Here is a 194200-nt window from a genome sequence, read left to right on the forward strand (position 1 = left end):
AGTTAAATTACCCCCCTTAATCCCCCCTTGGAAATGGGGGAAACTGGAAAAATTACCCTATGTATCTATAGTTAAATTACCCCCCTTAATCCCCCCTTGGAAATGGGGGAAACCGGAAAAATTACCCTATGTATCTATAGTTAAATTACCCCCCTTAATCCCCCCTTGGAAATGGGAAACTGGAAAAATTACCCTATGTATCTATAGTTAAATTACCCCCCTTAATCCCCCCTTGGAAATGGGGGAAACTGGAAAAATTATTTCCCTATGTATCCATAGGGGTAGGAAATAAATTAAAAATTTCGATATCTTGAATATGGAAAATACTATAATCTTAAGAGGTAAATATGGCCAATCTTCCTGACTTTGATATTGTGGCTTTGGCAGCTTCTGCGGGTGGTTTAACGGCGTTAATTGAAGTGCTTTCAGATTTACCGATAAATTTCCGGGTTCCAATTGTTGTAGTTCAACATTTAGATCCTCGTCATCCATCTCTCATGGCAGAAATTCTCGGTCGTCGGACTCCGCTAAAAGTAATACAGGCAAAACAAGGAGATAAACTTATTCCCGGAGTTGTTTATATTGCTCCTCCTAATAATCATTTGTTGGTAAATAGTGATGGTACGGCTTCTTTGTCTCAGTCAGAAATGGTACATTTTCTCCGTCCTTCGGCGGATTTATTGTTTGAATCTGTAGCAGCAAGTTATAAAGAAAGAACTATCGCTGTTGTCCTCACAGGAACTGGTAGTGATGGGGCAATGGGAGTGGAAGCAATCAAAAAAATGGGTGGTACGGTCATTGTCCAAGATGACAAAAGCGCTGAATTTGCAGGAATGCCATCTTCAGCAATTAAAACAGGGGATGTAGATTTTGTCCTACCCTTGGCAGAAATTTCTTCAGCTTTGATCACTTTGGTCATGTCTCATGCTAGTTCGCTATAAATTATCACAGATTGAGCCATTATGGAGGACTGACTATCTATAAAAAATGGTTTTGCAAATTTCATATTTTTAGGACTTACGCAAAATATTCCTCAAACCCTCATTTCTCTGTGTTCTCTGTGCCTGGAGCGGTTCGTTATTCCATAACTTGTGCGTAAGTCCTGATTTTAAATAATGGAAAATGCACAGGTTTATATCAGAAGTGTTGAATGTTAAGATTTTGAGGATTGTGTCCAAGTTGTGCATTGGTATTGGTGATACCAAATTTGGTCAATTAATGACTCTATTCTCAATAGACAATGGATTTTACCTGGGTAAAACGCAAAGATTGTAAAGTTTTATTGCAGGATTCAACACTTGTGGGTTTATATTTAGTCTATAATCATCTTTAGTATGTATCTATATCTAGTAAAATTCTGATGCTATGAATGCTCCACATAAAGACCTTGATTTTGAAAATCTCCTGCAATATTTGAGAATTAATCGAGGGTTTGATTTCACAGGTTACAAACGTTCAACCTTAATGCGTCGTGTTACTAAACAGATGGAGACTTTAAATATAGATAGTTTTGGGAATTATCAAGATTATTTAGAAGTTCATCCAGATGAGTTTAAAAATTTATTTAATACTATTTTAATTAACGTGACGGCTTTTTTTAGAGATAGTTCAGCTTGGGATTATTTAGCCAAAGAAATTATCCCTAATATCATCAAAAATAAACCAAAAGATGGACTAATTAGGTTCTGGAGTGCTGGTTGTGCTTCTGGTCAAGAGGCTTATACTTTAGCAATAATTGTAGCGGAAATTTTGGGAGTAGAAGAGTTTCGTCAGCGGGTAAAAATCTACGCGACAGATGTAGATGAAGAAGCCCTCACCCAAGCTCGTCAAGCTAGTTATTCAGCAATTGTAGCGGAAATTTTGGGAGTAGAAGAGTTTCGTCAGCGGGTAAAAATCTACGCGACAGATGTAGATGAAGAAGCCCTCACCCAAGCTCGTCAAGCTAGTTATTCAGCTAAAAATATTATTGAAATCCCATTAGGACTGCGGGATAAATATTTTGATATAGTCAATAAAAATTATATTTTTCGCCGAGATCTCCGTCGTTGTGTAATTTTTGGTCGTCATGATTTACTACAAGACGCGCCAATTTCTCGGTTAGATTTATTGATTTGTCGCAATACTTTAATGTATTTCAATTCAGAAATCCAAGGTAAGATTATTAATCGCTTTCATTTTGCTCTTAATGATCATGGCTATTTGTTTTTAGGAAAAGCAGAAATGTTAGTCATGCACTCTAATTTATTTGTGCCTATAGATTTAAAAAATCGGATATTTAGTAAGGTATCTTTGGGTAATATCCACAATCGTCAATTAGTTATGAAAAGTTCAGAAGGTAAGGAATCCGCTGATAATGTTACTCTTGAAGGACTGCGGATTAGAGAATTGGCTTTTGATACAGCATCTAGCGCCCAAGTGGTAATTGATAATCATGGTACATTAATTATGATCAATGAACAAGCACGAAATTTATTTAATCTGACAGTTAAAGATCTAAATCGCCCCTTTCAGGATTTAGAATTATCCTATAGACCTGTAGAATTACGCTCATTAATTGAGCAAGTATATAGTGAACGTCATCCGATTACACTCACAAATGTTAAACGTTATCAGACTAATTCAGAAGTTCAATATTTAGATTTGCGAGTTATTCCTTTACAAGATAATGATCAAACTATTCTTGGTGTGACAATTTCTTTTAATGATATCACCCATCAGATAAAACTTCAGACAGCATTACAACGTTCTCGACAGGAATTAGAAACGACAAATGAGGAATTACAATCCACAAATGAAGAATTAGAAACAACAAATGAGGAATTACAATCTACAAATGAAGAAATGGAGACAATGAATGAAGAACTGCAATCTGCTAATGAAGAATTGCAAACAATAAATCATGAATTAAGCGACCGCACTTGTGAGCTTGACCAAACTAATATTTTTCTTACTTCTATTTTAGGCTCTTTGCAAATGGGTATGGTAGTCTTAGATAGTAGTTTTAATATTTTAATCTGGAATCAAACAGTTGAAGATATGTGGGGTTTACGCACTGATGAAGTAATGAATAAATCTTGGTTTAGTTTGGATATTGGTTTACCTGTAGAACAACTGCGAAATCCCATTCGTGATATTATGTCTTGTAAGAAGAAATTCCAGGAAATAATCATTAATGCCACTAATCGTCGCGGTAAAAAAATCCAATGTTATCTGGCCTGTAGTCCTCTGATGAATGGAACAGTAGAAGGTGTTATTATTACGATGACAGATATTGAGAAAATCAAGAGTATGATTTCTCCTATAGACATTGAAGAAAGACAACGGGAAAAACCAGAGAATATTTAAACAACATTACAAACACTCTCCTTAATTCCCAAAAAAGGAGGGTTAGGGGTGGGTTATTTAATTTTTAATTGCTAAATTATGTCTATAATTATTGCTGGAGAACGGAGCGGAGTCGGAAAAACAACAGTTACAATAACACTGTTAGCATCTTTACGTCGTCGTGGTGTGAAAGTCCAATCTTTCAAAGTAGGACCTGATTATATTGATCCAATGTTTCATCAATATGTAACTGGTCTTCCTTGTCGAAATTTAGACCCTGTGCTAACTTCAGAAACTTATGTTCAGCAATGTTTTAATCATCATTCTCCCAAATCTGAATATACTTTAGTTGAAGGTGTAATGGGTTTATTTGATGGTATTAGTCACTTGTCAAACACAAATGAAAAAACCGACTTTGCTAGTACAGCACATATTGCTAGATTATTAGATATACCGATAATATTAGTAATAGATTGTAGTCGGTTATCGGGTTCAGTAGCTGCAATTGCTCACGGTTATTGTTCTTTGGATAAAAGAATTAAAATTGCTGGTTTAGTATTAAATAGAGTGGGAAGTGATCGACATTTATCATTATTAAAAGATGCTCTTGTACCTCTACAATTACCCATTCTTGGGGTTCTACGACGACAGGATAATATTACCATTCCTGACCGTCATCTAGGCTTAATTCCCACTACAGAATTACCAGAGTTAGATCAGATAATTAATAGTTTAGCAGATTTAGGTGATATTTACTTTGATTGGGATAAACTTCTACCACTTTTAAAATCAGCATCTTTATCAAGTCCTAATTCCCAGTTTCCAATTCCTAATTCCGCAGTTAAAATTGCTGTAGCGCGAGATCAAGCTTTTAATTTCTACTATCAAGATAACTTAGACTTATTAGAAAAATTAGGAGCAGAATTAGTATTTTGGAGTCCTTTAAATGATACTCAATTACCAAAAGATATCCAGGGAATGTATTTTGGAGGTGGTTTTCCTGAAGTATTTGCACCACAATTATCTGCAAATATTAACCTAATTCAAGCAGTCAAAAACTCAATTTTAGCAGGAATACCCACAATTGCTGAATGTGGAGGATTAATGTATTTATGTGAGCAAATTATTGACTTTGACGGTAAATCCTGGCCAATGGTAGGAATATTACCCACTGAGGCAAAAATGGATAAAAGATTAACTTTAGGATATCGTCGCGCAGTAGTTTTAGAAAATACTTTTTTAGTTGATAGCAATAAAAATATTTTTGGACATGAATTTCATCGTTCTCATTTAATTACTAATTCTCCACAACCATTATTTAATACCTATCGTTATGATTGTGATGAAAATACAGGTTTTGAAGGTTGGTATTTACCTAATGTTCATGCTTCTTATATTCATCAACATTGGGGAGAAAGTGGAGATATTCCTAACAGATTTATTCAAGAATGTTTGAAAAATCAAAAAATTTAGATCTCTGACTTCTTATAAATTTATATCAGAAATCGGAGATTTTGTCAAGAAGATATGTTTTTAGAAAGTAATATTTTAAATATGAGAGCTATGAGAGTTTTTATAGTATGTCTGGGTTTGTGGCTATTTTTAGATATAGCTGCTCATTTGGGTGCGGAAATTTTTTGGTTTCAGGAAGTTGGTTACATAGAAATATTTTGGCAAAGACTTTTAACTCAGGGTAGTTTATGGCTATTTATTGTCAGCTTGAGTGCTATTTATTTGTTAGGAAATCTAAATTTAGCCCAAAGACTCAAATATACCCAATTTCCTAATTCTAGTCCCGTGCGGGAAATAAACATTAGTCAAAAATTAACCACTTTTCTTAGTCCTCAATATTCCACAAATAATCAAACTTCTCAATGGCCTAACTATACCAATAAAATCAAATTACAATGGCTTTTACCTCTTATATTAGGATCAATCTTTTTAGTATGTTTAATATTAGCACAATATGGAGAAATTGCTATCTATTATTGGAGAGAGAAAGTTAATCAATCCAGTTTATCAGTACCGCTGCTATTTCGACCAGAGATAATTTTACAGTTGGGAAAAAAGATCATTTCTCAACCTTGGTATTTAGGATTATTTGGGGGATTATCTATGGCTATATTAATTTATAGCAAATTTTTTCTCAGAGCGATCGCTATTATTTTTAGTCTGAGTTTCGGCTGGATATTATCTCAACATTGGTCAAAAATTCTCTTATCTTTCCATGCTGTTGATTTTCATAAATCTGAACCATTATTTAATAAAGATATCAGTTTTTATATTTTCCATCTCCCTATCTGGGAACTTTTAGATTTTTGGTTAATTGGATTATCTTTATATGGCTTTCTTAGCGTAATTATCACCTATTTATTATCAGCAGATAGTCTTATTAAAGCTATTTTCCCAGGATTTTCCTCTCCACAAATACGCCATTTATCAGGTTTAGTAAGCTGTTTAATGTTAGTAACATCTTTACATTATTGGCTCAGTCGCTATCAACTCCTTTATTCAGTGCGTGGTGTCAGTTATGGGGCTAGTTATACCGATGTTCAAGCCCAATTACCAGCAGATACAATTTTATGTATTTTATCCTTAGCTATAGCCTTATATTTATTATGGTTAACTATATTTTGGCAACCAAAATCTTCACATTATCGCTGGATATTTTATAGTTTAGGAATTTATATAACTTTTATCGTTATAGGTAATTTTATTTTACCTATGGCTGTACAAAATTTAATCGTTGAGCCCAATGAATTACAACGAGAACAACCTTATATAATGCGAAATATTGCTCTTACCCGTCAAGCATTTAATTTAGATGTCATTGATTCCCAAACATTTAACCCACAAGGAAAACTCACAGAAGCAAATATCAAAGCTAATCAATTAACAATTCGGAATATTCGGCTTTGGGATCAAGAACCATTATTAAAAACCAACCGCCAATTACAACAAATTCGCCCCTATTATCAATTTCCTGATGCTGATATTGATAGATATTTAATAAAAAGTAACATAGAAAAAGATAAAAAAGAAAAACAACAGGTACTAATTGCTGCGCGGGAATTAAATTACAATAATGTCCCCCCACAAGCACAAACATGGGTAAACCAAAATATGATTTATACTCATGGTTATGGCTTTACTATGAGTCCAGTTAATACCGTTGCTGCTGGTGGATTACCAGAATATTTTGTTAAAGATATTAACCAAAATGGTAGCGTTTTAAATACTTACAGTCTAGATATTCGTGAAAGTATTCCCATCGGACAACCTCGAATTTATTATGGAGAAATTAGTAATACTCACGTCATGACTGGAACAAAAGTCAAAGAATTAGATTATCCTAGTGGTAGTGATAATGTTTATAATAGTTATGATGGATTAGGTGGTATTCAGATTAACTCACTCTGGAAAAGATGGTTATTTTCTATATATTTAAAAGACTGGAGAATGGTATTTACTAAGAATTTTCTACCAGAGACAAAAGTATTATTTCGTCGAAATATTAACCAACGGATTCGCACTATTGCCCCTTTTTTAAAATTTGATAGTGATCCTTATTTAGTTGTCGCAGATGCCCATATAGACAATCAAAATCAACAATTTCCCGGTAAAGAAAATCATCTTTATTGGATAGTTGATGGTTACACAACAAGCGATCGCTATCCCTATTCTGACGCGGGTAAAGACAATATTAATTATATCCGCAACTCCGTCAAAGTCGTGATTGATGCTTATAACGGCACAGTTAAATTTTACATTGCTGATCCTCTAGATCCATTAATTACTGCTTGGTCAAAAATATTCCCCCAAATGTTCCAACCCCTGGCCAATTTACCTCCTAATTTCCGCAATCATCTCCGCTATCCAGTAGACTTTTTTAAAATTCAATCTGAACGCTTAATGATCTATCACATGACAGATCCCCAAGTATTTTATAACCGCGAAGATCAATGGCAAATTCCTAATGAAATCTATGGTAATGAAAGCCGAAAAGTTGAACCTTATTATTTAATTACCAGTCTTCCCAATGTTCCCTTTGCAGAATTTATCCTCTTACTTCCCTACACACCCAAAGAACGCACAAATTTAATCGCTTGGTTAGCAGCACGTTCCGATGGCCAAAATTATGGTAAATTACTATTATATAACTTTCCCAAAGAACGATTAATTTATGGACCAGAACAAATTGAAGCCCGAATTAATCAAGATCCAATTATTTCTCAACAAATTTCTCTGTGGAATCGGCAAGGTTCTAGAGTAATTCAAGGTAATCTTTTAATAGTTCCCATTGAGCAATCTTTACTATATGTTGAACCAATTTATTTAGAAGCTACCCAAAATAGTTTACCCACCTTAGTTAGAGTAGTTGTAGCCTATGAAAATCGCATCATCATGGCACAAACATTAGAACAAGCACTACAAGGAATTTTTCAACCAGAACTCGCACCAGCATCACCCATTATTCGTCCCCTAGAAGACGAAATACCCGCTGGTTAAATACAGCGGTTTCCGCTCTTATTAGGTACAAAGTTGAATCATCAAACTTTTGTGGTGCGGGCATCTTACCCGCTAGATATGTACCTCATAACACGGGGAAGTGCTGTAGCTGATATTTCAACTCAGAATTATACTGATTTTAGTTTAAGCTAATGACGCAATTAAGGTATCGGTGTTCTAGAAATTCAAAAATTTAAAAATTTAAAAAACTATTACCAACTGTATTTTTAATATCCACGTACTACTTCAGATATATTTTCATATAAAAAAATCAAAACTATTGACAGAGATAACCAAGCTTTACTTTTGCTAAACCTATAATTGGAAGCTGGATTCAGCTTTATCCAGACTACATCCTCTTAAATAAAAAGTTTTTAATTAAACTTTTCTCAGGGGTTTGCACCTGGTTCTGTCACTTTTTTCAACTAAGAACCACTATCAATAACTAAGGGAAATAAGATGTATATAGAGCAGGTATTAGGAAATATACTCATAGCTGATAATACCGACTTGTCCATTACTCAAAATGCAGTTCAAACAGAAAAAGTACAAGTACAATATCACAACATCCAAATACCAGATTTAGCACTATCTTTAGCTCCTTTGGGGTTTATTTTTATTTGGGCTATCTTTCTCTTACTTTTTCATAAAATACGCAACAATAATCATGATAAGACATACTTGCAAAGTAAAATTTTACAAAAAGTTCCCTGTAAAAAATGTCAATTTTTTGCCAATAACCATTATTTGAAATGTGCTGTCAAACCTGATAATGTTATGACCGAAAAAGCTATAGACTGTTCTGAATACACTCCGAAAAAAGGTAGCTTTTCCCATAAAAATTTATTTCACTAAGAATTACCTGAGAGAAGTTAGGGATATAGTCTTTTCTTCTCTAGTGAGATACAAAATTATCCCTCCCTAAGGTATAGGGGACGGTGCAGCGTAGGTAGGGTATATTCTTCAGCTTGGGAATTGCTATGATATAATTGATTTTAATTATTTTTAATTAATAATTATTTTTATTAATTGCTAAAAAATTAACTCAAAACCAACTATAAATGACATAAAAAATACAGAAAATAATATCTCAGAGAGTTTTACATGGGTGTTATAAAAGAGAAAAACGAGGAAAAGCTTGCTATTGCTTACTTTTCCTCTCTGCCGATACTTTATAGAGAAAACACTTGATAGTAATATAGCCTTAATTAAGAATATATGTCAAGTAGTAATAAAAATATTTCTCAATAAGTCTTTTTTGATAAATTTTTGTAACGTTATTAACTACTTAATCTTGACACCGTAGAGACACTTGGGTATTATTTTGTCATAATTAATCAAAATCACCAAAATTAATTTTCTCCATCTGTGGATAGTCTAAACTGCTAAAGTACATATTTACACTGATTTATGCAAGTATTGAAAGTATGGCAATATACAGACAATCTCCATAACATAATCTACCTGATAGGAGGACAAAATTCATATTCCAACCCTACAGCAATAAATTCTTAACTTTTAACTTGTGCTATAAAATTCATAGCGTCGGTTTTGTAACTCGTACTACTGTATTTCATAAACCTACAATTTACTATAATCAGCAATCATGAGTAAATTAAAAATTTCCCCGCAAAAGAACCTATGGTTTGAAAGAGCCATGGCGATTACCGCCACTATCAATCTAGTATTAGTTTTCTTTGATTTAAGTTACGTACCTTGGCGGGATTTTTACTTCCGCAGAGTTCCTGCAATAACTCAATTGTACGATCCAATTAAAGGTATTGAACCACATCGTGACACAAAAAAATATTTAGAATCCGTAGCTGAATTAGAAAACCAGGTAATTCAAACCGGTTTAATCTCACCTCAAGTCAAAACTAAATTGGCAGACCTTCGCTTTCTCAGCAAAGAAATGATTGAAACTAATCCTTTTGCAGGTGCTGGGAAGAGTGGAACCCTGGAAAAAATTAAAAATCGGATGCGGAAACATATTAAACAAGAATCTGCAAAAAGTGCATTTAATACTTTTTGGAGTCAGGAGTATTTATCTAAAAGGGGTTGGAAGCAGGAAATAGATTTTTTCAACCAAGCAATTCGTCCGGGAATTGCCAAAAACTATTACCGTAAAATTGATGAAAATGGAAATTTTTCAGATAATTTTTGGATAATTGATTTACCTTTTGTGATTATATTTGCCACAGAATTACTAGGACGGACTTTCTTAATCAAACGTAGACATAGTCATTTAAATTGGTTAGAAGCAGTTCTCTGGCGTTGGTATGACCTATTATTACTAATACCAATTTGGCAATGGTTACGAGTCATAACAGTTACAATTAGACTTGATCAAGCAAAGTTAGTTGATTTTTATATCATTAGACGACAGATTCATCAAGGTATTCTTGCTAATTTTGCGGAAGAAATTACAGAAATTGTCGTAGTCCAAGTAATTAACCAACTTCAAGGTTCAATTCAACGAGGGGAAATTACCCGTTGGCTATTAGAATCAGATCGTGTGCGTTCTTATATAGACATTAATAATATCAATGAAGTCGAAGCAATTACTGGATTGTTAATTAAAACTTTGGTTAATCAAGTATTACCAAAAATCCAACCAGAAGTAAATGCAATTTTGTGCCATAGTATTGCTGTGGCTTGTCAACAATTACCAGGATATAGTAACATTCTCATGTTACCAGGATTAAGTAAAGCCCAAACACAAATTAGTGAACAATTAGCTACCCAAATTACTAATAATATCTATAGTGCTTTAGCTAGTAGTATTAAAGACCCTATTGCAGCAAAACTTTCCACTCAATTAATGGAAAAATTCACAACTGCATTCACTTCAGAAATTCAGCAAAAACAAGTTTTGGTAGAAATTCAAAGTTTGCTAAATGACTTTTTAGAAGAAGTTAAAATTAACTATATTCAACGGTTATCCCAAGAGGATATAGATAAGATTTTGGAAGAAACTAGAAAAATGCGAACGGAATCATCCAGTAGTTTATCTATTCGCAAATAAAACATTATTCCATAAGATAGATGAAAATTATCAAAGTTTTTGCCACCCTGAGATATAGACCTGTTTATCATTAAGAAAAACCATGAATAAAATCATAGATACGAATATTCATCAAATTGATAAGCAACTATTTTTGGAAGAAATGACCCCTGTACAAGCAGAAAATTTATGTGCTGGTTATTGTCAATCATTACAGAGTTATCCAGATACCTACACAAATGATATTTCTGAGATTATCAATCAGTCCAAAAAACAAACCCAAGGTGTAGATAACAAACACAGTAATCAGAAGATTAACACCATAGATAATTCAAAAAAGACCTACCTGAATGGAGTAGAGATACCCCGCACAGGAAAAACCGTATTTATATCTTTTTAAAGTCAAACTGAGGTAAATTATTGGCTTTATTAAGAATAAATAAACTTTCATCTCCCCCACGGCCAATTCTTAAAGTTTCATCTAAATAGGTAATATCAAGAGTGGCAATTCTTCCTTGAGGATTATTAGCTGCTACAACTCTAAATGGATTTAATTTAGGGGTATTAATACCCACAATTTTTTCAATCGCTAAATAACGTTTATCAAAATCAACATTGATACGTTTATCTATTGTATTTTCTATATCCATAGCAGGTTCAAAACTAGCTGTTACTTTCACATATCCTGATATTAAACCCAGAGGATGTCGAACTTGAGCTATATTAAAAAATAGTTTATCGGCAATATTAATTACTTGATAAACTTTACCTATTTGTAACCCCAATGGTAGAGAATCTAAAGAACGAATTTCTCTAGCTGTAGAGTATTGTAATTGCCAAGCACCCTCTAATAAAGCTGTAGCATGGAGGAGAGGTTGAGGGTGAGGATTAAGGCTTTCTAGTTCTGTTGTCAACTGTTCAATTTCTACAACTAAACTTTGATCAAGTTTTAAATTAGTAATAGGAGAACCGTCATTTTTAGGTTTAATTTTCTTGATTGTTGCTTGTAATTTTTCTTTCAAAATTTGATTGTTCATGGGATAATTATTTTTAATAATTAGAAAAATTTCACCTAAAATCGTTATATTTCCAAATAAATAACCTGGTAGTTGTTATCAACTAACAGGCTTTCAGTTAATCAAAAATTATGTTATCAACAAATTAAAGAATACCCCAGAAGTGAAGAAAGCCTTGACCAGAAAATAGTTCAATCAAAGCTGCTGCTGAAAAACCAATCATTGCTAAACGACCATTCCAGATTTCTGCTCCCGGTGTAAAACCCCATTGCCAAGCGTTGCGGTCAGTTGCTACGGGTGCGTTAGATGTTTTTGTTGCATTAGTCATGATCAGCACTCCAGTTAGGATTTACTAAGCTTTGTTGTCTTATGTAAATAAATATAACAATTTTTTCGCTAAAAAACAATATTTATTTACAATTTTTTGACCGAAAAGACGGGACACAAGCCCCGTCCTTCTAGGACGGCTTTATGTTAAAATTTGGTCATAGTCGCCATAGGGCATTGGGAGACTTTAAACGGACATGGAGGGACGATAAGACCACTTGTGGCGTGTTTCATTGAAGTGTCAAGAATCACCGCACCTTCAGTTCGGTGAGTATGTCAAAACTATGTGTATACGAGTCCAGGGTATGAGGTTTTTTCAAACAACATGATCCGGTTCTAAAGCACAAGGATAAGCTGAATCTCCCATTTCCACCTGAATAGTAGCGTGTTTGATACCAAAATGGTGTTCAAGTTCGTGACAAACTTCCCATAAAAAAGCATCACCAGGATAACCTTCTGGTATGACTAAATGAACTGTGAGTGCGGTTTCTGTCGTACTCATAGCCCAAATGTGAAGATCATGGATTTTTGACACCCCAGGACATTCAATTAAGTAATTTTTCACAGCCCGCAGTTCAATTCCTGCTGGTACACCGTCAAGTGCTAAATTTACGGAGTCTCTAAGTAAATGCCACGTTCCGGCGACGACAACAGCCACCAGCACTAAGCTAACTAATGGGTCAAGCCACAGCCAATGGGTAAATAAAATCGCAATTCCAGCTACCACCACCCCCAAGGATACCAAAGCATCCGCAGCCATGTGTAAAAATGCTCCCCGAATGTTTAAATCACTTTTGCGCCCTGACATAAACATGAGTGCAGTAATAGTATTAATGATAATACCGACCAGGGCAACACCAATTATAGTTTCTCCTGATACTGGTGCAGAATCATGAAAACGACGAAGGGCCTCCCAAGCGATCGCACCCATAGACAAAAGCAAGACCACAGCATTGATTAAAGCAGCTAAAATCGAAGAAGCACGCAATCCATAGGTATAGCGGTGGCTGGGAGGACGACGGGAGAGGGAACTTGCACCCCACGCTAGGAGGAGTCCCAAGACATCACTTAGGTTATGACCCGCGTCAGCAAACAAAGCCAAGGAGTGTGCTAAGTAGCCATAAGTGGCTTCAATAATCACAAATCCTACATTCAGCGCTGTTCCAATGGCAAAAGCCCGGCTAAATGTGGCTGGGGCGTGACTGTGATGGTGTCCAGGTTCGTGGTGATGATGGTGGTCGTGGTCCTGTGTCATAGTGATGAGTTGGGAGTAAAGAACTAGATAAATACTATGGTTGCTACATTACTATTGAACCTGATAGCGGTATTTTAGTGTGTTCTACTTAATATCACCGCAAATACTGTACTTCCCAATGTTCAGATATATTCAAAAAAAAGAACTCATATAAAGCTAAAATTTAGAATACACTATATTATAAATTCATAATTAATAAAATTCAGTATATGCCTATTATACCTAATTTATTTAATCAATTCTTGAAAACGTTCATCTTCCCGAATAGCATCAAAATCTGAATCGGTTTTTGCCAATTCTCTAACTTCAGGATGCAAATTAATTGCTGTTTTTAGGTTTTCAATTGCTTGTTCAATATTATTTTGCAGGGAATAACTACAAGCTTTATTGTACCAAGCTTCGTGATAATCAGGTTTAAATTCCACAGCTTTGTCGTAGGAAGATATGGCTTCTTCATACCTGCCTAAATTGTCTAGGGAATTGCCCCGGTTGTACCAAGCTTCGTGTTTATCAGGTTTAAATTCCACAGCTTTGTCGTAGGAAGATATGGCTTCTTCATAATTTTTTCTAACTCTTTGCAAATAACCTAATTCAAAAAATAATTCAGCTTTTTGTTCATTATTTATTTCATGTTCAATAATATCTATAATTTCTAAGATTTTCTGATTTGTTTCTTCATTGGTTAAATTTGCATATTTCTCATAAGTTCCTTCTTGAATAATCCGTGTAGCTTCTTGTTCTAGAGTTTTTGAATCTAAAGGAAAATCAAATAAACCAGAACGCCAATCAAAGAAATCGGGGGCGCGGTGAATAAAATATTTAATTGCAAACTGCGGTAATAAAAATATAAAACAAATATTAAAACTATCTCTAAACCGTTCTCGTTGTTGGTTGATATTAATTAAAAACGGTGGTACACTTTCCCAACTATAATGATGAGTTTGTCGACTATTCCAACCTACTAAAGTTTTGGCTTCTTCGTATTTATAGAATGAAGACTCTAAGCCTGTAATAAATAATATATTGATATTGTTTTTGTTAGGTAATTTATCAACTATTGCATATAAATTAGTCACATCTTTATCTAATTTGATAACTTCTATATTTTGATTATGAATATCTACTTTCACTTGACTAATTAATTGTTCACCTTCAGCCGGAGAACAACGCACAAATAATATACTAAAGCCGTCTGTAAACTGAAGTGTACGAATAAAGGCTTGATATTCTTCATCTTTTTCTATTGGTAAATCTTGATCCCAATTAGTGAGTTTAAGAGGCATTGTTTTAAATAGATGATAATAAACTTTACGTAAAAACCTCTCTCCAAACCTCTCTCCTGCAAGGAGAAAGGCTTTAAAATAACCATTTTAACAACTTTCAAGTTATGTTTATTGTTTTTCCTGTCCCCTCTCTTGTTAGGAGAAGGTTAGGGAGAGGTCTAACTATCAGGATATAATTGATTATAGGCATCCTGAAATGTTGTTATTCCTTTAATTAGAGGATGAATATCATACCAAACGTTACTTCCTCCCTCTGATTCGAGATAGCGATATTCTAAAATACAACGATTAAATAATAAACCCCGATGTAACTGATCATTAACTATTTCTTTGGAATAATGAACATTTACCAGATCTTTCCATTCATTCGCATAAATGGTATCTTTATATGTCTTTCGCAATTCGCTAATTGAACGCTGCAAGGTTTTGTCAGTAATAGGTAAAGACGTTGTATATTTGAGTGCTTCCTTCATTAATAATAATAAATTCCGCGCATGACCGCCACTCATTAAACATAACATTTCTAAAGATGATCTGCTTTCAAATAAATCAACAATAGATTTATTAGGATCTACTTTCTTTAGTCGTTTTTGGAGAATTTCAATAACTTTATCAAGTCCTGGTGAAAAAGGCTCATTTCCAGGAGTTTTTACCATAATCATTGGTAAAACTTGGGGAAGTCCATAAATCTCTGTTAATGATGCTGCGCGGTCAGAATAAAGTAAAGAAATTGGGATAGTATAAACTAAATGACAATCTAAATTTTTGAGTTGTTCATTACGGTCTATAAAAATTTCGTCATGATTGCTGCGGTTATCTGCTTTAGTTACAGGGACAATTCTATCTAGGTTATCAGCAATTAATACTAATTCGTGATATCCTGAAGGAAGATTTTTTTTAGCATCTCGAATAAATTCATTTAATGCCGTAGTTAAAGTGGTAGTATGGGGATTAATTAAATCACGAATTTTTCGGCGTTCACTGGGTTCACTTCGGATTTTAGTGGTAATTTTGGCAAATTGTGAAACCTGTGCTTCAATTGATAATTCATCTATAGAAATCTTTGTTTGTAATAAATCTTTTAGATCTTCACATCGTTCTTTTAACCAATTCAATACAGCTTGAGAATCAGTTCTATCTTTAAATGCTGTTAAAATATTGCGTGTGCAAGCTAAAAGAATATCTGTATATTGAACATCCTCTGGATCAATATCTTGTTCATCAGCCGCAAAGTAGACGACAAAAAAACCGTTTTCATCTAAATATTTTTGTAGTCTTAGTAATTCTGTAGATTTACCTGCACCACGATGACCTGCATACAGTTGACAGGTTTTTCTGTCAGAATATAATATCTCTCTCCCTACCGCTTCCAATATATCCCCATCTCCCCGTACATCGGTACAATCCACATAAGCAGGATCTCCAGCAGGTAAAGGTCGGAATGGGTCAAAAGCGTTATATAACTGTTTTAAGAAGGCAAAATTTGAGGCCATAGTCGTAAATTTCAGCATCTAGAGTTATATTAACTCAAAAATACGCCTTTTTATTTTCTGATACATTAAATTACCCCACCCTAACCCTCCTCTTGTAAAGGGAGGTAACTAATTTTTCCAGTTTCCCCCCAAAACATCAGGTGGATTAAGGGGGGTAATTTAACTTGTGTGTACACTATAGCCTCCCTTGCGGGTTGGGAGTGGAGTTATTATAACCCTACTCTACCTCCACCACACTGATAATCCTCTCATCCCTGTTAAGTTGACAAATACTTTCACCCTTACTATCTTTGTTGAGATTAGGAACTGCATCTACTGATACGCGAATTACTCGCTCCTTATTTGTCAATAATGCGACCTCTGAACCTGGTTTTGCGGGAACCATAGCCGCTAAATTGTCGGTTTTATTATTAAATTTCAAAACTTGTATGCCTAAATCCCCCCGATTAGCCGCCCGCAACTGATTTGCAGCTATAATTTTGCCATATCCCTCTTCCGTCACCAGCAATAATTGGTGATCTTTGCTGACATTAACACAGCCAACCATTTGCTGATTTTTCAAAAGGCGGAAAGCTTGTAACCCCATTGCAGCCCGACCCATAATTGGTAATTGTTCATCATTACCCGGAAACCTTAACAAACGACCGTTAGAACTGGCTAAAATCAAATGTTCTCCACTGCTCATAAATCGAGTAAAGGCTAATTCATCATCATCTTTAAGTTTCAAAATTGTAATTCCTCGCCGTGAGAGATTCACCAATTCTGATAAAGATAAGCGTTTAATCCTTCCTTTCTTAGTTAATAGAACCATTTCCGACGTTTCGGGTTTTTCTGGTAACAAGAACCGAGTAATAATACCTTCCGTATTCCCCTGAGCCGTACTGGTAAGCATCGTAATCAATGGCGTTCCTCTGGCTGAACGTCCCGTAATTAAGGGAATATCCCCCACCGCAATTGGATAAACTTTACCACCGCTGGTGAGAATTAACAGGTCTTTATGGGTATTAGTTAATGCGGTTTGAATCAGGAAATCATGATCTAGTAGTCCGTTTTCCCCCTTCGGTTTTTTACTGTGGGGAGAAATGCGTCGTACATAACCCCGTTGAGTAACTTCAACAATAGTTTCCTCCAGGGGTTGTTCCGGTTTGGGAGTAAGAATTTCCTCAGTTTTTACTGTTTTTTTAGTCTTATCTTCATCCTGTGAATCTGTATAAACTATTTTTGTACGTCGTGGGTCACCGTATTTCCGTTTAAGATTTCGCAAATCTTTTTTCAAGACCTTGAGTAATTCCCGTCTATCTTCCAGTAATGTCCGCAATAGACTAATTTCCTGGTTAAGTTTATCAAATTCCTGTTGTAAGTTTTGCTGCTCCAAACCAGTAAGACGACGTAATGGCATAGCCAGAATTGCATCTGCTTGTACATCAGTGATATCCAAGCGACTACAAAGTGTCATCTTGGCTGTACTACCATCAGCAGCTTGCCGTAAAATAGCAATAACATCATCTAAATTCAATAGGGCTTTTAACAATCCTGCCAGAATATTTAGCCGATTTTCGGCCTTTCCCAACTCATAACTGTAGCGACGGTTGAGGGTATGTTCTCGGAATTTGAGAAATTCCTCTAAGAGTTGTCGTAAAGTTAATTGGCGGGGTTGTCCCTCAACTATAGCTAAGAGAATCGCCCCAAAAGTCGTTTGTAAAGCCGTTTGGTGATATAAATGCTGGAGCAGTTCCTGGGGGTTGGTATCGCGTTTGAGTTCAATAACCACCCGCATTCCCTCCCTGTCACTCTCATCTCGAATGTCAGAAATTCCCTGTAAACGACCTTGATTAACTAAATCAGCGATTTTTTCAATCCATCCAGCTTTATTGACTTGAAAGGGCAGTTCTGTGACTATTAATGCCGTTCGGCGTTTAGTTCCCCTAGTGGCAGGAATTTCCTCCATTGTGACTATACCTCGCAGGACAATCCCCCCTTTACCAGTGGTATAAGCCTCTTTAATGCCCCCACGATCAACTATTTCCCCACCTGTGGGAAAATCCGGACCAGGAATTAATTGAAATAATTTTTCATCCTTTAAATCTGGGTTGTCAATCAAGGCAATTAAACCATCAACGATTTCTCCCAAATTATGGGGGGGAACATTTGTAGCCATACCTACGGCAATTCCCGCACAACCATTTAGTAACAAAAATGGTAATTGAGCCGGTAATACCGTTGGTTCTTGTTGAGAATTGTCAAAATTGCCCGTAAAATCCACCGTCTCTTCGGCAATTTCCGCCAACATTCCCTCATGTCCCACAGGTGCAAGACGGGTTTCTGTATAACGCATGGCCGCCGGTGGGTCATTATCTACGCTACCAAAGTTACCATGTCCCCCCAGTAAGGGATAACGGCTAGAAAAGTTTTGTACTAATCGAACTAACGCATCATAAACCGATTGATCACCGTGAGGATGATATTTACCGAGAACATCTCCCACCACACGGGCGCATTTTCGATAAGGTCTATCTGGAGTTAAACCTAGTTCGTGCATAGCATATAAAATGCGCCTGTGTACTGGTTTTAAGCCATCGCGGACATCTGGTAAGGCTCGCCCCACAATCACACTCATGGCGTATTCTAGGTATGACCGTTGCATCTCGGTATGCAGGGCGGTGGTGATGACCTGTCCCTTAGAGAGAAGGTTTAACTGTTTTGCCATGAGGTTTTTCTCTGAATTTTCACTACACAACAGCCGCTAGAAAATAACACGCTCTGAAATCACAGCATAACGGATCACAGAAAAATACTCACACAATCTTGATACTCATGAAGATAAAAAGCAGTAGTATTAATCTTGATGTGATCTAAGCTTATGGATTATTAAAAATACAATATGTATTGCTTAAATGTTAGCCCTCTTAATGTAAAATCTCATGAAAATTGTTCTAATTGTCGAAGATGATTTAATTAATGCTCGCGTTTTTGCCAAAATTCTGAGTAAACGCGGGGGTTTGGGGGTAAGACACACGGAAAATGTGGAAGAGGTAATGAAAATTGTCCAATCTCATGAAATTGATCTGATTTTAATGGATGTTTCCCTGTCTCGTAGTGTATATCAAGGTAAGTCTGTTGATGGTATCAAAATTACACAAATGTTAAAATCTGACCCACAAACAGCTTACTTACCAATCATTTTAGTGACAGCACACGCTATGGAAGGTGATCGGGAGAATTTTTTGAACCAAAGTGGCGCTGATGGCTATATTTCTAAGCCTGTAGTTGATCATCAACTGTTTATTGACCAAATTACAGCACTTTTACCATCAGGGTAAGTGGTAGTAATGGCTAATATCTACCCTTGGCAATCTGCTCTCTACCTCCTGCTTTTTTTGTTAAGGTGTTGGTATTTCCTCCTGTGGCTGTAAGGCTAATTTAATTTCCGGTAATTCTAAGAATTTTTTAGTGTCTGCAAGTAAGCGATCGCCCCACAGGTTTTCTTTGAGAAAATCTAAGTTGCCATAACGGGAATCTATACGCAGGGCCGATACTCCCATTTCTAAACTTTTTTGTTTATCCCCGTGATTATAGAATGCTACGGCTAAAGCTAATAAAGGTTCTGCAGCTTTTTTATCAATACTCACTGCTGTTTGCCATTGCTGAATTGCTTCCGTGACATTACCTTGTTCGTATTTGATTAAACCAACATTGTTAATTGCTGGCCAAAACTTTCCATCTTGTTTAACTGCTAAATTGAATTGTGCGATCGCATCTGGGAATTTCTGTAACATCAGGTAAGCATTGCCCAAGTCAAACAACCCGTTAGAATAATTGGGTTTTAATTTCAAACCCTCTTGATAATGGGTAATGGCTGCTTGGTAATCTTTTTTTTGAAATTTGGCTGAACCCAATGCAAATAGCACTTCAGAATTTTTCGGGTTGAGGGTATTGGCTTTGTTCAAGGAGGTAACAGCATCATCAAATTCTTGATTTTGTAAGTATAAACTCCCCAGCAACCACCAAATTTTATCATTTTTTGGCGCTAGTTTGGCAGCTAACCGCGCTCTGAGCAAAGCTGGTTCAACGTGCTGAAACTGAGCTAATTGAGCCGCTTCCTGTGCTAAACCCAAGCCCTGTTTCTCTAACTGAGCATGATCAATTTGCACTATATGGGTAATGAATGCTTGAGCATGAACAGTTTTCGGAATACTCCATAAACTACAGGCAACTAAAAGAGAAATTAACTGAATGTGTTTTGACACACTACCACCTCCTAGTCTAAATATTGGCATCTTATCGCTAACCCCACGTTATCAGATAGCTTAACAAAATCATGAGCATTGGTCATTGTCATTGGTCATTGGTCATTGGTCAGTTGTCAGTGAGTAATTTTCTTTTCCCCCCGACTCCTGTTATCCCTCGGAGGTGGGTGGTAAAATAGGTAGGGTGACTGTGAAAGTAGTACCTTCACCCACCTTGCTGGTTACTTGAATTTGTCCTTGATGGTGTTCTATAATAGCTTGAGCGATCGCTAATCCTAATCCTGAACCACTAGTTGTGGCCTTAGTCATTTTTCCAGTTTTATAGGTTCTTGCTGAATCAACTCGATAAAAGCGGTCAAACAATTTTGGTAGCGCGTCCGCAGGAATACCAATTCCTGTATCAGTAATTTTTATTTGTAAATGAGAATTGGTATAACGCATTCCTGTAACTCGATTTATTCCCTCTATTCTTTCTAATTCCACTTTTATTACTCCCTGTACCGGAGTATATTGCAAAGCATTACCAATCAAATTTGTAAATAATCTCACTAATTGCTCCCAATTACCCATGAGAGTAAACCAGTTTTCTAATAATTCACAGTCAACTACTGTTATGGGAGAATCAACTAAGTTTAAAACCAGATTAATTTGTTTTTCTTTAGCTATAATCTGTTGTTCTTCTACCACTTCCATCAATAAAGCATCAAGAGGACAAGATGACAATAAATTTATGCTAATGCCACTATCTTGTCTAGCCAAGAATAGTAAATCATCAACTAATTTTCCTAGTCTTTGGGCAAGTCTTTCTACTACTTTTAATTGTTGTTTATATTGAACTGTATTTTTTTCTTCTGGGACTAAATCTAAATCAGCTAAGGCAATTTGGACATTAGTTTGAATTAAAGCAATGGGACTTCTTAATTCATGGGAAGCATCAGCAGTAAATTGTTTTAAACGTTGGTAAGATTCTCTTATAGGTTCCATTGCCTTACCAGATAAAAACCAACCACTGGCCGCTACTGACAATATCATCAAACTAGTCCATGAAGCCAAATCAAAAATTAATTCATGGCTAGGTTTTGTTACCTCAAACCAAGGATGACTAACTCGTAAATAGCCTAAAACCTGTTTTCTTTTTTTTATCCTTTTCGTAACTTGTCTCAATAACTGTGCAGGTTCTCCCCATCCTTTCATTCCCTCTATTTGCACAGTTTCGCCTGTAAAATTATGATGAACAGGAATATTTAATTTTTCCGAAAATGTTGACCACAATAATTCACCATCACGACCAAACCACTCTAAATCAATGCGATCATCTTCGGTATTTTCAGAATTATTAGGAAAACTAGCTTCTACATTTACTCGCAGTTGATTCGGTTGAGATTTGATTGGTTCAATTACTAAGGAACGCTCGACAATTTCTGCCACATGATCTAATGTATCGTCAATTCTTTCAATTAATGTATTGTGAACATATAAATACATTCCACTGGCAAATAATAATAGTAAAATCGCCGTTATAGCCGTGTACCAAATCGCTAAACGGCGACGAGTGGCTTGAAATAGATAAGTAGACATAAAATTAATAGGTAATTATTTATAATTTCAGAAAATGAGAGAATATTTAGGGGCAATTGATTCCTGAATTTATTTACCTGGGAAGGAACCAGAGAATGAGGATACTCATCTTTACAAAAATTACACAGAATAGGTACTATCTTACTCTGGCTTGTGCTACATTAAAATCTTCCCGACAGACAAAATAAGCTGATAGCGAAGCGTGGCATTAGCTATGTATGATTTCATGCTTCGGATATGAGGAAACAGCGGACATTGAATCAATTAAGTATGATCATGCCGAAACCAAAAAAGAATGCTCCTTCTATTAATCTCAATGATCCACAATACTACATTAACCGTGAATTAAGTTGGCTAGAATTTAATAACCGGGTATTATATGAAGCTTGTGACCCCAGAACTCCCCTATTGGAAAGGTTAAAATTTTTAGCCATTTTCAGTTCCAATCTGGATGAGTTCTTTATGGTGCGAGTAGCAGGTTTAAAGCAACAAGTAGAAGCTACTGTCAATTTATTAACAACCGATGGCCGGACACCACAAAAACAGTTAGATGATATTCGTCTGCATTTACACCCCCAACTCAAAAAACAGAATACAGAATTTCAGGAAGTTCTTCAACCGCTGTTAAGACAACAGGGAATCTGTATTCTTGATTACATAGAACTAAATCAACAACAGCGAAATTATTTAGATAACTATTTTCAAGAGCAGATTTTTCCGGTACTGACTCCTCTGGCTGTTGATCCTAGTCATCCCTTTCCCCACATTTCTAATCTCAGTTTAAATTTAGCAGTAGTGGTCAAAAATCCCGATACCGAAGAGGAGTTTTTTGCCAGGGTGAAAGTTCCCCAAGTCTTACCCAGATTTTTGCCCTTACCCCCAGAGTTGAGAACTGAAGACAATGGGAAAACTGCTAACTGGTCAGGGATTCCCTTAGAACAAGCGATCGCTCATAACCTAGAATCCCTCTTTCCAGGGATGAGTATCCAAGAATATCACCCCTTCCGAATTACCCGCGATGCTGATTTGGAATTAGAAGAAGACGAAGCAGAAGATTTACTACTAGCTATTGAACAGGAACTTCGCAAACGTCGCATGGGTGGAACGCCTGTCAGATTAGAAATTCGCTCCCAAACCCCTGAATCAATTCGTTCTCGTCTCTTGCAGGATTTAGGATTAACGGAAAATGATATTTATGAAGTTGATGGTCTGTTGGGACTGCGGGATTTAATGTATTTTCTGTTACTGCCATTACCAGACCTCAAAGACCCCCCACGTCAATCTGTTGTTCCTTCCCGCTTGCAACGGTTGAAGGAATCCTGTATTAATCCTGATGTTCCTGAACCGGAAGATGGTAAAGATTTCTTTTCTGTCATTCGAGAAAAAGATTTACTAGTTCATCATCCTTATCAATCCTTTTCTGGTACAGTGGTGCGCTTCATTACTAGTGCTGCCCATGATCCCAATGTCCTGGCCATGAAAATGACTCTTTACCGAACTTCTGGAGACTCACCCATAGTTAATGCTTTAATTGCAGCCGCGGAAAATGGTAAACAAGTTTCCGTATTAGTTGAATTAAAAGCCCGGTTTGATGAAGAGAATAACATTTATTGGGCAAGACGTTTAGAAAGAGTTGGTGTTCATGTTGTCTATGGTTTAGTTGGCTTGAAAACCCATAGCAAAATTGTCTTAGTAGTACGACGGGAAAAAGACAAAATGCGCCGCTATGTACATATTGGCACTGGCAATTATAACCCTAAAACAGCACGACTTTATACAGATTTAGGCTTATTTAGTTGTCGGGAAGAACTAGGTGCAGATTTAACAGATGTGTTTAATTTCTTAACAGGTTACTCTCGCCAAAAATCCTATCGAGAAATCATTGTAGCACCTGTGAATATGCGCGATCGCTTTCTGGAATTAATTAAGCGGGAAATTGAAAATGTCCAAAATGGATTTTCTGGTCGGATTGTTGCTAAAATGAACGCTCTAGTAGACCCACAAATAATTTCCGCACTATACGAAGCCTCCCGCGCGGGAGTACAAATTGACCTAATTATTCGGGGAATCTGTTGTTTGCGACCCGGACTGCTCAATCTCAGTCATAACATTCGAGTTATCAGCATTATTGGCCGTTTTTTAGAACACTCCCGCATATATTACTTCTACAACAATAATCAAGAAGAAATATACATTGGTAGTGCTGATTGGATGCGTCGCAATTTAGATCGTCGTGTTGAAGTAATTACCCCCATTAAAGACCAAGAAATTGCCAAAGATCTACAAGAGATATTAGGAATCATGTTAGCAGATAATCGTCATGCTTGGGAATTACAGCCTGATGGTAATTATATCCAAAGATGTCCTGGTGATAACTGTCCAGAAGCCAATTCTCAAAAAACTATTCTCTCTATGGCTTTACGCACTGCTGGCATTAATTAAACTATTATTAGTTGCAGCAAAGGTGAATAATCATCTCTTTCAATATCCCTGACTTCTTTGATTAATTTTCCCACACAAATCATTAATACTAGAAGTTGGGGAGTTAAACCATAGCTGAATTAACATATTTTGGAGATTATCCACCATAATAATATGCCAGTTTTCTAAGTTGTTTATCCCTTAAACCAGTATTATGCAAAAATATATTTTTTTAATGCTTTTTTTGCATAAAAATCAGCTTTTAATGCCTAAAATTAACCCATAAGATAGAGTGAATTCTTTTACTTCTACTTATAAAATATAAGATATCATACAATTGTGGATTTTATAATTTTCCATCCATCATCATTTTGCAAGTCAGTAAAAACTCCAATTATTTTCCTGGAATGTTAATGTTGTCCCAAGAATCCTGTAAATTGCGTGTTCTTGTAGTTGATGATCATGAACTCACTCGATTAAGCCTACAATTAGTTTTTTCTGTCCAGGAAAATATTCACGTTGTCGGTTTAGCTAGTAATGGTCAAGAAGCTATAGAAATGGTTCAATTGTATCAACCTGATGTGATCATTCTTGATTTACAAATGCCAGTAATGAATGGCTGGTCAGCATCTAATTATATTAAAGCTATATCTCCAAATACTCAGATTTTAGCTTATTCCTCGGTAGATGAATCATCTTTCCAGAACAACAAAAATAAGCATCACTTTGATGAATTTTGCAGAAAAGATATTCCCACAAAAGAACTCATTGCTTTGGTCAAACAGTTAGGGAATACATCTGGATATTCTTCGATACAAATTTAATTAGGTTGGAGTTTTCCATTTTGGGGGAAATGGAACACAATCTAACATCATCAATAATCAAAAAAAATCACAAATTACATCAGATAAAAGGCAATTGACAATTATCAATTACCTTTTTTCGTGTCTAAATTAAGATACAGCAGTTCCCAGTATGATGAAGTACAGATATTAATAATAAAACTTTTGTGGTGCGGGTAAGATGCCCGCACAAAGTGTACCTCACTCAAACTGAAGTTACTGTAATTAACAACTTAGGTTAATTATTTTCTGTTTGGGGAATGGTCCGTTTAAATTCATCAAGTAAATCATCTAATTCTTCCAAAGCTTGATTAACATCAACTCTCAAGGTCCCTAAGTTAGGTTGTTCTAATAAACTCAGCAACCGCTCACGTTGACCTTGAACAGTGCTAATTCGGTCTTTAATTGTCTGAATATCCATTTTTTTGCTTCCAGTTTTGAAACACTTCAAATCTAAAGTTAACGCAAAAAGGAAAAATCTTAATATCCTTTCCCAATCTGCCACCAATCAGGGATGATAATAAAAGATGAAAATAAATTAATTATACTAATCTCAAATTATGCTGGGCGGAATTTCTTTAGGAACAGTTGGTTTAACAATCGGTAGTATACTGACTATCACGGGTTTTATTGCCTATTTTGCGGATAATGCTACCCTCAATCTAGTAGGGTTTTTCTATGGTTTTCCCCTGTTATTGGGAGGTTTAGCCCTCAAAGCTAATGAACTCAAACCCATACCCTTTAGCCAAACTACCACACCCTCAATTTTAGCACTCAGAAAGCAACAAGCAACTGTCACACAGACGAAAATCCGTAAAGATATCACACGCTACTGTTATGGACAAAAATCCCATTTAGACGAAGCTCTAGCTTATCTAGGTTTAAGTCCTGCGGACGAGTCTAGACCAGTAGTGACTGGTTTACGAGAAATTGAAATTAATGGGGCTTATACCCTTATCTTAGAATTTGATTCGCCATTTATTAACTTTGATACTTGGCAACAAAAACAAGAAAAAATGACCAAGTATTTTGGACCTAATGTAGAGATTAGCATGACACAGCCCAGGGAGGATTATATTGAACTCTCTTTGATGAAAACCTAACCTTAAACCCCAGTGAACTCTATACTCTGTATGGGAACGATAGAAGGCCCCGCCTTGATGATATCATTCCCAGTCGGAGACTAGAAGATATTGGACTAACACAAAATTAAGGTTTTCAAACCCACCTGCGTGGGTTTCACCTGTGTAGACGCGGTTTCTAACCACCCATATATGTATGAATTTAGAGTTTTCAACCAACCTGTTAGTATAGTATAAGCATCCCTAGAAATACCCAACAGCTACCATGAGTCAATGTCTTAATCCCACCTGTCTTCATCAAAATTCCCAGGGTACTAGCTTTTGTGAAAAGTGTGGCGGTAAAATCCTTTTAGATAATCGTTATCGTCCCATTAAATTTCTTGGAGAAGGTGGTTTTGGTAGAACATTTCAAGCAATAGATGAAAAAAGATTAAATACACCCTGCGTTATTAAGCAATTTTTACCCCAACAAGTAGGAAGTGCTGCATTAGCCAAAGCTACAGAATTATTTCAACAAGAAGCCCAAAGACTTCAAGAACTAGGAAAACATCCCCAAATACCAGACTTAGAAGCCTTCTTTTCTCAAGATAATCGGCTTTATTTAGTCCAGGAATTTATTGATGGTCAAAACCTTTTTGAAGAATTTCAAACTCAAGGTAAATTAAATGAACCACAAATCAGAACTATCTTAACAGAATTATTGCCAGTTTTACAATTTGTCCATGACAATCAAGTTATTCATCGAGATATAAAACCAGAAAATATTATTAGAAGCAAAATCGGTAAATTATTTTTAATTGATTTTGGCGTTTCTAAAGAAACAAGTAAAACTATTTTAACTAGAGTGGGGACTGTTACAGGTACTCCTGGATACACTCCTCCGGAACAGTTGCGCGGCATAGTTTATCATAGTAGTGATCTCTATAGTTTAGCTGTTACCTGTGTTAGATTATTGACAGGGCATTTTCAAAAAAATGATAGTTCAGACGAATTATTTGATACTAATAAAATGCAGTGGCAATGGCAAAAGTATGTTTCTTTAAGTCAGGAATTAACAACGATATTAGAAAAGATGTTGCAGGATATTCCTGCTCATCGTTATGATTCAGCCAAGGAAGTTTTAGCAGCATTAGCAAATGCAAAAACAAGAGTTATTCCTACTTCACAAATACAAACTTCTCAAAATCCCTTAAAACAAATTTTCCAGTTTATTTCCCTACCAACAAACCCACCGAAACCACCAACAAATATTAACGTAAATATCAATCCTCAATCATCATTTACAGAAGACTTAGGAAATGGTGTCAAATTAGAAATGATAGCCATATCTGGAGGAACTTTTCTCATGGGTTCACCAGAAAATGAATCAGAAAGACGTGATGATGAAAGTCCCCAACATCAAGTTACAGTTCCCAGCTTTTTTATGGGAAAATACCCCTTGACACAGGCACAATATCAGGCTATAATGGGCAGTAATCCCTCTTACTTCAAAGGTAACAACCGCCCGGTCGAACGAGTCATTTGGGATGACGCGGTTACATTCTGTCAAAAGTTGAATCAAAAAACGGGAAAAAACTACAGATTGTCCAGTGAAGCAGAATGGGAGTATGCTTGTAGAGCAGGGACAGAAACGCCATTTTCCTTTGGTGAAAACATCAACCCAGATTTAGTCAATTACGATGGCAATTATCCCTACAAATCCGCCCCAAAAGGTAAATATCGAAAACAAACCACAGATGTAGGAACTTTTCCCCCTAACGCTTTTGGTTTGTACGATATGCACGGGAATGTGTGGGAGTGGTGTCAAGATGACTGGCACAAAAATTATACAAACGCGCCTACAGACGGTAGTGCTTGGAATAATCAAATCGGTAGTAGTTACAAGCTGCTTCGTGGCGGTTCTTGGTACAGCGGTGCTGGTTATTGTCGGTCCGCGGATCGCTTTAGTAATTCCCGCGGCTATCGTTACGAAGACTGCGGTTTTCGGGTCGTGTCTTCGTTCAGGACTTGGTAGCCCTTTATACTCTTATTCTTTTACCCTCTGCCCTTCTTTTTCTTTTCCCTTCTTAATTCCTCCGCCTCTAGCGGAACAATTTTGCAGAAATAACATAGGGCTACTTCACGAATATAGCACACAGATTGTACAAATGGCAATAAGAAGAGAATTATTAAAATACTAATGTAGGGTGTGTTAGCGACAGCATAACGCACTATAATTGCGAGATAGTTAAATCATCTTTATGAGTCAGAGATATATTTATATTATAATTAATTTAGTCTAATCATAATATTTAAAATCATGAATAACCTGGTATTAGAGAGAATAACAATTAACCATGATATTTGTCATGGTAAACCCTGTATTCGTGGATTACGCTATCCTGTAGAAATGATCTTAGAACTTTTGAGTTCAGGAATGAGTATTGATGATATTTTAGGAGATTATGATGATTTAGAATACGAAGATATTTTAGCAGTTCTCACCTTTGCTACTCAACTCACTCAAGTTAAAAGTATTCGACAATTAGTTTCATGAAATTCTTAATTGATGCTCAATTACCAGAACGTATTGCAAATTTATTGAAAAAATTAGGTTATGATGTTGTACACACCAAAAATCTACCTTTACAAAATGCAACTCCAGATTCAGAAATTAACAAATTATCAATCATAGAACAGAGAATTGTTATTACTAAAGATAAAGATTTTTTAGATTCTTTTTTAATCAAAAAAGAGCCTTACAAACTACTATTAATAACAACAGGTAATATTAGTAATAAACAAATTGAGCAAATTTTTATCCAAAATATTTCCCAAATGGTTGAGTTATTTATGAATTATGATTTTTTAGAACTGACTAAAGATAGTTTGATTATTCATTAAGCTTAGATCCCAGACTTGTTTAAGAAGTCGGGGATCTGAAAATTATCAACCACCATCAACAGCGTACTCAATTAATAGAGATAACCGTTGACGCAGAGTTTTTCTTTTCCCTTCTTAAGGGTGAATTATCAGGTTATTATTCCTGATTCAGATTACCCAAAAACAACACCGCGATAAATTTCCGATATCGGTAAATCAACCCCAACAGACTCCAAAGAAATGGATTTTTCTAAATCATTAAAATCACTCAATAACCAACCTTGAGACTGTTTACTATATTTTTCTATAAAAATTTCATCTTGTTCAACTAATAAATATTCACAAAAACTGCTAATTGAACGATACATCCGAAACTTGCTTTGTCGGTCATAATCTGCGGTTGAAGGTGATAATACTTCTACAATTAAAATGGGATTTAAAACTTCATCATTGCGGTTTTCATTTAGTTGCGGTTGATTTGCAAAAACCATTACATCTGGATATACTCCGCGTTGATATTCAGGAATCCATAACCTCAAATCACTATTAATTGGCTCACATTTACTATCGCGCAAAATAAATTTGAGAAATGCAAAAATATTGCCACCTATACGGCTATGATTGATTGATCCTCCTGACATGGGAACAATTTCTCCATGACGATATTCACTGCGTTCTTCAGCTTTTTCTTCAATGGCGCGATATTCATCTAAACTATAACGACGCTCAACAGTAGTAATCATCATCTTATCACCAATTACATTGAAGTCATCATGATTCTAGCAAAACTGGATTATATCTCGTTCCCAGTCTTTGACTGGGAATGCCCCCAAGAGGCTCTGCTTCTGCTATCATTGAGGGCAGAGCCTTCTAAAATTCATTCCCATAGAGAGTATGGGAACGAGAACGGGGACGGGGTAGGCACGGGGGCGCTACCCCTACAATCAACCACCATCAACAGCGTACTGAATAAGCAGTGATAGACGTTGACGTAAAGTTTCCATTCCTAAACGCTGACTAGCAGAAATAAAAATCGCCAAAGGAAACTCCTCCCTCGCTAAAGCCAGGGTTTCGCTACTAACCTGATCAATTTTATTAAAAGCCACTAAAGCAGGTCCCGGTGTAATAGGCATTTGTGCGAGTATGTCCCGAACTGAGCGAATATGACTTAACCAAGCAGGATGAGATAAATCTACTAAATGCAATAAAGCGTCTGCCTCTGTTACCTCCTCCAGAGTAGCACGAAAGGCATCCATTAAAGAAGATGGTAATTCATGAATAAACCCTACAGTATCCGTCATTAAAGTTTCCTGAATCACACCCGTTTCAGCGTGGGGAAGCATTAACCGTCTAGTAGTTGGGTCAAGTGTAGCAAATAATTGATCAGCCGTGTATACTTCCGAGTTGGTAAGGGCATTAAGTAAAGTAGATTTACCAGCATTAGTATAACCTACTAAAGCCACAGAGGGAACTTCTCGGTGTTGTCGCCGTTGACGTAATCTACAACGATGTGCTTGTAATTGATTAACTTCCTGTTGAAGTCGAGAAATGCGTTTTTGAATAGCCCGACGTTCCGTTTCTAGCTTGGTTTCACCAGGTCCCCTAGTACCGATACCACCTCCCAATCTGGACATGGCTTGACCTCTACCAGTGAGTCGTGGTAACATATACTCTAACTGCGCTAATTCTACCTGTAATTTACCAGCACCAGATTGAGCGCGTTGAGCAAAAATATCTAAAATTACTTCGGTACGGTCAACGACTCTCACACCAATTTGCGCTTCTAAATTGCGGACTTGGGAAGGTGAAAGATCACGATCAAATACTACCAAATTAGCACCCAGAGTTTGCGCTGTGAGAGCAACTTCTTGGACTTTACCTTCACCAATCACTGTTTGGGGATGAATACGCGATCGCTTTTGTTGTAAAGTCTGTAATACATCACCCCCCGCCGTATCTACCAACCGTGCCAATTCTGCTATAATATCCTGGAATTGTTGAGGGCTGGTATTATCCGTTAATACTCCTACAATTACCACCCGATCATGATCAGCGTCTACTTCCTGAGCTACATATTCCCGACTAAATTCCGCTTCTAGACTTTCCACCAATTCCAGAAAACCCTGGTCAGCCAAAGCATCTAAACTTAGAGGCGGTGATATATGGGAATATGTATCAGTATTGGGGATACTGGTACTAGCGGATTGAGTCACAACCAATTGTCTGTTATTAGCCACCAGATGTGCTAGATAAGCTTCTTTTACGTATCCAGTGGCACCACCACCACGCTTAGTAAATCCGCCTCCAGTTATATTAAAAACTACTAAAGCATCTAACCTTTGTAAAGCCATTGCTGTCAAGTCCGCTTCATTCGGTGGTTCTGACTTGAGATTAGTAGATAAACAACGAATACCGCTCAAACGTTCAGCACCGTAACGTGGCAGTTCTAGGGGCGGGATTTGGGTTTGACGCGGACTACCTACACCAACACGAATTACTTGGCCGCGACGGTTGATATAAGTACAAATAGGTTGATTAATTTCCGTACTAACTGCTGCAAGACGTTGTGCAAACTCAGATGTAGTAATACAATCCCCTGATATCCGCTGATGGTACAGCCGCTGGAGTTGTTTTAGCTGGCTGGACTTTAAACCTTGAATATTGCCAAAAATAGTCTCTATAGGCGTTTATGACCAGTTACCTGGCTCCCCCTGAATCCTGATACTGTTTATTTTACAACAGGGAACAGGGAAGAGTTTTTTATTCTTAATTTTTAATTTGTTAGGAGTTATCATTGATAATGATTGAAATTTCTAGACTCTCAGGCAATTATAGATTTATAATTAACGATTGTGAGTTTTTTCAAAAAACATAAAAAGTAATGAACGCCCAAGAGATTATTCGCTCAATTGAAGCGGAACAGATGAAATCCAACCTACCCGATATCTATGTCGGGGATACAGTCAAAGTCGGAGTCAAAATCCAAGAAGGTAATAAATTCCGTGTTCAACCTTACGAAGGTGTAGTGATAGCCATGCGGAATGGTGGTATTAACGAAACCATTACAGTTCGTAAAGTTTTCCAAGGTGTGGGTGTAGAAAGAGTATTTTTACTCCATTCTCCCCTGATTGAGACAATTAAAGTTTTACGTCGTGGTAAAGTGAGACGTGCTAAACTCTACTATTTACGCGCCCTAGTTGGTAAAGCGACCCGTATTAAACAAAGATTTGACCGCCCTTTGTGATTCTCAATGGTGAATTAATAGACAAAACCCAGTCTGTAAGCGGCATCTGCCGCTAACTTGCCAAAAGAAAAAAAATAAGTTACAATCAGAATCGAATTGTGTTAAACTGAAAAAAGTTCAACACAATGACTGTAACGAGAAAAGCTTGTGCGCTCTTAGTTCAGTTGGTAGAACGCAGGTCTCCAAAACCTGATGTCGGGGGTTCAAGTCCTCCAGGGCGCGCTCAAAAAGAAAAATATTGCCCGAAGCAATAACGTCACTGCCAAAACGGCAAAAAACGTGAATTATTTCGGGTATAATTTTTTTAAAAGTAGCTTTCCTATTGCCAGTTAATTGAAGCCAAAGCTGTAAACTTGGAAAAATCACAAGGTTAGGCCATTTAATAAACGGGGGTATAACGACTGTGGCCAAAAAAAATGAAGCAGAAATGCCAGAAACCGAAAATGGGTTTAACTTAAACAATTTTTTCCAAGGGACAAAGGAAGAACTTGAGAAAGTCATTTGGCCCAGTCGGAAACAGTTGGTAAGTGAATCAGCCGCTGTGCTATTAATGGTTACACTCTCCGCATCTTTAATATATTTGGTAGATGGATTGTTCGCTTGGGCAGCAAAACAGGTGTTCTGATGACTTATGCAACAGACGAACCACGCAACTCCGAGTTACAGTTAGAGGAAACACTGTTAACAGCGATAAAAGAAGCACGCTGGTATGCAGTGCAAGTAGCCTCTGGCTGTGAGAAACGGGTGAAGACAAACTTAGAGCAACGTATCCAAACTTTTGATGTTGCTGACAAAATCATCCAAGTGGAAATTCCCCACACCCCAACGGTGAAAATCCGTAAGGATGGTAAACGGCTACCTTCAGAAGAAAAGGTTTTCCCTGGTTATGTGCTAGTCCGAATGGTAATGAGTGATGATGCTTGGCAGGTGGTAAGAAACACCTCCCACGTAATTAACTTTGTGGGTGCGGAGCAGAAACGTGGAAGCGGTAGAGGCCGTGGTCACGTGAAGCCAGTTCCCCTGAATCCTTCGGAAGTTGAACGCATATTCAAACAAGCCTTGGAACAAGAGCCAGTAGTCAAAATTGATATGACTACAGGTGATAAGATAGTTGTGCTTTCTGGTCCATTTAAGGATTTTGAAGGCGAAGTGATTGAAGTTTCCCCAGAACGGAGTAAACTGAAGGCTCTACTTTCAATCTTTGGACGAGATACACCAGTAGAATTGGAATTTAATCAGGTTAAAAAACAGAGTTAAATACAAATGGCGAAGAAAGTAGTAGCGGTCATTAAGTTGGCCCTGAATGCTGGGAAAGCCAACCCTGCACCGCCAGTTGGTCCGGCTTTGGGTCAACATGGTGTTAACATCATGATGTTCTGCAAAGAGTACAATGCCAAAACAGCAGACCAAGCTGGGATGGTCATACCTGTAGAAATTTCTGTTTATGAAGATAGAAGTTTTACATTTGTCCTCAAAACCCCACCAGCATCAGTTTTGATTCGCAAGGCAGCGAAGATTGAAAGAGGCTCAAATGAACCTAACAAAAAGAAAGTTGGTAGCATTAGTAGAACGCAATTACGTGAAATTGCTCAAACTAAGCTTCCTGACCTCAACGCCAATGATATTGATGCAGCCATGAATATCGTGGAAGGAACTGCTAAAAATATGGGCGTAACTGTCACAGATTAGGTGACAGGGAACAGGTGACAGGTGACAGTAAATAACAACTGACAACTGAACCATTAACAAAATTTTATCGGGGGAGAAGCACGACTTCGAGATGACCCCAGGAGTAAAAAATGGCAAAAAAAGTATCACGCCGCTTACAGGCGTTGCTAGACAAAGTAGAAGATAGGGATTATGCACCCTTAGAAGCATTGGCTCTGTTAAAAGAAACAGCAACCGCTAAATTTAGTGAGGCGGCCGAAGCTCATGTTCGTTTAGGAATTGATCCTAAATATACAGATCAACAGTTGCGGACAACGGTAGCACTACCTAAAGGGACAGGGCAGATAATTCGGGTAGCAGTTATCGCTAGAGGCGAAAAAGTCACAGAAGCAACTAATGCTGGTGCTGATATAGCTGGTTCAGAAGAACTAATTGACCAGATTCAGAAAGGCTTCATGGAATTTGATAAGCTGATTGCGACACCAGATGTGATGCCACAGGTAGCAAAGCTTGGTAAATTACTGGGGCCTCGTGGTTTGATGCCATCACCTAAGGGTGGAACAGTGACATTTGATATTGCTAGTGCCATTGCTGAATTTAAAGCTGGTAAATTAGAATATCGGGCTGATCGGACTGGGATTGTTCATGTTATGTTTGGTAAGGCTGCTTTTTCTCCTGAAGATTTATTAATAAACCTGAAGGCCTTACAAGAGTCAATTGATCGTAACCGTCCTTCAGGTGCTAAGGGTCGTTATTGGCGGTCATTGTATATATCCTCTACAATGGGTCCATCAATTGCTATTGACATTAGCGCACTACGGGATTTAAAACTCACTGAAGCTGCATAATTTGGCAATGGGTAATTGGTGATAGATGAATATAATCAGCAATGATCAGTAATAATCAATAACTAATCACTAATGACCAAAATTAAATAGATAAAGCCGGAGACAGCAGGTGCTAATAGCTTAATATCCTGCCGAGGTTGTAATTTTAACTACCTAAAGTTTAAGCTGCACAAGCGAAATAACTACGGGATTAAAAATACCACTTTGAAACCCTGGCTAGGTTAGCTAGGGTTAATTGTTTTCGGTAAGTCAGTAAAAAGGTAACTAGTGATAGGTGGTAGGTAACAGACGACAGGTGATAGGTGACAGGAAATAGAGTAAAAACTGACAACTAACCACTGACAACTGACAACTAACCACTGACCACTGACCACTGACCACTAACAACTGACATTGGAGGTGAGACAAGTATGGGAAGAACGTTAGAAAACAAGAAAGAGATAGTAGCTGATCTCAAAGAAAGCTTGAGTAAGTCAACTTTGGCACTGGTAATTGATTATCAGGGGCTAACAGTTGCTGAAATTACAGATTTACGTCGGCAACTCCGTCCTAGTGGTGCTATCTGTAAGGTGACAAAAAACACCTTCATGGGCATTGCAATTAAGGATCAGGAACAATGGCAGCCAATGTCAGAATTACTAAATGGTTCTTCTGCATTTTTGCTAGTTAAAGAAGATTTATCTGCGATTAAAGCTTATCAAGCATTCCAAAAAGCCACCAAGAAAACAGAAATTCGCGGTGGTGTCATGGAAGGTCGTGTCCTGAGTGAAGCTGATGTTAAGGCTCTAGGAGACTTACCATCTAAGGAACAACTCATGGGTCAAATTGCTGGTGCTATCAACGCTGTGGCTACCAAGCTGGCCGTTGGTATCAACGAAGTTCCCAGTTCCTTGGCTCGCGCTTTGCAAGCTATCGCTGAAAAAGAAAATAGCGTTAGTTCTGAAAGTGCTGCTGAGTTAGCGGTAGTCAGTGAAGATTAATCACTGACAAATAACAACTAACCCTCACGGGTTCTTTCAACTGACAAATCAAAAATTCTTTAGGAGTTATATCCATGTCTGCTGCAACCGAACAAATTTTAGAACAATTGAAATCTTTGACTTTATTAGAAGCTTCTGAATTGGTAAAACAAATCGAAGAGGCTTTTGGTGTTAGTGCTGCTGCTCCTGCTGGTGGTATGATGATGATGGCTCCTGGCGCTGGTGCTGCTGCTGAAGAAGTAGTAGAAAAGACCGAATTTGATGCAATTTTGGATTCTGTACCAGCAGATAAGAAGATTGCTGTTCTGAAAATCGTCCGCGAAATCACAGGTTTAGGTCTAAAAGAAGCTAAAGACTTGGTAGAAGCTGCTCCTAAAGCTGTTAAAGAAGCTGTAACCAAGGAAGCTGCTGAGGATATCAAGAAGCGGATTGAAGAAGCTGGTGGTAAGGTAACAGTTAAGTAATTGTTCTTTGGTGATTGGTGATTGGTGATTGGTGATTGGAAAGAATTTTTACCCAGTCCCCAGTCCCCATTATCATCGCTTTAAAACCGGAAGTAAATATTGTGTGAGTGTAAAAGCATCAACTCCCAATTCTGTTCTTGTTTCTGCTGCTAAAATTCCGGCTTGGGAATGCCACCAAGTCGCAGTTGCTACTATATCTTCTATAACAGTTTCTTTATTGATAATTTGCGCTAATAGTCCACTTAATAAACCAGTTAATACATCACCACTGCCTCCACGGGCTAAGGCTGGGGTACTTTCGGGATTTATCCAAACACCACCTTGAGGATTAGATATGGCTGTTCTTGCCCCTTTTAATAGGACTACAGCCCCACTTTCTTGGGCTGCTATTTGCACGGCTTTGATTCTATTTGTGTAAGAAATATTCGGAAATAACCGCTGAAATTCTCCTGTGTGGGGTGTGAGAACGGTGGCTGATTTTCGTGGTTTTAAGGTGGGGATTGTGCCTAATTGTGCCAAAATATTTAAAGCATCAGCATCAAGAATTAGAGGACATTCACATTTAATTATTTCGGGAATAAGGGAAATACTATCTTTAGTTAAACCAGGTCCGCAAGCAATTGTCGTAAATGAATTTAAATCTATAAGGTGCATTTCGCTGTCGCTACCACACCCTACAAATGGTAAATTAGCGATTGCTCCTGTTTCGGTTTCAGGACAACCGATAATTAAAGCTTCTGGTAAATGGGAAACTAACAACATTTTCAGAGATTCTGGTACAGCAATTGATAACATTCCCACACCAGAAGCTCGTGCACCTAAACCCGTTAAAATTGCTCCACCTGCGTAACGTTTAGAACCACAAATTAATAATAAATGTCCTTGTTTATATTTGTGGGTAATGAGGGGACGAGGTAAGGGTAAAGTAGATAATGCTGTTGTTTTAGTAATGCGTTTGATTTGGGGATTATTGCCTAAAACAGCATGAATATCTGCTAAGGAAATATCAAAATCAATTAATTCGGCTTTACCAACATAAGGTAATGCTTGTTCTTGTAATAAACCTTGTTTCCATAAACCTAAGCAAAATGTATAATTTGCCTGAATAGCTGTTCCTAAAACTTCCCCTGTATCTGTATGTAAACCCGAAGGGATATCAATACTAATAATGGGCTGATTTTTGCTATTAAAATAATTAATTGCAGTAGCAATAGAATCAGTAATTTTTCTTTCTAGTCCAAACCCAAATAAACCATCAATTAAAAAATCACAATTTGGTATTTGGGAAATTTCTTGATAACAGGTAATTCCTAAATTTTGTGCATATTGAAAATGTTGAGAAGTTAATTCTTTCAACTGGGAAAAAGGTTGATAAATCCAAACTTGATACCCGCGAAAATGCAATTCACGAGCTACTACTAAGGCATCTCCTCCATTATGACCCGGTCCTGCTAGAATTCCTACACATTGTCCTGGGGAAATAATAGCCTGTAAGCGTTGGGAAATTAATCCCGCTACTTTTTCCATTAAAGCAGCTACAGGCATTCCCGCTGCAAATATCCTGGTTTCAATATCCCGCATTTGGGCTGCGGTAACAACAAATTGTTCTTTAGTCATTTGTTAGTTGTTAGTTGTCAATTACCTTATTTTCCATAGTAAACTCTAGCATTACCGTAACCTGAATCTTTCAAATAGCCATTCCATTGTTCTGCTTCTAAGCGATCTCTAAAGGGTCCTACAGCTATGTGTGTTCCTATTGGTTGAGTTCTCCTAATGACATTAATACTTGTGCCGACTTTTTGGCGAATATCTGTAGCGAAAGAAGATAAATTATTAGCACTACTAGGAATAACTACATAATAAAAATCTGTTTTTTCCTGATTATTATAGGAACGCTGATCAGATGTTACATCTACATTTGCAGAATTGACAATGCGAGCACCGGGAATACCATGCAATTCTAATTCCTTAATCCGTAGTTGGGCATTATATAGTTCATTAAAAACCCCAGATTGGATAATATTACGTCCGTTATAATTGCGGATATAGGCATCAGGTTCAATTTGGCGAACTTCGTATAAAATTTGGTTATTACTACTATCAATGTAAACAAAATACCGCTCAAATTTTTGGTTATGTTGACTATATTTTTTACCTGAAAATTGATTAAATTCTCCTTGTTGTAACTGCGGTAATTGTTGCTGATTGATAGATATTTGAGCCTGAACAGGAATATATTCACACGCGAGAGTCCAACTTACCAGCAAGGAAAATATGGGTAAATATGTCAAGCAACTGACTTTTAAAGTAGGCATATTTTTTAACAGTTTTTGCAAAGGTTTTTAGGTTAATTTTCATGGGATGAAATAATTAAAAATATCATTTAAATGACAAGATTAATTAATCATCCAAATTTACTACCGATTTTAGTAAATTGTGCCGTCAGGCATTACCGCTTCATATAAATTTGCACCTATTAGATTAGCCGTACTAATTTCCGCTCTGAGCAGGTTTACCTGAGTTAAATTAGCATTAGTTAAGTCTGTCATGGCAAGACAAGCATCTATTAAGTTTGCTTCAGTTAAATTAGCTTCGCGTAAATTAGCCCGACTCAAATTAACTTTACTTAGTCTAGCAAAACTAAGATCGACTCGATTCATTTTGGCTTTAATCAGTATAGCTTCTGGCATAATTGCACCGTGCAAATTTGCACCTATTAATTCAGCTTCACTCAAATTTGATTCTTTTAGTTTAGCATTTATCAGGTTAGCACCATTCAAATTAGCACCTTGTAAATTAGTCTGGGTTAAAGTAGCACCTTCTAAAATTGCTCCACTTAGATCTGCACCACTTAGATCTGCACCACGCAGCATACTCTCACTTAAGTTAGCACCACTCAGATTCACCCTAGCTAAATCTGCACCTGTCAAATTAGCACCGCGTAAGTCCGCTTTATACAGGTTAGCAGCCCGGAGAGTAGTAGAATGGAATCCCTGTTCTTTTCGCAGATTAGCACCACGTAGGCACGAACCTGTTAAGTTAGCACCAGATAAATCAGCACCACGCAGATCAGCACCCATTAAGTTAGTATCCAGCAGATCTGCCCAAGTTAAATCAGCATTTCGCAAATTAGCATTCTGTAAGGTTGCACCGTGTAAATTAGCATTATTTAAGTTGGCACTTTCCAAACTAGCTTGTGTTAGGTTCGCACCAGAGAGATTCGCACGAGTTAAATTTGCATGATTGAGAATAGCCTGACTTAGATAGGTAAAAGCTAGAATAGCATAAGACAAATTTGCTTTATTTAAACCTATACCAATTAAATCTGCATTTAATAGATTTACTCCATTTAAATTGGCATTAATAAGTTTCGTCTCACCATTTGCATATCTTGTTAGAATTTCTTTAGCATCCATGATTTTTTCTTAAGTGAATAACTGTTAAGTAGTTTAAGTAGGTCGGCATTAAAAATTGTCGTTATGACAAGGAAACAGGGAAGAGGTTTTAGGTTACTTTTTGTTACATATGACTCTTCGAGAAGCCGCTTCGCGTCTACGGTTTTTTCCGTTCACCTACTTATGTTAATTATTTTTAACTGATATCTCATTATACAAGCCTCGCATAACTCGGATAATTGCAGTGGCTGCTGGAGAATTTTTATCTGGGTTATCTAAGGAGATAACAGCATTGTTGATTCTAGATTCAAGCTCTACAATTGTGGAGCAAGAATCAAATAATAGCTGCAATAAACTATCAAGGTCTTCTTCTCTCAGTTGTAACCAGTCTTTTTCATTAAAGGTAAATTTCCCATGAAGCGCGGAAAATAAAATTATTTTAACCCTCAGAGGGTTAGCATATCTCATCAGATTTTGTCGTAAATCAAATTGATTATATTGAGATTTTTTGGAACTTATGGGCGTTGTGGTAGCGGGATTTGATAATCTCTGTTTAGAACTATCAATTATAGGGATATTCTGGTTAGATGGAGTTGATATTATTTCTGTTGGCTGATCACGGGTTAGATATAATCTTCCTATCTCCTTGATAATAATTCCGGCAATTATGGTGTATTCTTTTGGTTTACTAAGATTTTCAACAGTAATAGATAAACGTGAAGTTAAGTGATCTATCGTTGGATTTAAACTAGATAATTCTTCAATTAATTCTTTTAATTGAACCCTATCTAGGGCATCTTGATCATTTTCCCACACATTTTTACAAGTGAAGAATATTAGTTTTTTAATTCTTTGTGAGCTTTCATGCTCTTCTAAATATTTGCTAATTTGATCAAGGCTAGATAAAGTCATGATTAGTGTGCCTCCGTTACAAATATCCGATAGTGTGATAGTAATAAATTATAGCTGAACTAGTACACTATTGGGTAGTGGCTTTTTTGTATCATACTCCGAAAATACTTATTATTTGTCAATTCTAGAGCTTTTATCCACCCAGCAACATGATTTTTTCTAATAGGATAGACAAACCACTGATAGAATAGGGTAAACAAGAGGGTAGATGAGATAAATAGTTGTGCAAAATTTTACGGTTAGGAGAGGGAACAGGGAACTAGTAAGAAATACAGATATTCTTGTTTTCAATTATGATGTACAATTAATTATAATTGGGTACTTAACACACCATTACAGATTAATTAACCTGTAGCCTCCTATCCCTAGTTTACCAGCAAGGGGTTTACACACCCTATAAGCTTTTTCTATAAACTCTGAAGGTACATTTTTATATATACTAAGGTTCAGAACTTTGTATAAATAACACTTAAAATTACTTAGTGTTGTAAAATACCAAGATATCATTACAAATTGTTATCAGAGGAGAATAACCTTGAACCAAGCGACATTGCACCAGTTGAAGGTGTTCGAGGCCGCTGCCCGACATGGTAGTTTTACACGCGCTGCGGAAGAGTTGTTTTTGACTCAGCCTACCATATCCATGCAAATCAAACAACTAACTAGATCAGTTGGTTTACCATTATTTGAGCAGGTAGGAAAGCGCTTATACTTGACGCAAGCGGGACGAGAATTATTTGCTACTTGTCGGCAAATTTTTGAGACTATGGATAAGTTTCAAATGACTATCGCTAATTTAAAAGGATTAAAACAAGGACAATTAAGACTGGGTGTAATTACCACTGCTAAGTATATTATTCCCAGATTGTTGGGTCCTTTTTGTCAGCTTTACCCTGGAATTGATATTTCTCTTCAAGTCACCAATCATGAACTAATTTTAGATCGAATGATGAATAATTTGGATGACTTGTATATTATGAGTCAAATTCCTGATCATTTTGATGTCAATTTCGAGCCATTTTTAGAAAACCCCTTAGTAGTTTTTGCACCAGCTAATCATCCCTTAAAGAAGGAAAAAAATATTCCTATTGAACGTTTGGGAGAAGAACCGTTTATTATGCGTGAACCAGGTTCAGGAACTCGCAGTGCTGTCCAAAGTCTATTAGAGGAACATGGGATCAAAGTGAAGGTAAAATTGGAGTTGGGAAGTAATGAAGCAATTAAGCAAGCGATCGCAGGAGGCTTAGGTATTTCTGTGTTATCCCGTCATACAATGTTAAGTGACGCTGCGGAATTTAGCATTTTAGATGTTCAACACTTTCCCATTAAACGCAATTGGTATATTATTCATCCCGCTGGTAAGCAGTTATCCATTATTGCTTATACTTACTATGAATATCTTTTAGATGCTGCGAAAAAAATTACCCAGCAAGGTGGTTTAATCTTAGATCATAATTTCATGAATACCAATTCTTAAATTAAGCTGTAGTTACAGCAGAAATCAGGGGACTGGTTTTGAAGTGAGAGTCTCTACCTAATTTATCTGCAATCTACTGTATCTAGGGTTTAATAATGAATAAAAAGTGAAATTAAAGCCCAAAATTGAGACTTAGGAACAATATTTTGGGCTTGATTTTCAAAATTACCAGTTCAGATCAGTTACATCTGTGAAATGTAGGTAGTAGAATAGGTTACAGACAAAGCTGTACAGAAGAGAGGAAGGTAAATTGGAAGAACTCAGGGACGTATTGGAACTGGCGACAGAAAGGGAACTACAGGACTTGACAGCTATTCTATTTAGTCGCAAGTTTAACCCCTTAGATTATGTTCACACACCCGAACCTATTGCAGTGCAAAGCCAAGAGCGTCAAGCTTGGTTAGATGCTATCGAAGATCGCTTTCGTTTTTTAGCGGCTGACGGAATCACAGTATTACGAGGACGTACTGATCAAGTAACTTACCGACAAGCCCTAATTCAAGTATGTAAATATTTGAAAATCCATTATTATCAAGACCTAACAACAATTGATTTAGAAGCAGAAGTATTTTTACATCTGTTGGGAAAAGTTTGGAAAAAGTTACCCAAACAAGAAAAGCAACAATTAACTACTAATGTCCAAAGTCAATTATCACAATCAAAATTTAAACAACCATTACCATTATCATTACAACGTGATCCTTTAGGATTAATATTTAAAGGTGGTAGTGCCTTAGCTATAACTTCTGTAATTCAACCTTTTATTCTTCAACAAATCGCCCGTCAATTTGCTATTCATTTTGCTACCTATCAAGTAGCTAAGGAAGCTGCAATTACAGGTGCAGGATTAGCAACCAAGCAGTTTCAAAACTATGTAACTTTACAAATGTCCCGCCGCGGTATGACCATGAGTGCAGCCCGTTATGGTGCTGTTCGTAGTGCGTTTGCTTTTGTCGGTCCTGTAATGTGGGCTTGGTTTTTTGCTGATTTGGGTTGGAGAGCAATCTCCACAAACTATGGCAGAATTATTCCTACTATCTTCACCCTCGCACAAATTCGTCTTACCCGTACAGAATGTTGGGAAATCGCCTAAATAAAACTTTTTATCATCCAAATTCCCGCTTACAAACCCCATGGAATTGGCTACAATTTGGACTACTATCTTTTCCCCTGAGTCCATTTCTGGGTGGTATTTCTATAGTTGTGGCATCATTGCTAACTTGGCGCAAACAACATCAGATTATTAGCCAGAATCCAATTCACAAGGGATTTGCTATTTTGAGTATATTATTGCTCATTAGTACCGGATTTGCCCCTCACAAATTAGATGCTTTTTTGGGTTTATTTAACTTATTACCTTTCTTTTTCTTTTTTACTGGACTCACTCCCCTGATTCAAACACCTGCACAATTACGACAAATTTCTTGGATCATGGTGTTTGGTTCTGTACCTATTTTAATCATAGGTTTTGGGCAATTATTTCTGGGTTGGAATTTCCAATTTCAGTTTTTATGGATTGTTTTTGATTGGATAGTTGCACCAGAAAAATCATTATCAGGACGCATGGCTTCTAATTTCATGCACCCTAATACTTTAGCCGCATATTTAGTAACTATTTTTATTTTAGGTTTAGGTTTATGGTTAGAAAACTATCACAAACTTAAACAAAAAAATCCCCTAATTATCTTTTTAACAATTACGGTATTTGCTAACTTTATCGCCTTGATTTTAACTAATTCTCGGAATGGTTGGGGTATAACTATTTTTACCTGTTTAGCTTATGCTTTATATCGAGGTTGGCGATTAATTGTTACTGTTGTTGTTAGTATTACCAGTTGTTTTTTCTTAGCAGCTTTTGCACCTTCACCTATTGCCCAATTTTTCCGCCTTTTTGTTCCCTACGGTATTTGGGCGCGGTTAAATGATGATATGTTTCCTGATAGACCAGTGGGATTAATGCGGAAAACCCAATGGGAATTTGCCTGGAATCTAACTCAACAACATCCTTTGACTGGTTCAGGTTTACGCAGTTTTGGAGGACTTTATAAAAACCAGATACAAATTGATGTCAATCATCCCCATAACTTATTTTTAATGCTGTCTGCGGAAACTGGGTTAATTACTACTTTACTATTTTGTGGGTTACTAATTTGGATATTAATTACAGCTAGTCAACTTTTATGGAAATCTAAATCTATAGAACCAGAAAATAGATTAATTTTCTTTAGTTATCTGATCACTTTTATCGGGTGGATACTATTTAATATTGTTGATGTTACCACTTTTGATATCCGGTTGAATACTCTTTCTTGGGTTTTTGTAGCGTCCTTGTGTGGGGTTATGTATCAATATGCACTTTCTCTACAGGGTAAAAACGCTATGAAAAATTAAAATAAGCAGACTGAGAATAAATTCCCAGTATGCTTATAGGTTTCGCTTGATTGTTGTTGATTTCAGCTAAACTCTGTCTCTAAGTTAAATAACATTTGCAGAGTTTGCATACATCGTCTTCTCGCTTCTACATCTTGCTGGGCGCGTAGTTGCACCATCGGATCATGGAGAATCTTATTAACTATTCCCCGCGTCAAAGCTTCAATTACCTCTTGATGCTTTTCGCCAAATTCCGAACCTAAGCGAGATAAAGCTTTTTCTAATTCTTGTTCCCGGATGGCTTCTATTTTATTGCGTAGAGAACTAATTGTAGATACTGTCTCTAAACTTCGCCACCACACATCAAAAGCTTCCACTTCTTCATCTAATATCTTCTCAGCTTCTTGCGCCATTTGTCGCCGACTTTCATAATTTTGGGCTACAACTGCCTTCAAATCATCAACATTAAAGGCTTTGACGTTGGCTAAATCATTCACATCTGCATCCACATTGCGCGGGACAGAAATATCAAATAACATTAATTTTTGATTGGGTTCTAACACCGTTTCCAATTTCGCCCGATCTAGAATGGGTTCGGTTGATGAGGTGCTAGTAAATACTATATCACTTTCGGCAATTATTGACATTGTTGCCGACAATAAATGAATTTGTATAGGTTGTTCTGGGAACAACTTCACCAATTCTTCAGCCCTGCCCCGGGAACGATTAACAATACTTATGTGATTTGCACCTTTAGAAATTAAGTGTTGTACCAACAATCGGGACATTTTCCCCGCACCGAGAATAGATATCCGATAAGTAGATAAATTTCCTACTTTCATCTGTGCTAATTCTACGGCTGCCGAACTGATAGAAACAGCACCAGTACCAATACTAGTTTCTGTGCGAACTCGTTTACCCGCTGTTAAAGCTTGTTTAAATAACCGATTTAAAATGGTTTTAATGCCATTAAATTGCTGTCCAAGTTTATGAGTATGTTTAACTTGAGCTAAGATTTGCCCCTCACCTAGCACTAAACTATCTAAACCTGCTGAAACTCGTAATACATGAGTAACAGCATCAGTGTGAAGTAGCATAAATAGATGATGTCGTAAAGAGATAATTGGTAGTTTGCTATGTTCAGAAAGAAACTGAGTAACCTCATTAATTCCCTGAGTAGTTTCGCTGCTAACGATATAAATCTCTAAGCGGTTACAAGTGCTGAGAATAGTAACTTCATCAACATGAGGATAACTGAGAAGATGAGCAATTGCTCCTTCGATTTGCGCTTCAGGAATACTTAATTTTTCTCTAACTTCTATTGGGGCTGTTTTATGGCTTAACCCCACCACGGCAATATTCATTTCTTAAATTGGTAATAGGTAATGGGTAATGGGTAATGGGTAATGGGTAATAGGTAATAGGTAATTGGTAATAGTTTTTTCTTCCCCAATCACCAATTACCTATCACAAATCACCAGTGATTACCGTAGTTGGATCATCTTGGGTTCTTGCCACAAGTGAACTGTATCGACAAAGCGAGCGGTTTTAGATTGGCTGGAAATAACCAAGCTTTGGGTTCTAGCACCACCGGAGAAGTAACGCACACCATCCATGAGAGTTCCAGGGGTGATACCGCAACCGGCAAATAGCACTGTTTCACCAGATGCTAACTCATTAGCGTTATAAACCTTGTCACCATCAGTAATACCCATTTCATGTAACCGGGCTAGATTACCTTCTCTGCTTTCACCAATTAAACCAGTTTGCACAACTGCTGGATCATAGATCAATTGTCCTTGAAAGTGTCCACCCAAGCAACGTAAAGCCGCAGCAGAAATTACACCTTCGGGAGCAGCACCGATACCCATTAAGGCATGAATATGAGTACCAGAGAACGCGCAACAAATAGCAGCAGAAACGTCACCATCGCTAATTAGTCTAACTCTTGCGCCGGCGGTACGGATTTCTTTAATGAGGTCATTGTGACGGGGACGATCCATCACGACTACTACCAATTCTTCTACAGCACGGTTTAAGCACTCAGAGAGAATTTTTAGGTTTTCTGTAGCAGATTTGTTGATATCAACATGACCTCTAGCGGCTGCGGGCGCTGCGAGTTTCTTCATGTAGAAATCAGGAGCAGCAAATAAACCGCCCTTTTCAGAAATTGCTAAAACGGCCATTGAGCCATTTTGACCATAAGCAACTAGGTTAGTACCTTCGCAAGGATCAACAGCAATGTCAATTTCTACAAGCTCATTAACATTACAGAAATCGGCGGCATCTGGTTGAGTACAGATACCAACTTCTTCACCAATGTACAGCATAGGAGCTTCGTCCCGTTCGCCTTCACCGATAACGATGCGACCACGCATATGGATTTTATTCATCCGTTCGCGCATAGCTTCTACTGCTACTTGGTCAGCAATGTTTTTTTCGCCCTTACCCATCCACTTGGAAGAAGCGATCGCTGCTTGCTCAACTACTTCTATAATCTCTAACCCAAGAGTATTTTCCACGGAGTCTGCCCTCTAAATTACTTGTCTTAGCGTTTTTTTCTTAGCTATTTCAGTTTTCAAGTCTACCAAAGTACGGATACATATTGGCAAAAAGTCTGAAATAGCAACTATATTAAGTTTTGCAAATAATGGTCCAGTCAACAATGAGATTTTAGGGGTAGGGTGCGGGGAAAATATTTTGGCTATTTTTAAGGCATATTTTTAGATCAACAGGGTTTACTATTTAGCGCGCATTATAAGTTATGTGTTGTGATGTAAATTATAAATATATAAATGGTTAAGTGTTGCTAAGGTGATTTTTTGCATAGTCACCTAACATTTTTTCCAATCGTTCAACACTTAAACGGGGAGAAGGACGAGGTATCATTTTTTCTGTACCGTTGCTGGTGACTAAATGCAGTACAGGTACTTCATATTGATATGCTGCAAACCAAGGGTCATGGGTGGTAATATCTCGAATTTCTAATTCAAAACTGAGATTTTTAATTTGTTCTAGTTTTTCCTGTAACCCTTCGCAAAGATGACAACCGGGTTTACTGTAAAGAATTAATTGCATAAGTTGAGATTAAATGATGAAAATGTGTTTTATGATTATTTTAACTAAAAATGCCGTTAAAAATGCCCCTAATCACCAAAACAAAACACCTAATAATCTCCTTGGTGCGGGGATTGTCACACCGGGAACAGGAATATTTTTAAATAACGAAATGGATGCTTTTGCGGCTGCTTCAGGGGTAGCAAATGCCTTTTGCCATCATACAGCGCAATTCGGCGTGTATTACTAGTAATGAAATTAAAGCCTTACCACCGATGCTTACACAAATAGCGGCAAAAGGAGTGATTTTTGCCTTTGATGCTATTAATACTCAAAAAAAACTTGCCAGTTGATTGTGGATAGTGGTAATGACTACATCGGTGCATTGAAAGCTAATCAATCCGGGTTACTTAAAGATTTTGCTCAAAAGATTCGCAGCTATTGGGATGTTGAAAATAAAGTGCATTATGTTCGAGATGTGACTCAAGGCGAAGATCATTCTCCCATTCGTACTAATGGATTAGTTCAAATTTTTGCCGTAGCTCGTAATTTAGCTCTAAATCTTTACCGTTCTCATGACTTTAAAAATATGGCTCAAGCACAAAGATTTGCCTGTTTTGGTCTTAGCACACTGAAGCAATTAGTTAGAATAAAATAGCCCTGCTATTGCTTGATTTCAATTATTTTTCTAGTCACAAAAAGCAAAGATAAACTAATAGATAAAATAACTGCAAAGGGAGTGAGATAACTCCAGTGTCCGAACATTTTATCTAAAATATGCCAGGGAAGTATAAACAAACATAGATAGGTTAAATTGTGTATTTTTTTCCAATTTGTTTTAAGTGTTCTAATACTTTCGTCATTAGATGTTATAGCTAGAATTGTGAAAATGATAATTAATGATAAACCTTGAAAGTATTGGAGGCAAGTATTGAAATCTAAGAAATTTAAAGATTTTTGCCAAATCAATAATCCAGCATGACTCCAAGCAAAACAAAAAGCAGTAACGCCTGTGTAACGTCGGTTTTTTAACAAGCTTTTCCAAATATATTGTTGCTTATAAAAATTCGGAAAAAGTGTTTTGATTATAGTAGGAATAATAGTCAGTGCATAATATATCAAAGACAAAACACCCATAATATTCGCATAATCAATATATGGTATCAAAAAAAATAGCATAGCACTGAGAATGTAATTAATAAATACTAACGCGACAAAACCAAAACTGTCATTCAAGTTTTTATGACTTTTCATAAGTTTTTATGAGTTTTTCTTAGATAGCAGCTATATTTTTAGATTCTTTAGATCGGATAATACGGTTGTATTTTACTACGATTAGTAACAAATAATCATCTGTCTTAAGGTAGTTGAAAAAAATTTTTTAGTATGCTATGAGGCTGATTTATATAATTCCATCGGGTAGGATGTCCGCACCACAAGATTTAGTCCGGGTATTTATTCTACATTGACCGTCAAAACTTGCTCATTGTCGCGTATATACAGCGGGCAAGACTTGTACTGAGCTTGTCGCATAGTATGCCCGCACCACAAGAGTTTGATGATTCAACTTTGTACTTCATAAGAGCGGAAACCGCTGTATGTGTAATTTGGGTTAATAAACAAAACCGAGCAAAATCTTAGAAATGTTGGGTTTCACTTTGTTCTAGCCAACCTACAATTATCTTTAACTGAACTATACTGGTTTTAAGTCAATTTACTTATTTTAACAAAACAAAAAAATGCAGTGTATTGGGGAATTTAGGATATAATAATGACTTCAAAATCGGAATCGGAATCTTTTTTAGAAACTTGGATAATTGGTAAGGAATTCAGATTTGAAGCTGCTCACCAATTACCGAACCATGATGGTAAATGTTCTAGATTACATGGTCATTCTTGGCGCGGTGTTGTCTATGTTGCCGGGGATAAACTGATCAATTCAGGTGTTAAACAGGGGATGATTATGGATTATGGTGATATATCAAAATATATAAAACCACTGTTGGAAAATTATCTGGATCATTACCATTTAAATGAATCCACAGGTTTAACTAATCCTACCAGTGAAGCGATCGCTAAATGGATTTATGAACAGCTTGAACCCCAAATTCCCGGACTTGTCGCAGTTAGAATTGATGAAACTTGTACCAGTCAATGTATTTACTCAAAGGGAAAAGTTAATTTTTTGGGCTTTTAAATTAATATGAAAAGCTTATAAATTGATAGACAAACTAACATTGGAACAGTCTAATTTTTGCAGGAGTTGTGAAATAGGTTCTCTAGAAACTGGTTCTATCCAATCTGGGGCAATTTCCGCTAATGGAACTAAAACAAAGGCTCTCTGGGTCATTCGGGGATGGGGAATTTGTAAATCTGGTGTTTCTAAAATTAAGTCATCAAATAGTAGTATATCTAAATCTAGGGTTCTAGGTCCCCAATGTTTTTGACGAACTCGACCAAATTCTTGTTCAATATTGAGCAGAGTATCCAACAATTTCTGTGGACTGAGTTGCACTTCTAAAATAGCTGCACCGTTTAAATAATCTGGTTGTGATGGTCCGCCTACGGGAGCGGTTCTGTACCAACTAGATTTGGCTTTTATGGTAATACCCAGAGTTTTTTCTAGGGTTTTAATTGCACCTTCTAAAATAGCCAGGGATTCCCCAATATTACTACCAAAAGCGATGGCGGAACGACTACCTGCGGTATTATACTTAATGAAGGTTTTATCGTTTTCCATTGATCAGAGTTATCAATTATAAATTTTGTGATTTCCTTCTATAGATTGGATTTACTTCTAGTCAATTCAATGCGAATATTACCATCAAAATCAGGAATTGGTGCAGCAGGTTTAATGAGAATAACTTGTACTTGGGTGGTTAGACTACTTTCTTGAAGAATAGCATCAGCGATCGCACCTGCCAACCTTTCTAATAAATCAAATTTAGATGTTTTTAGCAAGTTCTGGACTAAACTAATAATATTACGATAATCTACCGTATCTTTAATAGCATCAGTCTCCGTAGCTTGAGCAAGATCGACCCATAATTTCAAATCCACCTCAAACCATTGTCCTAATATCTTTTCTTCCGGTAAATACCCAACATAGCCATAACCGCGAATCCCTGTTAAATGAATACAGTCCATAAAACCCTGATTATAAATCATTACCCGACCATTTTAGATTTTAAATTGAATAGCCTACACAAAAATAAAATCGATAGGATTTAACCAAGATGTAAAAAACCGAATATTAAAAACAAACCCTGCCCATCTAGACAAGGTTCTGTTTTAGATTTATTATTTTTGTAAAGCAACTGGTGGTAAAACCTGATTTAATTTACCACTACGATAACCTTCTAAATCCAAAGTTATATAAATAAATCCCCAGTTTTGAAATACAGATACTAGACTTGGTAAATCTGTCATTGTCACAAAATCTTTAATTTTATCTGGTGATAATTCGATTTTAGCTGTATCACCCTCAGAACGGACTCGTAAATTTTGCCACCCTAGAGTTCGTAAATAAATTTCGGCTCTACCTACCCGCTGTAATTTGGCTATAGTAATTTCTTCACCGTAGGGAAAGCGCGAACTTAAACAAGGTTGAGCGGGTTTATCCCACCAAGGTAAACCTAGTTTTTGGGAAATTTGCCTCACTTCGGCTTTAGTCACACCAATTTCTGCTAAAGGTGATCTTGCACCTCTTTCTTTTGCGGCTTGGATTCCTGGACGATAATCATGTAAATCGTCTGCATTTACACCATCTACCACATAGGGATAACCTAGTTCTAAAGCCAAGGGTTTCAGGGTATCATGTAATTCACTTTTACAAAAATAACAACGATTGACTGGATTAGATGTGTAATTAGGATTGTCCATTTCCTGTGTTTGGACAATTTTATGAGATATTCCGATGGTTGCGGCTTGAATTTTTGCGTCTTCTAATTCTTCTGGTAATAGAGAAGGAGAAACCGCAGTTACAGCCAATGCGCGATCGCCTAAAACATCATAAGCGATCTTAGCCACTAATGTGCTGTCAACCCCCCCAGAATAGGCTATTAAAGCCTGTTCCATTTCTGTAAATAACTCTTTTAACTGCTCTAGTTTTTCTGTCCAACTCATTCTACTAAAACCCCGTAATGCCTAACCACTTCTATTTTAATCATTAGTTATTATTAGATTACCAATATTTTCAATAATTTATTACCCAATATGTCAACTATGTATTATAATATTTTTCATAATCTATTATTTACTTACTATTGAGTGAATTACAAAGATGAGATAAAATATCATTAATTTCGCTAATTTTTCTTGAGAACTATGAGAATTAAACAGTTAAAAATGCAATCTTTTCGCGGAATTGGTGATTTAACAATAGATTTTGATGAAAAAGAACCAACCGTTTTTATTGGTATTAATGGTGTAGGTAAATCAAGTATTCTTGATGCTCTTTCTTTATTACTTTCGCGTTATGTGCAATGGATAGGTGGTGTTGGTGATAGTGAAGAAAAAGTTAAAGTATTTAATGAATTTGATATAGCAAATAAAAGTAATGCTGCAAAATTAGATATTACAATATTGTCTCCAGGAGAAAATAGTTGGACAATCTTTAGAAATCGTAATGGAGTATCTGAAGAATCAGGACATGAAAAAATAAGAGCAGCTTGTAATGCTATTTGGAGACATTGGTATAGTAATTTCCTATATAATATACCTTTAATAATTTATTATCCTACCAATAGAGCGGTTATTGATATTAATTTAGAAGTTCCTAGTAAGTCTGAATTTAAACAAATAGACGCTTATGATCAAGCCTTAGAAGGTGGCAAAATTAGCTTTTCTAGTTTTTTTCAATGGTTTAGAAATAGAGAAGATATAGAAAGTGAAACACTCCGAGATTTTAATTATTATAAAGATAAAGAATTAGAAGCAGTTAGACAAGCCATATCTTCCTTAATTCCCAATTTTAATAAATTGCGTGTCCGTCGTTCTCCTTTAAGAATGACATTACAAAAAAATGGAGAAGAATTAATAGTTAATCAATTATCAGATGGGGAAAAATGCTTATTAGCAATGGTAGGAGATTTAGCCAGAAGATTAGCTATTGCTAACCCAGGGCTAGAAAATCCTCTTGATGGTTTTGGAGTAGTTTTAATTGATGAAATTGAATTACATTTACATCCAAAATGGCAAAGAGAAATTATCCCAGCTTTAACTAGAACATTTCCTCATTGTCAATTTATAGTTACTACTCATTCTCCTCAAGTGATTAGTCAAATTAAACCTCAAGGAATTTATATTCTAGAAAAAACAAATGATGGTATAATTGCTAAACGTCCTGAAAGTTCCTATGGTAGAGATAGTAATCAAATATTAGAAGATTTAATGGATGTTCCTGAACGTCCACAAGAAATCAAACAAGACCTTTTAAAATTATTTCGTTTAATTGATGAAGGAAACTTAGAAGCTGCTAAAGAATTGAGAAAAGAGTTAGCTGAAATAATTGGTGAAGATGAAGCACAATTTGTAAAAGCGGATATTTTAATTAGGAGAAAAGGACTTTTACGTAAATGAAATATATTCAAAAAAGTGCAGAACCAAATAGTTTATCTACATGGAAAATCAAGCAAGGTGCTAAAATTCCTACTTGGAAAAGTTTTGGAAGAACTGTAGTTAAAGGTCAGCTTTTAGAAATTTTATTAAAAGAACAAGGTTATATTTGTTGTTATTGTGGTGTTGCTATAGATAAAGGAAATTGTCATATTGAACATTTTAAACCTCAAGGTATAGATGAAACTGTGAGATTTGATTATTTTAATCTTATAGTTTCCTGTCAAGGAGAAGATGATAAACCCCGTGTTCCTGTACATTGTGGACATCAAAAAGATAAAGATAATTGGTATGATAAAAAACTATTAGTTTCACCATTAATAGCAAATTGTGGAGAGTTTTTTAAATATTCTGCTGCTGGTGAAATTTTACCGACAGAAGAAACTAGTAAAAAAGTTGCTGCTGAAACAACAATAGAAAAATTAGCTTTGAATATTCCCAAGTTACAAAGAATGCGTAAAGCTGCAATTGATGCAGAATTAGAATTATTAGTAGATGAGGATTTTAATGAAGAGGAAATCAGGAATATTATTAAGGATTATTTAGAATTGAATGATGACGGAAAGTATCAACCATTTTGTGCTACCATTGTTTATATTTTAGAAAATTATTACTGTAATTCAATTAATCCAGGTTAAAACATATTTCGTGGATAATAAACAGTATAATAATATAAAGATATTCAGGAGTTTACATATTCTATGCCAACTATTAAACAAAGATTTACTGTAATTATTGAAAAAGAAGACAATGGGTATGTTTCCCTGTGTCCAGAATTAGATATTGCTAGTCAAGGAGATAGCATTGAGGAAGCAAAAGATAATTTAAAAGAAGCAATTGAATTATTTTTAGAGTTTGCTTCACCTTCAGAAATAAAAACTCGTCTCAAAAGCGAAATTTTTATTACTAATTTGGAGGTTTCTGTTGGGTAAGTTACGCTTACTATCAGGTAAAGAAATCTGTAAAATTTTACAAGACAATGGCTTTACAGAAGTTAGACAAAAAGGAAGATCATATTGTTATGCAAAAAGCAATAGAAGACTCTACTTTGACTGCTATTGTACCTAATCACTCATCTGTTAAACTTGGTATATTAATGTCAATTATTCGACAATCTCAACTACCTCGTTCTCTATTTGAATAATAATTTTATCTCAAATTTCAAATCACTATGACACAACAACCGATACAAGTAATTGGCGGCGGACTTGCAGGAACAGAAGCAGCATGGCAAATAGCCCAAGCGGGTGTGCCTGTAATTCTTCATGAGATGCGCCCTAAACGCTTCAGCCCCGCCCATCATACCGAAAATTTAGCCGAATTGGTCTGTAGTAACTCCTTTGGGGCTATGGCCAGCGATCGCGCCGCCGGTCTATTACACGAAGAATTACGCCAACTCGGTTCTATTGTCATCTCTAAAGCAGATGAACACGCAGTCCCCGCTGGTGGGGCTTTGGCGGTGGACAGAGGACAATTTGGGGAAGATTTGACCAAAACCCTAGCCAATCACCCTTTAATTGATTTTCGACGGGGGGAAGTTACAGCCATTCCCGAAGGTATTGTCGTTTTAGCTTCAGGACCCTTAACCAGCCCCGATTTAGCCGCAGATTTACAACGATTTACGGGGATGGAATATCTTAACTTTTTTGATGCTGCAAGTCCCATTATTACCGGAGATTCTATCAATAAAGATATTGCATTTATGGCTTCTCGTTATGACAAAGGTGAAGCAGCTTATCTAAATTGTCCCATGAATAAAGAGCAGTATTTACAATTTCGATCAGCACTTTGTCAAGCAGAACAAACAGAATTAAAAGACTTTGAAAGAGAAACAGCGAAATTTTTTGAAGCTTGTTTACCAATTGAAGAAATGGCAAAAAGAGGGGAAGATACCATGCGTTATGGACCACTAAAACCAGTGGGTTTATCTGATCCTCGTACGGGAGAACGTAACTATGCGGTAATTCAATTACGACAAGAAGACAAAGCTGGTCAACTTTGGAATATGGTAGGATTTCAAACTAATTTGCGCTGGGGTGAACAAAAACGAGTATTTCAAATGATACCTGGTTTAGAAACAGCCGAATTTGTCAGATTAGGAGTAATGCACCGCAATACTTTTTTAAATGCACCCCAGTTAATGTTAGCAACTTTGCAATTTAAAGAACGTCCAACCTTATTAGCTGCGGGACAATTAATAGGAACAGAAGGTTATACTGCTGCATCTGCAGGAGGTTGGTTAGCGGGAACAAATGCTGCTAGATTAGCCTTAGGAAAAGAACCCCTAATTTTACCTATTACAACCATGATGGGGGCATTATTTGAGTTTATCAGATCCGCTGCACCAAAACATTTTCAACCCATGGCTCCTAACTTTGGAATTATCCCAGATTTGGGAGTAAAAATCAAGAGTAAACCAGAAAAATATGGACGTTACCGCGACAGATCCTTAGTAGATTTAGCAACTTGGAAAAAAGAAAATTTAGGCATTTTCATTGAAGAAGAAAAATACAGATAATTTGCATATCTAAAATCCATCAAACTCTTGTGGGGTGGGCTTCTAGCCCGCCATAATCATACAATTAAAATATAGAAGATCCTCATAAAAAGTATTTTAATCCTTCTGTTTTAACATCACCAAACCATGAATACCTACCGCTGTAATCACACCTCCTAATAATCCCCAAGTAGCATCTGCAAAAACATTAATTCGATGAGCTAAAGCTCGATGATATGCAAATTGTAAAGTTCCTTTATCAAACTTTTTATCATTGGCAATTTTTTCTATGTAAGTTTCAGCTTTAATCAGCGCATTATAATCCACAGCAAAAAAATAAAGAGATATTAACACTACCAAAAAACCAGGAACAACTAAAGTAAATAGTAAAATTACTGGACGTATTTTCATAAAAACTTAGTGATTTACTGAATCTATATAATTTAACTTTATTTTTGTAAAATTTACAACTGACACAAAAACCTCCCAAACTCTCATTTCTCCGTGTCCTCCGTGGTTCGTTCTGACCAAGACCAAATTAAAATCAAATTATAGTAAAGTAAGCAATTTAATCATAATCAAACGCAGATAAACGCAGATAAACGCAGATAAATGATAATGATTATTCTGTACAGTCTCAGAAGATGTTTTTAAACCCAAGCAGGTAGGTTTCGCTTGTGTAGAGGCGGTTTATAACTGCTTGTATATGTATAAATTTAGACTTTTCAAACACCCTATCAGATAAAATTTAGTAGAAGTCATGAAAATCAAGGTTAGAATAACTAAAATTAAATTGTATTAAGTTAAAAGAAATTGTCAAAACAACTCACTCACAACCTGTTCCCCGGTTCAGTTATCAAATTAGATCATGGGTTAACATTAATTCACCAACAGATATCCACCACACCCATAGTGGTAGCTGACGTTTGGGTAGGTGCGGGAACTAACCTAGAACCAGAACCCTGGTTTGGAATGGCACATTTCCTAGAGCACATGATTTTTAAGGGGACTCCCAACCTACTTCCTGGGGAATTTGATTATCATATCGAAAAAATTGGCGGTGTCAGTAGTGCCGCAACAAGCCATGATTACGCCCATTATTCCATCACAACCGCTGCTAATTATTTAGAAGATACACTACCCTATTTAGGGGAATTACTCCTGAATGCAGCCATTCCTGACGACGAATTTATCAGAGAACGGGATGTGGTGTTAGAAGAAATCCGTAGTTATAATGATGATCCTGATTGGCTAGGTTTTCAATCTCTGGTTAAAAATGTTTACCAAAACCACCCTTACGGACGTTCTGTATTGGGTACTGAGCCAGAATTGATGCAGCATTCCCCGGAAGCTATGCGTCGCTTTTATCGCAGTTATTACCAACCAGAAAATATGACTGTGGTAATTGTGGGGGGGATTGGTGAAAAAGCCGCTAGGGAATTGGTAAACCGTGTATTTGCAGATTTTCCTGAACGGGATAATTGTCTCCAATTTACCAAAGTTCCAGCACCGATAATTAAAGGCATTTGTCGTCATGAGTTAATATTACCAAGATTAGAGCAAGCGCGGTTAATGATGGCCTGGAAAGTACCGGGAGTAGAAGAATTTCGGGCTGTTCATGGGTTAGAATTATTGTCGGCTGTGCTAGGAGAAGGGAGAATTTCTCGGTTAGTATCTGATTTGCGGGAAGAAAAGCAACTTGTTCAAGACATTCGCTGTGATTTTTCTCTACAACGAGAATCAAGTTTATTCACAATTACGGCTTGGTTAGAATCAGAATATTTGGAACTAGTGGAAAATTTGATTTGTTCCCATTTGGAAAAATTGCAAAATCAAGAAATTAGTCAGCAAGAATTAAATCGCATTCGGAGGTTTTTATGTAATGATTTTGCTTTTTCCACAGAAACACCAAATCAGCTAAGTAGTTTTTATGGTTTTTATCATACTATCGCTCAGGCTCAATTAGTTACCAACTATCCCCAAGAAATCCAATCTTTTAATCCTCAAGAACTGCAAAAAATAGCTCAACAGTATCTTTCCCCGGCTAATTATGCTGTGACAATTCTCCAACCTTGTTAGTTATTAACTGAAATTTAAAATGCAAACTATTAGTAGTCGATCTCTTATTCATCGCACTGTGTTAAGTAATGGCATTATTTTATTAGTATCAGAAAATCAAGCTGCTGATATTATTGCTGGACGGATTTTTATCCGTGCTGGTAGTTGTCATGAACAGCCAGAAAAAGCTGGTCTAGCTCATTTATTATCAACGGTAATGACCAAGGGCTGTGATGGTTTATCCAGCTTAGAAATTGCCGAAAAAGTCGAATCTGTCGGAGCTAGTTTAGGCACAGACGCAGCTACAGATTATTTTTTGCTATCTTTAAAAACGGTAACTGCCGATTTTATTGACATTTTAGCATTAGCTGGACAATTATTGCGATCGCCTACTTTTCCCGAAAATCAAATAGAATTAGAAAAACGATTAGCAATTCAAGATATTCGTTCTCAAAAAGAGCAACCTTTTAGCGTCGCTTTTGAACAACTACGTCAAGCAATGTACCCAAATCATCCCTATTCTATGTCAGTTTTGGGTGATGAAACAACCATGAGTAGTATTACCCGTGCTGATTTATTAGAATATCATCAAACTCATTTCCGTCCTGATAATATTGTAATTAGCATTGCTGGACGCATTACAGCAGAACAAGCAGAAAAACTAATTACCAAGATTTTTGGTGATTGGCAAATACCCACTTTACCAAAACCTAATCTTAATTTACCACAAATTATCGCCTCACCCAAATCTTGTTTACAACCCCTAAATACACAACAATCAATTATTATGTTAGGTTATTTAGGACCATCAGTAAATAACCCAGAATATGCGGCACTCAAGTTACTTTCTAGCTATTTAGGTAATGGTCTTTCTAGTCGTTTATTTGTAGAATTGCGAGAAAAGCAAGGTTTAGCTTATGATGTATCTGCCATTTATTCTACCCGGCTATTTCCCGCTTCCTTCGTAGTTTATATTGGCACTGCGCCAGAAAATACCACAATAGCCCTTAATGGACTTCAGCAAGAAGTAGAATTGTTATGTACCACCGAACTATCAGCAGCAGCATTACAAACTGCTAAAAATAAAATTATCGGTCAATATGCTTTAGGTAAACAAACTAATGGACATATTGCTCAGATATATGGCTGGTATGAAATTTTAGGCTTAGGGATTGAATTTGACCAAAAATTCCCAGAATTAATTAATAATGTCACAGCAACGGAGGCAATTACAGTCGCTCGTAAATATTTACAAGCACCATATCTGTCTTTAGTGGGACAAGAGGAAGCTATTCAAACCGCTATTTCCTAAAACCTTAAATTGCGTAGGTTGGGTTAACGTATGTTACCCAACAAGCATTGAAAACAATTTGGGTGATATTTTATATTCATACCAAAAAAATAACAGTGAATAAAGTGATAGCAATAAGTGTAAGATTAGTATCAGAAAGTTCTATAAAATTTTTATGAAAGTCAGTCTAACAGCAAATACTCCCAACTTGAGCGCGAATTCTTGGTATTGCTTACTTTTGTTAATCAGCACACCCCTATTAATTAGTTCTTCTGCTTTCATATCCACAGCAGCACCAGTCAAAATTGCCCAAGTTAATACAGAAGTTAAAATTAATCGTCCCTCTCTCAACTTAGGTAGTCAAGGTGAACGAGTTACAGAACTTCAAGCCGCTTTAAAGCTTTTGGGCTTTTATTCGGGTGCTGTGGATGGTATATATCAACAAAGTACCATTATTGCCGTTGCCCAGTTTCAACAAGCTGCGGGCTTAAATCCCAGCGGTAATGTAGATAACATCACTTGGCAAAAACTGTTCCCCAACCCATTAAATATTACTTCCGCCCCTAACCCAGTCCGTAATTTTACGACTTTTCCCACCCAACCCCCTAAAGCTAGAAACAGACCCACAACCCCCAAAAATCAAAGTAGTATTACCATTCAACCCACCCCTGTCAATCAACGAACATCCGGTATTCAATATACCACAGAAGGATGGCCAATTTTGCGTTTACGCACAAGTGGAGTGGAAGTGATTAAATTGCAAAAACAACTTAAAAACTTGGGTTTTTTCAATGGTAAAATAGATGGAGATTTCGGCGTATCCACAGAAGCAGCAGTCAAAGCTGCTCAAACTCGTTATGGTTTAAAACCTGATGGTGTTGTCGGTGGTGATACATGGAAAGTCTTCTTAAAACGCACTTCCTAGTAACATTAATCTTGTGATCATCATCAAACTATGAAGCACTTTCTCTTAACTTGGCTCGGCGCTGCGGTCGCATTGTTAATTACATCTAAAATTGTCCCTGGGATTATTCTCACTAGTTTTACTGCGGCCTTGATTGCTGCTGTTATCATTGGTTTGGTAAATGCCATTGTCCGGCCAATTTTGCAGATTTTAACATTTCCCATTACCTTTATTACTTTAGGGTTATTTACTTTTGTAATTAATGCTCTAACTCTATGGTTTGCTAGTACAATAACTCGCGGTTATGGTTTTGAAATTCAGGGTTTTATTCCTGCTTTTTTAGGTTCAATTGTTTTATCAATTGTTTCTGGTATTATTAATCAAATTGTTAATGCAATTGATTAAAATATCAGACTTTCACTTTTAGCAACAGCTACTGTTATCCCTACTCCTGATAATCGGAAAATCTGTTTAGGAACTAATAACATTATTTCTCCAAATGGGATTTCCGAAACTGCAAGAATTGCAGAAGCTTCAGCTACACTCAATGTTCCCACTAACTTACTAATAATATTATTAGGATTGGGAACAAATACATTATTTAAAAGTTCAGCACTAAAAGTTTTTAAAGGTAGTTTTTCTAAGTTACAAAATTCTACCAAACCAATTTCTGAGGCTTTTTTATCAATAGTTGCAATTCCAGCTACTTCACTATATATAAGCTGATATTCTCCAAAAACTTTTTTAATTACTGTCTTAATTAATTGTGAGGAAATTCCTTTTTGACAACCAATTCCTACCCATAATTTTTTTGTGTATATCACAATATCTACCTTGTTTTTAAATATTCATTATATTGTTTCCCAGTCTTATTCCCTGTTCTTTCTCTCAACTTCTAAGTTAAGAGCTTAATTTTTTCTTTATCATTACCCAAAAATCCCATAAAATCTCACTCAAGGAGGATTTATTAGCATTTAAAGTAGTTATTATCACACAAAAACTGATAATTCCAATACTTCCAACCAAAACAAAACCATGTATATTGTTCATATCTAGCACAGTAGGAAACATCAAGGCACAAATAAAAGTAAAAAGTTAATCTAATTTCTTTCTACTCTGATTGTGTAAAAAGTTTATCTTGATGTTTCTCTTTTTCTTAATCATTCAAACTTTGATCAAAAATTTCCAAATATCCAGCTTTATATGGCAAACTAATAACTAAATAGATTATAAATTTTAGGTTGAAAATGTCGCTTTTAAAAATTAAGCTCCCCATTCATGAAACTTTTCAAAGTACAGTTCAGGGAGAAGGATACTGGACAGGTTCCTTAGTAGACTTTATTCGCTTATCAGGTTGTCCAGTCCGTTGTCCTTGGTGTGATACTGGTTACGCTGACGGAGGAGCAAATTTACCACGGTTAGAACGTTCAATTGGTGAACTTTTAGCAGAAATTAAATCTCCCAGAGTCGTAATAACCGGTGGAGAACCATTTATTCACAAACATTTACCCGCATTAGTTCAAGTCTTGTCAACCGCAGATAAACAAGTTAATATAGAAACATCAGGCTCTTTTTGGCAAGAAATCTCCCCAGCAGCTTGGATTACTCTATCTCCTAAAGAACATATTAACTCTAAGTATCCCGTACAAAGTCAGTTTTGGAGTCGAGCTAATGAAGTTAAAATAGTCATAGAAACAGGTACAGAAATTGATTTTTACCAAAAATATTTATCTACACACCCTAATTTACTTGTTTACTTACAACCTGAATGGTACAGTTTTTCAAAATCGCTACCGCTGATTTTCCAGATATTACAAAAAAAACCTGACTATAAACTTTCCTTACAAACACATAAGTATATTGGAGTACAATAACAAATTAGCAGCTACTAATCAAATCGTTGAACTTAACCTCTTATACTATTCTGGTCAAAGTTGAAATTTACTTCACTAAAATAAATCTTGAAGCCTCTTACTTTTGTTTAAAAATAACTTATATTTATAGTTTTCCTGCTTATGAAGTACAAAGTTTTTTAGTTTTAGGACACAGCGAATAGTAAATAAATTGGTATGTACTTCAATAGACCAGAAAACTATATAAATAATTCAATACCTATCATTCCTTCGCTCCTCCTTGTCTTAACATTGTACCAATACCCCGATAATTATTAAGTTTAGCAATCATTAAAGCCGTATAACCACCCTGATTTTTTAAATTGACATCCGCACCAGCTTGTAGTAACATTGCCACAGCCTGACTATAACCCTCAGCTACAGCCCACATTAAAGCAGTGACCCCAGCCGAGTTTTGCAAATTCACATTTGCACCTTTTTCCAGTAAAATTTGGCATATTTCGGGATAATTTGCAGCTATGGCCTTGACTAAAGGAGTTTTACCATCATCTGCTAATTTATTAATATCTGCACCATAATCAAGCAATAGTTTCACGGTGTGGAAATGTCCTTGAGATACCGCTAAAGTAAGCGCGACTTCTCCAAAATTTTTCTTTTCCATATCCGCCCCCGCAGCCAACAAAACTGCTACTATATCACTATATCCTTGGAATGCTGCTATCAATAAGGGTGTATCTCCCAAATGATTTCTAATTTGTACATCTGCCCCCCGTTGAAGTAATATTTTTACTATCTCAATATATTCTTCCACAACAGCAAGGTGTAAGGCTGTTTCCCCCTCTTTATCTTGATGATTAATTTCCGCACCTGCATCTAACAAAACCATTATTATATCACTATTTCCCGTTGCTGTAGCTGCTAATAATGCTGTTACATGATCACAATTCTTAATATTAACATCAGCACCAGATGATAACAATGCTTGTACTATTTCTAAATAGCCTAAATCTATAGCAATCATTAGTCCTGTCTCACCTTCCGAATCTTGGCTATTGACAATATTGCTATTTTGTGATAAAGATCGAATAACCTCTGGATGTTTGTATTTTATTGCTAGTTTTAATGCAGTATCATCATCCTTATCAGTGATTTTTATATCAGCACCAGCAGCTAACAAGACTTGTACAATCTCAATATGACCCTTTAATGCTGCTATCATTAAAGCGGTACTGCCGTCGTGATTAGTAGCATTGATATTTGCCCCTTGAGAGACTAATAGCTTGACAACATCTACTTGACAAGAATTAGCAGCAAGCATTAATGCTGTCAAACCATGGATTTTCCTAGTTAAGTTAATATTAGCGCCCGCAGCCAAAAGCGATCGCACAATTTCTGTATAACCTAAATTTGCGGCAAACATCAATGCTGTGGTGCCATTGTCGTCGTCTGTGTCAACCTTAGCACCATGGGAGAGTAACGTCAAGACCCCCTGAATATTCCCAGCTTTGACAGTTTTTAACAACGTGGGATCTTTTTTTTCTATCATTGATTATATCCTGTTTGGATAGATGTTACTGATTTTAACTCAAGATCAAGATCATATCCTGGCGAAAAATTGCTGAGTAAGAAAAATAAATGTATGCTAAGTTTTATAAAGATTTAATTAACGGAAGTAAAAAATATGGCTTTTGAACTAACCCCAACAATAAGATTCTGGTTGAACTTTGCTCACCCAGCTATAATGTGGGTATTATTAGCACTCTCCTTATATGCTGCGTATTTAGGGCTACAAGTACAGCGCACCAGAAATGCTCAAGGAGAAGAAAAGAAAGAACTGATTAAAGGACGTTTTACCATCAAACACCACCAAATTGGTTCTATTATGTTAGCTGTAATGGTAGCAGGTTCAATAGGTGGTATGGCTGTCACTTACATTAATAATGGTAAATTGTTTGTCGGACCCCATTTATTAACTGGATTAAGTATGACAGGTTTAATAGCTTTTTCGGCATCTTTAGTTCCTTTGATGCAAAAAGGCGCGAATTGGGCAAGAATGACACATATAATCCTCAATTTTACTATTTTAGGGCTTTTTGCATGGCAAGCCTTCTCTGGTGTCGAAATTATCCAAAGACTTCTTACTAAAGCATAAATTCTCATTTATATCAATTCTATATGAGGCTGCACAGAATAATCTCATCCGTCCCTAATTGCATTTATTTGCGTTTAGTTGCGGTTAATTATTATTAAAATCTCATTCTATGCAGCTTCATTTCAATTTTGTACTAGTTATCAATTATCATCAATGTTTTTTCTGGGGAAAAGGTATACTTAAAGATTGATGAAAATCTTTTTGTACCTTGTATGTGAGACGACGAGAAACTTGACGGACAATTTGACTGAGGATGCGATCGCCTGTAGACTGAATTAGAGAATGGGATAATCGGCGCATGAATTTGGGAAAATGCAACTCAACCATCAAATCTAATTCCCATTGTACCCGTGTAATGCCGTCTAAATCTCCCATTAATTCCGTAGATGATTTATAATCGACCTCATAACCAGGCGCTTGGTAATCAGGTACAGGGATACTACGGATTTGGAACTTATAACCTTGGGGTTTTAACAACTCCAGTCCAATCTTGGGTTCTACGTCGTAACCAAAAGCACCAAATTTACCCACGGTTAAAGCGTAGCTATTTTCGCTCAAAGCTTCTACTTTCATCGGTTCTGCACAACGAACAAACCAGGAAGCATGAGTATGAAAATACTCCTCTACCTGATTAATAGGTGCAAACATTTCCATAATATCTTGATAATTGCTATAAAATTTAGTTGAAATTAGATCAGCTTTTTGTGATACAATCTCATCTGCTACCTTCCAAGATTGACATTCACTATTGTTTGTCACCATAAATTTGTTTTTTGTATATTTTGAAGTTTGTCTATATTAATCGTTCTGAAAAACTCAACAATTTGTCATCAACTTCACACAAATATGAACTAAATATGTAAAGTCAACAACAGGGAATAAAACAGTAGATTTAGTTGTACTTATTTGACTCTCCTAATTAACTAACCAGAAATATCTGGCCTTTTATGACTATATTGTATGATCTTCACCCAATATTTGACATTGTAGCTAAATAACCGAATATGTGATCATAGAAATACTACTGAAATTTTTATTTTTCCGAAATCAAAGAGTAACTTTTTGTGATTATTCAAGACAAACAACGAAAAAGGAGGTAGCTTCTGAAAAGCTTTGAACTTAAAGGTGTAGAAAAACTTATTGCTCCCATAGCTTCAATTTTAGGCTTTGTATACCTGTTTCAATGGTATATTTTTGGAGATCTACAATTATCTCCTGAACCTATATTTACTGGGAAACAACCACCCCTAGTTATGATTGGTGGAGATCCTTATGTTCGGGCATTAATGCGAACCATATCCGCCAGTGAAGCTAGTGGTAATCGTCCCTACTCTCTATTGTATGGTGGTGAGCAGATTAATGATCTCAGCCATCATCCTCAAAAATGTGTTACCATTACCACAGGACCAAATACAGGTAATTGTTCCACAGCCGCAGGTAGATATCAAATTATTAATACTACTTGGTATCGAATTGCTCCTCGCTATCACCCAAAGCCCACACAGATGATGTTTTGGACTAATTATAGTTTTGAAGCAGAATATCAAGATGTTGTAGTTTACCGTTGGTTACATGACTCAAAAGCTTGGGGCGTGGATATCCCTAAGCTATTACAGCAGCAAAATTTAAATGATGTCCTCCGAAAACTTTCTCCTACTTGGACTAGTTTAGGCTACGGTATAGAAAATAATTCTGTTAGTAGTTCCTTACCCAATATCTATCAGCAAGTCCTCAAAGAAGAATTAAATCAAAATTAGCTCACTCTACCAGAATTTTGCTCTTTGTTTTCGCTAATACAGGCATAAAAATTTTTGGATGAGTATGTTTTAGCGGCGATAACCCATTTAAGTTTTGCAAACAGTCTAAAGCCGCTTCACGAATTATCAATTCTTTTTCCTGACTCAGTAGCAGTTGTAAGCATTCCATAATATCTTTTTGAACCACCGTATCAACTCGCTGACGACTAATCAGTTTATTAAGCTGACGCATGGAAAGCAACCGTTTTAAAGAATCTTTTTCTGTTAAATTGTTTAACAATTGATCAATATGGTTTTCTTGTTGATTTCCTTGAAAACTGAATATTTGCCATACCAACAAAATTAAAGTTAATAAGGTGGCCATACCTTGAATAATAGCACCAGCAGCTAACCAATGACTAGGAGCATCAACCCAAATGGCCGAGGCCATATAAGTTATCACCGTTGCTATACCACCACTAGCAATAGAATAAGCTAACTGACTATTAGTGCTGCTTATCAAATTGCGTATTTCTAACCAGGGTAATTGCCAGTTAGATTTTTGCATGGAATAAGTAAATACCATGATACCAATACCAGCAACAAGAGATAATAGCAATTGCCAATTCCAAAGCAGCATGGCTACAATAATTGTCAATAATCCCAGCAAAGCACCAGGTTCATAAAAATGTTTAAAAATCTGATGTTTTGGCATTTCTATCTTAATTTCTGAAACTTGATTAATCAGTTGCCTCCAAGAAGACGAAGCCTGTATCACAGTGTTTACCTACTTGATTACAAAATTACAAATGGGTAGTTTTTACCAATTTTAAGCATAAAATTAGGAAAATTTTCCCTTACAGCACGTTCGGATTGATTTAGGTAGACCTTATGGGGGCAATAGTCCCGCGCTAAAAGAGTTTTATCATTAATATCTGTACTTCATAATACCGGAAACTGATGTAAACACAATGTTATTGATCCTGTAAGCGAATGTCAATTACGGACGCATTAAAGTTATAGTTAAAACCTTCTAATTCAAAAGGCATACCAATTTTTACTTTACTATTACCAAGAACTGGTCCATCTTTAGTAACTGTAGCTTTACCTTCTAAAGTTAAGATAAAATCTGTACTAAAGTTAATCTTGCGAGGATCTGGTAATTCCTTCACTGTACCATCTGGTTGACCAATAGTCAGGGTTCTCTCTAACTGTTCAATGGATTTAATCCCAATCTGACCATAGGGTTGATTACGGATAATTACATTAGTTTTACCACCTGTTGTGAATCCTTCTTTAACCAACCGTTGCGGATTACGAACATTAAGACCACGTACCAATAAATCTACCTCAATGGGTACTATTTTCGCGCCGACCTGAGCTACAGAACCGGAAGTACCAGGGAAAATAAAGATACCGACTATCACAAGTAAAATTACTAGTACAGCCCCTAGATCTAATAGGTTAATTTTACCGAACAAGCGACCTTTGGAATCTAAAATATTCATAACTAAGTTTGGACAAGTAATTGATTGTACTCAGCATTTTTTCCAGCGATTCAGAATCTTCATCACTAAATTAATATTGACACAAGGTAAATGTTATGTTGACATACTCACCGACCTGAAGGTGCGGTGATTCTTGACACTTCAATGAAACACGCCACAAGTGGTCTTATCGTCCCTCCATGTCCGTTTAAAGTCTCCCAATGCCATAAGGCGACTATGACCAAATTTTAACATAAAGCCGTCCTAGAAGGACGGGGCTCGTGTCCCGTCTTTTCGGTCACGGGACAGTTTATCATGATTACAGTAGTTTCGGTGTCATAATAACGGTAAGTTATTTGCATTCACTGTTTGTACCATCTAGAGTCGGAAATGCAACTTAGTAAATTGAAAATGCGTCTTGTGATTTGAAGTTCTTACACCAATCTCATATAACCGGATTATGATTAAATTACAACGAATTTGGACAAATTATCATTTGTGGCAGCGTCGCTGTTTGTATCCGTTCGTTTCTGTCAGCGTTGCTGTGATTATTTGCTTGGGTACACCCCTATCAAGTAAAGCTATAGATTTATTGCCTCTGTTGTTCCAAGGTGTGCAAATATTGAACTTATCTAATATATCTGATCGCCAGGAGGTTACGCTTGGGCAGCAAATAAATCAGGAATTGCAGCAAGAAGTCAAAATTTCTCAAAATTCCCAGCTAAATAGTTATATTAACGAAGTTGGTGAACGTTTAGCGGCTAATAGCGATCGCCCCAATATCCCTTATACTTTTCAAGTAGTGGAAGATTCTGCTGTTAATGCTTTTGCAACTGCTGGTGGGTTTATTTATATCAACACAGGTTTATTGAAAATAGCAGATAATGAAGCTGAGGTAGCTAGTGTATTAGCTCATGAAATGGGACATATTGAGGGTAAACATTTAATTAAACAAATGCGACAAAAAGCTATTGCTAGTGGTGTTGCTACTGCTACAGGTTTAGATAGGAATAAAGCTGTAGGTATTGGTGTGCAACTTGCCCTTAATCTTCCCCGCAGTCGCAAGGATGAATTTGACGCTGATAAAAGAGGACTAGCAAACATAACCCGCACCGGTTATGCTCAGTCAGCAATGGTTTCTTTTATGAAAAAGCTACAAAAAAGTAGTTCCGTTCCTACGTTTTTAAGTACGCATCCAGGTGCCCGCGATCGCGTTATAGCCCTCCAAAATCAGATTAACACACAACCAAGTAATCAAAATAATGGGTTGGATAATTCAGTATATCAAGCAAAAATCAGGGCGTTTTTGCAGTAATTAGGCTCGTTGCTTATGACGACGGCCACCCATGAATTCCTCTGGTTGAATAATTGTAATTAGCTCTTTCCAGGGGAGAGTTCGCACTTTCTGACTAAATACATTAGCCTGATAAACCAACTTATTCGTAATATCTAACCCCGTTAACCAACCGCTACGGGGATGATAAGCACCAGTATCAATATCTAACCATCCCTGTCCCTGTGCCAAATTTCCAGGAACAACACCCGGTAAGGTAAAAGTTATAGTATGACCAACTATAATCAATTTATCTGTAAAATATGGTTCTTTGATCCGATGAAATTCATCCCTAATCCAGCATAGTTCCTCCGCTGTTTGTTCTTGGACAGTTTTTTGCGGATCAACACCTGCATGAGTTAACCAAAAGTCTCCTAAATCTAAATATGTGGGTAAATTTTCAAACCAATTTAGATGCTCTTTGGGAATTGTCCCAGATTGGTAACTAGCAACCGTTGCTTGTCCTCCACTGTATAACCACCCCTGCATATTTGCTGACCCTGTATCCTTACCAACGAGGATGTTTAATAACATCTGCTCATGATTACCTAGCAGACAAGGGTAATCATTTTCTTTCACAAACTCAACTACTTGGGCACTTTGCGGACCACGATCAATTAAATCTCCCAAAAAATATATTTGATCATCTGATGCAGGGGCTATTTCCTCTAATAACAGCATTAAACCTTCATAGTGGCCATGAACATCACCAATAACAACCCTACGCTGACTAATTTTACTCATCTACTTCTAGCTTAAATGAATGGACTGGGTATTTTGACTACATTTTCATTTGTCTAGTTTCCCAGAAAAAACCCTTTTTCCTATTTATTCTTCCTGTTGCAATAGCCAAAAACCACTGTAGGTCATTCCTGAATCATCTGGTTGAACTAACAGAAAATGCAATCCCTGACTTAGCTGTTTGCGTTGTTGATACAACTTTCCCGCTGCAGTAACCTCCTCATCTGTAAAAGTAGCCAAAACCCATCTATCTACTAAACCCGCTTCTAATACTAACCCATCAGGTGTACCTGCAATGTAGTTTAAAGCTACAGGGTTACTCTCTTTTAACCACTGCGCTAAACCCATAGATTTTCTCCCCCCGTAAATTATCACACCAGGTATAGGTACTGTTGAAGCTAAACCTAAATTAATTGGTTTAAGAAATTCTGGGATTTGTAAAATAGGAACCGGGCGTTCTATAAACTCGTCTATGATATCACAGGCTGGAATTGTCGCCAACTGCCATTTTTCCCCCCAAAGATTTTCCGGTAATGGTAATGGTGGTAGTTTATCCACAATTACAGGATATTGTTTTGCTGCTAACCACTGTTTTAAGGCCAAAGTTCTCCGAGTCGCTTCTACCTGAATACCTAAATTATTTCCCGCAATTGTAATTAAATTTAAAGACTGAGGACGAAATACCTGAATTAAATCTGGTAACTTTTCCCTACCTGCTAATTGTAATTGTTGGGCAACCCAAGTAGAATTAGCCTGTGATTGGGGACAATTGGCTGTGAACTCAAAACTCCGGGTTTGATCACAAACTAATAATTCCCATAATACCTGCTCTTGGGTATTTTGTAGTGGACTCCGATAAAAATCAGCCTGCCAAATCAGACTCATTCCCTACTCCATAAAAATTAAGTAAATCAAAAATGAATTTGTCAAGTTTAATCCTTAACTAAATTCTTCGCTAATTCTATCGCTGCTTCTACTGTAGAAATTTTTCCTTCAGCTTGGGCAATACCTATTTCCATTAATAATTCACCTACTAATGGTGAAGCGGGAATGTTTAACGCTTTCATGATGTCTTTACCATTCATTAAAGGAATAGGATGGGCTACTAGATCATTTTTGTCAAGATAACGCTTGATTAATGGTTCATAATTAACCAACATACTTTTTTCAAATACTCCCTTAACTACAATATCATTTGCTAAGGCTAATACCAACACGGCCGGAAATAAAATTCCCATTTCCCGAAAAAGAAAATACTGTTTCCGTAAGGGGATATCTACGGCTTTTATTTCTGAAAACATTCTTAATTCTGTTGTTATAGCCCGAATTTCTGCCCGACTGTAGGTAAGTTGTTGTAATTCGATTTCAGCGATTTCTGGTCTTGATTCCACTAAACAGGCAAGTTTAGCAGTAGCTAACCAAGAAGTTTTTACCGTCTTGCGGACATAATTTGTCAATTCTTCCCCTAATTCTTGCCAATTTTGACTAATTATATGAAATGCTTGATCAATAGCGTTTAATTTAATAAAACTTTGATCAGTCGCGTTTTTAAATAAATTAATCAAAACACCGTCTTTCCAGGCAATATCTAACCAAGCTGCGCCCTGACCGTGGGACAACAAAAACCCAATTTCTGCCCGTACTCTTTCCGCTGCTACTTGACTAATACTTTTTGCTAAACTGCGAATTGTTTCTTGGGTGGCTGGTTCAATGGTAAAATCAAGTTGGGAGGCTTGACGATAAGCCCGCATTAACCGCAAAGGATCATTTTGCAGATTGATAGGTGATATCATCCGTAATAGACCAGATTTTAAATCTTGATAGCCTTGGAGGGGATCAATAATTTCCTGGGTATGGGGATTATAAGCGATCGCATTAATGGTAAAATCCCTTCTATGCAAATCTGTAATTAAATTTTCTCCTTCCTGTTGGGCAAAATCAGCGGTAGCTTGAGGAAATACGACACGGGCAATGTGTCTTTGAGCATCAAGTAACACAAAACCAGCTTGATAACGTTGAGCAATCTTTCTCGCTACTTTTACCGCATCTCCTGAGATAATAAAATCTAAGTCGACATATTCCCTAATTCTACCTAAAATGGCATCACGGACTGCACCACCCACCATATAAGCGGGTTCTGGCAAATATTCCAGACTAAAAGGCCAATTTTTGGCAGCTAGACGAGAAATAACTAATTCATTCATTGTTATAAAAATCAACCTAGTAACTAATGCTGATTGTTTTGACTTGAGCTACATTAACTATAAAGCTTCTTAAAGTTGGTTCTATTATGTGTATTTGCGTGAATTGCCACTATGTAGACCGCTGTGTTACCTACAATGCTGTAGAAAACCAGCACCAACAGCCCCACCTCACAGAAACACCTGATTTTGACCCTAATGAACCCACTATTAACGTTAATATTCGCACACAAGGGGAAATCATTGAAATGGAATGGGATGTTGTCGGTTGTCTCAGTTTCCAACAAGAAATAGGTAAATGGTCTAAATTGCGTCCAGGTGAATTAGTTCCTACTTAAACTGAATATTCACACTGAAAATCAGCAACATCAATTCTTAATTCTGCTGTATTATTTACCATGAAAATATATTTGCATTGACTTTGACAACCATAATTAAACATCTGGCAGCGAATAAATACGCTTTAGGATTACATACAACTACACCAGAACTTGGTTTAGCAATTAGCAACTTTGCTGATTATCCCCAATCTCAAGTTTGGAATTTAGGACGTGATTTATCTAGTCATATTCATCAATACTTAGTTGAACTGATTAAACCACGAATCTGGGCAGACCTGGAATTTATCGCTGTTGCTCAAGGTCCTGGTGGGTTTACAGGAACTCGTATTGGTGTTGTCACTGCTCGGACATTAGCACAACAGCTAAATATTCCTGTATTTACAGTTTCTACCTTAGCGGCGGTCGCTTGGCAAGCTTATAAATCACAAGAAAATTGTCAATATCCAGTAATTGCTGTAGAAATGCCGGCACAGCGGGGACAAGTTTTTGGGGCTATTTATCAGCCTAATTCGGATAATTCTGGTATTACTGCTCTATTGCCAGATACGGTATTTAGTCCAACTGCATGGCAAAAAACTCTGGTGCTGCAATCTTCTTTAGGGTATAATTATCGGTTAATTTCAGCTACATCTGAGTTAGCAGCGACGGTTAATAGTATTTTGGAATTAGCTTATTTAGATTGGCAACAAGGTAAAAATCCCCATTGGTCACAAGCTTTACCTTATTATGGGCAACACCCAGTGGAGGATGTGACGATTTGAATATAGCTACTGGAAACAACTAGCCGTACAAATGGTCTTAGGAACAGTCACACTGATACAAGAAACCAAAATCCACCCAGCGGAACTTAAAGATCAAGTTACCAGTCCTGGTGGGACAACCATTGCCGGTGTCAGCGCCTTGGAAAAAGCCGGTTTTGATTCTGCTATCATTGAAGCCGTCAAAGCCTCAAAAGAACGCGCTCAGGAATTGGGGAAAGGGTGATAGGTGAGATTGTTGATCCAATCTACCAGTAAAATCACAGATCACATTTACTGTTTATATACTTCGCTGCGATGAGCGATAGCCACAACAAATACCTGCACCACTTCATCTTCTATCGAATAGATTACTACTGCAAACAGCGGGCAATTTTCTTTGCTAGGGCTGTATCAGCATTAATATAAACCTTTTGGGCATCGGGATGGAGAACAACTTCATACATCAGATCGAAGGGTTCTCCAGTTTGTGTAATGGGTTTTAGGAGTTGTTTGATTTTGCTTAACTCGTTCTAGCAATCCAGGAATTGCTAATAGGACAGCGGTAATGTTATACCTCCCAAAAACCGCTACCCAATCAGGGGAAAGATTCATATCAATCAAAATTTTCATGCACTTATCAACGGGACTTCAATTTCTTCAGCCCGCCATGCAGCATAGGCAAGAGCTTCATAGATATCTACTTCTTCAAGGTATGGATAAGCCTTGAGTATATCACTTGCACTGTGTCCAGATGCCATTAAGTCAACGATAGTACCAACTCTGACACGCATTCCCCGGATACAGGGTTTGCCGCCCATTACTTCCGGGTTGCGGGTAATGCTGGTGAGGTTTTGCATAGCTGATTAGATTGGGAAACCAGAAATAGCTGCGTTAATATTTTCCATTATCACTCTTTTTTACTGAATTTCCCAAGGCTGCAATTGAAAGCAAAAAGTTTTTACTAGTTTTTTGGGATTGTTTTTGAGTTGCTTTATAGCGCAGGTAATCAACAAAATTTATGAGTTCAGTGAGTGAATCTTCTGGTAATGTCTTAATTGACTCAATAATCTGCTCTCGGTTTTTGGTTAAAGTATCCATATATTGATTTAAAGGAATGCGGCTTACTTCAAACACACTATTCTATTCTGACTGAAATTGCTGTCTAACGGTTCTCCAGTTTGTGAAAAAGTCTGTGAGTTGTAAAATCTTTAGGATTAGGGTTTCCCCGCCCTCTATTGTATTGCATCCAAAGGATAACAGCTATAATAAAAAGGATTTTATAAAATCTATCGAAATAATGAAAGCCAATAATGCTCTTATCAAGAAGCTTATCAAGAAGCTTATTCATTTGACAAAACAGATTTATTTGAACGAGCCAGAAGATGGTTCTGGATTATTAGAATCATTTATGACTGGGAAACATCTGGGTTCATCATTTGGAATGGAGTGGTGGATAAATCGTGGTGTGTTTGAATGTTGTGAAGATATTGCAGATATAGCTATACGTTTTGACCCTCAGCTTGAAGGAGTTGACAAAGAGTCTTTTTTAAAGATAATTAGAGAAACATTGCGAGAAAATGCAATTAACCCACAAGTGTTGAATCCTGCAATAAAACTTTACAATCTTTGCGTTTTACCCAGGTAAAATCCATTGTCTATTGAGAATAGAGTCATTAATTGACCAAATTTGGTATCACCAATACCAATGCACAACTTGGACACAATCCTCAAAATCTTAACATTCAACACTTCTGCAATTAACCCAAATCTTTTTACCTTTGAAAGTCTTTTTTTAAGAAGAGCCAGTACACTTTTTGAAGCCAGAACAATTAAAAATCCGGACGAATTTGCATCTCATTTGTGGAATGAAATCCATCGCAATTTAGCTAATTCGCTAGTTCAATGGCTAATTATGTACCCACTGCGAGTCAGAACTGATTCATTTATTCTTGGATTTGATGGTTTAACTCTTCTTAGGGCTAATGATCAAGATCAATGGAAAAAACTTTCTGAAAATTACGATGAATCACAAGACTGGATGCCTAGCATTGAAACTTGGGCAAATGGAATAAGTGACCATACCCATAAGGACTTCTTATTTTCACCAACTTGGTTGGTTTGTGAAGCATCAGGGACAGCCTCTGGTGCTAGAAGTATTGCAGGGGACAGTATGCGTACTTTCATTGCTATTCTTTGCTCTTGTTTAGATGATCAAATACCTAACCTTCTAACTAAGAGTGGTGCAGATCCAACTACCTATTCAATTCAATTTCCAGATGATGCAAGTAAAGCAGAATGCGGTTCTATAACCGCAAGAATAGGCAATCTATTTCCACCTTTATTGGTTAACAATTGTCTTCATATATCATCAGATATATTATCTGAAATACAAAGTTGGTATGAATTAAAGTCTAATGCTTCAAACTTGGCTGAACAACGAGCGACTACGGCTGCCCATTTTATTAACTATGGAATTGTTTATGATGGTACAGAGCGTTTTATTCACTTCTTCATTGCCTTAGATGCTCTTTTTTGTGAACACACTAAAGTTCGTAAAAATCTTAAAGAAGGTATCAGAAAAACATTTCCTGATCAAAACGACTGGGAGAAGCGTATAGATGAACTTTTTAAACTTCGGAACGAACTTGTACACGGTGGGATAAGTAGTATTAAAAAGTGGGATGGTTTAGATAATTATCGACAGCGTTTTAAGTCCCATCCTATGAAAGATATACAAACTGCTGCTATGACTGCATTAAGGGTCTACTTCAGTAACCAAGTTTTTGAACATCTTTTTGTGACTGAAACTATCACCACCATCGCTGAAGCAGAAAAACGATTTGGCTTGAGTCGCAATGAATCTCAGGATTTTTTTACAGAATGGCATAATCAATTACCTGAAATTAATCCCAATGACCGCACTAACCTAGAAATTCTCTGGAAACGTTATCTTTATCATCGTTCAGGTGGACATTTATTGGAAAGTACAGTAATGCTATTACTCGTTTCTCCATTACTTACCGTTGCCGGTTTATATGATCCACCTTTTCGCATCAAAGCAGAAGAATCTGTACAAATAACAATAGCTGATAGTGAAGAAACCCTCCAAGGTCGAATAGATTTACTGGTATTACAAGATCAACTATGGGTAATCGTTTTAGAATCAAAAAAAACCATTTTATCAGTTTGGTCAGCATTGCCACAAACCCTGGCTTACTTAATGGCTAGTCCCAACCCTAATCTACCCAACTTCGGAATGTTAACCAATGGCGATGATATTGTATTTGTCAAACTAGAAAATAAACACTATGCCATATCACGAGTATTTTCCCCATTGTCCACCCAAAGCGAATTAGAATCTGCCTGTCAAGTTCTGTACAAAATTGCCGAAATAGTAAAATGATAAAAAAGTGTAAAATTAGGGAAAGAGGAAAAATACTATGCTAACCCAAACAGATTACGCCCTCTGGATTGAAAAGACAATTAATCTATTGAAAGAGCAAAATTATCATAGTGTTGACTGGGAAGACTTAATTGAGGAGATTGAAAGTTTGGGAAGGAGTCAAAAGCGAGAATTGCGAAATCGGCTCATCACAATGCTAGAACATTGTCTTAAACTTTGTTATTCAGACTACGTTCAAGACTACCGTAGTTGGACAGAAACAATTAAGCGTAGTCAGCGAGAATTGAAAGGCTTATTGGAAGACTCTCCCAGCTTAAGACCGTATTGGGATGAAATATTTATAGAATGTTATATCAGCGCATTAACGACTCTGCGAGAGAACTCTGATTATCAATCTTTTTCTTTTCCTGATAATTGTCCTTTTCCTCAAGAAATAGATCAAATTTTGCAACAACCTTCTTGGCGGAAGTAGTCAGTGTAATTGCTTGGCGAGTTCTCCCCAAAATTGCCGAAATAGTCAAATAATGCAAAAAAGCTCAGTAATACCTTCACAACTTCTGCTTTTCCTCTCAACGTAGCAAACCACGAATCACGTTATGATAGTGGATAGTCTGCTTGCAAATTATGATTGAGTGAATTATTCCGACTCCGCTAATGAAATTGACCCTGGGTCAATATTCCCCTTTGAATTAGATCAATTCCAGAAAGAAGCGATCTCCTCCCTCAATGCTGACCGTTCAGTAGTCGTCTGCGCGCCCACAGGTTCAGGAAAGACCTTAATCGGGGAATATGCCATCTATCGCGCCTTATCTCGCGGGAAACGGGTATTTTACACCACTCCCCTCAAGGCGTTATCTAATCAAAAACTTCGAGACTTCCGCGAAAAATTTGGTTTTGACCAAGTTGGACTCCTGACCGGAGACGCTTCCATTCACAGGGATGCCCCAATTTTGGTTATGACTACAGAAATTTTCCGCAATATGCTCTATGGCACACCCATAGGTCAAATTGGCATCTCTTTAACTGATGTTGAGGCTGTAGTGCTGGATGAGTGCCACTACATGAATGATCGTCAACGCGGTACAGTATGGGAAGAATCAATTATTTACTGTCCTCGGTCTGTCCAACTTGTAGCCCTTTCCGCTACAGTTGCCAACAGTGACCAACTCACCAGTTGGTTAAATCATGTTCATGGACCAACAGACCTGATTTACTCGGATTTTCGTCCCGTTCCCCTCGAATTTAACTTTTGTAATCCCAAGGGCTTATTTCCCTTATTAAATGAAACTAATACCAAAATTAACCCCCGTTTAGTCAAAAAGGCTAAAAAAGGATATTGGGAAAAGGGTAAGGCTGGTAGACCAGAACCGCCTGGTATTATTTATACCCTTAACCAGCTTCAGGAACGGGATATGCTCCCCGCCATTTACTTTATCTTCAGTCGTCGGGGCTGTGATAAAGCCGTCGAAGAAGTTGGTGATTTATGGTTGGTTAATAATGATGAGTCTCAAATCCTGCGCCAACAGATTGATGATTTTTTACGACGCAATCCTGATGCAGGTAGGGTTGGACAAGTCGCACCACTATATCGAGGTATAGCTGCTCATCATGCTGGCATTCTACCAGCTTGGAAAGGATTAGTCGAAGAACTTTTTCAACAGGGATTAATTAAAGTAGTATTTGCCACCGAAACCTTAGCGGCGGGAATTAATATGCCCGCACGAACTACAGTAATTTCTACTTTGTCTAAACGCACTGATAATGGACACCGCTTACTCAATGCTTCGGAATTTCTGCAAATGGCTGGGCGTGCAGGTCGTAGAGGTATGGATCTACAAGGTTATGTAGTTACATTACAAACCCCTTTTGAAGGTGCTAAAGAGGCATCCTATTTAGCAACATCTAAAGCAGATCCCTTAGTTAGTCAGTTTACACCCAGTTATGGCATGGTTTTAAATCTGCTACAAACCCACACCATAGAAAAAGCCAGAGAACTAATAGAACGCAGTTTTGGACAATATATGTCTAATTTGCATCTACAACCAGATTTTGAAGAATTAGCGCAATTTAAAGCCGAATTATCGCAAATTCAGTCACAACTGGCAGCAATTGATGAAAATGAATTAATGGTATATGAAAAATTGCGTCAACGACTGAAGGTAGAACGCCAAATTTTTAAAACCTTACAAGAACAAGCACAGGAAGATAGACAGGCACAATTAGCAATGATGCTAGATTTTGCCATATCTGGAACTATGTTAAGTCTCAACGACAGAAACGCTATGTCATCCCTCCCAATCACAGTAGTGCTGGTTGACAAAGCTGTAGGTGTTGGCGAAACCTCTTACTTTGTCTGCTTAGGACAAAATAACCGTTGGTATGTAGCAACATCGGCGGATATACTAGATATGTATGCAGAAATGCAGCGAGTAGAAGTACCTGATGATATCATACCACCTTCAGAATTGAGCTTAAAACGAGGACAATCAATTCGTGGTGATGAAAGTACAATTGCTATCGCTCAAAGCATACCCAACCCTGAAGAATTTAATCATCTACCGACGGAAGTAAAAGAACAACTCAGTCGCTTAACTGCGGTTCAAGAACAGTTAGAAAACCATCCCATCCAAAAATCAGGAAATATTGCCAAAATATTTAAAAATAGGGCGCGTTGTGTCGAATTAGAGGCAGAAATTGAACATTTAGAAGAACAAGTATCACTACAATCCCAAAGATATTGGGAAGAGTTTCTCTGTTTAATTGAAATTTTGCAGTCCTTTGAATGTTTGGATAATTTAGTTCCCACAAAATTAGGCGAAATTGCGGCGGCCATTCGCGGTGAAAATGAATTGTGGTTAGGTTTAGTTTTAGCTAGTGGGGAATTAGATAATATTGGTCCCCATAACTTAGCCGCAGTTATAGCCGCTTTAGTGACTGAAAGCCCTCGTCCAGATACTAAAGTTGATTTTAATCTATCCCCAGAAGCAGATGCTGCTTGGTTAACAGTACAACCTATTCGCCGTTCTGTATTAAAGGTGCAGTATCGTCATGGAGTAGCTTTACCGGTGGGTTTGGAAACTCGTTTTATCGGCTTGATTTCTTTAGTGGAACAATGGGCGTTAGGGGTAGAATGGAAGGCATTATGTGAGAAAACCACTTTAGATGAAGGGGACGTGGTGCGAATTTTACGCAGAACTTTGGATTTATTATCCCAGATTCCTCATGTTCCTAATTTACCAGAGATGTTGCGGCGCAATGCTCAACGGGCTATGCAGTTAATTGATAGATTCCCTGTGAATGAAGTAATGGAATAATTAGGGAATAGGTAAGAGGTAAAGAACAAGAGGCAAGAGGGAGAAAAAAAGAAAAATATTCTTAATTCCTAATTCCTAATTCTTAATTCTGACTGCTTGACTCTGTGATTTTTATCTGACAGAAAATGCCTCACTAAAACGTCGAGTAATCGGTTCAATAATGAATGTTAAAACCGATTTCTTGCGCGTGACTATTTCAGCATTAGCAGCCATACCTGGATTAAATTCCACTTGTTGTCCTCGCACATTTAAGGAATGTTTACTTAATTTAATTCTGGTAGGAAAAACTAGGCCTAATTCTTTATCAATAATGGCATTAGGACTAATTTGTAATACTTCACCTTCAACTACACCAAATTCTTGAAAGGGAAAAGTGGCGATTTTGACTTTTGCTTTCATTCCCTGATTAATAAAACCAATATCACGGTTTAGAACTTTTACTTCTAGAAGCATTTCTTCTCCTTCTGGTAAAATTGATAGTAGTTCTTCTCCTGATTGTACTGGACCTTTAGTAGCTTTAATTTTGTAAATTATTCCAGCAACGGGGGCTTTAATGGTTTCTCTATCTTTTTGTTGTTTGGCTTGTTCTAATTGACCAGCAACAGTAGTTAATTCTTCTTTACGTTTGTTGATTTGGGTGAGAATTTCACTTTGACGTTCTGAGGTTAACCGAATGTTTTGACTTAGGGCTGTTTGATAAGCCTGTTCTGCTTGATTTATTTCTTGCAATTGAGCAGCAATGTCTTTTTCTAAAGAGGTAATTTTATCTTTTGCTTCTGTTAAATTGTTTTGATTTTTGGTGACTTCATCGGCATTTCTAATAATATCTGCATTGGCACGATTTAATCTTTCTTTAGCATCTAAATAATCAACTCTGGTTAAAGCACCTGGTTCAAATAATATCCGCAGATTTTCTTCTCTTTGTTGGGCAATAGATAGATTATTATCTAACATAGAACGCAGACTTTTGACATTTTCTAAGTTTTTTTGCACATTGGTAAAACTGATTTTTGCATTGGCTAAATTTTCTTGTAAGCGACTCAAACGAACTTTGGATTGGTTGACAATAAACTGTTGACGTTTAGCTTCTGCTGCTGCTGCTGCTTGTTTAGCTTTATAGTCTAATAAACGAGAGTTTAAAAGTTCATTTTGTAAAATTGTTCCCGTAGTTTTACCACCAGAACGTTCAGCTTGTAATCGCTGTAAATCATCTTCAATTAATTTACTAGATTTAGCTAGACGGTTAATATCTATTTGTTGAAAATTGGGATCTCTTTGAATGAGAATTTGATCTTTTGTCACTTGATCACCTTCTTTTACTTTGACTGCTAAAATAGCACCATTACTCAAAGCTGTCACTGGTCTAACTTGGGTAGAAGCAATTAATTCTCCTGTAGCTGTAGCAACTTCATCAATTTCTGAAAAATGTGCCCAGGAAATTGTTCCCAATATAATAAAACTAATTGTTCCCGCTAACAATCTTGTATAAAGTGCTGGTAATTCCTGTACAGCTTTGCCCAATTCATAGGATAATTGTTCTTCTGGTTTCGCAAATCTTGCTTTTGTTTGACGCGCTTGTACTGCATTTGCAGCTAGGGAAAATTTCATAATTTGTCAGTTTTGTTAGTTGTTTTTTTTATTGAGTGATCTGAATTTAATGTCAGTTTTATAAAACTAACTTCTCCAGAGGAAACCGCTTAACTTGGTAATTTTGTACAGCTACATTAGGAATTTTTTTGAGCAACAACTAAATATTTAATGGTAATCTATGCTAATCTAAAATATTGTTATGTAAGTCACTACTTTTAATATATCCACCTTTGAGAAGTCGGGAATTTATGTCCATCGTCTTGGTGATTTTGATGATATAATCCGGTTTATCCGTATTTATTTCTACAATTAGAAGCAAATTTCTCTACAATATACGTTAACAGGCTGGTGGCTTACTGGCCAAAAAAAGCAAGGAATTAACTGTATGATTGATCACAGTAAAGCTATCGCCTCTCGTCAAGAGGGCAAATTTTCCGGTGTTGGTGGACTTGATTTATACTACCAAAGCTGGCATCCTGGAGGTGAGGTGAAGGGAATCTTAGCCATAGTACATGGACTCGGAGGACACAGCGGACTTTACAGTACAATAGTTGAATATTTGTTACCAAAAGAATATGCTATCTATGGTTTTGATTTACGTGGTCATGGACGTTCATCTGGTCAAAGAGGTTATATTAATAACTGGGCAGAATTTCGTGATGACTTACAAACTTTTCTCAATTTAATTCAACAACAACAACCAGGATATCCCATTTTTCTGTTAGGACATAGCATGGGAGGAGTAATTGCTTTAGATTATACTCTCCGTTATGGACTAGATAAATCTACGTTGTTAGGTGTGATTGCTTTTGCTCCCAGTATTGGGAAAGTGGGAGTACCACTGAGTCGCTTAATTTTAGGTAAGTTACTCTCCCATATCTGTCCGCATTTTTCCCTAAATATCGGTTTGGATTTCAGCGCGGGTTCACGAGATCAAAAAATTTTAGATTCCTATACTCAAGATAAATTCCGTCATACTCTCGCTACTGCTAGGCTATCTACGGAGTTTTTTGCCACAGTGGATTGGATTCATACTCATGCTAAAAAATGGCAAGTACCACTGTTAATTTTACATGGAGGTGCAGATAGAATCGCTTTACCAGCAGGAAGTGAAATTTTTTACCAAAATGTTGTCTATCCAGATAAGTTAAGAATTGAATATCCTGGTGGGTATCATGATTTACACTATGATATCAATTATCTACGGGTAATTACTGATTTAGCTAATTGGATGGATCAACATTTACCAACTTCGGTAAGTAGATCAACACAATAGAACTAAACTGTGTAAAAAAACGTAAAATCGCTGAAAACTTCTTTACTCTTGCCTTTTCCCCCTTAATTAATCCGAAATAGATAAAAACCAATCAGCACAAGAATAAAAATCATGGTTGTAGAATAGACAATTACATCTTTTACTAAAAAAGAAATCCAATCTTTTCTTAATTCTTGTTTAAATTTGAGTTCTCGTAATTTACGCTCAAGTTCTATATCTTCCTGATCTGGTAATCTACTGTAGGGGATAATTTGTATATCCTCAATAGCTTCTGCGGAACTATTGGCACTTTCCCAGTTATCTAATGTAGAATTAGATTCATTCAAAACGATTGGCAAATTCTCCTGATTACCATTTTTAATCTCTTTTTTAAGCACCTTTTTTGTAATTTTGACGATTAGATCTTCTAAGTTTTTATCCGCCATATTTGCTAAAATTATATCTTTTGAAGAGGGGAATAACAATATTAACTAAAAGTATAAAAATCCGGTTTAATTTTTGAAAAAATTACCAGATACGTAGAGTTTTTTAACTATAGCGTCACGCACCATAATTAGGGTTTTCGGTGTTATAAAGTACATATTTAGCGGGCAAGATGCCCGCACCACAGGAGGTTCATGATTTAACTTTATACCTCATAAGAGCGGAAACCGCTGTATTACCTGCGTGGACTAGTCATACTCACCCTACAATACCCTGTTTTTTCTTGCCCCTGACTACTGATTTCTAATTTGCCAAATTACAATTCACCGATAATTTCTGGCTGATTTAACTCATCAGACATTTCGATAATTGCCCTTAGTACAGGCTTCATGATTGAATCTTCGTTATTTTCAAAATCTTCATAACGTCGCCGTTTAGCACGATTTGCGACCTGAACAGTAATGCGATAGCGATTTGATGCAGCACTAATTAATTCTTCCGCACGGTGCATGATTTGAGATTGAGTTGTCTCGAATTTGGAACGCTTAAGCATAATTGATAACTATGGAGATTCTATTCTAGTTTACTCGGATTTTTCAAATTTAGATATGGGAATCGGAATGATCCTTGGGAAATTTGTCTAACTAAAATAATGAGACTGAGAATTTGTCGTAATTGTTGGATTTGCTGTTGAAGTATTCTATTTTCTAGACGGAGATCCTGAATTTTTTCTTTACTTAGATAAATATTATCTGGTGCTGTATGTAAAGCTTCATAACTAGCCCGTTCAAATTGATTAAATGTATCTGTTATCAACACTAGGGAATTTTTTACTTTTCGTAATTTTTGAGCCAAGTAAAGAAGTATGCAGGAAATAAGAAGATTAATCAGAACAACAATAGTTACCATTGTTTATTTTTAGGTATAATACTAATTAAAAAGTCAAATAAGATTACTATAAATTTTGTTAACCCTCCTTTTCTAGTTCCTGCCATGACCGAAAACACAAAAGCAATAGTTGTATTTGATATAGATGGGGTTATCCGTGATGTTAGCGGCTCCTATCGTCGCGCTATATCTGATACGGTGGAGTATTTTACCGTCTCAGCCTATCGTCCCACCCCTGTAGACATTGATAACCTCAAATCAGAAGGAATTTGGAATAATGATTGGGAAGCCTCCCAAGAATTAATTTACCGTCATTTTATGAGTCAAGGACAGCAACGGGAACAAGTACAATTAGATTATCAAAAAATTGTTACTTATTTTCAAAGCCGTTATCGTGGTACAGATTCTGAAAATTGGAACGGATACATTTGTCATGAACCTTTATTAGCACAGCCTGGTTATTTTCAAGAACTCACAAAATCTGGTATTGCTTGGGGTTTTTTTAGTGGTGCTACGCGGTTGAGTGCTAACTATGTTTTAGAAAAACGTTTGGGGTTACAGTCTCCTGTTTTAATTGCTATGGAAGATGCACCTAGTAAACCAGATCCTACCGGACTTTTTGCTACTATTAATATATTAGAAAATGGTAGTGATCAAAAACAAACTGTTGTATATGTAGGTGATACAGTAGCAGATATGTATACTGTGAACAAAGCAAAAGTTATAGATAATTCTCGAACTTGGTTAGGTGTGGGAGTTTTACCTCCTCACGTTCAGGAAACAACAGAACGACGTGAAGCTTATGCACAGACACTGATGAAAGCTGGAGCCAAAATAGTGTTTAATAATGTGCAGGAATTAACTATTAAGACGATTTATACATTATCATTGTAAGGGTGAAAAAGCGGCAAATAAGTTTTTCTGAAAACTAGCATTATTGAGGGTAAATTATTTAAAGTGCAGTGGTGCAAAGCTTATGCACTTGGAACAGCTTAAGATATTGATCTAGATTTTTCGGAACTGTTTTATTGTAATATTATTGCGTCGGACTTTTACTTAAGTCAGTATCAAGGCAATTATGATTAGATCTTGGATGATAATTGGCATTATAACATTCTTAGTCGGGTTTGCTGGTAACTGGATTACACCTAACCATAGTCAATGGTTTCGACAATTACAAAGACCTAAATGGTTAACCTTTGAATCAATAATCCCACTGATTTGGACTGTAATATTTATTTGTGGTGCTTGGTCAGCTTATATTATTTGGGAACATAAACCAAATACTGATGTAACCCGCTTAATGATGGGTTTATACCTACTACTAGAGATATTTACTATAGCTTACACCCCTGTAATGTTAAGTCTTCGCAGTCTCATTGCCGGTACAATTATCGGTGGTACAGGATTACTAATTTGTCTGTTAATTACACTAGCAGTATTACCAGTATCTATTTGGGCAGCATTACTATTATTACCCTATTTACTGTGGAGTCCCATAGGAACATACACGACATGGCAAATGAGTCGAATTAATCCTCAGGACGCTTAAAGAGGGAAATTGGAAAGTCTTAATCATCTTTAGACAACAATATATTACAGTATTACTCGGTATTCTGAAGTACAGATATTAATGATAAAACTGTTGTGGTGCGGGCAAGATGCCCGCATAATTTATACCTCTCCCAATCTAAAAGTCCTGTATATTATAAAACCGAAGATTTATTTTCTGTTGTCTGAATGAAAGTTTGAAAATCCCCATTAGGTGTCCATTGAACCGCACCATCTTGACCGGTAAAGAAAAGTTTTGTTTGTTCTTTACTTAAAGAAGATAATGTTTTATTATCTAGATTATTAGCAGGAGGAATGCCTACAGAGTGCTGTGCTATAGCTATTTGTGGTTTCAGGGCTAAAACTAGATCTGGCAAAGATTCTGATGGACACCACAACACTTGAGGAGAAGACAAATCTCCGCTTTTGATCAATTCTTTAATTTGTTGAGATGTAATATTACCGACTAATAACCAATTTTGATGGAAAATTTGCAGTTTTAAAATCGGTACTTGGTCATTAATTAATTGTGCCGTAATTGTCGAATTATTTATAGGTTGACCAAGTGGTAAACTTTGATAGAGTCCTTGTTGTTTTTGGAGTTCTTTTTGTAGTAATTGAGTGGCAATATTGTTTTCTAATTGAGGAGTATATTCATAGAAATTTTTAATTGGTAAACTTTGCATAATTTCCACCCAAGCATCATGAGTATAACCTGGAAACTTACTAGCGATCGCCCAATTAATTTGATTTACCCCTTGCTGTCTTAAAAATGGTAAAATCGTAAATCTACCTGTACCTTCATTACCGCTATTAATGATAGTAACATTCCCTCGATCTTGAATTACTAAAACAGGTTCATTTTTAGTTTCTAACAAAGTAATTCTCTGCAAATTATTATGAGAATACCAAAGGGGAACAAGTACCAAACCGACCATAATAAAACCCGCAAACCACCAGCGTTTTTGCCACCACCGAACTAGCCAAATTAAAATCAGTAACAGATAGATAGTCAACATTTGCCAAATTGATATACTCCCAACTGGGATCTGACTTCCTGGTAAATGATCGAAAAATTCCACCATTTGAATTAACCAATGGGTGGGATAATATAAAAAACTGGCTAAAGTGCCACCAAAATCTGGAGAAATCAAACTTACCAAACCGCTAATCATTCCCCCAAGACTAATAATAGAAATAAATGGAGTCGTGAGGATGTTTAGAGGCAAACTATAAACTACAATCACACCAGCAAACTCCAGCAGTCGGGGTAAAGTCCAAATTGTGGCTGCTAAAGGTACAGAAATTAAAGAAGCAATTGCTGGAGGTAGCCAATCTAAACGTTGATCTATTGCTGGTGCAGTGACAATTAACCCTAATGTAGCTAAAAAACTTAATTGAAAACCTAAATTCCAAATCCATAGAGGATTAAACAACAATAAAAATGTTGCTGCGATTAAGAAAGACCCCAATTGTTTAACATTTTTTTCTAACGCTAAACCCACCAAAGCCGCAAACCCCATAATTACGGCTCTTAATACCGCAGGTTCAAAACCTACTAAAAACAAAAACACAATTAAACTCAAGCCACCCAGGGTAATCTGCGTAGCTTTATTTGTACGTCTTGTTAGCTGTAAAACTACACCTAAAATTAGAGAAGTTTGAAACCCAGATGCAGCTAAAGCATGGGCTAAACCAGTCCTGACAAATAAATCTCGGATATCATAGGGTAAATCAACAGCCCTACCACCTAAAACCATTGCACTGACAAGAGGACCTTCAGGAACACCTAATAAGCGAGATTGCGATCGCCCAATTTTCTCACGAATTCGCCACCATCCCCAGGGACGTTGATCATCCAGAATATTAATCTTTCTACCAATTAAACCCGTAAAAGTCCCCTCTTGCCGCAGATACTTCTGAAAATCAAAACCACCAGGATTGGAAGCCGCTGTAGGTTTATACAAAAATCCAGTTACCGCAACTTGTTGTCCGGGATATAAACCGGTAGATTGCAGTATCGGTACAGTCACATATAACCTACCTGTCACCCCCTTTGATATCTCTGCAGGTCTTTGATTATTTTTTACCTCATCTAACTGAGTTGCTGCTAACCAAAATTGTCCTCGTTGACTACGAGTTATTCGCGGATTGCTATCCACAAAACCGTGTACAATCACCAGTTGTTCAAGATTACTCTTATCCTCAACCACAAACCGACTAATATCCTTAATTCCCGGTTGAGGTACACGCCATTGAAAATAAACAGTAGCTAATAAACCCACCACACCAGCTATTAACCATATTTTAGGATGGGGAGCATCTATCCAGTCATTAGCAACAGCCTTATTTTTACCAACAGCACCTGCTCTTTTCAGTGCCAATTTCCGTAAATTAGTATATATTGGGCGAAATAAAACAGACCCCAGGACACTCAATAATAAAATCCATACACCACCTCCAGGAATTGCGGTAAATAGCAAACCCAAAATATAACTAAGACAGATAATTATTCCACTTGTCTCGATCATAAATCACAATAAATGCCAAAACACCCAGTTCAGAGAATATTGTATAAATATTTAACCAGCTTTGGAAAGATATAATTCATCTTTGGTGGTTTTAGCGATCGCCACATCACAAAGAGATACTTAAATTTAACGCTAATGCAGCAAGAAGAAACATTACCAATATGCTAAAAAGATTGATTTTCAGTGTTTAAATCGTAATTATTAATTAATTTAACATAATAAAAATCTTATTTCGTAAGGCTACTTAGCCAAAAAGAAGGAAGATAACTGAGGATTTTGTGCGTTACCATGCTTAATCTGGTAACGCCAAATCAGAGTCTATCTTGTCTCAACCATAGTTTTCAACAACGGAAAACCTAACTTTTCCCTTTGTTCAACATATAAATGAGCCACTTTCCTAGCTAAATGCCGAATTCTGGTAATATAACGAGTCCGTTCTGTCACCGAAATTACCCCTCTAGCATCCAGCAAATTAAAAGCATGAGAACACTTGATTACATAGTCCAAACTAGGTAAAACCAGTCCTCGCTCTGTTAATTGAGTAGCTTCCTGCTCATATAAACTAAACAAAGTCAGCAACATTTCAGGATTTGACGATTCAAAATTATAAGTACACTGTTCAATTTCACCCTGAAGATGAACATCACCATAAGTAATGTTATCAGTCCATTGAATCTTAGTAATAGCCTCCACTTGCTGAAGGTACATCACCAAACGCTCTAAACCATAAGTAATCTCAATAGATACAGGACGACAATCAATACCACCACATTGTTGAAAATATGTAAATTGAGTAATTTCCATCCCATCTAACCACACTTCCCAGCCAGTACCCCAAGCGCCCACCGTCGCATCTTCCCAATTATCCTCCACAAAGCGAACATCGTGATCTTCAGGACGAATCCCTAATGCCCGTAAAGAATCCAGATAAATTTCCTGAATATCATCTGGTGATGGTTTAATCAATACTTGATATTGATAATAATGCTGAAAGCGATTCGGATTTTCCCCATAACGGCCATCTGTGGGACGACGACAAGGCTCAACATAAGCCACAGCCCAAGGTTCTGGACCCAAGGCTCTTAAAAACGTATGGGGATTCTTAGTCCCCGCGCCCTTCTCCATATCATAGGGTTGGGCAATCAAGCAGCCACGCTGTCCCCAAAACTCATGCAATATCGCTATTACGGACTGGAAATTCACTATCTGCTCTTCCTTAACTCAACAATTCTTAACCCATTGTGGACTAAACCCAGCATAGTGAGCAGTTTTCAGGCAAATAAAAACCAAGCCAAAACAAAGATAAAAACAGTAATTGAAAAATCAAGGTAATTTTGATACACTGAGCGAGTCACGGACAATAAAATCTAGTTTGTAGCGTAAGAAACTATAACTTATTCTGATAAATGTAATTATCTTTACATATTGTTTATTGCATAAATAAAAGAAAAGCATTTGTTGTCAGTTTAACAACTGATTTCGGTAGTATTAATTCTCTATAAAAGGGACGCAAGAGCCATATGTTCTCAATCCACCAATGTATAATAATTAATATAGTGTTATTTTTGGAATATGCTTAATTTGATTTGTTGGTAAAAAGCCAGTCAATACTAGATTATATTCTAATTTAATATCACATAAGTTTATTTTTTCTAAAATTCGAACATATGGAGTATTTCGAGAGCAGTTATATTATCCATAGTTCAACCTCTATATATTAATTGATTTTGCAAATAAATAAAATAAAAATAGTCGGTTAAAACCGACTTTAGCTTGTAGACAGGGAATTTATTCCCTGTCTTATGAGATATTAATCACCATCCCCAATATCTCGCTTAGGTGGACGCTTATAGGTAAAAGTAAAACTCTCCCCACTGGCAATAACCTTTCGCATTTCCTCATACATAGGATAACTACCCACACCGCTTAAATTAGCCCAACCTCGCGCCCTAGTTAAAGCCACAAATAACTGGTTACGGAAATTCACATCACTTTCATTCCGCGCCACATGATCAAAACCCAGGACATATACCATATCTGCTTCATGTCCCTTAGCGCGAGTAATCCGTGATACGGTTACACCACCATCATGCCAAAATTTATCAGGATCATTATTTGGATATTGGGGAACTAAATCATTTAACTTTAAAGCCGTAGGAATATAAACATCAATGTCAGACTCTATCAAGAAACCAGCTATCTGAGTTTCTAATTCCATGGCTTCATAAGATGAACCTAAAACTAATACTAAAATATCCCTGCTAGGGTTGAGTCCGTCATGGACAATGTTGTGCATAATGTTCTCGGATAAAGCCTTCATTTCTTCCTGACGAGAACTATAAGTTTCAAATTCTAAAACATGGTTTCCCCAAATTTCTGATATGGGATTTGGTGAGTTTTCTGGTGGACGACGCAAAGTAATCTGTCTACCGGAAATAAATTTACCATTACCTACAACTTCATAACCAATTTGCTTCCATGCTTTTTGATTTGTGAGTCCTGCTAACATTCCTTCTGGACGTAACAAACCCATGCCAATAGCATGAGCAGATGTGAGAATTTGACCTGGTGTTCGATAGCAACGGCGCATAATTTCCGATTTTTTAATACCACCTTTATAGTTACCAGTTACCGCTTTATTAAGCTTAGTATCTATCCCAAATAATTCTGATGTAGTGGGAATTTTTAAACTATCTAAACTTTGAGCTTCATCATAAGCCCAAATCAAGCGTTTTTGTTCTGGTTGTTCAGAATCAGCAGGTCGTAAAGATTGATAAGCTAACCAATAAATAGCTTGTTTATCCTGATATTTTAAATCATCTTCGGCTACTAAATCTTGGCCTTCATCAATTAAGATGGCATCAAACATTGGTTCAATAGTAATTTCTTCCAATAGCCGTTTACTTAAATCTATTAAACCTCGATTTGGCTGTTTTTCATTAGTGTTTTGAACTGTTCCCGGTCTTTTACCATGATATTCACAAATAGTGCGGTATAAACCTGGTTGTTCCTTTGCTCCCCAAGCATGAAAGACTCGTAACTTCGAGTTAGTTTTGGGGTCATACTGCATTTCACCACAACTAAAACGCTTTATCCATTGGTCGAGTAAACCAGTTATTAAATCATATAAGGAACGGGTAAAAAATACTAATGCAATATCCCAATCTGGATGTTTTAGGTGCATATTTGCGGCCTTTTGACAGAGTAAAACTGTTTTTCCTGAACCTGCAATACCGCGAATACGTTGTGGACCTGGGGGAATTTCTTTGCCAATATGTTCTTGTTGTAAATCAAGCTCGTAAAGTTTTTCTCGTAAACTATCAATGACGCTAGAACGGGTTTTTCCAGTAGCACTAACTTGATGACGAGGGGGTTTACGCAGTAAGGGTGTACCACCAATCACTGATAATAATAATTCCCAATTTACATCTTCTAAATCTGCACCAGAAATCACAGTATTAGCTTGTTGAATCCGTTCAAGTAAAACAACCTTTCCTAATTGGTCTTGGAATATAATTGGTGGAACATCTGGTAATTTATCAAAGCCTTTTTGCTGCCATTCTTCGGCGGTAATTTGCGGTAATGCAACCAAAGCTTTACCATTCACTTTCCGTAAAAGTGCTGTTTCTCTATCAGAATAAGATATTAAGGCTCGCAGTTGATGTTCTGCTTGTTGATAGGGATTTATTTCCGCAGAATTTTGTAATTGCCATTGTTGACCATTAATATTAGTAATTTGGTCAATATTTATAGATTTAACTTCAACTACAACCACACCAAATCCTCTATCAACTATTAAGATATCTGGCTCTTTTCTAATTTCTCCAACTTTGGAAAAAATGGGATAACGCCAATATCCAATACAGTTTCTATCAGCAAACGCATTCCGAAAAGCATCCCAAACCTTCTGTTCTGCGTCTTGATTTCTGATTGCTTCGGTGGTGATAAACTTGCTACCCTGTTCTTCTATACCTACAGCCATTTTTCTTATCCGCATAAAATGGTTACGGGTTTTAAACTATCATCACTAATGCACCGTGAACCAGCGAGAATATACTGATATATTATCTCATAATTAAGACATTATTAAGACATTATATTTTCATATATTTACGTAAATAGTTAAGAGCAGATGAATTTTCTTGACTAATAAAGAAGGAGTTATAAACTTTCCACTTGTAACAAATCTAATCCTTGGGCAAAAATCTCATCAATGGGTAACATTTCCCCTGCTTCAGTCATGAATTTATGGTCTTTAGTAGCGCGAATAATTGCCCCATTTTCTAATAAGTATTCATAAACTTCCTGTTGTCCTCGATTGTGCCATTGGACAATTGATTGAGTATAAAGCATTCCATTACTATCAACAGTATAAACTTTACATTCAATTTGCTTTTCCACAATTTCCCCAATCTCTAAAAAACCATATTCAACAGTTAAAATTTCTGTATCATAACTTAAACAATATTCGGCAAATTTTAACATATCCCCAAATAAATGTTCAGCAACTTGTGATTTTACACCGTTTTTTGCAGAACCATCAATAAAATTTTGCTTTTGTTTTTCCATTTCCGATACTTTCTTTTTCCCCATAGCGCGACGGAGTAAATCAGCTTGTCCTAAACTATAACCTGCCATATCTTGAGCAATTTTCATAATTTGCTCTTGATAAACCATGATTCCGTAGGTTTCATTTAATATCGGCTCTAAAATTTGAGTATCATATTCAATTTCTTCTCGTCCATGTTTCCGATTAATAAATTTAGGAATTAATCCTGCGTCTAATGGACCCGGACGATAAAGTGCGAGAATAGAAGAAATATCTTCAATATTAGAAGGTTTCAAATCTCGGACTATCTGTTTCATTCCTGAAGATTCTAATTGAAATATGCCCTCTAAATCACCTGCTTCTAATAATGAATAAGCTTTAGTAACATCTTTTGGTAGGCTGGTATATTCACCTTTGGCTAATATTTTTTGTGCCTTTCTTTCCTGTCCAGTAATTTGATCAGGATCAATTCTATATCCTTTGCTTTGTTCAATTAAATCAATGGTTTTTTGAATTAAGGTTAAATTCCGCAACCCCAAAAAGTCCATTTTTAATAATCCCAATGATTCCAAATCTTCCATAAAATATTGGGTAATTACAGAACCGTCATTATTTCGCTGTAGGGGAACAAGTTCGTCTAATGGTTCTGCGGAAATAACCACACCAGCAGCATGAACACCGAAAGTTTTGTTAGTACCTTCAATTCGCATGGCCATATCAATCCAGCGCCGCACAGTGGGATCATTATCATATTTGGCTTTAAATTCTGGTTCGGGAGTTTCATCGGAAATCATCACTTTTAATTTTGTAGGTTTACCCCGAACTACAGGAATCATTTTCGCCATTTTGTCAGAATCTCCATAGGGAATATCTAATACTCTAGCGACATCTTTTAACACTGCTTTTGATGTCAAACGGTTAAAAGTGATGATTTGGGCAACTCTATCAACACCATATTTATTAGTTACATAATCAATGACTTGATCTCGTTTATCAATGCAGAAATCTGTATCAATATCCGGCATTGATTTACGTTCAGGATTGAGAAATCTTTCAAATAATAAACCATGATGTACGGGGTCAATATTCGTAATTTTCATAGCGTAAGCTACTAAAGAACCTGCCGCAGAACCCCGTCCTGGACCAACAGGAATATTATTATCTCTCGCAAATTTAATATAGTCCCAAACTACTAAAAAGTAGGTGGAAAATCCCATCTGTTGAATCATTTTTAATTCATATTCCAATCTTTCTTTATAGACTGGATCTACTTCGTTACGAGATTTGCGATTTAATCTTTCTAATAGTCCTAACCATGCAACTTCTTCTGCATAAGTATCTGCCGTATGTCCTGAAGGAATTGTAGGTGTAGGAATTTGTGGATCACCCATGATGTGATAAGGTTCAACTTTATCAGCAATTTCTTCTGTAGTAGCTATGGCTTCAGCGATAATATCATCAGGTAAATGGTCACGGAATAGCTGGTGCATTTCCTCTGATGATTTTAGGTATTCTGTACCGCTATACCGCATTCTTTTATCTTCGCTAATGAGGGTATTTGTTTGAATACAAAGTAAAGCATCGTGCGCTTCTACATCAAAACAAGAGATAAAATGAGAGTCATTTGTAGCGATAAATTTAATTTCTAATTCCCTGGCAATTTTGATAATTTCTACATTTACAATTCGGTCTTCTTGTGAACCATGATCTTGAATTTCTAAATAGAAATCTTCCCCAAATACCTCTTTATACCACTTGGCAACTTTTCTAGCAGCATCTGGCCGATTACTAAGAATTGCTTGAGGTATTTCTCCTCCTAAACAAGCACTGGTAATGATCAAACCCTCTTTATATTGTTTGAGTAAATTTTTATTAATACAAGGACGGGAAAAAATTCCTTTACCTTGTACTCCTTGCAGGTGAGAAATGGTGGTTAATTTAACTAGATTTTTATAGCCTTGAGTATTTTTTGCTAATACAACTTGATGATATTTAGGACGACGTTCTTGTTTGTCAATTTCACCATTAATGATATACATTTCGTTACCAATTATTGGCTTTATAGTCTTACTGCGACAGATTTTTATGAGTTCCACAGCCCCATACATGACACCATGATCTGTGAGAGCAATGGCTTTCATTCCTAATGCGATCGCTCGGTCTACCAATTCTGGTAATTGACTAGCACCATCAAGTAAGCTATAATCACTGTGAATATGCAAAGGAACAAAGGACATATTAGTATTTGGTAAAGTAATAGAATTGTAAATTAATAATTTTGACTTTATCTTCTCTGTCAAAGAGAAAATAAAGACCTAAGTAGGTTAACACAATAAAACCAAATTGTGCAAGGAAACGCAAAATCAATGACAACGTCTTTACTCTTTCCTTGCTATAACAACAATTTTTAACGCCAACCTAGTTAAATTACTTATGAAAAATCTGAGCACCCCTATATAAGTTGCTCAGATTAGTTAAAAATTTGTACATCTGTGTCTTACTTACCTACAAACCCAAGAATGATCTTTTCGGAAATCAGCGGAAAATAAAATTATATTTCCTAAGGGGTTGACTAATTTGCTATCAATCAGGTAACATATTAGATTGTCTGTCTAATTCCTGCTCGGATCAGGTAGACATACTGCAAAAGCTGGTCAAGCTATAAATAATAGCGTCTTCACAGGAGATTATAAACCAGCTACCTGTACGGCAACCTCAAGGACAATTTAATGACTTACGCGATTATTGAAACTGGCGGTAAGCAAATGAAAGTAGAAGCAGGTCGCTTTTACGACATTGAACTACTCAACGCCGAACCAGATGAAAAAGTTACCATCAATGCTGTATTACTTGTAAACCACGACGGCGCACTTTCCATTGGACAACCTTTAGTAGAAGGTGCGACAGTCGAAGGGACAATTATGCGACACCTCCGAGGTCGCAAAGTCCTGGTGTATAAGATGAAACCTAAAAAGAAAACCCGCAAAAAACGGGGACATCGCCAGGAAATAACCAGATTTTTGATTAATTCTATCAATCTTAACGGCGAAGTTTTAGCTTACGAAGCAGCCCCAACAGGTGCTGAATATCCCGTTATTGATGCTGATTTCGCCGAAGAAACCGCAGAAGAATCATCCGCAGAATCATAAAAAAGGTTAAGTTGCTAGTTAAGTTACAGGTGACAGGAAATACATAGTAATTACCAGTTACCAGCCTAAACTAAATAACTAGCAACCTGGGATAAATCAAAGTCAATAGAAAAGAGGGAATTATGGCTCATAAGAAGGGAACAGGTAGTACGCGAAACGGTCGTGACTCTAATGCTCAAAGACTAGGTGTCAAGCGTTATGGTGGACAAACTGTACGCGCAGGTAATATTCTTGTCCGTCAACGTGGTACTAAGGTTCACCCTGGTAACAACGTTGGTATTGGTAGTGATGATACTTTGTTCGCGCTGGTTGACGGTGTAGTTACCTTTGAAAGAAAAGGTAAAAGCCAGAAAAAAGTTAGCGTTTATCCAGCAGTTGTAGAAGCTGTAGAAGCTGTGGCCAGCTAATTAGTTATTAGTCATTGGTCATTAGATAATTAATGACCAGAGACTAATTTTAAATGTAGTAATTGATAAGTGCGCCCATTCCTAAACCTAGCAATGAGCAAAAAGATATACAGCCAAAAGCTAGTGTTGGTTTTAAACCAACTCCTTGAAAGTCTATTTTGGCTAAAATGGTCGCGCATAGAACAAGTAACATATCAAGAAATATCCGAAACCAGGCAATCATTAGAAAAAACAGAAAAGCTGCTAAAATAGCTCCACCAAAAGTTCTAGTATTTGACTTGAAAAAAATATGAAAATAATCATCTAGTTTCAACCAAGGGTTAATGATAAAGATTAGTGATAAAAGGATAGTTATCACAGTTATCAGTCGTACATACCAATGGGCTTTTTCTTCAAATATCACCCAGCCTAATGTGCTGTAACTCAATAGCACTAGTGTAAGAGAGAACCAAGGAATCTTTTTCATTGACATATAGCAGAAGTCAGGAGTTAGGAGTCAGGAGTCGGTAGGAAGGAAATTCGCATAAACTTAGCGGTTGCTATAACTTTAAAAGTTCTGTACCTCACAAATCGCTATCTGCTGGCACAGAGTTTTCAGTATGTTATACATTAGTTGTTCAACATATTTACTGAACCCCTAAAGTTTCTAAATGTTGAATCCCAATCCCTAATTCCCAATTTGAGAGAATAAAGATCAACATTTAGTTAAATATGTTCATGAATATTTGTAAACTGTTAGCAGTTGAGTAGCCAAGTGGCATATCATTAAGGATTGAATATGAGACAACTTGTTATCGTTGAGCGCCTAAGCCTAATTGGTCATATCATTTCTATGGTATTTGGACTGGTGGGGATATTAATTGTTATTCCCAATGCCGAACTACTTGTCAGTCTATCAGAAGTCGGGCAGACAGTCATGCAGTGGAGTATGGCAGGTGGTGGTGTGGTATACATGATTTTCGGGGCGTTGGGAGTGTTCCTATATGCTTATCGAACTTTGGGGCTGGCACGGGCTTTAGGATTTTTAATACCATCTTTATCAATTTCTCTCACCAGTGAATTATTAGGAACTAGTACAGGTTTTCCCTTTGGAGGCTATAGCTATTTGAGTGGCTTAGGTTATAAAATTTCTGGTTTAGTACCTTTTACAATTCCCCTTTCATGGTTTTATGTAGGATGTGTATCTTATGTGTTAGCGCGTGCGGGTTTACAAGTAGATAAAAAACCCAGCTTGTTTCGTCAAATTGGTGCAGTTGTTTTAGGTGCTTTACTACTCACCTCCTGGGATTTTGTCCTTGACCCAGCCATGAGTCAAACTTCCCTGCCTTTCTGGTATTGGTACGAACCAGGCGCTTTCTTTGGTATGCCTTACCAAAACTTTGTCGGTTGGATGGGTACTGGTACTTTATTCATGACTGTAGCGGCTTTATTATGGAGTCAAAACCCGATTAAATTAGACTCTTACCAATTGAATGTACCTTTATTAGTTTATTTAGGTAATTTCGGTTTTGCCACAGTGATGAGTTTAGCCGCTGGGTTTCCTATTCCGGTATTGCTAGGTATAGTGCTGGGTGTAGCTCCGGCTGTGCTTTTGTGGTCTAAAGGTTCTAGCGTACCTGCAACTGTGAATATTGAAGCAGCTAGTCAGGAAGTTGTGGTTAATAATGTGAAAGTTGCTTTGAAGTAGGTAAGAGAGAAAAGGAAAGAGGGGAGGAAATTATTTACCTCTTTCCTAATTACACGTTGACATACTCACCGACCTGAAGGTGCGGTGATTCTTGACACTTCAATGAAACACGCCACAAGTGGTCTTATCGTCCCTCCATGTCCGTTTAAAGTCTCCCAATGCCCTATGGCGACTATGACCAAATTTTAACATAAAGCCGTCCTAGAAGGACGGGGCTTGTGTCCCGTCTTTTCGGTCAAGTTCCTAGAATTTAAGTTAATTTACATAAATTGCGAGAAGATATAAACTAGCTAGTTTATAAAAAAAGTCAAGGTTAAAATTGCTAAATATTATTCCTCTCCTCCTGCTACTGGTTCAAGTCCCCGCCACGGCGATTTTACTTTCCCGCTTACTCAAAGGTCCAGGACGTTATCCAGCCCTAGAACCACAACAACCCACACCAGAACTTTTAGGTACAGTTAGCGTGGTTGTACCGACGTTAAATGAAGCATTACGAATTAGTCCGCTGTTAGCAGGTTTGAGTAGCCAAAGTTACGAAGTTCGAGAAATTATTGTTGTTGATAGTAAGTCGCAAGATGGCACTCCAGACCTCGTAAAAACCGCAGCAATAACAGACCCCCGCTTTCGGGTGATGACAGATGACCCTTTACCTGCCGGCTGGGTTGGTCGTCCTTGGGCTTTACATAATGGGTTTTTATTTACTTCGGAGGGTAGTGAGTGGTTTTTGGGAATGGATGCAGATATTCAACCCCACCCTGGTTTAGTGGCGAGTTTGGTGAAAACTGCGATCGCTCAAGGTTATGATTTAGTATCTTTATCACCGCAATTTATTCTCAAATATCCGGGAGAATGTTTATTACAACCGGCTTTGTTGATGACATTACTGTATAGATTTGATCCTACGGGTATTTATACTGAACAACCAGAACGGGTCATGGCTAATGGCCAGTGTTTTTTGTGTCGTCGGTCTGTGTTAAAGGCTGTGAATGGTTACAGCAGCGCTAAAGGTTCTTTTTGTGATGATGTCACCTTAGCCCGGAATATTGCCTCTAATGGCTTTAAAGTGGGCTTTTTAGACGGAGCAAAGGTGTTAAAGGTGCGAATGTATGAAGGGGCTTTAGAAACCTGGAAAGAATGGGGACGTAGCCTAGATTTGAAAGACGCAACTTCCCGCGCTCAGGTTTGGGGTGATTTATGGTTATTGTCTGCGGTACAGGGTTTACCCTTATTGATTTTACTGGGTTATTTCCTGTTTCCCCCTTTGCTTCTCTCACTGCCGGCACTGCTATTGTTAGAATTAAATATATTTTTGGTAGTGATTCGTTTTGCTTTATTATTAGCGATCGCTCCCTCTTATGATCGTCAAGATGCTAATGGTGGTTGGTTATTCTGGCTTTCTCCTTTAGCTGACCCCCTAGCGGTGTTGCGAATCTTTTTATCTGCACTCCGCACTCCCAAAGAATGGCGCGGGCGGAAATATGGTGATTAATGCCATTTAGGGTGTTGACTGAGGGTATCGCTCTTTATCTGATTGGGGAGAGCGATCGTATTTATTAGAAAGTATCTTGGTTCTTAAAGACCACAGGCTATATAATTAGTATATCTTATCTGTAAATTCTCTACATTTATTTGCTCTATGGATTTATTAAACATCCGCACCAAAGTAATCACAGAAATTAATCTCATTCCCGAAGATAAATTAGAAGAATTATATAATTTTATTCATTATTGGCGATTGAATGGAGAATCATCTCCAGGTTCACTAGAACAAACTATGCAGTTTGCTGGCTGTTGTCAGATGAAACATTTGCTAATTTCAGTGAAGAAATCAACATCCGTCGTCAACAGGCATTTTTTGAAAGGAGAAGTGATGAAACCAGCTTTGATTGATACCAATATCTTATCATTATCACAACAGGAACTCATCCAGCCGTCAATTTTTCCGATAAGTGCTTAAATACCCAAAGTTCAGGAGATTAAAAAAGGAGATAATTAATCATCATGGAAACATCAATCAGTATTAATCCAGCTTATGAAGAAATAATCAACTTTCTCGCTGCTGGCATAACATCTCAAAGTTTAGTTGAATTTCAAGTATCAGAAACAGTAAAAGAAAGAGTATCTGATTTGATTTTTCGAGAAAAAACTGATGGAATTTCTTCAGAGGAAAAATCAGAATTAGATCATTATTTGATTCTAGAACATTTATTAAGACTAGCAAAAGCTAGGGCTTATGATTTTATTCACGAAAAGGCTTAAAATTCAATTATGGAGCGTCCTTATTTAAATCTAGAACTTCGCCGTTTAGTTGCTCAAAGAGCAGATAATTTATGTGAATATTGCCTGATTGCTGAACATGATACTATTTTAGGATGTGCCATTGATCATATTATTAGTATCAAACATGGTGGCTCATCAAATATAGATAATCTAGCTTATTGTTGTGTTTATTGTAATCGTTTTAAAGACAGTGATATCGGTTCAATTATTATAGATAAAAAAGAATTTGTGCGTTTTTATCATCCTCGTTGGGATAATTGGGGAGAACATTTTAAACTGAATAATTCTACTATTGAATCTCTCACAAATATAGGACAAGTGACGGCTAGAATTTTAGGGTTTAATGATCAATCTCGTTTATTAGAACGTCAATTACTTATTGATAATAAAAAATATCCTTCTCTTTTGGCAATGAGAAGAATGAAGGATTAATGCAACGTCTTCCAGATTATTGAAATTGCGATAATTATGCTGGTGGTAAAATGAGTCGTTGGATCACTAATTCTGGATTGTCTAAGAATGGCCAGATAGAAACCCCTGAAATTCCTTGACAGCATCGGGTTTCAACCAAGAATTGATTTCCTTTCGCTTGACAGGTCCGTTATGGTCAATGGTAAATCGAATTAGCAATACCTTGTCCAAATTGAAAAAAGTCTTGATTTGTAGGTTGGGTTGAGGTACGTTCACGAAGTGTAGCGTATCCCTGCGGGAGCCGGAGGCATCAGCCATAACCCAACATGAGCGTCGGGTTGTGCTGTTGCTTAACCCGACCTACAAAAAATGGACAAGGTATTGATTTAGAGAGACTAATTAAATTTAGATACCTAATGCAATCGCTTGTGCTATTTTCTTTTGATTGTTATTATCTGACAAAAATTGTAGTTGTGTTGGATTACTAATAAACTCACACTCTACTAAAATAGCTGGCATTTCTGTCTCTCTTAACACTTGAAAATTTGCTTCTTTAATTCCTCTATTTTTATGAGTTGAAAAAGTTGAAATCAAACTTTGTTGTACAGGTTCTGCTAGTTTTTTCCCTGCATTTGAATCAGTGAATATCCATGTTTCAATACCTTCCGCACTATTGCTGGTGGATGAATTACAGTGGATGCTAATAAAAATGTCTACATTCTTCTGATTTGCAAATGAAGCTCTAGTACCTAACGACACAGAAATATCTGTATCTCTTGTTAAGAAAACTGTATGTCCTTTTGCTTCCAGTTCTTTTTTTAAAAGTAAAGAAATAGACAAGTTAACGTCTTTTTCATTCAATACAAATGGATCTTTTCCAATTGCTCCTGGATCTGTTCCACCGTGTCCTGGGTCAATACATACTTTCATTGTTTATGTTTTCTATTGTTAAGTTAACTGCTATAAAAATAATATAAAAAATGTATAATGTCAAGTTAATCGAACTATTAAATTATAAGAATCCGGTTTGATTGCTGAAGAAATCAAGTAATAATACTAATCCTATATCTTGGGAGATTATTTCTCTGTATTAAGAGATATAGGAGTTTGAATTTTGAACGCATACTGAAACAGAAAATACCGTTTTATAAGGATTTTATCTGCAATTTAGTTCAGAAATCAGGTAGTAGTCGAGTTATTTATTTCCTTTTTATTTGGTTCATCTTTTGCTATTTCTTTATCTTTTTGATTTTCTGTTGATCTAAGACCAAGATAACTTCCTGCGCTGACTCCTTGTAATGCTAGAAGTGATTCATCAAACTCTGGCATTCGATTTTCTTTAATAACTTGAAAAATAAAGACAAATCCTATTACAATTGTCCACATAGCTGCCTGAAGTCGATGAAAATTAATTCCATTAAAATCATAAAGAATATCCTTTACAAAATTTTTACTAGTTCTTCGAGTTCCTTTTCGTCCCTCCTCACCATTCTGACCATCAATGATAGAAGCAACAACTGCTGTTCCAGAATTGATTCCTAATAAGATAGTTGCTGAATAACTGAAGGTATCTGTGTATTTTCCGGTTACAGCATAAAGCCACAAATAAGCGCCAAGAATTAAAACTGTCCAGAACGCTAATTGTGTGAGTGATAAACTGAATGGATTCTCATTTTTCTTTGGTTTATCGTTTATTTCTTCAATCTTATTGTTCTTTGCATTATAGTAAACACCTTTTATTCCTGGACTACGTAAAGCATCTATATTACAAACAAGCATCGCTGAAGAAATAACAAATATTATCCCACAAAACACAAATCGCCAGATACAGGTATTTGATCTATTGTTTTGAGTATCTTGAGCGATTACTGCAAAGTTAATAAAAACAATTAAGAAAAAACTAGATAACAAAATAGTTGTAAATCTTTTTAAAGCTTTGTGCATTTACCTATGTCCTGGAATAAAAATATCAATTGAGAGTCACAGTCAAATCAAAAATCTCAAAAAAATGCGATCGTATTTGAAATTAAAGACACTAGTAAACTCTTACAGAAATTCAAGTATCACTAAAATACACTTTGCCATCCCCCCAAAGCAATGGAAGTTTGCCAACTTAAGCAACGGAACTTAAGAATCCTGACAAGCGATCGCTCCGACTCCTCTACCACAATCCTTTCAAGCGTTGAGACTGTAAGCAAATTAGACCGCAGAATTATTTCAAATTGTTAAAACTTCCCTTTTTTGCAAAATGTTGTATTGATAAACGCATCAATTAACTGCTATACTCTGTTCAATCTCCCATTTGTATCTTTACACTCTTGTCAGATTAATACCGTTTTCCCGGAAATCAGTCATTTTTCCGGCGATTAAAGCTAATCCTTTAGCCCAATTCGGCTTTGCTTAAAACAATTTATATTTATCACTTATGGATCTACCAAGAAAACGTAAACGTGGGACAATCCTCACCTTTCAAGGTTTAAATAAACTTGAGAAGGCGATAAAAATTAGGGAATATAGTGAAAATAACAGCAAGAGATTTACCCTGGATTATCTCAGTAGTCAGACTGGCTTAGACTCTCATACTTTATGCAAAATTTTTAACTGCAATGTCAGAGTTGATAAAAAGTCTCTAGTCAAATGCTTCAAAGCATTTAATCTGGTGCTAGAGGCTGATGATTATCAATCACCTCTTTCCGTCCCATTAGTCAAGCCAGAAACACACTCAACACAATTTATCCAACCTCTACAGCCTGAAATTCAGCCTCATGGGGATTATAATTTAGCCCCCAAGGTCTCCGTTTTCTATGGACGCACCGCCGAACTGGTAACATTGAACCAATGGATTCAGGTCAATCGCTGTCAATTAATCATGGTCTTAGGAATGGGAGGTATGGGTAAAACCAGCCTCATAGCCAAGTTAATGTCAGGTTTCACCAACTCAGAATTTAAGTATGTCATCTGGAGATTCCTACGGAGCGCTTCGCTATCGCTTCATCACGCGCCAACAGTAGAAGAAACCTTAACTGATCTAATTCACATCGTCTCACACCAGCAAGCCGTTGATTTACCAAAATTTCCAGATCAATTAATATCAAAGTTAATGCAGTATCTCCATCAAACTCGTTGCTTGCTGGTTCTGGATAATCTAGAATCTATTCTGCAATGGGGAGGAGGGGGATATTATCGGCCAGGGTTTGAAGGTTATGGACAACTGATTCGCACAATTGGGGAGTCTACCCACAAAAGTTGTTTAATTATCATCAGTCGAGAACCACCGATCGCATTCAGTGTCCTAGAGAAAAAAGCTAATTCAGTTAGATTACTGATCCTGAGAGGGTTGCTTCCTGAAGACGGACTCAAGATTTTCCAGTCAGAAGGCATTGACAAAACTCAAGCAGAATGGCAAATATTACATAATCACTATGGCGGAAATCCCCTGATACTGAAAATTGTTATCACCATTATTCATTTTCTATTTTCTAGCAAAATTGATCTTTTTTTAGCCCAGGGTATCACCGTCTTTGGCGATATTTACGATTTATTAGATCAACAATTTCAACGCTTATCAGATTTAGAAAAAACCGTGATCTATTCCTTAGCGATTCACCGCCAACCCCTATTCATGCCAGAATTAGTAAGGAAGATCATTTCTCCTGTCACTTCCCAAAACCTGTTAGCAACACTAGCAAACCTAAAATTGCGATCGCTGATTGAATGCAATTCTGATGGATTTACAGTGCAAAACGATCTAAAAGAATATGTCACCAGTCAACTTATTACTAAACACTAGCATTATAAGATTTAGACCAAGAAATAACTTATATTTTTCTTTTATGTATTTATATCTCAATTCAGAATATTTTCTTAGAACTCTTACAACAATGGCTACTGGTAGTATTCAAAAGAATTTTGGTCCAACACATTTAGAACAAATTAGAGAACCTTTTGCTACAAGTGATGTATTATTAAAATTTTCTCAACTTACATTACCAACAATTAAAAAGACATTAATTAATCAAAAGCAAAATCAACAACTAACCTAATTAAGAGATTGGTTACTTCCCATGTTAATGAACGGACAAATTACATTAAATAACTGAAATTGCTAATTATTTAGTTAAAGCTGATAATAGGTAATTAGTGATAAAATCCCTGTTTTCATCCTGTATATCCTGATTCTGACAGTTTACCTAACTAATAACTTACGTTAAATATAAATTTTCAACTATACAACATTTAGATAGTTGAGATTGTGCCAGTAAAATTAAAGAATTAACGAAAATTTCGAGTTTACAAATTAGGCTTTTTACGTTAGCATTAAATGAGGCAATAAATAAATTCATTGTCAGGTCACAGATGCTATAATTGTATTATTCTGTGAAGAATTAAGAATTAAACCGCCGTTTTAATGGAGGATTTTATGCAAGTTAAAATTGAGTTACCTGATGAATTGGGAAAACAACTTTTGGAAATGCCTGATATGCAGCTATTAGTACAGAAAGCTGTGGAAAAAATGTTATTAGAAGAGCAACAAAAACAATCATCTCAATTATTAGTTGATATAGTTAATGATTTGCCTGAATTTCCAACTTTCAAAAATCAAGATCCGTTAAATTTACAAAGAGCATTACGCAATGAATGGGATTAAGTATTTGTTAGATACAAATATCGTGATTGGTTTGCTTCAACGCGATTTAATAATTTTGGATATTGTAAACGATAGGCAAATTCAAATTGGTGAATGTGCTTATAGTGCAATAACTCGCATGGAGTTATTGAGTTTTCCATCTATAACACCCACAGAAAAAGAAGCTATTGTATTTTTATTAAGTCGTATGACATATTTAACAATTACACCAGCAATTGAAAATGAGACTATCAATTTTAGATATACTCACAAAACGAAACTGCCTGATTCTATTATTGCTGCAACTACCAAGTATCATGGACTTGAGTTAATAACCTTAGATAAGAAGTTAGCAAATAAGCTTAAATTAGATAACTGACAGCATTACATGATATTCATCTTAATAAACATTAATCTTTTTAGCAAATCCTCCTAATCACCCAAATTAACTTACAATTAAAAATAAAACATGACCAACTTACCAAAAGGATTAATCGTTTCCTGTCAAGCGCCTGTAAACTCCCCATTACATGATCCTTATGTAATTTCCGCAATGGCACAAGCAGCAGTGAATAATGGGGCTGTAGCAGTGAGAATTGACACACCCAGTCATATCCAAGCCGTGCGGAAAAAAGTCCAAGTTCCCATTATCGGACTTTGGAAACAAGTAATAACTGGTTCTGATGTATATATTACACCACAATTCCATCACGCTGTAGCCGTAGCCGCGGCAGGTGCTGATATTATAGCTATAGACGCTACCACTAGATATCGTCCCGGTGATGAAAAGTTAGCAAATATTATTAATTTGATTCATGATCAATTAAATAAGCCAGTTATGGCAGATGTAGATACCTATCAAGCAGCACAATTAGCAGTTAATGCGGGTGCGGATATTGTGGGAACTACTCTTTTTAGCTACACTGAGGAAACTCAAAACTTTTCTCCTCCAGGTTGGGAATTACTGACTAAAATAGTAGAAAATCTCAACACTTTTGTGATTTGTGAAGGTGGTATTTCTTCACCACAAATGGCCAAAAAAGCCTTAGATTTAGGTGCTAATGCTGTTGTTGTGGGTGGGGCAATTACCGGAATTGATTTGTTAGTTCAAGCTTATATTTCTACATTAGAAAACTAAACTTATCTGTAAAAGTTTAGCAATGTTCATTGGTGTCAATTTAAGCTCAAATCTTTACTATATCTCGTTCCTAGACTCTGACTAGGAATGCAGTTGATGAGCCTCCACCTCCAAGTCTTATTGAAAGCAGAGCCTTCTAGCCCACATTCTCAGTCTCTGGCTGGGAACGAGATAACCCTCATTTCTCCGTGACCTCTGTGCCTCTGTGGTTCGTTATTCCCTGGCGTATCTGATTTCATCTCTATTTCATCTAAGGTTGGCATCCTTAGAGATGAACAGTATTTGGCTATTAATGATGGTTACTTACTCCCCAGCACTAACCCTGAAAACTAGCTTACCAGCATCACCGCTATTTGCCACGGTGACAGAAGCATTAGGTAAAGTTCCCATTGTCCGATTAAATCGAATTCACCCCACTTGTAAAGATCATCATTTATATCTCAAATTGGAATCTTGTAATCCTGGTGGGAGTATTAAGGAAAAAAATGCAGCTTATCTAGTCAATGAAGCCGAAAAACAAGGTTTATTGCGCTCAGGTGGGACAATTGTTGAATCTAGTTCTGGTAACTTTGGGATTGGGTTAGCAATTGTAGGCGCAACTAAGGGATACAGGGTGATGATTGTGATTGATGCCAAAACCCCTGTAACAATGCGAAGAATGCTTACTGCTTATGGTGCAGAATTGCTAGAAGTACCTTTGAGTGAGGCTGATAGTCAGGGTTCAATGCAGGTAGCAAGAATGAAAAAAGCTCAGGAATTAGCCCTAAATATTCCTGATGCCTGGTATCCTTGTCAACATAAAAATCCTAGCAATACTGATGCCCATGAACTGTGGACAGCGCGGGAAATTGAAGTTGCTTTTGGCGGTGCGCCGGATGCTATAGTGATTGGAGTCAGTACAGCCGGGCAGTTAGGCGGTATCAGTCGCTATTTTAAACGGTATCATCCCCAAACAAGAATTATCGGTGTAGATGTGGCAGGATCGGCAATTTTTGGGACTCCCAGACACCCCTATAAGATGACTGGACTGGGTTTATCTTTCGTTCCCCCCAATTTTGACCCGCAAATGTTAGACGCGGCTTATAGCGTGGATGATGGTTTGGCGTTTTCTGTTTGTCATGGTTTGGCTAAACAGGAAGGTATGCTTTTAGGTGCTTCCACTGGTGCAATTGTGGCTGCTGCTTTAGCTGATACTCAAAGATTTACTACACCCCAAACTATGTTACTACTTAATCCTGACCGGGGCGATAGGTATTTAGAAACAGTTTACAATGCCGATTGGTTAACAGCACAAAATATCAACATCCTTCAACATTCCCATCTCACCGCAGCAATTGCTAATCTTCTACCTGTACCATTGGATATTGTCGGTAGGAGTCAAGAGTGAAGTTAAAAGAATCTCAATCAGTTAGTTTAGGGACTTTATGGTGGGAATTTTTGCCTTTATCCCTCAGTGATGTAACTATGGCCTGTGGTGATCCGATGATGACTACTACCTTAGCTCATCTTCCTGATGCTCAAAATAACTTAGCGGCTGTAGGTATTGCTAAATCTTTGGCAATATTTTTTGAAAGTCCAATTATTATGATTTTGCACGCTGCTAATGCTTTAGCTGGTTCTCAAGATTCACGCAAAGCATTATGGCGATTTACATTATTGGTAGGTGGAGGATTAACTTTTTTATTAAGTTTGTTGGGACTACCGATTATATTTAATTTTGTCGGTGTGAGTCTGTTGGGCATACCATCTGCAATGTTAGCTACAGTTAGTCAAGTATTATTACTAATGGGCGGTTGGCCATTTGCGATCGCTTGGCGGCGTTATTTTCAAGGACTATTAATTTATCATGGTCAGTCTCGCGCTGTAGCAAAAGCCAGTATTTTCAGGTTATTGACTTTAGCATTAGTCCTCACGGGTGGATTTTTCTTGCCAATAACTGGGGGTATACTTGCTGGATTTGCCCTCATCAGTGGGGTGATTGTCGAAGCAATAGCTGTAACAATTTTTGCTCGGCTTTCTGGTGCAATTTTACCGCCACAAATAGAACAACCTAATTTACCCCGCAATTTAACGCAGGTATGGAAATTCTATCTCCCCTTGGCTAATTCTATGATGGTGGTTTGGGGCGGAAGGGCGATATTAATTAGCATTCTTGCCCGCGCTGAAGATGCGACAATTGCCATTGCAGCTTGGTCTGCGGCTTGGGGGTTAGTGCTGGTAATTGCCAATTCTACCCGGATGGTACAGCAAATGGTGATTAAATATCGCCATCAAGTGAGCGATAAGCAATTACTGACTTTTGCTATGAGTGTGGGTGCTGCTTGTTCCAGCCTACTATTATTAATGAGTTTAACACCCATAGGCGATCGCATTGTCCAGAGTTTTATCGGTAATGATCTTACCTTAGCTAAAAGTATTAAACCAGTTCTGTTGATTTGTGCAATTGTGCCATTATTTGTGGCTTTACAAAATGCAATTCAAGGTTTTTTAGTCAGTGAAAATCGTACAGGTCATGTGAATCTATCTACATGGTTAGGAACAGGAACTTTATTAATAATTTCCACTTTTGCTATTAACAAAGGTATGAATGGCGCAATAGCCGCTGCTATTGCCATGATTACATCCATGTTAGTTGAAATTAGCTGTTTACTTTGGAAAAGAGTGGCAAAATCACAGTAAAGGTACTGCCATTATTTACATCACTTTGTACTTCTAATTTGCCTTTGTGAGTTTGGACAATTGCTAAAGCGATCGCTAAACCTAATCCAGATCCTCCTGTATGACGAGAACGATCTGCATTAACTCGATAAAAGCGATTAAAAATGTGGGGAATATCTGAAGTAGGAATACCAATACCTGTATCTTTGATAGTAATTAAACCTTGATGATCATTAGTTGTCAGATTAATTTTTACTTCCCCAGATTCAGGAGTGTATTTAATAGCATTGCTAACTAAATTCAACAACATTCGATAAATTTGACCTTCATTACCTTGAATATAAAGATAAGATTCAATCGGAATATTACTAGATAATAAAACTTGGGCATTCATGGCTACTGGCATTAATTCTTCTTCCACATCTGCCACTAAATCATTTAAACAAATTTCCTGCAATTTTGCTTCTTGTAACCCACTTTCTACCCTAGATAATAATAACAAATCCTGTGTTAAAGTTACTAATCTTTTGATTTGTCTCTCCAAAGCTTTTTGAGTTTCTTGATTAATTGAATTTGTTTCGACAATTGTTTGTAAAGATGTAATCGGAGTTCTTAATTCATGGGCTGCGTCAGCCGTAAATTTTTGTAATTGTTGATAGGATTTTTCAATTGGTCGCATAGCTAAACCTGCTAACCACCAACCAGCACCACCAATTAAAATCATAGAAAAGGGAACACCCAATCCTAATAACCAATGTAGACTATTCATATAGTCATTTAATCGTTGTATAGATCGCCCTACTTGTAAGTATCCCCACAATTGATTTCCCTTGATTTTTAAGGGCATTAAATGTAAATGATATAGTTCACCATTGCGATTTTGAATATCGTACGAATGATGAATTTGTAGATTAGGAGGAAACTCATCGGGATTATTACCAATAGCTGCAATTACTTCTCCTGATAGTGTTAAAAACCGGAGATAATATCCTTCTGATAATAAACCCAGTAACTCTGATTCTGATTTAATTGGTAAACAAGATTTTTGTTTAAAACAAATTCCTGGCAAAGATTTCTGAGTTGTAATAGATAATTCTCCAGGAATTTTTAACTCTGTCTTTAATTTATCCTCAAATACCTTGCCAAAAACTTCTAACTCTCGATCAACTGTGCGAGTAAAAGCTTGTACCATAATAATATGAGCCATGCAACCACATATTAATAAAGTTGATCCCATCACACCAGCATAGGTAAAGGCTAATTTTAACCGAGAATTATTAAACATTGAATTATTAGGTATCCAATCTTGAATTTTACTTATCTTCTTCCTTTCTTCGCTTCTTCGTGGTTCATTTAATTAATATCCCTTATTATCCACAAAAACGATAACCAAAACCTCGCATAGTTTCAATGGCTTTAGGAAAACCACATTCTAATAATTTGCGTCTTAGTAATCTCACTTGTGCAGCCACAACATTACTCACTGTATCACTTTCAAAATCCCACAATCTAGCGCGAATTTGTTCATGAGTTAGGATTTGTTGAGGATGCTGCATAAAATATTCTAGTAGTTGAAATTCTTTGGCTGTAAGGATAATTGGTAAAGAAGGTTCTAATCCTAAATTCACAACTGAAAAATTACTATAATCTAACATTAATGAACCTATTTGTAATTGCGGTGGTTGGAAATTTGGTAATCTTCTTTTTCATACCTTTGTGGTACTGTATTCAGATAATCCCAAGCCGTTTGTCCATCTTCAACCCAATCTACTATATAATCACGCTGGGTAAGAGCATGATGAATACTAGTTCCTAAATCATGTTCATCTTCAACTAATAATAACCGCATATATAAAAGTTATATTTAATAATACTAATTATTAGGGTGAATCAGATATGAAATTTTGTCAAGTCTTCCTCAATTATCGAGTCGAAAACACCCTAAAATTTTTGAGTACGGTTTTCACAATGTTTTACAGAGGCTGGGACTTATACCAATTTTGATACCATTGTTCCATATTGGGATCTGAAAGTCTCAACAAATTTCAGCGTTTAAAAATTATCATTTCCTTACCCACCACTGGACTCCGGGCAATTAATTTTTCTTGAAAATCAACAACTTCCAAATGAATAAAATTAAGTTCTTGAGAACGTTTTAATATTTCCCCAGCTAGTTTATCCTGTTCAGATTTTGCCAATTTGTACCAAATATCGCCAACTTTTATAGTTAAATCGCTGGTACGAAAATTAGCTTTCAGAGGTTTTATTAATTGAGAAATAAGATTTTTGTCTTTCGTATTTTTCACCAAAACACTAATTTCTGATAGCTTGCGTAGCAACCCAGGAGCCATAAACTGATTTTCAATTGCTGCTAATAAAACTTGTTCCGGTGTTAATTCTACAATAGGAGTCGGAGTCGGTTCTGGTGTTACAATTGGAGTCAGAGTCGGTTCTGGTGTTACAATAGGAATCGGAGTCGGTTCTGGTGTTACAATTGGAGTCGTTGCGGTAACTTCCTCAACAGGAGGAACAATTGCGACTTGAGTAGATGATTTAGGAATCAACAAAAACCCAGTAGTTCCTATTGTCACCACAAAAATTACCGCAAAAATTACCGTCAGCACCATATCTGACACATTATTAGATATACTTGATGGTAAGAATAACCGGAATGTCCTTAAAAAGCCATCCCAACGGGATAAAAAATTAGTTTTTTTCTGAGTATCATTAGGAGTTTCTGTCTCCAATTTGACTACAGTAGTTTCTAAAACACCAATTGTTCCCCGCAGAACTTGGATAATTGCCGTTTTCCAAATTGGTTGATTTTTTTGATAAACTGTAGTTACGGCTTCATTTCTTGATTTTCTGCCTTTGTCTCCTGACATGGAACTTTTACCCTAGCGAATCAAAAATCTAGAAAACCTATTTTGATTATAATCATCTATTGTGCCATTTCATGAAATATGAATATTAACCGCCGTCAATTTTTATTTTTAACTGGAATTAGTACCATAGGGTCTGGATTTCTAGGTTGGAAATTATCAAATACTAATTTTCTCATAGAATCAGCAGCAGCTAACCCACTTAAAAAAGATTTATTATTGCGTTTTGTCTCCGTTGCTGATACAGGAACTGGAACAAAAGGACAATATGCTGTCGCTAATGCTATGAATTTTTATCATCAACAAAATCCTTACAATTTAGTAGTTTTAGCCGGTGATAATATTTATAATAATGGGGAAATTGAGAAAATTAATCAGGTTTTTGAACTTCCTTATCAACCTTTACTAAAAAATGGTGTCAAGTTTCATGCTTGTTTAGGTAATCATGATATTCGCACAGATAATGGTGTTCCTCAAGTTAAGTATCCTGGTTTTAATATGCAGGGACGTTATTACACATTTACTCAAAATCAAGTTCAGTTTTTTGCTTTAGATACTAATAATAATGCAGATTGGCAAAATCAATTAATTTGGTTAGAGAAAGAATTAAGTAGTAGTCAAACCCCTTGGAAAATTGTATTTGGTCATCATCCTATTTATTCGTCTGGTCAATATGGGAGTAATAAAAATTTTATTAAAACCTTTACTCCCTTGTTTAAAAAATACAATGTTCAACTTTATATCAACGGTCATGAACATAATTATGAACGGACTAGTTCTATTAATGGAACTACCTATTTAATCTGTGGTGCTGGTGCGGGTAATCGTCCAGTAGGCCGTTCTTCATGGACAGAATATTCCACAAGTAACTTGAGTTTTGCTGCTTATAATGTCTACCCAGATAAAATAGAAATCAGTGGTATTGATACTAAAAATCGCGTTTTTGATCAGGGTATAATTAAGATTAAATAATAGGATGTGTTAGCAACAGTTTAACGCACCAGTCAGGTAAAAGGCAAGAAATAAATCTCTATTACCTATTACCTATTACCTATTACCTATGATTTAGTAATGATTGAGATTGATTCCTGCTTCCTTGGCCATTGCGTCCAAACCTTTAAATTCTAAGGTTTTAATAGCTTTAGTGGAAAGTTTCAATTTTACCCAACGGTTACCAGCAGCCCACCAAATCCGCTTACTTTGCAAATTAACGTGCTGTAAGCGATTTGTATGACGGTTGGAGTGGGAGACAGCACAAGCATTATTAGCTTTTCTACCAGTTAGTTGACAACGACGGGACATAATAAATATCTCCTAGAGTGTTATGTAAAGACAACCTTTCCATTATATCCTTTGAAAGCCTGATTTACAGCTTATATTCAGATTCCCGACTGCTTAGTTGACATACTCACCGACCTGAAGGTGCGGTGATTCTTGACACTTCAATGAAACACGCCACAAGTGGTCTTATCGTCCCTCCATGTCCGTTTAAAGTCTCCCAATGCCCTATGGCGACTATGACCAAATTTTAACATAAAGCCGTCCTAGAAGGACGGGGCTTGTGTCCCGTCTTTTCGGTCAAGCGGGAATCTGGTTATTTACTTACTTGCTTGTTCCGTTAACTTAGTTAATACGTCATTAGAACGTTCTACAAAGGATTTCATCCCCTCCGCATTAAAACCTTTTTGAGACATCAAAGCTAAATCATAAACGTGCTGACAAATCATAGTCACTAATTGACTCGTCGGGGATACACCATCACCATGAACAATACTACCTTGATTAAGATTAACCAAGTTTTGAATTAACGGGTGAGCAGTATTTACTAACAGAATATGTTCTTCAGGAAATTCAACGTTTTGTTGCTGCATCATAGCGCTCATTTCCCGCATTCTTCGCAGAAATTCCGGTAATAATACCATTGCTGGAGGTGTTCCTTGGGGGTCGTCAGATTTCAGCGACTCAGTACGGATGTTCAATTTTGGCTTATTCAGTGCTTTCTCAAATAGTTCTTTAATTACTTCCCCTTTGGTTTTGTTGGTCGTAGGATCAACAATTTCACTGGTTTTATCCTCTAGCAGGGTATTATCTAAATCTGAGTCCACCCGTGTAAATTTAACATCTCGATATTCTTGTTCCAGGAAGTTAATAAAGTGGGTATCAATAAAAGAGTCCATAAATAGGACCTCTAAACCTTGATTTTTGTGCAGTTCAATATAAGTAGATTGACTGGCTTCATCGGTGCTGTAAAATACTTTGTTTTCGTTACGTTCCTGATTGCGTTCTAAGTATTCCTTCAGGGTTGTGTAGGGTAAATTAATACTATTAGCTGAAGTCACATTTTGCCAAGCATCATCTTCAGCGGTTTGAACCTCAACCGCAGCGGCGGCTTCTAACTTAGCTGTAGTGCGGAAAACGATGATATCTTCTACCTGTTTTTTGAATTTCTCATCATTGAGAACACCGAACTTCACGAATGTTCCCAAATCTTTCCAGGCTGTTACGTATTGCTCGCGGTTATCGCGGTATAATTCCTTGAGTCTATCCCCAACTTTTTTGGCAATATAATCACCTATTCTCTTAATAGTGCGATCGCCTTGTAATGCACTTCGAGAAACATTTAAAGGAATATCAGTGCTATCAATTACACCCCGCATTGGCATTAAAAACTGGGGAATAATTTCCTCACAATTATCACTGACAAAGACCTGATTACAGAATAACTTAATTTGTCCCTTGGTAACATCTACATCAGGACGCATTTTCGGAAAGTAGAGAATACCGTTAATTACAAAGGGATAATCTGTATTCAAATGTACCCATAGTAAGGGTTCTTCCTGAAAAGGATACAAATAACGGTAAAATTCTAAATACTCCTCCTGAGTAAGACTACTGGGAGAATCACGCCATGCAGCCTTTTGTTTATTTAAGGACTCCCCATCCATTTTAATAGGAACCGGCATAAAATCACAATAGGTCTTGACAAGATTCCTAATTCGTGCTGGTTCTAAAAATTCCTCTTCTTCCCCTTCCAAAGTGAGAATGATTGTAGTTCCGCGGCTAGTGCGTTGAGACTCATCTAAAACAAACTTAGGTGAACCATCACAAGTCCAGCGAACAGCTTGTGCACCTTCTTGGTAGGATAGAGTATCAATTTCTACTTGCTTGGCGACCATAAAAGAAGAGTAAAAACCCAAACCAAAATGACCGATAATTGGTTGGTCGGCTTTTCCCTCATACTTTTGAATAAACTCCTCAGCGCTAGAGAAAGCGACTTGGTTAATATATTTTTTTACTTCCTCTGCGGTCATTCCAATCCCATTATCAGTAATGGAGAGAGTTTTGTTGTCTTTATCAATGCTAATGGTAATTTCTGGTTCACCAATTTCACCATTATATTCACCAGCACGGGACACCATATTTAACTTTTGGATAGCGTCTACCCCGTTGGAAACCAGTTCCCGCAGGAAGATTTGATGATCTGAGTAAAGAGACTTCTTGATAATTGGGAAAATATTATCGGTATGAATACTGATGTTACCTTGTTCTAGCATAGTTATCCGTCGGTTGTGGTTGCTTGCTGATAATTTATGAAAATCAATTTTCGGTGATTTTATCTTTTTTGGGGTCAGGAATACCTCTTATTTATGATTCGGATTACACTACCAAGGGATTATTAATGGTTTTAGATATTTATAATAAAAGTTAAGTATATTCAACTATCTTGAGGAAAATTCTATGGACCCCATAACTCTAGCTACTGCCATTACTACCATATTTCTCACAGCAGTGTTACAGAAACAAGGTGAAAATTTTAGTGATATTTTAATGCAAAAGGTGGGAAAAGCACTTGATTTTATTCGCAAACATTCCCCAAACACAGCAGCAGCATTAGCAGCGGGTAATCCAGAAGTATTATCTCTCAATTCAGAAGTTTTAAAACAAATTCCCTCAAATCCGATTTTTGCGGAATTGCTTGCTACTGCTGATGTTGAGGAGAATACCACATTTCAGGAAAAGTATCAAGCAGTCAAAGCAGGTACAATTGTACAAGTAATGGCAACTGATATTGAAGCAAATAACCTAAAAGCAAAGTCAATGCAACAAAAAGCACCCCTTGACGCTGAATTTGTAGAACAAACAATGTTAAAAAATGTCAAGGTAATGGGTGATATTGATTTAAGTGATTTAAGTCAAGAGGGATAAGTTATGGAAGAATTATTAGAACTTAAGAACTTATTAATTAGTGGCAATATTGCAGACGCATTGCTGCTAGTGGAGGAAATGACGGAGATGAGTAAGGATGATAAGCTAAACAAAATTATTAGTTTTGGCATTATTTTATTACTACATTTGATTAAACAGCAAGCGGAGAAACGAACAACAAAATCATGGGAGATATCAATTCGTAATTCTGTACGTCAAATTCAACGTACCAATAAGCGACGGAAAGTAAATGGCAATTATTTAACAGAAACAGAATTACAAGAAACCTTAGAAGATGCTTATCAATCTGCTTTAGATCAAGCATCATTAGAAGCTTTTGAAAATAGATATGAAGCAGATGAAATTGCCACAATGATAGATCGTAACACAATTATTAATCAGGCATTTACACTAATTTTGGAGGATTCTATATGAGTGAACAACCACAAATTAATCAATCTATCTTTGATAATGTTAATATCGGAGGTAGTTTAAAAACAGGTGATATTTCTCAAAATATTTACTTTCAACCAAAACAACTAGAAGGAAACCCTTTTAAACTACCTCAACAATGATATTTGTTTTTGGCATTTTATTTTTAGTACCTGTTTATTGTATAGTAATTTAAGGATTGTTTTTATTTGTAGTCTTACTTAATTATAGTTTTTATTTTATGATTTAATACCTGTTATTGTAAACTTAATCAACAAAATCTATCTTCAGAATCTAAATAAAACCACTTGTGACACGCTTTATTCATCAATTACCACGTACACCTGAAACTTTATGGTTAAGACTATTAGGACGGGAAACAGTACAAAAAAGAGCAATTGATGAATTAGAAACATTACCAACTAATTACCCATTCCAACAAGCAACGTTAGAATTGCTTTACAACCTCGAACAGACTTTAAAGATCAATAACAGTTCAGAACCAGAAGATAAGGAGTTAATTATGCGGTTAGCACCATTTTATCAACGAGATAAAGAAGAAGCTAGACTAGAAGGAGAACAAAAAGGAGAAGAACGTCTAGTTTTACGTCTAATAAATCGCCAATTTGGTGAAATTAAATTATCATTAATTGAGCAAATTCAATCATTGTCTATAGAACAACTGGAAAATTTAGCAGATGCTTTGTTAGATTTTTCACAAGTTGCTGATTTAGAAACCTGGTTAAAGCAACAGAAACTACAAGAAACAGATAGCTGATAACTTAATGTTAGCAATGCTAAAAAGATTAAATTGCAATTTTAAACTATTGTCATTTATTCTTTAAGCATTGCAGAAAAAAACAAAAATATTAGATATCAATACATAAATATTGTTTAGCAATCAAAAACTAATTGTATAAAAATATAAATAACATATTGCCATAGACAAGCATTGTATAGTAAACTGATACAATTATTTTTAACAACAAAGTTACTATGCCAGCCCCAGATACTAGTCGCCGCATTACTCCTAACAACCTCCAGCAAGACATAGATTCTTACAACGGACTCAAAGCCGTTCCCAGTTATACAACTGCTCGCACCATAGCTACACCGGAAGCATTACAGAAAGCTTATGCAGAAATGGTGACAAAACAACAAGAAGAAACCGAGAAACAAGCATTATTTAAAGCCGCAGCAGACGCAGCCAAACAAGCGGAATGGGAGTTTCATAATGCTGTTTTAGCTATGAAAGAAGCAGTAAAAGGTCAATTTGGTTCAGATAGTGACGCAGCCCAAGCAGTAGGTTTCAAGAAGAAATCAGAACGGAAACGTCCCACCAAAAAGAAAATCGAGTAGATAGACAAGGATACTCTCATGATCTTAGAATAAGCGATCGCATTTATATTTTTTCTAAGATCAGAAAATAATGATAGGGGAAAGTGGGGTCAGTATATTCTTCCCTAATTGTCAAACCGGCTTTAGCAACAGAAGCTAAAAATCGCTTTTTGGGATAACCTTTTAGACCCAATTCCCAATAATGTTCGTCACAAAGTGGTGTTGTACTCCAAAATTCTGGAATTTTCCATAGTAAATATCCAGTTTTAAAAACAGAGGTTTTGATTTGCAATGACAGATATTGAGTAGTATGGGGAATAGAAATTACTAAATATTTCTTAGTAATTGCGGCCAGTTTTTGCAATGCTAATTCTGATTTTTCGTAGGGGAAATGTTCTAATACTTGAAACAGAACAACTACATCAAATTTGTCTTTTGGTAATGTAAAATCCGCAGTCAAATCCAAGATTATATCTGGTTTAAGATTAGGGTCAATATCTGCCGTAGTTACGTTATAGTTATTTTGTCTGAGTATTTCTGTGAGCAAAGAATTAAAAATTCCAATTTCCAGAACATTTTTAACTTTGTCACCCAAGGAAAACAATAACCGTGATTGATGATAATAACTAATAAATCTTTCCTTAGAAAGATATTGCGAACTTGTAATCCCTAACGAAGAAATGAGTTCCACAGAAAGCTCCTAATGTATTCAAATTCAGTTAAAGTTTTTTACAAAAACTTAACCCAGTTTCCGCCTTATCAATCAGGATAGTATCACCAGAGACAAAAATATTCTCCAATAACTTTGTAGCCAGAGGATTTTCGACCTCTCGTTGAATAGAACGCTTTAACGGACGCGCACCATAAACAGGATCATAACCAGCTTCCACAAGATGATCACAAGCGGCTGGAGATATTTCCAAAGAGATTTTTTGCTCCTTGAGCAGATTTTCCACCCGTTTAAGTTGAATACGGATAATATAACCCATTTCTGAACGATTAAGAGCATGGAAAAGAATCAGATCATCAATGCGGTTGAGAAATTCCGGGCGAAAGTGACTTCGTAAACCTTCCATGACCTTATTACGCATTAAATCATACTTGGAATCATCCCCAGCCACATCTAAAATATGTTCACTACCGATATTGCTAGTCATGACTATGACAGTATTCCGAAAATCTACAGCCCGTCCTTGGGAATCAGTAACTCTACCGTCATCTAAGACTTGCAGTAAAATATTAAATACATCGGGATGGGCTTTTTCCACTTCATCCAATAGCACCACCGAGTAAGGATGTCTGCGAATGGCTTCCGAAAGTTGTCCCCCTTCCTCATAACCAACGTATCCCGGAGGTGCGCCCACAAGACGGGAAACTGAGTGTTTTTCCATGTATTCGGACATATCTAAACGTACTAAAGCGTCGTCCGAATCAAAAAGAAATTGAGCTAAAGCGCGAGCGAGTTCAGTTTTACCCACGCCAGTTGGTCCCATAAACAAAAATGAACCAATAGGGCGTGAGGGGTCTTTCATTCCCGCACGGGCGCGACGAATAGCCGCAGAGACGGCGGAAACGGCTTCTTCTTGACCAATTACCCTTTCATGTAAATGACTTTCTAATTTAAGTAATTTTTGGCGTTCTGATTCTAAAAGGCGATTTACGGGGATTCCTGTCCATTTTGCCACAATTTCGGCGATATCGGCTTCGGTAACTTGTTCTCGCAACAGAGTAGAACCCTGGGTTTGAATTTCTAACAGTTTCGTTTCTTTAATTTCTCGTTCTCTTTGTACGCCCTCTAATTTACCATACTTGAGTTGAGCAGCTTTATTCAAATCATAATCCCGCTCTGCTTGTTCAATTTGTACCCTTAGGGCATCCTCTTCTTTCTTTAAACTGCTAATAGCCTCTAATAACTGCTTTTCTCCTTGCCATTGCTCATTAAATATTTGCTGTTTGACTGTTAAACTGGCAATTTCTGCCTGAATTCGTTCTAATCTTTCTTTAGTGGGAGAAATACTTTGTTCTTCTCCAGATAATGACAGCTTTTCCATTTCTAGCTGCATTAAACGTCGGTCAATGGTTTCTAATTCCGCAGGTTTAGAAGTAATCTCCATTTTTAATTTTGCTGCGGCTTCGTCAACTAAATCTATGGCTTTGTCCGGTAGAAACCTATCTGCAATATAACGCGCTGATAAAGTTGCAGCAGCTACTAAAGCAGAATCGGAGATTTTAACGTTATGATGCACTTCATAACGCTCTTTTAAACCTCGTAAAATAGAAATTGTATTTTCTACTGTTGGTTGATTTACATATACCTGTTGAAATCTTCTTTCTAATGCTGCATCTTTTTCAATAAATTTGCGATATTCATCTAAGGTAGTTGCCCCAATACAACGTAACTCACCTCGCGCTAACATGGGCTTGAGTAAATTACCAGCATCCATAGATCCTTGTTGATTAGAACCAGTACCAACAACTGTATGCAGTTCATCAATAAATAAAACTACTTGCCCATTTGATTCAGTAACTTCCCGGAGGACATTTTTTAAACGGTCTTCAAATTCACCTCTATATTTTGCGCCCGCAATCAAACTACCGATATCCAAGGAAATTAATTGGCGATTCTTTAAAGACTCAGGAACGTCACCATTCACCATTCTTTGGGCTAAAGCTTCAGCGATCGCCGTTTTACCTACTCCTGGCTCACCAATTAATACAGGGTTATTTTTACTACGTCGAGATAGAACCTGGATTACCCGGCGAATTTCATCATCTCTACCAATAACTGGATCTAATTTTCCCGCTTTTGCCTGTTCTGTCAAATCTCGTCCAAATCTTTTTAAAGCCTCATCAGGTGCATCCGCTTCTACTTTTGGTGATGCTTTTATTTTGGGAGTAGTGCGAACAGATTTAACCCCAAGTTCCACTTGAGCAAGATCTATATTTAAGCTTTTAAATAACCGTCTACCAATACGTTGATCATCACCAAAAGCTAGAATTATATGACCTTCTGAGATTTCTTCCTCTCTCATTTTGGCTCTAATTTCATCGGCTTTATCCAATAGTAGATCTAAATTCCGCCCCAGGTAAAGTTGATCACTTTTACCAACCTTGGGTTGACGTTCGGTGAAAGCCTCTAGTTGTTGTTTGAACCGAATAGAATCAACTTCTGCACGGGTGAGAATGGCTGTAGCTAGGCTGGTAGGCTCTTCTAAAAGAGCGAGAATTAAATGTTCAACTTCTAATTGTTGTTGTTTATAAGCACGAACCACATCTTGGGATTTTGTTACCGCTTCCCAGGCTGTATCAGTAAATTTATCAGGATCTGTAGGCTGCATTTGTAAAATTTTAGATTTTAGACTTGTAATTTAAGTGGGGGGGGTGAAGAAGTTGTCTTCTTACCCTCTACCCTCAATTATTCTAGAGTTTTGAACTGAATTAATTCAACTTTATAACCATCTGGGTCTTCCACGAAAGCAATTACTGTTGAACCATGTTTCATTGGTCCTGGTTCTCGAACTACTTTACCGCCAAGTTGTCCAATGGTTTCACAGGTAGCATAAATATCATGCACACCCAGAGCGATATGACCATAGGCATTACCTAAATCATACTTTTCTACGCCCCAATTGTGAGTGAGTTCTAAAACAGAATGATCACTTTCTTCTCCATAACCGACAAAAGCCAGGGTAAATTCTCCCGTTGGATAATCTTTACGTCGTAGTAACTTCATTCCCAGCACTTCACAGTAAAATTTTAAGGACTCTTCTAAGTTACCTACCCTAAGCATGGTGTGTAGTAAGCGCATATTTACCCTTATTTACCCTTTGTTCAATTCCTGTATTTTATATCTTATTGGCAATTTTGCCGAATTCTGCATTTAATTCTGCTTTTGATTGCTCAATTGTTGGTAATTATACGTTAACTAATTTTAGCAAAAGTTTATGCTAAAATTAATTTTAATTTCAGATGGAGGAAATAATTATGATTTCATCACCTTTGATATTACATTTTCCCTCATCAATGCAAATGACAGATGAAGATTTTTTTGCTTTCTGTCAAGAAAATCGTGATTTACGCATTGAGAGAAATCAATTTGGAGAAATATCAATTATGCCACCCGCAGGTTCAGAAACAGGAAACAGAGAAGGTAATATATTTGGACAGTTATGGGTATGGTCAGAAAAAGATAGCACAGGTATAACTTTTAGTCCCAGTGCAGCATTTACACTTTCTACAGGTGCAGAACGTTCTCCTGACGCTTCCTGGATAAAATTAGAGAGATGGAATCAACTTACACCAAAGCAACAAAAAAAGTTTGCACCTATTTGTCCTGATTTTGTGATTGAATTAAGGTCAGCTTCTGATAATTTGCAACCTTTAAAAGAGAAAATGCAGGAATATATGCAAGAACCAGGAATACAATTAGGTTTATTAATTGACCGCAAAAATCGCCGGGTTTATATTTATCGTCCTGGACAAATGGAGGAATGTTTAGAAAGTCCTGATACTGTTAGTTGTGAACCTATTTTACCAGGATTTATTTTGAATATGGGGAAAATTTGGTAACTAAAATGTGATGGTGTGTTATACTGAGTGTGTGACACACAATATGGAAAATTCTTGGGATTTATATATTATTTTGGGGTGAAAACTATGACAAATACAAAAAACACAAATAAACCCTTATTTTCTCAACATTATTTAGATTATCGCATTCAAGAACTTCCAGAATGGCAATTAGATATTAAAGCAGAATTTGCGGCATTAAAAAATCTTTATTTATCAAAAAAGCCGATTTTAGCCACTCTGAATGAAGCTCAAACCGAAGATATATTTATTCAACCAGCTTTAGAAATTTTAGGTTTTAAATATATTCCTCAAGTCATTTCTCGTAGTCAAGGTAGAGCCGAACGTCCTGATTATGCGTTGTTTATAAATGAAAGTGAAAGAGATACAGCCTACTCTTTTCAAAATAATGAAACTGCCTTTTATAGTCGAGTATTAGTAATAGCAGAAGCTAAATATTGGGAACGATCATTAAGTAAAGTTTCCGCTAATGATCAAAGGGACATTTTCAAAAATACCAACCCATCTTTTCAGATTTCCAGTTATTTAAGTGGTACAAATGTTGACTGGGGAATTTTAACCAATGGGAGAGAATGGCGTTTATATTATCGTCAAGCTTCTTCTACCGCAACGGAATTTTATCCTATTGATTTAGTGGAATTATTAGAAACTGAAAATATAGAACAATTCAAATACTTTTGGTTATTTTTTAGAAGCGCGGCTTTTGCAAAAGATAGCTACAACAAAAACTTTTTAGAACGAGTCAGAGAAGGAAGTACAACCTATGCGACTCAAGTAGGAAACGAATTAAAAACCTTAGTATTTGATCAGATATTTCCTGATTTAGCAAGAGGGTTTATAGTAGACGCAATGCGACGGGGAAAAACCGTAGAACCAAAACAGATTTACGCAGCGACTTTATCATTTTTATATAAGTTGTTATTTCTCTTATATGCTGAAGCGAGAAACTTATTACCAATTACCAGCGCTTACCGTGATTATAGTTTAATTAAAATTACCCAAGAAATAGCCGCAAGTCTGGATAAACAAAGAACATTAAGTCAAACTTCCACAAAAATTTATCAGAGTTTGTTAGGTTTATTTCAAATAGTAGATAGGGGTGATAAAGCTTTAGAAGTACCTCGTTATAATGGTGGTTTATTTCACTTTGATTTTCATGAACTTGGAGATAGGGAAGATTATCCAGAGAATTATTTTTTGTCTGAACATCAAATATCTGATGCTATTTTATTTCCCGCTTTGGATAAATTAGCACGTTTTGAAAAATTACCCATTGACTACAGCTTTTTAGGTGTGCGACAATTGGGTTCAATTTATGAAGGATTATTAGAATATCGTTTAATTATTGAAGATGAAAAAACGGGAAAAGTGCATTTAGAAAATGATAAGGGTGAAAGAAAAGCTACAGGTTCTTATTACACACCAGATTATATTGTTAAATACATTGTTAGTCATACTCTCAAACCAATTTTAGAGGAGAGAAAACAAAGATTTGCAGATTTAATGACGCAAATTAACCAATTACATGAAAAAATGATAGATGGTAGATTAGGAGTACAAAGTCGTAACGGTTTACAAAAAGATTTACAACGTTTAGAAAGACAAGCACAAAATACTTTACTTGATATTAAAATTTGTGATCCTGCTATGGGAAGTGGACACTTTTTAGTCGAAGCTGTTGATTATTTGACAGACGAATTAATCAATATTTTAAATGAATATCCCGAACATAATCCCATTTTGGAGATGTTAGGAAAAACCCGCAATAGTATTTTAGAAAACTTACAACAGCAGGGAATTAATATTGATATCAACTTAGACGATAATCAACTTTTACAAAGAGTGGTCATGAAACGCTGTATTTATGGTGTAGATTTGAATCCCATGGCCGTAGAATTAGCCAAGGTAAGTTTATGGTTACATTTTTTCACAATTGGCGCTCCTTTGAGTTTTTTAGATCATCATTTGCGCTGCGGAAATTCTCTTATTGGTACAACTGCGCGAGAAGCAGAAGCGAATATGATCAAAGAAGAAAGTGGCCAATTGAGTTTATTAACAGGTCCCTTTGTGGGGTTGTTACGTGCTGCGGAAATTATGCGCGGTGTGAGTACATTAAGTGATGCAACTTTTGCGGAAGTGGAAACCAGCGAGAGGTTATTTAAGGAATTTGATCAGGCTGCGAAACCTTTTAAAAGGTTATTAGATATTTATGTTTCTCAATTTTTTGGTGTGAAACAAGCTAAGAATTTTTTAGAAAGATTTGGTATAAATGCGATTAATGCTAACCCTGAAAATATGAATGCTGCTGATATTGCGGTATATGAGGAAGCGAGAAAGCTATTTGAAGAAAAGCGGTTTTTTCATTGGGATTTGGAATTTCCAGAGGTTTTTATTGATTTAGAAAGTGCTAGTTGGAAAGAAAATTCCGGTTTTCATGCTGTTATCGGAAATCCACCTTATATTAGAAGTATTAGATTAAAAGAAGTCGATATACAATCATGGAGTTATTATCCTTTAGTATATCAATCCGCAGCGAAAAGAGAATATGATATTTATTTATGTTTTATTGAAAAAGGATTAGAGTTAATTAATAGTTATGGTTATTCAGGTTTAATTATTCCTAATAAATGGTTTACTACTAGAGTTGGGGAGTCAATTAGAAATTTACTTTTTCGTGAAAAAGCAATTAAATCTATTGTTGATTTTACATCGTTTCAAGTTTTTTCAGATGCTACTACTTATGTTTGCTTGTTATTCTTGAATAAGCGCTTAAATCATGACATTAATGTAGCTATTTTAAATGATTTTATTGATAATGAAAAACCTTTACCATATATTCAAGGTAATTGGAATATAGGAATATTAGCTTATAACGATTTGGGGTTAAATAGTTGGAATTTTGCTTTAGATGCTACACAATCTTTACTCAAAAAATTATTATCTTTACCTAAAATTGAAGATATTGCTAAAGTCTTTGCTGGTACAAGTACCAGTGCTGATTCTATATTTAGACTTGGGAAAATAAAAGATCAGGATAATATATTTTATTCCAAAATTTTAGAAAAATTAGTAAAAATTGAACCGCAATTAGTTAAATCATGTTTAACTGGACAAAATATTAATTCTTATGTGTATGATGATGATAGTTGTTTATTATTTCCTTATGATTCTCATCATAATTTATTAACTGCTAATCAGTTACAAGAAAATTATCCTATTGCATGGTCATATATTGATAATGAAATGATTAAAAATGGTCTTAAAAATAGAGAAAATGGTAGATTTCTAGATAAAGATGATTGGTATTGTTATGGTTATCCGCGAAATTTACAGTTACAGCAATTCCCGAAAATAGTATTTCCTGATGTTGCAAGTAAAGCCAGATTTACTGTTAATTTTTATGGACATTATCTTATTGATACTGTATATGGTATGCAATTAAAACCAGATGTGAAAATTTCTCTGTTAGCATTAACCGCTATTTTAAATAGTTCAGTGATGACTTGGTTTCTAAAAACTACTGGAACTAATTTAAGGGGTGGTTATTTTAGAATGAAAACGGCTTATATTAATCCTTTTCCTATTCCTAATATCAACTTTATCACAGAAAGCGATCGCCGTCAAACTTATCTAGAAAACACAATTAACCTTTACCAACAATATCAAATCAATCATAACCCAAATATCCTACTTAGCCAAATTGATCACCACCTCAACCAACAACCAGAACAAGCAGACGTAATTCATGACTTACTCGCATATTTAGCCGAACAAATGATAGAATTAAATAAACAAAAACAAACAGAAATCAAAGGCTTTTTAACATGGTTAGCAAGATTAATCGGTACTGACATTGATAATCTTACCAATAAATCTAAAATTCAAAATTATTTAGGTGATTATTATAAACAAAAACAAGCAGACAACCATTTAACCCTTGACGAATTAATTGATATTCTCAAGAAAAACAAGAAAAAACTAAAAATTGATATCAGCGGTAGAAAAGAACAAGAAACATTAGCAAAAGAATATCAAGCCAGTTTAAATACACTCCTACCCATCAAAAAACAACTAAAACAATGTGATTGGTTAATTGATGAAATCGTTTATAAACTATATAAATTAACTCCAGAAGAAAAAGCGATTATTGAGGGATAAAATATCCCTTATTTGGTCAAAAATCATCAATTCTTGTCAGAAGTTGGGAATCTCAATGTACTACTGACAATTTGCAGAAAACTTACAACATCATCATTAAATCTGCAAAACCGTAAATACTAATTCCTAATAAGAGTAATGCAGCAAATTGGGTAATACGTCCTTCAATTAAAAATGTGTAGTTTTCACCATTGGAAGACATTGCTTCCCTAACCAATATAGAAGTTGAAGCCCCAATTACAAAACTTAAACCCAGTATAATATAAGGCAGAAATGTTGAATGTCGTTACAAAACTTTACATATTTAAGTATAGTAGTATTATCAAGGGTAAAAATGTCAACATTTCATAATATCTTCCATCCAATGAACATAACTGATTTGTTGACACATACAAGCTTGAAGATAGCGGAATTTATCTAACATCTTTTCACCCCATTTTTTCGGAACAGATACAAGTTGTAAAATCAGATAAGCGATGAGACTAGCATAAATTTGAATAGCAATACCATTAACATTTTTAGTGATTAATCTATCCAGTTTTAGGTGCATCTTTAAAAATTTCCATAACAGTTCAACTCCCCATCGTAAACGATATTATCTGTAACTGCTACCTCTCCATTGGCAGGTAAATTCGTGACTAACCTAAATTCAGTTTTCGTTTCTAAATCACAAAAATTAATCACTCTGTAAGCGGGAGTATCCTTCGATACTTCTGCATAAAAGCCTAAATTTTTAATTAATTGTCACCATTGAATATTTTTCTGGTTTTTGATTAATTCAACTAAAGGCCTTATTTGAGGGTCTAATTAGGAAATGCTATAGTTTACTTAGTTTCCATCCAATTATCTCCTGCATGAATATCAACAACTAAAGGAACAGATAAAGAAACAGCATTTTCCATTACCGACTTAATTTGTAGTTGCAATTCTTCCCATTCTTGGGGAGGAACTTCAAAAACTAATTCATCATGAACTTGTAACAACAACCGCGCTTGATATTTCTTTAACACCTGATGCAATTGTACCATTGCTATTTTGATAATATCCGCACTAGAACCTTGAATTGGTGCATTAGCAGCAGAACGAAGTAACCCAGCATCATATTGACCTAAATTTTTTAATTTCTGCAAATTAATATCTTCCAATTTACTCCCTTTTAGCTGAAGCAAACTATTATTAGTAAATTCAAAATAACGTCGTCTACCCAAAATTGTTTCCACATAACCATAAGCAATTGCTTCCTTTTTTACTCGCTCCAAATATGCAAAAATATGAGCATATCTTTGATTAAATCTCTCAATAAATAATTTCGCATCTACTAGATTTATTCCCGTTTCCCTAGCAAATTTTTGTGATCCCATACCATAAATTACCCCAAAATTAATCGTCTTTGCAAACCGTCTTTCATCAGCAGAAATATCTTCTTTCTCAAAAACTAATTTTGCAGTCAACCTATGAATATCTTCATTTTCATGATATGCTTGAATTAATACAGGTTCTTGACTCAAATGCGCTAAAATCCTCAACTCAATTTGAGAATAATCAGCAGCTACCATTAACCAACCTGATTCCGGTAAAAACGCTTTTCTAATTTGTCTACTAAAAGCAGTCCGAATCGGGATATTTTGTAAATTGGGATGAGAAGAAGATAACCTCCCTGTAGAAGTTGCAGTTTGGTTAAAATCAGTATGTAATCTTTGGCTTTTGGGATGTACTAAAGCTGGTAAAGCATCTACATAGGTAGACTTTAATTTGGCTAAAGTTCGATTTTCAATAATCGCTTTTACAAATCCAGTATGATCAACTTCTTGCAGTTTTTCTAAAGTTCCTGCGTCTGTAGAATAACCAGTTTGAATCTTGCGAGAATATTTGGTACTTAAACCTAACTTTTCAAACAAAATATGACTCAATTGTTTAGGAGAACCTAAATTAAATTTTTCTCCAGCAATTTCAATAGCTGTTATTTCTAACTTGGCTAATTCTGTTTCTAACTGCTGTGAAAGTTCTTGCAAATAATCTGAATTAATGCGAACTCCCGTATATTCAACTTCCGCTAAAACTTCTTCTAACGGTTGTTCTACCTCATTTAAAAGTTTATATAAAGTTGGTGTTTCTGCTAACTTCTCCTGTAATTTTCCTACTAATCTAAACGTAGAATAAACATCCATTCCGCAATAATCAGCAACCGCAGAAATACTAATATCTGCAATGGTTTTACCTTTAGGAACTAAATCTCCATAACTTTTTGCACTTAATCCCAAATATCGTAAAGATAAATCAGTTAAATTATGACTACTATCTGGATTAATTAAATAACTAGCTAACATAGTATCAAAGACCACCCCAGCTAAATTAATTCCTTGACACCGCAGAATTAAACGATCAAATTTAGCATTTTGTAAAGCCTTAGGATAATCAGCACTTTCTAAAATTGGCCGCAGTTTTGCTAATACTAAATCTCGATTTAAATTATTACCGTTTTTATGACCAATGGGAATATAAGCAAGTTCATTTGATTGCATTCCCCAACAGCAACCAATTCCTACTAAATCTGCATCTTGTGGTTCTAAAGCCGTAGTTTCTGTATCCCAAGCAACCGGGTTTTCTGGATTTTTTAGCGTCTGTAAAAGTTCCACTAAATCTATTAATTTAGCTTCCGTATTAATAATGCGTGGTTGAATTGGTAATTCCGTTTTCTTCATTACTTGTGCTGTATCTTCCGCACTAAAAAACCACAAATCATCATTGGTTTCTGTAATTATTTCTGCTACCTGATTTTTTGCAACCTCTCCACCAAATTTTTCTTGTATCTCATTAATTGTATTTAAAAACCTTTTAAATTCTAATTTCTCTAAAATGGGAATCAGTCGATGATGATCAAAACCTGTTAATTGACAATCTTCTAAATCAATTTCCAAAGGAACATCACAAACTATTTTAGCTAAATAACGAGATTTTTCCGCGTCTTCCTTACCAGTAATTAGTTTTTTCTGAACTGCACCTTTAATTTCATCTAAAGCACCATAAATCTGGTCAAGAGAATTATAGGTATTTAATAATTGTACGGCTGTTTTTTCACCAATTCCCCGGACACCGGGAATATTATCTGATTTATCACCACATAAAGCTTTAAAATCAACAACTTGCGTCGGTAATATTCCTAATTTTTCCTTAACTTCTTCTGCTCTAAATTCAGCAATACTATTTGTAGAACGTTTTAAAGCCTCTGGAGTAAAATTTAAAATTGTAATTTCCTTATCAGCATCAATTAATTGAAACAAATCCCTATCACCAGAAAGAATCTTAACTTGATATCCAGAACCTGCGGCTTTTTCTGCTAATGTTCCTAATACATCATCTGCTTCATAACCAGGAGCAGTAATAATTGGTAAATTTAAACATTGCAATAACTCATAAAGGTTTTCTAAATCGGGAATAAAGTCTTCCGGTGTTTCTGCGCGTCCAGCTTTGTAAGTATCATCAGCTTCATGACGGAAAGTAGGTAAAGCCAAATCAAAAGCCACCGCTAAGGCTTGGGGTTGTTGGGTGGCCATTACTTCTAACAAACATTTCATAAAACCAAAGCAAACACTGGTAGGAATACCAGATTTTGTGCGAAGTCCCCCATCTCTACCCTTAGCAAAAGCAAAGTAGGAACGAAAAGCTAGTGAGTGTCCATCAATGAGGATGAATGTAGGCTTGTTTATCACTGAAGAATCAAAAATCAACTGTTTAACCAAATTCAGAAAACCATTCTATTCTAATTTTTTTTATGGGTTATGTTAAAGAAACCCACTCACTATTTTTTAATCCAGTGATGCTTTATTTAACCCTCTATGTCCCAGGTAGCACTCCCCCAATCTCTTGAGAAAGACTTACCATTCACCGCCCTTGCACCCATGCAGGACGTAACTAACCTCTGGTTTATGAAGGTCATTTCTCAATATGGCAGCCCTGATTACTTCTTTACCGAGTATTTCCGCGTCAATGATACCTCACGGCTCAACCGTGGCATTTTAGCAGCAATCACCGAAAACGATACTGGTCGCCCCGTTTTTGCCCAAATGATTGGCGAAAGCATCCCCGACCTAGTCAGAACAGCCAAAGAACTCTGTAAATATAATATCGCCGGAGTAGACTTAAACATGGGCTGTCCAGCGCCGAGAATCTATCGCAAAAACGTCGGAGGTGGATTACTGCGAGAACCGGAAAAGGTAGATCGGATTTTAGGAGAACTGCGTGCCGCCGTAAATGATAGACCTTTAACCGTGAAAATGCGTCTAGGTTTTGAAAATACAGATAACTTTTATCAAATTTTAGATATCATCAACCATCATAACATTGATTTGTTGAGTTTGCATGGTCGCACAGTTAAAGATATGTATCATGGGGCAGTGAAGTATGATTTGATTGCGGAAGCAGTGAGACGGGTTCATTGTCCGGTTATGGCTAATGGTAATATCAACTCGGCTAAAACAGCCCTAAAAGTGCTTTCACAAACAGGGGCAGCAGGTGTAATGGTAGGGCGTTGGGCGATTGGGAATCCCTGGCTTTTTCATCAAATTCGTCAGGCTTTAGAAGGAAAAGAGATCACACCAGTTCCTTTAGTAGAAGTACGTAATTATATTGATTGTTTATGGAAAACTCCCACAGCCTCAACTATGCCAGAACGAGCACGGGTAGGCTACCTGAAAATGTTTCTTAACTACATTGCTTTGAGTATTGATACTGAAGGTGATTTTCTGCGGTTGATGCGACGAGCCCAGAATGAGGTAGAATTGTTTAGTATTTGCGATCGCTTTTTGCTTGTAGATGTGACGCAAACCTTAGCCCTAGCACCTGTTTTGAATGTGTAATTACAGCAAATCACCACCAAACAAAGTACAAATATGAATAGTAAAACTCTTATGGGGTGGGCATCTTACCCGCCCATATATAATTAATTTAAACTCTTGTGGGTTGGGCATACTACCCGCCCATACTTAACTCATTTAAACTCTTATGGGGTGGGCATCTTACCCACCCATATTTAACTCATTTAAATGAAATGTATTGTACAAGTATCCCTTCCAGAACAGAAGGGATAGGAAACAAAATATGATCAAGTTACGGTAATCATCACGCCTTCACTTTCATATCCCAACCTGTCCACAGCACATATTGCATAATTTCCCGGTGAGACTGTCGCAAAGGTAGTACCAGCAGATAAAATCCGTTGAATTATCCAATTATTGCCATTTTGTAAATATAGAGTCCAAGAACGCACAGCTTGATTATCTCCGGGTTCCCAGTTTAATTTCCCATCAACAAACTTGAGATTTTTCGGCGGCCGTAGCGTTATTGAAGTTTGCCATGACATACTAGGAATTAGAGCAGGACTGGGATAATAGGTTTTAAATTGGTCAGCAATACCCTGGCGATTTTCTTTAATGCCCGTCATACTGAAAAAGATATTACCCAAGGACAGATTAGCCGCTAAATTCCGAGAAATCTGAATTTGCTTGGCAATTTCGCTATTTTTCCACTCCTTACCATCTAATTGTCCCAGATTATTACCAGCATAGACATGACGCTGTTTAATATTAATTTCCGTCCACCATTTTAGCAAAGCTTGATAACTTTGTTTGGTTTGGTCAGTGCGCCAGTAAAGTTGGGGAGCAATATAATCTATCCAACCTTGTTGTAGCCATTTCTTAGAATCTGCATAGAGGACACCATAGGCATCTAACCCCACAATTCCCGCAGGTTCTCCAGACCGATAAATCCCAAAGGGACTAATTCCAAATTTAACATGAGGCTTGGCCGCTTTAATTCCCTGAGAAAGTCGCAATACCATTTGATTGACGTTTTCTCGTCGCCAATCTTCTAGATTTAGTTTACCCCCACTGCGTTGATAAGCTGCGTAGGTTTTATTATCGGGAAAAGGCTTACCAGATATGGGATAGGGGTAAAAATAGTCATCTAAATGAATAGCATCTAAATCATAACGACTAACAACATCAATAATGACATTGTATGCTCTATCTTGAACTATTTTTGCACCGGGGTCCATCCATTGTTGACTACCCCATTGATAAACCACCTCCGGGTTAGTAACTGCAATGTGAGGACGAACGGGAGAAACTTGACTATTTGCCCTAGCACGGTAAGGATTAAACCAAGCGTGTAATTCAATATTGCGTTTATGACATTCAGAAATCGCCAACTCCAAAGGGTCATAAAATGGTGTTGGAGCTTTTCCCTGAGTTCCTGTTATCCAAGCACTCCAAGGTTCTAACTCAGAAGCATATAAAGCATCACCTTCTGGTCTTACCTGCAAAACTAAAGCATTGAAATTCAACGATTGTAATTGTTTAATAATCGCCACCAATTCCGCCTTCTGTTGTTCTACAGGCAGTCCCGGTTTAGAAGGCCAATCACTATTCCACACCGACGCAACCCAAGCCCCCCGAAACTCTCGATGATGGTTGACCTTGACGGTATTATTTGTAGGTGCAGGTTTCTGTTTATTTAGGGTTGGTGGAATCACAAGATAATCAGAAGGGATTTTTTCCGCCTTTCCCAAATATACTAAAGTCTGATAAACCATCACTGCCACATCCGCACGAGTAGCATCTATTTTATAATTTAGTATTTTCCCAGTCGGATAACTTACTACCCAGCCAAGACGAGTCGCTAAAGCTATTTGATTAATTCCATAGTAAGGAATTAAAGACGCATCTTCATAAATTTCTGGAAGTTTACTAACTAAATCCGGGTCAACTTTACCAGCAAGGATTGGACTCAAACCATTGACTATTGCCACTAAAGCATCACCTCTGGCAATGCTTTCATCTACACCAAAACGCTTGTTTGGATAACCAGTCAAAAATCCAGTTTCATAGACTTTTTTAATCGCGTTTATCGCCCAATGAGCTTGGGGAACATCTACAAAAGGCACATATTCCCGTTTAACTGGTTGGGTAAAAACTGAAGCGATAATGGCCGCAAACTCAGCACGAGTCACAGGGTTATCTGGGCGACAAGTTCCATCAGGATAACCGCTGAGAATGCGCCATCTTGCTAAGGCTTCAATAAATGGTCGAGACCAATGACTTTGAATATCGGAGAATATCATAGGATTAGATACGATATTTATGTAGTTGTGAGCATCTTCTGTTAATTTAGCAATATTTAGGTTTTTGTAACTTAGTACCAACGTAGTCAGATATATAAGTTTTTTCAATATCCCTTTTTCAAAAAAAGCGCGTTTATCACCCGATCATCACCTTATTGAGAATATACCCAGTTAATTCTCAAGATTATTGAGAATAAAATCAATAAATTAACGAATTTACTAGGGTATTGACACCTTGACATTTTATGCTATTATTATAGTGTAGAATCTGGAGTCTGTTTTATCCAAAATTTGGATTTCTTAGTAATATATTTTCCTTATACGGAAATCAGCAGCTATTGATTTTGAGAACTTTTAGGCTCAAACTTTAGATATGTTCCTCCCAATCCTTCTAGAATTATCCTTGTATTAGCAGCCATCATTTTTTGATAAGTTTCTCCGTCGGTTCCCGGTTTACCTAGTCCATCAATATAAAGTGACCTTTGAAAAACTTTCACTTTTGCCTGTGTGGCTATAGGTACAAGTAAATTAGAATTGGTGTTTGTGTCTGCAAAAATTGTTGGTACTTGAGCTTTTTGAATATCTCTAGCCAAAATTTTAACTTTTGTATCTGTCAGTTTTGGTGCATTTTTGACATTTGCTAAATTGATTAGATAGGGAATATTATAACTATTAACATAATAAATCATTGCTGAATTGGTTGTAATTAATTTGAGATTTTTAGCGGGAATACTAGCTAATCTTACTTTAATCCAATTATTAATTTGATTGATTTCTCTAGTTACTTTTTCTGTGTTCTTATTATAAATATTTTTATTTTTTGGTGATAATTTAATTAAACTAGTATTAATTATTTCTACCATTTTGATAGTATTATTTGGATTATGCCAGACATGAGGTTCAATAATTTGTTTACGGTTTTTGATAATTTTGAGAGGATTTATAACAGCACGTTGAGCAACAGCAATTTTTAATTTAGAATTTTTAATCACCTTAATGATTTTCATTAAACCTGGTTCAAATTCATAGCCATGATATAGCAACAAATCAGCATTTTTAATGGTTTGAATATCTTCTGGTATGGGTTGATAATTGATAGGATTAATACCAGGAGGAATTAGACAAATAAGATTAATTGTATCTTCAGCAACTTGTTTTGTTAAATCGCAAATTATGCTATTAGTGGCTACTACCAGGGGTAAATTCTGATTAATATTGCTATTTGTGGTATTATATGTGTTATTAATAGTTTTATTTTCACACCCAAATAAACCCACCATTAAACCTAAAATGATAGTCTTTAATAAATGTGTAGATAGTCTTTTTTCTAACATAAATTAGTTGTCAGTTGTCAGTTGTCAGTTGTCAGTTGTCAGTTGTCAGTTGTCAGTTGTCAGTTGTCAGTTGTCAGTTGTTAGTTGTCATTACCAATTACCCATTACCAATTACCAATTACCCATTACCAATTACCCATTACCAATTACCAATTACCCATTACCAATTACCCATTACCAATTACCCATTACCAATTACCCATTACCCATTACCAATTACCCATTACCAATTACCCATTACCAATTACCCATTACCAATTACCCATTAACAATTACCAATTACCCATTAACAATTACCAATTCCTCAATTATTAGAGAATTTTTCTACCAGTCAATACTTCTCGCACTTCTAGCATGGCTGAATAGGTGGGGAGAATGTGTAAAGTTTCATTTGCTGGTGTATGATCTAGAGCAGTAGCGATCGCTTGCTGTAAATTTGACTCTACAATTAGGTTAATGCCACTGTCCAGAGATTCCTGACTATAATAGAGACGTAAGGCCATATCATACACCCGATCACCACTCACAATCAAAGTTCCACCCCGGTCCACTAACTTTTCTGTATCTACATCCCAAATCCATGATACATCAGTACCATCAGGAGTCCTATCATTCAACACCAATAAAGTAGTTTTATCGGTACTTTGAGTGACGACACGAATAGTCTCATTTGTACCCACAGGATTTTTTGATAATAAAATCCGTACCCGTTTACCGTCAATAACTAAATCTTCTGCACGACCAAAAGCAGCTTGAAAATTATTAATTCCATCTCTGATAATTATTTCATCAATTCCTAATTCTTTCGCTGCTGTGGCTGCGGCCAAAGTATTGTATTTATTGTACAAACCCACAAGAATTTGTGACCATTCCTGACTGAACAAAACGGGTTGACTTTTACTAAAACCACAACTAGGACAATTAAAATCTCCCAAATGGGATAAATAAACCCCTTGATAATCTAAAGCATGGCCACATCTGGGACAATAGATAGAATCAACCGCGTGAGGAATAGCTTCCAAATAATTTTCTGGTTCATTTAAACCAAAAAATAAAACCTTTTGTGGTAACTGTTGACCTAGGTATGATAAAGTCGGATCATCAGCATTAGGAATAACCACCGTTGTTTCTGGTAAACTAGCAATAACCTTTGTCCACCGCTTACTAATACTATCTACTTCTCCATATCTATCCAGTTGGTCACGGAACAGATTTAAACAGAGAATAATTCGAGGTTTTAGCGGTTTTAAAACCTTGGGAACTATATTTTCATCAACTTCCAAAATTGCATAATCTACATTTAAATTTCCTAGCAGACTAGCATTGTCTATTAAAGCCGTCGCTAACCCATTTTCCAGATTTGCACCTGTAGAATTATGAGCAACCCGAAAACCCTTTCGTTCTAAAATAGTGCATAATAATAAAGCGGTAGTCGTCTTCCCATTTGTTCCCGCAATGAGAATTACCCCATTCTTAACTTGCTGACTCAATAACTCCAAAATCCGGGGTTCTATCCGTCGTCCAATAGAACCTGGTAAGACACTAGCAGCACCAAGACGCAGTGACCTCACCAAAAAAGTCACACTTTTTGCCATTGATACCGCAAAACCTAAGCGGAGTCTATCTATAACTTTTATTTTTTTACCCACAGTCATGATTTATTAATAACCTGTAATTGCCAGAAGAATTTTTGTTCGAGCAAGTTTAACTAATTAAAGAAGATAGCATCATTCATGAGTACAGTCTAACTGACAAATAATTTTTTCTTGGAAAATACCATGTAAAGGTTATCTTAAAAAATAGTGCGTGTGATTATTATCCTAACCAGTTAACATCAGGTCAGCACAAACTCAGGAAAAATAGTAGCAAAAACAAGGTTTCTATTAATGAATAGCATAAAGTGGCTTTTTTCACAAACTCAAATAATTACTAACGGTTTGCGGTTAGTGTCTAAATGCTTATTGCTTGGCTGCTTGTTATTCGTAATTAGTATGCAGCCAGCATTAGCAGGTATCAAAGATGATCGATATGATGGCAATATCTTTGTAATATATGCTGGTAATGGTTCTCTAGTTCCTGCCAAAGAAACACTAGCTCAGACATTAGCAGAACACAAACCAGCCATATTGACATTTTACACTGATGATAGTAGTGATTGCAAAAAATATGCCCCGGTTGTTTCCGAGATGCAAGCATTCTATGGACGCGCTACAGAAATCATTCCTATCAGCGTTGATACAATAGCTGACAAGACCTATCAACCCACAGAGCCAGGATATTACTATGGAGGAAGTGTTCCTCAAGTGGTAGTATTTAACCAATCTGGTCAGGTAATTTTGAATAAAAAAGGCCAAGTACCTTTTGAGGAAATAGATGACAAATTGAGAGAAATATTTGACTTATTACCCCGTACTGAGTCAGTTGAGTTAAAACGACGTTCACCTAAAGAATTTAGTAGTCAGTTAGAAGATCAATAGAATAGCACAAGTCAGGAGTTCTAACTCCTTTCCTTTCCCTCGCTTCCCCTCTTTCCCAGTCTGAGACTGGGAATGCTATCACAGAGGCTCTGCCTCTACTATTATCGAAAGCAGAACCTTCTGAATTCATTCCCATAAAGAACATGGAAACGAGAAATGAGAAATAGACCTTGAGAGATTTTAGCCCAGATTTTCTCTACACCACAGCCCCTACCCTCTCCAACAAACCCTGAAATAAGCGCAAACCATCGCTATTACCTAACGCTTTATCTGCTGCTCGTTCTGGATGTGGCATCATGCCCAAAACATTACCTTGAAGATTACAAATCCCCGCAATGTCATTAAGTGAACCATTGGGATTTTCTTGATAACGAAATAAAACTTGTCCATTAGCTTCGATTTCTGCTAAAGTAGATTCGTCACTGTAGAATCGCCCTTCTCCGTGAGCAATAGGTAAAGTGATAACTTCACCTTCAGTATAACCATAAGTCCAGGGTAAATTATTCCGCTCAACTTTCAACGAAGAGCGATCGCAAATAAAGTGCAGATCTTGATTTCTCGCCAATGCCCCAGGTAATAAGCCAGCCTCAGTTAATACCTGAAATCCGTTACAAATACCGATGACAAATTTACCTTTTAGTGCATGATCAATCACCTGCTGCATTACAGGAGAAAAGCGAGCAATCGCACCACAACGTAAATAATCCCCGTAACTAAAGCCACCAGGGATAATCACTACATCTATATCACTAATATCCGTCTCTTGATGCCAAATCATGCGCGTTGCTTGTCCTAGCAAGTCTCTAGTAACATAGGCAACATCACGATCACAATTAGACCCTGGAAAAACTAAAATACCGAATTTCATTGTTTGTCAGTTGTCAGTTGTTGGTGGTCAGTTGTTGGTGGTCAGTTGTTGGTGGTCAGTTGTTGGTGGTCAGTTGTTGGTGGTCAGTTGTTGGTGGTCAGTTGTTGGTGGTCAGTTGTTGGTGGTCAGTTGTTGGTTGTTGGTTGTCAGTTGTCAGTTGTTGGGTAGGTAAAAGGCAAAAGATGAAAAGATGATAATTTTCCCAATTACCAATCACCAATCACCAATTACCAATCACCAATCACCAATTACCAGATTCAAAATACTCCAGTTTGTGATTCTACCTCAATCAAATCAAAGCGATAATTTTCAATTACCGGATTTGATAACATTTGGTCACAGATTCGATTTAAGTCTCGACGGGCTTTCATTTCATCAGGTGCGACAATAGTTAACTCAATGTACTTACCAATCCTTACCTGTTCCACATTTTCGTATCCCATTTGTTTGAGGCCAGATTGTACAGCCACACCAGCAGGATCTAAAACTGAAGTCCGAAGGGTCACGAAAATTTTAGCTAAATATTTGATTTGCACAGGCTTTTTGCTGAATGCTGCGATCGCTATACTATAACTTTTATGCTCCAACTGAGTGAAAATATAATTAGGACTTAGCAATGTAGGGGTAGTTCATGAATTACCCCTACAATAGATACAAATTTAACAAACATTTATGAGAGCGATACATACCCGTAGTCAAGAACGGATTTTAAACCTGTTACAAAATATTAAACAAGGCATTTCCGCTCAAGATATTTACGTAGAGCTACGTAATCTTAAACAAAGCATGGGTTTAGCAACAGTTTACCGTTCCTTGGATGCTCTCAAACTAGAAGGCTTAGTCCAGGTGCGAACTTTGGCTAATGGGGAAGCCCTGTATAGCTTGGTACAACAAGACAAACATCATTTAACCTGCCTACAATGCGGTATTTCCATACCCATTCATCAATGTCCCGTTCATGAACTGGAAAACCAATTACAAACCAAGCATGAATTTAAAGTTTTTTATCACACCCTAGAGTTTTTTGGACTGTGTAAAAAATGTCAATCTAAGGCTTGAAGTTCAATTTTTGGGAAATAAAGGTTGGGAATCACCATTAGAATCAGAGACAATAGCACGAATACCTTCCAAAGTGGCCGGAATAGTGCGAGGGTCCATAAACATCACCTTGCTACTATCGCTTTTACCAATAGTAGTCCCCATATCAAGATAGCCCAAAGCAAACAGAACTTCTAGAGCTTTCTCTGCATCAGGGTTAGCCTTGATTCTTTGGGCGATAATTTCCGCTGATTCAGCGATAGCTTGCGCCTTTAAAACCTGTTGTTGGCGTTCTGCTTGCGCCCTGAGAATGATTGATTTTTGTTCGGCTTCTGCCCGCATAATTACTGATTTTTGTTGAGCTTCAGCGTCCAAAATTTGAGCATCTGCCTTACCTCTAGCACTATTCACAGCGGATTCTCTATCACCTTCAGAAGTTAAAATAGATGCCCGTTTCCGTCTTTCCGCTGACATTTGCAATTCCATTGCTTCCCGTACAGCCTGAGAAGGAATAATATCTCTCAATTCCACCCGCGTTACCTTCACACCCCAAGGATCAGTAGAAACATCTAAGTCCTGTAACAACAATTCATTAATTTGAGTACGGGCGGTAAATGTTTGATCTAACTCTAATTGTCCCATTTCCGAACGAATTTGAGTTAATACCAGATTCACCATAGCCGACTGGAGATCCTCCACTTTATAGCGGGCTTTTTCCATATCCACAATTCGCCAGTAAACCACAGCATCCACCTCAATACCTACATTATCACGGGTGATACACTTTTGGGGCGGAATGTCTAAAACCTTTTCCCGAATGGTTTCTTGATAGATAACTTGATCAACAAACGGCAGGACAAAATTTAGCCCCGGTTGCATTTTCTTGTTAAAACTACCCAATCTTTCCACCAAAGCTTCATTTCCCTGATTAACAACACGCACAGATCCAGCAACAGCAGAACCACCAAGTGCTAAAACGATTAGTAAAAACAACTGTTCCATAAGTAGACATCTCCTCCTTTGTAGATACTGGCCAATACCAACTAATAACTAACTCAAAAAATTATCAGGCATCACAATTAAAGTTGTTCCCTCCCTTCTCACTACATAAACTGTTTGTTGAGATGGTAAGGTAATTTTGTGATCATCACATTTTGCTCGCCAAGAGTTACCTTCGTATAGTACCCTACCGACCTGCCCTGGTAAAATTTCTGTTAAAGTTTCCCCGATAGCAGCATCTTGAATTAGGGATTTCCTGCGTCGTGGTTGTAAAAATCGTCGGGAAAGGATGGTCAAGGTTGTGGACAATAACAGCCAAGCTGCAACTTGTATCCACAAATTACCTATACCCAGATAAGATAAAAGTCCCACCATTAAGGCACTAGTTCCCATTATGAAGCAAACAAAAGCCGATGGTAAGAAAAGTTCCGTTAAACACAGAACCGACCCCCCTAACAGCCAAATTAAACTAGAACTTGGCATAACGCTTTTCCCTCACAATCAGTTGACACATACCAATATTAAGGCTGAGCATAATCATGAAATCCATTAATTCATCCATCCTTAGCTACGTTTATCTGCGGTCAAATATTCTTATGATCTTTTTCCATGCAGTGTCATCATAAGGTGATATTTAGATACAACGATACAATTAATATTTACAGAAAAAACCTATCCTGATTTTAATTATGTTTTCTAGTCAACGGGTGATTAATTGCCCAAATTCAGAATGTGACCAGCCTTTGAACGTAGTGGGGGATACTATTTGCCATTACTGTCAAACGCCCCTAATTTACCACTATCTCTGGGCTACTGGCAACCAAGCCGCAGAAATTCCCCCAGGAACAAAGGTAGCAGACAGATATGAGGTAATCAAGCCGCAAATTTGGCTAGATACCCAACCGGGAATATTAGCACATATACCCGCAGAATTGCCAAATCTAGTTATTCCTTATTTGCGCTTGTATTCAAAACGGTTACATATTCCCCAAGCTTATGGGTTTACTTCTTTAGCAGAAATAGATGGTGATATTTTACTACTAGAAAATGCCCCCATAGATGAAACAGGCTGTATTTACCCGACTATTAGCGATTCCTGGGGACAAGCATCTCCTGTGAGGCAAGTTTACTGGTTATGGCAAATTCTCCAATTATGGACTCCTTTATCAGAATTGGGAGTTAATCAAAGTTTGCTCTTAGCAGATAATTTATGTGTACAAGGTTGGTGTATTCGGTTATTAGAACTGCATCAAAATACGGAAAAACTAACTTTAAAAGATTTAGGTAATTTTTGGCGCAATTGGGTGACATCAGGAAAAACCAGAATTGCTGAAAAATTAGTAAGCATAGTTGAGTTAATGTGTCAACCTGAAAATGATTTAGAGGTTATTCATACTCAACTCAATGAGTTATTACTGACAAAAGCCGCAGAATTACCTTTGTATTTAACTATAACCGGAGCAACGGATACAGGTCTTGTCATCAAACATAATGAAGATGCTTGTTATCCTAGTCATCCGAGAGACATAGAAAATCACGTACAACCACGACTAGCAATTATTTGTGATGGTATTGGCGGCCATGAAGGCGGTGAAGTGGCAAGCAAATTGGCTTTAGAGTCTCTCAAGTTGCAAATGCGAGCTTTATTGCTAGAAATAGGAGAACAGACAGAACTATTAACACCAGATTTATTGTCTCAACAAATAGAATCTTGTTTGCGAGTTGTTAATAATGTTCTATGGTCACGCAATGATGAGCAAAAACGTCAGGGTAAAGAACGCATGGCTACAACTTTATTGATGTCATTACAGATACCTCAAAGAGTTGTAACATCTTCAGGTGTTGAGTTAGAAAATGCCCATGAACTTTATTTAGCGCATATTGGTGATAGTCGTGCTTATTGGATAACCCAGAATTATTGTCAACTCCTGACTGTAGATGATGATCTGGTGAAACGGGAAGTTATTAAAGGGTTAAGTTTATACCGTCAAGCATTGCAAATACCTGAAGCTAAAGCCCTCACTCAAGCACTAGGCACAAAAGAAGCCGAATTTCTCAACTTTTCGATTCAACGATTTATCATCGAAGAAGACGGGATTTTATTGCTTTGTTCTGATGGTTTAAGTGATAGCAATTTGGTAGAACAATCTTGGCAAGATTACGCAATTCCCGTACTTACAGGTGATTTAGATATAGAAGATGCTACCCAGGAATTAATTAAACTGGCTAATGACAAGAATGGACAAGATAATATATCTGTAGTTTTAACTCTCTGTCGTGTTACTAAACCATCCTCAATAGCAATTATACCAGCACCACCTGCGGAAATTATCCCCCCTCAACCTTTAGCTGTTGCAGACCCAGAAGCATTAATGACAATTCCACCCATAGAAATAGATTTAACAGCCAGTTCTCAAGCTCTCCTGAATTTAAATCTGACCCAAACAACCAGCATGAGGATAAAACCATCTAGGGTGGCTGTCGGTTTGTTAATTTTATTTTTGGGAACTTCTACCCTCGGTTTAGGTTTATTTGCTTGGTGGCAATTATTTCCTCAATCTTTCTCCCAACTCTGCCGACAACTTCCCCAAAATGTGCGAGAATTTTGTCCAGGACGAGAAGAATAAGACAATGTATTGTAAAATTGGAATTACCCTCAAATCATGCTGGACTTTGATTTAAAAATAGCTGTAGAGATGGTTTTGGGAAAGCAAAATTTAGATAAATAATGGGATATTATGAAAGTAGGCGATCACGTGCGTGTTAAAGAATCAGTGGTAGTTTATCATCATCCTGAACATCGGGGTAATGGTTTTGACATCAAGGGTACAGAAGGGGAAGTAGTGGCTATTGTTACCCAGTGGCAGGGTAGACCCGTGAGTGCTAACTTTCCTTTTTTAGTTCAGTTTAGCAAAAAATTTAAAGCTCATTTACGCGATTTTGAACTAGAAAGCATCTAGAATAAAAATCAAAAGCATATAAGTGGAGGGAATGCGTCCATAAATATCCTAAATCAGGAATTCAGGAATTATTGAGTCTTGCTTTAGGTAATACCACATTCCCAACAATGTAAATTAATATTGCTACCTGCAACTACAACCGCAGCAGCAAAGTTTTCTACTGGTGTTAATTCCCTTAAAACCCAATCTCTTGATACAAGTAATTGACTTGGTTGATTTGGTATCAAATATATTTCGATGTCTTCTAACTGTACTAAACCATCTCCTGTCGCTTTTAGATAAGCCTCTTTACAAGTCCAGTAACGAAAAAATATTTGTTGCTGTTCTTCTGGGGAAACTAGTCGTAAATGTGCATATTCTCTAGGAGAAAAAAACCGTTTCGCTAGACTTTCTACATCGGACATAGTGCGAATATATTCTAAATCTACACCAATTTGATGTTGATAACTTACCCCACACAAAGCCAAATCTTGAGAATGAGATAAATTAAATAATAATCCCTGGTCAGCAAATTTAGCCGCTAAGAAAGGCTTACCGCGAGGCTGATATTCAAATTCTACTTGTTTGGAATCAATACCCAAATATTGCCCTAAAATGGCGCGGAGAGTGCCACGTCCAGCAATAAATCTTTGTCGATGTTCAGGAAAATAAAACCTGTCAGCGCGAGCAATTTCATCACTAGATAAAGTTGCCCAAAAAGCTTGTAATTGTGATTGTGATGGATTTAAATTAATGCGCCAAATATGCACATCATTTAATGACAAATTTAAGTTTTTAGGTGCAGGTAGCCAGTTATAATTAAACACACTTGTTAATAATTAAACTTTACTTTTTTCCAGAGAAACCTGTTCAACTTTTTGGTGACGTTTTATTTCTATCCACTGTAAAACGCGATTCCACGCCCACCACTGATCAGGATCTTGGTATTGATTTTGACATCTTCTACTACTTACATAACCAACATGTCCACCGTAGCGAGTCAGTAATAAATCTATATCGGAATTTTTCCTAGCAGCGGTTTCTAAATCAGGAATAATAGCAGGATCAAATAAGGGGTCATCAGCAGCATATAGAATTAAAGTTGGTTTAGATAGTTTAGGTAACAATTCTAACCCACTGCTGGCTTGATAATAATCAGCGACAGTAGCAAAACCCAAACGTTCAATCACCAGTTCTTCATCAAATCCCCAAATACTATTAGCCCTTTCAATAGCTTCTGGATTAATAGATTCAGGGTAAGTAGCATGGATTTTCCTAGCTAGTTTTTTTAATTCCTTAGCAATGCGAGATTCAATATATTTACCGAATGGGTGCGTAACTAAATAAGTTAGTGATCGCCAGGAATCTAAACTCGGACAAATCACCGCCCCACCAGCAAGATCAATATCTTTGGGTGCTAAATCTGCTGCGGCTTTCACTCCCCACAAAGCCAATTGTCCGCCCAAAGAATAGCCTATAAACCAAAATTGCGGAGGACAACCCATTTTCGCAGACGTTTCCGCAATTCTGACAAAATCTTCACCTTCATACAAACCGTCAGAAGTCAATGTTGGCGATAATTCTGCGGTTTTACCATGGGCTCGCCAGTCAAATAATACCACAGCATAGCCTTGGGCAAAAGCCTTACGTCCCAAAATTTGCAAAAACCATTGTTGGTCTAATTCTCCAGTAATACCATAAGTACCAATGATTGTACTATGGGCATTTGGGGGAACAGCAACTTTACCAAAAATTGGTACACCTTGCCCACCAGTGAAGATGACTTCGTGATACTCTGGTTCTGGATGAGTAGTTTTACTCTCCCAATCACGACTAGCCCATAAAGCTGTATAAGTTGTCATGGTTACGCCACTTTGCAAAAAATATGGCGGTGAATATTCGTATTTATACATAAGAATGGGACAATGATTTTGATTGTAATATTTATATTAGATTTAACATATTTTTTATAATTAAGATGATAGTCTTTTTATATATCAAGGAAAACACAAGTTTACGGTTTGCTTGATAATCTCAAAAATCCCTCAACTTGCTCCTAGAATTAGCATAGCGAACTTTTAGGAGTCGGGGAGAGTCAATTACCCTTAAATAAAGTAGTTATAATTTTTAAGAATGCCGAGGATTCTTGTCATAGATGATGACCTAGCGATTTCAGAACTTGTTGCCGTCAACTTGGAAATGGCTGGCTATGATGTTAGTCAAGCTGAAGATGGTATCAAAGGTCAAGCCCTGGCTCTCCAGCTACAACCCGATTTGATTATGCTTGATCTCATGTTGCCCAAAGTAGATGGGTTTACAATTTGTCAACGCTTACGTCGGGATGAGCGAACTGCGGAGATTCCAGTATTAATGCTGACTGCTTTAAGCCAAACTCAAAATAAAGTAGAAGGGTTTAATGCTGGTGCGGATGACTACCTTACTAAACCATTTGAGGTAGAGGAATTGTTAGCAAGAATACGGGCTTTGTTACGACGCACTGACAGGATTCCCCAAGCGGCAAAACATAGTGAAATCCTTAATTATGGACCTATTACCCTCGTTCCCGAAAGATTTGAGGCTATCTGGTTCAACGCAACGGTGAAATTGACTCATTTAGAATTTGAGTTACTCCACTGTTTGCTACAACGTCATGGACAAACCGTTTCCCCTAGCGAAATTCTTAGAGAAGTTTGGGGTTATGACCCTAATGATGATATTGAGACTATTCGGGTGCATATTCGTCACTTGAGGACTAAACTTGAACCCGAACCTCGTCATCCTCGCTACATTAAAACTGTCTATGGGGCTGGATATTGTCTAGAATTACCTAGTGTATCTTCTAGTAATGAAGAAGTTACCGCTACAATTTCTGAATAAAATCTAGTTAAATATCCTTAGTCCTTGTTCACTCATAGACAACTTTTTCAGCAAACTATAATTATCAAAAACTATGATATAATAAATAGTTCTCTAAAACAGTGCTGGGTGAAGAACGTAGAGACAAAACTCAGCACACCTACACACTCAGCACTAAAGAACTCTAGTTTATGGCATTGCCAATTGTTGCAATTATCGGTCGCCCCAATGTGGGCAAATCTACCCTTGTGAATCGTCTTGCCGGAGATCAATCGGCAATAGTCCATGATGAACCAGGTGTAACACGCGATCGCACTTACCGTCCAGCTTTTTGGAATGATCGAGAATTTGTCGTAGTGGACACAGGTGGCTTAGTTTTTAACGATGACACCGAATTTCTACCTTTGATTCGCCAACAGGCTTTAACGGCTCTTGCAGAAGCCTGTGCTGCTATTTTTGTGGTGGATGGGCAAGCTGGTCTGATGCCCGCAGATGAAGAAATTTCTGAATGGTTACGTCAACAACCAGTCCCGGTGTTGTTGGCTGTAAATAAATGTGAATCTCCCGACCAAGGATTGATTCAAGCTGCTGAATTTTGGGAATTGGGACTGGGTGAACCTTTCCCCATTTCCGCTATTCATGGTAGTGGTACGGGGGAAATTTTAGATGAGTTAATCAATCACATTCCCCATACAACGGAAATAGAGGAAAACCCAGAAATTAAAGTTGCTATTATTGGGAGGCCAAATGTCGGAAAATCCAGTCTACTAAATGCTTTTGTCGGTGAAAATAGAGCTATTGTCAGTCCTATTTCTGGAACAACTAGAGATACAATTGATACGATAGTTGAACGAGGTGGACAAACCTACAGATTAATTGATACCGCTGGTATTCGCAAAAAGAAACATATAGAATACGGTACGGAATTTTTCAGTATTAACCGCGCTTTTAAAGCTATTCGTCGTTCTGATGTGGTTTTATTAGTGATTGATGCCGTAGATGGTGTGACTGAACAAGATCAAAAATTAGCTGGACGGATTTTAGAAGAAGGTCGGGCTTGTGTTATTGTTGTTAACAAGTGGGATGCTGTTGCCAAGGATTCTTATACCATCTATGATCATGAAAAAGAATTAGAATCACGCTTACATTTTACTGAATGGGCAGATACTATTTTTGTGAGTGCTGTTACGGGATTAAGAGTAGAAAAGATTTTAGAATTGGTTAATCAAGCTGCTGAATCCCATAAACGCCGTGTGAGTACATCAGTAATTAATGAAGTGCTAGAAGATGCTATTAGTTGGCATTCTCCACCGACTTCACGGGGCGGTCGTCAGGGTAAGATCTACTATGGCACTCAGGTGAGTAGTCAACCTCCTTCTATTGCTCTGTTTGTTAATGATAATACCCGTTTTAATGACAATTATCGCCGCTACATTGAACGCCAATTCCGTAAACAGTTAGGCTTTCAAGGGACACCCATTCGCCTATTTTGGCGGAGTAAGAAAGTTCGAGAAATGGAAATTGGTGGTCCGAATCGTGCTACTCGTGTAAAATAAAGAACTATTGTCAGTTGGTCATCTTCCTGGACTTGAGGCCGTTGACAACTGACAACTGACCAATGACAAAAATATGGATTTATTGCGATCGCTTCCCCTCGGACTTTACTTAGAAGAACCACAAACTTGGTTACACAAACTAGATCCGCGAGTTAAGTTAATTTGGTTATTAAGCTTTCTCAGTAGCTATATTGTCGCTAATAATTATTGGCGACTATTGTTAGTATTACTACTAATTACTTTTACGGTATTTGCCAGAATTCCTCTGCGAGTATGGCGACAACAAATGGGCTGGTTGTTGATACTATCATTTATGGTATTAGTTATTGGCTCAATTAGTCCTGATGGATTAGGAGTAAGTTATCAGTCCCGTTTACCCACAAGTGAACAAATTCTCACTCAACCAATAACTGATAAAAAAACCCAAATTACTCCAAAAATAGCAGATAGTAAAAAACAATATAGCTATGTACTATTTCAGAAAGGATTTGTGAAAGTAAATCGCCGTTCTTGGGATTTGGCAATTAGCTTGAGTACAATAGTTTTTACATTAATCTACAGCACTAATTTATATTTACTCACAACCGCACCAGAAGAAATTACTTCAGGTATGGAAAGTTTAATGCAACCCCTAAGCAGGTTCAATATTCCCATTACAGAACTGACGCTGACTTTAACTTTATCCTTGCGATTTATTCCCCTAGTTTTAGAAGAAATTCAAAATCTGGTGCGTTCGGTAATGACTAGAGCAATTAATTGGAAAAAGCTAGGATTAAAAGGAGGGGCAAAAGTTTGGTTAATTGTGACTGAAAGATTATTAGAAAATCTACTTTTGCGGTCTGAACAAATGGCAAATGCGATGATAGTCAGGGGTTTTACCAGTCCTAATGAACATCAAGTTAAATGGCTTGAGTTAAAATTAAAAATAGGTGATTGGTTAGCGATCGCCACTTTAATGATATTTTGGGTAATTAGGATTGCTTTTGGTGCTGATAGCACAGCTTAAAAGTTACAGCACTTCCCGGTGTTAGGAGGTACATATCTAGCGGGCAAGATGCCCGCACCACAAGAGTTTCATGATTCAATTTTGTACCTCATCAGTGCGGAAAACTCTCTAGTTATGCTAGTAACCGCACCATTATCCTCAGTTCCGGTAGAAGTTTATATTCCTTGACATTTAACCGCAGTAATTTCCGCTAGACGGTGGACATCTTCAGTATAATTTAAACATATCTTTAAATAACTATCTGGTAAATAGGGCATCCGTTCAGCCCACTCAATTGCTACAATTCCTGGTGTTACTTCTATACCTTCCCAGTAACTTTCTAAATTCAAGCCTGTAACCTCTGGAGATTCCAAGCGGTATAAATCCAAGTGATAAAGAGGAAAACGTCCCTCTGTGTACTCATTAATGAGAGTAAAAGTAGGACTGACAATAGATTCAATTATCCCCAGCCCCTTGCCAATACCTTGCACTAAAGTAGTTTTACCAGCGCCCAAATCACCTTCTAGTAAAATCACACTACCAGCATTCAAAGTTTCCCCAAGGGTAATACCTAATTGCTGTGTTGCTTCCATGTCAGGAAGGAAAATTTTAGTCATTAGTCATTAATCCTCAGGAAACATCTACTTCCCGTGATGGGCTCCACTGTACCACTTTAATAAAACCTTGGCTAGTTTTTGTGGGTCATGGCGAACAGCACCACTTTCATCTTCAAATATAATATTAGCAGGAACTAATCGCCGTCCTGATTGAATCACAGCTTCCCTGTCTAAAAATACAGGATGGGCATTTTGTTGAGCATAACGGATTAGTGCTTGGGCTGAGGGTGTTTTTTTATGGACTAATACAGCATCAAATAACCTGCGGTTACCACAGGCATTATCTATGGCTTGAATATGTTCAGAAACGCTATATCCATCAGTTTCTCCTGGTTGGGTCATAATATTGCAAATGTAAATGCGGGGTGCATTGGTAGCAGCAATCGCATCAGCAATTTCTTGAACCAATAAATTAGGAATTAAACTAGTGTAAAGACTTCCTGGACCAATAATAATGTAATCAGCTTCTTTAATTGCTTTAATTGCGGCGGGTAATGCCGGAGGATTTTCAGGAATACAGCCAATTTTCACAATTTTTCCCGCAGCTTTGGGAATATTAGACTCACCCTCAATGCGGCGGCCATCTGTCAATTCTGCCCAGAGACGGACATCGCTAAGGGTAGCAGGTAAAACTTGTCCTCTTACTGCTAATACCTTAGAACTAGCAGCGATCGCTTGTTCCAAATCCCCAGTAATATCAGTCATGGCTGTTAAAAACAAATTACCAAAACTGTGGCCTGTTAACCCATCTCCAGCCCGAAAGCGATATTGAAATAATTCTGTCAGTAATTTTTCCTCATCTGCTAATGCTGCTAAACAATTGCGGATATCTCCAGGTGGTAAAACGCCAAACTCTTCGCGCAATCTACCAGAAGAACCGCCATCATCTGCTACGGTAACAATAGCGGTAATATTAGCACTGTAAGTTTTTAAACCTCTGAGTAAAGTTGAAAGTCCAGTTCCACCACCAACAACAACGATTTTCGGACCTCGATATAAGCGACGATGGGCTAAGAGGACATCTATCAATTCCTCTTCATTAACTCCAGGTCTGAGAACTTCTGTAATTGAACCAACAGTGCGGGATTGCCCCCATAACACCAGTAGAATACCACATATTAACAGTAATGGACCGCTGATGTAGTTAGGTAAAATGTCCGCTAGGAATCCTAAAAGACCTTTCAGTAATTCTAGTATCCAAAAAATGGGGGTTAACTTTACCCAAATAGCTAACCCCAAACTTGCCAACACCACACCCCCAACACTGATAAGTAACCAGCGTTTTACCGATAATCCAGGGGACAACCATTTGAACCATTGGTGAACCCGATAGGAGGTGCGACTGTGGGACTGTAATTGTAGCGAATTAATAGCTTGCTTCAAAAAACCGATGAACATACCTAATAAGGAAAGTTTGTACAAACAATAACAGAAACTTTACATCACCTGCTTTCAGGACTCAGGGAAAACCAGAAGATTTATTCAATTATATTTTGGAGAAGATAGGGTATCAGAAGAAAGGAGGACAAAAAAGGACAAAAAGAAAAATTACCCAATCATCAATTTTGTAACCAGTACCAATATAGAGAATTTTATGAAAAAGCGAATTTTAGGAATAGACCCAGGACTGGCAATTGTCGGATTTGGGGCAATTAATTGGCAACAAAGCCTAACTAAAGGACAAGAGACAACGGTACAGATGGTTGATTTTGGCGTAATTCGCACCAGTGCTGATATGGAAATGAGTCAACGACTATGTATTTTATTTGAGGATTTACACACCTTAATGGAGGAGTTACAACCGGATTTAGTGGCAATTGAAAAATTATTTTTCTATCGGATGGCAAATACGATTATTGTAGCACAGGCTAGAGGTGTACTGATGTTGGTTTTAGGACAGCGTCAACTTCCTTATGTAGAATTTGCACCCCCCCAAATCAAGCAAGCTTTAACGAATTATGGTAAGGCAGATAAGTCAGAAGTGCAAGAGGCTGTAATGCGGGAGTTAGATTTAGATGAAATTCCTCGTCCAGATGATGCTGCAGATGCTTTAGCTGTAGCTTTAACGGCTTCGTTTCAATTGTGAGATATAAAGCAATCACTCAACCAATAATGACCAGCAGTACCTTTGTCAAGTTACCACTAGTTCTGAGAAGAAAATCCTAGACAAAACAATCTTAATTATGTCCGCAATTTCTTATATTCTCTACCTCTTCCAGTTAGGGAAGATATGCACCTATAACAATAATCATCAATAAATCCCTTTTTCTCCAGACATAAATATAGGAATTATGTCCTAACTCTTAAATCAAAGCACTTGATTTTCTCAAATTAGTTAGTAAAAATGTAAATAAGTCTAACATCTTGTAGGCTCTCTTGGTGACAACTTAACCTTATCCAATGTCCAAAGTCCGCTAACACGGACTTTTTATTTATCTTGATATTCTCTACATTTTCTGCTCGGTTTTTAACTTTTCAATCTGTTGAGTAAAATATGCTTCTTGGTATTTAAGTTGTTTGGCCATTGCTAATCCTTTCTCAAATGCTGTTAATGCTTGGGCATATTCTTGACGTTCTAAATATAAATTTCCAATTTCGTCATAAGCTAACATTAAACCATAAAAATTGTTAGCTAATGTTTGTGTTTCTATGAGAATTTTACCAGTTTGTAAAGCCGCATCTATTTGTTTTTCTGAACGGTAGAAAGCAATTAATTTTTCTAGTGCTTCTCCTGCTCTAGCGTACTGCTCTAATTGCCATGCACTAGTATAAGCTTCTTGATAATTATCAAAAGCCTGTTGTTTTAAGTTAGTATTTTCCTTAGCTAGAGATTCATAATTTGTAGCTATGGCTAATTTTAAAGCAGGAATTTGATTTAGATTTTGTTGGTTAGTGTAAATTTGGACTAATTGATTTAATATATCTATTGCTGCTTGGGGTTGTTTAGCTTGGGCATAAATATAATTTAACTGTTCTAAATATTCTAATTCATTGTTTTTATCACCCTGATTAATCGCCAAATTTAACAGTTTTTGGTAAGTATTAGCAGCTTGAGAATAATCAAACCAACTTAAATGTAATTCTCCAATATTTTTTAAAGTTTCTATTTCCATAGATACATCTTTTTGTGCTTTTACTAAAATCAAAATCTGTTCATAAACCAATACTCCCAATTTAGGAATACGGATTTTTTGATACGCAGTTCCAAGGGATTTCCATAACTGTAAATCAGTATTTTTTTGTTTTTCCATCTCGCTTTGAATTACTTGTAATCGTTTGCTAATATATCGCACCTCTTCCCGTTCATTTTGATTCCAAGCAATTTCTCCCACTCTTGATAAAGCTTCCACCTCAGACAATGTGCCTAAAAAGCGTCTTAACCTTAATTCACGATTCCAAATCTCAAAGGCCTTCTTTTTATCTTCTCTTTGCATTGTCATCTGTGCTTCTTGATTTAATCCATCTAAGTCTGTTCTTAATTTTTGTAATTCTGTTGCTGTTAATTCCCGTTTATTTGGCAAATTTGGCAATATTGGATCATTTATAGTTATTTCTAGAGGATTGGGAGGAAACTTATCCAAATCTTCAATTTTTTTTTCTGCGGCCAGAGTGGTAAAAATACATAAATGCCAGACAATAATGGTAGTAATGATGAAAATGAAACGCTGTAGCATAGTGGATTTACTTTCCTTGTATTAATTTAAATGCAGAATTATCAATACTTATGGTGAGAGCAACTATCATGAAATGAACTAATGGTTACAAGCAAACATCAACTGTTACAAGTATTCTTTCCCTAATTCCTAACTCCTTATTGCGTAATATGAACAAGATAATTCCGGCCATTAGTGTCAAAAACTTTAGTTTTTACCATAACAATCGGAAAATCCTACAAAATATCTCCATGGATATTCCCCAAAATAAGATTATTGCTATTATGGGGCCTAGTGGTTGTGGAAAGTCCATCTTTTTAAAATCTCTTAACCGTATGAGTGATTTAGAGGGAAATGTCCAAACTGAAGGAAAAATAGAATTTTTTGGGCAAAATATTTACGAACGACGGATTAACCTCAATCGTCTCCGTCGTCAAATTAGCACAATTTACTCCACACCTAATCTTTTTCCCATGAGCATCTATGATAACGTTGCTTACGGCATAAAATTAATTGGTTGGCGGCCAAAACCAGAATTAGATGAAATTGTTGAATTAGCCCTTAAAGCTGCGGATATTTGGGAAGAAGTCAAAAATAAGCTCTATAAACCCGCTTTAGAACTATCTTATGGACAACAACAACGACTATGTATTGCTCGCGCTTTAGCAGTTAAACCCCAAGTTATTCTCATGGATGAAATTTATGGTGGACTTGACCCTATTACGACTAGAAAGATTGAAGAACTAATTGAGTGTTTGCGTTCTGAACTGACAATCATATTTATTTCTCACAATATCTCACAAGTCTCTCGACTCTCAGATTTTACAGCTTTATTTCAGTACAATCAAAATCATGTTGGACAATTACAAGAATTTGCATCAACTAAAAAAGTTGTAACTCAATTCATAGATTATCGTGCCCGTAATTATGTTACCAGTTATTCTAGACAATGACAGAAAAGACGGGACACAAGCCCCTTCCCGGACGGCTTTATGTTAAAATTTGGTCATAGTCGCCTTATGGCATTGGGAGACTTTAAATGGACATGGAGGGACGATAAGACCACTTGTGGCGTGTTCTGTGCGAAGTGTCAAGAATCACCGCACCTTCAGGTCGGTGAGTATGTCAACTCAGAAGTCATGGAGTCAGGAAATATTCCCCTATTTCCCGACCTTCTACCCCCGCTACCTTATTCCCTGTTCCCAGTTACCTACTTTAAAAATGAACGCAACAGGAAAAAACTGGCAATAGATTTAGCATCTACCGCTTCTCCTGTCAGAATCGCTTTTTCTAATTCTTCGGGAGTCAGTAATACTGTTTCTATATCTTCATCTTCGTCTTGTGCTGGTAGTGTTTCCAACTTGTCTAAATCTCTAGCAATAAAAGCATAGATGATTTCATCGGAATAACCAGGAGCAAGAAAAAACTCTCCTAATTTATCCCACCTGTGAGCATGATAGCCAGTTTCTTCTTCGATTTCCCTTTTAACTGTCTCTAAAGGACTTTCATTGGGTTCTACAGTACCGGCAGGAAATTCTAACAATCTTCCCTGGACTGCGAACCGATATTGACGCACAAGTACAAGCTTACCTTCTGCGGTTATGGGTATAGCCAAAGCACCTCCGGGATGACGAATACATTCCCATTCTCCTTCGGCTTTGTTGGGTAAACGCAAGCGGTTAACTTCAAAGTTAAATTTGCGTCCTTGATAAAACAAGCGTTGCTTGAGCAACTGTGGTAATTCTCTACCTAATGGCATAGTAAAATTCTGCTGTCTGTCAATATAGAGAAAATATACGGGGGGTTTTTGTTGTTATCCGTTCTTTTTCGGTGGCAAAAATAGTAATTTTTTTACCCACTACCATAAACGTACATTATTCCTGTTTTCTTTGAGAATTGTTATAGTTAATTGTTGAACTCAAGAGAGCAGGGGGGGGACACAGGAAGGAAAATTGATTTTGATTCTATGATTTTTGTAGTTATCTCATGCAAGAATTACATGATTTTGTTGTCATATATGATATGACCATCAATCCTATAGGTCTATAAAAAACACATATTAGCGCTGAATTAAGTTAATAATTTATGGGGTACTTTATGCGATATGATATTAGAGTTAACATTTCCGCACTCAAACCAATTAGAAGAAACTGCTATTGCCATTAGGTAATCATCAACAAAATGACAAGTCCACTAATGAAAACTTACTACCGAGAATGCAGGTGAATGCAAAGCAGTTGATAACCCAGATGACAACTCTATCATCTGGAATCTTAGGCAAAATTGCCAGCAGCGATAAACCCTTTTATCGTCGTTTTTGGTTTTGGGCAGGGTTAGGTCTTGGTAGTGGGATCATTGTTTGCCAATATACAATCTCAAAAGTAGACAAAAATTTACCAGGCCAGTCCGCACTTAGAGCATTGGTACGAGAACAAACACTAACGATTAAAGCTGCTGATGGTAGTGTTCTACAACAGCAAGGGGAAGCAACCAGAGAAGTGTTGAAAATCGAGCAAATACCAGATACTTTAAAGAAAGCTTTTATTGCTTCAGAAGATCGAAGATTTAATCAACATGATGGGGTTGATACCCAAGGAATTATTAGAGCAGTTATTAGTAATTTGCGATCGCAAAATGTGGTAGAAGGTGGTAGCACCATTACCCAACAGGTAGCAAGAATTCTCTTCCTCAAACAGGAAAAAACCTTTTGGCGTAAACTCAAAGAAGTCCGGTTAGCTCAAAAAATAGAGCGAGAATTGACTAAAGATCAAATTCTAGAACGGTATCTAAATCTGGTGTATTTAGGCTCTGGTGCTTACGGTGTGGGTGATGCTGCTTGGGTATATTTTAGTAAATCCGTAGATCAACTTAGCTTATCAGAAATGGCTACCTTGGCGGGATTAGCTCCTGCACCTAATTTCTACGCCCCAGATAAAAACCCCAAAATAGCGACGGAACGGCGAAATCTGGTGTTGCAGCGGATGGAAGAGGATGGGATCATTACCGCAGCCGAAAAACAAACCGCTAGTCAAGAAGCATTAACAATTAACAGTAATTTACCCAAACGGTTACAAGTAGATTTCCCCTATTTTACTAGTTACATTCAAAAAGAACTACCAAAGCACGTTTCCGCCGATGTCTTAGCTAGTGGTGGTTTAGTAGTAGAAACAACCTTAAACCCAACTTGGCAACAAGCAGCAGAAGCCGCAGTTACTAAAACATTAAAAAATGAAGGACGTTGGCAAAATTTTCGAGAAGCAGCGATGGTGGCCATAGATCCTCGAAATGGTGAAATTCAGGCCATGGTGGGGGGTAAAGACTTTGCCAAAAACCAGTTTAATCGGGTAACACAAGCTCAAAGACAACCAGGATCAACTTTTAAAGGTTTTGTCTATGCTACAGCGATCGCTACTGGCAAAAGTCCCTACGATAGCTATTTAGATGAACCTTTATCAGTAGATGGTTATAAGCCAAAAAACTTCCATGAAAAATTCTCTGGCTCGTTGAATATCAGGGATGCTCTCACCCAATCTATAAATACAATTGCGGTAAAAATATTAATAGACGTAGGCTTTGAGCCAATTATTAAACTTTCCCATGATCTGGGAATTAAATCAGAACTCAAACCCACCTATTCTTTAGCCCTTGGTTCTAATGAAGTCAACTTGCTAGAATTAACCAGCGCCTATGGTACATTCGCCACCCAAGGAAATCATATAGAAGCCCATGGTATCCGCCGCATTCTCAACCGAGAAGGGAATGTAATTTGGTCAGCTAAATATGAATCTAAGCAAGTTTTAGATGCTGATAGTAGCGCTATTATGACTTGGATGTTAAAAAATGTCGTCACCGATGGAACTGGTGCGGCGGCTCAATTAGATGATAGATCAGTGGCGGGAAAAACAGGTACTACTGATGAAGCTCGTGATTTATGGTTTATTGGTTATATTCCTCAATTAGTGGCTGGGGTGTGGTTAGGAAATGATAATAATACGCCTACTTATGGTAGCAGTGGGACTGCGGCTTATGCCTGGCGTAGATTTATGAGAAAAGCAGTGGAGGGAATGCCTGTAGAAAAATTTCCTCCCCTGCCTAAATTAGAAAGTCGGAAAGGTAGTATTAAAGCCGAACCAGTCAAACCGAAAAGACTTGTCTATATACCTATTGCTAATGATAATCAAAAATCAGATGAGGATAATAGCAATAATTCTGATTCATCAACTAGACAGAGACGAAGAAGAAACTATGATCAATCGGTAGATTCTTCAGAAAGTACACCAAGACGGAGACGAAGAAGAAACTATGATCAATCGGTAGATTCTTCAGAAAGTACACCAAGACGGAGACGAAGAAGAAACTATAATCAATCGACAGATTCTTCAGAAAATACACCAAGACGGAGACGACGTGATTATCAGGAGGAAAGTAGGACCTACTCTTCCCCTAGTAGAAGACGAAACCGCAAAGAATCTAATAGTGATGCCTCTCAATCATCTCGTTCACAAGAAAGCAGCGGCGAAAAATCAAATTCTTCCAGGTCATCTTCAGAGAATAACAGTTCTGAAGGGTCTTCACGACCTTCTTGGCGGGAAAGACTTAAACCAAAATCTTCACCGGAATAATTAATCTTACAGAGAATTTCATTTGAGTGAGGTACACAAGTAGCGGGCAAGATGCCCGCACCACAACAGCTTATTGTTTTATTATTTATGGCTGTACCTGATTTACTGGTAATATGCTATATGCCTGTGAATACAACGGTCAATTACCAATTACCAATTACCAATTACCAATTACCAATTACCAATTACCAATTACCAATTACCAATTACCAATTACCAATTACCAATTACCCAAAAGATTTGTCCTGGGGCGGATGTAGGTGAGTCGCTTAGTTTATACTTTATGAAGAAGTGTAATCTACATTAGACGAATATAATCATGAGTTATTTATTGCTCCAAGTTCCAGTCCAAGATACTGGTAATCATTTTCCCCTTGCTTTTACTTTGGTGTATGTAGTGGGTTTTATCGCTGCTGTCACCATTGGTTCAATTGCCTGGTACAATTCCAAACGCCCTCCCGGTTGGGAAAATAAAGAGCGTCCCAACGTTGTCCCCAAGGTTGAGAAAGAGTAGACAATAGACAATAGGCAGGTAGTAAGCAATACCTGCCTCCTACTCTAATTTTGGATATCAACCCACCGACGATAGAGCTTTTGAATTTGTTTAAGGAGTGTAGTGGGGGCTGCTGGATTAGCTCTACTAGACTTACTTAACTCTTCTAATTGGGAGAGGAGTCTTGCCTCCTCAACAGCTACATCACCGTCACTATAAATTAAGCCACTGATAGCTTCAATTAAATTTCCGTAATCTTCCGGGGTTGGGTGGTCGCCTAAATACTCTTTCACCCATTCATAACAGTCCTTTGGTTTTACTGGTACTAACTCATACAACCAAGGTTTAATTTCTGGATCACTAGCTAAACCTTTAGCTTGGGCTATTTCCCGCAGATATTGTCGTTCTTCCGGCTGGATTCTGCCATCAATCCAAGCTGCTCCAATTAGGATTTTGACTAGCTTTTTTACATGAGAATGATTAACCATCACTGCCTCCTCTGATAGATTCCGGCTTCGATTAGATTTTACAATCACTATTGGTGTTCACTAGGAATCCTTAGTTTTTCTTAAGCACACCATGAAAAATCCATCCATATTTTGACGGTGAGGCCAGACTTTTAACCAACCAGAATCAGAACTATTAAGTATAATAAAAGGGTGAGGTTCAATTTGCCAATGGGGATTTGCGGCTAAAAACTCGGAAATTACCTGTTCATTCTCCGCTGGATGTAGTGTACAAGTGGCATAAACTAAAACGCCACCAGTCTTGACAAAACTGGCATTGTGTGATATTAATTGCCTTTGGAGTTGGGAAAGTTCTTGAACAGATGCGGGTGTTTGCCGCCAACGCGCATCAGCGTGACGGTGCATAGTTCCTAAGCCAGAGCAAGGAGCATCAAGTAATACACGGTCAGCGATCTGGTAGAATTGCGGTAAATTGCGACTATCACCTGTATAAATTTCGATAGATTGTAAATGCAGTCGGTGGGCATTTTCCTTTAATTTACGTAACCGGGAAGCAGTTTGATCACAAGCCCATATTTTGCCCTGGTCTCTCATTAACTCAGTAATATGGGTTGTTTTTCCTCCCGGTGCGGCACAAACATCAATTACCACGTCACCTGGTTGAGGGTCAAGTAAATGACTAACTAATTGGGCGCTACTATCTTGAACAGTCCACCAACCTTCATAAAAACCGGGTAAATTTTGAATTGGGCCGTTATTACCAATTAATCGCAGAGCTTGGGGTAAATGGGGAATAGATTTCACTAAAACACCAGCAGAAGCAAAAGCTAATTCCACCTCTTCTAAGGAACTGCGAAGGATATTTACTCGTAAATCAATTGTCGGGGTTTGATTCATCCATGCACAGAGTTTTTCTGTTTCTTCAAAACCTAATTCTGCTAACCAAACTTCAATTATCCAATTAGGGAAACTGTGTAAAATTCCCAATTTTTCTACTGGATTTTCTGGTAAATATAAGGATTCTGAGGATTTTTCTGCAAGTCGAAGATATTGACGTAATAAACCATTTACGAAACCAGTTAAACCAGGAAAACCATTTTCTTTTGCTAATTCGACGGTAGTATTTACAGCCGCAGAAACGGGGATTTTTTCTTGATAACGCAGTTGGTAAAAACCCAGATGTAAAATTGTTCGCAGGTCTTTTGGTTGTTGCTGTATTTTCTTGGTAGCAAATTGGTCAATGAGAGCGTCTAGGGTGCGTTGTCTTCTGACACTTCCATAGACTAATTCTGTCATTAAACGACGGTCGTTATCGGGTAACTTAAACTTTTGTAGCACTCGGTCTAGGGCGACATCAGCATAAGCTCCTTTATGAACTTCTTTGAGGGCTATAAAAGCTACTTGACGGGGGTTGGTCATGAAAATCAGTGGTCAGTGGTCAGTGGTTTAGTTGTCAATTACCAATTAGCAAATATTTCGGTTTTTAAAATTACAAAGTAATAATTTTTTATTGTACATCAATAAACATAAAAATAGTTGGTTTTGATTTAAAAATATTGTAGTAGAGCCAAGATCAAAACCTGTTGTTGACTCTCTCATTAATTCTAGAAGTTTTGCTTTTAGTTTTTTGACAATTCATAAAAATTTACGTAACCTAAAAATTAGGTCTAGTAAATTCAACCTCTAACAGTGATTTAGTTTAGCTACATCCATAATTACTGTTGTCATATTTCCCCATTTTTGAGAGGGGATGAAAGAGGGTAATCACTTGACCAAAAGTAATTGGCTATTTGGTGATACATTGCGGTAAACTCACACCAGATTTATCAAATAATTTATTGATATCAGTGATTGAGTATCTAGCAATTATTTAAGTTTAGCTGGGCGGGGTAGTAAATAAGTCTAGGAGATTGTAATGCTGGATTTTTTCACTTCATTGAATGAGCATAATTTACCATATCCAGATCCCTTACATCCTATCGTGGTTCACTTTGTAATTGCGATGGTTTTATTTTCTGTTTTCTGTGATATTGCTGGTTATTTAACTGGCAAAAATACTCTATTTGAGGTGAGTTGGTGGAATATGTGTATTGCCACAGTTGCTATTTTTGTGGCAATTATTTTTGGTCAATTTGAAGCTGGTTTAGCTAAACCCTATGAACTGGCTAAATCAGTATTAAATGTTCATACTCTCATCGGTTGGTCACTTTCAGGAATTATTGCTGCTGTAACAGCTTGGCGTTATGTTTTGCGGAGTCGTAACCCGAAAAAACTCCCTTTTCATTATATATTTGTGGCAGTTTTATTAACAGCCCTTGTTGGATTTCAAGTATATCTTGGTGATGAACTTGTATGGGTGTATGGCTTACATACTGTACCTGTTGTAGAAGCGGTAAAGGATGGAATCTTGCCATGAATTCAGAATTACTAGACCAAATTAGTCACCAAATGGGTGCAAATGGTTTACCTTATGCCATTCCTATTCATCCTAATTTAGTTCATCTTACATTAGGTTTATTCATCATTGCCATCATTTTTGATCTTTTAGGTGTGTTCTTCCCTTTGGAAAAATGGCTATTCAAATTTTTGGGAATTAAAGTTGAACGTTCTCGATTATTTGATGTGGGTTGGTACAACATTTTTGCTGCTGCTGTGATTACATTCTTCACCGTTGGGGCAGGTTTTTATGAAATGTTATTGGCCGCACCACCAGCAGATATTAAAAGTCCTTGGGGAATGTTAGCAATGCCTACAATGATGTGGCATGGTGTCGGTGGTGTATTACTACTAGCTCTCATTGTTGGTATGACTTTTTGGCGAGGTTGGCAACGTTATGTTATCGGCAAATATGAAGAGCGAGAAGTACAAATTTCTTATCTGGTTGTGGGTGTAATTATTATGTTGCTAATGTATTTTCACGGTACATTAGGAGCGCATCTAGCAGCAGATTTTGGTGTTCACAATACAGCAGATAAATTACTGCGAGCAGGACAAGACCTTAATCAAATATTTGGTAATAGATAATTGGTAATGGGTAATGGGTAATTGGTAATTGGTAATTAAAAACCAACTAACAACTGATAACTAACAACTGACCATTATGAAAATTCGGCACTTTCTCAACTTTTTAACCATTGTTACTGGGGCAGTTGCAGTAACTCTTACTAGTCTATGGATTGGTAAACAGTCTTATTCTTGGCTTCCTCCCCAAGGGGCTGCTGAATCTCATCTGATTGATGATTTATTTAGCTTTTTGGTAACATTAGGATCTTTAATTTTCCTGGGAGTAACTGCTACTCTTTTCTATTCCATTTGTTTCCATCGTGCTAAAGCTACAGATTTAGGTGATGGTCCCCATATTGAAGGTAACATTACTTTGGAAGTCGTTTGGACAGCAATTCCGATTATGTTGGTATTATGGATTGCTGGTTATAGTTACCAAGTTTACGAACAAATGGGTATCCAGGGACCATCTCACCAGATACATCTACATAATCCCATGAAGATGAAATCAGCTTCTGCTACAATAGATAAACCTCCAGTAGCAGTATTTGAAAATATAGAACATATTGATGTATCTGCTAAACAATGGGCTTGGGTTTTTCATTACCCAGAAAGTAACGTTACTAGTACAGAGTTGCATTTACCACAGAATAGTCGTGTCCGTCTTAATCTACATTCGGAAGATGTACTTCACGGCTTTTATATACCCGCTTTCCGCCTCAAACAAGACATTATTCCTGGTAACGACCTCGACTTTGAATTTACTCCCATTCGCCCCGGCGCGTATGATTTAACTGATTCCCAATATAGCGGTACATATTTTGCTACTATGCGAGCAAAAGTAATTGTGGAATCACTTAGTCAATATCAGCAGTGGTTAAGCAAAGCTGCAAGTCAAGAACTCACCCCAGCAACTAACCAAGCGGCTTCTGAATACGCTCAAAAACTCGAAAACGGGATTAATAGCGGTTGGAAAACCGTCGAACCCGCTACACCTCCATTAGTCAATTTCCCTGGTTAACCCTGTAATTTTTCTTTCCTACTGACAACTAACAACTGACAAATGACTAACATTCCCATTCATATCAGTGGTGAATCAAATCACCACGAACCCCCCCAAACCTGGAGAACATACTTCAGTTTTAGTACAGACCATAAGGTTATTGGTATTCAATACCTCGTTACCTCTTTTATTTTCTTCCTGGTTGGTGGTATCTTCGCTATGATTTTGCGCGGAGAACTCATTACCCCAGAAGCTGATTTAATCGACCGCACAGTATACAACGGAATGTTTACCATGCACGGAACAGTGATGCTGTTTCTATGGACATTTCCCTCCCTTGTTGGTATGGCTAACTACCTCGTTCCTTTAATGATTGGGGCGCGAGATATGGCTTTCCCCCGCTTAAACGCTGTCGCTTTTTGGATGGTGCCGGTGGTGGGTATTCTGCTCATGTCCAGCTTCTTTGTTCCCGGTGGACCAGCTCAATCTGGTTGGTGGGCATATCCCCCAGTTAGTACCCAAAACCCCACGGGAAACTTGATTAACGGTCAAGTTCTCTGGTTATTAGCAGTGGCTATTTCCGGTGTCTCTTCCATTATGGGTGCGGTAAATTTTGTCACTACTATTGTGAAAATGCGATCGCCGGGAATGGGTTATTTTAGAATGCCCCTCTTTGTTTGGGCAGTATTTAGCGCCCAAATTATCCAATTATTTGGACTTCCAGCTTTGACTGCAGGGGCTGTAATGTTACTCCTTGATATCACAGTAGGAACTGCCTTTTTTGACCCCTCTAAGGGCGGAAACCCGGTCATGTTCCAGCATTATTTCTGGTTCTATTCTCACCCCGCAGTTTATGTAATCATTTTGCCTATTTTCGGGATTTTCTCGGAAATATTCCCGGTTTATTCCCGCAAACCTTTATTCGGTTATAAAGTCGTTGCTATTTCCTCCATGTTAATTGCTGTAGTTAGCGGCATTGTTTGGGTACACCATATGTATGTCAGCGGTACTCCCGGTTGGCTACGGTTGTTTTTCATGGTGACAACCATGTTTGTATCTATTCCTACAGGGATTAAGGTATTTGCTTGGGTGGCAACTATTTGGGGTGGTAAAATTCGCCTCACTACACCCATGTTATTTGCTTTGGGTGGTTTGGTAATGTTTGTTTTTGCCGGCATTACAGGAATTATGCTTTCTTCTGTTCCTGTAGATGTTCATGTTAATAATACCTATTTTGTTGTCGGCCATTTCCATTATGTTCTCTATGGAACTGTAACTATGGGAATGTATGCCGCTATCTATCATTGGTTTCCTAAAATGACGGGGAGAATGTTCCACGAAGGTTGGGGAAAAATTCATTTTTGGTTAGCATTTATCGGCACAAATTTGAATTTCTTACCTATGCACCCTTTAGGTTTGCAAGGAATGTTACGCCGCGCTGCTTCCTACGCACCTGAATTAATTGGTTGGAATATTGTCGCTAGTTTGGGTTCTTTCCTATTAGGAATGTCTACTCTTCCTTTCATTTTCAATATGTTGATTTCTTGGATGGATGGAGAAAAAGCTCCTGCTAATCCTTGGCGGGCTATTGGTTTGGAATGGACTGTTTCTTCTCCTCCTCCTGTTGAGAATTTTGAGGAAATTCCGATTGTTACTTGCGAACCTTATGGTTATGGTAAGTCTGAATTAATGACATTTTCTGAACATGAGTAATGGGTAATATAGCGATTCTATTTGATGTGTGTTCAGGATTTTTTTTAACGAACCACAGAGGCACAGAGAACACGGAGGAAGAGGGTTTTTCACGTCTTTGTTAGGATCGCTATAGTTTTTCCTGTTACTTTTTTCTTAATTACTGGTTTCCTGGTTTTGGAGTTTTTTAACAATGGATAGTTCTGTTTCTCCTGATGATTTAGATCATGTTAGTCATGAGCATGGACATGATGAAGAAGGCAGTAAAATGTTTGGTTTTATTGTTTTTCTGTTGTCTGAAAGTGTGATTTTCTTGAGTTTCTTTGCTGGTTATATTATCTACAAAACTTCTACTATTAATTGGTTGCCGGCTGGTGTTTCTGGTTTGGAAATAAAAGAACCTAGCATTAATACTGTGGTTTTAGTTGCTAGTAGTTTTGTGATTTATTTTGCAGAAAAAGCCCTAGAAAGACATGATTTAAAGAGTTATCGGCTTTTGTTGTTTTTAACAATGGCTATGGGTGGTTATTTCCTTTTTGGACAAGCTGTGGAATGGAGTCAACTGGAGTTTGGTTTTACTTCTGGTACGTTTGGAGGAATGTTTTATCTATTAACTGGTTTTCACGGGTTGCACGTTTTTACGGGTATTCTGTTGCAGTTAATTGTCTTATTGCGTTCTTTTATTCCTGGTAATTTTGATCATGGCCATTTTGGGATAAATGCCACTTCTTTATTTTGGCACTTTGTTGACGTTATCTGGATTGTTTTGTTTATCCTTATCTACGTTTGGCAGTAGATCAGGACTTACGCAACTGGCACATTGGTAAGGTGCATGACTACCGCAAAAATCAGGTAAATAAATGGATTGTTGATATCTGATGCACCCTACAATACATTTTTGGTGTGACACTTGCGTAAGTCCTATAGATATATTGCAATTTTGTTGTATAATTTACAGGGTGGGTTTTACTCACCCTATTATTTTTGTATTAAATAATGTTTAATACTAATTAATGTAGTACAATGTTAAAAACATTTTCCATTTACTAAGTGAGTACAAATGTATGGAGCTTAATACTTTTAAATCTTTTTTGGGAACTCCAGTCTATGAAGATAAAGATGTATTAATTTATCAAGGAGATTCATTATTATTAATGAATAAGTTACCAGCAGAATGCTTACCTTTAACTGTGACATCTCCTCCCTATAATATAGGAAAGGAATATGAATCTATATTGTCATTAGAAGATTATATTAAATGGACAGCTAAATGGATTAATCAAGTCTATCATTGCACTTCATCTCATGGTGCATTTTGGCTAAATCTTGGTTATCTTTCTATTCCCAACAGTGCTAAAGCAATTCCTATTCCTTATTTAATTTGGGATAAAGTTCCTTTTTATTTAATTCAAGAAATTGTTTGGAATTATGGTGCAGGAGTCGCAGGAAAATTGTTTTTTTCTCCTCGAAATGAGAAATTTCTTTGGTATGTTAAAGATTCTCAAAAATATTTATTTAATTTAGATGATATTCGTGATCCTAATGTTAAATATCCTAATCAAAAGAAAAATGGCAAATTAAAATGTAATGTCAACGGAAAAAACCCTACTGATGTTTGGCAAATTCCTAAAGTTACCTCTGGTCAAAATCGTAGTTCTAAAGAAAGAACTCCTCATCCAGCACAGTTTCCAATTCAGTTAATTAGTCGGATTATTTTAGCTAGTAGCAACCATGGAGATATCATATTTGATCCTTTTTTTGGATCTGGTTCAATAGCAGAAGCAGCTATTAAAACAGGACGTAAAGCAATAGGTATTGAAATTAATCCAGATTATGTCAATATTGCAGTGGAAAGAGTTAAAAAAATTCGCTGTGATGAAGAAAATCAAGTTAAACAAGGTACTTTATTTGATTTAGTTACTGATACATTTTGAGCGTTATTAACTTTAATTCTGCTAACTTTTTTCCTATAGATGCTTGTTGTCCACTTGCTTCTTTTTGACCAATCCAATCTTCATCATCTATCCAACCAAAACGAATTTTCCATAATTGGTGACTTAAATCATCTTCTTTAGGCAATTTGTAGTTAATAACTAAGTAATATCCTGTCCTATACTTTGTTCGATTATCTGATCTATGACCTGTACTTCTATTACCAAACAATCCACTTTTACTGGAAGATGTTTTAATTTCAAATGAATAGCGATCATTAGTGGTGTAAACAATATCTTTTTCCTGTTTAGTTTTACCTCCTCTCCATTCTGAATATTGGTTAGCAAGATGAACCGCTATTAATTTTTCTAAAATAACACCTGTAGCTTGAGCCGGTAAAAAAATATCTTGACCTATTTTAAGTCCAGAATTTGCAAAACTAGAATTATAAAGATCCTCCCATGCAGATTCTACAATTGAAATTAAAACTTCACTTGATAGCGGAAATTCCTGAATCAGTTTTTTGGTTATTTCTAACCATTCACTTTCTGGATGATTTATGTAGGGAGATACTAACATTATTTATTCAACTCCCTCCAATAATTCACTTGCAGAAATTTCTAATGCGCGAGCTATTGCTAAAATATTATCTAAACTAATATTGCGCTCACCTCTTTCAACAGCACCAACATAAGTACGGTGCAAATCCGCTTTTTCTGCTAGTTGCTCTTGTGAGAGTTCTAACTTTGTCCTAAGTTGTTTAATATTGCTACCCAATTTTTTTCTTGCCTGATTGTCCATAAATCAAACAATCTGTTTTCAATCATCAAAAATCTACAGCCGATAAGTAGCATCTAGCGGTAAAATGGTAGTAGAGCAACTATAACAATAGTTACTTACGATTAACTGTATTTATTAGGTACTAGTAAATTTAAATTCTCTTGACTTCCAAGGGGATGTTTGAAAACCTGGAAAAGGTATAATTTGTCATATAGTAATAACTTTCAAAAACAATAATGATCAATAATCAACCTATTTGCATTTCCCTATTCACAGGTGCTTATGGCTTAGATTTAGGACTAGAACAAGCAGGATTTCATACTGTTAGTGTAGTTGAAAAAGATAAAGATACAGTTAAAACAATTGCGCTTAATAGACCTCATCTCCAAGAAAGTGCTATTCCCAGAGAATTAGAAAAAGTTTCTTCCCAAGAATTACTAGAAGAAGGAGGAAGAGTTTTAAATTTAGGTCGTGCTTTACTTCCAGGAGAAATAGATTTAGTCACGGGTAGTCCCCCTTATCAGCCATTTAGCACCGCAGGAAAACGGGGTTCAGTTATGGACCCACGGGGGAGTTTATTTATGGATTTTATTCGCATTGTGAAAGAAGTCCAACCCCGATTTTTCTTAATGGAAAATGTCAGAGGGTTACTTTCTGCTTCTTTGCGTCATCGTCCTATTAATCAAAGAGGAAAAAATTACCCAGCTTTAGAACTTGATGAAATGAATGGTGCAGCTTTAAAAGTAGTTTTAGCGGAAATGAATGAATTAGGCTATAACGTAGTTTATAACCTATTAGAAGCCGCAGATTATGGTGTTCCTCAAAATAGATCCCGTGTAGTTTTTATTGGTTCTAGAGATGGTGAAGCTGCTACATTTCCTCTCGCTAAATATAGTAAAGATGGGAAAATTTTACCAAAGTGGAGAACTTTAAAAGATGCGTTAACAGATTTTGTTGATATCCAACCAGAATTTATTAGTTATTCAGAAAATAGGCTCAAGTTTTTAAGATTATTACAAGCGGGACAAAATTGGCGAAATTTACCAGAAGAATTACAAAGAGAAGCAATGGGAGGTGCTTATAATTCCGGTGGGGGAAAAGTCGGTTTTTACAGAAGATTATCTTGGGATAAACCTTCACCAACAATCACAACCAGTCCCCAACAAAAAGCTACAGATATGTGTCACCCTGTAGAATTACGTCCTTTAACTGTGCGCGAGTCTGCGAAAATTCAAACTTTTCCTGATGATTGGATTTTTCATGGTTCAATAAGTTCTAAATACAAACAAATTGGTAATGCAGTTCCAGTATTACTCGCTAAAGAACTTGGTGAATATCTGATTTATTTAATGCAGGGAAATAAACCAAAAGGAAAAAAAGTTACTGAACAACTCTCTCTATTTTCTTTAGAGAATTTACTTTGCAGCTAACTCAGCCAATTTATGATCATATTCAAGATGAATCATATCCCAAAATTTTTTACCAGCTATGGGAGGAATTTTATAATTGTCATATCCATCACAAGCTATACTAGAATTTAATCCCTTATTTGTGTTTCCTATGGTTGTAAGTGCTTCGACCACCAAAATCACTTGGGAACTCTTACCCGAAGACTTCGTTTTAGACGATGAACCTGTGGATAATGTCAATCAACCCAGTCTAGCAGCCGCGCTCACGGAAAGCCTAGAACTGGCTGGTAAACTTCCAGAAACTGCCCTCGCTACTACCAATTACGGCATCTGTGCCACCGTAAATGGTAAATTTGTCATCAAAGCCCCTGACTGGGCTTACGTGCCGCAAATTACAGTATCTAGAGAACAAATCCAACGCAGTTACACCCCCCATAAACAGGGACAAATTCCTGCGGTGGTTATGGAATTTCTTTCCGATAGCGATGGTAGTGAATATTCTAATAAACACACTTATCCCCCCGGAAAATGGTTTTATTATGAACAAGTTTTACAAGTTCCTAACTACATCATTTTTCAACCAGATATCGGTGAATTAGAAATATATCACTTGCATGAAAATGGACACTATAAATTGCGTTTCTCAGATGAAAATAACCGTTACTGGTTAACTGAAATGAAATTATTTATTGGTGTTTGGCCCGGAAAACGCGAAAACCGTCAAGGTTACTGGTTACGTTGGTGGGATCAAGATGGTAATTTGCTACTTTGGGGTTCTGAGTTAGTGCAGCAAGAACGATTTGCTAAGGAACAAGAACGACTTGCTAAGGAACAAGAACGACTTGCTAAGGAGCAAGAACGACTTGCTAAGGAACAAGAACGACTTGCAAAAGAAACTGCCCAACAAGAAGCGAATCAAGAACGACTTGCAAAAGAAACTGCCTTAAAACGCTTGGAAGAGTTAGAAAAACGCCTTCGAGATGCAGGTATTTCCGACTAACTTCCATTGAGATCCCCGACTTATTAAAGAAGTCAGGGATCTTTGATCGCTCAACTTGTACAATAGAAAATAGATTGTTGCGAATTGTATAGTTAAGGATTATAGCTGTCATGGCTGCCGCCGTTCTCATCGAAAATCTAAAAAAATCCTACGGTAATGTAGTCGCAGTCCAGGATGTCTCCTTTCAAGTGCAACCAGGAGAAATATTTGGACTCCTAGGACCAAACGGAGCGGGAAAAACAACCACTCTCCGGGCTTTGTGTACCCTGACAACCCCTGATACTGGCAAAATTGAAATTTCAGGCATTTCTGTACTAGATCACCCCAAATTAGCCCGTCAAAGGCTGGGTTATGTAGCCCAGGAAGTAGCTTTAGATAAAGTCCTGACTGGTCGGGAGTTACTACAATTACAGGCCGCTCTGTATCATCTTCCAGGTGCGCTAATCAAACAGCGAATTAATACTATTCTCGATTTACTGGGTTTACAAGAATACGCAGATAAAAAAACTGGCACTTATTCCGGTGGTTTACGTAAACGCTTAGACTTAGCCGCAGGTTTACTCCATGCACCGGATGTGTTAGTATTAGACGAACCCACCGTAGGCTTAGATATTGAAAGTCGAGTGATAGTCTGGAATTTCCTGCGTCAATTGCGGGCTGCGGGAACTACTGTGGTAATTACCAGCCATTATTTAGAAGAAGTTGACGCTTTAGCTGATAGAGTGGCAATCATTGATAGAGGTTTGGTTATTGCTAATGGTACACCTTCTCAGTTAAAAGATCAAGTAGGTGGCGATCGCATCACTTTAAGAATCCGCGAATTTTCACCTCCAGAAGAAGCCGAAACCGCTAAAAACCTCTTAGCAGCTTTACCTTTTGTGCAAGAAATTATCATCAATAGCGCCCAGGGTAACTCCCTAAATTTGGTAGTTACACCGCAAAATGATGCTTTAATCACGATTCAGCAAGTATTAAATAATGCCAATTTACCAATTTTTGGTATCGCCCAATCTCGTCCAAGTTTAGATGATGTTTACCTAGCAGCAACCGGAAAAACCCTAATGGACGCGGAATTAGCTGCTGTAGCCAATCGTGATCCTAAAACTGAGAAAAAGCAGAATATGAGATAGCAATAAACAGGGAATAGTATAATGTAGGGTGCATTTTCCCGTTCCCATACTCCGTATGGGAAAATTCTAGAAGGTTTGTACTAATTTTAATTCTAGAGGCAAAATTAACTTTTTCTTATTTAAACCTTAACTTCTTTAGTCCTCACTAAGTATTATATTCACTTTTTCCTGCAAAATCAAAACTCTCCCCAAGGGCCTGAGAATTAAAAGGTTTGGGGGGATTACTTTTTATAAATTCCTGAACTTACGAGTAAATCCTGTGATTAGTCAACCCCTCTCATATTCAAGTAATATACATTACTCTCGCGCCGTTCATCTCAGTCATCTAATTGATACAGATATACCCAGATGGATAGGTGATCCTCCCGTAGAATTTACCAGTGTTGCAGAACTTAAAAATGATGGTTATTACTTACGACGCTTTTCTTTAGGAGAACATAGCGCCACTCATATTAATGCTCCCAATAGTTTTTACGCAGACTGTGCAAGTGTTGATCAGTACCCAGCGGCATCATTAATATTACCTGCTATAGTTATCAATATTTGCGAACAAGCTGCAGCCAATTCCGATTATGTTTTGACAATTAGTGATATCCAAGCTTGGGAAAATGAATTTGGGGAAATTACCGCAGGTAGTTTAGTAATACTATATACTGGTTGGCAAGAAAAATGGTTAAATCACAAGGCCTTCTTTGGACAAGACACAGCCGGAAAAATGCACTTTCCCGGTTTTGGCTCTCAGGTAACTGAGTTTTTAATTACACATAGACATATTGCTGGCTTGGGTATTGATACTCATGGTGTAGATTCGGGACAGGACAGCAATTTTACCATTAATCGTTTGCTGTTAGAGCGAGGGCTAATTGTTCTAGAAAATCTCACCAATTTAGATCAATTACCACCCCAACATACTACTGTAATCATAGGAGTTATCAGATTAAAGGGTGGTTCTGGTTCTCCCGCTGCGGTAATGGCATTGTTTTAAATTTTTACTTTTCCGCGATTTTCATCAACCCCCTTAACTGATCATCAATAATACCAAATATCAAGAGTCAGAAGACTTTTAAAATCGGAATTCACAGAAATAATTGAGATATTAAAGCCTTATAACCAGAGTATACAAAATTACTCAAAAATGGTTATAAGGCTAAAATATTTTACCAATGGTAATAACTGACTAATTTTCCAAAAACAGCACCGAAACTCAATAAAACTCTCACGATATCCATAGAGTTTCAGCTTTTTGGGAAGGGAAGTCAATTAGCAATGATGTTTTAGTTAATTTCCCAAAAATAAGCAGAGGTATTCCGCAAAATTTGCTGGAAATTGCCACTATCAAACCCAATATTGCTGATTTGCATTACTGTAAATCAGCAGAAATAAAACCCTATCCAGCACAGTTTTCTGAACTTTCACTGAGTTATTTATTAAATTTTTCACAGATGAAGAGGATCTAAAAACTAGATCCCTTCGCTGCTTTTAACTCAACGGAGCTTGTTCCTGTGAATTAACAAGAATGTTGGTTAAGTTTGGACTTGAACGAGAACTATTTTATGGGAAATTCCTACGGTTTTAGTCAAAAGTAGAGATTTTATCAAATATACTACTACTTTTGCTATTTTTTAAACCATGAACTGAAGGACAGAGACTTAGAATTTAGACTCTTACCAGCAGTTTTAGATTTCACCATTGACCTGCATTTGATGAACCTGATCTGCCAATTCTTGACAATTCTGATCATCTAACTTATCAATTGCCAACATTCCCATGAGAATAACCTCTTTTAAGGTTAAGCGAGTTGAATGTGCCTGTTTTTGCACAATCTCCTTGATGATGGGACTAACACCGATTGCTGTACTAGCTCTAGCCACGGGATAAAAAGAAACACTAATGACTTCCGATAAATAGTAGCACTTTTTGCGAAGTTATTCTATATCCCTGGAACTGATCTACTTTAGTTTCGATAAATCTTTATATGTCTAATCCAGACTTTAGACAACAAACAGACTTAATAATTCTGCAAATCTAACTTTCTGACGACGGGTATAACTCTTCTGTAGCAAGCATTTCCACGATTTACTTATTGTTATTATTTGCGGTTATGTTATTCAAAATACACAATAAAATTACATATTTTTACTTATATTAATAGTAAAATTTTTTAAGTAGTAAGTATGAATAAACATATATATCTAAAAGATAGAATATGCCGTATAACCCTTATAAATAAGGGATTATAACTTTTTATCCTCCAATATCTTACCAATAAATATTAATGCTGACATAATTATTTATTAGTCTTTCTTATGATTCAGATCATAATCAATTGGTAATTGTCATCTACCAAAAGTATGAGGTTCAGAAATTAGTAAATATTTAAGCTCTAAGTGGTGGAAAAAAGATGGTGATAGATAGACAGACAAAAGCTTAAAATGATTATACAGCAACACTTTTAAGCTTATAAATTCCAAAATCTAGCATTCTTTAATCATAACTATAGAGGGTAGCTGATAGGTCAGGGAATCCGATATAGTTATATTGTTTAAGAATGTTAAATATTGTGAACTAGGAAAATAAACAGAAATCCAAATCTTCCTGAATTCACCTATTTATGTCCGTCATAAGAAAAATTAGTGAATACTCACAAGGAACAAAATAAACATGAGCGAACCTTATCTGTTAGCTGCGAGTTTATTAACAGGGCTAATAATACAGACATCAATAATTCCCCAGCAACCTAACCTTCCTCAAAATTCCCCACCCTTAGTAGATTTAGTGCAGGGTTTCCAGTCTAACCACAGCCAAAAAACCGCTCCCGGCCAAATTGCTGCACCTGAATTTAGTTATCAAACCTTGTTACCCATGCAAGAATTATCAGCTATTGAAATGAATATCCCCAGTTTAAGGATTCTGTTATCAGAATTTAGACCCCAGGAGTTATTCACACCGGTAAAATCATCATTTAACTTCGATTTCCCTACAACTAAGACTAAATTACCTATTTCCAGTAATCAACTTTACCGACAAAGGTTAGCATCACTTAAGAGTGGTCAAATTTATACACGAAATGATAATGAAGAGAATTTAGAATCATCTGGGCAGTTAAGGAAAGCATTTAAACCAACTTATGAAGATTGGAAAAATTTATTAGCCATGGAAGCTAAAGCTATTACCAAGGGACAAGGTGCAAATCGTTTAAGCATCTTAGTGGGTGATTCTTTAAGTCTGTGGTTTCCCAAGGACAAATTACCGACGGGGAAATTATGGCTAAATCAAGGCATATCTGGAGATACCACCGAGGGCGTTTCTAAAAGATTGTCGGCATTTTCCGCAACCAAACCAGATGTAATTTACTTAATGGTGGGAATTAACGATTTACGTAAGGGTGCTACTGACAAAGTAATTCTAGTAAATTCCTCACGAATTATTTATAACTTGCGTCGGAAGCATCCCACCAGTAAAATAATTGTCCAATCGATTTTACCTGTACGCTCTCAGAAAATTCTCAATAGTCGTATTCGTCATATTAACGCCCAACTTGCTATAATTGCCGAAAAACAAGGGGTTAATTATCTGAATATTCATAATTGGTTTACGGACACTGATAGTAACTTGCGCCCTGAATTAACTACAGATGGGTTACATTTATCTCTAGCAGGGTATCAAATATGGCAATTTGCACTTGAGCAAATAGAATATAGAGTAGCTCAAATTTACAATTGATATATACAAATTGAAGGTATATTAGCGTAAGTTGCTAGTAGGAAAAAGGCAAGAGGCAAGAGGTAAGAGGCACAAGAAAAAAGTGCTGACCAATTACCAATTACCAGCCTAAATATAGATAACTGGTAACTTTAGTTATTTTATTTAACAGGTCAGGGTGTGAGAGCTATCACTAAACATAAAATGTTAGATCGGATAAATGATATCGCTTGGCAAGCCCACCAGGGCAGCGTTGCGGCAATTATTCAAGTTTTGAATGAAAGACTAATTATCTCCGGTGTGAGAGCCAGAGCAGTCTTTGCAGGTGGTGTTTTACAGCTTTTGTGTGAAGCGGCCACGGTGGAGCGACTTGAGCAACCTTCCTTAGTACCAAAAATTAAAGAAATTTTGGAGTCAATTGCACCACGTCATATTCGCAGAGTTAATATTAATACTCGAATTGTTCAAGAAGACCAATTATTATGGTTGGTAGAAATGAACAGTGATACTGATAGTCAACTGCTGTGGTCACAGGAAATTATCCTATCTCAACCAAATTTATTTCAGCAGTTAATTCCCAATTTCACTGAAGTTTATACCAAATCCAGAAAACCGATTTTAGTTCAACCCCAGTCTTTACTAAAGAATCAGAACCAAGGGAAAATTTCCATTAAAACTTTAATTATGGGGGTTTCCGGTTTATCTTCAGTAATTGTACTAGCTTGGCTGTTGGGTTCTCAATCTTCCCAAACAACTAACCCAAGACCAGGAGAATTATCACGTCCTCCTGTCCAAGGTTTTTCTATTCTAGCTGATGATCCCTTTGTTGTCTCTGTGCGACTTGCTAACCAAGCTACTGCTACTACTAAAATGGCTATAACTTCAACTCAGTGGTTAGAACTAGCTGCTACTTGGCAACGGGCTTCTGATTTAATGGGTCAGGTTTCCCCCAGTCACAGCCGCTATCAAGAATCACAAATTAGAACTAAGCTGTATAAAAAGTATAGTGAGGCAGCGCAGAAGGAAGCTCAAAAGAGGAAATAGCAAGTTAAATTTTTAACTTTAACTAGACACTCATTTCTAACATTCGTTGCATTGGTTGCAGTGCGGCTATCCGAATTTCTTCTGATAAAGTAATTTCTGGAGTGCGGTTTTTCATGGCTAAATACAGTTTTTCTAGGGTATTTAGCCGCATAAATGGACATTCGTTACAGTTGCAATCACTTTGGGGGGGTGCGGGAATAAAGTGTTTGTTTGGTGATAGTTTTTGCATCTGGTGAATGATTCCTGGCTCTGTAGCCACGATGAATTCTTGACTAGGGCTGGTTTGACAATAATTGAGTAAGGCGGCTGTAGAGCCAATATAACTGGCATGGCGTAAAATGCTGGTTTCACATTCGGGGTGAGCGATCGCTTCCGCGTTAGGATGTGTAATTTTTAACTGGACTATTTTCTTTTCGGAAAAGGTTTCATGGACAATACAGCTACCTTGCCATAATAGCATTTCCCGTCCTGTTTGTTCGATTACATACCTTCCTAGATTCCGATCTGGGGCGAAAATAATCGGCTGTTCTTTGGGTATTTGCTGGACAATTTTCACAGCGTTGGAACTGGTGCAGATAATATCGCTCATGGCTTTGATTTCTGCTGAACAGTTAATATAAGAAATAACTAAATGGTCTGGATATGCGTTTTTGAACTCCGCAAACTCTTGGGGAGGACAACTATCTGCTAAAGAACATCCTGCATTGATATCTGGTAATAAGACCAATTTATCAGGATTGAGGATTTTCGCTGTTTCAGCCATGAAGTGAACACCGGCAAAAACAATAACATCGGCTTTGGTATTGGCTGCGGCTCTGGCTAATTGTAAGGAATCGCCAATAAAGTCGGCAATATCTTGAATATCAGGATCTTGGTAGTAGTGGGCTAATATTACCGCGTTGAGTTCTGTTTTTAGCTCCGCAATGGCAGTAAATAGATCTAATGGTAAAATGGCTGATTTTGGTTGAGTAAGTGTAGTTGTAAACACAATTAAAAACTGCTTTTTTGTACAATTAAGATTACCTTGTAAATTCTATTATAGTAGTTTTTACCAAAAATAGGAGGGTATTGATCTTAGTAATTTATGTCCAAATCCGGTGGAGTTTCATATCCTGGAAATATACGGTTTTTTAAAGTGGCATGACCAGTCAGAAAAATCAATCAAAATCTGTCAAAATTGCTGTAATTGGCGATGTTCACGACCAATGGGAAGCAGAAGACGGTATAGCACTCCAGCATCTCGGTGTTGACTTGGCGCTATTTGTCGGTGATTTTGGGAATGAGTCGGTGGAGGTGGTAAAAGCGATCGCTTCCCTGGATCTTCCCAAAGCAGCGGTAATGGGCAATCATGATGCCTGGTACTCGGCAACTGAATGGGGACGCAAAAAATGTCCTTATGACCGCACCAAGGAAGACTGGGTACAGGAACAGCTAGATTTATTAGGATCGGCCCAAGTCGGTTATGGTAAGTTAGATTTTCCGCAGTGGAATTTAACAGTAGTGGGTGGTCGTCCTTTTACCTGGGGAGGATCTGAATGGCGATTTGCCCAAATGTGCCAAGAACGTTATGGTGTCTCTAGTTTGGAGGAGTCCGCAGATAAAATTGTTAAGGTAGTAAAAAGTGTTACTTGTGATCATATTATTTTTCTGGGACACAATGGACCGAGTGGTTTAGGCGATCGCCCGGATGACCCTTGTGGCAAGGATTGGCATCCTATTGGTGGTGATTTTGGTGATCCTGATTTTGCAGAAGCAATTTCTCAAAGTCTCAATATGAATAAAAGGGTTTCTCTAGTCGCTTTTGGTCATATGCACCGGACTCTGCGCTATACTAAGAAGCTGCAACGGAAGGCTGTGTTTAGAAATCCAGAAGGAACTATTTACCTAAATGCTGCTACTGTCCCCCGGATTATTCAACAAGACGGGATGAAGTTACGGAATTTTTCTCTGGTTTCTTTGGAGGATGGTTTGGTAACAAAAGCTTCTCTGGTATGGGTGGATCAGGGGTACCAAATCGCTGCTGAGGAAGTTTTTTATAATTCTTCAATTTCAGTAGTGCCAATTCTGTAATTATATGTTATGATCTTATTTGTCAGTTTTTGTATTGCACAATTCTGGCAAATACTCTGGAGAGGTGGCAGAGTGGTCGAATGCGTCCGACTTGAAATCGGATGAGGTGAAAGCTTCCGGGAGTTCGAATCTCCCCTTCTCCGTTTTTTTAGTTTTTATCTCACGCAGAGGCGCGGAGTCTCAGAGAAGAGCATAAGAGTTTGATTTGGAAATATTAAATTTGCTGTAAGGTAAGAGTTAGTTTTGCTATTATTCCAGATATAAACTTTTAAATATGTAATTCAGCAATAGGTATGATTTGCTGAATTTACGAATAATGGTAGGGTGTAGTCAATTGGAGATTTCTAACCCTAATTAAAATTAAATGTGTCATGAAAATAGAAATTGCTAACTTAGGTGTTATTGAAAAGGCAGAAATTGATTTAAAGCCTTTAACTGTCTTTATTGGTGGTAATGGAACAGGGAAAACTTGGACAGCTTATACTTTAGCCTCTATATTAGGTGAATATGGATGTGAGAGATATTGGCAAGCTTATCTGGATAAAAAGACTCAACAGAGATATCCCATTATAGATAATGCGGTTGAAGAATTTTTACAAGAAGGAACTGTTCGGATTGATTTAATTGAATTTGCTGAAGAGTTTATTGAAACATATATCAATGATGTTTCTGATTTAGCACATAGCTGGATGAATAAATTTCTAGCCACAGATCGTGTTGATTTTAAAAAGATGAAAGTGAGCTTTGATTTAGCAGTAGCTAAACCAGCAATATTAAATAATCTTAAAAAAGATTTTATAGATCAACAGTTATCTTTTGGTACTCAAAGTAAAGATACTTTACATATTCTCAAGGAATTAGGTGACAGTAAGATTTATTTATATATACTTTCAAGTTCCGAAGAAAATATTTTGAAAAAATTACCTAAAAGAGCCTTTGAGCAGATTTTACTTAAATTAATTTTTAGAACAATTCACAGGTTTTTTCATTTGGAAACTTATATATTTCCTACAGAAAGAACAGGAATTTTACCGCTCTTTTCTTCAGCTATAAAAATTAAAAATTACATAAATATTGAAGATATTTATGATGATGATCTTGATGAGAATGTAAAAAGTCTTTCATCTATGAAACTAAGCATACCAGTACAAGATTTAAAATTGACACTAGAAAGCATATACATAAAAACATCATCACAAAGAGAAAAAGAAATACAACTTTACCCAGAAGTTTTGGAATATCTTAAATTAGCAGAAATTTTAGAACATGATATTTTGGGAGGAAAAGTCAATATTGAAAATTCTAGCTTTGATCAAGAAATTCTTTATCAACTATCAGAAAATATTAAGTTAGAAATGACAGTTTCTTCTTCAATGGTAAAAGAATTAGCTCCGTTAGTTTTGTGTTTACGTTATTTCGCTGTACCAAATGAATTACTAATTATTGATGAACCAGAAGTGAATTTACATCCAGCAGCGCAAGTACAAATGATCGAATTTTTAGCAATGTTAGTTCAAGCAGGTTTGAAAGTGTTAATTACAACTCACAGCCCTTATATAATTGATCATCTAGCTAATTTAATGAAAGCTGCTAAATATGAAGATAAAGAAAGTCTCAAAGAACGATTTTATTTAGAGCGAACAGAAGCTTTTATTCCTCAAGAAAAAGTTTCTGTTTATCTATTTGAAGATGGTACAGCTAAAAATATATTACATGAAGACGGTAGGATAGATTGGGGAACATTTGGGAATGTTTCAGATGACATTTCCCATATTTTTCCATAATCACTCTTATAATCTTAAGTTCAGGAGTGATTTTAAAATGCCTTTCGATCATTTATTGTTATCATGTTGTTTACTACCAGGAAAAACAAGTCATAAAGAATATGGTGTGGAAGTAAGTTTACAACCAGCAAGTGGTGAAACAGTTTTATTTTTTCATATAGACGAGAAATCGAACCCTAATTGTAAATTTCGTAAATTATTAGGATTAGATAGAGAAGGAATGAAAATTTGTGATCTCATTGTATTTTATGCAAAAGACAATGAAAGGATTATCTGCTTTGTAGAATTGAAGGGTGGTGACATAAAAAGAGCTACAGAGCAAGTTAAAACTACATATTACTACTTTAACGAATTTCTCAAAAAGTTTAATTCATCATTAAAGTTTACTGCAAAAACCTATATTGTATATGATGGTTCTGCACCACAAGAATTTGATAGATACAAAGAAGAATTAAAGGCTAAGTTTGGTGAAGGGAACTATAGAATTTATAGAGATTCAGATTTAGGTAATTTTTTGCGAGGTGCGAAGTATCAACCGAAAGGAAAACCAAAGAAGGGTAAATAATTTTACCACTTTAGTAATTGCCTTATCAAATCAAAACGCATTTCTTGTACTCTTTGTGTTTTTTGCTCACTGGCTACTAAAGTTTTTTTACGTCTTAAATCTAAGCGTTTTAGAGTTCGGGATAAACTGGATATACTTACCTCTATTTTTGTTTGCTCCTTTATTGCTGCTTGAATTTCCCGTAAATATATATCATTCTGCTCTATCACTATTTTTTCAATAATTCTTCCTCTTTACCTTTAATTAAAGAACGGCGGTCTCCACCTTTAGGTTTGGGTTCTATTTTCCCCGTTTCTCTATATTGGCGGAAAAATTCACTGATAAATGATAGGCTCACTTTAAATCTCGCTGCTAACTCTCTTTGCGTGCCTTCTTTATTTTGGCAAGCACTTAATATTTTTTGTCTTATATCAGTCGAATATTTCAATCTCATGTGAAAATTTACGAGAATTGAAGCGGAACGCCATTCCAGTCCATCAGAAGCCATAATCGATAGTCAAAGTGTAAAAAGTGCGGCGATGGTGAGTCGGAAAATAGGATATGATGCGGATAAACAAATCAAAGGGCGAAAGCGGTTTATGACCGTTGGGGTGGATTCTGCGGATGTTAGTCGCCGCCGCCAATGTACCAGAGCGATGCTATGATCCGGATCATGGTGAGGTAATTAGCATAAAATCTTACCCCTCAAAACTTTTTAAACACCCTCTAAGACATATCCATAAATCTCTGCGTATAAATTCCTATCCAAAAATTAGCAGCAACGGGAAAAGTATTTTTTCCTATTATCTATTACTAATTACTAAATTAACCTCATGAAAAATGACTTCCCTGAACGCAAAAAAGCCTTAACTCCAGAAATGGAATTTTCGGAAAAGTTAACTTTTCGAGATTATCTAATTGCTACAGAACAAAAGGCTAATAAACCTTTACCGATTTGGCGATTAATTGCCCCTTTATTCTTTCAATTAGGTTTAATTTTGGCTGTACCTTCTCAAGCAATGTTTATAGACATGACTGGGAAAACAGTAATTTTGCAAACCGTATCTGTAAATTCTAATGATGTTATTCGGGGTTCTTCATTGAATTTAGATTATAATATTTCCCGTCCCGATACTTTAAGGAGGTTACCGGGTTGGAATGATTGGTTACGAAGAAATTCCCGTAGAGATAAGCAAATTTCCCAAGGAAGTATCTTATATCTAATTTTGCAAGAACAACAATCTTTTAATAGCGAAGCGCGACCTAGAAATCGAAATCAATTCCAGTCTTGGAAACCTGTCCGGGTAAGTAGTAATCGTCCTGGTTCTTTATCTAATAATCAGGCAGTTTTAAAGGGTAATTATGAAGACGGGTTAATTAATTATGGGTTGGAAAACTATTTCATTTCTCAAAAACAAAGACAGCAAATTAATGAGGATATTTCACAACTTCAAGAAAACGGAAATGGTAGAGAACAACCCATATTAGTTAAAATCAAAGTAGATTCTCAAGGTAATGCTGTGCTAACGGGTTTATCTATCAAAAATGCTTCTGGTAGAGGTAACTATCGCAATTATCGGTTTCAGTAAGTAAATATATCGTTTTCCAGTCTCATGAAGTACACAGCAATTTATTCCCTGTTCCCTGTTCTCTAAAACTAAAAAACTTTGTACCTCACAAGTATGGGAACTGCTATAAATAATCAGTAGTATTCTAGATTAGAAGCCATTAGTCTTGAGTTAATTTAGCCTAACTTTTGGTTTTTGGCTTCTTTATCTTCTTAGGAATAAATTGCCCTTTCGGTTTTTCTGTCTACTTACTTATTCAATTTTAAAGTTAATAGGTAAGCGAGTATAAAGCCCCTGAGGATCATTCATTGTTTGTAAAGTATTGATTTCCTGCTGGAATTTTGCCAACTCCTTTATTAAGAGATTGTGGTTTTTTATTTCAGCTTTTTCTATTCCTAATTTAGCTTTTACTTCATCTAATTTTTTACCCAATAACCTTTCCATAAAAGTACCAACTTGGGGATATTCTTCTAATTCCCAATTAGTGCCTAATTTTGCTTGTTTAGCTGCATATTCAATGGCTACATTTAAACCACCAATTTCATCAACTAAACCGATTTGTTTGGCTGCTATTCCTGACCAAACTCGTCCTTGAGCAATTTCTGCTACTTTTGCAGTTGGTAATTTTCTTCCTTGAGAAACTTTCTCTAAAAATAGATTATAAATGCGGTCAACACTGCGTTGGTAAACTGCTAATTCTTGGGGTGATTTGGGACGAGAAATGGTTTTTTGATCTGCATATTGGGACGTTTTTACTGTATCCCATGTTATGCCATTATTATTGCCTAACTTTTGACCATTAAATAATACACCAAAGACACCAATAGAACCTGTAATTGTATTAGATTGAGCAAAAATGCGCTGAGAGTCACTAGCAATCCAATAACCACCGGAAGCAGCCATATCACCCATAGAAACGATTACTGGTTTAACTTGATGAGTTAATTTAATTTCTCTTTGCATGACTTCGGCTGCAGTAGCACTACCACCAGGGCTATTAATTCGTAAAACTACGGCTTTAATTTGATCATTTTGCCTAATTTTTGAGAACATTTTGGCAAATTCATCGCTACCAATTGTTCCTTGATCACCGCTACCATTGACTATTTCTCCTTCTGCATAAACAATAGCAATTTTATTGTCTGATTTTGAAGATTTCCCAGGAACTTCTGCATAATCACCCAAACTGATTTTTGTGAATGTTTTATCTTTTTCATTCTTACCAGTTAATTTTTTTAAGTCGGTAAATACTTGATCTTCGTAAGCAATCATATCTACTAAACCATTAGATTTAGCTACCGTAGCTTCTAAAATTCCTTGACTATTAGCGATCGCTTGTAATTTTTGTGGTAGAATATTTCGGCTTGTACCCACAGATTTTTGCCATTCCCCCCAGACATCATCTAATAATTTTTGGGTTTGTTCTCGGTTCTCTGGGCTAAGTTTATCAAGAATTAATGGTTCTACTGCTCCCTTAAATTTACCCACCCGCACAATCTGCACACCAATACCGTATTTTTTAAATGCTCCTGCTAAAAACATTGGTTGTGAACTTAAACCGTTTATTTCCATTGTCCCCATAGGATTAACCACGATTTGATTAGCTACGGAACTTAAATAATATTCTCTTTTACTCCAATCTGAACTATAAGCAATAATTTTCTTACCAGTTTTGCGAAATTTTTCTAATGCTTGGCGAATTTCTTTTAAAGAAGCATAACCAACGGTACTATTAGTATTATTTCCATCTATATAAATACCAACAATTTTTGGATCATGTTCCGCTTTATCTAAGGTTTCCACAACTTTACGAAGTGTGATACTATTTTCCTGAACGCCAGTAAAAGTTTTTTCTACCAATTGACTGGATTCAGGTTCATTATCAGTGATTTTCATAGACAAGTCAAAAACTAACACCGACTTATCTTTAACTGTTGGAGAGGAATTTTGGGAACTAGCAATTGCAATCAACAGCAATAAGAATCCCAGTGTACTAACTCCAGAAAAAATTGTTAGTCCCAGTAAACTACCAAGTAAACTTGCCAAGGTTTGTTTAAGAAAATTAGTCATTTTTTATTAGCTATTAGTTATTGGTAATTAGTCATTATAAAACCAATGACTAACACATATTCTACTTCTATTCTACGCGCTGTAAACTCTTAGATTGCTTTAATTCGTACAAATTGCTGTTAGCAGTGCAAAATAAGACAGTAGTGATTTCAGCAATTAATACCTCTGTTAATTCTACCACAGCCGCTTCTGATACTGCTGCCGCCTTCAAGTAAGGCATTGCTAAACCAGCGATATCAGCCCCCAGTGCAATAGCTTTCGCTACATCTAAACCATGACGTAAACCTCCGGAGGCAATTAAAGGAATATGGGGATGATAATTGCGAATACTGGTAATACAATCTGCTGTAGGTATACCCCAATCTGCGAATGTCTGCCCCAAACGGCGCTGTAATGAGGTTTCTGCTCGTTCGCTTTCCACTAAAGCCCAAGACGTTCCCCCAGCACCAGCCACATCAATGGCTTGAACTCCAGCAGCTATGAGTTTTTCTGCTATAATTGCCGAAATCCCATTACCTACTTCTTTGACAATGATAGGGACTGGTAACTTACTGCATAAATCAGATATTTTGTCAAGTAGTCCACTAAAATTAGTATCACCTCTAGGTTGAATAAATTCTTGTAAAGGGTTAATATGTAAAATCAGGGCATCTGCAGCGATTAGATCAATAATTCGCAAACATTCATCAATGCCATATTTATAATTAAGCTGGACTGCACCTAAATTAGCAAACAGGAGAATATCAGGTGCATACTTGCGAACCACAAAAGTATCAGCAACTTGAGGTTTTTCAACCGCTACCCTAACAGATCCTACTCCCATGGCTAATTTGTATTCTTGGGCAACTTCAGCCAGACGACGGTTAATTATTCCCGCTTGTTCTGTGCCTCCAGTCATAGAGGAAATTAACAAAGGTGCATTGAGATATTTTCCTAGAAAGGTCGTACTCACATCAATATCTTGACCATTAAGTTCTGGTAAACAAGTATGAGTAAAGCGATATTTTTCTAACCCTGTGGTAATTGCTGGTGATTGGACATTATTTTCTAAACAGATACGGATATGATCTGCTTTACGATTTTGGGTTTGGGCCGGGGTGTTAATGGCAAGGTTCACAGCTAAATATGTAATTATGTGAATATTTATATTTTGCACTAGGACTTGGTAAATATAAATCTTGGCTAAATAAACAAAGCCCTATTCAGGGAATAAAGATGTATTATTATTGCCCATACTTTTTATATCCAAGCTGATCTAATTTTGCTTGCTTGTCCATGACCATATTATAAAGACCTTGGCGATAGGTTTGAACTTTTTCTAGTAATTCTGGTTGGTGAGTAGCGAGAATTTGTATAGCCAAAAGTCCAGCGTTTTGAGAATTACCAATCGCAACAGTAGCGACAGGTATTCCTGCTGGCATTTGTAATATAGAATATAAAGAATCTACTCCTTGTAAATTCTGAGTAGCGACGGGAACACCAATAACAGGTAAAGGAGTTAAAGATGCTACCATACCGGGGAGATGAGCCGCACCTCCAGCACCAGCGATAATTACCTTAATCCCGCGTTGATGTGCAGTTTTAGCATATTCAATCATCCGTTCTGGGGTACGATGGGCAGAGACAATGGCTACTTCAACCATAATACCAAATTCTTCGCAAATGGCGATCGCCTCCTTCATGGTAGGTAAATCAGAATCGCTACCCATGATAATACCAACTTCGAGACTCATATAATTAGGGAATAGGGAACAACTGAAAACTAACAAAATTAATACCCATGCTGGCAAATGTAGATATTATCAATGCAAAAATACCCGGTTATCAAGATCTACAAAGAATCTTGGTTAACCACAAAGGCATAATTGAGAAAATTATGCCCATGAATACAGCATGGGAACAAGTTACACCGCACAACTTACAAATTGTAGATGTAGCTAGGGACTGGATTTCTTTAGGTGGTGTGGATTTACAAATTAATGGTGGACTGGGTTTAGCCTTTCCTGAACTAACATCAGAAAATGCTGATATGCTGGCAAAAATTTCCTCATTTCTATGGAAAACAGGAGTTGATGGTTATTTACCAACTCTAGTTACAACCTCTATCGAGAATATTCAGCGATCGCTGGCCATCATCGCTAATTATACCTCCAGTTCACAAACTTCGGCAAAAATTCTGGGAGTGCATTTAGAGGGACCTTTTTTAAATTACTATAAACGCGGTGCACATCCAGCCGAGTATCTTCTACCTCTCACCATTAATCAAGTTAAACGAGTATTAGGTGATTATGCCCCTATAGTCAAACTCATCACCATTGCACCAGAATTAGATATTACAGGTGAAGTTATCCCCTATTTACGTTCGCTAGGAATTACTGTGAGTTTAGGACATTCACAAGCAACAGCCATAGAAGCTCAACAAGCCTTTGCTCAAGGTGCTACAATGATAACTCATGCTTTTAATGCCATGCCACCCCTACACCACCGTGAACCAGGGTTATTAGGCGCGGCCATGAATGATCCTGAGGTGTTTTGTGGTTTTATAGCTGATGGCCAGCACGTTGATCCAATGATCTTAAAAATTCTTTTGCGTGCCAGTGCTGGATTATTTATTGTTAGTGATGCTCTTGCACCATTGGGATTACCTGATGGTATTTATCCATGGGATACCCGACAAATTGAAATTATCAAAGGTACAGCCAGATTACAAGATGGTACTTTAACAGGAACAACTTTACCCTTATTAGTTGGGGTTCAAAATTTGATAAAATGGGGAATTTGTGAGGAGGAAACTGCCATTAACCTCGCTACAAATGCACCCAGACAAGCCATTAATTTATCAACTTTTGCTATCAATCAACCAGCGAATTTATTGCGCTGGAAATGGAATGAAGTTGCTAAAGAAATGGTTTGGAATCGGTTAACTGTCTCAACTATATTCTATGGAATTTGAGGATTTTTAAGAGATTGGGGACTTGATTAATAATATTTCTATGAATAGAAAGAAAGTTTTATCAAAGTCCACATTCGTAGACTACAAAAAGCAAGATTTTTGAACCCGCAAAGGCGGGTTTTATCTATGTAGATGCGAATTAGATTCGCCATTTTTTCAAAAGATTCTTTTATCTTAGATTAAAATTAATTATATTATCTAATTTGGAGTTTTCTGGCTGTGCTAAGTTCACCTTTACCCACAATCAACGCCCTCAAACAACCCACCAGTGATATTTGGGTAGAGCAAGCGATCGCCAACCTTGATATTATCTTACTAGATCACTCCCACTGTGAACGCAAAGCCGCAGGAGTAGCCCTAAATATGATGTTTCGCTATCCATCTCATGCTAAAATGGTCAGGGAGTTAACAGCGATTGCTCGTGAAGAACTAGAACACTTTGAACTCGTCAATCAATGGCTAGAACGTCGTAATATCAAACTTGCACCCCTATCCGCACCCCCCTACGGTGCAGGGTTAAAATCCCAGGTAAGGGGACAAGAACCCCAGCGATTTTTAGATTCCTTACTTGTTACCGGTTTAATAGAAGCCCGTAGTCATGAACGCTTAGGACTTCTAGCTGCTAACTGTCCAGAACCAGAATTAGCTCAATTTTACCGCAGTTTAATGGCATCAGAAGCCCGACATTTTGGCACATATTGGGTTTTAGCTGATACTTATTTTGACAGACAAACCGTCATGGATAGACTAGATGAATTAGCAGAAGTAGAAAGTCAATTATTATCAACCTTACACCCAGAACCGAGAATACATAGTTAGTCAGTTTTTCACAGATTCGCGGTAGACAAAACATAACTCATTTTAACTGTAAAATAGAAAAAACCCCGGAGGTAAAATTACGGTTTACGCACGTCCCCTAGCCAAATTAATCGAACAATTGCAACGGCTCCCTGGAGTTGGTCCCAAAAGTGCCCAACGTTTAGCTTTGCACATCTTAAAAAGACCAGAAGCAGAGGTAGAAGCCTTAGCCCAAGCACTGGTTGACGCAAAAAAACAAGTAGGTTTATGTCAAGTTTGCTTTCATTTATCATCAGACCCAGTATGCGAAATTTGTCGTCACCCTCAGCGAGATAATACAACTATTTGCGTAGTTGCAGATTCCCGTGATGTAATTGCCTTAGAAAAAACCCGCGAATATAAAGGTAAATATCATGTTTTAGGTGGCGTAATTTCCCCAATGGATGGTATAGGACCTGAACAGTTAACCATTCAAGCTTTAGTGAGACGGGTCAGCGAACAAAAACCCCAAGAGGTGATTTTAGCTATTAGTCCCAGTATCGAAGGGGAAACGACAACATTATATATAGGTCAATTACTAAAACCATTTACTAAAGTTACTCGTATTGCTTTTGGTTTACCCGTTGGTGGTGATTTAGAATATGCTGATGAATTAACTTTAGCAAGGGCATTAGAAGGACGAAGAGAGTTAGATTAAAAGTAGCAAATATCAAAATGTTTTTTAATTCCCTAGAAAATCAACTACAACACTGGCAAAATACAATTAACATTCAACCCAATAATGTTAATGCTTATGTTCATCGAGGTATGGTTTATTTTAAATTAGGAAAAATTGCCGAATCAATTCAAGATTTTGATCATGCAGAAAAGTTAGATATTCAAATTACTCCTTATCTTTGGCAACGGGGGTTAAGTTATTATTATGCAGAACGATTTGCTGAAGGTGCAAAACAGTTTGAAATTGATTTAACTGTTAATGCTCAAGATGTAGAGGAAACAGTCTGGAGATATCTTTGTATAGCTAGATTATCCGGTGTGACAGAAGCTCGTAATTCTTTATTACCTGTGAAAAATGATCCGCGAAAAATCATGAAATCTATCTATGATTTATTTGCAGGTAATTGTACAATAGATGATGTTTTAAATGTAGGAAAATTAACAGGATTAAAAGGTAAATTTTACAGCCATCTTTATTTGGGTTTATATTATGAAGCTGAGAATAATTTAGAGTTAGCGCAGGAATATATAGTTAAGGCTGCTGATGAGTATAAAATTGATGATTATATGTGGTATTTAGCCGTAGTGCATAAGCAGTTACGGAAATGGGAGTAATATATGAAATACAGTAGGGCTGATTCCTAGTAAAGAAAGCTGCTAAACAAGCTGAATCTGCTCTCAAAGTGTTAATCAACTCGTTGTTTGGCTTTTATGGGACTTCTGGTGTTGGTTTTAACGATACGATATGGAAGCTGCTGCACTGGTTGCAGCTTATGGTAGACGGATTCTGCGATTCATGATTGATGTGATTGAAAAAGCGGGAGGTATCCAGGTTGAAAGTGATACTGATGGTGTGTTCTTCTCCCACTCTGAACCTCTGCTGATATTTGAGAGGCTGCAAAATGCTTTACCTACGGGTATCAAAATTGAGTTGGAAATTCTTGCTCAAGCGATGTTTGTTCCCTCTAGAGGAGCTAAGAATTATATTATCTGGCATGAAGATGGTAAAATTACTACTAAGGGTTCATGGCGGAAAAGAGACCGTTCTCGTCTAGAAAAGGAGTTTCCTTTGAACTACCTAACACAATATCTTCTGTCAAAGGCTAAGGCAGAACAATATTACCAGGAATTAACCAAGGTTATTCGTTCTGGTGATTTTCCTGTGGAACAGTTACAGGTTACTCGGAAAATTAAGAAAGGTGAAAAGGCTCTTTTGGTTCTGGGTAATACTGGGGATGTTGTGACGTTTTATCAAGGAATTCTGGGATTGACTAATTCTGAAGCCTATTCCAGTGGTTATTATTTGGAGTTGATAGCTAAAAAACGAGATGAGTTACTTTCGGTTGTTGAGCCTCAAGGTGATGGTAGTTTGGGAAAGCAGTTGAGTCTATTTTGAGTAATGATTTATACATAAATTTTGCAGGTTTTTGTAAGTATCTTGGTTTCATCCCTAAATTTGAATATGTTATATCCGCCTTACATGATACCATAGCATTGTGACTAGGAGACGAATTATCAAGTCGGATAGGGTACAAAAATATGCCAAATAACTACACACCCCAAACTTGGGGTTATTTACTAACAGGAACAGTAAGTGAAAGACTAATTCGTACATTAGAAGGACAAGAAGCGTTAAGTAATTATAGTGAAAATTGGCAAATACATGAACGTGCGAGAGATTTAATTTTTACTCTTTTAGGAGTAGAATCTTGCCTTTTTTATGTCCGTCGTTTTAATATTGATCAACATGATAATAGGCTAGAAATTTGGACTTTAACACTAGCGACTGATCAAAATCATTTTGATTTTACATCAAGATTAAATCAATTTCCTCAATTCTTACAATCAGATACACCCAAGACGTTACAATTACGATCAACTGCTTATCGAAATAATAGCGGTTGTTTAGGTATATATGAAATTCTTTTATTAGATAGTGAACTAGGAAAAGAAGATGCCTTTTCTCGTCCTTTTAATATTCACTTAGTTCCAGATATAAATCAAGAAATTGGTATTCCTAGAGAAGCATTTGAAATAATAACTAGTCAACCATTGCGATTGCGTAGAGAGTTTGTGCCAACAGAAACTCAAAGAAAACGATGGGGAGAGTTCTTGAATGTTGAAAAAAGACTGGCGGAAAGCAAACAGTTTTGTGTAAGATTTTCAAGTCATAACTTGCTTAATATTGGTGATGATAATCGCATAACTTTCAAAATAGATGAAAATTTTGCCTTTGGTATTAATTCAAATCGTCTTAGTAATAGTTTAACATCTGAAGAATTATGGGAACGCATTCAACAAGCTAAATATCAAAATATCGAACTGATAATAAATACCAATCAATTGCATGGAAACAATAGTAGAATAAAATTAGGAATAATAGAAAGAATTAGACTAGAGCAAAAAGATATTCGTGTAGAAATTCAACCCGATCTACTGAGAAGACTTCAAGAGGAAGTTACAACAATTGAAGAAGACGAATTAACTTTACCACCAAAGGCATATTTATTATATAAAAATGTTGGTAGTCTTGCTCAAATAGAATGGAAAAGAACAGCATTAGTAGAACTAGAACGGGGTCAAACTCATAATATTAATTTAGGAAAGTTTTTTTTCGATGCTACTCAAGCAAGAGCAATACAACAAGAAATAGTATTAAATTATGATAATTTATTATTAAAAAGTGCAAATGACGGACAAAGAGCAGCAGTAGAAGCAGTTTTAGGTGCAGAAGATTTAGTTCTCCTCCAAGGTCCTCCAGGTACAGGAAAAACAACAGTTATTACAGAATTATGCTATCAAATTGCCTTGAGGGTGAGGGATGGTAAAGTTTTAATAGTATCTCAAGCCAACTTAGCTGTAGATAATGCTTTAGAAAGATTACCCCATCATCCTTTATTACGTCCTTTGCGGATAGGAAGTTCTGCAAATGGTAATGAAGAACAACCTTTTTCAGAACAGAATGTAGTTCATAGATGGAGAGAAAATACAGCTAGAGATTGTGAAAGTAAACTACTACCAAAAATCAAAATTTTTGAAGGTCTTAGTCCATTATTAAACCATCAAGACCGATTTTATGCTTACATTGAAATTGAAACAACCTATCCTGATAAAAAAGAACAATTAAATCAATATCTGGAAAATTTGGAGTTACTTTATCAAAGCAAACAAGCTAGTTATGAACAAATTGAAGCTAAACAGCAAGAAGTTGAACAACTATTATCAGGATTAAATGATTTGGTTGAATCTAATGCTATTTTGCAAATTAATCAAGAACATAAACTTCAAAAATTTCGCAGTGATTTAGATAATATTAATTTAGCTAAAGAACAATTACAGCAATGGTATATTAATTCTAATTCTCAAATATATAAAATATTAAAACAATGTCTTCAACAGCGTCAATATTTAACTGAAGATTTAATTATATTACCTTCACACATCTTATCTATCCTAAATGAGCATCAATCAAATTGGACTGAATGTATTAGTGATAACAAACGAGAAATCAGCACACTAATTGATTCATTAAGGACATCGGATCGAGTTTGTGAAGTTGCCAATAAAATAAATTGGTTAATATCCCAAAAGCAAGGGATACTATCACAAATATCTATTAATAAAAATCATGTTAATCAATTAGTTGAACAACTGACAAATAGGATTAGTAATCAAGATTGTCTATCTGCTATTGATGAACTGTATAGATTAATGTCAAGAGATGTTAGAATTATTAATTCTTTGGAAAATAGTCAAGAAAGATTAAACGCTGCTTTACGCTTGACGGCTATTCAATCTAAATCTGAATTAATTATACAACAAAGTCAACCTCCATTACCAGAACCAATTTTGCGAAAGATTACTGTTAAAATTGTGGAGAATATTTCCAAAACAGTTAAAATATTATTAAGACGTTTGCAAGAAAGAACAGAACAACAAATTAATGAAACTCTAAATAATCAAGACAATTTAGAAAGTACATTAAAACATTTTTATGTTATTCCTTCCACTCAAAAATATTTGGATTCTCACTTGTTGCAAATAAAGGATACTGCTAACGAACTAACTGAAGATATAGAAAATTTACGCCAACAAATTGATATAAAGAAACAAGAAAGCCAGGATTTAGAAATAACTTTAAATACTGAAAGAACTTGGTGGTGTAATATTTGGGATAAAATTCCAGACGATTTCAAATTAAATATAAATTCTACAGACTTATTTAATCTGGATTTTCTTAACACAATTCCTCACTACTTTGATGATTGGCAAGAAAAATTAACTGAAACGGAAACATGGCTAAACCGATATCAAACAAATATGCAAAATTGGATTCAACGTTTACGATATCCATCAGCAGATGATCTAGCAAGTTTTCAGAAAAGCTATATAGATAATGTTAACATTGTTGGTATTACTTGTGTAAGAGCAGGTAATCCTACCCTGTTGCAAAAATTTAGCTCCTTTGATGTTGTGATTATTGATGAGGTAAGTAAATCTACACCACCAGAATTATTAATTCCAGCACTTAAAGGTAAGAAAGTGGTAATGATTGGAGATTATCGTCAGTTACCACCCATTCTTGATGAAGAAAGTTTAGATGAACTAGCTGAAGAAATACAAACTCCTATAGAACAGCTTGCATTTTTAGAGGAATCATGGTTTCATGTTCAATTTGAAGCGGCTAAAAATCAGGGAAGTAATATCACTAAAAAACTAACAACTCAATATCGAATGCACCCTCAGATTATGGAAGCGATTAACCAATTTTATGATGAGGGTGACGGTGGCTTAACTTGTGGACTTTCTGATCCTGATAGCGAACGCGCACATAATTTTAATACTCAAAGTATTAGAGAAAATAATCATATTATTTGGGTAAAAATGCCTCTAAAAAAGGAGTATATAGAGCAGCGACAGGGAACTTCTCGTTATAATCAAAAAGAAATTGAATGTATTAAAAAACTATGTCAACAAATGGATGATGATTGGGCTGAGAAAGTAGCCGCAGGTAAACCTAAAAAAGAAATAGGAATCATTACTTTTTATGGCGCACAATTAGGAAAAATTAGGGAAATGCTGTCTCGAAATACTTTTCCGAACCTCAATATTATTACGGGAACAGTTGACAGATTTCAAGGTATGGAAAAGCCAGTAATTATTGTTAGTATGGTGAGAAACAATTATAATAATAATTTTGGCTTTGCTCAAACACCAGAACGGGTTAATGTGGCTTTTTCTCGTGCTAAAGAATTACTGGTAATTTTGGGATGTCACGATTTATTTACAAGGTTGCCTATCTACAAAGAAGTGTCTAATGTTGTAGAACGTTATCAAGGTTTTTTAGATGAAAATTTAAGGAGATAAAAACAATGACTATCAATCCTCAGTTAAATGATGAAGTAAAAAGTATAGCAGAACAATATTCTGGTGAAGTTTTAGCTGCTGATTATTTTCGTTATAATGTTCAGCAAACCAAGCTAGAGTTAACCATCAGTCAACGTCGCAAACCTGATATTTTTGAAGAGTTTGTACTTCAATCTGCTATTAATATGAATAATCCCTCAACAGATGTTGAGGAAATAGCTAATATGCTCTGTATAGATCCCATGTTAATTAGTAAAACTACTAAAAAACTTGAAAATTATGGATCTTTAGCTGTTAATTCAGATTCCAAAATTCATGTTAATTATTCTGCACAAGAATTATTTATAAACTCTTGTCTTATCCTACAACCAACTTGTACTAAAGATGCTTATTATATTAATGATCCTTTTGCAGGGAGTAAAATCAACAAGAAAGTTGTAGCTAATATACCTCAAAGTTTATTCTCTTTAAACGATTATCAGGATAATTTATTAGAGATTAATGATAAGTATAAAGAAGTAGAATCTTTGGTGCTATCAGAAATTAAAGATATAATTGATTATTCTGATTTACAAATTACAGATACTCAAGAAGTAACTCGATTTCAAGTTATTGATAATAGAATAGAAGGAAGCAAAAAAGTAAGCATTTTTGTTATTCAAACTAATAAAATACAATTCTTAATCGAGGAACAAGAGTTAAAATATTTATCTGATACTTTAACTCAACTCAGTGAAGAAGGAAAGTTAGATTGGCAAGACCTTTTTTCTCAACGACAAACAACAACTTTATATCCTTCAGCTTTAATTCGTTCTGATACTACTGAAGCTCAAGGAATTAAAAGTTTTGTAGAAGAAAGAGGTATTGAATATTTAGTTCATTTTACCTCTATTGAAAATTTGTCTGGTATTTGTCGAGAAAGGGCTATTCTTTCTTTGACCAAATTAAGAGAACTAAATTGCCCATACAACCAAATTGACAACGAAAGAATAGATAGACAACTACAATATATTTTTTGTAGTGTTACTTACTATAATTTTCTCTATCACTATTTAATAAGTTCTAAAAGTTCATGTTGGGTTTTACTTCATATTCGGACTGATTATATGTGGAAAAACAAGACCCAATTTTGCACAACTAATGCAGCTACAGATGGAGGCGCTCATTTAGGAAGAGGATTAGATAAGTTACAAAATTTGTTTGCACCCCAGGTTTTTGCTAGGAGAGGAATACAAACAAGATTTAACAAACCAGAAAACTTACCTACTAACATTCAAGCGGAAGTATTAGTATATGAAAGTATTTCTTTGGAAGATGTAATAAAAATCGTCGTTAAAAACCGTCGGGATGTAGAACAAGTTCGTGGTACGGGGTGGGAAGGTGAAATTGAAATTCGTCCTGACTTACAGCAGTTTGAGATCAAAAGCGGTACAAAGATGGTAAACTTTAAAGATGGAAAAAAAAGAAAATAATTGAGATATATATGGCAGCAGCATATTCGACTGATATAAGACAAA

At 36.7% G+C, this 194200-nt stretch carries 186 protein-coding genes, 2 tRNA genes, 6 pseudogenes and 1 other annotated feature; of the genes and pseudogenes, 114 read left to right on the forward strand and 80 right to left on the reverse strand.

Annotated features, from left to right (window positions below):
* The 8 genes from H6G44_RS20050 to H6G44_RS01055 all read left to right on the forward strand — a co-directional run.
* A partial coding sequence (locus H6G44_RS20050) for a hypothetical protein (RefSeq protein WP_206754488.1) occupies positions 1 to 211 on the forward strand: 211 nt, incomplete at its 5' end.
* A 136-nt stretch (positions 212 to 347) separates the two neighbouring features.
* Positions 348 to 941 carry a chemotaxis protein CheB gene (locus H6G44_RS01025; RefSeq protein ID WP_190384706.1) on the forward strand — a complete coding sequence of 198 codons (594 nt, stop codon included), beginning with the start codon at positions 348 to 350 and terminating at the stop codon, positions 939 to 941.
* A 424-nt stretch (positions 942 to 1365) separates the two neighbouring features.
* On the forward strand, positions 1366 to 3345 hold the full coding sequence (locus H6G44_RS01030) for a CheR family methyltransferase (protein WP_190595352.1): 1980 nt from the start codon (positions 1366 to 1368) through the stop codon (positions 3343 to 3345).
* A gap of 78 nt (positions 3346 to 3423) precedes the next feature.
* On the forward strand, positions 3424 to 4797 hold the full coding sequence (locus H6G44_RS01035) for a cobyrinate a,c-diamide synthase (RefSeq protein ID WP_190384708.1): 1374 nt from the start codon (positions 3424 to 3426) through the stop codon (positions 4795 to 4797).
* Positions 4798 to 4878: 81 nt separating this feature from the next.
* Entirely contained in the window at positions 4879 to 7833 is a 2955-nt protein-coding gene (locus tag H6G44_RS01040; RefSeq protein WP_242031611.1) for a UPF0182 family protein, read from the forward strand.
* 459 nt (positions 7834 to 8292) lie between these two features.
* Complete coding sequence (locus H6G44_RS01045) at positions 8293 to 8688, forward strand: hypothetical protein (protein WP_190384710.1); 396 nt, start codon at positions 8293 to 8295, stop codon at positions 8686 to 8688.
* Between the two features lie 751 nt (positions 8689 to 9439).
* Positions 9440 to 10858 (forward strand): hypothetical protein, encoded by a 1419-nt coding sequence (locus tag H6G44_RS01050; RefSeq protein ID WP_190384711.1) that lies wholly within the window; start codon positions 9440 to 9442, stop codon positions 10856 to 10858.
* 82 nt (positions 10859 to 10940) lie between these two features.
* Positions 10941 to 11237, forward strand: coding sequence for a hypothetical protein (locus H6G44_RS01055; RefSeq protein ID WP_190384712.1), 297 nt, complete (start codon positions 10941 to 10943; stop codon positions 11235 to 11237).
* On the opposite strand, the gene H6G44_RS01060 is transcribed toward H6G44_RS01055, so the two are convergent.
* The 6 genes from H6G44_RS01060 to gyrA all read right to left on the reverse strand — a co-directional run bounded on the left by H6G44_RS01060 (position 11224) and on the right by gyrA (position 18918).
* Entirely contained in the window at positions 11224 to 11874 is a 651-nt protein-coding gene (locus H6G44_RS01060; RefSeq protein ID WP_190384713.1) for a PAP/fibrillin family protein, read from the reverse strand. The genes H6G44_RS01055 and H6G44_RS01060 overlap by 14 nt on opposite strands.
* Before the next feature lie 124 nt (positions 11875 to 11998).
* Positions 11999 to 12181: a chlorophyll a/b-binding protein gene (locus tag H6G44_RS01065; RefSeq protein ID WP_190384714.1), complete on the reverse strand. Its 183-nt coding sequence runs from the start codon at positions 12179 to 12181 to the stop codon at positions 11999 to 12001.
* Positions 12182 to 12496: 315 nt separating this feature from the next.
* A complete protein-coding gene (locus tag H6G44_RS01070) occupies positions 12497 to 13435 on the reverse strand; it encodes a cation diffusion facilitator family transporter (protein WP_190384715.1) in 939 nt (312 codons plus the stop codon).
* A 227-nt stretch (positions 13436 to 13662) separates the two neighbouring features.
* Positions 13663 to 14718, reverse strand: a complete 1056-nt coding sequence (locus H6G44_RS01075; protein ID WP_190484231.1) for a tetratricopeptide repeat protein — start codon at positions 14716 to 14718, stop codon at positions 13663 to 13665.
* Between the two features lie 158 nt (positions 14719 to 14876).
* Complete coding sequence (locus tag H6G44_RS01080; protein ID WP_190384717.1) at positions 14877 to 16211, reverse strand: P-loop NTPase fold protein; 1335 nt, start codon at positions 16209 to 16211, stop codon at positions 14877 to 14879.
* A gap of 217 nt (positions 16212 to 16428) precedes the next feature.
* The gene (gene gyrA, locus H6G44_RS01085; RefSeq protein ID WP_190384718.1) at positions 16429 to 18918 is read right to left on the reverse strand and encodes a DNA gyrase subunit A; all 2490 of its coding nucleotides are present in this window, start codon (positions 18916 to 18918) and stop codon (positions 16429 to 16431) included.
* Positions 18919 to 19132: 214 nt separating this feature from the next.
* Here gyrA and H6G44_RS01090 point away from each other — a divergent pair, with 214 nt between their 5' ends.
* Complete coding sequence (locus tag H6G44_RS01090; RefSeq protein ID WP_190384719.1) at positions 19133 to 19531, forward strand: response regulator; 399 nt, start codon at positions 19133 to 19135, stop codon at positions 19529 to 19531.
* A 60-nt stretch (positions 19532 to 19591) separates the two neighbouring features.
* On the opposite strand, the gene H6G44_RS01095 is transcribed toward H6G44_RS01090, so the two are convergent.
* Both H6G44_RS01095 and H6G44_RS01100 read right to left on the reverse strand, forming a co-directional pair.
* Positions 19592 to 20458 carry a tetratricopeptide repeat protein gene (locus H6G44_RS01095; protein ID WP_190384720.1) on the reverse strand — a complete coding sequence of 289 codons (867 nt, stop codon included), beginning with the start codon at positions 20456 to 20458 and terminating at the stop codon, positions 19592 to 19594.
* Positions 20459 to 20608: 150 nt separating this feature from the next.
* Entirely contained in the window at positions 20609 to 22036 is a 1428-nt protein-coding gene (locus H6G44_RS01100; RefSeq protein WP_190384721.1) for a sensor histidine kinase, read from the reverse strand.
* Positions 22037 to 22312: 276 nt separating this feature from the next.
* Between H6G44_RS01100 and ppk1 the strand changes: the two genes are divergently transcribed.
* A complete protein-coding gene (gene ppk1, locus H6G44_RS01105; protein WP_190384722.1) occupies positions 22313 to 24478 on the forward strand; it encodes a polyphosphate kinase 1 in 2166 nt (721 codons plus the stop codon).
* A gap of 386 nt (positions 24479 to 24864) precedes the next feature.
* Positions 24865 to 25281 (forward strand): response regulator, encoded by a 417-nt coding sequence (locus tag H6G44_RS01110; protein WP_190384862.1) that lies wholly within the window; start codon positions 24865 to 24867, stop codon positions 25279 to 25281.
* Between the two features lie 256 nt (positions 25282 to 25537).
* On the opposite strand, the gene H6G44_RS01115 is transcribed toward H6G44_RS01110, so the two are convergent.
* Positions 25538 to 25720: a hypothetical protein gene (locus tag H6G44_RS01115; protein WP_190384723.1), complete on the reverse strand. Its 183-nt coding sequence runs from the start codon at positions 25718 to 25720 to the stop codon at positions 25538 to 25540.
* Positions 25721 to 25859: 139 nt separating this feature from the next.
* Between H6G44_RS01115 and H6G44_RS01120 the strand changes: the two genes are divergently transcribed.
* From H6G44_RS01120 to H6G44_RS01135, 4 genes are all read left to right on the forward strand, one after another.
* Entirely contained in the window at positions 25860 to 26402 is a 543-nt protein-coding gene (locus H6G44_RS01120; RefSeq protein WP_190384724.1) for a DUF2854 domain-containing protein, read from the forward strand.
* A 244-nt stretch (positions 26403 to 26646) separates the two neighbouring features.
* Entirely contained in the window at positions 26647 to 28395 is a 1749-nt protein-coding gene (locus tag H6G44_RS01125; RefSeq protein ID WP_190384725.1) for a bifunctional serine/threonine-protein kinase/formylglycine-generating enzyme family protein, read from the forward strand.
* A 285-nt stretch (positions 28396 to 28680) separates the two neighbouring features.
* Positions 28681 to 28917 carry a DUF433 domain-containing protein gene (locus tag H6G44_RS01130; RefSeq protein ID WP_190384726.1) on the forward strand — a complete coding sequence of 79 codons (237 nt, stop codon included), beginning with the start codon at positions 28681 to 28683 and terminating at the stop codon, positions 28915 to 28917.
* Positions 28914 to 29264: a DUF5615 family PIN-like protein gene (locus H6G44_RS01135; protein ID WP_190384727.1), complete on the forward strand. Its 351-nt coding sequence runs from the start codon at positions 28914 to 28916 to the stop codon at positions 29262 to 29264. The genes H6G44_RS01130 and H6G44_RS01135 overlap by 4 nt, the downstream gene beginning before the upstream one ends.
* A gap of 152 nt (positions 29265 to 29416) precedes the next feature.
* Here H6G44_RS01135 and H6G44_RS01140 read toward each other — a convergent pair whose 3' ends face one another.
* Together H6G44_RS01140 and hflX are read right to left on the reverse strand one after the other, a co-directional pair.
* Positions 29417 to 29986 (reverse strand): Uma2 family endonuclease, encoded by a 570-nt coding sequence (locus H6G44_RS01140; protein ID WP_190384863.1) that lies wholly within the window; start codon positions 29984 to 29986, stop codon positions 29417 to 29419.
* 201 nt (positions 29987 to 30187) lie between these two features.
* Positions 30188 to 31924 carry a GTPase HflX gene (gene hflX / locus H6G44_RS01145; RefSeq protein ID WP_190384864.1) on the reverse strand — a complete coding sequence of 579 codons (1737 nt, stop codon included), beginning with the start codon at positions 31922 to 31924 and terminating at the stop codon, positions 30188 to 30190.
* A gap of 200 nt (positions 31925 to 32124) precedes the next feature.
* On the opposite strand from hflX, the gene rplS reads away from it, so the two are divergent.
* From rplS to rplL, 8 genes are all read left to right on the forward strand, one after another.
* Entirely contained in the window at positions 32125 to 32487 is a 363-nt protein-coding gene (rplS, locus tag H6G44_RS01150) for a 50S ribosomal protein L19 (protein ID WP_190384728.1), read from the forward strand.
* A gap of 149 nt (positions 32488 to 32636) precedes the next feature.
* Positions 32637 to 32709 (forward strand) — tRNA-Trp (locus H6G44_RS01155).
* Positions 32710 to 32890: 181 nt separating this feature from the next.
* Complete coding sequence (secE, locus tag H6G44_RS01160) at positions 32891 to 33112, forward strand: preprotein translocase subunit SecE (RefSeq protein ID WP_015078220.1); 222 nt, start codon at positions 32891 to 32893, stop codon at positions 33110 to 33112.
* Positions 33112 to 33744, forward strand: a complete 633-nt coding sequence (nusG, locus tag H6G44_RS01165; RefSeq protein ID WP_190384729.1) for a transcription termination/antitermination protein NusG — start codon at positions 33112 to 33114, stop codon at positions 33742 to 33744. Before secE ends, nusG begins: the two co-directional genes overlap by 1 nt.
* 6 nt (positions 33745 to 33750) lie before the next feature.
* Entirely contained in the window at positions 33751 to 34176 is a 426-nt protein-coding gene (gene rplK, locus H6G44_RS01170; protein ID WP_027404878.1) for a 50S ribosomal protein L11, read from the forward strand.
* A gap of 110 nt (positions 34177 to 34286) precedes the next feature.
* Positions 34287 to 35003, forward strand: a complete 717-nt coding sequence (gene rplA, locus H6G44_RS01175) for a 50S ribosomal protein L1 (RefSeq protein WP_190384730.1) — start codon at positions 34287 to 34289, stop codon at positions 35001 to 35003.
* A gap of 78 nt (positions 35004 to 35081) precedes the next feature.
* Positions 35082 to 35249, forward strand: a sequence feature (ribosomal protein L10 leader region).
* Positions 35250 to 35413: 164 nt separating this feature from the next.
* Positions 35414 to 35983 (forward strand): 50S ribosomal protein L10, encoded by a 570-nt coding sequence (gene rplJ, locus H6G44_RS01180; RefSeq protein WP_190384731.1) that lies wholly within the window; start codon positions 35414 to 35416, stop codon positions 35981 to 35983.
* 74 nt (positions 35984 to 36057) lie between these two features.
* The gene (gene rplL, locus H6G44_RS01185; RefSeq protein WP_190384732.1) at positions 36058 to 36447 is read left to right on the forward strand and encodes a 50S ribosomal protein L7/L12; all 390 of its coding nucleotides are present in this window, start codon (positions 36058 to 36060) and stop codon (positions 36445 to 36447) included.
* Between the two features lie 72 nt (positions 36448 to 36519).
* Here rplL and H6G44_RS01190 read toward each other — a convergent pair whose 3' ends face one another.
* From H6G44_RS01190 to H6G44_RS01205, 4 genes are all read right to left on the reverse strand, one after another.
* Positions 36520 to 38064, reverse strand: a complete 1545-nt coding sequence (locus tag H6G44_RS01190) for an NAD(P)H-hydrate dehydratase (protein WP_190384733.1) — start codon at positions 38062 to 38064, stop codon at positions 36520 to 36522.
* Positions 38065 to 38090: 26 nt separating this feature from the next.
* Positions 38091 to 38762, reverse strand: coding sequence for a hypothetical protein (locus H6G44_RS01195; RefSeq protein WP_190384734.1), 672 nt, complete (start codon positions 38760 to 38762; stop codon positions 38091 to 38093).
* Positions 38763 to 38873: 111 nt separating this feature from the next.
* On the reverse strand, positions 38874 to 39863 hold the full coding sequence (locus tag H6G44_RS01200) for a pentapeptide repeat-containing protein (protein WP_190384735.1): 990 nt from the start codon (positions 39861 to 39863) through the stop codon (positions 38874 to 38876).
* A 165-nt stretch (positions 39864 to 40028) separates the two neighbouring features.
* Positions 40029 to 40754: a hypothetical protein gene (locus tag H6G44_RS01205; protein WP_190384736.1), complete on the reverse strand. Its 726-nt coding sequence runs from the start codon at positions 40752 to 40754 to the stop codon at positions 40029 to 40031.
* A gap of 535 nt (positions 40755 to 41289) precedes the next feature.
* Between H6G44_RS01205 and H6G44_RS01210 the strand changes: the two genes are divergently transcribed.
* The 3 genes from H6G44_RS01210 to H6G44_RS01220 all read left to right on the forward strand — a co-directional run bounded on the left by H6G44_RS01210 (position 41290) and on the right by H6G44_RS01220 (position 44622).
* A complete protein-coding gene (locus H6G44_RS01210; protein ID WP_190384737.1) occupies positions 41290 to 42231 on the forward strand; it encodes a LysR family transcriptional regulator in 942 nt (313 codons plus the stop codon).
* A 250-nt stretch (positions 42232 to 42481) separates the two neighbouring features.
* Positions 42482 to 43324 carry a YaaW family protein gene (locus H6G44_RS01215; RefSeq protein ID WP_190384738.1) on the forward strand — a complete coding sequence of 281 codons (843 nt, stop codon included), beginning with the start codon at positions 42482 to 42484 and terminating at the stop codon, positions 43322 to 43324.
* Positions 43306 to 44622, forward strand: coding sequence for an O-antigen ligase family protein (locus tag H6G44_RS01220; protein WP_190384739.1), 1317 nt, complete (start codon positions 43306 to 43308; stop codon positions 44620 to 44622). The genes H6G44_RS01215 and H6G44_RS01220 overlap by 19 nt, the downstream gene beginning before the upstream one ends.
* A 62-nt stretch (positions 44623 to 44684) precedes the next feature.
* Here H6G44_RS01220 and H6G44_RS01225 read toward each other — a convergent pair whose 3' ends face one another.
* The 3 genes from H6G44_RS01225 to H6G44_RS01235 form a co-directional block, all read right to left on the reverse strand.
* Positions 44685 to 45965 carry a glutamyl-tRNA reductase gene (locus H6G44_RS01225; RefSeq protein ID WP_190384740.1) on the reverse strand — a complete coding sequence of 427 codons (1281 nt, stop codon included), beginning with the start codon at positions 45963 to 45965 and terminating at the stop codon, positions 44685 to 44687.
* Positions 45966 to 46085: 120 nt separating this feature from the next.
* Positions 46086 to 47123: a class II fructose-bisphosphatase gene (gene glpX, locus H6G44_RS01230; protein ID WP_190384741.1), complete on the reverse strand. Its 1038-nt coding sequence runs from the start codon at positions 47121 to 47123 to the stop codon at positions 46086 to 46088.
* A 277-nt stretch (positions 47124 to 47400) separates the two neighbouring features.
* On the reverse strand, positions 47401 to 47679 hold the full coding sequence (locus H6G44_RS01235) for a glutaredoxin family protein (RefSeq protein ID WP_190384742.1): 279 nt from the start codon (positions 47677 to 47679) through the stop codon (positions 47401 to 47403).
* Between the two features lie 85 nt (positions 47680 to 47764).
* Between H6G44_RS01235 and H6G44_RS01240 the strand changes: the two are divergent.
* Both H6G44_RS01240 and H6G44_RS01245 read left to right on the forward strand, forming a co-directional pair.
* Positions 47765 to 47872, forward strand: a pseudogene (locus H6G44_RS01240) (gamma-glutamyltransferase); the annotation flags it as partial.
* Positions 47873 to 48013: 141 nt separating this feature from the next.
* Positions 48014 to 48316 carry a transposase gene (locus H6G44_RS01245; protein ID WP_190595353.1) on the forward strand — a complete coding sequence of 101 codons (303 nt, stop codon included), beginning with the start codon at positions 48014 to 48016 and terminating at the stop codon, positions 48314 to 48316.
* Positions 48317 to 48321: 5 nt separating this feature from the next.
* Here the strand turns inward: H6G44_RS01245 and H6G44_RS01250 are convergent, their stop codons facing one another.
* Positions 48322 to 48912 carry a ferric reductase-like transmembrane domain-containing protein gene (locus H6G44_RS01250; protein WP_190384744.1) on the reverse strand — a complete coding sequence of 197 codons (591 nt, stop codon included), beginning with the start codon at positions 48910 to 48912 and terminating at the stop codon, positions 48322 to 48324.
* A 517-nt stretch (positions 48913 to 49429) separates the two neighbouring features.
* Here H6G44_RS01250 and queD point away from each other — a divergent pair.
* Positions 49430 to 49855, forward strand: coding sequence for a 6-carboxytetrahydropterin synthase QueD (gene queD, locus H6G44_RS01255; protein ID WP_190384745.1), 426 nt, complete (start codon positions 49430 to 49432; stop codon positions 49853 to 49855).
* A 15-nt stretch (positions 49856 to 49870) separates the two neighbouring features.
* Here the strand turns inward: queD and folK are convergent, their stop codons facing one another.
* The 3 genes from folK to larE form a co-directional block, all read right to left on the reverse strand.
* Positions 49871 to 50398, reverse strand: coding sequence for a 2-amino-4-hydroxy-6-hydroxymethyldihydropteridine diphosphokinase (gene folK / locus H6G44_RS01260; protein WP_190384746.1), 528 nt, complete (start codon positions 50396 to 50398; stop codon positions 49871 to 49873).
* 38 nt (positions 50399 to 50436) lie between these two features.
* Positions 50437 to 50805, reverse strand: a complete 369-nt coding sequence (gene folB, locus H6G44_RS01265) for a dihydroneopterin aldolase (protein WP_190384865.1) — start codon at positions 50803 to 50805, stop codon at positions 50437 to 50439.
* A 153-nt stretch (positions 50806 to 50958) separates the two neighbouring features.
* The gene (gene larE, locus H6G44_RS01270; protein WP_190384747.1) at positions 50959 to 51783 is read right to left on the reverse strand and encodes an ATP-dependent sacrificial sulfur transferase LarE; all 825 of its coding nucleotides are present in this window, start codon (positions 51781 to 51783) and stop codon (positions 50959 to 50961) included.
* Positions 51784 to 51984: 201 nt separating this feature from the next.
* On the opposite strand from larE, the gene H6G44_RS01275 reads away from it, so the two are divergent.
* The 5 genes from H6G44_RS01275 (at position 51985) to trmFO (ending at position 55792) form a co-directional block, all read left to right on the forward strand.
* Positions 51985 to 53238 (forward strand): AAA family ATPase, encoded by a 1254-nt coding sequence (locus H6G44_RS01275; RefSeq protein WP_190384748.1) that lies wholly within the window; start codon positions 51985 to 51987, stop codon positions 53236 to 53238.
* Positions 53235 to 53912, forward strand: coding sequence for a retron system putative HNH endonuclease (locus H6G44_RS01280; RefSeq protein WP_190384749.1), 678 nt, complete (start codon positions 53235 to 53237; stop codon positions 53910 to 53912). The genes H6G44_RS01275 and H6G44_RS01280 overlap by 4 nt, the downstream gene beginning before the upstream one ends.
* Before the next feature lie 63 nt (positions 53913 to 53975).
* On the forward strand, positions 53976 to 54206 hold the full coding sequence (locus H6G44_RS01285; protein WP_190384750.1) for a type II toxin-antitoxin system HicB family antitoxin: 231 nt from the start codon (positions 53976 to 53978) through the stop codon (positions 54204 to 54206).
* Between the two features lie 47 nt (positions 54207 to 54253).
* On the forward strand, positions 54254 to 54418 hold the full coding sequence (locus tag H6G44_RS01290) for a hypothetical protein (RefSeq protein WP_242031613.1): 165 nt from the start codon (positions 54254 to 54256) through the stop codon (positions 54416 to 54418).
* Between the two features lie 27 nt (positions 54419 to 54445).
* On the forward strand, positions 54446 to 55792 hold the full coding sequence (gene trmFO, locus H6G44_RS01295; RefSeq protein ID WP_190384751.1) for an FADH(2)-oxidizing methylenetetrahydrofolate--tRNA-(uracil(54)-C(5))-methyltransferase TrmFO: 1347 nt from the start codon (positions 54446 to 54448) through the stop codon (positions 55790 to 55792).
* A gap of 96 nt (positions 55793 to 55888) precedes the next feature.
* Here trmFO and H6G44_RS01300 read toward each other — a convergent pair whose 3' ends face one another.
* A complete protein-coding gene (locus H6G44_RS01300) occupies positions 55889 to 56182 on the reverse strand; it encodes a hypothetical protein (RefSeq protein ID WP_190384752.1) in 294 nt (97 codons plus the stop codon).
* A gap of 426 nt (positions 56183 to 56608) precedes the next feature.
* Here H6G44_RS01300 and H6G44_RS01305 point away from each other — a divergent pair, with 426 nt between their 5' ends.
* The 4 genes from H6G44_RS01305 (at position 56609) to H6G44_RS01320 (ending at position 60429) form a co-directional block, all read left to right on the forward strand.
* Positions 56609 to 57850 carry a M16 family metallopeptidase gene (locus H6G44_RS01305; protein ID WP_190384866.1) on the forward strand — a complete coding sequence of 414 codons (1242 nt, stop codon included), beginning with the start codon at positions 56609 to 56611 and terminating at the stop codon, positions 57848 to 57850.
* Between the two features lie 19 nt (positions 57851 to 57869).
* Positions 57870 to 59141: a M16 family metallopeptidase gene (locus H6G44_RS01310; RefSeq protein WP_190384753.1), complete on the forward strand. Its 1272-nt coding sequence runs from the start codon at positions 57870 to 57872 to the stop codon at positions 59139 to 59141.
* 154 nt (positions 59142 to 59295) lie between these two features.
* Entirely contained in the window at positions 59296 to 60045 is a 750-nt protein-coding gene (locus H6G44_RS01315) for a peptidoglycan-binding domain-containing protein (RefSeq protein ID WP_190384754.1), read from the forward strand.
* Between the two features lie 30 nt (positions 60046 to 60075).
* Complete coding sequence (locus tag H6G44_RS01320) at positions 60076 to 60429, forward strand: phage holin family protein (RefSeq protein ID WP_190384755.1); 354 nt, start codon at positions 60076 to 60078, stop codon at positions 60427 to 60429.
* On the opposite strand, the gene H6G44_RS01325 is transcribed toward H6G44_RS01320, so the two are convergent.
* Positions 60426 to 60848: a cobalamin biosynthesis protein gene (locus H6G44_RS01325; RefSeq protein ID WP_311138857.1), complete on the reverse strand. Its 423-nt coding sequence runs from the start codon at positions 60846 to 60848 to the stop codon at positions 60426 to 60428. The genes H6G44_RS01320 and H6G44_RS01325 overlap by 4 nt on opposite strands.
* 423 nt (positions 60849 to 61271) lie before the next feature.
* Between H6G44_RS01325 and H6G44_RS01330 the strand changes: the two genes are divergently transcribed.
* Entirely contained in the window at positions 61272 to 61898 is a 627-nt protein-coding gene (locus tag H6G44_RS01330) for a 7-carboxy-7-deazaguanine synthase QueE (RefSeq protein WP_190384756.1), read from the forward strand.
* Positions 61899 to 62139: 241 nt separating this feature from the next.
* Here the strand turns inward: H6G44_RS01330 and H6G44_RS01335 are convergent, their stop codons facing one another.
* The gene (locus H6G44_RS01335; protein WP_190384757.1) at positions 62140 to 63423 is read right to left on the reverse strand and encodes an ankyrin repeat domain-containing protein; all 1284 of its coding nucleotides are present in this window, start codon (positions 63421 to 63423) and stop codon (positions 62140 to 62142) included.
* A gap of 135 nt (positions 63424 to 63558) precedes the next feature.
* Between H6G44_RS01335 and H6G44_RS01340 the strand changes: the two genes are divergently transcribed.
* Positions 63559 to 64029 carry a DUF4079 domain-containing protein gene (locus H6G44_RS01340; RefSeq protein ID WP_190384758.1) on the forward strand — a complete coding sequence of 157 codons (471 nt, stop codon included), beginning with the start codon at positions 63559 to 63561 and terminating at the stop codon, positions 64027 to 64029.
* Positions 64030 to 64179: 150 nt separating this feature from the next.
* Here H6G44_RS01340 and H6G44_RS01345 read toward each other — a convergent pair whose 3' ends face one another.
* Positions 64180 to 64791, reverse strand: a complete 612-nt coding sequence (locus H6G44_RS01345) for a DUF1997 domain-containing protein (RefSeq protein WP_190384759.1) — start codon at positions 64789 to 64791, stop codon at positions 64180 to 64182.
* Between the two features lie 341 nt (positions 64792 to 65132).
* Here H6G44_RS01345 and H6G44_RS01350 point away from each other — a divergent pair, with 341 nt between their 5' ends.
* Positions 65133 to 65786: a glycoside hydrolase family 24 protein gene (locus H6G44_RS01350; RefSeq protein WP_199291679.1), complete on the forward strand. Its 654-nt coding sequence runs from the start codon at positions 65133 to 65135 to the stop codon at positions 65784 to 65786.
* A 1-nt stretch (position 65787) separates the two neighbouring features.
* Here H6G44_RS01350 and H6G44_RS01355 read toward each other — a convergent pair whose 3' ends face one another.
* The gene (locus H6G44_RS01355; RefSeq protein WP_190384760.1) at positions 65788 to 66543 is read right to left on the reverse strand and encodes an armadillo-type fold-containing protein; all 756 of its coding nucleotides are present in this window, start codon (positions 66541 to 66543) and stop codon (positions 65788 to 65790) included.
* Between the two features lie 196 nt (positions 66544 to 66739).
* On the reverse strand, positions 66740 to 67273 hold the full coding sequence (locus H6G44_RS01360) for a DUF4330 domain-containing protein (RefSeq protein ID WP_190384761.1): 534 nt from the start codon (positions 67271 to 67273) through the stop codon (positions 66740 to 66742).
* Positions 67274 to 67712: 439 nt separating this feature from the next.
* Between H6G44_RS01360 and H6G44_RS01365 the strand changes: the two genes are divergently transcribed.
* Positions 67713 to 68567, forward strand: a complete 855-nt coding sequence (locus H6G44_RS01365) for a M48 family metallopeptidase (RefSeq protein ID WP_190384762.1) — start codon at positions 67713 to 67715, stop codon at positions 68565 to 68567.
* Here the strand turns inward: H6G44_RS01365 and H6G44_RS01370 are convergent, their stop codons facing one another.
* The 3 genes from H6G44_RS01370 to H6G44_RS01380 all read right to left on the reverse strand — a co-directional run bounded on the left by H6G44_RS01370 (position 68568) and on the right by H6G44_RS01380 (position 71530).
* Complete coding sequence (locus H6G44_RS01370) at positions 68568 to 69329, reverse strand: metallophosphoesterase family protein (protein WP_190384763.1); 762 nt, start codon at positions 69327 to 69329, stop codon at positions 68568 to 68570.
* A gap of 84 nt (positions 69330 to 69413) precedes the next feature.
* Positions 69414 to 70211 carry a Tab2/Atab2 family RNA-binding protein gene (locus H6G44_RS01375; RefSeq protein WP_190384764.1) on the reverse strand — a complete coding sequence of 266 codons (798 nt, stop codon included), beginning with the start codon at positions 70209 to 70211 and terminating at the stop codon, positions 69414 to 69416.
* Between the two features lie 47 nt (positions 70212 to 70258).
* Positions 70259 to 71530, reverse strand: coding sequence for a CCA tRNA nucleotidyltransferase (locus tag H6G44_RS01380; RefSeq protein WP_190384765.1), 1272 nt, complete (start codon positions 71528 to 71530; stop codon positions 70259 to 70261).
* Positions 71531 to 71616: 86 nt separating this feature from the next.
* On the opposite strand from H6G44_RS01380, the gene H6G44_RS01385 reads away from it, so the two are divergent.
* The 3 genes and pseudogenes from H6G44_RS01385 to H6G44_RS01395 all read left to right on the forward strand — a co-directional run.
* The gene (locus H6G44_RS01385) at positions 71617 to 71865 is read left to right on the forward strand and encodes a Ycf34 family protein (protein WP_190384766.1); all 249 of its coding nucleotides are present in this window, start codon (positions 71617 to 71619) and stop codon (positions 71863 to 71865) included.
* Positions 71866 to 71948: 83 nt separating this feature from the next.
* Positions 71949 to 72629, forward strand: coding sequence for a tRNA (adenosine(37)-N6)-threonylcarbamoyltransferase complex dimerization subunit type 1 TsaB (gene tsaB / locus H6G44_RS01390; RefSeq protein ID WP_190384767.1), 681 nt, complete (start codon positions 71949 to 71951; stop codon positions 72627 to 72629).
* A gap of 16 nt (positions 72630 to 72645) precedes the next feature.
* A pseudogene (locus H6G44_RS01395) lies at positions 72646 to 72852 on the forward strand (pyrroline-5-carboxylate reductase family protein); the annotation flags it as partial.
* Between the two features lie 212 nt (positions 72853 to 73064).
* Here H6G44_RS01395 and H6G44_RS01400 read toward each other — a convergent pair.
* The 3 genes from H6G44_RS01400 to H6G44_RS01410 are packed head-to-tail and all read right to left on the reverse strand — an operon-like array spanning position 73065 to position 73742.
* The gene (locus H6G44_RS01400; protein WP_190384880.1) at positions 73065 to 73238 is read right to left on the reverse strand and encodes a hypothetical protein; all 174 of its coding nucleotides are present in this window, start codon (positions 73236 to 73238) and stop codon (positions 73065 to 73067) included.
* Positions 73235 to 73465 carry a DUF433 domain-containing protein gene (locus H6G44_RS01405; protein WP_190384768.1) on the reverse strand — a complete coding sequence of 77 codons (231 nt, stop codon included), beginning with the start codon at positions 73463 to 73465 and terminating at the stop codon, positions 73235 to 73237. Before H6G44_RS01405 ends, H6G44_RS01400 begins: the two co-directional genes overlap by 4 nt.
* Before the next feature lie 34 nt (positions 73466 to 73499).
* On the reverse strand, positions 73500 to 73742 hold the full coding sequence (locus H6G44_RS01410) for a DUF2281 domain-containing protein (protein ID WP_234413228.1): 243 nt from the start codon (positions 73740 to 73742) through the stop codon (positions 73500 to 73502).
* A gap of 163 nt (positions 73743 to 73905) precedes the next feature.
* Between H6G44_RS01410 and H6G44_RS01415 the strand changes: the two genes are divergently transcribed.
* From H6G44_RS01415 to H6G44_RS01430, 4 genes are all read left to right on the forward strand, one after another.
* Positions 73906 to 74253 carry a hypothetical protein gene (locus H6G44_RS01415; RefSeq protein WP_190384769.1) on the forward strand — a complete coding sequence of 116 codons (348 nt, stop codon included), beginning with the start codon at positions 73906 to 73908 and terminating at the stop codon, positions 74251 to 74253.
* A 60-nt stretch (positions 74254 to 74313) separates the two neighbouring features.
* A complete protein-coding gene (locus H6G44_RS20585) occupies positions 74314 to 76011 on the forward strand; it encodes a HEPN domain-containing protein (protein WP_190384770.1) in 1698 nt (565 codons plus the stop codon).
* A 37-nt stretch (positions 76012 to 76048) separates the two neighbouring features.
* The gene (locus H6G44_RS01425; protein WP_190384771.1) at positions 76049 to 76483 is read left to right on the forward strand and encodes a DUF29 domain-containing protein; all 435 of its coding nucleotides are present in this window, start codon (positions 76049 to 76051) and stop codon (positions 76481 to 76483) included.
* Between the two features lie 160 nt (positions 76484 to 76643).
* Positions 76644 to 79325: a DEAD/DEAH box helicase gene (locus tag H6G44_RS01430; protein ID WP_190484228.1), complete on the forward strand. Its 2682-nt coding sequence runs from the start codon at positions 76644 to 76646 to the stop codon at positions 79323 to 79325.
* Positions 79326 to 79436: 111 nt separating this feature from the next.
* Here the strand turns inward: H6G44_RS01430 and H6G44_RS01435 are convergent, their stop codons facing one another.
* The gene (locus H6G44_RS01435; protein WP_190384773.1) at positions 79437 to 80933 is read right to left on the reverse strand and encodes an HlyD family efflux transporter periplasmic adaptor subunit; all 1497 of its coding nucleotides are present in this window, start codon (positions 80931 to 80933) and stop codon (positions 79437 to 79439) included.
* Positions 80934 to 81300: 367 nt separating this feature from the next.
* On the opposite strand from H6G44_RS01435, the gene H6G44_RS01440 reads away from it, so the two are divergent.
* Positions 81301 to 82191 carry an alpha/beta hydrolase gene (locus tag H6G44_RS01440; RefSeq protein ID WP_190384774.1) on the forward strand — a complete coding sequence of 297 codons (891 nt, stop codon included), beginning with the start codon at positions 81301 to 81303 and terminating at the stop codon, positions 82189 to 82191.
* Between the two features lie 62 nt (positions 82192 to 82253).
* Here H6G44_RS01440 and H6G44_RS01445 read toward each other — a convergent pair whose 3' ends face one another.
* The 3 genes from H6G44_RS01445 to H6G44_RS01455 form a co-directional block, all read right to left on the reverse strand.
* Complete coding sequence (locus H6G44_RS01445; RefSeq protein WP_190384775.1) at positions 82254 to 82616, reverse strand: hypothetical protein; 363 nt, start codon at positions 82614 to 82616, stop codon at positions 82254 to 82256.
* Between the two features lie 314 nt (positions 82617 to 82930).
* The gene (locus H6G44_RS01450) at positions 82931 to 83167 is read right to left on the reverse strand and encodes a DNA-directed RNA polymerase subunit omega (protein WP_015079483.1); all 237 of its coding nucleotides are present in this window, start codon (positions 83165 to 83167) and stop codon (positions 82931 to 82933) included.
* A 20-nt stretch (positions 83168 to 83187) separates the two neighbouring features.
* Positions 83188 to 83523 (reverse strand): hypothetical protein, encoded by a 336-nt coding sequence (locus H6G44_RS01455; protein WP_190384776.1) that lies wholly within the window; start codon positions 83521 to 83523, stop codon positions 83188 to 83190.
* 84 nt (positions 83524 to 83607) lie between these two features.
* Here H6G44_RS01455 and H6G44_RS01460 point away from each other — a divergent pair, with 84 nt between their 5' ends.
* Both H6G44_RS01460 and H6G44_RS01465 read left to right on the forward strand, forming a co-directional pair.
* Positions 83608 to 84396 (forward strand): TIGR01548 family HAD-type hydrolase, encoded by a 789-nt coding sequence (locus H6G44_RS01460; protein WP_190384777.1) that lies wholly within the window; start codon positions 83608 to 83610, stop codon positions 84394 to 84396.
* A gap of 184 nt (positions 84397 to 84580) precedes the next feature.
* Positions 84581 to 85054, forward strand: a complete 474-nt coding sequence (locus H6G44_RS01465; protein WP_190384778.1) for a TspO/MBR family protein — start codon at positions 84581 to 84583, stop codon at positions 85052 to 85054.
* 154 nt (positions 85055 to 85208) lie between these two features.
* On the opposite strand, the gene H6G44_RS01470 is transcribed toward H6G44_RS01465, so the two are convergent.
* From H6G44_RS01470 to H6G44_RS01485, 4 genes are all read right to left on the reverse strand, one after another.
* Positions 85209 to 87584 (reverse strand): ComEC/Rec2 family competence protein, encoded by a 2376-nt coding sequence (locus tag H6G44_RS01470; RefSeq protein WP_190384779.1) that lies wholly within the window; start codon positions 87582 to 87584, stop codon positions 85209 to 85211.
* A gap of 318 nt (positions 87585 to 87902) precedes the next feature.
* On the reverse strand, positions 87903 to 88787 hold the full coding sequence (gene glyQ / locus H6G44_RS01475) for a glycine--tRNA ligase subunit alpha (RefSeq protein WP_190384780.1): 885 nt from the start codon (positions 88785 to 88787) through the stop codon (positions 87903 to 87905).
* 607 nt (positions 88788 to 89394) lie between these two features.
* A complete protein-coding gene (locus H6G44_RS01480; RefSeq protein ID WP_190384869.1) occupies positions 89395 to 91566 on the reverse strand; it encodes an ATP-binding domain-containing protein in 2172 nt (723 codons plus the stop codon).
* Positions 91567 to 91745: 179 nt separating this feature from the next.
* The gene (locus H6G44_RS01485; RefSeq protein ID WP_190384781.1) at positions 91746 to 94370 is read right to left on the reverse strand and encodes a DNA polymerase III subunit alpha; all 2625 of its coding nucleotides are present in this window, start codon (positions 94368 to 94370) and stop codon (positions 91746 to 91748) included.
* Positions 94371 to 94862: 492 nt separating this feature from the next.
* Here H6G44_RS01485 and rplU point away from each other — a divergent pair, with 492 nt between their 5' ends.
* Positions 94863 to 95282 (forward strand): 50S ribosomal protein L21, encoded by a 420-nt coding sequence (gene rplU / locus H6G44_RS01490; protein ID WP_190384782.1) that lies wholly within the window; start codon positions 94863 to 94865, stop codon positions 95280 to 95282.
* A gap of 122 nt (positions 95283 to 95404) precedes the next feature.
* A complete protein-coding gene (rpmA, locus tag H6G44_RS01495; RefSeq protein WP_190384783.1) occupies positions 95405 to 95689 on the forward strand; it encodes a 50S ribosomal protein L27 in 285 nt (94 codons plus the stop codon).
* 49 nt (positions 95690 to 95738) lie between these two features.
* On the opposite strand, the gene H6G44_RS01500 is transcribed toward rpmA, so the two are convergent.
* Positions 95739 to 96161 (reverse strand): hypothetical protein, encoded by a 423-nt coding sequence (locus tag H6G44_RS01500; RefSeq protein ID WP_190384784.1) that lies wholly within the window; start codon positions 96159 to 96161, stop codon positions 95739 to 95741.
* A 306-nt stretch (positions 96162 to 96467) separates the two neighbouring features.
* Between H6G44_RS01500 and cruF the strand changes: the two genes are divergently transcribed.
* The 5 genes from cruF (at position 96468) to H6G44_RS01525 (ending at position 100088) form a co-directional block, all read left to right on the forward strand.
* On the forward strand, positions 96468 to 97376 hold the full coding sequence (gene cruF / locus H6G44_RS01505) for a gamma-carotene 1'-hydroxylase CruF (RefSeq protein WP_190384785.1): 909 nt from the start codon (positions 96468 to 96470) through the stop codon (positions 97374 to 97376).
* A 319-nt stretch (positions 97377 to 97695) separates the two neighbouring features.
* Entirely contained in the window at positions 97696 to 98865 is a 1170-nt protein-coding gene (gene cruG / locus H6G44_RS01510) for a 2'-O-glycosyltransferase CruG (RefSeq protein ID WP_190384786.1), read from the forward strand.
* A 147-nt stretch (positions 98866 to 99012) separates the two neighbouring features.
* A complete protein-coding gene (locus H6G44_RS01515) occupies positions 99013 to 99333 on the forward strand; it encodes a hypothetical protein (RefSeq protein ID WP_242031614.1) in 321 nt (106 codons plus the stop codon).
* Between the two features lie 44 nt (positions 99334 to 99377).
* Positions 99378 to 99635: a hypothetical protein gene (locus H6G44_RS01520; RefSeq protein ID WP_015078503.1), complete on the forward strand. Its 258-nt coding sequence runs from the start codon at positions 99378 to 99380 to the stop codon at positions 99633 to 99635.
* A 9-nt stretch (positions 99636 to 99644) separates the two neighbouring features.
* Entirely contained in the window at positions 99645 to 100088 is a 444-nt protein-coding gene (locus H6G44_RS01525) for an HNH endonuclease (RefSeq protein ID WP_190384787.1), read from the forward strand.
* Positions 100089 to 100472: 384 nt separating this feature from the next.
* On the opposite strand, the gene H6G44_RS01530 is transcribed toward H6G44_RS01525, so the two are convergent.
* On the reverse strand, positions 100473 to 100997 hold the full coding sequence (locus tag H6G44_RS01530; protein WP_190384788.1) for an N-acetylmuramoyl-L-alanine amidase family protein: 525 nt from the start codon (positions 100995 to 100997) through the stop codon (positions 100473 to 100475).
* A gap of 249 nt (positions 100998 to 101246) precedes the next feature.
* A complete protein-coding gene (locus H6G44_RS01535; RefSeq protein WP_190384789.1) occupies positions 101247 to 102011 on the reverse strand; it encodes a hypothetical protein in 765 nt (254 codons plus the stop codon).
* Between the two features lie 481 nt (positions 102012 to 102492).
* On the opposite strand from H6G44_RS01535, the gene H6G44_RS01540 reads away from it, so the two are divergent.
* The 7 genes from H6G44_RS01540 (at position 102493) to H6G44_RS01570 (ending at position 108511) form a co-directional block, all read left to right on the forward strand.
* Positions 102493 to 103857 (forward strand): NB-ARC domain-containing protein, encoded by a 1365-nt coding sequence (locus tag H6G44_RS01540; protein ID WP_190384790.1) that lies wholly within the window; start codon positions 102493 to 102495, stop codon positions 103855 to 103857.
* Positions 103858 to 103948: 91 nt separating this feature from the next.
* A complete protein-coding gene (locus tag H6G44_RS01545) occupies positions 103949 to 104110 on the forward strand; it encodes a hypothetical protein (protein ID WP_190384791.1) in 162 nt (53 codons plus the stop codon).
* Positions 104111 to 104487: 377 nt separating this feature from the next.
* Positions 104488 to 104715 (forward strand): hypothetical protein, encoded by a 228-nt coding sequence (locus H6G44_RS01550; RefSeq protein ID WP_137909086.1) that lies wholly within the window; start codon positions 104488 to 104490, stop codon positions 104713 to 104715.
* Positions 104702 to 105073, forward strand: coding sequence for a type II toxin-antitoxin system VapC family toxin (locus H6G44_RS01555; protein ID WP_190384792.1), 372 nt, complete (start codon positions 104702 to 104704; stop codon positions 105071 to 105073). The genes H6G44_RS01550 and H6G44_RS01555 overlap by 14 nt, the downstream gene beginning before the upstream one ends.
* Positions 105074 to 105163: 90 nt before the next feature.
* Positions 105164 to 105832, forward strand: coding sequence for an N-acetylmannosamine-6-phosphate 2-epimerase (locus tag H6G44_RS01560; protein WP_190384793.1), 669 nt, complete (start codon positions 105164 to 105166; stop codon positions 105830 to 105832).
* 295 nt (positions 105833 to 106127) lie between these two features.
* A complete protein-coding gene (locus H6G44_RS01565; RefSeq protein ID WP_190384870.1) occupies positions 106128 to 107219 on the forward strand; it encodes a cysteine synthase family protein in 1092 nt (363 codons plus the stop codon).
* On the forward strand, positions 107216 to 108511 hold the full coding sequence (locus tag H6G44_RS01570; RefSeq protein ID WP_190384794.1) for a hypothetical protein: 1296 nt from the start codon (positions 107216 to 107218) through the stop codon (positions 108509 to 108511). The genes H6G44_RS01565 and H6G44_RS01570 overlap by 4 nt, the downstream gene beginning before the upstream one ends.
* Here the strand turns inward: H6G44_RS01570 and rppB are convergent.
* The 3 genes and pseudogenes from rppB to H6G44_RS01585 form a co-directional block, all read right to left on the reverse strand.
* Complete coding sequence (gene rppB, locus H6G44_RS01575; protein WP_199291677.1) at positions 108471 to 109775, reverse strand: two-component system sensor histidine kinase RppB; 1305 nt, start codon at positions 109773 to 109775, stop codon at positions 108471 to 108473. The genes H6G44_RS01570 and rppB overlap by 41 nt on opposite strands.
* 85 nt (positions 109776 to 109860) lie before the next feature.
* Positions 109861 to 110339, reverse strand: a pseudogene (locus tag H6G44_RS01580) (winged helix-turn-helix transcriptional regulator).
* Positions 110340 to 110535: 196 nt separating this feature from the next.
* Positions 110536 to 111375 (reverse strand): hypothetical protein, encoded by an 840-nt coding sequence (locus H6G44_RS01585; RefSeq protein ID WP_190384795.1) that lies wholly within the window; start codon positions 111373 to 111375, stop codon positions 110536 to 110538.
* A 78-nt stretch (positions 111376 to 111453) separates the two neighbouring features.
* Between H6G44_RS01585 and H6G44_RS01590 the strand changes: the two genes are divergently transcribed.
* Positions 111454 to 112344: a metallophosphoesterase family protein gene (locus tag H6G44_RS01590; RefSeq protein ID WP_190384796.1), complete on the forward strand. Its 891-nt coding sequence runs from the start codon at positions 111454 to 111456 to the stop codon at positions 112342 to 112344.
* Positions 112345 to 112437: 93 nt separating this feature from the next.
* On the opposite strand, the gene rpmB is transcribed toward H6G44_RS01590, so the two are convergent.
* Positions 112438 to 112674 carry a 50S ribosomal protein L28 gene (rpmB, locus tag H6G44_RS01595; RefSeq protein ID WP_190384797.1) on the reverse strand — a complete coding sequence of 79 codons (237 nt, stop codon included), beginning with the start codon at positions 112672 to 112674 and terminating at the stop codon, positions 112438 to 112440.
* A gap of 296 nt (positions 112675 to 112970) precedes the next feature.
* The gene (gene htpG / locus H6G44_RS01600) at positions 112971 to 114926 is read right to left on the reverse strand and encodes a molecular chaperone HtpG (protein ID WP_190384798.1); all 1956 of its coding nucleotides are present in this window, start codon (positions 114924 to 114926) and stop codon (positions 112971 to 112973) included.
* Between the two features lie 184 nt (positions 114927 to 115110).
* Here htpG and H6G44_RS01605 point away from each other — a divergent pair, with 184 nt between their 5' ends.
* From H6G44_RS01605 to H6G44_RS01625, 5 genes and pseudogenes are all read left to right on the forward strand, one after another.
* Complete coding sequence (locus H6G44_RS01605; RefSeq protein ID WP_190384799.1) at positions 115111 to 115578, forward strand: hypothetical protein; 468 nt, start codon at positions 115111 to 115113, stop codon at positions 115576 to 115578.
* A 3-nt stretch (positions 115579 to 115581) separates the two neighbouring features.
* The gene (locus H6G44_RS01610; RefSeq protein ID WP_190384800.1) at positions 115582 to 116013 is read left to right on the forward strand and encodes a DUF29 family protein; all 432 of its coding nucleotides are present in this window, start codon (positions 115582 to 115584) and stop codon (positions 116011 to 116013) included.
* The gene (locus tag H6G44_RS01615) at positions 116010 to 116153 is read left to right on the forward strand and encodes a hypothetical protein (RefSeq protein WP_190384801.1); all 144 of its coding nucleotides are present in this window, start codon (positions 116010 to 116012) and stop codon (positions 116151 to 116153) included. The genes H6G44_RS01610 and H6G44_RS01615 overlap by 4 nt, the downstream gene beginning before the upstream one ends.
* 179 nt (positions 116154 to 116332) lie before the next feature.
* Positions 116333 to 116788 (forward strand): annotated as a pseudogene (locus H6G44_RS01620) (DUF4351 domain-containing protein); the annotation flags it as partial.
* Positions 116789 to 117006: 218 nt separating this feature from the next.
* Complete coding sequence (locus H6G44_RS01625; protein WP_190384802.1) at positions 117007 to 117369, forward strand: hypothetical protein; 363 nt, start codon at positions 117007 to 117009, stop codon at positions 117367 to 117369.
* A gap of 43 nt (positions 117370 to 117412) precedes the next feature.
* Here H6G44_RS01625 and H6G44_RS01630 read toward each other — a convergent pair whose 3' ends face one another.
* The 3 genes from H6G44_RS01630 to gloA all read right to left on the reverse strand — a co-directional run bounded on the left by H6G44_RS01630 (position 117413) and on the right by gloA (position 121156).
* Positions 117413 to 118039: a class I SAM-dependent methyltransferase gene (locus H6G44_RS01630; protein ID WP_190384803.1), complete on the reverse strand. Its 627-nt coding sequence runs from the start codon at positions 118037 to 118039 to the stop codon at positions 117413 to 117415.
* A 28-nt stretch (positions 118040 to 118067) separates the two neighbouring features.
* The gene (gene clpB, locus H6G44_RS01635) at positions 118068 to 120686 is read right to left on the reverse strand and encodes an ATP-dependent chaperone ClpB (RefSeq protein WP_190384804.1); all 2619 of its coding nucleotides are present in this window, start codon (positions 120684 to 120686) and stop codon (positions 118068 to 118070) included.
* Positions 120687 to 120763: 77 nt separating this feature from the next.
* On the reverse strand, positions 120764 to 121156 hold the full coding sequence (gene gloA, locus H6G44_RS01640; RefSeq protein ID WP_190384805.1) for a lactoylglutathione lyase: 393 nt from the start codon (positions 121154 to 121156) through the stop codon (positions 120764 to 120766).
* A gap of 176 nt (positions 121157 to 121332) precedes the next feature.
* On the opposite strand from gloA, the gene H6G44_RS01645 reads away from it, so the two are divergent.
* On the forward strand, positions 121333 to 121917 hold the full coding sequence (locus H6G44_RS01645; protein WP_190384806.1) for a Uma2 family endonuclease: 585 nt from the start codon (positions 121333 to 121335) through the stop codon (positions 121915 to 121917).
* A gap of 87 nt (positions 121918 to 122004) precedes the next feature.
* On the forward strand, positions 122005 to 126096 hold the full coding sequence (locus tag H6G44_RS01650; protein ID WP_190384807.1) for an Eco57I restriction-modification methylase domain-containing protein: 4092 nt from the start codon (positions 122005 to 122007) through the stop codon (positions 126094 to 126096).
* 82 nt (positions 126097 to 126178) lie between these two features.
* On the opposite strand, the pseudogene H6G44_RS01655 reads toward H6G44_RS01650, so the two are convergent.
* From H6G44_RS01655 to polA, 3 genes and pseudogenes are all read right to left on the reverse strand, one after another.
* A pseudogene (locus H6G44_RS01655) lies at positions 126179 to 126364 on the reverse strand (hypothetical protein); the annotation flags it as partial.
* A gap of 69 nt (positions 126365 to 126433) precedes the next feature.
* Positions 126434 to 126804 (reverse strand): annotated as a pseudogene (locus H6G44_RS01660) (transposase); the annotation flags it as partial.
* A 116-nt stretch (positions 126805 to 126920) separates the two neighbouring features.
* Positions 126921 to 129806, reverse strand: a complete 2886-nt coding sequence (polA, locus tag H6G44_RS01665) for a DNA polymerase I (RefSeq protein ID WP_311138946.1) — start codon at positions 129804 to 129806, stop codon at positions 126921 to 126923.
* 126 nt (positions 129807 to 129932) lie between these two features.
* Between polA and H6G44_RS01670 the strand changes: the two genes are divergently transcribed.
* Positions 129933 to 130952 carry a tRNA-dihydrouridine synthase family protein gene (locus H6G44_RS01670; RefSeq protein ID WP_190384809.1) on the forward strand — a complete coding sequence of 340 codons (1020 nt, stop codon included), beginning with the start codon at positions 129933 to 129935 and terminating at the stop codon, positions 130950 to 130952.
* A 245-nt stretch (positions 130953 to 131197) separates the two neighbouring features.
* Here the strand turns inward: H6G44_RS01670 and H6G44_RS01675 are convergent, their stop codons facing one another.
* Positions 131198 to 133213 (reverse strand): glycoside hydrolase family 10 protein, encoded by a 2016-nt coding sequence (locus H6G44_RS01675; protein ID WP_190384874.1) that lies wholly within the window; start codon positions 133211 to 133213, stop codon positions 131198 to 131200.
* A 335-nt stretch (positions 133214 to 133548) separates the two neighbouring features.
* On the reverse strand, positions 133549 to 134547 hold the full coding sequence (locus H6G44_RS01680) for a metal ABC transporter solute-binding protein, Zn/Mn family (RefSeq protein WP_190384810.1): 999 nt from the start codon (positions 134545 to 134547) through the stop codon (positions 133549 to 133551).
* Positions 134548 to 134561: 14 nt separating this feature from the next.
* Here H6G44_RS01680 and H6G44_RS01685 point away from each other — a divergent pair, with 14 nt between their 5' ends.
* A complete protein-coding gene (locus tag H6G44_RS01685; protein WP_190384811.1) occupies positions 134562 to 134816 on the forward strand; it encodes a hypothetical protein in 255 nt (84 codons plus the stop codon).
* Positions 134817 to 134858: 42 nt separating this feature from the next.
* Here H6G44_RS01685 and H6G44_RS01690 read toward each other — a convergent pair whose 3' ends face one another.
* Positions 134859 to 136202 (reverse strand): Mur ligase family protein, encoded by a 1344-nt coding sequence (locus H6G44_RS01690; protein ID WP_190384812.1) that lies wholly within the window; start codon positions 136200 to 136202, stop codon positions 134859 to 134861.
* Between the two features lie 231 nt (positions 136203 to 136433).
* On the opposite strand from H6G44_RS01690, the gene H6G44_RS01695 reads away from it, so the two are divergent.
* Positions 136434 to 137024 carry a thylakoid membrane photosystem I accumulation factor gene (locus tag H6G44_RS01695; RefSeq protein ID WP_190384813.1) on the forward strand — a complete coding sequence of 197 codons (591 nt, stop codon included), beginning with the start codon at positions 136434 to 136436 and terminating at the stop codon, positions 137022 to 137024.
* Between the two features lie 196 nt (positions 137025 to 137220).
* Here the strand turns inward: H6G44_RS01695 and purQ are convergent, their stop codons facing one another.
* On the reverse strand, positions 137221 to 137892 hold the full coding sequence (gene purQ, locus H6G44_RS01700; RefSeq protein WP_190384814.1) for a phosphoribosylformylglycinamidine synthase subunit PurQ: 672 nt from the start codon (positions 137890 to 137892) through the stop codon (positions 137221 to 137223).
* A 3-nt stretch (positions 137893 to 137895) separates the two neighbouring features.
* On the opposite strand from purQ, the gene H6G44_RS01705 reads away from it, so the two are divergent.
* Positions 137896 to 138060 carry a hypothetical protein gene (locus H6G44_RS01705; RefSeq protein WP_190595354.1) on the forward strand — a complete coding sequence of 55 codons (165 nt, stop codon included), beginning with the start codon at positions 137896 to 137898 and terminating at the stop codon, positions 138058 to 138060.
* Positions 138061 to 138149: 89 nt separating this feature from the next.
* On the opposite strand, the gene purS is transcribed toward H6G44_RS01705, so the two are convergent.
* Positions 138150 to 138428, reverse strand: coding sequence for a phosphoribosylformylglycinamidine synthase subunit PurS (purS, locus tag H6G44_RS01710; RefSeq protein WP_190384875.1), 279 nt, complete (start codon positions 138426 to 138428; stop codon positions 138150 to 138152).
* Between the two features lie 136 nt (positions 138429 to 138564).
* Here purS and H6G44_RS01715 point away from each other — a divergent pair, with 136 nt between their 5' ends.
* Complete coding sequence (locus tag H6G44_RS01715; RefSeq protein ID WP_190384816.1) at positions 138565 to 138951, forward strand: Fur family transcriptional regulator; 387 nt, start codon at positions 138565 to 138567, stop codon at positions 138949 to 138951.
* A 3-nt stretch (positions 138952 to 138954) separates the two neighbouring features.
* Here the strand turns inward: H6G44_RS01715 and H6G44_RS01720 are convergent, their stop codons facing one another.
* Together H6G44_RS01720 and H6G44_RS01725 are read right to left on the reverse strand one after the other, a co-directional pair.
* Complete coding sequence (locus H6G44_RS01720; RefSeq protein ID WP_190384817.1) at positions 138955 to 139932, reverse strand: SPFH domain-containing protein; 978 nt, start codon at positions 139930 to 139932, stop codon at positions 138955 to 138957.
* A 48-nt stretch (positions 139933 to 139980) separates the two neighbouring features.
* Entirely contained in the window at positions 139981 to 140412 is a 432-nt protein-coding gene (locus H6G44_RS01725; protein ID WP_190384818.1) for an NfeD family protein, read from the reverse strand.
* A gap of 206 nt (positions 140413 to 140618) precedes the next feature.
* Here H6G44_RS01725 and H6G44_RS01730 point away from each other — a divergent pair, with 206 nt between their 5' ends.
* Entirely contained in the window at positions 140619 to 142556 is a 1938-nt protein-coding gene (locus H6G44_RS01730) for a protein phosphatase 2C domain-containing protein (RefSeq protein ID WP_190384819.1), read from the forward strand.
* Positions 142557 to 142667: 111 nt separating this feature from the next.
* Entirely contained in the window at positions 142668 to 142889 is a 222-nt protein-coding gene (locus H6G44_RS01735; protein WP_190384820.1) for a ferredoxin-thioredoxin reductase variable chain, read from the forward strand.
* An 83-nt stretch (positions 142890 to 142972) separates the two neighbouring features.
* On the opposite strand, the gene hetI is transcribed toward H6G44_RS01735, so the two are convergent.
* Entirely contained in the window at positions 142973 to 143695 is a 723-nt protein-coding gene (hetI, locus tag H6G44_RS01740) for a 4'-phosphopantetheinyl transferase HetI (RefSeq protein ID WP_190384821.1), read from the reverse strand.
* Between the two features lie 12 nt (positions 143696 to 143707).
* Positions 143708 to 144781, reverse strand: a complete 1074-nt coding sequence (locus H6G44_RS01745) for a YheT family hydrolase (RefSeq protein WP_190384822.1) — start codon at positions 144779 to 144781, stop codon at positions 143708 to 143710.
* 220 nt (positions 144782 to 145001) lie between these two features.
* Between H6G44_RS01745 and H6G44_RS01750 the strand changes: the two genes are divergently transcribed.
* From H6G44_RS01750 to H6G44_RS01760, 3 genes are all read left to right on the forward strand, one after another.
* Complete coding sequence (locus tag H6G44_RS01750) at positions 145002 to 145745, forward strand: response regulator transcription factor (protein WP_190384823.1); 744 nt, start codon at positions 145002 to 145004, stop codon at positions 145743 to 145745.
* 170 nt (positions 145746 to 145915) lie between these two features.
* Positions 145916 to 147280: a ribosome biogenesis GTPase Der gene (gene der / locus H6G44_RS01755; protein ID WP_190384824.1), complete on the forward strand. Its 1365-nt coding sequence runs from the start codon at positions 145916 to 145918 to the stop codon at positions 147278 to 147280.
* 73 nt (positions 147281 to 147353) lie between these two features.
* The gene (locus H6G44_RS01760) at positions 147354 to 148286 is read left to right on the forward strand and encodes an energy-coupling factor transporter transmembrane component T family protein (protein ID WP_190384825.1); all 933 of its coding nucleotides are present in this window, start codon (positions 147354 to 147356) and stop codon (positions 148284 to 148286) included.
* 155 nt (positions 148287 to 148441) lie between these two features.
* Here H6G44_RS01760 and tsaE read toward each other — a convergent pair whose 3' ends face one another.
* Positions 148442 to 148882 (reverse strand): tRNA (adenosine(37)-N6)-threonylcarbamoyltransferase complex ATPase subunit type 1 TsaE, encoded by a 441-nt coding sequence (tsaE, locus tag H6G44_RS01765; RefSeq protein ID WP_190384826.1) that lies wholly within the window; start codon positions 148880 to 148882, stop codon positions 148442 to 148444.
* A gap of 24 nt (positions 148883 to 148906) precedes the next feature.
* The gene (locus H6G44_RS01770; RefSeq protein WP_190384827.1) at positions 148907 to 150280 is read right to left on the reverse strand and encodes a gluconeogenesis factor YvcK family protein; all 1374 of its coding nucleotides are present in this window, start codon (positions 150278 to 150280) and stop codon (positions 148907 to 148909) included.
* Between the two features lie 196 nt (positions 150281 to 150476).
* On the opposite strand from H6G44_RS01770, the gene ruvC reads away from it, so the two are divergent.
* Positions 150477 to 150968 (forward strand): crossover junction endodeoxyribonuclease RuvC, encoded by a 492-nt coding sequence (gene ruvC / locus H6G44_RS01775; protein ID WP_190384828.1) that lies wholly within the window; start codon positions 150477 to 150479, stop codon positions 150966 to 150968.
* A gap of 361 nt (positions 150969 to 151329) precedes the next feature.
* Here ruvC and H6G44_RS01780 read toward each other — a convergent pair whose 3' ends face one another.
* Positions 151330 to 152556, reverse strand: a complete 1227-nt coding sequence (locus H6G44_RS01780) for a tetratricopeptide repeat protein (RefSeq protein ID WP_190384829.1) — start codon at positions 152554 to 152556, stop codon at positions 151330 to 151332.
* A 149-nt stretch (positions 152557 to 152705) separates the two neighbouring features.
* Between H6G44_RS01780 and H6G44_RS01785 the strand changes: the two genes are divergently transcribed.
* The gene (locus H6G44_RS01785; RefSeq protein ID WP_190384830.1) at positions 152706 to 153488 is read left to right on the forward strand and encodes an ATP-binding cassette domain-containing protein; all 783 of its coding nucleotides are present in this window, start codon (positions 152706 to 152708) and stop codon (positions 153486 to 153488) included.
* A 257-nt stretch (positions 153489 to 153745) separates the two neighbouring features.
* Here H6G44_RS01785 and H6G44_RS01790 read toward each other — a convergent pair whose 3' ends face one another.
* Positions 153746 to 154294 carry an NUDIX hydrolase gene (locus H6G44_RS01790; protein WP_190384831.1) on the reverse strand — a complete coding sequence of 183 codons (549 nt, stop codon included), beginning with the start codon at positions 154292 to 154294 and terminating at the stop codon, positions 153746 to 153748.
* Positions 154295 to 154751: 457 nt separating this feature from the next.
* Between H6G44_RS01790 and H6G44_RS01795 the strand changes: the two genes are divergently transcribed.
* Genes H6G44_RS01795 through psb35 form a run of 3 tightly spaced genes read left to right on the forward strand, consistent with a single transcriptional unit; the run spans position 154752 to position 157671 of the window.
* Positions 154752 to 157157 (forward strand): transglycosylase domain-containing protein, encoded by a 2406-nt coding sequence (locus H6G44_RS01795; protein ID WP_190384876.1) that lies wholly within the window; start codon positions 154752 to 154754, stop codon positions 157155 to 157157.
* 51 nt (positions 157158 to 157208) lie between these two features.
* Entirely contained in the window at positions 157209 to 157421 is a 213-nt protein-coding gene (locus tag H6G44_RS01800; RefSeq protein WP_190384832.1) for a hypothetical protein, read from the forward strand.
* A 55-nt stretch (positions 157422 to 157476) separates the two neighbouring features.
* The gene (gene psb35 / locus H6G44_RS01805; RefSeq protein WP_190384833.1) at positions 157477 to 157671 is read left to right on the forward strand and encodes a photosystem II assembly protein Psb35; all 195 of its coding nucleotides are present in this window, start codon (positions 157477 to 157479) and stop codon (positions 157669 to 157671) included.
* 44 nt (positions 157672 to 157715) lie between these two features.
* Here psb35 and H6G44_RS01810 read toward each other — a convergent pair whose 3' ends face one another.
* Positions 157716 to 158138, reverse strand: coding sequence for a tellurite resistance TerB family protein (locus tag H6G44_RS01810; protein ID WP_190384834.1), 423 nt, complete (start codon positions 158136 to 158138; stop codon positions 157716 to 157718).
* 60 nt (positions 158139 to 158198) lie between these two features.
* Positions 158199 to 159536: a 16S rRNA (cytosine(967)-C(5))-methyltransferase gene (locus H6G44_RS01815; protein WP_190384835.1), complete on the reverse strand. Its 1338-nt coding sequence runs from the start codon at positions 159534 to 159536 to the stop codon at positions 158199 to 158201.
* Between the two features lie 496 nt (positions 159537 to 160032).
* On the opposite strand from H6G44_RS01815, the gene H6G44_RS01820 reads away from it, so the two are divergent.
* The 6 genes from H6G44_RS01820 to H6G44_RS01845 all read left to right on the forward strand — a co-directional run bounded on the left by H6G44_RS01820 (position 160033) and on the right by H6G44_RS01845 (position 165749).
* Positions 160033 to 160533 (forward strand): DUF2231 domain-containing protein, encoded by a 501-nt coding sequence (locus H6G44_RS01820; RefSeq protein WP_190384836.1) that lies wholly within the window; start codon positions 160033 to 160035, stop codon positions 160531 to 160533.
* Complete coding sequence (locus H6G44_RS01825; protein ID WP_190384837.1) at positions 160530 to 161141, forward strand: DUF2231 domain-containing protein; 612 nt, start codon at positions 160530 to 160532, stop codon at positions 161139 to 161141. The genes H6G44_RS01820 and H6G44_RS01825 overlap by 4 nt, the downstream gene beginning before the upstream one ends.
* A gap of 76 nt (positions 161142 to 161217) precedes the next feature.
* On the forward strand, positions 161218 to 162141 hold the full coding sequence (locus tag H6G44_RS01830) for a cytochrome c oxidase subunit II (protein ID WP_190384838.1): 924 nt from the start codon (positions 161218 to 161220) through the stop codon (positions 162139 to 162141).
* A gap of 42 nt (positions 162142 to 162183) precedes the next feature.
* Positions 162184 to 163836, forward strand: a complete 1653-nt coding sequence (ctaD, locus tag H6G44_RS01835) for a cytochrome c oxidase subunit I (RefSeq protein ID WP_190384839.1) — start codon at positions 162184 to 162186, stop codon at positions 163834 to 163836.
* A 172-nt stretch (positions 163837 to 164008) separates the two neighbouring features.
* Positions 164009 to 164611 carry a cytochrome c oxidase subunit 3 gene (locus H6G44_RS01840; RefSeq protein WP_190384840.1) on the forward strand — a complete coding sequence of 201 codons (603 nt, stop codon included), beginning with the start codon at positions 164009 to 164011 and terminating at the stop codon, positions 164609 to 164611.
* Positions 164612 to 164879: 268 nt separating this feature from the next.
* Complete coding sequence (locus H6G44_RS01845; protein WP_190384841.1) at positions 164880 to 165749, forward strand: DNA-methyltransferase; 870 nt, start codon at positions 164880 to 164882, stop codon at positions 165747 to 165749.
* Here H6G44_RS01845 and H6G44_RS01850 read toward each other — a convergent pair.
* Positions 165733 to 166326, reverse strand: a complete 594-nt coding sequence (locus H6G44_RS01850) for a ScaI family restriction endonuclease (RefSeq protein WP_190384842.1) — start codon at positions 166324 to 166326, stop codon at positions 165733 to 165735. The genes H6G44_RS01845 and H6G44_RS01850 overlap by 17 nt on opposite strands.
* A 3-nt stretch (positions 166327 to 166329) precedes the next feature.
* A complete protein-coding gene (locus H6G44_RS01855; protein WP_190384843.1) occupies positions 166330 to 166548 on the reverse strand; it encodes a helix-turn-helix domain-containing protein in 219 nt (72 codons plus the stop codon).
* A gap of 215 nt (positions 166549 to 166763) precedes the next feature.
* On the opposite strand from H6G44_RS01855, the gene H6G44_RS01860 reads away from it, so the two are divergent.
* From H6G44_RS01860 to H6G44_RS01875, 4 genes are all read left to right on the forward strand, one after another.
* Positions 166764 to 167957: a DNA cytosine methyltransferase gene (locus H6G44_RS01860; protein ID WP_190384844.1), complete on the forward strand. Its 1194-nt coding sequence runs from the start codon at positions 166764 to 166766 to the stop codon at positions 167955 to 167957.
* 130 nt (positions 167958 to 168087) lie between these two features.
* The gene (locus tag H6G44_RS01865) at positions 168088 to 168936 is read left to right on the forward strand and encodes a Uma2 family endonuclease (protein ID WP_190384877.1); all 849 of its coding nucleotides are present in this window, start codon (positions 168088 to 168090) and stop codon (positions 168934 to 168936) included.
* Positions 168937 to 169046: 110 nt separating this feature from the next.
* Positions 169047 to 170066, forward strand: a complete 1020-nt coding sequence (locus H6G44_RS01870; protein WP_190384845.1) for an ABC transporter ATP-binding protein — start codon at positions 169047 to 169049, stop codon at positions 170064 to 170066.
* Positions 170067 to 170325: 259 nt separating this feature from the next.
* Positions 170326 to 171051, forward strand: coding sequence for a cyclase family protein (locus H6G44_RS01875; RefSeq protein WP_311138905.1), 726 nt, complete (start codon positions 170326 to 170328; stop codon positions 171049 to 171051).
* A 691-nt stretch (positions 171052 to 171742) separates the two neighbouring features.
* Here the strand turns inward: H6G44_RS01875 and H6G44_RS01880 are convergent.
* Positions 171743 to 171937 carry a hypothetical protein gene (locus H6G44_RS01880; protein ID WP_015083627.1) on the reverse strand — a complete coding sequence of 65 codons (195 nt, stop codon included), beginning with the start codon at positions 171935 to 171937 and terminating at the stop codon, positions 171743 to 171745.
* Between the two features lie 790 nt (positions 171938 to 172727).
* Between H6G44_RS01880 and H6G44_RS01885 the strand changes: the two genes are divergently transcribed.
* Complete coding sequence (locus H6G44_RS01885; RefSeq protein ID WP_190384846.1) at positions 172728 to 173789, forward strand: SGNH/GDSL hydrolase family protein; 1062 nt, start codon at positions 172728 to 172730, stop codon at positions 173787 to 173789.
* Between the two features lie 183 nt (positions 173790 to 173972).
* A complete protein-coding gene (locus H6G44_RS01890; protein ID WP_190384847.1) occupies positions 173973 to 174812 on the forward strand; it encodes a hypothetical protein in 840 nt (279 codons plus the stop codon).
* A 22-nt stretch (positions 174813 to 174834) separates the two neighbouring features.
* Here H6G44_RS01890 and nadA read toward each other — a convergent pair whose 3' ends face one another.
* Positions 174835 to 175800, reverse strand: a complete 966-nt coding sequence (gene nadA, locus H6G44_RS01895; protein ID WP_190384848.1) for a quinolinate synthase NadA — start codon at positions 175798 to 175800, stop codon at positions 174835 to 174837.
* A gap of 152 nt (positions 175801 to 175952) precedes the next feature.
* Between nadA and H6G44_RS01900 the strand changes: the two genes are divergently transcribed.
* The 4 genes from H6G44_RS01900 (at position 175953) to H6G44_RS01915 (ending at position 179231) form a co-directional block, all read left to right on the forward strand.
* Positions 175953 to 176882: a TIGR04168 family protein gene (locus H6G44_RS01900; RefSeq protein ID WP_190384849.1), complete on the forward strand. Its 930-nt coding sequence runs from the start codon at positions 175953 to 175955 to the stop codon at positions 176880 to 176882.
* Positions 176883 to 176940: 58 nt separating this feature from the next.
* A tRNA-Ser gene (locus H6G44_RS01905) sits at positions 176941 to 177025 on the forward strand.
* A gap of 228 nt (positions 177026 to 177253) precedes the next feature.
* Positions 177254 to 178666: an AAA family ATPase gene (locus H6G44_RS01910; protein ID WP_190384850.1), complete on the forward strand. Its 1413-nt coding sequence runs from the start codon at positions 177254 to 177256 to the stop codon at positions 178664 to 178666.
* 37 nt (positions 178667 to 178703) lie between these two features.
* Positions 178704 to 179231, forward strand: a complete 528-nt coding sequence (locus tag H6G44_RS01915) for a hypothetical protein (RefSeq protein ID WP_190384851.1) — start codon at positions 178704 to 178706, stop codon at positions 179229 to 179231.
* A 2-nt stretch (positions 179232 to 179233) separates the two neighbouring features.
* On the opposite strand, the gene H6G44_RS20590 is transcribed toward H6G44_RS01915, so the two are convergent.
* Complete coding sequence (locus H6G44_RS20590; protein WP_311138906.1) at positions 179234 to 179440, reverse strand: winged helix-turn-helix domain-containing protein; 207 nt, start codon at positions 179438 to 179440, stop codon at positions 179234 to 179236.
* Positions 179440 to 179718 (reverse strand): transposase, encoded by a 279-nt coding sequence (locus tag H6G44_RS20105; protein WP_242031615.1) that lies wholly within the window; start codon positions 179716 to 179718, stop codon positions 179440 to 179442. Before H6G44_RS20105 ends, H6G44_RS20590 begins: the two co-directional genes overlap by 1 nt.
* Positions 179719 to 179749: 31 nt before the next feature.
* On the opposite strand from H6G44_RS20105, the gene H6G44_RS20465 reads away from it, so the two are divergent.
* On the forward strand, positions 179750 to 179875 hold the full coding sequence (locus tag H6G44_RS20465) for a hypothetical protein (protein WP_276513823.1): 126 nt from the start codon (positions 179750 to 179752) through the stop codon (positions 179873 to 179875).
* A gap of 168 nt (positions 179876 to 180043) precedes the next feature.
* The gene (locus H6G44_RS01925; RefSeq protein WP_190384852.1) at positions 180044 to 180799 is read left to right on the forward strand and encodes a GDYXXLXY domain-containing protein; all 756 of its coding nucleotides are present in this window, start codon (positions 180044 to 180046) and stop codon (positions 180797 to 180799) included.
* A 231-nt stretch (positions 180800 to 181030) separates the two neighbouring features.
* Here H6G44_RS01925 and sppA read toward each other — a convergent pair whose 3' ends face one another.
* The 3 genes from sppA to purE form a co-directional block, all read right to left on the reverse strand.
* Positions 181031 to 182848 carry a signal peptide peptidase SppA gene (gene sppA, locus H6G44_RS01930; protein WP_190384853.1) on the reverse strand — a complete coding sequence of 606 codons (1818 nt, stop codon included), beginning with the start codon at positions 182846 to 182848 and terminating at the stop codon, positions 181031 to 181033.
* Positions 182849 to 182915: 67 nt separating this feature from the next.
* Positions 182916 to 183965: a type 2 isopentenyl-diphosphate Delta-isomerase gene (gene fni / locus H6G44_RS01935; protein WP_190384854.1), complete on the reverse strand. Its 1050-nt coding sequence runs from the start codon at positions 183963 to 183965 to the stop codon at positions 182916 to 182918.
* 106 nt (positions 183966 to 184071) lie between these two features.
* The gene (gene purE / locus H6G44_RS01940; RefSeq protein ID WP_190384855.1) at positions 184072 to 184581 is read right to left on the reverse strand and encodes a 5-(carboxyamino)imidazole ribonucleotide mutase; all 510 of its coding nucleotides are present in this window, start codon (positions 184579 to 184581) and stop codon (positions 184072 to 184074) included.
* A gap of 47 nt (positions 184582 to 184628) precedes the next feature.
* Here purE and nagA point away from each other — a divergent pair, with 47 nt between their 5' ends.
* From nagA to H6G44_RS01975, 7 genes are all read left to right on the forward strand, one after another.
* Complete coding sequence (nagA, locus tag H6G44_RS01945) at positions 184629 to 185801, forward strand: N-acetylglucosamine-6-phosphate deacetylase (protein ID WP_190384856.1); 1173 nt, start codon at positions 184629 to 184631, stop codon at positions 185799 to 185801.
* A gap of 219 nt (positions 185802 to 186020) precedes the next feature.
* On the forward strand, positions 186021 to 186620 hold the full coding sequence (gene miaE / locus H6G44_RS01950; RefSeq protein WP_190384857.1) for a tRNA-(ms[2]io[6]A)-hydroxylase: 600 nt from the start codon (positions 186021 to 186023) through the stop codon (positions 186618 to 186620).
* Positions 186621 to 186696: 76 nt separating this feature from the next.
* Positions 186697 to 187296, forward strand: a complete 600-nt coding sequence (recR, locus tag H6G44_RS01955; RefSeq protein ID WP_190384879.1) for a recombination mediator RecR — start codon at positions 186697 to 186699, stop codon at positions 187294 to 187296.
* Positions 187297 to 187313: 17 nt separating this feature from the next.
* Positions 187314 to 187931, forward strand: coding sequence for a tetratricopeptide repeat protein (locus H6G44_RS01960; RefSeq protein ID WP_190384858.1), 618 nt, complete (start codon positions 187314 to 187316; stop codon positions 187929 to 187931).
* 130 nt (positions 187932 to 188061) lie between these two features.
* Positions 188062 to 188712 carry a hypothetical protein gene (locus H6G44_RS01965; RefSeq protein ID WP_242046774.1) on the forward strand — a complete coding sequence of 217 codons (651 nt, stop codon included), beginning with the start codon at positions 188062 to 188064 and terminating at the stop codon, positions 188710 to 188712.
* Positions 188713 to 188855: 143 nt separating this feature from the next.
* The gene (locus tag H6G44_RS01970; protein WP_190384859.1) at positions 188856 to 192683 is read left to right on the forward strand and encodes an AAA domain-containing protein; all 3828 of its coding nucleotides are present in this window, start codon (positions 188856 to 188858) and stop codon (positions 192681 to 192683) included.
* 5 nt (positions 192684 to 192688) lie between these two features.
* Positions 192689 to 194155, forward strand: a complete 1467-nt coding sequence (locus H6G44_RS01975) for a DarT ssDNA thymidine ADP-ribosyltransferase family protein (RefSeq protein WP_190384860.1) — start codon at positions 192689 to 192691, stop codon at positions 194153 to 194155.
* Positions 194156 to 194200: the final 45 nt, after the last annotated feature.

The sequence above is a fragment of the Aphanizomenon flos-aquae FACHB-1287 genome, assembly GCF_014698755.1.
In the GTDB taxonomy this organism is placed as follows: Bacteria; Cyanobacteriota; Cyanobacteriia; order Cyanobacteriales; family Nostocaceae; genus Dolichospermum; species Dolichospermum flosaquae.

Bases quoted from the DNA above. Each gene is read 5' to 3' on its own strand.
- H6G44_RS01500 (WP_190384784.1), bottom strand. From the start codon at position 96,161: ATGTCAATGAAAAAGATTCCTTGGTTCTCTCTTACACTAGTGCTATTG.
- H6G44_RS01470 (WP_190384779.1), bottom strand. From the start codon at position 87,584: ATGATCGAGACAAGTGGAATAATTATCTGTCTTAGTTATATTTTGGGT.
- H6G44_RS01730 (WP_190384819.1), top strand. From the start codon at position 140,619: ATGTTTTCTAGTCAACGGGTGATTAATTGCCCAAATTCAGAATGTGAC.
- H6G44_RS20585 (WP_190384770.1), top strand. From the start codon at position 74,314: ATGCACAACTTGGACACAATCCTCAAAATCTTAACATTCAACACTTCT.
- H6G44_RS01345 (WP_190384759.1), bottom strand. From the start codon at position 64,791: ATGGTGACAAACAATAGTGAATGTCAATCTTGGAAGGTAGCAGATGAG.
- rplJ (WP_190384731.1), top strand. From the start codon at position 35,414: ATGGGAAGAACGTTAGAAAACAAGAAAGAGATAGTAGCTGATCTCAAA.
- H6G44_RS01360 (WP_190384761.1), bottom strand. From the start codon at position 67,273: ATGAATATTTTAGATTCCAAAGGTCGCTTGTTCGGTAAAATTAACCTA.
- H6G44_RS01965 (WP_242046774.1), top strand. From the start codon at position 188,062: ATGGAAGCTGCTGCACTGGTTGCAGCTTATGGTAGACGGATTCTGCGA.
- H6G44_RS01815 (WP_190384835.1), bottom strand. From the start codon at position 159,536: ATGACCAACCCCCGTCAAGTAGCTTTTATAGCCCTCAAAGAAGTTCAT.
- rppB (WP_199291677.1), bottom strand. From the start codon at position 109,775: ATGTTTAATAATTCTCGGTTAAAATTAGCCTTTACCTATGCTGGTGTG.
- H6G44_RS01855 (WP_190384843.1), bottom strand. From the start codon at position 166,548: ATGGACAATCAGGCAAGAAAAAAATTGGGTAGCAATATTAAACAACTT.
- H6G44_RS01440 (WP_190384774.1), top strand. From the start codon at position 81,301: ATGATTGATCACAGTAAAGCTATCGCCTCTCGTCAAGAGGGCAAATTT.
- H6G44_RS01030 (WP_190595352.1), top strand. From the start codon at position 1,366: ATGAATGCTCCACATAAAGACCTTGATTTTGAAAATCTCCTGCAATAT.
- H6G44_RS01560 (WP_190384793.1), top strand. From the start codon at position 105,164: ATGACCAACTTACCAAAAGGATTAATCGTTTCCTGTCAAGCGCCTGTA.
- rpmA (WP_190384783.1), top strand. From the start codon at position 95,405: ATGGCTCATAAGAAGGGAACAGGTAGTACGCGAAACGGTCGTGACTCT.
- H6G44_RS01285 (WP_190384750.1), top strand. From the start codon at position 53,976: ATGCCAACTATTAAACAAAGATTTACTGTAATTATTGAAAAAGAAGAC.
- H6G44_RS01065 (WP_190384714.1), bottom strand. From the start codon at position 12,181: ATGACTAATGCAACAAAAACATCTAACGCACCCGTAGCAACTGACCGC.
- H6G44_RS01195 (WP_190384734.1), bottom strand. From the start codon at position 38,762: ATGCCTACTTTAAAAGTCAGTTGCTTGACATATTTACCCATATTTTCC.
- H6G44_RS01200 (WP_190384735.1), bottom strand. From the start codon at position 39,863: ATGGATGCTAAAGAAATTCTAACAAGATATGCAAATGGTGAGACGAAA.
- H6G44_RS01120 (WP_190384724.1), top strand. From the start codon at position 25,860: ATGCTGGGCGGAATTTCTTTAGGAACAGTTGGTTTAACAATCGGTAGT.
- H6G44_RS01060 (WP_190384713.1), bottom strand. From the start codon at position 11,874: ATGAACAATCAAATTTTGAAAGAAAAATTACAAGCAACAATCAAGAAA.
- H6G44_RS01565 (WP_190384870.1), top strand. From the start codon at position 106,128: ATGGTTACTTACTCCCCAGCACTAACCCTGAAAACTAGCTTACCAGCA.
- H6G44_RS01035 (WP_190384708.1), top strand. From the start codon at position 3,424: ATGTCTATAATTATTGCTGGAGAACGGAGCGGAGTCGGAAAAACAACA.
- H6G44_RS01300 (WP_190384752.1), bottom strand. From the start codon at position 56,182: ATGAAAATACGTCCAGTAATTTTACTATTTACTTTAGTTGTTCCTGGT.
- H6G44_RS01725 (WP_190384818.1), bottom strand. From the start codon at position 140,412: ATGCCAAGTTCTAGTTTAATTTGGCTGTTAGGGGGGTCGGTTCTGTGT.
- H6G44_RS01315 (WP_190384754.1), top strand. From the start codon at position 59,296: ATGAAAGTCAGTCTAACAGCAAATACTCCCAACTTGAGCGCGAATTCT.
- folK (WP_190384746.1), bottom strand. From the start codon at position 50,398: ATGGAAAACGATAAAACCTTCATTAAGTATAATACCGCAGGTAGTCGT.
- trmFO (WP_190384751.1), top strand. From the start codon at position 54,446: ATGACACAACAACCGATACAAGTAATTGGCGGCGGACTTGCAGGAACA.
- H6G44_RS01290 (WP_242031613.1), top strand. From the start codon at position 54,254: ATGGCTTTACAGAAGTTAGACAAAAAGGAAGATCATATTGTTATGCAA.
- H6G44_RS01535 (WP_190384789.1), bottom strand. From the start codon at position 102,011: ATGCACAAAGCTTTAAAAAGATTTACAACTATTTTGTTATCTAGTTTT.
- H6G44_RS01135 (WP_190384727.1), top strand. From the start codon at position 28,914: ATGAAATTCTTAATTGATGCTCAATTACCAGAACGTATTGCAAATTTA.
- H6G44_RS01450 (WP_015079483.1), bottom strand. From the start codon at position 83,167: ATGCTTAAGCGTTCCAAATTCGAGACAACTCAATCTCAAATCATGCAC.
- psb35 (WP_190384833.1), top strand. From the start codon at position 157,477: ATGAGTTATTTATTGCTCCAAGTTCCAGTCCAAGATACTGGTAATCAT.
- H6G44_RS01890 (WP_190384847.1), top strand. From the start codon at position 173,973: ATGTTAGATCGGATAAATGATATCGCTTGGCAAGCCCACCAGGGCAGC.
- H6G44_RS01670 (WP_190384809.1), top strand. From the start codon at position 129,933: ATGTCCCAGGTAGCACTCCCCCAATCTCTTGAGAAAGACTTACCATTC.
- nagA (WP_190384856.1), top strand. From the start codon at position 184,629: ATGCTGGCAAATGTAGATATTATCAATGCAAAAATACCCGGTTATCAA.
- rplU (WP_190384782.1), top strand. From the start codon at position 94,863: ATGACTTACGCGATTATTGAAACTGGCGGTAAGCAAATGAAAGTAGAA.
- H6G44_RS01050 (WP_190384711.1), top strand. From the start codon at position 9,440: ATGAGTAAATTAAAAATTTCCCCGCAAAAGAACCTATGGTTTGAAAGA.
- H6G44_RS01975 (WP_190384860.1), top strand. From the start codon at position 192,689: ATGACTATCAATCCTCAGTTAAATGATGAAGTAAAAAGTATAGCAGAA.
- gyrA (WP_190384718.1), bottom strand. From the start codon at position 18,918: ATGGCAAAACAGTTAAACCTTCTCTCTAAGGGACAGGTCATCACCACC.
- H6G44_RS01080 (WP_190384717.1), bottom strand. From the start codon at position 16,211: ATGGCCTCAAATTTTGCCTTCTTAAAACAGTTATATAACGCTTTTGAC.
- H6G44_RS01220 (WP_190384739.1), top strand. From the start codon at position 43,306: ATGTTGGGAAATCGCCTAAATAAAACTTTTTATCATCCAAATTCCCGC.
- H6G44_RS01790 (WP_190384831.1), bottom strand. From the start codon at position 154,294: ATGCCATTAGGTAGAGAATTACCACAGTTGCTCAAGCAACGCTTGTTT.
- H6G44_RS01040 (WP_242031611.1), top strand. From the start codon at position 4,879: ATGAGAGCTATGAGAGTTTTTATAGTATGTCTGGGTTTGTGGCTATTT.
- H6G44_RS01870 (WP_190384845.1), top strand. From the start codon at position 169,047: ATGGCTGCCGCCGTTCTCATCGAAAATCTAAAAAAATCCTACGGTAAT.
- H6G44_RS01075 (WP_190484231.1), bottom strand. From the start codon at position 14,718: ATGCCTCTTAAACTCACTAATTGGGATCAAGATTTACCAATAGAAAAA.
- H6G44_RS01445 (WP_190384775.1), bottom strand. From the start codon at position 82,616: ATGGCGGATAAAAACTTAGAAGATCTAATCGTCAAAATTACAAAAAAG.
- H6G44_RS01100 (WP_190384721.1), bottom strand. From the start codon at position 22,036: ATGTCTACTTATCTATTTCAAGCCACTCGTCGCCGTTTAGCGATTTGG.
- rplS (WP_190384728.1), top strand. From the start codon at position 32,125: ATGAACGCCCAAGAGATTATTCGCTCAATTGAAGCGGAACAGATGAAA.
- H6G44_RS01370 (WP_190384763.1), bottom strand. From the start codon at position 69,329: ATGAGTAAAATTAGTCAGCGTAGGGTTGTTATTGGTGATGTTCATGGC.
- H6G44_RS01115 (WP_190384723.1), bottom strand. From the start codon at position 25,720: ATGGATATTCAGACAATTAAAGACCGAATTAGCACTGTTCAAGGTCAA.
- H6G44_RS01550 (WP_137909086.1), top strand. From the start codon at position 104,488: ATGCAAGTTAAAATTGAGTTACCTGATGAATTGGGAAAACAACTTTTG.
- H6G44_RS01690 (WP_190384812.1), bottom strand. From the start codon at position 136,202: ATGACTGTGGGTAAAAAAATAAAAGTTATAGATAGACTCCGCTTAGGT.
- H6G44_RS01885 (WP_190384846.1), top strand. From the start codon at position 172,728: ATGAGCGAACCTTATCTGTTAGCTGCGAGTTTATTAACAGGGCTAATA.
- clpB (WP_190384804.1), bottom strand. From the start codon at position 120,686: ATGCAGCCTACAGATCCTGATAAATTTACTGATACAGCCTGGGAAGCG.
- H6G44_RS01365 (WP_190384762.1), top strand. From the start codon at position 67,713: ATGATTAAATTACAACGAATTTGGACAAATTATCATTTGTGGCAGCGT.
- H6G44_RS01340 (WP_190384758.1), top strand. From the start codon at position 63,559: ATGGCTTTTGAACTAACCCCAACAATAAGATTCTGGTTGAACTTTGCT.
- der (WP_190384824.1), top strand. From the start codon at position 145,916: ATGGCATTGCCAATTGTTGCAATTATCGGTCGCCCCAATGTGGGCAAA.
- H6G44_RS01460 (WP_190384777.1), top strand. From the start codon at position 83,608: ATGACCGAAAACACAAAAGCAATAGTTGTATTTGATATAGATGGGGTT.
- H6G44_RS01680 (WP_190384810.1), bottom strand. From the start codon at position 134,547: ATGTTAGAAAAAAGACTATCTACACATTTATTAAAGACTATCATTTTA.
- cruF (WP_190384785.1), top strand. From the start codon at position 96,468: ATGAGACAACTTGTTATCGTTGAGCGCCTAAGCCTAATTGGTCATATC.
- H6G44_RS01820 (WP_190384836.1), top strand. From the start codon at position 160,033: ATGCTGGATTTTTTCACTTCATTGAATGAGCATAATTTACCATATCCA.
- H6G44_RS01025 (WP_190384706.1), top strand. From the start codon at position 348: ATGGCCAATCTTCCTGACTTTGATATTGTGGCTTTGGCAGCTTCTGCG.
- H6G44_RS01250 (WP_190384744.1), bottom strand. From the start codon at position 48,912: ATGAAAAGTCATAAAAACTTGAATGACAGTTTTGGTTTTGTCGCGTTA.
- H6G44_RS01280 (WP_190384749.1), top strand. From the start codon at position 53,235: ATGAAATATATTCAAAAAAGTGCAGAACCAAATAGTTTATCTACATGG.
- H6G44_RS01615 (WP_190384801.1), top strand. From the start codon at position 116,010: ATGAGTGAACAACCACAAATTAATCAATCTATCTTTGATAATGTTAAT.
- rpmB (WP_190384797.1), bottom strand. From the start codon at position 112,674: ATGTCCCGTCGTTGTCAACTAACTGGTAGAAAAGCTAATAATGCTTGT.
- H6G44_RS01960 (WP_190384858.1), top strand. From the start codon at position 187,314: ATGTTTTTTAATTCCCTAGAAAATCAACTACAACACTGGCAAAATACA.
- H6G44_RS01515 (WP_242031614.1), top strand. From the start codon at position 99,013: ATGGATTTATTAAACATCCGCACCAAAGTAATCACAGAAATTAATCTC.
- H6G44_RS01235 (WP_190384742.1), bottom strand. From the start codon at position 47,679: ATGCAATTAATTCTTTACAGTAAACCCGGTTGTCATCTTTGCGAAGGG.
- nusG (WP_190384729.1), top strand. From the start codon at position 33,112: ATGACTTATGCAACAGACGAACCACGCAACTCCGAGTTACAGTTAGAG.
- H6G44_RS20105 (WP_242031615.1), bottom strand. From the start codon at position 179,718: ATGGCTTCTGATGGACTGGAATGGCGTTCCGCTTCAATTCTCGTAAAT.
- H6G44_RS01330 (WP_190384756.1), top strand. From the start codon at position 61,272: ATGTCGCTTTTAAAAATTAAGCTCCCCATTCATGAAACTTTTCAAAGT.
- ppk1 (WP_190384722.1), top strand. From the start codon at position 22,313: ATGCCGAAACCAAAAAAGAATGCTCCTTCTATTAATCTCAATGATCCA.
- queD (WP_190384745.1), top strand. From the start codon at position 49,430: ATGACTTCAAAATCGGAATCGGAATCTTTTTTAGAAACTTGGATAATT.
- H6G44_RS01140 (WP_190384863.1), bottom strand. From the start codon at position 29,986: ATGATTACTACTGTTGAGCGTCGTTATAGTTTAGATGAATATCGCGCC.
- H6G44_RS01110 (WP_190384862.1), top strand. From the start codon at position 24,865: ATGTTAATGTTGTCCCAAGAATCCTGTAAATTGCGTGTTCTTGTAGTT.
- H6G44_RS01190 (WP_190384733.1), bottom strand. From the start codon at position 38,064: ATGACTAAAGAACAATTTGTTGTTACCGCAGCCCAAATGCGGGATATT.
- H6G44_RS01780 (WP_190384829.1), bottom strand. From the start codon at position 152,556: ATGCTACAGCGTTTCATTTTCATCATTACTACCATTATTGTCTGGCAT.
- H6G44_RS01675 (WP_190384874.1), bottom strand. From the start codon at position 133,213: ATGATATTCTCCGATATTCAAAGTCATTGGTCTCGACCATTTATTGAA.
- H6G44_RS01545 (WP_190384791.1), top strand. From the start codon at position 103,949: ATGGCTACTGGTAGTATTCAAAAGAATTTTGGTCCAACACATTTAGAA.
- H6G44_RS01825 (WP_190384837.1), top strand. From the start codon at position 160,530: ATGAATTCAGAATTACTAGACCAAATTAGTCACCAAATGGGTGCAAAT.
- H6G44_RS01335 (WP_190384757.1), bottom strand. From the start codon at position 63,423: ATGATAGAAAAAAAAGATCCCACGTTGTTAAAAACTGTCAAAGCTGGG.
- H6G44_RS01310 (WP_190384753.1), top strand. From the start codon at position 57,870: ATGCAAACTATTAGTAGTCGATCTCTTATTCATCGCACTGTGTTAAGT.
- H6G44_RS01070 (WP_190384715.1), bottom strand. From the start codon at position 13,435: ATGACACAGGACCACGACCACCATCATCACCACGAACCTGGACACCAT.
- H6G44_RS01455 (WP_190384776.1), bottom strand. From the start codon at position 83,523: ATGGTAACTATTGTTGTTCTGATTAATCTTCTTATTTCCTGCATACTT.
- H6G44_RS01485 (WP_190384781.1), bottom strand. From the start codon at position 94,370: ATGTCCTTTGTTCCTTTGCATATTCACAGTGATTATAGCTTACTTGAT.
- H6G44_RS01585 (WP_190384795.1), bottom strand. From the start codon at position 111,375: ATGTCAGGAGACAAAGGCAGAAAATCAAGAAATGAAGCCGTAACTACA.
- H6G44_RS20465 (WP_276513823.1), top strand. From the start codon at position 179,750: ATGGTGAGTCGGAAAATAGGATATGATGCGGATAAACAAATCAAAGGG.
- H6G44_RS01205 (WP_190384736.1), bottom strand. From the start codon at position 40,754: ATGACTTTATCTAGCCTTGATCAAATTAGCAAATATTTAGAAGAGCAT.
- ctaD (WP_190384839.1), top strand. From the start codon at position 162,184: ATGACTAACATTCCCATTCATATCAGTGGTGAATCAAATCACCACGAA.
- H6G44_RS01540 (WP_190384790.1), top strand. From the start codon at position 102,493: ATGGATCTACCAAGAAAACGTAAACGTGGGACAATCCTCACCTTTCAA.
- H6G44_RS01465 (WP_190384778.1), top strand. From the start codon at position 84,581: ATGATTAGATCTTGGATGATAATTGGCATTATAACATTCTTAGTCGGG.
- H6G44_RS01375 (WP_190384764.1), bottom strand. From the start codon at position 70,211: ATGAGTCTGATTTGGCAGGCTGATTTTTATCGGAGTCCACTACAAAAT.
- H6G44_RS01415 (WP_190384769.1), top strand. From the start codon at position 73,906: ATGAAAGCCAATAATGCTCTTATCAAGAAGCTTATCAAGAAGCTTATT.
- H6G44_RS01480 (WP_190384869.1), bottom strand. From the start codon at position 91,566: ATGGCTGTAGGTATAGAAGAACAGGGTAGCAAGTTTATCACCACCGAA.
- H6G44_RS01525 (WP_190384787.1), top strand. From the start codon at position 99,645: ATGGAGCGTCCTTATTTAAATCTAGAACTTCGCCGTTTAGTTGCTCAA.
- H6G44_RS01435 (WP_190384773.1), bottom strand. From the start codon at position 80,933: ATGAAATTTTCCCTAGCTGCAAATGCAGTACAAGCGCGTCAAACAAAA.
- H6G44_RS01425 (WP_190384771.1), top strand. From the start codon at position 76,049: ATGCTAACCCAAACAGATTACGCCCTCTGGATTGAAAAGACAATTAAT.
- purE (WP_190384855.1), bottom strand. From the start codon at position 184,581: ATGAGTCTCGAAGTTGGTATTATCATGGGTAGCGATTCTGATTTACCT.
- H6G44_RS01800 (WP_190384832.1), top strand. From the start codon at position 157,209: ATGCCCGCACCACAACAGCTTATTGTTTTATTATTTATGGCTGTACCT.
- H6G44_RS01830 (WP_190384838.1), top strand. From the start codon at position 161,218: ATGAAAATTCGGCACTTTCTCAACTTTTTAACCATTGTTACTGGGGCA.
- H6G44_RS01650 (WP_190384807.1), top strand. From the start codon at position 122,005: ATGACAAATACAAAAAACACAAATAAACCCTTATTTTCTCAACATTAT.
- H6G44_RS01090 (WP_190384719.1), top strand. From the start codon at position 19,133: ATGAAAATTGTTCTAATTGTCGAAGATGATTTAATTAATGCTCGCGTT.
- rplA (WP_190384730.1), top strand. From the start codon at position 34,287: ATGGCAAAAAAAGTATCACGCCGCTTACAGGCGTTGCTAGACAAAGTA.
- H6G44_RS01055 (WP_190384712.1), top strand. From the start codon at position 10,941: ATGAATAAAATCATAGATACGAATATTCATCAAATTGATAAGCAACTA.
- H6G44_RS01850 (WP_190384842.1), bottom strand. From the start codon at position 166,326: ATGTTAGTATCTCCCTACATAAATCATCCAGAAAGTGAATGGTTAGAA.
- H6G44_RS01900 (WP_190384849.1), top strand. From the start codon at position 175,953: ATGACCAGTCAGAAAAATCAATCAAAATCTGTCAAAATTGCTGTAATT.
- H6G44_RS01590 (WP_190384796.1), top strand. From the start codon at position 111,454: ATGAATATTAACCGCCGTCAATTTTTATTTTTAACTGGAATTAGTACC.
- H6G44_RS01555 (WP_190384792.1), top strand. From the start codon at position 104,702: ATGAATGGGATTAAGTATTTGTTAGATACAAATATCGTGATTGGTTTG.
- H6G44_RS01840 (WP_190384840.1), top strand. From the start codon at position 164,009: ATGGATAGTTCTGTTTCTCCTGATGATTTAGATCATGTTAGTCATGAG.
- H6G44_RS01760 (WP_190384825.1), top strand. From the start codon at position 147,354: ATGGATTTATTGCGATCGCTTCCCCTCGGACTTTACTTAGAAGAACCA.
- H6G44_RS01225 (WP_190384740.1), bottom strand. From the start codon at position 45,965: ATGAATATTGCCGTGGTGGGGTTAAGCCATAAAACAGCCCCAATAGAA.
- H6G44_RS01605 (WP_190384799.1), top strand. From the start codon at position 115,111: ATGGACCCCATAACTCTAGCTACTGCCATTACTACCATATTTCTCACA.
- H6G44_RS01695 (WP_190384813.1), top strand. From the start codon at position 136,434: ATGAATAGCATAAAGTGGCTTTTTTCACAAACTCAAATAATTACTAAC.
- H6G44_RS01380 (WP_190384765.1), bottom strand. From the start codon at position 71,530: ATGAATGAATTAGTTATTTCTCGTCTAGCTGCCAAAAATTGGCCTTTT.
- purQ (WP_190384814.1), bottom strand. From the start codon at position 137,892: ATGAAATTCGGTATTTTAGTTTTTCCAGGGTCTAATTGTGATCGTGAT.
- folB (WP_190384865.1), bottom strand. From the start codon at position 50,805: ATGGACTGTATTCATTTAACAGGGATTCGCGGTTATGGCTATGTTGGG.
- H6G44_RS01810 (WP_190384834.1), bottom strand. From the start codon at position 158,138: ATGGTTAATCATTCTCATGTAAAAAAGCTAGTCAAAATCCTAATTGGA.
- H6G44_RS01795 (WP_190384876.1), top strand. From the start codon at position 154,752: ATGCAGGTGAATGCAAAGCAGTTGATAACCCAGATGACAACTCTATCA.
- H6G44_RS01125 (WP_190384725.1), top strand. From the start codon at position 26,647: ATGAGTCAATGTCTTAATCCCACCTGTCTTCATCAAAATTCCCAGGGT.
- H6G44_RS01610 (WP_190384800.1), top strand. From the start codon at position 115,582: ATGGAAGAATTATTAGAACTTAAGAACTTATTAATTAGTGGCAATATT.
- sppA (WP_190384853.1), bottom strand. From the start codon at position 182,848: ATGACTAATTTTCTTAAACAAACCTTGGCAAGTTTACTTGGTAGTTTA.
- H6G44_RS01745 (WP_190384822.1), bottom strand. From the start codon at position 144,781: ATGTATAAATACGAATATTCACCGCCATATTTTTTGCAAAGTGGCGTA.
- H6G44_RS01865 (WP_190384877.1), top strand. From the start codon at position 168,088: ATGGTTGTAAGTGCTTCGACCACCAAAATCACTTGGGAACTCTTACCC.
- H6G44_RS01750 (WP_190384823.1), top strand. From the start codon at position 145,002: ATGCCGAGGATTCTTGTCATAGATGATGACCTAGCGATTTCAGAACTT.
- H6G44_RS01845 (WP_190384841.1), top strand. From the start codon at position 164,880: ATGGAGCTTAATACTTTTAAATCTTTTTTGGGAACTCCAGTCTATGAA.
- larE (WP_190384747.1), bottom strand. From the start codon at position 51,783: ATGAGTTGGACAGAAAAACTAGAGCAGTTAAAAGAGTTATTTACAGAA.
- H6G44_RS01645 (WP_190384806.1), top strand. From the start codon at position 121,333: ATGATTTCATCACCTTTGATATTACATTTTCCCTCATCAATGCAAATG.
- H6G44_RS01385 (WP_190384766.1), top strand. From the start codon at position 71,617: ATGTGTATTTGCGTGAATTGCCACTATGTAGACCGCTGTGTTACCTAC.
- H6G44_RS01130 (WP_190384726.1), top strand. From the start codon at position 28,681: ATGAATAACCTGGTATTAGAGAGAATAACAATTAACCATGATATTTGT.
- ruvC (WP_190384828.1), top strand. From the start codon at position 150,477: ATGAAAAAGCGAATTTTAGGAATAGACCCAGGACTGGCAATTGTCGGA.
- H6G44_RS01715 (WP_190384816.1), top strand. From the start codon at position 138,565: ATGAGAGCGATACATACCCGTAGTCAAGAACGGATTTTAAACCTGTTA.
- H6G44_RS01910 (WP_190384850.1), top strand. From the start codon at position 177,254: ATGAAAATAGAAATTGCTAACTTAGGTGTTATTGAAAAGGCAGAAATT.
- H6G44_RS01770 (WP_190384827.1), bottom strand. From the start codon at position 150,280: ATGTTCATCGGTTTTTTGAAGCAAGCTATTAATTCGCTACAATTACAG.
- H6G44_RS01045 (WP_190384710.1), top strand. From the start codon at position 8,293: ATGTATATAGAGCAGGTATTAGGAAATATACTCATAGCTGATAATACC.
- rplK (WP_027404878.1), top strand. From the start codon at position 33,751: ATGGCGAAGAAAGTAGTAGCGGTCATTAAGTTGGCCCTGAATGCTGGG.
- H6G44_RS01530 (WP_190384788.1), bottom strand. From the start codon at position 100,997: ATGAAAGTATGTATTGACCCAGGACACGGTGGAACAGATCCAGGAGCA.
- H6G44_RS01785 (WP_190384830.1), top strand. From the start codon at position 152,706: ATGAACAAGATAATTCCGGCCATTAGTGTCAAAAACTTTAGTTTTTAC.
- H6G44_RS01520 (WP_015078503.1), top strand. From the start codon at position 99,378: ATGGAAACATCAATCAGTATTAATCCAGCTTATGAAGAAATAATCAAC.
- rplL (WP_190384732.1), top strand. From the start codon at position 36,058: ATGTCTGCTGCAACCGAACAAATTTTAGAACAATTGAAATCTTTGACT.
- H6G44_RS01915 (WP_190384851.1), top strand. From the start codon at position 178,704: ATGCCTTTCGATCATTTATTGTTATCATGTTGTTTACTACCAGGAAAA.
- tsaE (WP_190384826.1), bottom strand. From the start codon at position 148,882: ATGACTAAAATTTTCCTTCCTGACATGGAAGCAACACAGCAATTAGGT.
- H6G44_RS01735 (WP_190384820.1), top strand. From the start codon at position 142,668: ATGAAAGTAGGCGATCACGTGCGTGTTAAAGAATCAGTGGTAGTTTAT.
- H6G44_RS01405 (WP_190384768.1), bottom strand. From the start codon at position 73,465: ATGCAAAACCTCACCAGCATTACCCGCAACCCGGAAGTAATGGGCGGC.
- htpG (WP_190384798.1), bottom strand. From the start codon at position 114,926: ATGCTAGAACAAGGTAACATCAGTATTCATACCGATAATATTTTCCCA.
- H6G44_RS01275 (WP_190384748.1), top strand. From the start codon at position 51,985: ATGAGAATTAAACAGTTAAAAATGCAATCTTTTCGCGGAATTGGTGAT.
- H6G44_RS01970 (WP_190384859.1), top strand. From the start codon at position 188,856: ATGCCAAATAACTACACACCCCAAACTTGGGGTTATTTACTAACAGGA.
- H6G44_RS01720 (WP_190384817.1), bottom strand. From the start codon at position 139,932: ATGGAACAGTTGTTTTTACTAATCGTTTTAGCACTTGGTGGTTCTGCT.
- H6G44_RS01860 (WP_190384844.1), top strand. From the start codon at position 166,764: ATGATCAATAATCAACCTATTTGCATTTCCCTATTCACAGGTGCTTAT.
- H6G44_RS01625 (WP_190384802.1), top strand. From the start codon at position 117,007: ATGCCAGCCCCAGATACTAGTCGCCGCATTACTCCTAACAACCTCCAG.
- H6G44_RS01925 (WP_190384852.1), top strand. From the start codon at position 180,044: ATGAAAAATGACTTCCCTGAACGCAAAAAAGCCTTAACTCCAGAAATG.
- H6G44_RS01320 (WP_190384755.1), top strand. From the start codon at position 60,076: ATGAAGCACTTTCTCTTAACTTGGCTCGGCGCTGCGGTCGCATTGTTA.
- H6G44_RS01400 (WP_190384880.1), bottom strand. From the start codon at position 73,238: ATGAAAATTTTGATTGATATGAATCTTTCCCCTGATTGGGTAGCGGTT.
- gloA (WP_190384805.1), bottom strand. From the start codon at position 121,156: ATGCGCTTACTACACACCATGCTTAGGGTAGGTAACTTAGAAGAGTCC.